This window comes from Novosphingobium aquimarinum, from assembly GCF_009746585.1.
GTDB lineage: Bacteria > Pseudomonadota > Alphaproteobacteria > Sphingomonadales > Sphingomonadaceae > Novosphingobium > Novosphingobium aquimarinum.
In genome coordinates, this window is the sequence record NZ_WRPO01000004.1 from 56,826 (window position 1) to 287,511 (window position 230,686).

Consider the following 230,686-nt stretch of genomic DNA (forward strand, 5'->3'; position numbering starts at 1 on the left):
TTCGGAATCGCTGCGCATGGGCAAAATCAGCCGCGAGGATTTCCATTCGCTGTCCTTCGCCAGCCAGCGGCTTGCCGAACTGCCGCTCTACATCGATGACACGCCCGGTCTGACGATCGCCGCGCTGCGCGCGCGCGCGCGGCGGTTGAAGCGGCGGCACAATATCGGCCTGATCGTCATCGACTACCTGCAGCTGCTGCAGGGCTCGGGGCGCGCGCAGGACAACCGCGTCAACGAAATCAGTGAGATCAGCCGCGGTCTTAAGACTTTGGCGAAAGAGCTGCAGGTCCCCGTGATCGCGCTGTCGCAGCTCAGCCGCGCGGTCGAAAGCCGCGACGACAAACGCCCGATGCTTTCGGACTTGCGCGAGTCGGGCTCGATCGAGCAGGACGCGGACATGGTGTGGTTCGTCTTCCGCGAAGACTACTACCACAAGGCTTCCGAGCCCAAATATCCGACCGACACCGATCCGCCCGAAGTCGTCGCCAAGTTCGATGCCTGGCGCGAAAAGATGGAACAGATCATGGGTCTGTCCGAGCTCATCATCGCCAAGCAGCGCCATGGTGCGACCGGGAAGGTCCGCCTCAAGTTCGAGGCGCGGATTACCAAGTTCTCCGATCTCGCGCCCGAGGATATGCGCGCCGCGATGTACGGCGATGATTGACGGCGTGAAGATCGCCGCGTGCTGCGTAGCAAACAGAGCCGGCTGCACTGGCCGCAAGTAAAGAATGTCATGCTCCTTGCCGGCGGCAGCGGGTCGATCGGCGCGGCGATCGCGTGCGGAGCGGGTGGCTCGAACCTCTGACAGATCCTGCGTTGCGCGGGCTGTTTGATACCCCCTTACCCGGGTCGCAAAGGGTGCGTTTCAGGATCGCCGCCAAAACGGTCAATCACTGGGTTCGCGCTAACTTGCCATTCAGGCCCGCGCGCCTACATTATCCCTGCGAAAGGATGGCGCACAAAAGATGAACGACGATCAGCCTAACGGCAATCCCTGGATGAAGAGCCTCCTGGTGTGGGGCGGTATCTTCCTCGCCCTGCTCATGGTCGTCTCCATGTTCGGTTCGCGCAGCGATGCCGGGCAGTCGATCCGCTATTCCGATTTCCGCGAGAAAGTCGCCGAAGGCACGGTCGACGAGGTGCAGGTCGGTGAAGATCGCATCGTCGGCAAATACCGCAATGGCGACACGTTCTCGACCGTCCCGATTCCGAACGACACCTCGCTGCCGCAACTGCTGCAGGACAACGGCGTCGATTATGCCGGCAAGGCGCCGGAAGAGCCCAATCTGCTGCTCTACATCCTCGTGCAGGCCCTCCCCTTCATGCTGATCCTGGGCATCGCGTTCTTCGCGCTGCGTCAGGTCCAGAAGGGCGGCGGCTCGGGCGCGATGGGCTTCGGCAAGTCCAAGGCCAAGCTGCTGACCGAGCGTCAGGGCCGCGTCACCTTCGACGATGTCGCGGGTATCGACGAAGCGCGTGAGGAGCTCGAGGAAATCGTCGAGTTCCTGCGCGATCCGCAGCGCTTCTCCAAGCTCGGCGGCCAGATCCCCAAGGGCGCGCTGCTGGTCGGCTCGCCCGGTACCGGCAAGACCCTGCTTGCCCGCGCCATCGCCGGCGAGGCGGGCGTGCCGTTCTTCACCATTTCGGGCTCCGACTTCGTCGAGATGTTCGTCGGCGTCGGCGCGAGCCGCGTGCGGGACATGTTCGAACAGGCCAAGAAGAACGCGCCGTGCATCGTCTTCATCGACGAAATCGATGCGGTCGGCCGTCATCGTGGGCATGGACTCGGCAATTCGAATGACGAGCGCGAGCAGACGCTCAACCAGCTGCTGGTCGAAATGGACGGCTTCGAGGCCAACGAAGGCATCATCATCATCGCCGCGACCAACCGGCCCGACGTGCTCGATCCCGCGCTGCTGCGTCCGGGTCGCTTCGATCGCCAGGTCGTCGTACCGGTCCCCGACATCGAAGGGCGCGAGAAGATCCTCGCCGTGCACATGAAGAAAGTGCCGCTGGCGCCCGACGTCATGCCGCGCGTCATCGCTCGCGGTACGCCCGGCTTTTCGGGCGCGGATCTCGCCAACCTCGTCAACGAGGCAGCCTTGCTCGCCGCACGCCGCAGCAAGCGGCTCGTCGCGATGCAGGAGTTCGAGGACGCCAAGGACAAAGTCATGATGGGCGCCGAGCGCCGCTCCATGGTCATGACCGAAGACGAGAAGAAGATGACCGCTTATCACGAGGCGGGCCACGCGATCGTCTCGCTCAACGAGGCGGCCTCGGATCCGATCCACAAGGCGACGATCATTCCGCGTGGTCGTGCCCTGGGCATGGTCATGCGCCTGCCCGAGCGCGATTCCTACTCGTACCACCGTGACAAGATGCTCGCGAACCTGTCGGTCTCGATGGGCGGGCGCGTCGCTGAGGAAATCATCTTCGGCTACGACAAAGTGTCGTCCGGCGCTTCATCCGACATCCAGTACGCAACGGGCCTGGCGCGCAACATGGTCACCAAGTGGGGCATGTCCGATAAGCTCGGCCCGCTCCAGTATGAGGAGCAGCAGGAAGGCTATCTCGGCATGGGCGGCTCGCAGCGGCTGATGTCGTCGGACGAGACCAACAAGCTGATCGATTCGGAAATCCGCATCCTGGTCGAAGATGCGCACAAGCGCGCGACCGAGATCCTGACCGAACAGAACGAGAAGCTGCACTCGCTCGCCAAGGCCTTGCTCGAATACGAGACGCTCACCGGCGACGAGATCAAGGATCTGATGAACGGTGGCGACATCGACCGGCCCGATCAGCCGAGCGGAACCGCGCGCCCCGTCACGCCGGCCGGGTCTTCGATCCCCAAGGCGGGCAAGCGTTTCTCGGGTGGTGGCGCGACACCGCAAGGCGCCTGAACACTCCAGACGCGATAAATCCGGGGCCACGAGACAATTCTCGTGGCCCCGTTCGTAACGAGGTTGTTTCGGGGCATCGCGTTATCTCGAATTTAACCATCAGCTGACAATTTCGGTACCAGGATGCTCGCACTGCATCCACGCGACCGGATTGACTTTGATGATGCACATGAAGCTCGACGACGAGGCCGGGCGGCAAGCCGCCCTCGATCGCTACGACCTGGCGGAAAAGCGCATCGAGCCGTTCGAACGGATCACGGCGCTGGTCAAGACGGTCCTTGGCGTACCCATGGCCGCGGTCACCTTCATCGACGGCGACCGGCAGCGCATCCACACCCGCCAGGGTTTCGATCTCGAAGAAACGTCGCGATCGGATTCGTTCTGTACGCACACCATCGCCATGTCGGACCCGCTGGTCGTGCCCGATGCCACGATCGATCCGCGCTTCAGTGAGAACCCGTTGGTTCTGGACGGCACGCTGGCGAGCTACCTTGGCGTGCCGCTCACGACACCTGACGGATATAATCTCGGGGCGCTCTGCGCGCTCGACACCGTCGTGCGAACGTTCCGCCACCAAGACGTGGAAATCCTGTCGCGTTTCGCGGCCCTGGTCGTCGACGAGCTCGAGCTCCGCACGATCGCCCGGCAGGATGCTCTGACCGGGGTGCTGACGCGGCGCGCGTTTGTCGAGGGAGTCACGCGCGCGATCGATCGCTTCGGCCGCTACGGCCGCCCAGCCGCGCTGGTGCTGTTCGACATCGACCATTTCAAGTCGATCAACGATAACTTTGGCCATCCGGTAGGGGACGAAGTGCTGCGGCAAGTCGCGAGTGCAGCCCGAGCCATGCTTCGTCCATCCGACATCCTCGGACGCCTCGGGGGCGAAGAATTCGGCGTGCTATTGCCCGAAACTGATCGCGCATCGTCGCTTGCTTGCGCCGAGCGCCTGCGCGGCGCCATCGGTTCGCTCGAGCTGCCGCAGTTGAACGGCGGCATGGTTTCAGCCAGTTTCGGAACTTCCAGCCTGTCGGGGCTGGTGCGACGCGCGGAGGCCTGGCTAGCCGAAGCCGATGCGGCGCTTTACATCGCCAAGCGTTCGGGTCGCAATCGCTGCATCGATGCCGATGACGCCGCCGATGCTGCCAGGGCTGCCGACGCCTCGATGCAGCTTTCGCAGACCGAAACCGACGCGCTCCAATTCGAGATCTGACGGCACCTAGCCGACCAGTCCCAGCGTAAACAGCACCGTCACGAAGAGCGCCAGCACGAAACTCGGGATCATCACGGCCAGAAAGATCGTCCGCCACAGCGTCGAGAAATGCGAAAGCTCGTAAGTGCCTTTAAGGTGGCGATAGATGTGCAGGAAAGCGATGGCGGAAAATGCCGTCAATAGCCATTCCGAGCTCACGCCGAAGCCGCCGATGATGGTGGCCACGATCCCCATCAGCGACATGAAGGCGATCGAATAGGTCACGAAGATCGAGTGATCGTAGAGTCCGAACCGCCTGCGCCAAAGGAACACGAGCGCCACGACGGGCACAGAGATCGGGATCAGCAGCCAGGAAAATTTATAGGCATTGGTCTGGAGCTTGTAGAGCATCAGCCCCGGGTTCTCTCGCCACTTCTCGATGCCTTTGTCGAGACGCTTCCAGCCCGACTGCCAAGATCGCTCTTTTTCGGGCTTGAAGTCCTTGACCAACGGCAAACTGCGTAGCGAAGCGATGTCCTTGTCCAGCGTCGCGACCCGATCTCGGATCCTGCCGCGCCGTCCCTCCGATGTATCCGGATCGTTCAGTTCCTCGGCCAGTTCCTTGCGCTGATCGACGAGTTTCTTCTCGGCTTCCTGGACTTGTTCGGCTCCGGAGATGCCGCTTATGTCAGTCGGGGCGGAAATCCCCATGATCTGGAACACCGCGAACATCACGAAGACCGAAAACAGGAACATCGCCATCGGCGAGACGAATTTACGCCGCTCGCCATCGATGTAGCGGCGAGTCAGTTCGCCGGGCTTCCAGGCGAGCATCGGCAGCGTGCTCCAGGTCCGTCCCTCGAGATGGAGCACGCCATGGAGGATATCGTGAAACACGGCCCCGATGGTTTTGTGAAGATGCGCATGCTGGCCGCAGCTATGGCAATGCGGGCCGACTAGGACCGCGCCACAATTCAGACAGGCGGTCTCATGGGTATGGCCATCCCGACTGACTGCAATTCCATCACGCTCGCGCTCGACCGCACCGCCCATGAGCGCGCCTTCGATCACGCCGCCGAATCCCTCACCGATGTCGCTCATCGCCCATAAACTAGCGGCGGATCACCCGATTGGATAGCGTCTCAGCAATACTGCGAAACGGCCCCGAAAGGCTCGCTAAGCCGCACCGAGTTTTCGCTCGATCGCCTGCCACAAGCCGATGAAGCCGCGCGCAGCCGAGCTTTGCGGCGCCAGCGCGCCGACCGGCCGTTGCTGCGCCGCGCATTGTTCGACTGCGCTGGCATAAGGGATCGCGGGCCAGTCCGGATGCTCCTCGCGCGCGGTTCGGTGCAAGGTGCGGCGCATGTCGAGCATCGAGAACACCGGGAGGATCGGCGGGTGGCGCTTGCCGGTCCCGGTCACTTCGCTCACCACGATATCGAACGCCCGGCTGGAAAGCGGAGATGGGGGCAGCGGCACGATGATGAGATCGGCGGCACGGATCACTTGCGCGCTCAGCTCGTTCATCACCGGCGGACAATCGAGCACGATCCGCTCATAGCGGTCGGTCAGCCCCGAGGTCAGCTTGGCCAGCCGCTTGCGTTTGCCGATCTGCATCAGCTGGGCATCCAGCGCGCGGATCGATTCGTCCGCAGGCAGAACGTCGAGCCCTTCGTAGCCAGTCTTGCGGATCAGGCTTCGGGCGGCGCGCTCTTTCGAAAACACGTCTTCCGCCGGCTTGGCCGACTTGGCATCGAGCCCGTACAGGAAGCCGGAACCGCCAGCGGCATCGAGATCCCAAAGAAGCGTGGGATGCGCGGAAAGCTCGGCCGAACACCAGGCCAGATTCGCCGCGATGGTCGTTTTGCCAACGCCGCCCTTTACACTGTAAACCGCGATCGTCGCTCCGCCGTCGGCTTTGACACGCGGAGCTTTCGACAACACCTTACCTGCCAACCGCGGGAGCGTACGGGCTTGCTTAGCCAATTGTACCGCCCCCCGGCGACGTATCAGCCGTCGTAGTCGGAGCCGATCGACGAGTTGCGGGTGGGAGCGGAAGCCGTGATCCGCAGCGCTTCAGCCGACTGGCTGAGCGAGCCGATCTCGTCCATCTCGTCGTCGTCTTCGGGAAGCACTCGCTGCAGCGACGTGACCAGCGATTCCTTCAGTTCGGTCGGCTTGACGGTCGTCTCGGCGATCTCGCGCAGGGCCACGACCGGGTTCTTGTCGCGGTCGCGATCGATCGTCAGTTCCGCACCGCCCGCGATCTCCCGCGCACGCTGGGCGGCCAGCAGGACGAGATCGAAACGATTGGAAACCTTGTCGACGCAATCTTCGACGGTAACGCGCGCCATGGGCACTCCGATAAACTGAAGGTGTTATGGAAACTCGCGCCTTAGTCGCGCCGCCGCCGGAAGTCAAGAAATGCAGGGTCGTGCCCCCCACACAGCCATGCGTCACCCCTCTGACAGCGTAAGCTCCGACAGCGGCGGCCGACGTCCTCATTCGATCGGCCGGTCGTTATCGAGAAGATCCGTCTTGCCCTCGCTAGCATTCGCCGCCGCGCGTTCCGCCTCGACCATGCCGCGCAAGTCATCTGTCGGTTTGACGTCTTCGCTCTCGGCTTCCAGCTTCGCGACCGGCCGCGCCGTGCTCGGCGCCTTGTCGGTTTCCTGTACCGCGTTTTCCAGCGACTGCGACGCCTCGCGGGAATCGAAGCGCAGCCGGTAGATGGGCTCGGGCAGCCCGAAGCCCGCGTCCTCCAGCGCCGCCTTCACGGCAACGACCGCAAGGCTGCGGGCCTTGAACCAGTCCGTATGCTCCTGATCGATCCAGGCGAGGAACCGGATCAGGACGTTCGAATCGCCGACCTCGACCACTCGCGCCTCGGGGGCAGGATCGTCGAGAATGAAGGCTAGGTCCTTCATCGTGTCGCGGCCAAGCCGGCGTGCGGCCAGCGCATCGTCGTCGGCATCGATGCCGAGATCGAACTGGAAACGCCGCTGCGGATTGCGCGTGTAGTTCAGGATGACCGCCTTGAAGACCTGTGAGTTGGGAACGCGCAGGTTGTTGCCATCGAGTGTCATCAGGATCGTGGCGCGGCTGGTCAAACGGATCACTCGGCCTTCGTAGCTGTCGATCACCACGTGATCATTAGGCCGGAAGGGCTGGCGCAAGCTGAGCAGCAGCGATGCGACGTAGTTCTCGATCGTGTCGCGCAGGGCGAAACCCAGCGCCAGCCCCACCAGCCCTGCACCACCCAGCACCGCGTTCAGCAAAGTATCCGCGCCCACCATGTTGAGGGCGATCACCAGCCCGGCGACGACGAAGACAAACCGGATCGCACTGGCGATCAGTTCGGCGAGGAAACTGTTCGGCGCAATCCGGTGCCAGAGCGAAGTCAGACCGGCCAGCGCGTATCCAAGGAGGCCGATGCCGATCGCGATCGCCAAAGCCACCCCGATGAGTGGCAGCGACAGGACGAATTGCCGCAGTAGCGCGCGCAAGGATTCGAGAGTGCCCGTACTCGCCGAAAGCGACAGATCGCGCGTGAGTGCGCCATTGACCGTGACGACGCCCGAAACCCGGCTCGCGATACCTTCTGCACGCGCGATATCCGCTTTCTCGGGTACCGTACCGGTCAGCGAGACCACGCCCTGATTCACCGAGACCTTCACCTGGCTGTAGGCCGGCAGTTCGGCGAAAATGCCGCGAATGCGCTGAGCAATGCGCGCATCGGCGCCCGCATCCTGGGTATCGGCGATGGCCTGTTCGGATTTCTCCGGCTCTGCCGAGGTTCCCGAGGAAGAAGCTGAAGACCCCAGGACGGCTTCAAGCTGCGCAAAGGCCGGCGTCGGGACAAACGCCACGACGGCGAGCAAGAGCGCCAGCGAGTGGACGAGCCCGCCCCGTTCGAGGCATCGGTTCTTCGCTAACGCCCGGCTGAAGCTGACGAAACGGGCGAAAGCGGGTGCGAAGCGAAGCGACATCGCGGTAAGTCTACACCTTGTCCCACGCCCGGCAACCAAGCGACGGCTTATCGTCGAATTGCGTCCGGAGTTGATCTGATCGACCAACTTTCGGATGACGGCCCCAGGTCAGCTGTGCGCGACCCCCGACAAAGAGGCAAGGCTCGCTGCCAGTTCGGCCTTGCGGAACGGCTTGGTCAGGCGGGGGATGGCCGGGTCGATTCCTTCCGCTTCTGCATAACCCGAAACGATCAGCGCAGGCAGCGCAGGCCGCGATGCGCGCAGTTTTCGCACCAGCTGGGCACCGTTCATTCCAGGCATCAAATGATCGGTCACCAGCAGATCGGGCCCGAGCCCCTCGTGGACCATGCGCAGCGCCTCTTCGGCCGACCCTGCCTCCACGACGTTGCACCCAAGATCCATCAACATGGCCGCCGTGCTCATCCGCACGAGATCATCGTCGTCCACCAAAAGCGCCGTCCCGATCGTGTCGCCGACGGCTTCTATATGATCGGGTTCACGCCCGCCTTCGAGCGCGACCGTGCTGATCGGGAGCCACAATTGGATCGCCGTGCCTTCGCCGAGCACACTTTCGATCGTGAGCGCTCCGCCCAGTTGTGCTGCCAGCCCATGGACCATCGAGAGGCCGAGACCCGTGCCCTTGCCGACGCCCTTGGTCGAGAAAAAGGGTTCGATCGCGCGCGCGAGGGTCAGCTCGTCCATCCCGGTGCCGGTATCGATGACGCTCAGCCGGATGTAATGCCCGCGAAGCAAGGCGCCTTCCTGCTGGCGCACGCTCAAGCGCGTCGCCGCGATCGTCAGTTCGCCGCCCTCCGGCATGGCATCGCGGGCATTCACTGCCAAGTTGAGGAGCGCCATTTCCAGCTGGTTCGGATCGGCCCGTGCCGCAGGCAATTCAGCGGCGAGATCAACGCTCAAATCGATCGTCGGCCCCACAGTGGATCGGATAAGGTCCAACATGTTCTGCACGAGCTGCGGAATGTCCACCGCCATGGGCTGCAGCGGCTGCCGACGAGCGAAGGCCAGCAATCGCTGAACCAGCGTTTTGGCGCGTTCGGCAGACTGCAGGGCCCCATCGACCAGGCGCTTGTCGCGATCGCTGCCGAGCCCTTTTCGCTGGAGCATGTCGAGCGAGCCGATGATCGGCGTCAGCAAGTTGTTGAAGTCGTGCGCCACGCCGCCCGTGAGGCTGCCCATCGCCTCCATCTTCTGGCTCTGACGCAAAGCTTCCTGCGCCGCTTCGAGCTCCGCTTCGCGCGCCTTGGCGTGGCTGAGATCCCGGCCGACGGCGATGAAGTTGGATCCATCCGGTTCCGGCGCGACCGTCCATTCGATCGGCTTCCAGCCACCGTCGCGCGTGGCGATGCGGTTCTCGAACCGGGTCGGGCGGCCGGTTCGAGCCATCCCCGCAATCGCTTCCAGGGTGGCGGGCGCATCGTCGGAATGCATGAACGTGGCATAGCCGCGCGACAACAGCTCGGCTTCGCTCCAGCCGAGGGCCCATTCCCAGGCCGGGCTGACCGCCGACATCATTCCGCCGTAGTCGGCGCGCGCCAGCATATCCTGCGACAGGTTCCAGAGCCGGTCGCGTTCTGCCACTCGCTCGGTAACCTGCTCTTCGAGCGTTTCGTTGAGGTTCTTCAGCCGCAGCTCGGCTTCGCGTCGCTCCGTGATATCGTTGAACAGCACGGCAACCCGCCGGCGCTCCGGCTCACCGACCCGAAAGGCGTGCACGTCCCACCAGCGGCCAAGCCTGGCGGAGCCCTCCTCGACCCGGTCCGGCTCGCCCGACATGGCGACCCGGCCATAAAAATCGAACCAGTGTTGCTCGTGGTCGGGCACGATATCGCGCATGCGCCGACCGCGCGGGTCAAAGCCAGTTTGTCGCTCGAACGCCGGGTTCGCCTCGATGAAGCGATAATCGGTTGCGCAGCCCTTCTCGTCGTACTCCATTTCGATGATGCAGAAGCCTGCCTCGATGTTTTCGAACAGCCCTCGGTAGCGCGCCTCGCTTTCCTGCAGCGCCAGGAATCGCGCGCGGGATTCGTATTGCCTCCGGCGCCCCCGGATCGCCGATTGGACGAGGCTGATCAAAGTCGTCGGATGAAATGGTCGTTCCAGAAACGTGACATTGCCCAGCACTTCGAGATATCGCGCTGCGGCGGGATTACGCTCCAGTCCTCCGCCACGGTGCGTCAGCAGGATGAACGGCAAGTCCGACCATTCCGGTTGCGCCGCGATCCACGCCGAGAGGGGGCCCAGATCCGCCGACGCGATCGCCTCCTCGGTTACGACGACAAGGCCAGCACCCAGGTCCAGTTCGGTCATCAGCGCGGCCGGCGTTGGACAAGCGGTGGCTTCGAGACCGGCTTCCGCGAGCATTCCCGATGCGATCTCAGCATCCCGGCCCCGGGGGGCGAGGATCAAGGCCCGCTCTGAAACGGTGGTGCTTTTCACGCGTCTTCGCCGTTCAGAAGGTCCGCTTCCCCATGCAGGACGGGAACGCCCCTCAGCACGCCCAGGAAGTTGGTCAGAGGCTCGCCGAGCGTGATGCCCTCGTTTCCGATTTCGTATTCGCGGATCGTTTTCTCGTGCGGGCCTGTGCGCTTCTTTACGATCGAGATCGCGCGACGCACATGACCAAGTCCTTCGAAATAGCGCAGCAGGATGACCGTATCGGCAAGGTAAGTGACGTCGACCGGCGTCTTCATGTCGCCAACCAGTCCGTGCTGCGCCACTGTGAGGAACGTCGTCGCCCCTTGCCGGTTCAGATATTGCAGCACTTCGTGCAGGTGCAGCACCAGCGCCTGCTCGCCGGGCATTGCCGCCTGATAGCCGTTCAGGCTGTCTACCACGACCGTGCGCGCGCCGTTCTCTTCGACGCAATGGCGCACGCGCGCGGAGAATTCTCCCGGAGAAAGCTCCGCGGCATCGACTTGCTCCAGCACCAGTGATCCGCTGTCGATCATCGCCTGCAAGTCGATGCCGAAGCCCATCGCCCGCTGGATCAAAAGGCCGATTTCCTCGTCGAAGACGAACATCGCCGCGCTTTCGCCGCGCTCCACGGCCGTCTTGACGAACGTCAGAGCGATCGAGGTCTTGCCCGTCCCCGCCGGCCCCAGCACCAGCACGCTGGATCCTCGCTCGACGCCGCCGCCGAGCAGTTGATCGAACTCGGGCAGATCGGTCGTCATCAGATCGCGCGAGAAGTCGGCCTTGTGTTCGGAGGATACCAATCGGGGATAGACGCGGACGCCGCCGGTCTCGATCGTCGTATCGTGATAGCCGCCGCGAAAGCGCCGGCCGCGATACTTGATCACGCGCAAGCGCCGCCGCTCCGCGCCGTAGACCGGCGCCAGCTCCTCGAGCCGGACCACGCCATGCGCGACCGAATGGACCGTCTTGTCGTTGGTGTCGGTCGTCAGATCATCCAGCATCAGCACGGTTGCACCACTTTTCGCGAAGTAGTGCTTGAGGGCGAGCACTTGTCGCCGATACCGCAAGGAGCTCTGTGCCAGCAGCCTGATCTCGGACAGACTGTCCAAGACGACACGATTCGGCTTGAAGCGCTCGAAGGCTTCGAAGATCCGCTTCGTCGTCTCGCCCAATTCGAGATCCGACGAATAGAGCAGGCTCTGCGTCTGATCTTCGTCGAGCAGATTTTCAGGCGGGACAAGCTCGTACAGCTCCAGCCCGTCTAGGTCCCAATCATGCGCCGTGGCGGTGGCACGCAGCTCGTCCTCGGTTTCCGAGAGAGTCACGTAGAGGCAGCGCTCTCCGGCGGCGACGCCAGTCATGAGGAATTGCAACGCAATCGTCGTCTTGCCAGTGCCGGGGCTACCCTCGATCAGGTAACTGCGTCCCCTTTCGAACCCGCCGCCCAGAACATCGTCCAGGCCGGTTATGCCGGTTTGCGCGTCCTCCAGTTGCGTTGCCTTCAACACCGATCTCCCAAACGCCACAGCGGCGGACAAGGTGAGAACGCGCTCTAGGACAACGCGTTGCACGAGTCGCTTCAAGCCGATCTAGCCACTTAGAGCAGATCCGCGACAAAGGCAGGCGGCCATGCGCAATCCTGAGGAAGAATCTTTCGGCAGTGCGCCACCAGGCTTTCGCGAAGCTGCGCGTCAGGACGGATCGCTCAGAGTAATACGGCCGCAATCGTTCCGCATTCAATGGCCAGAAGGAACCTTACTGCCGAGAACCCTGTTCCTAAGTGGTAACACTGCTCTGCAAGCCAAAAAATAACCAGCCAGTCGCTTAGGAATATCCGAGATGAAGCAGCCAACATTACTCATTGCCATGAGCTTCATCTCGGTCGGGATCGCCGGCCAGACTGCCTCTGCGCAAACCGAGCAATCGCAAGTCCTGTCCGATGGTCCCAAAGCTGCTTCTATCGAGGCGGATCTCCCCGACTCCGCCTTTGCGGATAAGCGGTCCAAGGACGTGCTCCTGGCGCAGGTGTTGCTCGATCGGCGCGGGCACTCCCCTGGGGTGCTCGACGGCTATCCGGGCGGAAACACGACACGGGCCATAAAGGCGTACCAGAAAAGCCATGGCATGAAGGAAGACGGCGCCATCGATGCCGAACTGCTTCGCAAACTGACCGGTGACACTACGAAACCGATTCTGTCGTCCTACAAGATCACCTCGAAAGACGTCGCAGGTCCTTTCAAGGCGGTTCCGTCGACGATGGCGGCCATGGCAGACCGTGATGCCTTGGGATACGCATCGCCCGAAGAAATGCTGGCGGAACGATTTCACATGTCGCCCGGACTGCTGAGGGCGCTCAATCCGGATACTGACTTCAAGCAAGCGGACACCGAGGTTCTGGTCGTCGCGAAACATAGCGAGAGCCCATTGGCTGCCGTACGACGGATCGAAGTCGACAAGGCCAATGCGGAAGTCCGGGCTTATGGCGAAAGCGATAAATTGCTCGCCACGTTTCCGGCGACGGTCGGCAGTTCGGATTTTCCTTCGCCCTCGGGCACGATGAAAGTCAACGCGATCGCCGCCAAACCGAACTACTCCTTTCAACCGGACGACCAGAAGTGGGGCGGCGACACGTCACTGACGCTTCCCCCTGGTCCGAATAACCCCGTCGGCTCGACCTGGATCGATCTTGGCAAGGAAGGCTACGGGATCCACGGGACGCCCGAACCTTCCAAGATCGGCAAGACGGCCAGCCACGGCTGCGTGCGCCTGACCAATTGGGATGCAGCCGTACTCGCCAAAGCCGTCATCCCGGGCAAGACGGAAGTGGTGTTCAATTGAGCAGCACCAGATACGTAGATTGCGCATGAAATTTTACCGCTATGCCATGGCGGCATTGTCGGCCCTGGCGCTTGCCCTGGTCCTGATATCGCTCGTCCACACCAATGCTGGGTTCATACGGGTTCTCGATTTCGTCCGCGAACCGGCGCTCTACGGCCTCGCGGCACTGGCTCTGCTTGCGCTGCTGACGCTCCGGAAATGGCGTTGGCTCATCGCAGCGGGCTTCGTGCTGGCCGCCGGCATCGAGCTCGCCAGGGTTTGGCCCTATGTCTCGATCGCCAAGGAAGAGGTGGTGCTGGAACGCGGACAGCAAGCGGATCACTGCTTTTCCGCGCTGGCGCTCAACGTCAAGATGGAGAACACCGAGTACGGCCGCGTAGCGGACCTGATTGCCCGGCGTAATCCCGACCTCCTATTGCTCATGGAGACCAACCGGACGTGGATGGAAGCGCTGGAGCCGGCGTTATCCCGTTATCCGTTCGTTATCTCCAAGCCTTTCGACAACACCTACGGAATGGTGTTTGCCAGCCGCATCCCCGTGGACAGCGCAAGAATGGTCGCGAACACTGCGTCCAATACGCCGACGCTCTATGCGACCTTGCGGCCGGCTAGCGGACGCAGCATCGAGTTCGTCGGCTTGCATCCCAGGCCCCCGCTTCCCGGCCAGAGCACCGACGCGCGGGACAAGAACATTGCCCGGGCCGGCGCGATAACGCCCGATGGCTCATCCGAAGTGGTGGTGATGGGGGACTTCAACGACGTGCCCTGGTCGCACACGACACGCAGGTTCGTTCGCGAAGGGCATTTCCTCGATCCGCGTATCGGACGCGGGTCCTATCCCACATTCCCCGCGAGCATGCCGTGGCTGGGCTGGCCGCTCGACCAGTTTTTCCTCAAAGGGAAGCTATCCGTCGCGGAGTTTGCGGTGCTCGATACGGTGGGATCCGACCACCTACCGTTGGAGGCCACGGTTTGCCTCGATCAGAACCCGGTGGGAACACGCCGGTAGACCGGCGCGGGACCTGCGTCAGGTCGCGCGAATCGAGCGTGGCCGCGCGATTTCGATACTTCTCGTCGAGAGAACGCAGGCGCAACCGGGTGCGAGCCTAAGCAGCAACCTCGAAGATGTCGGCGTCCATGCCGTCGACTTTGCGAACCCGGAAGCGCTCGCCATGTTCGGCCAGCTGTTCGTTGAGGAAGTCTGCGGGGGCCAGCTCGCGACCCTCGACCATGGCGGCGGGCGCATCGCTGTTACGCTGCACATAGAGCTTGGTCGCTTCGATCAGCGCCTTGCGCCGCTCGGTTCCAAGGGAACCTTCCGCAAAATCGTCGTGCGGATCGCGCATGGCGTGAGGTGCATGCTGATCGACGGAAATGCCGCCACTGGCGAACAGCCCATAAAAGGCAAATGCAAGGAAGCCGATCCATCCGGCGGCCATCAGGCTCAGAAAAACAGCGTTGCGTGACATGTCGCGCCTGTAGAACGCTCTGCCGACAAACGCCAGAGCTTTTTATGCAACATTTGCATGAATAAACTGCAAGTGAGCGAACGGTGTTGCCTGTCCAAGCCGCACTCGGGGGGTGCCTTGCCATCATGATCACGCCGCCGCAACCGCTTCGACCCGATCGTTCGCGGGCACGCCGCACCTTCCCCCTCGAAGCGAAAGCTTTACGATCACCCGATATTGGAGATAGCCATGCGATCCGTTCGTTCACCAGCCATTGGCGCCAGATCTCACACTCTTCCCCTTTCTGGTCTCAGCGTGATGAGCCCGGCCATCGCGCCTTGCGAGCCGACGCCCGTCTTTCCCTCGCGGATCGCATGAGCCCACGCAACTCCGTTTCGGATCGCTACGATGCCCTCATCATCGGCGCGGGCCACAACGGCCTCGTCTGCGCCTTCTATCTGGCGCGCGCCGGACTGAAAGTGCGGGTGCTCGAACGGCGTGCGGTCGTCGGCGGCGCGGCCGTGACTGAAGAATTTCACCCCGGCTTCCGCAATTCGCTGGCGAGCTACACCGTCAGCTTGCTGCAACCCAAAGTCATTGCCGACATGCGATTGCCCGAGCGCGGCTATCGCGTGATCGAGCGGCCGATCGCCAACTTCCTGCCGCAGCAGGACGGCGGCTACCTCAAGGTCGGCGGCGGCCTTGCCCGCACCCAGGCCGAGTTCGCGCGCTTCAGCCAGGCCGATGCCGAGGCCCTGCCCCGCTACTATGATGCGCTCGAACGTGTCGCCGACGTGCTGCGCGGCCTGGCGCTGCAACGCCCGCCCAACCTCGGCGAGGGCTGGCGCACGATGCTGGCCGCAGCCAGCCAAGGTCTGCCGCTGGCCCGGCTCGACCTCGAAACCCGGCGCGACGTGCTCGATCTCTTCGCCAAGTCCGCGCGCGGCTTCCTCGACGGCTGGTTCGAAAGCGAGGCGATCAAGGCCGCGTTCGGATTCGACGCCGTGGTCGGAAACTATGCCTCGCCCGATACGCCGGGCAGCGCCTACGTGCTGCTCCATCACGTCTTCGGCGAGGTCAACGGCAAGCGCGGTGCCTGGGGCCATGCCATCGGGGGCATGGGCGCGATCACGCAAATGATGGCCGAGGCTGCATGCGAAGCGGGCGCGCAGATCTCGCTCGAAAGTCCGGTCGCGCAAGTGCTGGTGGATGGCGGCAAAGTCGCGGGCGTGACACTGAAAAGCGGCGAGGAGATCGGCGCAGGCCGCGTCATCGCCAATGTCGGCCCGCGTCTGCTTTACGAGCGGCTTCTCGCGCCGGCGGATCTCGATCCCGACTTCCGCCGCCGCATCGCCACCTTCCGCACCGGCAGCGGCAGCTTCCGGATGAACCTCGCGCTATCCGAATTGCCGCGCTTCACATGCCTGCCCGAACCCGGCGAGCACCATCGCGCCGGCATCATCATCGCACCCACGCTGGAATACATGGATCGGGCTTTTCTCGATGCGAAACGAGACGGCTGGTCGCGCGCGCCGATCGTCGAGATGCTGATCCCGTCCACCGTCGACGATAGCTTGGCGCCGCCCGGTGCTCACGTCGCCAGCCTGTTCTGTCAGCAGTTCGCACCCGATCTGCCCGCGAGACGCGATGGCGCTCTCCGCGACTGGGACGACGAGGAAGACGCCGCCGCGGATACGATCATCGACACCGTAGAAGCCTACGCACCGGGCTTTCGCGCCTCGATCCTCGGCCGCCGGATCCTCAGCCCCAAAGGTCTCGAGCGCACGCTCGGCCTCGTGGGCGGCGACATCTTCCACGGAGCGATGACGCTCGACCAGCTCTGGTCGGCGCGCCCGATGCTGGGCCACGGCGGCTATCGCGGCCCGATCGACGGTCTGTGGATGTGCGGCGCCGGCACCCACCCCGGCGGCGGCGTCACCGGCGCCCCGGGCCACAACTGCGCGCACGCGATCCTGGCGGGGCGCAAGCGGATCGGCCGGCGTACGTTAGGATGAGCGCGCGGGCAGGAAGCGGTCACGCAGACGATCAGCGGTGTTAGGTTGCGATCGCGAGCGTGTATCTTTCGAAGGGCTCTGACTACGTTCGCGGAACTGCCTCACCGGGACACTGGATCGGATGAAAGGAAAGCCGCGCCCAGCGCGAGGATTTTTTCCACAACTGCAAGCGCGAGCGCCGAATACTGACGCCAAAAAAAATCATTGCAAGTCTTGTCGTGCCTTGCGGAATGTCCCACAAATTCAGTCAAGGCAGGCAGGCAAGTTCCGGAACGCCCCGGAACCCAGGCCCACCGCCCCGGCCGCGCAAGCGGTCACCCTGGCTCAATAGCGCGAAAGGAGGTGATCCGATGTCTCATGGTTCAGCAGAGAGGTCGGCAATATCCGTCGCGAGGCATTATCGCTGAAGGTTAGTACGCGATAAAGGTTTCGCTGGCGGCACTTCCGGCCGCTGACCATGCGAAGGGCCGTACCGGAATTTCCGGTGCGGCCCTTCTCATTTGCGCCGGGTCCTTGCGGACGGTTTGCACCTGGCCAACAGGCTGCTAAAAAGACTCAGCCCTGTATTTATATATTCCCAAACTTGCATTTGGCGAAATAATCGTTCAATGCAGCTGGGTTCTATTCGCAAGGATTGCTCCCTATGGCGTCGATCGCCGCACCCGAATTCGCGCTCTCTCGCATCGAGCACCCCGGCCGCGTCGCTGCCGACGCCCGCACGGCCATTCTCGGCAATCCCGGTTTCGGGACGAGCTTTTCCGATCACATGATCTCGATCGATTGGTCCGAGGAGAAAGGCTGGCACGATGCCACGCTGGGGCCGCGGCAGCCGATCCCGCTCGATCCGGCGGCCGCCGTGCTGCATTATGCTCAGGAGATCTTCGAGGGGCTTAAGGCCTATCGCCAGGTCGATGGCGGCATCGCGCTGTTCCGGCCCGAGGCGAACGCGGCGCGCTTCAACAAGTCGGCCGAGCGGCTGGCGATGCCGACGCTCCCGGAAAGCCTGTTCGTCGACTCGATCCGCGCGCTGGTCGATGCCGATCGCGACTGGTTTCCCGCCATCGAGGGCGGCTCGCTCTACTTGCGCCCCTTCATGATCGCGACCGAGGCCTTCCTCGGCGTGCGCCCGGCCAAGCACTACAAGTTCCTCGTCATCGCGAGTCCGGCAGGCAACTACTTCAAGTCGGGCGCCCCGGCAGTCTCGATCTGGGTCTCCGAATACACCCGCGCCGCGCCCGGCGGCACCGGCGCTGCCAAATGCGGCGGCAATTACGCGGCCAGCCTCGTCCCGCAAGGCGAGGCGATCGCGCGCGGGCACGACCAAGTCGTGTTCCTCGATGCCGCCGAGCACAAGTGGGTCGAGGAACTGGGCGGCATGAACCTGTACTTCGCCTTCGACGACGGCACCTTGCTCACCCCCGCCCTCACCGGCACGATCCTGCCCGGCATCACGCGCGATTCGATCCTGACGCTGGCGCGCGAGGAAGGCCTGACGGTGGAGGAAGGCCGCTACTCGATCGACCAGTGGCGCGAGGATGCCGCTTCGGGCCGCCTCGTCGAGACGTTCGCCTGCGGCACGGCCGCGGTGGTGACGCCGGTCGGCAAAGTCTCGGGACGCGACGGCGAGTTCACCATCGGCTCGGGCGGTCCCGGGCAGCTTACACAGCGGCTCAAGGACCGGTTGGTCTCGATCCAGCGCGGCGAAACGCCGGATACGCACGGCTGGATCACGCGGCTCGACTGACCGGACACTCGACTGAACGGATACGCTCCCAGCCGATCGCCGGCGCGCGCGAGCTTACTGATCGGCATGGCACGACAGCAACCAAGCGCGAATGCGAGCCGCGCGGATCGTTGCCGCGCTGTCTTGCCGCGGCGGTGCGGCGCTTGCCCCGGCGACGGCTTGGGATATAGCTGACACGGTTGCGCCACCGAGAGGAACCGACCGTTGCATGGCTAGCACGCCGCCCTTTGCCGAGCCGATCAAGCTCGTCGTCTGGGATCTCGACGAAACTTTCTGGCAAGGCACGCTCGCCGAGGAAGGCGTCACACCCGTCCCGCGTCATACCGAGCTGGTGAAAACGCTCGCGTCTCGGGGTATTCCATCCTCGATCGCATCGAAAAATGCCCGCGAGGCGGCGCTGGCGCAGCTTGAAGCGATGGGTATGCGCGACTGGTTCGTGGCCCCCGCGATCGGCTTTGCGGCCAAAGGCAGCGGGATCGCCGCGCTGATCGAAGCCCTGCAGCTGCGCGCGGAGAACGTCGTGTTCATCGACGACAATGCCGCGGTGCGAGCAGAAGCTGCTTTCGCTTGTCCCGGCCTCACCTGCCTTGCCAGCCCCGACGATCTTGCCGCCGCGCTGGACCAGCCTGGCTTGGCGGGCAGCGACGATCCCAAGTTCACTCGCCTGGCGCAATACCGCGACCTCGCCAGCCGTCACGATCTCCGCGCCGCCAGCGGCCAGAGCGCCGAAGCTTTCCTGCGGCAAAGCGAAATACGCGTCGAGATCGACTATGATGTCGAACCCCATCTCGACCGAATCATCGAACTCATCAACCGCTCGAACCAGCTCAACTATACCAAGCGACGCATCGAGACCGACGAAGCGCGCAGCAAGTTCGTCGACCAGCTCGACCGCTACGGCCACAAGCCCGGCATCGTCCGGGTTTCGGACAAGTACGCCGATTATGGCATCGTCGGCTTTTTCCTGACGCTCGCCACCTTGCGCGAATATTCGCTGCGGCAGTTCGTATTCTCGTGCCGAATTCTGGGCATCGGCGTGGAGCAATACGTCTACGACTTGCTCAAGCGCCCCGAGATTACCGTGGTCGAGCCGGTCGCGCATCCGATCGTCTCGCACGAAAGTGTCGACTGGATCACCGAGGGCGGCCCGAAGGGCGAAGTCGCCGCGCTGCGCGATCGCAAGCTGGTGCTGATCGGCGGCTGCGACATGCTGCAGCTTTCGACCTATTGTTCGATGCATTCGACCGAGTTCACCAACCGCGACGTGCGCGGCCTGATGAAGCGGCTCGACGATCCCTTCTTCATCCTCGAGGACGATACCGATCGCATTCGCCGCAGCGAAACCCGCGGTCGGCTGCCCGCTTTCGACGCGGTCGATCTCGAAGAGCGCGATCGGGCGCTGGCCGATGCCGATGCTCTCGTCGTCTCTTTCTATCGGATGATGGAGTACAACTATTTCCGCGACCGCGACGGCCTTACCGCGCGGTTCGACGAAGATGCGCTGCGAAAGCTGCTCGCCTCGGATCAAGCGATCTGGTTCGCCCGCACCATGACCTTCCAACATTTCTCGCATGAGGAACGCAGCGATCTGGTGCGCCGCGCGCTCTGGCGCCTGGCCGAGCGCACTCCGGCGGACTGCAAGATCATCGTCTTGACCGAGAACACCCGCAAGCAGGAGCACTTGCCCAATCCGCTCAAGCTGCGGCGGCTCTACAACGAACTGGTCGCAGGCATTTGCGCGGCAAGCGACAAGTTCGTGCTGCTCGATATCGACACCGTCACCAGTGAGGAATGGATCTGGGACGATGGCTTCCACATGCATCGACAAGGCTATTTCGAGCTGGCGCAGGCCGTGAAGGCGATCGTCTGCCCGACACCAGAACCACACTCAACCACACCGCCCGCGCGCACCACGCGGCTCGGTACGCGGATCACCGCCTCGGTCGGCGCCAAGTTCCGTTTCGACGCACTGCCGCATCGCCCTTAGCCATCGGCGCGAAACCTTGCACGGCGCGCGCGCAGACCTACTTCGCTCGCAAGCCGATCACGAGGAGCAATGCCGATGTCAGAATATGTGCCGCCCAAGGTCTGGACCTGGGATCAGGAGAACGGCGGGCAGTTCGCCAGCATAAACCGGCCGATCGCCGGCCCGACGCACGACAAGGATCTGCCGCGCGGCGAACATCCCTTTCAACTCTATTCGCTGGGCACGCCCAATGGCCAGAAGGTCACGATGCTGTTCGAGGAACTGCTCGCCGCAGGTCATGACGCCGAATACGACGCCTGGCTCATCTCGATCCAGGATGGCGACCAATTTTCGAGCGGCTTCGTTTCGGTCAACCCCAATTCCAAGATCCCGGCGCTGCTCGATTGCTCGGGCGAAACGCCGTTCCGCGTGTTCGAATCCGGGGCGATCCTGCTGCATCTCGCCGAGAAGTTCCGCGCCTTCATGCCCACCGACCCCGCGGGCCGCGCCGAGTGCCTTTCATGGCTGATGTGGCAGATGGGCAGCGCGCCGATGATCGGCGGCGGCTTCGGGCACTTCTATGCCTACGCTCCTGAAAAGTTCGAATATCCGATCAATCGTTATGCGATGGAGACCAAGCGCCTGTTCTCGGTTGCGGATCGACGCCTGGCCGAAACGCCTTATCTCGCCGGCGACATGCTGACCATCGCGGACATCGCAGCCTATGCCTGGCTCGGCACATTTGCGCGCGGTGAAGCCTATGGCGATGCGGCGACTTTCCTTGAGATAGAGAGCTACACCCATGTCGAACGATGGGTGGCTGAACTCGACGCCCGCCCCGCGCTGCAGCGTGGGCGCAAGGTCAACCGCAACGCCGAGGGTTGGGCGATCGAGCGGCACAGCGCCGCCGATATCGATGCCGTGATGTAAGAGCCCGCGAGAGAACGGCCGGGCACTGGTGCGCCTGGCCCCCTCCTCGAACCCCCGCCCCCGCAATGCCGCGTCGCTTTGACGGGCACATCAGAAGCTATAGCGGAAGTTGACGCCGTATTCTCGCGGCGTGCCGAGCGAGGCCAAGGTGCCGATGCCGGCCAAATTCAGCTTCTGGTTGAAATACTCTTCGTCGAGCAGGTTGCGGGCGAAGGCACCGACCGTCCATCCGGCGTCGTCCGGCCCCCAGTTGATGCTGGCGTTCACGAGTTCGACCGGGCCGACGCGTTCCACCGGCAAGTTGGTGTAGCTGGTGAACTTCGCGCTCGTATAGGTGTACTGCCCCGTCGTGCTGAGTGTGCCATTGGCCAGCGGCTGCTTCCAGTTGACCCCCAGGGCCGCGTTCCACTTGGGCGCATTCATCAGGCGATTGCCTGCATAGGATATCGGCACTAGCCCGCCCGTCACGGGGTCGAGAACCTGGGTGTCGTACTCCTTGTACTTGGCATCCAGATAGGCGAGCGCGCCGGTCAGCGTCAGTCCCGTCACCGGGATCGCGGTTACTTCCAGCTCGAAGCCTTTGGTACGGGCACTGCCCGCGTTGGCGATCGAAGCCGAATTGGCCCCCGACGGATAGGTGATGTTTTGCACCACCTGCATGTCGGAATACCAGTTGTAGAACGCGGCAAGATTTACTCGTAGGTGGCGATCAAGGAGATCCGCCTTGATGCCGCCCTCAATCGTATCGAGTTTTTCTGGATCGAACGGGCCGATATCTTGCGCGATCGCGATGCGGCCCGTGAAGCCCCCCGATTTGAAACCGCGCGCATAATAGCCGTAAAGCATCACGTCCGGATCCACCCGATAGTCGAGCCCGACCTTCCAGCCGACGTTGTTCCAAGACTCTTTCCCGCTGGCAACGATAAGGCTTCCGGGGATCAGCGGATCGTTGAAGGTCGCTACGCCTGAGGGATTGATCGTGTTGGCCGTAGTAGACGTCGCTTCGGTTTTTTCGTGGCTGTAGCGGATACCGGCCTGCAGGCGCAGGCTGCCCGTCAGGTCCTGGTAAAGCTGGGCGAAGCCGGAGAGTGACCAGTTGGTCTGCGCCTGCGTTTGCGGCTGACCGAGCCCAGGAAGGAAGCCGTCGAGCTTGCCCTGTTGATCGAGGGTATAGCGCTGGCGGAAATAATAGCCACCAAGGATCAGCCGGGTCGTATCGCTGAGATCGATCAGATCGCGCAGTTCCTGGCTGAATTGATGATGCTTGGTGCGCCGACGCGTTTGCAGCAGCACGCGGGTGGTCGCATCGTCGTCCGAGAACAGTTCGTTGTCGTATTCGCGATACGACGTGATCGAAGTGAGATCGCCGATGCCGCTCGTTAGGTTCTGAGTGAGCGTAATGGCGTAGGAATCGCGGTCGTTCGAATCCGGCTGGTCCGAACTCAGGCCGCGCTTGAAGTCAAACGGATCGGTTGTCTCTCCCGGCGTATAGAACAGTTCGCCGGGACCCGCGATGAGGATGCCGGTCTGCGATCCATTGCGGCTGCGCACGTATTCACCGATAAGCGTCGCGTCGTAATCGCCTCTGTCGTACTTCAAATATCCGCGCAGCGTCGTGATGTTGCGCTTTCCGATCCGGCGATTGTCCGCGTAGTTGCGGAAGTAGCCATCCATCTCGTTGTGCAAGACCGAGATCTTGCCCGAGAGGTTCTCCGTCAGCGGGACGTTGAGCGCGCCGTTCAGCTCGAGATGGCCGTAGTTGCCGTAAACCGCTTCGATGTCGCCGCCGAATTCACCCGTCGGTTGCTTGGTCACGACATTGATCACACCGCCCGTCGTGTTCGCGCCGAACAGAGTGCCTTGCGGGCCGCGCAGCACTTCGACGCGATCGATATCGAAAAGCGACAGCAGCGCTGCGGTGTTGACGCCGACCACGACGCCGTCGACCACGACTGAAACCGTCGTGCCGACATAGGGATCGGCATCGTTCACCCCGACGCCGCGAATGGTGAAGACTGCGGAATCGGGCGAGTTCGAGAACGTGTTGATCTGCACGTTGGGGATCGAATTCGAGAGGTCGGCAATGTTATTGACCTGCGCTTCCTGGAGCGCCTCCCCTGTCACCGCCGTCACCGAAATCGGCACGTCCTGCTGGCTTTGCGCCTGCTTCTGCGCCGTGACGATGATTTCCTCGAGGCCGGTGTTCGCTGCATCATCCGGTGCATTCTGCTGCGCCTGAGCGGATGCCGAAACGAAGCAGGCGCCCGCGATCAGAGTGGTCGACAGAGCGCGTGTGCGAACCATCCGCATTTCAGAATTCTCCCGTGAACTTGTGTGCTTTTTTCGTGGCACAAAGCTACTTCGTTCGAATGCGGCGGGAAGCTACGCAATTGATTAGGGGCTGAACTCATAGGCGTGGTGCAGACGCATCGAAGTGCGTTGCATCCCTATAAAACTCTGCCCCTCCCCCTGACAGTGGCATCCAAACGTACATCGGAACGACAAGCGAATTGCGTCAGCAAAGCGTGAGAGTGGTGACACGAGCATGTCGCATTCGCCTTCGCCGCCAGCGTCGCTTGAGCCCGGCTCGTTGCTTTGAGAGATTCGCGGTGAGGCGGTGCCGCTTCTGCCTCGCCTAATTTCAGAATTTGCGTCGACCACCCCAACAACACACGTTTTCTGCCGGATGATCACTGCCTCTTTTCATCCCGCGACGAAGCGGCTAAGCGCGCCCTGCGTGTTGGGGCGTAGCCAAGCGGTAAGGCACCGGTTTTTGGTACCGGCATGCGCAGGTTCGAATCCTGCCGCCCCAGCCAGTGTTTGTCTCATTCGAGATCAATCAAGCTCCTCCCGCTTGCATAAACCCCCAAAAAGCTGCAGAATTTGTCTCATGCGAGATAAACAGGGATCATCCAAGCGCAGAACCTTTGGGGGCTTCGCTGGGGGCTTCATTCGGGGCCTCACATGGCGTTGAGCGATACCGCCTGCAGGAAGGCGGTTCCTTCCGGAAAGCCAATCAAGCTCGCCGACGCGAATGGTCTCTTTCTTCTCGTACTACCGACCGGCACCAAGAGCTGGTGCTGGAAGTACCGATTCGCGGGCCGCGAAAAAAGGCTGACGCTCGGCCGCTACCCAGTCGTTTCGTTGAAGGATGCGCGCACGGCGCGCGACAAGGCCCGGGCGAAACTGGCAGAGGGAATCGACCCGGGCGCCGAACTGCAGCGGCGCAAGCGGCAGAATGTGAAGGCGGAGAACTTCGAAGCGATCGCGCGCGCCTGGCACGACCAGAAGAAGAGCAAGCTGACACCCCGCTATGCCAAGCAGGTGCTCGAGCGGCTCGAACGCAACATCTTCCGCGAGTTCGGCTCGCATCCGATCCGCTCGATCGAGCCGGGCGACGTCCTGGCAGCTCTGCGCCGCATCGAGGCGCGCGGATCACTGACGATGGCACGCGAGGTTCGCACGCACGTTTCCGAGATCTTCGTCTGGGCGATTGCTTCAGGGCTGGCGACGAGCGACCCGGCCGCGATCATCGGCAAGGCGCTGGCGCCCTCGACCGGTGGCCGTCGACCTGCGGTGCTGTCGATCGAGCAAGCCAGAGACGTGCTGGCGAAGATCGAGGCAGTGTCACTCGCTCATTGGTCGACGAAGCTTGCGTCGAGGCTTATCGCGCTCACAGCAGCGCGGCCGGGAATGGTGCGTTTGGCGGAACGTCGGGAGTTCGAGGATCTGGACGGCGCAGAGCCTCAATGGCGTATCCCCGCGGCGAAGATGAAACTCAGCGCGGGGCAGAAGACCGACGCCGCTTTCGACTTCACCATCCCGCTTGCCCGACAATCCGTGCAGCTGGTGAAAGCAGCGATGGCCATTGGCGGATCATCATCGCTGCTGCTCCCGGCGGAGAATGGCCGGCCGATGAGCGATTCGACGATCAGCAAGCTGTATCGCGATGCGGGCCTGCGCGATCGGCATGTTCCGCACGGTTGGAGGGCGACCTTTTCGACCGTCATGAACGAGCGCGCGGCGGAGCTAGGCAATGCCGGCGATCGTGCGATCATCGATTTGATGCTGGCTCACGTCCAGGGCGGTGTGGAAATCGCCTACAACCGTGCCGCCTACATGTCCCGACGGCGAGCGTTGGCGCAGGAGTGGGCCGACTTGTTGATCGATGGCGTACAGCCCCTCGACAATATTTATGCTGGGCCTCGGCGGAAAGCTCGATCCGAACGGGGGGCCGAGCATGACGGCCTCGGCGAAATCTGAAGCGACAGCTTTCGGCCTGTTGGCCGCGCGAATTACGAGTTCGAAACTTGGCAGGCGGACCAGGGCGCTCTTGGAGCGTGGTGATAGTCCGCGGAGCGGGGAGAAGGTCTGGCGGAACTCCTACACCGAGGGAACGATCGAAGAACGGCTTTGGAAGCCGATCCACGACGGATCGAAACGCGGAGGCACGAGATGGACTGCAGCATTGATGAAGGCCGCTCGCTCATTCGAGTACAAGACACGGCTTGAGCGCAGAGAAAAGAATCCTGGAGCGCGCAATGGCGCACTAGGCGAAGTCGGACTCGAGGTCCTGGCTTGGCTCTACGAGAAGGTCGATTATGCGAGCGGGCGCCTCGATCCAGCCATAGGCACAATCGCGGCCGGGATCGGTCGATCCTATTCGGCTGTACACGAAGCACTTTGTCGCCTGCGGATCGAGGGCTTCCTGAGTTGGATCCGCAGATCGCGCCCGATCGAGGATCCGGAACCTGGCGGCCAACAGGTCGAGCAGGTGTCGAACGCCTACGCACTCCTCGTACCCAAAGTGATGAACCAGTGGCTGGTCTCGCTTCTTCGCAAGCCACCTGTGCCCGCATGCGAGGAGGACAGGCGCAAGGCCGAGAAGCAGGCGTACGAAGCCATGCTCGCGGGTTTCAGTGCCCAGGAGCGCCACGAGGCCACTTGGAACGGCGATCGCCTGCTCGGCGAAACGCTCAAGCGCCTCGCGATCCTGGTCGATCAGCGCGATAGCCTGATGGGCGAATCCGGCAGCACGGGAGAAACCGGGGGATCATACTGATCCAATAGGGAATCTGACGCATGTGCGTCAGATGCGTCGGGGCTGACGCCCCCAGCGCCATCCGAAATGCCACCATGACCCCTCACCCTAACGCCGGCCGCACCGGCGCACGGGGGCGGCTACGCCGCCCCGGCTTGGCGAAGGGCCAAGCGCAAGGTCCGTGCCATCCTGCTGCCGTAACGATGATTCGGGGCTGCTGCTTAGGGCAGCGCGAAATTGCTGATCAGCAGCTCACTGACCTGCTTTGCGCCGCCCGCTGATGCAGTTGAGATTGTCCACGTCGTTTCGACTTGTTGAATTTCGAATGCCGAAAAGGTGGAGCGGATCTCGGCCGTGTCATTGATCGAGACAATGAACTTGCCGCGCGCGCCGCCGAGGATCGCGGCCAGTCGCTCAAAGTCCGCGCGATTAAAGGTGCCCGCGCCGTAGTCGTCCTCGCAACCGAAGTACGGAGGATCGAGATAGAACAGCATTCCCGGCCGGTCGTAGCGACCAATGAGTTCCGCGTATGGCAGCTGCTCGATCACAACGCCGGCGAGACGCTCGTGAAGATCGGCAAGCATGGGCTCGAGCCGCGAGACATTGAATCGCGCGCCCTGCGTCTTGTCCACGCCGAAACTGCGGCCCTTGATCTTGCCGCCGAACGCGAGCCTCTGCAGATAGAGAAAGCGCGCCGCGCGCTGGAGGTCCGTGAGCCTTGAGGGATCCATCCCCCGCAGCCGCTCGAATTCGTTGCGGCTAGCCAGGCGCCATCGCAGCATATCGAGGAAGTAGGGATAGTGCTCCTGGAGCACCCGGAAGAACGTCGCGACGTCTCCGGAGATGTCGTTGATCACTTCGACGCGTGGTCGTGTCGATCGGCGCAGGAAGATGCCGCCCATCCCGACGAACGGTTCGGCGTAGGCTTCGTGCTCCGTCGCATCGATGATTGAACAGATTCGGCGCGCGAGATTGCGCTTTCCACCCTGGTAGCCGGCAGCGGGCGAAACGGGGCGAACGTGTTGGATTGACTCCATTTTTCGAAAAGGCTCCATTGACCCCGCCCGTATGCGCGGGTGCGGGGCGGCCAGTCGGCCAGCTGTGTCGTGGCGAGCCTTGATCTCGTCGGTGCCCGGGGTACCATCCCGGAAACCCCCGCTCCTCGCGGGGAAATCTGTCAGGTCATGAGCATCGCGCCCCAGCGCTCGAAGAGCACGCGACGTCGGTTGAGCTGCGCTGCGCGATTGTAGGCCGCCTCAACCTTGCTGCCCGGACTATGCGCAAGCGCGCGATCGATGTCGTCGCGCGCATCGGGCCCAAGCGTCTCGTTCAGAATCGTCGAGAAGCTCGATCGCCATCCGTGCGGTACGTGGCGGCCGGCGAAGCCGGCGCGAGCATAGAGCGCGCCGATCGCACCTTCGCCGATCGGCGCGATCCCGCTCCTGCCGGCGAAAACGAAAGAATGGGTATCATGCCCGTCTTCATGGGGTTCGCGCCTGACCAACTTGGGGTCGACCCCAAGTTCACCAGCTGCACGCAAGACCGACAATGCCTCGCGACTGAGTGGCACCAGGTGATCGAACCGTGCGTCATTCTTCTTCGCGCGCTTGAGCTTCATCCGTGCCGCCGGCACGCGCCAAAGCGGCTCTGCACCGTCCAGATCCTCGAGCTCTTCCCAGCGCATACCGCGCACCGCTTCGAGGCGCACAGCGGTCAGCGCCAGGAATCGGGACGCCAGTCGAGTGGCTGCCCGCGCATCCGCGCGGTCGCATGCCGCGAGTAGCGCTCGGCAATCCTCGATCCGTGTCAGCGCCGGCATTGGTCGCGTCGGCGCGGCGGCCTGCATCGCCCGCCTGAGATGATGCGCTGGATCACGCTCGAGCAGGCCCTTCGCGATTCCGAAACCGAAGATGGCCGAAAGACGTTGGCGCATTCGCCGTGCCGTCTCGATCCGCCCGCGGGCCTCGAGCGTGCCAAGCACATCGAGCAGCTCTGGCGGCTCGATCGTGGTCGCCTGTCTATCACCGATCGCCGGGAACACGTCACGCTCAAGCGCGGCGATTACGTCCTCAGCGTGCGCGCGCGACCAGCCCGCCTCAGCGTGCCGGTACCAGGCCCGCGCGAGCTGCTCGAATGTCTCGAGCAACTCGCGCGGCGTCGCGGGATCGAGGCCGGCCCGCAGTTGCGCCTTGGCCTCCTCGCGGCGTTTACGGGCGTCGGGTAACGAGATCTCCGGAAAGCGGCCAAGCACGAGCAACCGCTCTTTGCCTCCGCGCCGATACTTTAGCCGCCAGGACTTCGTGCCTGTCGGCGCCACGAAAAGAAAAAGCCCGCCGAAATCGGCGAGCTTGAAGGCGCGGTCGCGCGGCACGGCGGCTTTCGCCGCGGCCTGAGTGAGCATATATTGTCCTCGCTAGATCGGAGGTTGTCAGTGGCCAGAGGCGTCGAATTTCCTGAAGCGAACACGATCTTGGCGCCGCCAACGCCTGAGGATGCAGCCGCCGGCACGGTTTATGCGCTGCATGTTCACCGGTACCGGGATCTCGACGGCAGCCCCAACGTGATCAGCAAATGGCAGCTGACCCCGGAAGAGCTGGAGGAGGTTCAGCGCACTGGTGCCGTATGGTTCGGCTGCTGGGGCAATACGCACCCGCCGATGTGGATTTCCGGTCAGAGCCCCTTCATTCGCCCCCCGGCCGAGACAGACAGCTGATGCATAAGCTGTCGGAGAACCAGCGAGCCATGTTGGGCTGCTCGGCAGTCGAAGCGCCGCCCGGATCCAGCTGGAGTGTCAGGCTTCAGGGTGCCGGCAACTGGCGAACCGCCAGAAGCTTGGTCGAGAAGAAGCTAGGCAGGATCGAGTATGGCAGGTTGGCCGGCGGCGGCGAGGTCGGACTGTTCTACGCGAACGGCGCTGGCATCGCCGCTGTGGCCATTGAAAGGGATGCGGATCGCGGCGGATAACCCCTCCGCCGCGGTCACAATGGAGATCGGCGAATTTCCGAGGTCTCCGCTGCAAATTTCTATACCGATACCCCCGTCCGTACCCCCAATTTCCCTCTAGAATCAACGCCTACTGTAGGGTTGCAAGTGACCAATCATTTCTAGCGTAAAGGAAGCGACGCCTGTGAACAAGGAAGGGCTGCAGATCAGGGCGACGATTGACAACGCAGGGCACCTTGCAATTCTCACGGTTGCTGGCGGCGGCATCGTGAGTTTACTTGGCGCCTACAAGAACCTGATTGAAACTGCTCCAACTTTGCAATTTGTGCTACCGTGGACTCTGCTCCTCGCCCTAGCCTCGCTGACATTATCGCTGATCAACTACTTCTTGAGGCGCAAAACATCGCTCGAGTTCGATAAAATGGCCAAGCTGAAAGGCTTGATCCCTGATGCGAATGGCGAGGATCTCGAGAAGCGGCTTGAGGCCCACCAAGCTCAAGAGAAAAGGGCTTGGCGATGGTCTCGTCGATCTTGGGGCCTGTGGTGGGCTGCTATTGCCTGCATATCAGTCGGCTTCTCCCTACCCGCGATCGCCCTGCTACTCGCCGGGCCGCTGAGCGTTGGCGCAGACTCCAAAAAGGCTCCTGCGACCATCTCTATCGGCCACGTGCACCTGTTTCCGGGCGAGTACGATTGCGAGAAAGTGGATGGATTGGGCGAGCGAGGCGACTAGCATCGTCGTCAAATGCGTCCGTCTTTAAAGTTTCGATGCTGAAGTGGCTGTCTGCTGGCAGATTGTTTTAAGAACTGATCCCGCCTCGGCAAGATGTTGTAAGTTAGTCCTTGCCGAGCCGCTGCCACCACACCCGCTCAGCTTGCTCGACCACCGGCGCAGGCTGCACAACCGTTGCTATCGACCGCGCCTTCGTCGGCCAGTGCTCCTCCTTCAAAACGCCCGGCTGTTCATAAGGCGCTGCCCATGCGCGCGCCTCTGCCATCGTCTCGAACGCGATCGGGTTGCCCGACCAATGGCGCGAGGGCTCCCCGTTTCTGAATAGTCCGATGCGGGGCATGGGCTCCAAGATATGCCCATGCCCCGCATCGGGAAGTGCGTCAGCCCTTGAGCATGGCAGCGATGATCCGCAACCCGGGCCGACCGGGCCATTTCTCCCACGACGATACGCGCGAGTATCGCAAACCGAGGGGAACCGCCTTGGCCTCGAGCCGCCGATAGGCTTCGGGCAGTTGAGCCATATAGGCTTCGGGCGCACGGGACAGCCCGCGAAAACTGTAGCCTTCGGCGATCAGATCCGAGATTACCGCCAGTTCCAGCGCATCGATGTTCCAGATCTTCGAAAGGATCCAGTCGCTGCCATAGTAGCCGCGCCGCGCATGTTGCATCAGCGCCAGCGCTTGGGCCGAATAAGGGGCGACGCGATCGCCGGTCACCTCCGGCGCAGGATATTCGTCACGCGAGAGCTCAGGCAACGATCCCGGCGGGCACGGATGCGCGCCAGCAACAGCGGGCACAAAAAAGGCCGCAAATGCGGCCAGGGCGAACAGCGCATTTCGCAAGGATCTCATCAGTCAGTCTCCTCGATTGAGGCAGAGGCGATCGTGCACCGCATTGTGCGCGACCGCCTCTGCAAAGGTTTGATCGGTGTCGAAGCGATTGCCCGGGTCATTCGCGCCAGGCTTCGGCGCCGGCTCAGCGCTGATCCGCTTATCGTTCAGGCAGAAATCGCTCACAGTTTTCGGGCGTTCTCGCGGTCCGCAGGCACTGGTCATAGACAGGGCGGCTACGGCCATCAGCGCGGCCAAGCCCTTCCTCGATCTCGGTTCGCGCATTGTTGCCTTCCTCCGTTCGGTTGAGTGTTTCGTGCAGGTCGCCCTCGCGCTGTTCGGTCGCGCCCTGGTCCTTCGAGACAGCGATCACGTCCTCGATCGCGCTGTCGATCACGAGCACGGCAGCAGCGATCAGCGCCGCCACGATCGCGATCCATCCCCAGCGCACCAATCCGAGCGCGCCCTTTGCTGTCAGCCAGCCCATGCAAGTTCTCCGATGCTGATTGCGTCGCCCCACGGCTTCGCGTAAATTTGCAGTCAGGCGGCACCTGCCGTGGCTAGTTCCCCGACCGGCCAAGTGGTGCGGAGGTGAGGCTTGTTCTCGCGCCCGAGCATAAGCCTCTGAAAGCGGGAGCCGGTGTAGTCATTCCGCAGCGTCACTCGACACGGTCTTCATTTCAGGTTGGGCCGACCCGCGCCCCGCGCAGTTGACGGGAGCGCCTTCACGACCATGATTGTCAGCCAAGAGTAATCCTCGCCCCCGTTGGGGATGGGTGACTGAGCGCGACCCATGCCAAGTTGGTCGGGATGCCAGTAGATTTTCGCGTCATGGACTCTGGGCAGAATATCAGGAACAAGATCAGCTGCGGCAAATTTACAGCGGTGTTCTTTTTACAATGTCCGACGGCAACTGGGGCTACAGACTTGCGGCTTTAGCAGCGCTCGTCGCACTAACTTTCGTTTCGCTGGGGACCGGGGCGTATTTCGGCTCGCTATACGCTCCCGCCCACAAGCAGTATGGGGCTGTAATCCCAGACGAGTCCGCCACTCCAATTTATCAGGGCGTGACTAAGAGCCTTCCCAATATCGCGCTCGTTCCCGACCCAGTGGAACGAGCGATAGCAAATCCACCTCCCGACAGCGGCGAGGATCATGAACAGCGCGATCTCGCGGCCCAAGAGAGCATGGCCGCGTGGGCTTTCTACATGACCGTTTTTGCCGGCTTGACTGCTTTGGTAACGTTTTTGGGAACCATCCTCATTTGGAAGCAGGTCAGCCTGACACGCGAAGCGGTTAAAGAAACTGGCGATGCCACCAAAGCAATGATCGAAGCGAACCGCATCACTCAGCGAACCGCCCGGGCTTTTGTCATTCTCGAAAAGATTTGGGTCCAATTCGAAACGAAAGATATCGAAGGCCCCACGTTCTCGGTAGCATTCCATAATGCGGGCCAGACGCCCGCCGAGGAATATCGGCACATTCATCGATGTTTTGTCGACGTGCCCGGCATTAGGCCCGAACCGATTGCTCTGGAAGAACTGTGTGTGCTCCCCCCAAACGTTCTCGGGCCTCGCTTTTCCAGCAATATCAGGCGAAGGAGATTCGACGCACCCCCTAATGCGTATGCCGATTTCAAAGCCGGTAAATTGTCAGTCTATGTGGTGAGCGGCATTCTCTATAAAACGTATGACAACGCGATTTATAAAAGGGATGTGATCTATCGCAGCAAAGACGACATCTGGGATAACACTGATAAAGACGACTACGGGGTTTACCACGCGTTCACCGCGATCAGCCAGACCGAGAATTGTATTCGCCCCCCAGATGATAACTGCCATCGAGGCTGAATGACAATGCCTCTGCATTGGTGCATTTGCACATAATGCCGCAGTTCAACACTCAGCACTACTCGCCATTGGCGTCAACGAGATGATCGCCGCGCGCCATGCGCAACTCGATGTCGCGCACCTTTACGTCGAAGTGACGCGCGCCCCATGCGATCAGCACAACGGCCACCACGCCCATGATCGTCAGCCAAGAGTGATCCTCGATCAGGTCGGCGACGAGTTCGAAGAAGCGCTCTTCGGTCGATCGAGAGGCAGATCGCGCAAGAGCCAGCAGAAACAAATCCTGCAGATTCCAGACGACGAGCGCGCCAAGGATCGCGCAGGTGCAAAGGCTCTCAATCTGCCGCGGCGTCATGTCGACCAGGAACCGGAACACCGCCGCCGCCACGCGGAACGGCTTCGTGAGAAGGCGCCACAGCCCTTCAAGTGCGTCGAGCCGGGTCACGCCTCGTTTCTCGATATCGTGCCGCGCGCGAGCATGGGCAGCTTCAATTCGGCAGGCATCGCCTCAACCGAAGGCCAACGGATCGCGTCGACGTCGGACTTGCGAATGTCCATGATCGTAACCGCATTCGACTGGTTGCCGCCGAGCGCCTTGTAGTACGCGCGGTCCTCGGTCTGGCCGACGATGAAGAACACGTGATTGCCGCCGACACGCGACTTCACGCCGATCGCCCCGAGCTGTGCTGGACAGTCAGTCCCCCAGCTCTTGAAGCTGGCCGCGCGCGGGAACGCCTTCGGATAGTCGAGGCCCGCTTGATCGAGGCACCAGGCAACGAAGAAGCCGCACCAGGGCGTCTCGTCGTCGTTGAACCAGGTCGCGCCCAGCGACGCCCAGCCCTTCGCGATCCACGAATTGTGCTTTGGCCCGGGGATCTCGCGCTCGCCCAACTTCGATCTCGCCGCCGCGATCCAGGCGGGTTCGCCAGCCGGCGGCGGGCGCCGTGCATCCCACATTGCCGCGAGCTGGTCGATCAGCGGGACTTCGGGCTGCTTGAGCACGCCTTGTGGCGCCACCGCGCGGAGCGCGGCGGCGATCGTGTCTGCCGTCGTCATGGTGAATTCCTTCAGTCGGTGATGCCGCTAGGGCGTGCGCTTCCGTTCGCGCGGCGGGCTGAACCCTTGCGGCCCGGCCCAAGTCTCCACGGCCTGCTCCCAGGCCTCGCGTTCGGCCATCCAGTCACCTCGTGCGGCCAGTAGCCGCCTTGGCCGAGGGCGTCGTGCCATGATCGCACCCTATCCCCTCACGTTCCGCCAGCAGCAGCTGCTTCGCTTCATCGCGGGGTACGTCGAGGCGAACTCGGGGATCGCCCCTACCCGCATCGAGATGGCGCGGGGCCTCGGCTGCCGGGGCAAGGGCACCGTCAATCGACTGGTCGATGCGCTTGAGGAGCGCGGCGCCATCCGGCGCCTGCGCCGCCGCGGGCGCGCGATCGAGGTGCTGGTCGACGTCGCCATCCCGCGCACCGATCGCGGCGCGCCTCTTCACTTTATTCCGATGGGAGACCCTTCATGACCTGTCGCTTGTCGCGTCTCATCAAGCAGACCTTTCCCAACCCCGCCGTCACCTCCGGCCGCAAGCCTCGGATCATGCCGATGAGCCGCGAGGACAAGCGCTTCTGGGAAGACCGCCGGCGTCGGATCGAACGGGACCAGCGGCCATGACGCGCGTCGCCGATCGCGAACGCCTCTGCACCTGCCCGGAGTGCGCCGAGCTCGACCTCGCCTGCCCGGGTGAAGGCCGCCAGCTCGCTTTCCCTCTGCTTCCATCCAGGTGGGGAAACAAAGCCGAGCCCGCCCGCCTGCACTGCCGAACTCCTGCTTCCAACCGAAGGGAACCGATCCAATGACTGCGATGTCCCTGTCATGCGCTCAGCTTTGCGTGTCGCCCTACAACGTCCGTAGCAACCAGGAAGACGCGGAGGCGACCGCGGCGCTCGAAGCGTCGATCGAGCGCCGCGGTTTGCTCCTTCCGCTGGTTGTTCATGACATGGCCCCGTATCGCGTCCAGGAACTGGAAGGTGAGCCGATCGCGGGCTGGGGTGTGCTCGCCGGCGGACGCCGTCTTCGCGCGATCCGCAACCTGATCAAGGCGAAGCGATTGCCGGCCGACTTCGCGATCGACTGCGTCCTGCGCGATCTCGACCCGGCCGAGATCACCGAACTCTCGCTCGCCGAGAATCTGCTGCGGCGCGAACTGCGCCCCTACGAAGTGCACGCCGCGATCGCGCGCGCCGCTGAGGATGGCGCCAGTGTCGAGGAAATTGCCACCAATATCGGCCAGCGCGAGCGCTGGGTACTGCAGCAGCTGCGCCTGGGCACGCTCGCGCCGGAAATTCTGGCCAGCTACCGCCAGGGAGACTTGCCGCTCGACCAGGCCTGCGCCTTTGCCGCTACCGAGGACCATGCCCTGCAGCGCCTCGCCTGGGATCACTTCGCGACGCTCGGCAAGTACGATCGCACGCCGCACAGGATCCGCGCCTTCTTCAAGGTCGGCGATCGCGAGCTCGAGCAGCTGCTGCGCTTCGTCGGCGACGATGTCTATCGCGCCGCCGGTGGCCGCTTCGAGCTCGACCTGTTCGCAGACGAAGCCGAGACGCGCGGTCGCGTCATCGATGAGGGCAAGCTCCGTGAGCTGGCCGAGAACAAGCTCGCGCATGAGCGGCAGCGGCTGCGGATCGCCACCGGTCGATCGGATCTGCGCTTCGCCGCCGAGCCACCCCAGCGTCACGGGTATGCGGATGCGGCGCTCGAGCTCTTCCCGAAGTCACGCGGCGAGAACGTCACACTTCCTGATGGGGAGATTTGCGTCACTCTCGATGTGAGCGGCGATGGCGAGGTTCACGCGCGGTGGTGGTGGGCCAGCAGGAAGGCTCAGAAGGATGCCGATCGCGCGAGCAAGCGGGAAGGCAAACCAGCCGCCGCCCTTCCCCCAAGCCATCCGGCATCTGTCCATGACGACAGCGGCTTCGACACGACATCGAATTATGTCGCTGCGCAGGCCGCCCGAGCCGCGGTGAAGGACGAGCATGGCCTGACTGCCGATGGGCTGCAGGTCGCGCGGTCGCTCCGCCGGGAACTGCTGCGCGCCATCCTTGTCGCCAACGCTCTGGCCGATGGCACTCTCGGCCGAGACTACGCCACGTGGTCGCAGCTGCGTCAGGAGCTCGGCCGCGATCGCGACACGAGGGTCGGAGCGCGCGGGCTCACCAGTGGCTGGCACGGCAGCGAAGACGCGCCTCCAGCCGATATCGTCAATCCCCATTTGGCCGAGTGCAAGGCTGCCGATCTCTGGAACGCCACGGTCGAAAGCCTGCGCGAACAGCCCTTCCTGACGATCGCGGAGCCCGAGGACGCCTTCGTCGCCTACTACCTTGCTCCCGAGAAGTTGAAGCGTCTTGCCGGCGCCGTGCTCGCAGGGCTGGCGCTCTTGCGTTCCGCGAATGTCGCGGGCTGGCGCGTCCCGGTTCATGATCGCCTGGCAGAACTCGCCGGCGCCGACGACGCGACCCTGCGCGAGCTGTGGCAACCGAGCGCAGCGTTCATCGGCCTGCTGCCGAAGATGCGCCGGCTGGAACTCGCCCAACCGCACGTCGAACCCGAGCACTTCAAGAGCTGGCATAAGCTGGCCGACAAGGTGCTCACCGGCTCGGTTGTTGGCGTCCTGGCCGAGACTGACTGGATCCATCCGCTGCTGTCCTTCGGTGTCGCACCCGAACAGCATGGGGCGAGGGAGGCGGCCGAATGATCGGCGCCTCCCTCAAAATCCCGACCGACGCCAGCGGAGCCGATCTTGTCGGGCTCATCCGCCTGTGCGCCAAGCAGCGCGGGGTCAGCGAAGCCTCCTTGTTCTCGCAGCTCAGCCGTCATCCGGACACATGGCGCGATCAGCTGGCCATCGCCAAACGACCAAAGCCGGCGACAATCGCGCGTGTTGAAGCTTTGCTGGCAGGTCGCGAAATCCCGTCGCCACCGCCGAAAAAATTTCAGACGAAGTGCGCTTTCGGCGGAGGCAAAGCCGCCATCGAGGAAGTCTGCCGGCGTCGCGAGCTTGGTCAGGGACCGACGCAGATCGCCGAGGAAACCGGCATCGCACCAGCCGTCGTCCGACAAGCCTTCACACGTTCCGCCGACAGCGCGCAGTACGCCGCGCGCAGGAACATGCGGTCCGGTTCGAAGGCGCTCCTCGAGGCGGTCCATGCCGAGTGCGCAAAGCGGGCGGAGCGGCTCAAGGAGGCACGCACCACCGGCGGCATGCTCAATCCTCTCGATTGCGATCGCGAGACGCCGATCGCGCGCTTCGATCCAAGCATGCTGCTGGACGTTCGCCCCTTTGCCACCGGCAGGGAACCCTGCCCCCGTTGCGGCATCCGCGGCGACATTGGCTGCCGCCACCAGCGGGCAGCCGAACAATCTCCAATCCTGCATTTGGAACAAAACGAGAATGACTGATCGAGCCTTTGATGGGGTGCCGCCGGCGCCAGGCCGCTTTCTCAAGATCGGCGAAGTCGTCCGCGAAGTCGGTCTCAGCCGCCCCCAGATCTACCGGCTGATTCGCTCCGGCGATTTCCCTCGCCAGATCCGCCTGAGCCCCCAGCGCGTCGCTTGGACCGAGCGTGACGTCGAGCATTGGAAGCTACGCCAGCTCAATCATCAAAACTGATCGCTTGGGGGCTCCGTTGGGGGCCTCACGAAAATCACATCGCAAAGAATAGCGTAAATGCAACGACTTAAAACGAGGATTTGAATCGTGCCGCCCCAGCCAATCTATGTCTCATTCGAGACCACGCCTGAACCCCGCGCTTGCAAGAAACCCAGGGTTGGTCCGGTTCGGGCTCCGTCCTATCCGCGTCTTGCCTCGACGGAGCCCTTTTTTAATCACTGCGTCAGGTCGAGTACGACGCGCCCTTCGATCTGGCCTTGCCGCATTCGGTCGAACACCGAATTGATGTCGTCCAGACCGGCGGTGGAGATCGTTGCCTTGACCTTGCCGTCGCCTGCGAAATCGAGCGATTCCTGAAGGTCCAGTCGCGTGCCGACGATCGATCCGCGCACGGTGATGCCGTTCAGCACCATGCCGAAGATGTTGAGCGGGAAATCGCCCGGCGGCAGGCCATTGAGCGCCACGGTTCCGCCGCGCCCGACCATGCCGACCGCCTGTTCGAAGGCCTTCTCGCTCACCGCTGTCACCAGCGCGCCGCGCGCGCCGCCGCCGGTCAGCCGCTTCACCACGTCCGCGGGGTCGTTCTCGGTCCGGGCGTTGACTGTCTCCACCGCGCCGAGCTTGCGCGCGAGATCGAGCTTGGCGTCGTCCACATCCACCGCGACCACTTTCAGACCCATCGCAGTGGCATATTGCACCGCCATGTGGCCCAGCCCCCCGATGCCGGAGATGACCACCGCATCACCGGGCTTGGTATGGGTCATCTTCAGGCCCTTGTAGACCGTGACGCCCGCGCACAGGATCGGTGCAATCTCATTGAAGCCGATATTGTCGGGCAAGTGCCCCACATAGTTGGGGTCGGCGAGCACATAGTCGGCGAACCCACCGTTGACCGAATATCCGGTGTTGAGCTGGCTTTCGCACAAGGTCTCCCAGCCGCCCAGGCAATGGGGGCAATGGCCGCAGGCGGTGTAAAGCCAGGGGACGCCGACCCGGTCGCCTTCCTTCACATGGGTCACGCCCTCGCCCACGGCGGAAACAAAGCCGACGCCTTCATGCCCCGGGATGAAGGGCGGCTCGGGCTTGACCGGCCAATCGCCTTCGGCGGCATGCAGATCGGTATGGCACACGCCAGAGGCCTGAATGGCCACCTGGATCATGCCGGGCTGAACTTCGGGTACCGGTACGTCCTCGATTTGCAGCGGTTCGCCGAAGGCGCGCACGACAGCGGCTTTCATGGTCTTGCTCATGACGAATATCCTGAATTTTCAAGTACTGAAGGCGATGCGGCGCACACTCGCCGCATCGCACCGAGGCATCGCCTCAGAAGAAGCCGAGCTTCTTGGGGCTGTAGCTGACCAGCATGTTCTTCGTCTGCTGATAGTGCTCGAGCATCATGCGGTGATTTTCGCGCCCGATGCCGGATTGCTTGTAACCGCCGAAGGCCGCGTGGGCGGGATAGGCGTGGTAGCAATTGGTCCACACGCGCCCCGCCTGGATGGCACGGCCGAAGCGGTAACAGGTGTTGGCATCGCGGCTCCAGATGCCCGCACCCAGGCCATAGAGCGTGTCGTTGGCGATCTGCAGCGCCTCGTCATGATCCTTGAATTTGGTCACCGCGAGGACCGGGCCGAAGATTTCCTCCTGGAAAATGCGCATCCGATTGTTGCCCAGGAACACCGTCGGCTTGACGTAATAGCCGCCCGCGATCTCGCCCTCGAACCGCGCGGCCTCGCCGCCGGTCAGCAGTTCGGCGCCTTCCTGCTTGCCGATATCGATATAGGAGAGGATCTTCTCCTGCTGCTCGGACGATGCCTGCGCGCCGATCATCGTTTCCATGTCGAGCGGATTGCCGGCCTTGATCGCTTCGACGCGCTGGATCGCCCGTTCCATGAAGCGGTCGTAGATGCTTTCGTGGACCAGCGCGCGGCTGGGGCAAGTGCATACCTCGCCCTGATTGAGCGCGAACATCACGAAGCCCTCGATCGCCTTGTCGAGATAATCGTCATCGTCGCGGCACACGTCCTCGAAGAAGATGTTCGGGCTCTTGCCGCCCAGCTCCAGCGTGACCGGAATCAGGTTCTCGCTGGCATACTGCATGATGAGACGGCCGGTCGTCGTCTCGCCGGTGAAGGCGATCTTGGCGATGCGGTTGCTGCTCGCGAGCGGCTTACCCGCTTCCACGCCGAAGCCGTTGACCACGTTGAGCACACCGGCCGGCAGCAGATCGCCGATGATTTCCATCAGCACCATGATCGAGGCCGGAGTCTGCTCGGCGGGCTTGAGCACCACGCAGTTGCCCGCCGCCAGTGCCGGCGCGAGCTTCCACACCGCCATCAGGATGGGAAAGTTCCACGGAATGATCTGGCCGACGACGCCGAGCGGTTCGTGGAAATGATAAGCGACCGTATCGTGGTCGATCTCCGAAATACCGCCTTCCTGGGCGCGGATGCAGCCGGCGAAATAGCGCAAATGGTCGATCGCCAGCGGAATGTCGGCAGCCATCGTCTCGCGCAGCGGTTTGCCGTTGTCCCAGGTCTCCGCGATGGCGAGCCTTTCGAGGTTCTCCTCCATCCGGTCGGCCATGCGATGGAGGATCAGTGCACGCTCGCCCGCGCTGGTGCGGCCCCAGGCGTCTTTCGCGGCATGCGCCGCGTCGAGCGCGGCTTCGATGTCCGCCGCCTGACTGCGCGCGATCTTGCCGACCGGTTTGCCGGTGACCGAGGAGATATTGTCGAAGTAGCGGCCGTCCTTGGGCGCGGTCCACTTGCCGCCGATGAAGTTGTCGTACTTTTGTGCGAAGGGGGCGGTCATGGAAGCCGCCGGATTGGTCTGCATATCCATCAGTTTCATCCTCGTCGTAATCGCCGGATACCCCCGGTCTCGAGACGGATGGTGTCGTGTAAAACCGATGCTGGGAAGGGGCGGCGGCGCGAGCGAAGGCGAAACTGTCTCGCTATCGAGACACGTTGGTACGAGGTGGTGTCAGCCGCGTCCGAGGCCGAGTTTATCCATCCGCCGATAGAGCGTGGCCCGCCCGATTCCGAGCGCCTTTGCAGCTTGCGTGGCATTGCCATCGGCCTGCGCCAGAGCCCGTCGCAACACCGCTCGTTCCGAATCGCTAAACGATAGGGCTCCCTCGCCGCCGAGGATGTCCTGCGCGCTGCGACATCCCGTCAGGCACGCGTCGGTCAGCTTGAAGCGATGACGCGCGGCGAGCGTGGCGCCAATGACCAGATCGTCGCGATCGACCGCTAGCAGGGCCGCATCCCCACCGGGAAGGTTTGCATCGATAATACGGTGACCTTCGAAATACCGCCGGAAGATTCCGCTTTCGATCCGGCGCGCAGCATCCTGCACGATCTTCTGTATGAGCGTGCCCATCGCCGCGGTATGGTCATCGCGGCAACTGGAAATGTCGAGAGCGCCCACCAGGTGTCCCGCCGCGTCCCTGATCGGAGCATCCATGCAGCTGATGCCGATGTTGCGACTGGCGAAATGCTCGTCGCGATGAATCATCACCGGTCGGCCTTCCACCAGACACGTCCCGATCCCGTTGGTACCTTCGCGGCTCTCGCTCCAGACGCCGCCCGGCGTGAGCCCGACCTGGTCGAACATTCCGCGATCGCCCGCACTGCTGCGCGCTTCGAGAATGACGCCTTCGTTGTCCGACAGCATGACCGCGCACCCGGTGGCGGCAACGGTCTGGAACAACTGGTCGAGCAGAGGGCGGCCCACTTCAAGCATCAGTTCGTGACGCTGCCTTCGCTGCGTAAGGTCGCAGCCGGAGACCAGGTCGGGCGCTCGCACGGCTCCCGCATCGAGTCCGTGCTTGAGGCCAGATCGACACCAACTGGCCGCGACGAAAGACTTCGCCGCGCTCGTGGACGAGTGCAGAACGGCCTCTATGGAGTCTTCGTGACGACCTGCCATGCTTTGCTCATAGCCCAATCTGTCTCGATTTACGACCGCTGACACAGGATGGTCCGGTGCATCCAGCGATGATGAGCGTTTCACGCCCATCCGAAAAGACGAGCGATGCCCGCATCCATTCGCATTTCTCTCTCGCCTGATGCATGAACCGGCTTATGGTCAAGCACGTGCGCGATACGGATAACCCCACTAGCCATGATGGAATGGTCCGCATCCCGGGCGGCAGCTTCGCAATGGGATCGGATCGCTTCTATCCCGAAGAGGGCCCGGTGCGGCAAGTGCGGATCGATGGGTTTCTGATCGACGAGACGCCCGTCACCAACCGCCAGTTCGCGGCCTTCGTGGCAGCAACCGGCTATGTCACCGTGGCCGAGCAGGCGCCCGATCCGGCAGACTATCCCGGAATGTTGCCGGACATGGCCCGCGCAGGCTCGCTGGTCTTTCACAAGACCCCCACCCCGGTCGACACCCGCGATCCATCGCAGTGGTGGAGTTTCGTATTCGGCGCCTGCTGGCGCCACCCGCTGGGGCCGGATAGTGACCTCGACGCGCTCGATCTCTGGGAGCATCCGGTCGTCCAGGTCAGCCATGCCGACGCGCAGGCCTATGCCGACTGGGCCGGCAAGGCGCTTCCGACGGAAGCCGAGTGGGAATACGCCGCGCGCGGCGGAGCCGACGGGCTCGACTATGCCTGGGGCGAAGAACTCGCGCCCCAGGGCGCCATGCTCGCCAACTACTGGCAGGGCCTGTTTCCCTTCGCCAATCAGTGCCTCGACGGCTGGGAACGCACTTCACCGGTCCGCGCCTTCCCGGCCAATGGTCATGGCCTCTACGACATGATCGGCAACACCTGGGAATGGACCGCCGATTGGTGGACCGACCGACATCGCCCCGCGCGCAAGGCCAAGCCGACCGCTTGCTGCACGATAGACAACCCTCGCGGCGGCAATGTGCGCGGTTCGCTCGATCCCGCGCAACCCGACATCCCCATCGGACGCAAGGTCCTCAAGGGCGGCTCTCACTTGTGCGCGGAAAACTATTGCCAACGCTACCGTCCGGCCGCCCGCCACCCCGAAATGATCGACAGCGCCACCTCGCACATCGGCTTTCGCTGCGTGGTGCGCGAAACGTAACCTGGCTTCGTCGAGAGTTTCGACCTCGGCCGCCTAAGGCCCCGTCGTCGCTTGCGCGAAGAAGCCGCGACGAGGCACTGCCTATCGCTCGGGCCGCATGATCAACATGCCGGCATCCGTCTACTCGCATTGGGCACCGCCAGTCGGGTTCCGGCCGATGCGGTTCCGCCATTTTTCGCGCCAGCTGCTCGCGTCATCCGAACGGTTGAGCACGAGCCGCGCGATGGCGGGCAGGACGAAGAGCGTGAGCGCGGTCGCGGTGATCAATCCGCCGATCACCACCGTCGCCAGCGGCCGCTGGACCTCGGCGCCGGTGCCGGTCGCGATCGCCATCGGCAAGAAGCCGAGCGAGGCCACCAACGCGGTCATCAGCACCGGCCGCAGCCGCGCCAACGCACCGTCGGAAATCGCGTCATCGACCGATAGGCCTCTGTCGAGGCGCTGGCGTATCGCGGTCATCATCACCAGCCCGTTCAAGACGGCGACACCCGAAAGGGCGATGAAGCCCACCGCAGCGGAAACCGAGAACGGCATCCCCCTCAGCGCAAGAGCGAAGACACCGCCCGCCAGCGCCATCGGGATCGCACTGAACACGGCGAGAGCCGGAACCCAGCCGCCAAGCGCCATGAACAGCAGCAGCAACACCAGAGCGAAGCAGACCGGCACGACAAGCGCGAGCCTCGCCTGCGCGGCTTGCAGGTTCTGGTACTGTCCGCCCCATTCGACGAACGAGGCAGGCGGCAGTTCGACACTGTCGGCAACACCTGCACGCGCCTCCTCGACGAACGAGCCGAGATCGCGCTCGCGCACATTGGCCGACACGATCACCAGCCGCCGCCCCTGCTCGCGCCGCACTTCGGCAAGGCCGTCGACGACCGTGAAATCCGCCAGCGTGCGAAGCGGGACGGTCGCGCCGTTGTCGAGCACGATGGGCAGCGCCCCGAGCTGATCGAAATCGTCGCGCGCCGCATCCTCCAGCCGCACCACCACCTCGAAGCGGCGGTCGCCTTCGAACACCAGACCTGCGGGGCGCCCGCCCAGCGCAATCGCGGCGGACTGCACGACATCTTCCATGGTAAGGCCGTACCGCGCGATCGTCGGACGATCGAAAGCGATGTCGAGCGTGGGGAACCCCGTCACTTGCTGAACCTTGACGTCCGCCGCGCCCTCGACCCCTTGGAGCACTTCGGCCACCTCCCCCGCGGCGCGAGTCAGCACGGTGAGATCGTCGCCGTAAAGTTTGACGGCAACGTCGCCGCGAACGCCTGCGATCAGTTCGTTGAAGCGCAGCTGGATCGGCTGGCTGAACTCGTAGAGGTTGCCGACAAGTCCGCCCAGCGAGTCCTCCATCTGCGTGACGAGTTCGTCCTTCGCCAGATCGGGATCGGGCCATTCCGCGCGCGGCTTCAGAATTACGTAGGCGTCGGACGCGTTGGGCGGCATCGGATCGCTCGCGACCTCGGCCGTGCCGGTGCGCGAGAAAACCAACTCCACCTGGGGGAAAGTCTCGAGCCGATCCTCCACTTGTCGTTGCATGGCGACCGAGCGCTCGAGCGAAGTGGAGGGAATCCGCAGCGATTGCACCGCGATGTCCCGCTCATCCAGTTGCGGCGTGAATTCGCTGCCGAGGAAAGTGAATACCAAGGCGGCCACGGCGAAGATGCCGGCACCGGCCCCTATCACTGGCCATGGGCGAGCGATGGTGCGGCGCAGCGCCGGGCTGTACCACTCCTTCACGGCCCGGACCGGCCTGACCTCCTTCTCGGTCAGCGGACCATTCAGCAGCAAGCCGATCATCGCCGGAACGAAGGTCAGCGACAGCACGAAGGCCGATGCCAGCGCGAGCATCACCGTGATCGCCATCGGCGAGAACGTCTTACCCTCGACACCGGTGAAAGTGAGCAGCGGAGCGTAGACCAGCAGAATGATCGCCTGTCCGTAGACGGTCGGCTTGATCATTTCCTGCGCGGCCAGGCGCGTCTCGGTCAACCGCTCACCGAGGCTGAGCAGTCTGCCCTCGCGATGCTGCCTGGCGGCGAGCCGCGCGACGCTGTTTTCGACGATGATGACCGCACCATCGACGATCAGCCCGAAGTCGAGCGCGCCCAAGCTCATCAGATTGCCCGAGACCCCGAGCCGGTTCATTCCCACGGCAGCCATGAGCATCGAGATCGGGATGACCAATGCCGCGATGATCGCGGCCCGGATGTTGCCGAGCATGAGGAACAGCACGGCGATGACCAGGAGCGCCCCTTCTACGAGATTCTTCTCCACCGTGGCGATGGTCGCATCGACGAGCGACGACCGATTATAGACGATTTCGGCGACCACGCCGGCCGGCAGCGAGGCACGGACTTCGTCCAGACGCTTGGCCGAGGCGGCCGCCACGGTGCGGCTGTTTTCGCCGCTGCGCATCAGGACGGTTCCCACGACCGCCTCCTCGCCATTGAGCGTGGCGGCACCGGTCCTGAGGTCTCCGCCGATACGCACGGAGGCGACATCTCCGATCCGGATCGGAACGCCCTCGCGGGTCGCGACCACCGCCTCCTTGATGTCCTGTATACCGCCAAGCCGCGCATCGGCGCGAACGAGGAGAGCCTCTCCCGCGCGATCGACGAAGTTGGCACCCGCAGCGAGATTTGCGGCCCGCAACGCCTCTATGAGATCGTCGAATGACACGCCGTAGCCCGTCAAACGGGCCGGATCGGGCTGCACCAGGAACTGCTTCTCGTAACCGCCGATCGAATCCACGCCGGCGACGCCATCGATGGAGCGCATGAGCGGAGCGACGACCCAGTCCTGGACCGTGCGCAAGTAGGCGGCCTTGGCGACATCGCTGTCGAGGCGATCACCGCGCTCGGTGACGAAGCTGCCGTCCGCCTGCCAGCCCGTCCTGCCACCGGTGGGGGCGTCGCGACCGGACGGATGCTCGTATTCGATCGTATACATGAGGACTTCGCCAAGTCCGGTCGAGATCGGCCCCATCGTGGGCTCGGCTCCTTCGGGCAGCGAGGCGCCAATCGGAGCGAGCCGTTCGTTCACCTGGCTGCGTGCGAAGTAGATGTCGGTCCCTTCCTCGAAGATCGCGGTGACCTGACTGAAGCCATTGCGCGAGATAGAGCGGGTCGTCTCGAGCCCCTCGATCCCGGCAAGCCCGGTCTCGATCGGGAACGTCACTTGTGTTTCAACCTGCGAGGGCGAAAGCGCCTGGGCGCTGGTGTTGATCTGCACCTGGGTGTTGGTGATGTCCGGCACGGCATCGATCGGCAGGCGCAGCAGGTTCATGGCGCCGTAGATCGCGGCGAAGGCGGTGAGGACGATCACCGCCCAGCGGAAGCGAACGGCGATGTCGAGGATCGCCCCGATCAGCCCGTGGCGATCACGGCCCGGATCGGCCCGGGTCTCTACGTCTGGCGCGTGGTCTGCCTCAGTGTCCATGGGTCGCGCCCTCTTTTTCGAGTTCCGCCTTGAGCAGGAAGGCGTTGCCGACGGCGATGCGCCGTCCCTCCTCCAGACCGGCAAGGATCGTCACCTGCCCCGCGGACCGGGTTCCGACCTCGACCTCCCGCGCCTGGAAGCCGGTCTTGGTCCGGACGAACACGACGTCGCGTCCGTCGAGCACCTGAACGGGGTCCTCGGGCACCGCGATACGGCTGTGGTCCACTTCGCCTGAAGGACGGATCCGTGCCTGGACGAAGGCGCCCGGCTGAAGACCCGGAATGCCGCGCGGCAGCGACAGCACCGCCGTGGCGCTGCGGCTCTCACGATCGAGAGAGGGCGTGACCGATCGCACACGCGCCCCGATCTCGCGGCCATCGCCGACGATCAGCATCGCCTCGTCGCCCGGCTGAACGCGCGACGCGTCAGCGGAAGGCAGAGCCACTTCGATCTGCAGCCCGTTCGGGTCGACCACGCGATACAGTTCCTCGCCCGCATCGACGAACGCCCCGAGCACGATCGGAGCTGCGGTGATCCTGCCGGCCAGGGGAGAGGTCACGGCAAGCGAGCGGCCATCGCCGCTCACGCCTGCCGCCGCGACTGCAGCCCGTGCCCGCTGCAACTCCGAACGCGCCACGCTGAGATTTGCCCGTGCGCCTTCCAGATCCTGACGAGCGGTGACGTGTTCCTCGAACAGACGCCGTTCGCGATCGTAGACGGCGGACAGTTCCGTCACGCGCGCGCGCGCCGCATTGGCCTGCGCTGCGAGCGCCGCGCCGTCCGCGCTATCGATGCGGGCGACGGTCTCGCCGCGCGACACATGATCGCCGAGGGTCTTGCCCACCAAGCGGACCACACCCGAAGCCCGGGCGTCGATCCGTGCGGAAGATGTCGCGCTGGCCGTCACCGTCGCGGGAAAGACCAGCTCTACCGCGGCCCCTGCCCGGACCGGGGCCAGCTCGATCCCCGCCTCGCGGATCTGCCGCTCGCTCAGCATCACCGCGCCTTCGGGCCTCTCGTCCCCGGCTTCCTCATGCGGATGGTGATCAGCATCGACGGCCGGCCAGAAGATCAGCGCCAGAGCGCCGATCGCGATCACGATACCGACGAGAATCGCCAGCGTCCTGCGTGTCATCCGTAAATCCTTCATTGTACGGCCAGCCCGATGAGTTCGGCTGCGGCCAGGCCCCGTTGCTCGCGGGCGGCGATGAGCGCCTCGCGGATCGTGTCGCGGGCCTCGGCGGCAGCGAGAACCTCGATCAGGGGAAAGCGTCCGTTGCGGTATCCGATACGGACGAGGCGCAGTGCCTCCTCCGCCTGCGGGAGCGACGTCTGCGACAGGGTCTCGACACGCCCTTCGGCACCGAAATATCTCGCCCGCGCCGTGGCGACCGCTTGCTCGAAATCTGCAAGCACGACGGCTTCGCGCGCATTCGCAGCCCGCAAGCGGGCCTCGGCAGCCGCAACGTTGCCCTGATTGCGATCGCGGAACGGAAGAGGGAACGACACGCCGACGACGAAGGCGTTGTCACCGCTTTGCGCGAAGCGGCGCACGCCTGCGGATACCGTCGGATCCGGAACGCGCAGACTTCGTTGCCGCGCGATCTCCGCCTCCGCAGTCGTGCTCTCGGCGCGCGCAAGCCGATAGGACAGGCTTTGCGTGCCCCGCGAGGTCAGGGATGCGGGCGGAGTGATGTTCGGGAACTGAGCCGGAACAAGCGGCGCTTCGTCCGCGGCCCAGAGCGAGGCCAGCGCCACGCGGGCCGCAAGGCTCTCGGCCTCGGCTTCCACCAAACGGGCGCGCGCCTCCGCGAGGGCCGCATTGGCACGCAGCGCGCGCAACGGTGGTTCACGCCCTACCTCGACGAGGGCTTTGGCGATGCGCGCCAGTTCCTCGTTCCGTGCGATCACGTCTTCTGCCAGCTCGACCCGAGCGGCCGCGGCGGCAGCCATCAGATAGCGTTCTCGCACCAGCTGACCCAGTTCCACCGCGGTCAGGACTGCCTTGAGAGACGCCAGTTCGGCCTGGGCCTCAGCCGCTCCGACGCGTGCGGAACGCTTCCCGCCAAGCTCGAGACGCTGGCCGACCGAGAGCGTGTATTCGGTCGACTGGAAACCGGAGAAGGCGCCACTGCCGGCGGCGTTCTCAACCTCGAGGGACACCTCGGGATTGGGCCTGAGGCGAGCCTGCTCGACAAGCGCTGAAGCCGCGTCGGTTTCCGCGCGGGGGCCCATGAGACGCGGGTTGCTGGCGGGAGTAGCGCCCTGCCCGGCGACCCCGCTGAGTTCGAGGGCATCGTCGAGCGTGACGACACGCGGGTCCTGCGCGCTGGCAGGTCCCGTGGACACGGCGAGTATCAGCCCCCAGAAGGGGACCGCTCGCCAGGGTATGGCGGACATGAAGGGAAATTCCTCTGCTGACGTTCAGTTCGGCGTCGGAACAGAGTTCCGGCGCACGGCGAACGTCAGGCTCGAGGCGGAGGTGTGGCCAGTTCCGTCAGCCCTGAGACGAACGAGCGATATTTCCCCGCGCGCAGCACAGTCGCAACCGAGTCCAAGGCAAACACTTCGGAAGTCTTGCCGACGGCCTGCGATGCATGATGGCAATGGCCATGCGCACACGCGCCGTGTTTCTCCGGCCCCCTGTCGTCACTCCCCGGATCGTCATGCTGCTCGAACTGGGATGCGACCGGGCGCTCTCCCGCGCATTCCGCAGCTTCCGCGACCGGCGCCCAGAGGACACCCAGTGCGGTGCACAGCGTGACGAGCTGCAGGATGAAGGAGCGGGCGAAAAGCCGGGGCATCGACGGTCGGGTAGCATCCGAACCGCCGTTATAAAAGCTTCGTCTGAAAAATGCTGCAAGCGCTAACAAAAATGCTGCGTGCGCTAACAACATGTGCCAGACTTCCTCATGGCGCGCGCAAGGGAACTGGCCGACCAGCCAGCGACGCTGCCCGCCACGTCAGACTGACAGGGTGATCGCCACTGTTGGGGCGGAGTCCGCAAAGTGTCACCAAAACATCGCGAGAATGACACGACGCATCTCTACCCGCCTACGTAGTGTTAACGCTGTACTCAGCGTATCTCGCGGTTTTTTAACCGCATTATTCGGCGCCGCTGCTGCGGTAATGCCGTCCGGCTTCAGGGGAATGTTATGCTCAGCGCTATTGGTGATATCGCGTTTGTCGGGTTCAATGCAGACGGCGCGGACGATTTCGCTTTCGTGACGTTCGTCGACATCGACGCTGGCGAGACCATCCATTTCAGCGACAACGAATGGACCGGCTCCGCTTTCAACTCCGGCGAGAGCGGCTTCACCTGGACCGCCACTGCCCCGGTCGCGGCTGGAACGATCATCTCCATCGACGCCGTGTCCGCTTCGATCGGGAGCAACATCGGCACGGTTTCCTTCTTCGATGCGAGCAACACCGGCTTCAGCGCCGGTGGCGAGATCGTCTATGCCTATCTGGGCGATCCGGCGACGCCGAGCGTGTTCCTGTCCGCCGTGACGACCGAAGCGGGCGGCCTCGAACCATCGGGTGTGACCACGGCCGGCACCGGCCTCGTCGCCGGAGTCAACGCGGTCGCGCTAACCGCCAGCACCGACATCGCCGCCTACACCGGCCCGCGCTCTGGCGAGGCCGGGCTCGCGGACTATCGGGCGCTGATCAACGATGCCGCCAACTGGACCGAGCAGGCCGGCAGCGGCGATCAGAGCAACGATGGGACCGATCCCGACCTCCCCTTCGACGCCACCGCCTTTGCGGCGGCTCCGACGATCCTGTTCAGCGAAGACTTCAACACGTTCGCGGGTGGCGGCTTCGCGCCTGAGCCAACAGCGGGGCAGCTCGACAGCGACGTCTTTGTCGTGACCGGGATGAGCGATGGCGACGGCAGCTTCGGCGGCACCTTCACCACCGGCGATTTCTCGCGCGGAACGACGACCGGCGGCGTCTCCACCGGCGGTGTTTACGCGCTCGAGCGCGCAGCCAACGATGCTGCGATCTGGTTCCAGCCCGGCGGATCGGACTTCACGCCCGGAACGTTCGTCGCGCGCATCACCAACACGGCGAGCGCGAGCGACACCTTCACGCTGGCGTTCGACCTTCTGTTCCTGAACGACGCGGACCGGGGCAACTCCCTCAACGTAGAGGTTTCCGCCAACGGCACCGACTTTGTCGCGGTTTCCGAGCTGGATTTCACCACGCCGACGGCCGCTGACGGTGTGGGAATTCAGAGCGAAGCGATGCAAGCCAGCTTCACTCTCGACACGACGATCGAAAGCGGCAGCGCGCTGTTCGTGCGCTGGACGTCGGACGATGTCGAAGGCGGTGGTAGCCGCGACGAGATCGGCCTTGATAACATCGTCGTGTCCTCGGGCGCGGCGCCTGCCCCGGCCGGTCCCGGGGTGCTCTCGATCGCCGATTCCTCGGTGGGCGAAGGCGATACCGGGACTTCGACGATGGAATTCACCGTCTCGCGTTCGGGCGGAAGCACCGGAGCGGTCTCGGCTGAATGGTCAGTCGTCCTTAGTGGCAGCGCCGATGCGCAGGACATCGAGATGACCTCGATGACCGGAACCGTGACCTTCGCCGACGGCGAGACCAGCCAGACGATTCAGGTCGAAATTACCGGCGACACGCTGGCCGAACCCGACGAGACCTTCGAAGTCGTGCTGGCCAACCCGGTGGGCGCGACGCTGGGCGATGCGAACGCGACCGGAACGATCTTTAACGACGACGTGCCCGATCTTGCCATTCACGACATTCAGGGCGCGGGGCTGACTTCGGCCTACGCGGGCCAGCAGGTACGCACCACCGGCATCGTCACTGCGGTCGATACCAACGGCTTCTACATCCAAACGCCGGATGCCGATGTCGACGGGGACGACATGACGTCCGAAGGCATTCTCGTCTTCACCGGGAGCGCGCCGAGCGTTGCGGTGGGCGACGAAGTGTCGGTAACGGCCACGGTCACCGAATACACGCCGGGCGGCGCCTCCACCGGCAATCTTTCGACCACCGAACTCGCTTCGGTAACCGCTCTTTCGATCCTGGGCAGCGATCGCGATTTGCCGAGCGCCACCGTGATCGGCGACGGCGGCCGCCTTGCGCCCACCGAACTGGTGACCGACGGCATCGCCTTCTACGAAAGTCTCGAGGGCATGCTGGTTACCGTCAACAATCCGCTGGTGGTGGCGCCCACCAACGGGTTCGGCGAAATTTACGTGGTGGCCGACGGGGACGCCAACGCCACCAATCTCTCTGACCGCGGCACCCTCGTGACGCAAAGCAGCGTCGGCGATGGTCTTGGCGTCACCAACACGGGGCCCGGATCGGACTACAATCCCGAACGCATCCAGATCGATGCCGACAGCTTCACCATTGGCGACATCCCCAGTGTCAACACTGGCGCCCTGCTCGACACGGTCACGGGCGTCATCGGCTACAATTTCGGCAATTTCGAGCTGCTGCCGACCGGCGCGGTGACGGTTGCGACGCCCTCATCGCTGCTCACCGAGACGACCGCGCTCGTGGGTGACGACGACACGCTGATCATCGCGCAGTACAACGTCGAGAACCTCGATCCCAATGACAGCGACGGCGATACCGATGTCGCCGACGGCAAGTTCGACCTGATCGCGCAGCAGATCGTCGGCAACCTGATGGCGCCCGACATCATCGCGCTGCAGGAAGTGCAGGACAATTCGGGCAGTGCCAACGACGGGACGGTCTCGGCCGACGTGACGCTGCAGATGCTGGTCGATGCGATCGCCGCTGCCGGCGGCCCGACCTACTCCTATCTCGACAACCCGTTCATCGATAACAATCAGAGCGGCGGCCAGCCGGGCGGCAACATCCGCGTGGCCTACTTGTACAACTCAGCGCGCGTCGATTTCGTCGAAGGCTCGCTGGCGACGACGCCCGACGCAGCGACCGACTTTGCCGGCTCGCGCCCGCCGCTGGTCGCGACGTTCGAATTCGCCGACGAAAACTACACGATCGTCAACAACCACTTCTCATCGAAGGGTGGCAGCACGCCGCTAGCCGGGACGACGCAGCCGCCGCTCAACGGATCGGCGGATGAGCGGCTGGTCCAGGCGCAGAACGTGGCCGACTACGTCGCGACACTCGATCCCGACAGCAACGTCGTGGTGCTCGGCGATCTCAACGAGTTCCTTAACGAAGAGTCGCTCGATCCGCTGCTCGACGTGGGCCTTAACCCGATGGGCCTGACGTTGGATCCGTCGGAGCGCTACTCCTACCTGTTCGAAGGCAACGCTCAGGCGCTCGACCAGACTTTCGTGTCGGACACCATTCTGGAACGCGCGACGTACGACGTCGTCCATGCCAACGCCGAGTTCGTGACGGGCGCGTCCGACCATGATCCCGCGGTGCTTGCGATCGACGCCGCCACACCGACGCCTACGCCCGCCGAACTCGACCTTTCGCTCTATGTCCTGGTCGGACAGTACGACTTGCCGACGCCGGCGAACTCGGCGGCGCCGCTAGGCAGCGAGCTGGCGCTCGAAGCGTCCTCGGTGACGTACAACTGGGATACCGAAACTCTCTTCGTGATCGGCGACGAAGGCACTTCGCTGGTCCAGGTCAGCAAGACCGGCGCGCTCATCAATTCGATGACGCTCCCGGTCTTCGAGGATACCGAAGGCCTCGTCTACCTCGGCAACGGCGAGTTCGCCGTGGTCGAGGAGCGCACCCGCACGGTCATCAAGTTCGCTTACACCGCCGATACCACGCTCGACGAAGCGAACACCCAGGAAGTGGTCCTGGGCACCACGATCGGCAATGTGGGCCTCGAAGGCATCGCGCTCGATCCGTTCGGTGCCGGCTTCATCCTGGTGAAGGAAATCAGCCCGCAAGGCATCTTCGGCACCACGCTCGATTTCGCCGACGGCACGGCCAGCAACGGCTCGCCCACGACCGAGAACTCGGTGAACCTGTTCGATCCCGCGCTGCTCGGCGTGACCGACTTGTCGGACGTCTTCGCATTGTCCGCGATCCCCGGCTTCGCGGGCACGGACTACGAGGACAACATCCTTGTGATCAGCCAGGAGACGGGCCGCATCGTCCAAGTCAATCGCGACGGCTCGATCGTGAACACGCTCGACATCGTTGCGGGCCCCGGCGCGACGTCGGGGGTCTCCGGACAAGGACACGAAGGGATCACGCTCGATCGCGACGGCACGCTCTATGTCGTGAACGAAGGCGGCGGCTCGGACGTGCCGCAGCTGTGGGTCTATCAGCTCGCCGACTTTCCGAATGCCGCGCCGACCGCGATCGCACTCGATAACCCGGTGCTCGCGATTGCCGAGAACACCAACACCGACGTGCGAGTCAAAGTGGCGGACATCACGATCACCGACGACGGGATCGGCTCCAACCAGTTCGCCGTCACCGGCGCGGACGCGGCGTTCTTCGAAGTCGACGGCTCGGGGCTCTACATCAAGGCTGGCACGGTCCTCGATTTCGAGACCAAGGCAAGCTACGCGGTCACTGTCACGGTCGACGATCCGACGGTCGGCACCAGCCCCGACGCGACGGTCGACTTCACAGTGGCGGTGAGCGATGTTGACGGGGAAGCGGGCCCGGCCCTCATCATCACCGAGGTCTCACCCTGGTCGAGCGGCAAGAGCAACAGCCCGATCGGCGAGGACTGGTTCGAGCTGACCAACATTTCCGACGCCGCGATCGACATCACCGGCTGGTCCTTCGACGACGATTCGGCGGACTTCGGCTCGGCCGATCCGCTTTTGGGAATCACCACCATCGCCGCCGGCGAATCCGTCATCTTCCTCAACACGACCGACCTGGACGGCGTACGCCAGGACTTCATCGACACTTGGTTCGGCGGCACCACACCCGCCGGACTGCGGTTCGGCACCTACGACGGCAGTGGCCTCAGCGGCGGCGGCGATGCGGTCTACCTGTTCGACGCAGCAGGCACGATCCAGACCAGCGTCACTTTCGGCGCTTCGCCCGAGAGCAGCCCATTCGCGACGTTCGACAACACGGCCCTCGTCTCCGGTGGCCTGATCAACACGCTCAGCGCCGACGGTGTCGATGGCGCCTTCTCGGTGATCGACGGCTTCGGCAACACCGAAATCGGATCGCCGGGAACGGCCGCGATCAACTTCGATCCGATTGCGAACGATGACAGCATCGTCGCCATCGCCGGCAGCCCGGTCACGATCAGCGCGCAGGCGTTGCTCAAGAACGACAGCGATCGCAACGCCAGCGATGTGCTCACGATCTCGGCAGTATCCGACCCCAGCAACGGTTCGGTCACGCTCAACGGAGCCACGATCGTGTTCACGCCGGTCGGTACCGGTGCCGGCACCGGCGGTTTCACCTACACGATCAGCGATGGAGCCGGCGGCACCGCCAGCGCGCATGTGGACATCGATCTGCGCACAGCGACGCCAACGCCCACTCCGACCCCGACGCCCACGCCCACGCCCACGCCCAATCCCAACACCTCGCCGATCGCCCGGGACGATCAGCTTTCGATGGTAGCCGGCGAGACGCTGACGATCCCGTTCACCGCGCTGCTCGCTAACGATACCGATGCCGACGGCGACGTTCTCACGGTCACGAACATCATGATCGTCGATGGCGCCGGGACGCTCACGGTCGGCAACGGGTCGGCGGTCTACCGGCCGGCTTCGGGCGAAACGGGTATGGTGCGCCTGTCCTACACCGCCTCCGACCCGACGGGCGCGTCGGACACAGCCACGGTCTCGATCGCGATTACCGATGGCGTGCCGGTCAACACGGCACCGGTCTTCGTACCCGACAGCGGCAGCTTCGCGACGCTTGCCGGCACGCCCGTCGCGCTGACCTTCCTCGCTGCCGACGCCGACGGCGATGTCCTGAGCTACACCGCGGGCACCGCGACCGGCGGCACTCTTCAGTCGACCGCGGCGGGCGGGTTCGTCTACACGCCCGACGCGGGCTTCACCGGCAGCGACAGCTTCACCGTCACCGTCAGTGATGGCAGGGGCGGAAACGATACGTTCGAAGCCACGATCGACGTGGTGACCGGCGACGCCGAAGCGAGCCAATGGCGACTGCTTGCCGCCGATGGCTGGAGCGGCGAAGTCGGCGGCACGGGCACCGTGTTCGGCACCAATGGCGTACAGGACGTGACCGTGCTCGACCTTGCGGGCCGGATCGAATTCGATCCCTCGTTCAACCGCGGCGGAGACATCGTCCGTCTGAGCGGCGACGCCGCCGACTGGAGCATCGTTCGCGATGGCTCCGCAGCCCTCCTGTTCGACGGCGATACGCAGGTCGTGCTGCCAGTGGGGACCGGCGAACTGACGCTGGCCTTTGACGATGGCATCCGCCTGCTTTCCATCGAAGCCGGCACTGGCGACTCCCCGGCGTCGATCATGGTCGGCGATCAGGCCGTCACCGCGACGCTCACCACGATCACGGCCACCGCCGAAACTGCGCCCATGCTGCCCGAGATCGACGAGGCGGCCTTTGCCAAGCTGATCCTATCGGAAGGCGGCGAGGCGACGGCCGGCGGTCATTTGACCATCTTCGGCACCGCATCGGGGGCGGAGACGGTGGCTGTCACATCTGGCGAAGCCATGTTCGATCCTTCCTTCAACAAGGGCGGCGACACGATCGTGCTGGACGAGACCGCCGACGCCTTCTCGGGCTTTCGCGATGGCTCGAACGCGGTGCTGGAAAGCGACGACGTCATCTTGCGCATCCCGGTCAGCCCGAGCGCGACCCAAATCGTCTTTGCGGACGACGACGCCCGCGCGCTGATGATCATCGGCGAGAGCATCGATCTTGCCGGGCAGACGCTCGGTTTCGCCCCGATCGGGATCAGCGAGATCGCCTAGGAGCGTTTCCCGCTTGTTGCCCCGGCGCGCTCTTCAGATCGACGGTTCGGACTGTGATGCCATCACGTTCGACAGATGTTGCATGAAGAGTGCGGCCGGGGACGACAGGGCGCGCCCCGCCAGGCTCAAGGCTGACAGGACCGAGAGCGGAATTTTTTGATCGTCGAACGGAATGAAGGCAAGCTCGCCGCTTCGCACTTCCTTCCAGACGTCGAAGTGCGTGAGCACGCCGATGCCAAGTCCTTGTCCGACAGAAGACTTGAGCACTGAAATGCTGTTCGTGCTGATGACAGCCCGCAACGGATCGCCGACGATCTTTTGCCAGGCCTGGTCGAACAGTGCGCGAAGAGTGAGGGAATGATCCGGCAGGATGAGGCTCCGGTCGGCAAGCGAGCCAAGCGTCATCGCGCCTTGCGCTGCCAGGGGATCGCTCGGTAGCACGACGGCCCCCATTTGGTAGATCAGCGACCGCTCGACGCGAATTCCCGGCTCAGCGGGTGGGTTGAACGTCAGGCCGATATCCGTTGCCCCGCTCTGCAGTGATGTCAGGACAGTCTGCGCCTCAGCGACATGGAGATCGAAATCGATATTCGGGTAGGCGTCGTGAAATGTGGCGATCGCCTGGCTGAGGAATTCAGCGGCGCCTTCGGCGATCGCAAGCGAGACGCGTCCGCGCCGCAATCCGCGGAGATCGTCGATCACCGACTCGGCTCGTTCGATCTCGCGCCGGCCGCGCCTTATGGTGTCGATCAGGATCTCGCCGGCGGCAGTCAGACGAATACCCGTGCGCAGCCGTTCGAAGAGCGCGACGCCGAGTCGCTCTTCGAGTTGACTGACCTGACGATCGATGGCCGACGGCGCGATATTGAGAGTCTCGGAGGCTTTCTTGATCGAACCGCGACGCGCAACCTCGTCGAAATAGACGGCTGCCCGCGAGTACAGCATCGAACGGTTCGAGCCGTGCTGCGGTTTCGCCCGGGCAGGCCTTGCTCGTCCCGGCCCAGATGGACGGATCCCGCGCAGGGCGAGCGCGTTTCCTTCAGCGCTCATCGGGCAGACGCCGCGAGGCGGGGGTAGAGGAACATGACCAGGCCCGACACTCCGAAGGCAACGGCCGAAACTTCGACGAAGCCGCGCTGGGCCGACCATGCCGCCGAGTGCGCTCCGTCTGCCAGGAACAAGGTCATGAGATAGCCGCCGATCCCGAAGCTGATCTTGCCGGCGGCCGAGTTCGCGGCATAGCACACCCCGGCGATGACCTTCTGGGATCCGCGGCTCTCTGCCGAATCCGCCAGCAGAACGTAAGAAAGCGGTGCAGCAATTCCGAGGAAGAAGCCCACCACCACGATCGTCGAGAGCGTCGCCGGCAGGGTCTGCGGCAGGGCGTCCAGCAGGAGCAGCGCCAACGCGCCGACCGAGGCCCCCAGAATCAAGGCGCCTTTGCTGCCCAGCCGTAGAGCCAGCGGCAGTGCAGCCGCGCTGCCGCACAAGAACAGCACGTTGAGAACAGTGAGAAGCGCGCCGCTGTCACTGTCGGGCCGATGCAGCACGCGCAGGACGTAGTAAGGCGTCATACCAAAGAGGAACGTCTGACCGACGATGTTCAGGCTCATCGAGATGGTGATGACGATCCAGGCGCGATTGCTGGCCAGCATCCTGATGATTTCGCCAAAGGATGCGTTGACCGGATCGCCGCCGGTGCGCTCGCGGCACATGCCGGCTGTGACGAACAGCCCGCCTGCAACGAGGAGGCCATAGAGCGCCGCCACATAGGAAAATCCTTTCGATCGATCGCCATCGCCGAGGAAATCGACCAGCGGCAGAGTGACGATGCCGATCACCAGCATACCGATCGTCGCCCCGACCATGCGAGCCACCGCCAACTTGCCACGGACGGTTTCGTCGCTCGAGATCAGCGTGGTCATCGCACCGTACGGCGTATTCGCGACCGAATAGGCGATGCAGAGGCCGGTGTACGTCACTGCCGCCCAGACAATGCGCACCATCGGATCGGCCGATATGGTCGTGAAAGTGAGCCACAGCAGAAGCGCAAGTGGGATTGCGCCCCAGAAGAGCAGAGGGCGTGCCTTGCGCCCGAAAGCGCGCCGATCGACCAGTGCGCCCACCAGAGGATCCAGAACCACATTGGTGACGCGAGCGAAGAGTACGATCAGCCCGGCGATATCGGCCCTGATACCGCTCGTCTCGGTGTAGAAGTAAACCAGGTAGGCAAGCATCGTCGTCCAGACGAGATTGAAGACCAGATCGCCGAGGCCATAAGCGGCGATTTCAGGCAGCCGGGCGTCGGCACCCGCTTCACGCGCGATCACGCTTCGAGCCCTTCACCGTCGGCACTCTGTTCCCGAATGCGGTCGAGCAAAGCGGCGACGTCGCTGTTCGAGACGCGACTGCCCGCGAACCATTGCAGCGTGGTCCCGATACCGAGGAACGAGCTTTCGAGGACCGGCAAGAAGGCATGCGCTTCGGTCGGCGACATGCCGAATTGCTGGGCGAGAAAGACCAATGTCAGCTGCGCGCCCTCGTCCTGGGCGAGGACCTCCTTGGGCAGGGAAAATAGATCGAGCGGTCGGCGGCGTGGCGTCATCGCCCAGCCCCGCACCGTTCCGGAAAGATGGATCGCGCGCGACGACGCGCCAATCTCGATCTTTAGCGGCTGGCTTCCGAAGCGCCATCCGGACGCGCCTGCGCTACTCAGGGCGTGCCACTGGCGGAAGTCGTCGGCAGGAACCAGCATCTCCACATCGCAGGACGCGCCCGCGCGCAGGAAGATTTTGCGGAAGGCCTTGAGCTCCCGCACGGGGTCATTGCCGAACGCTTGCTCCCATGATGCATAGAGCTGGCAGACTTCGTGGCCATCGCGATCGCCGGCGTTCGAAAGGGTGAAGCGGGCACGCACGAAATCGCGATCACGCTCCACGATCTTGTCGACTGTCAGGTCACGATACTCGAACCGAGTGAAGCTCAGGCCATGCCCGAACGGAAAAAGCGGTTCTATCCCGCGACGGTCGAAGAAGCGATAGCCCGCTAAAATGTCCTCGCCATACCACAGCACCTGGCTGTCTCCAGGATGGTACGGGAAAGCGGGCAAGTCCTCTTCGCGCCGCGGAAAGCTGGTGGTCAGCTTGCCCGATGGATTGATGCGGCCGAACAGGATTTGCGCCAGCGCATGCGCCATGCCTTGTCCTGCGAAAAACGGCGCGACCACCGCCGGAGCCATGTCGATCCACGGCATCAGGATCGCGTCGGGCGTGAAGAGCACGACGACGGTGTTCGGCTGGACTGCGGCCACACGCTCGATCAATTCGTCCAGCCCGTCGGCCAGTCGCAAATGAGGACGATCGGTCTCCTCACCCCCATAGTCGCCCTCGGGAACGTTCACGCAGAGCACGGCGACGTCTGCCGCGGCCCCACCCGCAGCCGCCTCCTCGATCCGGCTCGAACGCTCGGCTATATCGTGCGACCAGCCACTGTAGCAGGCAATTTCGCTGTCAGCCGCCGCAGCCGCCCTCAGCTCGTCCTCGATGCTGTCGGTCTGGCTCGGATTGATGCGGGACGAGCCGAATCCCTGGATGATCGGGCGACCCACCGTGGGACCGATCAGCGCGATCTGGAGCGCCGCGTCGGGGGAGAGCGGCAACACCGGTCCGACATTCTTGAGCAGCACGATCGAACGCGCGGCGAGGTCGCGCGCAAAAGCATGATGATCGACGTCGCCCTCGGGCAGCGGGAGGCGCCGCCCGGTCTCGACGCGATGCACCAGCCGCAGGACTTGGCGGCAGCTTCGATCAAGGCTCTCCGGATCGACCGCGCCGCTATCGACCGCCTCTCGCAGTGCATCCGCCCGGTCGCGGCTTTCCGGCATGTCGAGATCGTTGCCGGCACGCAGCGAGGCCGGGCGATCCTTGATCCCGTGCCAGTCCGACATGACGAGCCCGTCATATCCCCATTCTTCCCGCAGGACGGTCGTCAGCAGCCATCGATTTTCGGCGGCCTGCTCATCGTTGAGCAAATTGTAGGCGCTCATCACGGCCCAGGGCTGGCCCTTCTCGATCGCGCGCTCGAATGCCTTGAGATAGAGTTCGCGCAGCGCGCGCGGCGACACGATGGAATTCATCCGCGTACGATCGACTTCGGATTCATTGCACGCGAAATGCTTGAGGACGGCACCGACGCCGTTGTCCTGCAAGCCTGCGATCACCGCACCGGCCATTTCGCCCGTCAGGATGGGATCTTCCGAATAATATTCGTAACCGCGACCCGCAAACGGGGTTCGCCGCAGGTTGGCGCCAGGGCCAAGCAGCAAATCGATCCCCATGGCACGGCATTCCAGCGCAAGATGGCGACCGAGCTCGTAAGCCAGCCCGGCATCCCAGGAACATGCGTAAGAACAGGCCGCCGGATAACATGTCGACGGCAGGCTCGCGCCGAAATCGGCTTTCTCCTGCGCTCCGCTGTCGAGCATCGCGAGAAATTCGGCCAGCGCAACATCGGGGGAAGCGTCTTCGGCGAGCTGGCCCGGTGAAAGGCGCACCCCATGTGTGCCGTCGGTCATGGTGACCGAATTTATCCCGATGCGCGGGATCGAAGCAGTGCGCCACATCCCCTGCCCGTTGAGCAGCGCGATTTTTTCGTCGCGATCGAGCGCGGCGACCAGCGCCGCGATTTCGTCGGGCGCAAACGAGTCCGGCGTGGACCCGGACGGTTCGGCAGGAATGTCGGTTTTACGGTCCCGGCTTATCGCGATGTTCGACATCGTGGCAGCAAGCGATCGGTCCGATTTCGGCTCAGGTACTTCCATAAGACACGTCCCCGTCGCTGTTTCTGCAAATCATCGGTGCGGCTGCGCCCGAGCCTTTGTCGCGCGGACTTTGAGTCGTCGCGCGGTTCGAAAATAGCTTGCCTTCTATGGCAATCGTTTGCCAACTTACCTTCGTACTGTCCCGTTGCAAGCGCTTTTGCTAGGACTGGGACGAGATTGCGAAGCAGGGCACAATGAAGACCATCGACGAACTGCCCGAGCGCACGGCGGAGGGACCCGTGAAACTGTCGGACGTGGCGTCGGAAGCGCGGGTCGCGCTGTCGACCGCAAGCCGCGCGCTCAGCAATCCCGAGCGGGTCAACGTCAAGACGCGCATGCGCGTGCTGGCGGCGGCAGCGCGCCTTGGGTACGCGTCGAACGTCGCGGCTCGCTCGCTACGATCCGGACTGTCGCGCACGATCCTCGTGATAATGCCGCCATGGCGGTCGCGCGGCGTCCTCGACGACGCGATGCGCGGGGTGGACGCGAAGCTTATGTCGGCCGGCTACAGCATGATCACCGGCAGCCTCAATGAGGATTTTACCGCGGATCATCGGCTCATCGACATGGCCCGCGGCGGGCTGGTCGACGGCATATTGGCAGTTGCCAACGAATTGCCCGCCGGGGGCCCCCTGCCCGTCTTGTCGGCGCGATTGCCCGCCGTAGGCCTGATGATCGATCTCAGCGCCCATGGAATTCCGAGCGTGCTGACCAACGACCGCGAGGCGGTATCGGCCCTGACGAGCCAGCTGATCGCGATCGGACGCCGCCGCCTAGCGTATCTGGGGGCACCGTCCGACAATTATCATGATGTGGAGCGTTTTGCCGGCTTCAGCGACTCGCTGCAAAAGGAAGGGCTGGCTCCAACGCGCCTCGAAGGCAATTTCGATTTTGCCTCGGGCGAACGCGCGGCGGCGGGCTATCTCGCACTCGAACAGAGGCCCGACGCGGTCGTGTGCGCCAATGACGACATGGCGATCGGGTTCATGAAAGGCGTTTGCGCCGCAGGGCTGCGCATTCCCGAGGATGTCGCGGTTACCGGCTTCGACGGCGGCGAATTTGCGGCCTATACGAGCCCTGGTCTGACCACTTTGCGCCAGCCTGCAGAGCAGATGGGGGCTGCGAGCGCGAGCCTTCTGCTCCAGTTGATCAACGGCGAAGATCCGCCCGTATTCCAGCGGATGATCGTCTCGGCGATTCTCGACGAACGCGGCAGCACGCCCGCTTTAGGCGCCGCCAAGCGTTAATTTCTGCCTGACTGACTCGATCTGTCACGCCCTTTTGGCGGCGCGTGAGCCAGCATTCCGGCATCCGTTCGAAAAATGAGGGAGCCCGTCTCTAGAAACGAGGCTGGACCGGTTACGCAAAACACGTCATGCCTTATGAAATCGTTTGCCAAAAAGGGGGCCGAATCATGATCAAGTTGACCAGGACGCCTGCACCGTCGCTGAGGCCTCGCACAACACGGACGAGCCGCTTGACCGTGCGCAGTGCGGCACTTTGCACGGTGGCCGTGGTCGTGCTCGCCGACTGCGCGCCGGCCATGGCCCAAGCGGCATCCGCCGGGGTGACGGACGCGCCCATGGATATCGTCGTGACCGCCGAGCGGCGCGAGACCACGGTGCAGCAGACGCCCATCTCGATCGGCGTTTTCGACGGCGAAGATCTGATCAAGCGTGACGTCACGACGCTCGAAGCGCTGTCGCGAGTGGCACCGGACATTTCCTTTACTCAGGCCGACGGCCAGCCGATCATCGCGATCCGCGGGATTTCCAGCCAGAATACGGGGGCGGTGGGCGATCCCGCCATCGCAGTGTCCACCGACGGCTTCTATCTGAACCGACCTTACGCGCTGACCGCATCGTTCTACGATCTGGAGCGCATCGAGGTGTTGCGCGGACCGCAAGGAACGCTGAACGGGCGCAACGCCAATGGTGGCGCGATCAACATCCTGACAGTTCGGCCGCAAAGCGAGTTTGGCGGCTTCGCCACTGCCCAATACGGCAATTACAATGCGGTCGGCATCCAAGGCGCACTGAACGTTCCGCTAAGCGATACCGCGAAGGCGCGCGTCTCGTTTCTGTCGCGCACTCACGATTTCTATCGCGATACCCCGCCGCAGGAAGGTGGCGACGATGAAAACACCCAGTCGATACGCGGTCAGATCCTGTTGACCCCGACCGACCGCCTGAAGATCTGGGCTCTGGCCCAATACAACTTCATCGGCGGCTCTCCGGGCGTCGCCCAGAATATTCCGTTCGTGTTTGATGCGGACGGCACGATCGTTCATGATCTTCCGTCGGGCATCAATGACGAGACCTTTACCGCCGGCGTCCCCAACTACACCCGGATGAACGAGCACACCTTCAAATGGAGTGCCGAATACGACCTCGATGCGATCAAGATCACCTACCTCGGTGGTTATGACGACACCAGCTATCGTCGGCAGGACGACGATTCCAACAATGGCAAGGTCTACGGGTTCCGAATGAAGGAAAAGCCCCGCACCTGGAACCAGGAACTGCGGGTCTCTTCAGGTGATGATTCGCGTCTGTTCTGGCAGGTCGGCGTCTTCTATTTCAATGAAAAGAACGATCTCTTCTCGGCGGAATATTATGCCCAGCCGGGCGGGACTTATGCCCGAGGCTACACTTTCGACTATCACGTCACTTCCAAGTCGCTCGCCGGCTTCGGTCAGGCAAGCTACAAGATCACCGATCAGCTGACCGCGACCGCCGGCATCCGCTACACTCACGACAAGAAGCGGCGCTCGGGCCTGGTCCAGTTTGCCGACGACGACGTGCCCGTCGATCCGGTGAGCTACTTCACGGTTTATCAGGACAATTCGGGGACCTGGAACAAGGTGACCTACCAAGCCGGGCTCGACTATCAGGTGACCCCGCGCAACATGGTCTATGCGAAGATCGCGACCGGCTACAAGTCTGGCGGCTTCGTGCCGCTGGCGACTTACAAGCCCGAAACCGTCACCAGCTACGAGGTTGGTTCGAAGAACCGCTTTGCCGGCAATCTGCTACAGCTCAATCTCGCCTTCCACTTCGAGGACTACAAGGATCAGCAAGTGTCGCAGCTGGCGACGCTGCCGGATGGCGGGGTCGCGACACTGATCCGCAACGCCGGCAGCTCGCACATCTACGGCCTGGAGACCGATCTTGTCCTGACACCGGCACGGACCACGCGCATCACGGCTTCGGTGAATTATCTCCACGCGCGCTTCGAGGACTTCGAGACCGTGCAGGACGGTGTAAACGTCCAGCTTGCCGGCCGCACTCCGCCGAATGCGCCGGACTGGTCGATCGGGCTCGGGGCGGAGCAGGACATTCCGCTCGCATCCGGAACGCTCACTCTATCCGCGGACTCTAAGTACCAATCCGCCCAGTATTTCTCTTACTTCAACTTCGATTCGACACGGCAGAAAGCCTACACGATGTCGAACGCGAGCGTGACCTACGCACCGGACGCGGCGAATTGGAGCGTCTCGCTTTACGCCAACAATATCGAGGATCGGCGCGTGTTCACCAACGCTGTCGAGAACGCCTTCACCCAATCCTACCACTACAGCTTCTACGCCCCGCGCACGTATGGCGGTCGGGTCACTCTGAAGTGGTAGACTGAACCGACATGACCGCTCTCGCACTTCAAATACGCCCGATTGTACCGCCGACCGTCGCGGGCCGAGCGGGAGCGGTCCACTGGAGATCACGGAGTGCCGCGCAGATGACTATGATCGATCTCGACGGTCGGACACCATGCGCAGATATGATCGTCACGTTGCCCCGGGTCCAGTCGCATCAGGAGCTTTGCCATGAACCGTCGTGATCTTATGGGTTCCGCAGGAGCGCTTGCACTCGCTGCGCTTCTTAGCCCCGCCGGCTTGGCGAAAGGCGTCGCGCGATCGGTACCGGCCCCGAATTTCATCCTCATCATGTGCGACGATCTCGGGTTCGGAGACATCCAGCCTTACGGCGGCACGATTCCCACCCCCAACATCAATCGGCTCGCGGCCGAGGGCGTGACGCTCGACAATTATTATGCGCCGGCCAATCTGTGCACGCCGTCGCGCGCAGGAATTCTCACTGGCAGGCAACCGATCCGCAGCGGGCTTGGGTGGGAAGTGCTGCTGGAAACCGATGCGCGCGGTCTGCCCGTATCGGAACGCACGATCGCGGACGAATTGGCGCCGCGTTATGCGTCGGCACTGATCGGTAAGTGGCATCTGGGTACGGCGCCGCAATATTGGCCGCCGACCAAGCACGGTTTCGATCTGTTCTACGGCATTCCCTATAGCCACGACATGACCCCGCTGGCCTTGTTCGAATCCCACGCCGGGTCCGACGCAGTTGCCTCGCAGCCGGTCGAGCTTGCGTCGCTGCAGGAGAAGTTCTGCCGACGCGCGGAAGCATTCATCGACGAGCATCGGGCGAAGCCGTTCTTTCTCGAGCTCGCGTTGAGCGCGCCGCATCTGCCCACTGTGCCGCCGGAGCCGTTCAAGCACACGAGCAAAGCAGGATCCTACGGCGATGTCGTTCGCGAGATCGACTCGATCGTCGGCCGCATCGTCGACAAGATCGACGCTCTGGGTCTCGCGGAAAATACCCTGATCATGTTCACATCCGACAACGGCCCGTGGTTCGAGGGCTCGCCGGGGCCTTTGCGGGATCGGAAAGGCGGCAGCGCGTATGACGGGGCCTCGCATGTGCCGTTCCTGGCCCGCATGCCGCGCACGCTTCCCCCCGCCACCCGGACCAAGGCGATCGCGTCGGGGCTCGATATCCTGCCCACGCTGTGCGCGATGGCGGGCGTGACGCCCGACAACGATGAACTGGACGGCCTGGACATGCAGGCTGTTCTCAAGGGGAGCGCGACGTCGCCCCGCGACGAAATCGTGTTGTTCAACAACGAATCCGTGGTCGGCATCAGGACCCAGCGGTGGAAATATGTTTCGGAGACGTATTACCGCGGCGGGCGCACCGACTATGTCGAGCGCGGCTACCCGCAGCTCTACGATATGGAGCTCGATCAGGGCGAAAACTACAGCGTCGCCGACCTCTATCCCGACGTACTCGCAGATATGCAGGCGCGCTGGCGGGCGGCAGTCGAGAAGTTCGCGCCGTTCAGGACCCCGAGACCCAAGGGATTCGACTGGGTGTCAGAATAGGACCGCATTTGCCGGCCGGGACGCGCGAAGTTTGAGGGCGCGTTGGTGTCCCGACCGAACGGCCACTTCTCGAGCGGCCGGGCAACACAACACCGTATGAGGCACTGATGGACCCAATACTCTGGAACGACTGGCATGTCGTGGCCGACGCCACGGCGTTGCAGTGCGATCGTCCGATCACGACAAGACTGCTTGGAGTGCCTCTGACGGTTTCTCGCGACGCGCAAGGCGCAGTCCATGTCGTCGGGACCGATGGCAGCCCGATCGTGAGCGACGTCCGCCACGGTTTCGTCTGGGCCTGTCTCGGTAAGCCTGCCCGGCCCATCCTGAGCATCGCCGAACTGGCCGAGCCCGATCGCTGCGTTACCACGGCGGGTTCGTTCGGCGTCCACGTTTCGGCCGGACGCGTGATCGAGAACTTCCTCGACCTGGGGCATCTCGGCCATGTGCATGCGGGCTATCTGGGCCAGGAACCGCAGACGGCGGTCGAGCCCTACGAGGTCGCACGACTGCCCGATGGCGGTGTCCATGCCAGCGGCTGCAAGGTCTTTCAGCCGGTCTCATCGCCGACGGCGCAGAGCGGGTTCGTGGTCGAATATCAGTACAAGGTCGAGCGAGCGCTGACCGCCTCGCTCTACAAAAGCAGCTTCAGCCAGCCCGATCGTTTCGACGTCATCTATCTCTTTGCCCAGCCGCTGGACGAAGAGCATGCGATCGCCCACGTCCTCGAGATATTCATCGACGATGGCGTGTCCCCGGCCGCGTTGCGCGCTTTCCAGCAGTTCATCTTCCTGCAGGACAAGCCGATCCTCGAAAATCAGATTCCCAAGCGCCTTCCGATCGGACAACGCATGGAAATGCCGGTGCTCGCCGACAAGACCTCGGTCGCCTATCGGCGCTGGCTGGCCGAACTGGGCGTGACTTACGGAACGGTCGGAGCGCATGACGGAGGGCTTCCGGCATGACCGTCCGTGAAGGCTGGCACCCCATCGCCGCATCCGACGATTTGCCCGCCGGGCATATCTATGCCGCGCAACTCTGCGACGTGCCGCTCGCTGTGTGGCGGGGGCAGGATGGCACAGTCAATGTCTGGGAAGATCGCTGTCCGCACCGAGGAGTGCGCTTCACGATCGGCTCGATTCATGGCGACGAACTGCGCTGCCAATATCATGCCTGGCGGTTCAGAAGCGGCAGCGGCGCCTGCTCGGCCATTCCCGCCCACCCGACACGCAAACCCTCGTCCGCGATCCGCGCCACCCTCTTTCCGGGCGTCGAGCGCGATGGACTGGTGTGGACCAAACTGGCCGGCGATCAGGATGCACCGCCGCAGCTGGATTACGCAGGCGCGGTCCTGCGAGCGATCGCGGTCAATTGCACGGCGCAAGCGATCGAGATCGCGATCGCGCGGGCACCCCTGCCCGGCGTACGGCTGTTCGTGCAGCCCGTGTCCTTCGCACGCGCCGTGATCCGGGGGCTTGCCGAAGATGTCAGCCGGCTTGCCGAGCATGATGCGGCGCTCGAACGATTGCGGCGCGGACTCGAAAGAGCAGCGGCATGATTCTGTACGACTATCCGCCGCTTGCCGAATGCTATGCGGTGCGGCTGCTCGCGGCGTTGCTCGACGTGCCGCTCGAGATCCGCTCACTCGATTATTATCCGGGGCGCGAGCATGAAACGGACGAGTATCTCGACATCGCTCCGCTCGGCAGCGTGCCGGCCCTCGATACCGGCACGGCGGTGCTGGGGGACTGGCAGGCTGCACTCATCCATCTTGCCGCCCACCATGATGCGACCGGGCAATGGCTGCCGCTCGGCGATCCGGACCGCCTCGTCGCAATCCACGAATGGCTGGCTGTGGCGCGAGCGCTCGCCCACAGCGCCGGCGTTGCGCGGCTGCACGAACTGATCGGCCAGCCCGCCGTTATCGAACGCTGCCGGACCGAGGCGCATCGCCTTCTGCGCCATCTCGAGCGGCATCTGTGGTTCGGCGAACGCGCGGGGCGCCGCTGGCTCGTGGAGGGCGAGCAGCCGACAATCGCCGACATCGCTGTCTTCGTGCAAGTCATCCTGTGCGAGGAAGGCGGGGTCTCGCGCCTCGATTATCCAGCGGTCCGGCGCTGGATCGACAGCGTGCGCGGCATTCGAGGCTTCGTGGTCACCAGCGGCGTGCTGCCGCTCGATCCGACTGCACCTGTGCATACGCTGGCATGAGCGGATTACGGTGGTAGCCGCCTTTGCCATTTGCGGCGATCTTTATCACACGCCCACGCGTGGATGCCTGGAAGCCCTCGCAGACTGTCTGATCGAAGTCGGCGAAACCGGCCGGATCGAACGCATGACCCGCGCAGACGAACCGGCTTATGCGTCCCGGCTCGAACGGGCCGATCGATTGATCCGGCTGCAGCCCGGCCAGTGCCTGCTGCCCGGTTTTGTCGATTGTCACGTCCATGCTCCGCAATGGCCGCAATTGGGCACGGCGCTGGATCGGCCGCTCGAACAATGGCTCGACCACTATACTTTTCCGCTCGAGGCGAAGTTCGCCGACACAGCCTATGCGCGCGAGGTCTATGCCGATCTGGTGGCGACCTTGCTGGCGCACGGCACGACGACCGCGGTCTACTTCGGCACCGTCCATGTCGATGCCACTGTGGCGCTTGCGGAGATCTGTCTCGAACACGGCCAGCGCGCGTTGATAGGCAAAGTCGCGATGGATGATCGGGAACAATGTCCTGATTTCTACCGGGACGCCGATGTCGATGCAGCGCTCGCCGCCACGGCCGAGACCATCGCGCGGATTCGCGCGCTGCAGCCCGGGGAAGACCATCCGCTCGTGCTTCCGGCCATAACCCCGCGTTTCCTGCCGAGCTGCACCGACGACTTGCTTGCCGGGCTCGGCGCGCTGGCGCGCGAGACCGGGTGTCATGTGCAGACCCATTGCTCAGAAAGCGACTGGGAGGTGGCGCACTCCGCCGGTCGGTTCGGCGCGACCGACACGGCGGTCCTCGATCGCTTCGGCCTGCTCGCAACGCGTGCCGTGCTTGCCCATAGTAACTTCGTCACTGCCGACGACCGCGCGATCATCAAGGCGCGCAACGCTGCGATCGCACATTGCCCCTTGTCGAACGTCTATTTCGCCAATGCAGTCTTGCCTTTACGCGAAGCGCTCGACGAAGGCGTCCATGTCGGTCTCGGCAGCGACATCGCCGGTGGAAGTTCGCCCTCGATCCTGGACAACGCCCGTATGGCGATGACGATATCCCGTCTGCGCGCCTCGGGCATGGATGCGGCGGTGCCTGCATCCAAGCGAGGCGCGGCGGGAACATCAATCAGCGTCGCCGAGGCATTCTGGCTGGCGACGGCGGGCGGTGGCGAAGCGCTCGGCCTCCCGATCGGACTTTTTGCGGAAGGCGCCGAGTTCGATGCCATCCTGGTCGATCCCGGAACGGCGTCCAGCGATCTTCGAATGACTGGCGGAGAGCCGAACCACGACCGCTTCGAGCACATCGTGCGCTGCGCCCGCAGTGCCGACCTCTCAGCGGTGTGGGTGCGCGGCAGGCAAGTCAGGAACGCGCGCTAGCCCACCGCCTGCGCTTCGCCATCGGGCACCACGAGGTTCAGGAAGACCGCGATCACGGCCGCCGGCAGCACGCCGGAGCACAGCAGCACTTGCACCATCTCGGGCGATTGGCGCAGCGCATCGGGCTCGAGTTGCAGGCCCAGCGACAACGACAAGGCGATCGCGAAGATCAGCATGTTGCGCTGCGTCCATTCGACTTGCGAAAGCATCGAGACCGCCGCCGCAGCGACCATGCCGAACATCACGATCACGCCGCCGCCCAACACTTCGATCGGGATCGTCGTCACCAGTGCGCCGATCTTGGGAACGAGGCCGCACAGCACGAGAAACACCGCACCGACGCTGACGACATGCCGGCTCATTACGCCGGTGATCGCGACGAGGCCGACATTCTGGCTGAAGCTGGTGTTGGGCAAGGCTCCGAAGATGCCGGCGACGGCAGTGCCGATGCCGTCCGCGAATGTCGCTCCGCTCAGTTCGCGGTCGCTCGCGGGGCGCCCCGCGCCGCCTTCGCAGATGCCCGAGACATCCCCCACCGTTTCGATCGCGGAAACCACGCCCATCAGGCAGAAGCCGAGCACCGCCGAAGCCGAGATGGCGAAGCCGAAGTGGAACGGCTCGGGCACCATGAACCAGCCCACCGTATCGAGCGGGTCGAGCGAAATGCGGCCCATCAGCGCGGCCGCTGCATAGCCGACCGCGAGGCCGATCAGCACCGAAGCGGTCGACCAGACGCCGCGAGCGTAGAAGCTCAGCGCCAGCGTGGTGACCGCGACGATCGCGGCAAGCAGCCAGCCTTGCGCAGAGCCGTAAGTCGCGCTCTGCGCGGCATCGGCACCGCCCGCCGCGTATTGCACTCCGACGCGCATCAGCGAGAGCCCGATCATCAGCACGACCAGCCCCGTCACGAGCGGCGGCAGCGCCACGCGAATGCGACCGATCACGAAGCCGAGGCAGGTGTGAAACAATCCGCCGACCACCGCGCCGGTGGTGAGCGCGGCCATCGCCGCAATGCCCTGCCCCGCGACGATCGGAATCATGATCGGTAGGAAGGCGAAGCTCGTGCCCTGAACCACGGGCAGGCGCGCCCCGACGGCCCCCATTCCGAAAGTCTGGAAGAACGTGGCGATGCCCGAAAACAGCATCGCCATCTGGATCATGTAAACCAGCTCGCTGGTGTCCGCCGAGCCATAGCCGAACCCCGCCGCTCCGGCGACGATGATCGCGGGCGCCAGGTTGCTGACGAACATTGCCAGGACATGCTGAATGCCGAGCGGCACGGCCAAGACCAAACCGGGAAAATAGTCCGGATCCCTCGCTTCCTCGGGAGTCATCACGCCGCGCCAAGAGCGCGCCTTGGGGATCGGCCCGCCGTCTTCGAGAAGTTGCGTCTGGTCGCCCATGGTCAGGCCAGTTCCATCTGGCGCTGGCGGGATCGCTTTGCCGCAGCACAGATGGCGGGGAGATCGGCCGTCACGAGGCTGCCGTCGCGTACCACCCAGCGCCCTTCGACCATCACGTCGCGCGCGGCCGAGGGTGGTGCGAGCAGCAAACCGGCGACCGGATCCCAGGCGCCGCTCGGCCCCGGCTCCGTCATCGACCAGATCGCAAAATCGGCGCGTTTGCCCCGTTCCAGCGAGCCGCAGTCATCGCGCGCCAGCACTTCGGCGCCGCCGCGCGTGGCGAGGCGCAGAGCTTCTCGTGGGCCAAGCGCGTCCGCCCCGCCCTGCACCCGCTGCAGCAACATCGCTTGCCGCGCTTCCTGCAACAGATTCCCAGCATCGCTCGATGCGCTGCCGTCCACGCCAAGGCCAACTGGCACGCCCGCATCGCGCATGGCCCGCACCGGCGCGATCCCCGACCCCAAGCGGCAATTCGAGCACGGGCAATGCGCGACCCCCGTCCGCGTACGGGCGAACAGTGCGATTTCCGCGGTATCGAGTTGCACGCAGTGCGCATGCCACACGTCGTCGCCGGTCCAGCCCAAGTCCTCTGCGTATTGTCCCGGCCGGCATCCGAAGCGCTCGAGCGAGAACGCGACGTCGTCCGCATCTTCGGCAAGATGCGTGTGCAGCATCACTCCCTTGTCGCGCGCGAGCAGCGCGCTGTCGCGCATCAGCTCGCGGCTGACCGAGAACGGCGAGCACGGCGCGACCGCGACCCGCACCATCGCCCCCGGTGCGGCATCGTGGAACCGATCGATCACGCGGATCGTGTCGGCCAGGATCGCGGCTTCTGTTTCGACGACAGAATCGGGCGGCAGCCCGCCGGCGCTTTCCCCCACGCTCATCGACCCGCGCGTCGCATGGAAGCGCAGGCCGATTTCGGCCGCCGCCGCTATCGTGTCGTCGAGCGTGACGCCGTCGGGAAACAGATAGTGATGGCCCGAAGTCAACGTACAGCCGGACAGCGCCAGTTCGGCCAGCCCCAGCTGCGCCGCTGCGAAGACGTCTTCGGGGCGATAGCGCGCCCAGATCGGATAGAGCCGCTGCAGCCACGCGAAAAGCGAGGCATCGATGGCGCCGGGAACCGCGCGGGTCAGGCTCTGGAACAAGTGGTGGTGGGTGTTGACCAGCCCCGGCGTAACGACGCAGCCCGCGGCATCGATCAGAACATCGGCTTCGGCCCTGACTTGCGCGAGATCCGCCGTCCGCCCGACCTGTTCGATCACACCGCCGCGCACCGCGATGGCCCCGTCGGCAATTTCGCGCATGCCATCGTCCATCGTGACAAGCATTGCGGCATTGGCGATGACCGTCAGCACGTGCGTTTCGGCCGTGACATCATTCCGGCGGAGTTGCCGCGTACCGGTCCCAGTTGCCGAGCAGTTCGTCGATCACTTTCGAGCCTACCAGGTAGAGGCTCTCCACTGCCGCTCCGAGCCCGGCGTAGCCTTCGTTCTCGCGCAGCAGGTATGCGGCAGGATCCTCGCCCTTCGGCGGCATCGTGTAATTGCTGCCCGCCCGCAGGACCATGACCCGGTCCTGATCCGCGCGGCCGATGCGATCGAGATACGTCATCGCCTGAAGCAGCCCCGTCTCCTCCATCGCCGAAGTGACGAACTCGCCCTTGCCTTGCGTCCAGTAATCGACCCAATCGTTCGCCCAGTCGGTCATCTTAGCGCCGTGCCAGAACGTCATCGCCGCCAGCTGTTCGCCCATGAGAACGAATGGCGGCCGCTGCGCGTTGGGATAGCCGGTGAACCGCGCACGCTCCTTCGCGATCTCGGGGGAATCGGGCAGTGCGACATCTTTCGTCAGTCCATAAGCCCAGTCGGCGAGCTTGGCGTTGAGGGCATACATCTCGCCATCCGCGCCATCGAGCGGCCGCTTGTCGTTGGGGCCGTTGCGGTGCCGCGGGAAATAGCCGTACTTCCAGTCCGCCGGGATCTCGCGCGGGTCGATCTCGTGCGCGAGATCGCCATCGACGACGTAACGCGCCCAGGCGGCAGAGCCGATCGAGGCGTCTTCGGGGTCGATCCCGGCAATGCCCGCGACCAGCCAGTAGGACTTGCTGAGATCGAAGCGCTGATCAAGGCCCAGCGCCAGCGTCGCGGTGGCCGAACGCGCCGTGCCGATCCCGGTGACGACGCCGAGCACTTGTGTTTCGGGATTGTACCACAGGTCGTGGTAGCCCTGCGGGAACGGAATGCGCGTATCGAGCTTGCGGCGCTGTTTCCACAGCTGGAACTCACCGGGGACGTCGCCTTCGTCCTCGCCGATTTCGAACAGCGAGACGATGACGACCCGCACCGGCAGCGGAGCGGCGCAGGCCTTGCCGGGCTCGCATGCCAGTGCCGCGGCGACATCGGGCGTATGCGCGGTTGCCGCCGTTCCAACAGCCAGCGCGGCGGCGCCGACGAACACAGCGAACGCCCGGCGCGTGATCGATCGCAGGTTCACGATGCCGCCTCCGTGGCCAGGACGGCATGGACCCGCTCCTTGTAGGCAGTGCGGCGCGGCTCATCGAGCCAGGCGGCGTCGAAGCCGTTGAGCACCAGGCGAACGATTTCGGCCTCGCCGAAGCCGCCCTCCTCCTGAAGCGCCACGAAATTCTCGTTGAGGTAGGCATCGAAGTACGCGGGGTCGTCCGAGTTGATCGTCACGCACATGTCCTTCTCGAGCATGCTGCGAATTTCCCGCGAGGTCAGCGATTGCACGACGAAGCGGTTCGAGACGGGGCAGACGGTCAGACCCAGCCCCTTCTCGCGGATCGCGGTGCACAGCGCGTCGGATTCGAGCGAATTCACGCCGTGGTCGATCCGATCGACGCCGATCTCCTCGAGCACTTGCCGCATGTGTTCGAGCGTGTCGTCCTGATTGACGTCGCAGTGCATCGTCAGTTTCAGACCCAGCGATCGTGCGCGGGCGAACACCTCGGCGAACTTGCGCGGCGGATTGCCCTTCTCATCGGAATCGAGACCGACACCGATCAGCCAGTCACGATAGGGCTCCGCCAGGGCGAGATGCTCCATTGCCGATTGCGCGGACATGTCGCGCAGGAAGCACAGGATCAGCCCCGTCTCGATGCCGAGCTTGCGGGCTGCATCGTCCTGCGCCCGGCGGATGCCCCGAATGACCGTATCGAACGATACGCCACGCGACGTGTGCGCCTGCGGATCGAAGAACAGCTCGGCATAGACGATGTTCTGCGAAGCGGCCTTCTCGAGATATTCCCAGGTCAGTCGGTAGAAATCGTCCTCGTCGACGAGAACATTCATCGCCGCATAGTAGATCGTAAGGAAGGAGGGCAGATCGTGAAAGTCGTAAGCGGCCACGAGCTCTTCGGGGCTGTCGTAGCCCAATGCGATGCCGTTCTTGGCGGCAAGGGCGAAACTCAGCTCGGGCTCCAATGTGCCCTCGAGATGCACATGAAGCTCGGCCTTGGGGAGCGTTTCGATCAGTTCGCGAATCTGCATTCAGTACCGCCTGTATTTGTCAGAAATCTCCGCGGGGAGCGCCCGGGATGGCAACGCTCCCCGCGGACGGTCTCGCATCAGAACTTGTAGATGACCGAGGCCTGCACGCTGCGCGGCTTTTCGGGCAGCACGATCGTCGAACCGAAGATCTCCGTGAAGTTTGCACGGAAGTACTTCTCGTTGGTCACGTTCTTCGAGACGACCCGGAACAACCACGGCCCGGTTTCGTAAGAGGCGCTGACGTCGGCCGTGAAGTACGACGGCAGCTTCACCACGCGCGACTGACCGGAGTAGACCGAGTCGACGGCAACCCCGCTGGCGCTCAGAGAAATCCCGTTGTCGAAGCCATACGTCGCGGTAAGCGAGTAGAGGTTGGTCGGAATGCCAGCACGGCGCGCCTCGGTGCGGTTGTTGATCGGCACGTTTCCGATCGGCTGACCTCCGAGGTAGAGCGTTGGATCGGTGACGTTGACGAGATCCTCGATGCCGAAGAAGCTGAACAGCACACCATCGCCCAGACCCGTCAGGTTGACGACCTTGGTGCGGGTGTAAGCGCCGGTCACGAGGAACTTGTCTGTTACGGCCCAGCGCAACTCGGCTTCCAGGCCCTTGGTTTCGACCGCTTGGTTGACCGTGATCGACTGCACGTTCCGGTCGATGCGCTTCTGCTTGTACACCGAGACCGCGGCGTAAAGCTTGTCGTCGAGGAAGCTGCCCTTGATCCCCGCTTCGTACAGTCTCGAGGCCGAAAGGAAGCTTTCGTCGAGCACGTTGCCGACCTCGAGTTCCGCTCCTTGCCCCGCGACGACGGTCGTCTGCTTGGCAATCGTCACGTAGGGAATGATGCCGAAGGGCAGCTTGTAATTGGCGCTCGCGCTCCAGGACAAGCCGCCATCGCTGCCCTTGCCGGTCGCCGGGACATTCGGATCCTCCAGCTTGGAAAGGATATTGGTCGATTTCGCGTCGATCCAGTCGTAGCGCGCGCCGAGAATGACATCGAGGCCGAACTCGAAGTCGAGATCGACAAGTCCCGCGATGGCGTAGTCGGTGTAATGCCCCTCCTGATAGTTGGTGTAGAGGCAATCGCACTCGGTCGACAGCAGCCGGTCCGAACGCGGCGTGTAGCCGACTGTCAGATCGACCCGGTGAAAGTATTCGTAGTTGAAATCGTCACCGTGCTTGAAGTCGGTATAGCGGATCGAGGGCGAGAGCTGGAAGGCGAACTTGCCCGCCGAGGTATCGAAGGTGTTCGATACGACCAGCTTGTTTTCGAAGACCCAGGAATCCGCGAACTGCGAGAAGCCGTAGGTGTTCTCGTTGATGTTCTCGTAGCTGTCGTAGAACATCTGGTTCTTGACCTCCAACCCGCCGTCGGAGGTGTAGATCAGGTCGAAGTAGAGCGTCGTCGCCTTGTTGTTGAGCCGGTCGTCCTTCCCGGTCAGCGTGTTCTTGCGGCTGAGCTTCGCTGTGCCGGTGTTCTCGAGCGCCAGGAACGGGTAAGTCGAGGTCAGGCATTCGTCCGTGAAGGCGGTGGCGAGGGCCGAGAAGTTCCCGCAGCCGAAACCGCCGAAGACCGACAGGCCGCCGGGGCTGACCGCGTTGATCTCGCCCTGCGAAATCTGGCCGTCGCCATCGGTGTCCAGCGCCTGCGCCTGACCGGTGATGTAGGTTCCGTTGTCGACGAGATCCTGCGTCAACCGGTTCCAGCCACCGTTCTGCTGGCCTTTGAAGTTGTGGTACATGCCCCCGAATTCGGCCCGGAGGTTGGATCCGAAATCGGTGTCGAACGACGCCTGCAGGATCGTCTGCTTGGTCGACATGTTGCGGTAGTAGCTGCCCGAATCCTCGACTTCGGCGAAGAGCGAGTAGCCGAACTCCTGGCTGCCGATGCGACCCGGGCCGCGGACCGTCGCCTGCAGGTCGGCCTTGCTCCAGCTACCGCCGGTGAACTGCAGCGAGCCTTCGGGCTCGACCAGAAAGGCACCGCCTTGTGCGCGGCCGGACTTCGGCACGAAGTTCATGTAGCCGCCGGTCTTGGACGGGCCATAGATCGGCGAAGCGGGGCCGCGCACGATATCGATACGGTCGGACGCGCCGATCGGCGTCGGATAGTTGCCCGGGTTGTCGAGACGGCGAACGCCGCGGAAGTAGACCTCGCCCGGTGTTCCGCGAATGTCGAGCGCGCCGCCGACGCCGAAGAAAGAGTTGGTGAACGTACCCGGTGCCTGCGCGACAAGGTCGTAGATGTCGGTGACGCCAAAGCGCTCCATCTGCTCCTGACTGATCGAGGAGGCGGAACGGGGCGTTTCGGTAAGCGTCTTGTCGAAGCCGAAGATAGAGCCGACGTTATCGATCGGCAGCGCGTTCAGCGAGCCGCTGACGACAATTGAACCATCTTCGTCGGTCTGGCCCGTTTCCTGCGCGAGCGCTGGCGATGCAAGCGCAGTGCAAGCTAGAAGTCCGGCCATGGCAAGCCTTACAGTCGGCCTGCGACCGGTGCGATACTGACCCTCGTTGGCGAATATTTCGGTAGTGCGGTTCATGTTTCTGACCCCCCTGAAGACGACGGTGCGACACGCGTCGCGCCCGTCAAGGATTCGTTTTTTTTGCCTTGTCGATCAGGTTCTCTCACTATTCGTCGCCGCTGTTCTCTTCTTGGCGCGGCTTCGCCTCAAGATGTCTCTAAGCCCCCTTTCCGACCGCTATTCCGACTAAGATTTGCTCGAAGCGCTTTAATTCGCTCTCGAGCGCGACTTGCAGTCGGGCTTTTTCGCTGCGCGCGACCAACGCGGTGCAAGCTGCGGTTTCGAGTGACTTCGCACAGTCGCCAACCGGCGTACCGACGCGACCGGAAATCCAAAGGCTTTCGCCGGGCACGAAGCCATATTCCAGTCCCGCGCGCGAAACCTGCTTCAGATCTTCATAGCCGAGCCCTTGTTCGCGCACGGCACGGACGTACTCTTGCGTCAGGTTGCTGCGCAAAACCCCCTGGTCATCGGTGGAGAGCGTGACCGGCACCCCATAGCGACGATAGAGATTGAGCGGGTGGTCGGGCCCGGACACGCCAAGGATGACGGCATTGCTGGTCAGATTGATCTCGACCGCGATCCCGTCGCGCGCCATTCGCTTCAGCGTTCCGGCAGCATCGTCCTCGTAAGCGATCGCGGTGCCATGGCCGATCCGTTCGGCCCCGGCATCGATCGCCTTCTTGATGTGATCGCGCATATCCGCCGGCGGCACCAGTCCGGGGGCGAGTTCCCCCGCGTGAAGCGTGAGCCGCACCTTCGGGTACACGCTGGCCAGATAGCCGATCATCGCCATGTGCAGATCGTAATCGCGCAGCGAAGGCGCCCAGTCTTCGGGCATTACGATGTTGATGCCGACATAGCGCGGATCGGCATCGGCAAGAGCGAAGGCGCCGATCAGAGACCGGAACACGTGCTCGGGCTCGTGGGCCCGCATCGCGCTGGCGAGATAGTGGGTCGCGACCCGGCAGGCGGGATCGGGCGTGTCCGTTGCGCAGCCCAAGCCCTCGCGAACCTCGGCCTCGTCTTGATCGAGTTCCGCTCTGGCCGCAGCGACCATCGGGCCGAGACGTGGCTGCTCGGCCTTGTAGAAGGCTGCCAGATCGCTCCGGTCGACTTGCCCTGCGCCGCTGGCTATGTAGCGGCTAAGCGCCAACGGGTTGTGCATCAATTCCAGATAGACGACGCGATCTGCCGCCGCGTCGCGCAGGGCGACCATCATCGTGGGCGCATAATGCCTCACGGCGACGGCAAAGAACCGATCGAACGATGAGAAGAACTGGGTGTGCCCGGATGCCTCGTCGGAATCGACGCCCTGCAACCATCCCCGCGCCGAAAGGCGGTCGATCAGGCGACCGTAGACGAAAGGCCGGTCGACGGCGATCGCGGCGACGGTTTGCTCCTTTGCACAAGGCGACGGTGCGAGATCGGAGGTTTGTGGGTCCACGCACATCCCGTCCGCGGCCGCCCATTCGAGGTAATTCTCGGCAAAAGGCGTGCCCGCCAAGTGGTTATGCAAATCCGCGCCCTTGGGCATCTGCTTGAGCGCCATGTACAACAGGAGCGGATCGTCCGAGATCCTCGCGAACGCGGTCGCGGCTTCGGATGGCTGGGAAACGTCTTTCGCGATCGTGAGATTCGGCAAGGTTGCCAGCGACAACAGCGCGCCGAGCAGGAAGCGACGCACGTTCACCAAGGCGAAGGATCCATCCGATAACTCGCGGAAGCCGGATTACTGGCGGAGACGCCGAGAGCACGCGCAGCATGGCTCGTTCGATCGGCAAGGGCGTGCAACGCCCAGTTGGATAACGTCCGTATCATACCCCACCAACCCGCATGATCATGCAGGATAGGCCGGCAGACGGTCCGGGAGAGAAGCGGAAACGGTTACCAGGCCGACCCTGCAGATCGTGTAATCCGTGGTAAGACCTTGACATGCACCGCGCAAATGCAATGAATCCGACGCATCGTTGCAAAAAATAGAGCACTCGGTCCATGCCCGCGTTTTCGCGATTTCTTCGCTATTTTCTCGCCGTCGGACGCCTAGGTTCCATCCGCAAGGCGGCGGACGAGCTGAATGTTTCCGCTTCGGCCATCGACCGGCAGATCCTTAACGTCGAGGCCGAACTGGGCCTTCCGCTGTTCGAACGGTTGCCCACCGGCCTCAAGCTGACCGCGGCCGGCGAACTGATGATGGCGTCGGGTCATCAGTGGCAACAGGGCATGATCTCCCTGCGCTCGCGGATCGAGGACTTGCGCGGGCTGAAGCGCGGCCATGTCGAGATCGCGATCATCGACGCGCTCGCCAAGGGCTACATCCCCCGGACCATCCATGCGATCCAGCAGCGCTATCCCGGCATCACCGTCAGCGTGCGCGTGCTCGAAAACGACGATGTGCGCCGCGCCGTGACTCAAGGCGAAGTCGATTGCGGAATCTTCTTCGACCCCAGTTCGTATCGCGATCTGACAGTGCGCGCGTTCGTCGACGTGGTTCTGGGATTCTTCACGCCGACCGGCCACCCGCTCGGCGGTAGCGAGGAAGCCCGTTTTTCCGTGTGCGCCGGCCACCCCGTCGTCGCGCCTTGCGAGCCGCTGGCGGTCTATGAGCAAGTCGCGATCCTCGAAGGGGCGACGAATGTCTCGCTGTCCCGCGTGGCGAGTGCCGACAACATTCAGATGATCGTCTCGATGGTGCTCGAAGGCGCCGGGATAGGCATTCTGACCTCGCTCGACGTGCTGACCGAAGTCGAGAACGGTCTGGTCGACTTCACGCGCTTTTCCGACCAGCTGCTGCGTCCCATGACCCTGGCGCTGTGCACCGCGTCTTCGCGCACACCGTCGCACGCGGGCGCCATGGTGCTGGCCGAGCTCGAACAGGGGTTCGCGTCGCTCGGCTATGCGTCACGCCCCGCAAACTCCGACCCGGACTGATGCCCGGACTGCCCCCGGACTGACGCTCGCACGGGCTTTCCCATTCGCGAAATTGCCCCGCAAGCCCAAAGCCGCTAACCCCGCCCTTTCCGCCGTCCAGCAAACAGGATTCGCCCGCGATGAGTCAGACCGCCGAGCCGGAACTGTTCTATCTCGAATACTACGAGGATTTCCTCGCCAAAGTCCGCATTTTGTCGCGCAAGCTGCGCGAGGGGGACTGGATGCCCGAGGTTGTCATCGGGGTCGGACGCGGCGGCCTGGTTCCCGCCGTCTACATCTCGCACCAGCTCGAGCTGCCGATGCTATCGATCGACCACTCCTCGAAAATGCCCGGCTTTGCCGACGAGCTGCTGGCCAAAGTCGCGGCGATGAGCGCGCAAGGGCGCCGGCTGCTGTTCGTCGATGACATCAACGACAGCGGCGGCACGATCCAGTACATCCGCGACCGGCTCGACGAAGGCGGCTGCAGCCAGGATAACTTGCGCTTCGCCGTCGTGATCAACAATCACAGTTCGAAAGTCGAAGTCGACCTCTGGGCGGACATGATCGACCGCGCCGAAGACAAGCGCTGGTTCGTCTTCCCGTGGGAGGCCGTCGGCACCAAGGACGCGATCGTCGAGGAAGCGCTTTCGGTCCCCGAACGCCTGTCCTGAAATTCGCGAGGCTTGTGACCTCGCCCCAAACGAAAGAACACCCATGCGCATCTGCGTTTATCTCGGCTCCTCTCCGGGGCGGAGTCCGCTCTATCGCGAAGCGGCCCACCAGTTCGGCACCTTGCTCGCAGAGCGCGGCATCGGCCTGGTCTACGGTGGCGGCACCGTGGGACTGATGGGCGTGATTGCCGATGCCGCCTGCGCGGCGGGCGGTGAAGTGATCGGCGTCATCCCCGAGGCAATCCGGGCGCGCGAGCACGATCATCAGGGGATCACCGAGCTGCACATCGTCAAGTCGATGCACGAGCGCAAGGCGATGATGGCCGACTTGTCCGACGGGTTCGTCACTCTGCCCGGCGGCATCGGCACTTTCGAGGAAATGTTCGAAGCCTGGTGCTGGTCGCAGCTGGGCTATCACGCCAAGCCGGTCGGCCTGCTCAATGTCGGCGACCTCTACGATGGCCTGATCCAGTTCGTCGACACGATCGTCACCGAAGGTTTCCTGCAAGACCGCCACCGCGCCATGCTGCTGATCGAAAAGGACCCCGAGGTCCTGCTCCAGCGCATCATCGACTTCGTTCCGCCCCCGACCGAACACTGGCTCCACGAAGGCGAGCGCTGACCGGCAGGTACCGATGCGGCTCGCGCTGACCACGCTGGTCGTACCCGACTATGACCAGGCGATCGCCTTCTACGTCGGCATTCTCGGCTTCGAACTGCGCGAGGATACACGGCTGACGGACGAGAAGCGCTGGGTGGTGGTCGCACCGCGCCAGAGCGAGGGCGCCTTGCTTCTGGCACGCGCGGCGAACGAAGCTCAGCGCGCGGCGATCGGCCATCAGACAGGCGGCCGTGTCGCCTTCTTCCTCGAGACCGACGATTTTGCACGAGACCATGCGACGTGGCGCGATCGGGGCGTCCGTTTCGTGCGCGAACCTGTGCGCGAGGCCTATGGCACCGTCGCGGTCTTCACCGATCCCTGGGGCAACTTGTGGGACCTTATCGAGCCGGCGTAAGCCGCTCCTTGGCTTCGCGCATCGTACGCACCATCAGCGCCTCGAGCCGCGCCGGATCGATCGCGAGGACGACGTTGGCCTTCTGCTCGCCAAGCCCGGGCTGGTAGTGTTCGTGCCAGCTCAGGGTGTCGCCGTAGGACGGGCCGAACATCGTATTGTAGTCGATGTAGACCGCGTCCGCCTTCGTCACCATTGCCGGATCGAGGACATAGCCCGCCGCGATTTCGTCCCACATCGGAAAGCCCGGTTCGAGCCCGGCGATGAACTGGGCCGCATCGGGCGCGGCGACGGCGGCCATGCGATCGAGCAGGGCCTTGCTGCGCTGGGTGCTGGTCGAGGGATCGGCCGGGATCACCGTCAGCTTGCGCCAGGGACTGCGCGATATGATGCTCGCGGCCTCGGGATCGAAGCGCGCGTTGAATTCGCGCCGCGGCGAGTTGACGAATTCGCGCGCGAACTGCGCGGCCGAGACATCGCTCAGCACTTGCTGCGGATTGAGGCTGCCCCCCATGTAGACCAATTCGCCGACCAGCGAGGCGAACTCGGGATCGAGCCGCTGCGCCAGGGCCAGATTGGTAAGCGGTCCGCAGGCCACGATGGTGATTTCACCGGGGTGTTCGTGAACCAATCTTATCAGGAAGTTAGCAGCGATTTCCGATGTCGCTTCGAGCTTCGGATTGCCATTCGGCAAAGTGATGTCGGCCTCGGCGGAAAGGTATGGCGGTGCGCTTTGCACGGTCGGCTCGACCCATTCGCGCATCCAGGCGCCTTTCCAGGTCAGCTTGCCGTAAAGCGCTTCCCAGCGTTCGGTGAGGGCTTCGGAATTGAGCAAGGGATAAGTCGCGCCCTTGGCTACGGGCACATCCTCGCGATGCGCGATTTCCAGCCCCCGCAGCACCATCGCCGTCGCATGCTTGGCCCAGGCGTTGCCCGAAACGGTCGTTATTCCAATGACATCCACATCCTTGCTGCCAAGCAGCATCAGATGCATCAAGGCAAAACCCTCGTCGTCGATCACCACTTTGCGCGGGGCGCTCCAAGCGGGCGCCGCGATCACTGCGAGGATCAGCCCCAGCAGCAGTGCCCGCACGCGCCGCATCAGCAATGCGCAGCCGCGTAGGCGTCCAGCCGTTCGACATAGGACGCGATCATGTCGGGCGGCAGAAACGCGCCGGTAAAACTGTTCCGCGCCAGCGTGACGAGATCGGCTTTGGACAGGCCGCGTGCTTCGGTGACCGCCTTGAAGTTGTCCCCCACGTAGCCACCGAAGTAGGCTGGATCGTCGGAATTGAGCGTGGCCTTAAGACCATGGGTCAGCATCGCGTCGGTCGGATGATCCTTGAGGTCATCGACGACGCACAGCTTGAGGTTGGAAAGCGGGCAGACGGTCAGCGTCATGCCGAGATCGGCCAGCCTTCGCGTCAGCTCCGGGTCTTCCAGCGAGCGATTGCCGTGATCGATCCGGTCAGTTTTGAGCTGGTCTAGCGCCTGATAGACGTAATCGGGCGGCCCTTCCTCGCCCGCGTGCGCGGTGATCTTCAGGCCCTTGGCACGCGCCGCCGCGAAGACTTGCGCGAACTTGACCGGCGGGTGGCCGACCTCGGAGGAATCGAGGCCGACCGCGGTGATCCGGTCGATCCAGGGTTCGGCCATGGCCAGGGTCTCGAAGGCCGCCTCTTCGCTCAAGTGGCGCAGGAAGCACAGGATCAGCCGGCTGGTGATGCCATGCGTCGCTTCGGCTTCCGCCATCGCCGACAGCAGCCCTTCGATCACTTCCTCGAAGGCGATGCCGCGATCGGTGTGCGTCTGCGGATCGAACATGAGTTCGGCATGGACGACCCCGTCCGCCGCCGCGCGCTTGAAATAGGCCGCGGCGAGATCGTGAAAGTCGGCGCGGGTCTGCAGCACCCCGGCACCGGCGTAGTAGATGTCGAGGAAGTCCTGCAGGTTCGAAAACTCGTAGGCGGCGCGCACTTCCTCGACCGAGGCATAAGGAATGTCGATCCCGTTGCGCTCGGCCAGCGCGAACATCAGCTCGGGCTCGAGGCTGCCTTCGATGTGAAGGTGCAGTTCGGCCTTGGGCAGGCCGGTGATGAATTGGTCGAGTTCGGTCATGGTCTTCTCGGTTCGGGAGGAAGCGGCGGACGCCGCCAGGCGCAGTCGCCTTCGATATAGGTGGCCGCGATCGCGCGGTCGTCCCCCAGGATCTGGAGCGCAAAGAGGCGATCGGCAAGGGTCGCCCCCCGCGTGCGGCGAGCCAGCAAGGGCGTGGCAGTGCAATCGAGCACAGTAAAGTCCGCCTCCTGCCCGGGCTCCAGCGCGCCGACCCGGTCGGCGATGTGCAGCAATGCGGCGCTGCCGGCAGTGGCGAGGTAGAGCGCGCGAAACGGGTCGAGCCGGTCCTCGCGGGCGATAGCGGCCTCATAGGCGAGGCCTGCGGTGCGCAGCATTGAAAAGGTCGTGCCCGCGCCGATATCGGTGCCAAGGCCCAGCCGCAGGCCATGCCGGTCGGCCTGCCCGAAATCGAAGTGGCCCGACCCGAGAAACAGGTTCGAACTGGGGCACACGGCGATACCCGCCCCGGTTTTGGATAGCCGCGCGCAGGAGCGTTCGGTTAGATGCACGCCGTGCGCGAAGACCGAGCGCGAGCCGACCAGCCCGAAGCGATCGTAAGCGTCGAGGTAATCGGCCGCATCCGGGAAACGCGCGGCAACCGCCGCGATCTCGTGTTGGTTCTCGGCGAGATGCGTGTGCATCAGCACTTCGGGATGTTCGGCCAGCAGCGCACCCGCGTCCGCCAGCTGGGCATCGGTCGAGGCGAGCGCGAAGCGCGGCGTAATCGCGTAACCCAGGCGACCCTTGCCCTGCCAGCGGCGGATCAGCGCTTCACTTTCCGCACGTCCGCTGGCGACGGTATCGCGCAAGCCCTCGGGCCCCATGTCCATCAGCACTTTGCCCGAAACGAGGCGCATTCGCCGCGCCAGCGCCTGCTCGAACAGGCCATCGACGGATTGCTCGTGGACAGTCGGATAGACCAGCGCGCTGGTCGTGCCATTGCGCAGCAGTTCGTCGAGGAAGAAGCCCGCGACGTCGCTGGCGTGGGCCTTGTCGACGAACGCTTTTTCGGCCGGAAAGATGTGCCGTTCGAGCCAGTCGAGCAGTTGCTCGCCATGCGCGGCAATGCGCTCGGTCTGCGGATAATGGATGTGCGCGTCGACGAAGCCGGGCACGATCAGTCCTGCGATCGCTTCGATCTCCACATCGGCGAAGCGCTGGGCGAGGTCCGCGAAGGCGCCCCGCTCCAGCACGATGCCATCCTCGATCACTAGCAGTCCGTCGGGCTCGTGACGGATCGCATCGGGTCGATCGCGCGGATCGGCGCTCACCGAGAGGATTTCGGCTCGATAGGCGCGTTTCGTCATTGCCCCCTCAACTGCAGCAGCTGCGCCAGCACACCGATGGCGATCACATCAGGCTCCTTGCCGTGGACGCCCGGTATGCCAATCGGCGCCGTGAGACGCGCGAGCCCGGCTTCGTCGATCCCATCCGCGGTAAGTCGCGAACGGAACCGCGCGAGCTTGGTCGCGGAGCCGATCAGCCCGACGAACGCGACCGGATCGCGCGACAGGGCGGCGAGCGTCAGGTGATAGTCGAGCGGGTGATCGTGCGTGAGAATCACGATCGCCGCATCCTCTGGCGCATCGGCGAGACAATCGGCCACCGTCTCCTCCGGCGTCACGGTGACACCGTCGATGTCGGCCATCTCGGGGCGCGTATCGAACCAGGCGAGTTGCAGCGGCAGCCCGGTCGCGTGCCGCGCGATCGCTTGCCCGACGTGGCCGGCACCGAAAAGATAGATCGGGCGCGGCCGCTCGCCTACGGGCTCGACCATGCGAAAGCCCGCCTCGGGCCGTTCCCCCCGCGCCGACTGCCGCGTCACGGTTTCGCGCTCGAACACGGCGCGAGCCACCCCGGCCGTTTCGAACGTGGTCGCGAGCATGCGCCCGGGTTCGGCATCGTGCAGCCAATCGAGCGCCTCGGGGTCCAGCCGCTCGATCAGCAACCGCACGCGCCCGCCACAGCATTGTCCAAGCAAGGGGCCCAGCGGATAGTCCTGCACCCGCCAGGTGCCGGGCGGATGCTCCAGCATCGCGCGCGCTTGGTCGATGGCGCGAAACTCCAGCTGGCCGCCGCCGATCGTGCCTTGCTCGCCTTGCGCCATGACGAGCATGCGCGTTCCCGCGCCGCGCGGCGCGGAGCCCTCCGTGGCCATGACCGAAACCATCGCCGCCGGTTCGTCGCCAAGCCGGCGCAGCCAGCCGATCCACTGGCTCACGACGATCTATGTCCGGCGATGGCGGCGAGGATTTTCTCCGGCGTCGCCGGAGCTTCGAGCGGCGGATAGGCCCGGCTGTCGGGTTGGATCGCGGCGATGGCTCGGCCGATGGCCGAAAACACCGAGATCGCCAGCATGAACGGCGGCTCGCCCACCGCCTTCGAACGATTGATGGTCGGCTGCACGTTCTCGCCGTCCCACAAGTCGATGGTGAGGCGTTTGGGCCGATCCGAAGCGGTGGGGATCTTGTAAGTCGCGGGCGAATGCGTGAGCAGCCGGCCCTTGTCGTCCCAGACCAGTTCCTCGGTGGTCAGCCAGCCTTGCCCTTGCACAAAGCCCCCCTCGATCTGGCCGCGATCGATCGCGGGATTGAGCGAGCGGCCGACGTCGTGGAGGATGTCGACCGCCAGCACCTTGTGCTCGCCGGTCAGCGTATCGACGACCACTTCGGACACCGCCGCGCCATAAGCGAAGTAGTAGAACGGCCGCCCCTTGTGGGCGACACGGTCATAGGCGATGTCCGGCGTGGCGTAATAGCCGGTCGCGGACAGCGAGATCTGGCCGATGTGCGCCCGCCTCGCCGCTTCGCCCAGCGTCAGCATTTCGCTGCCGACATGGACGCCGTCGGGCGTGAACAGGATCTCGCCGGCATCGCAGCTGAACTCTTCGGCAAGAAACTGCACCAGTCGCTCGCGGATCGTCATCGCGGCGCGGTGCGCCGCCATCCCGTTGAGGTCCGCGCCCGAACTGGCCGCGGTGGCCGAGGTGTTGGGCACTTTGTCGGTGCGCGTCGCCGTGATCCGCACTTGCGACAAGGGCACCGCGAACACGTCCGCCACCACTTGCGCGACCTTGACGTAGACCCCCTGCCCCATCTCGGTCCCGCCGTGATTGAGCTGGATCGAGCCATCGGCGTACAGGTGCACCAGCGCCCCGGCCTGATTGAGGTGGGTGGAAGTAAAGCTTATCCCGAACTTCACCGGCGTCAGCGCGATGCCACGCTTGAGCACGGGACTCGTTTCGTTGAACTGCGCGATCTTGCGCGCACGTTCGTCGTATCGTGCCGTCTCTCGCAGCCGCGCGATCATATCCGGCGCGATGTTGTCAGTGACCTGCATCTCGTAGGGGGTTACGTCGCGCCCTTCGTCGCCGTAGAGATTGGCTATGCGCACCTCGATCGGATCCCGGCCCAGGCTGGCGGCGATGTCGTCGATGATCCGCTCGATCGCGAGCATGCCCTGCGGGCCGCCGAAGCCGCGAAAGGCGGTGGCCGAGACGGTGTTCGTCTTCAGCCGCTCCGAGACAATCACGACATCGGGCAGATAGTAGCAGTTGTCCGCATGGAACATCGCGCGGTCGTTGATTGCGGGCGACAGATCGACGCTCGCGCCACAGCGCGACGCAAGCGCGAGGTCGAGACCGACGATCCGCCCTTCCTCGTCGAAGCCGACATCGTAGCCGATCTCGAATTCATGGCGCTTGCCGGTCAGCACCATGTCGTCGTCGCGGTCGCAGCGGAACTTGGCGGGGCGCCCGGTCTTGGCGGCGACGAGTGCGCAGGCGGCGGCGAACAGCGCGGCCTGCGTTTCCTTGCCGCCGAACGCGCCGCCCATCCGCCGCACTTCGATCGTGACGTCCGCCGAGACCAGCCCGAGCATGTGCGCAACCAGGTGCTGCACTTCGCTCGGATGCTGGGTCGAACTGACGAGATGGATTTGCCCATCCTCGAGCGGAGTCGCGATCGAGACCTGGCCTTCGAGATAGAAATGATCCTGCCCGCCCATCGCGACGCGGCCTTCGAGGCGATGCGGGGCGTCGGCCAGCGCGCTGGCGGCGTCGCCGCGCACCATGCGCTGCACCGGCTCGATCTCCGATCCTGCTTCTCGGGCTTGATCGAGCGAGAGCAGCGGCGTGATCGGTTCATATTCGATGCGGCCGAGCCTCGCGGCGCGGCGGGCCGCGTCCCGGCTCGTCGCCGCGACGAGGAACACCGCCTGCCCGTGATAGATCACTTCGCCATCCGCAAGCAGCGGATCGTCGTGCGCCATCGGGCTGACGTCGTTGACGCCTGGGATGTCTGCGGCGGTATAGACCGCGACCACGCCGTCGAAGGCACGCACCTCGGCGAGATCCATGTCGACGATCCGCGCGCGCGCCTCGGTGCTCAGCCCGAAGGCGAGGTGAAGGAGATCGCGCGGTTCGGGCAAGTCGTCGGCATAGCGCGCCTCGCCGCTGACGTGCAGGGCGGCGCTGTCATGCGGCTTCGCGGGCTTTTCGAGGACATTCCAGCCGGGATCGCGCTCAGCCATGGATCGCCTCGCAATCGAGCACGCTGATCGCCGTCCCCTGCTGTGCCAGCCACATGCGCCGCAGAACGTTGCTTGCCGCTTCGAGCCGGTAGGCGCGAGAGCCGCGAACGTCGGTGAGCGGGTCGAAATCCTCGGACAGCGCCTGCGCCGCCGCTTCGAACGTCTCGGCCGAGAAGGGCGCCCCGCTGAGCGCGGCCTCGCAGTGGGTCGCGCGCTTGGGTGTAGCGGCCATCCCGCCGAACGCGATGCGCGCGGTCGTGATCGTGCCGTCGCGAACGGCCAGTGCAATGGCGCCGCACACGGCCGAAATATCGCTGTCCAACCGGCGCGAGAGCTTGGACATGTGGATCGCCGCATCCGGGCCGGGCCGGGGTACGAAGATGCTCTCGACGAATTCGCCGGGGTGCCGGTCCTGCTTGCCGTAATCGAGGAAGAAGTCCTCCAACGGCATCGACCGCGCTCCTTCCTGCGAGCGCAACGTCAGCGTCGCGCCGAGCGCGATCAGTGCGGGTGGGCCGTCGCCGATCGGCGAGCCATTGGCGATATTGCCACCGACCGTGGCGGCGCTGCGGATTTGCAGAGCGGCGAAGCGGCGCACGAGTTCGCCGAGATCAGGATGAAGCCGCGCCATCGCCTCGTGCGCCTCCGCCCAGCGCACGCCGGCGCCGATGGTGAGGCCTTCATCGGTCTCGGACAATTCGCGCAGTTCGGCGACGTCTGACAGAAAAATCACGGTCTCCAGCTGTCGCAGCGCCTTCGTCACCCACAAGCCGACATCGGTTGCGCCTGCGACCAGGCGCGCGTCGGGATGATCGGCGAGCAACTGCACCAGGGCTTCGACCGTGCGCGGCGCGAACCACTGGCGGCCTTGCCAGGTGCCCGACGCCGGTTCCTTCGCGAGCGCTGCCAGAGCCTGTGCCGAAGGCAGCGTCTCGTCGGGAAGGGTCGGCACTTGCTCGGCGGCATCGAGGATCGGGCCGTAGCCGGTGCAACGACACAGGTTTCCGGCAATCACGTCGGCGGCAGGCAAAGCGCTCCCCAGCGCGCCGATCGCGCGGCCCTGCAACGACATCACGAAGCCCGGCGTGCAGAACCCGCATTGCGAACTGCCGTTATCGGCCATCGTCTGCTGCAGCGGGTTGAGCTCGCCGTCGCGCTTCAGGCTCTCGACCGTCAGCAGCGCTTTGCCGTGGAGCATCGGCAGGAACAGGATGCACGCATTGAGCGCGCGCCAGGCAACGCCGCCCGTTCCGTCTGCCTCTCCCATCAGCACCGTGCACGCGCCGCAGTCGCCTTCCGCACAGCCTTCCTTGGTGCCGGTGCGGCGCAGCGTATAGCGCACGTAATCGAGCACGGTCGCGGTCGGATCGACGTGGTCGATCGTGATCGTCTCGCCATCGAGAAGGAAGGAGATCGCCATCGTCAGCTCCCCCGGTACGTCGAATAGGCAAAGGGCGAGACGAGCAACGGTACGTGGTAGTGCCCCTCTTCTTCGACGACGCCGAAGTCGATCGCAACCTGGTCCAGGAACGGAGGATCGGGCAGGTCCACGCCCTTGCTGCGGAAATAGTCCGCCACCGCGAATGTCAGCCGAAAACGGCCGGTCGTGATCGCCGGCAAGTCCGGGCAGCGACCGTCGGCGTTAGTGGTCCCCTCGAAAAGCAGGTGATCATCGGCCCCGGCAAGAACGATCGCCACTCCGACCGCTGGGCAGCCGTGCGTCGTGTCGAGGACATGGGTGGATAGACTGGTCATGGCAGTGTTCCCTGATCGATCCAGGCACCGAGCCGGTCGCGCTCGGCGCGAGTCATGCCGGTGGCGTTGCCGAGCGGCATCACTTCGCTGTCGACCGCCATCGCCTTGATCTTGGCAGCATGCGCGCTGGCGCTCTGGTAGCTGTCGAGCACAACGCCCAGCGGCGGTGCGGTTACGGCGGGGTTGGTCGGCCTGGCCTCATGGCAGCTGGTGCAATGTTTCGTGAGGATCGGCTCGATGTCGGCGTAGGTCAAGCGCGGCGGCAGAGCTTCGCCTCCCGCCGGTGCCGGTTCGGCCGTCGCTCCCTTTTCCAGCGAGACGTAAGTGACGCTCACAAGAGCGAGACCAGCGGCCACGGCCATCGCCACACCGGTGGGCGCGTCGCGATGGCGCAAGTTGAAGACATGGCGCACGGCGATGCCTGTGGCGCCCAGCAGCGCCAGGACGACCCAAGGATAGCGCGCCCCGTAAGTCATCGGGTAATGATGGCTCACCATGATGAACAGCACCGGCAGCGTCATGTAATTGTTGTGCACCGAGCGCAGCTTGGCCGCCGCGCCCAGCTTCGGATCGGGCTCCTGCCCCGCCATCAGCGCGGCGACGACCTTGCGCTGGTTCGGGATGATGATGAAGAACACGTTGCCCACCATCACCGAACCGATCATCGCTCCGACGTGGAGATAGGCCCCGCGCGCATTGAACACGGTGTTGAGGAACCAGGCGGCGAAGACGAGAAACGCGAACCAGATCAGCCCGAGCCAGCGGTTGTCCTTGCGCAGCGGCGAATGGCACAGCCCATCGTAGACCGCCCAGCCGACGAACAGCGCGCCCGCCGCGATCGCGATGGCGTCCCACTGGCTGATTCGCGCCTTGGCGGGATCGACAAGATACGTCTCCGCGCCGATCCAGTAGATCAGCACCAGCAGCGAGAAACCGCTGATCCAGGTGAAGTAGGCTTCCCATTTGAACCAGTGCAGATCCGCAGGCATCTTTGCCGGGGCAACGAGGTATTTCTCGTTGTGATAGAAGCCGCCCCCATGGACCGACCATAGCTCGCCCGAAGCCTCGCCCTGCGCGGGCGGACGCAAGTGGTTGTCGAGCCAGACGAAATAGAAGGACGAGCCGATCCAGGCGATCCCGGCGGTCAGGTGCAACCAGCGCAGCGCGAGGTTGATCCATTCGCCCCAATCGATGACAAATCCGGGGCTCACGCCGCGTCCTCCAGACGCAGCCTGGTGATCTTGCCGATCTCGGCGATGGCCGTGGCGATTTCTTCCTCTCGCGTGTGTGCCAGCCGCGCTTCCATCGCGGCAAGGATGCCCGCCTTGTCGGTCAGGCGGACGCAGATGATGAAGGGAAAGCCGAAGCGCTCGCGGTACGCGGAGTTGAGCGCGTGAAACCGCTCGAATTCCTCAGGACTGAGCCGGTCGAGCCCGGCAGAGGCCTGTTCGGCTGCGCTGGCATCGGTCAGAGTACGGTCGACGGCCGCCTTGCCCGCGAGCTCGGGGTGCGCCCGGATCAGGGCCAGCCGCTCTGCGTCGCTCGCTTCGGCAACCACGGCCATCAGGTCCGCATGCCGGTCGCCCGAGGACGGCCGCGCATCGGCGCGTTCCTCGACCCAGGGGCTATGTTCGAACAGCGCGGCCATCAGTGCGTGCTGCCTTCCAAGCTGACGTGCGCGGACACGACTTTCCAGCCGTCGACGAATTTCACCCAGGCCTGCGTCTGCCGTCCGCGCCGGTCGGATCCCTCGCGGAAGAATTCTGCGTCGGCGGTGGCGAAGCTGTCGCCGTAGACGGTGATCGCGACTTTGCCGAGCTTGCGCTGCGGCGATCCGCCGCGCCCTTTGCGAAATTCCCGGATTTGGTCGATGCCGTAGAGCACTTCGCCCACGCCGTAGCGGTTGGTGGTCGGCGCATCGTGGAACAGCGCGTCCATCGCCGCGACATCGTCCGCCATCAGCGCGCGCTCGTATTCGCGGAATGCGGCGGTGACTTGCGCAAGCAATTCGGGATCGTCAATCCGCATGGGGGTGCACCTTCATCCAGTGCCGGGCGATGTCGATCCGCCGCGCGACCCAGGCCTGACCGCTCGCTTCGATATGGTCCAGAAACCGGGCCAGCCAGCGCGCGCGCCCGGGCTTGCCGGCGATGCGGGCATGGAGGCCCACGCTCATCATCCGCCCGCCTTCCTCGGCGAGCTGGTCGAAAGTGTCGCGCATGTGGCGGAAGAACTGCTCGCCCTCGGTAAAGCCGTTGAGCGCCACGATCTTCATGTCGTTCACATCGAGCGTGTAGGGCACCACGAGTTGCGGCTTGCCATAACGGGTGTCCCAGTAAGGCAGGTCGTCGGCGTAGCTATCGGCATCGTAAAGGAACCCGCCCTCTTCGGCGACCAGCCGCGCGGTGTTGGGCGAGGTGCGGCCCTGATACCACCCGAGCGGACGTGCGCCGGTGAGCCTTTCATGCAGCGCGATGGCCTCGGCGATATGCGCGCGTTCGGTGGCTTCCGGCACGGTCTGGTAGTCGATCCAGCGCAACCCATGGCTGGCGATCTCCCAGTCTGCTTCCTGCATCGCCGCGATTGCCTCCGGGTTGGCTTCCATCGCCTTGGCGACGCCGAACACGGTCACGGGCAGGCCCCGTTGCGCGAAGATGCGGAGGAGACGCCAGAACCCGGCGCGGCTGCCGTATTCGTAGAGGCTTTCCATCGCCATCGCCCGATCGGGGTGGCTGGCGGCGCCAACCATCTCGGACAGGAATGCCTCGGAGCCGGCGTCGCCATTCAGCACGGAATTCTCCGCGCCCTCTTCGTAATTGATCACGAACTGCACCGCGACGCGCGCGCCGTTTGGCCACTGCGGATCGGGCGGGTGCTGGCCATAGCCGACGAGGTCGCGCGGGGTCATGCCGCTTGCCTTCGCGCGTGATCCTTCGACAAGCTCAGGATGAGCGGGTGTTGTGGCTGCGCATCCTTCGACAGGCTCAGGATGAGCGGGTGTGGTAGTTTCACAATACACGAGACCCGCTCAGCCTGAGCTTGTCGAAGGCCCTGGCACACCCGCGCCTCAGTCACCCCAGGCCTCCATTGCCGCCGGCACCGCATCACCCAGAGGCACCGGATGCCCCTCCATCCGCAAGCACACCTCGAGTGCGCCGAGCGTCAGCAGCACCTTGTGCTTCATCGCGTTGTAGCCCATCGCGCCCAGGCGCCAGATCTTGCCCGCGAGCGGGCCGAAGGCGGTGCCGATCTCGATTTCGAACTGCTCGCGCATCATGGTGCGGACCGCCTCACCGTCGACGCCGTCAGGAATGTAGACGCCGGTGACATTGGTCATGCGGTGCGCATCGTCGCCGAACACGGTGAGGCCCATCGCGCGCAAGCCTGCGGTCATTGCCCGACCGGCACGCGCATGGCGATCGAAGCGCGCCTCCAGCCCCTCTCCCAGCGCGATGCGGGCGCATTCGCGCGCGGCATAGAGCATCGAAGTCGCTTCGGTGTGGTGGTTGAGGCGCTTTTCGCTCCAGTAGTCCATGATCATGGCGAGATCGAAGTAATTGGAGCCGATGCGCGGCCCCTGCCCGTCGGCAATGTCGTCGCGGCGGATGCCCTCTTCGACATGGCGGCGGCGGGCGATGTGTTCGGCCGCGCGGTCCGAAATCGTGATCGGTGCCGAACCCGACGGTCCGCCCAGGCACTTCTGCAACCCGCCGGTGACGATATCGACGCCCCAGCGATCCGCCGCGATCTCCATGCCGCTGAGCGTTGCCGTGGCATCCACATAGCTCAGCGCGCCCGCCTCGCGGCACAGCGCGCCGAAGCCTTCGAGTGGCTGCGCCATCGTCGTCGACGTATCGCCGTGGATCGTCGCCACGACTTTGGGCTTCACCCGCTCTATGGCGGCTGCGATCGCGTCCATCGGCACCACTTCGCCCCAGGGGGCTTCGACGGTTTCGACCTTGGCCCCGACGCGGCCGAGAATCTCGGTCAGCAGCAGCCCGAAGCGCCCGAAATTGACGACAAGCACTGTCTCGCCGGGTGCCGCAAGGCTGACCAGCGCCGCTTCGATCGCGGCGCGCGCGGTGCCGTCGATCAGCATCGTCCACCGATTCTGCGTGCCGAAGATCGGGCGGTAGAGCGCCATGACCTGGTTCATGAATCCCGTCATCTCGGGATCGAATTGGCCAAGAAGATCCGCGCTCATCGCGCGCAGCACGCGCGGGTGCGCGTTGATCGGGCCGGGGCCCATCAGCAGACGCTGCGGCGGATCGATCTCGCCGAACAGCAGGGGATCGAGGTCAGCAGGCATTGCTTGATTTCCAGTCCTTGGCGAGGCGGTCGATGAAGGCGAGCATGACGCGCAGTGCAGCATCGGCATCGGCGGGCTCGACATGTTCGGCGGGGTTGTGGCTGACGCCGCCCTTGCAGCGGATGAACAGCATGGCGGTAGGTCCGAGCGCGGCCATGTTCATGGCATCGTGCCCCGCGCCCGATACCAGCCGGAAGGGAGGATGGCCCGCGTCTTCTGTCGCGGCATCCATCAGTTCCATCAGTTTCGGATCGCAGGGGCTCGGCGGCAAATCATGAATGCGGTCGACCGCGCATTCGACATCGCGCGCCTTGGCGATCTCGGCGATGCGTTGCAGGATCTGTTCGGCCACGCGGTCGCGCCGCGCGGCGTCGCCCGAGCGTACGTCGATGGTGAAGCGCACGTCGCCGGGAATGACATTGGCGGCGCCGGGGCGAGCCTCGATCGAACCGACGGTGGCGACGACGTCGGACTTGTCCTCGCGCGCTTCCTGCTCGACCGCGAGGATCATCGCCGCAGCGCCCGCGAGCGCATCGCTGCGCAGCCGCATCGCGGTCGTCCCGGCATGGCCGGCGGTGCCTTTCACCGTGACCGCATAGCGCAACTGCGCAGCGATCCCGGTGACCGTGCCGACCGCGAGCCCCTCGTCCTCGAGCACCGGCCCTTGTTCGATATGCGCTTCGAGATAGGCGAGCATCTCGGCCTTGCCGCGACCCGCCTCCAGATAGCGCGCGACGTCGACGCCGGCGTCGGCCAGCGCCGTGTCGGCACTATCCGCGATGTCGAGCGCTTCCGGTTCGAGCAGCCCGGCGACGGCGCGACTGGTGAGCATCGCGGCGGGAAAGCGAGATCCTTCCTCGTCCCCGAAGCCGTAAACTTCGATCGCGAAAGGCAATGTCTTGCCCTCACGCCGCAGCGCATCGACGCACTCGATGCCGAGCATGATGCCGAGCGGTCCGTCGTAGCGACCACCGTCGCGCACCGAATCGATGTGGCTGCCGATCATGAGCGCCGGCGCATCGGGCTTGGCCCCCTCGAACCGGCCGATCAGGTTCGCGGCCGCATCGCGCCGCACCGTCATGCCGGCTTGCGCCATCCACTCACCAAGACGATCGAGCGTGGCGGCGTAAGCAGGCGAAAGGTAGCCGCGATAGAGGCCCCCCGACATGTCGCTGTAGGGGGCGACGCCGAGCTCGTCGCAGCGCGCCACGGCGCGTGCGCCACCGGGGGGAAGCGCATTCACCATCCCACTGCCGCTCCGTCGCTGCGGGGGTCGCTTGCGCCTTCGAAGCTGCCGCCCGGCAGGCGCACGATTGCCCCGGCATGGCCCATCGTCGCAGTCAGCGGGCCGACGCGTTCGACTTCGTGACCCGCCTCGGCCAGCTGCGCGTAGAGTGCTTCGTCGAAGCCATCCTCGAGCTTGAGCGACGTCGATTGCTCGCCCCAGGTGCGGCCGAGCAGCCAGCGGGGCGCACTGATCGCAGCCTGCAAGTCTTGGCCGAACATGGCGTAGCGGCTGAACAGCGCGGCCTGCGTCTGCGGCTGCCCTTCGCCGCCCATGGTGCCGTAAGCCATCACTCGTCCATCCTCGAACGCCGCCAGCGCGGGGTTGAGCGTGTGGAACGGCTTGCGTCCGGGCTGGAGCGCGTTCCAGCCGCTTTCCGCGAGGCGGAACGAACTGCCGCGGTTCTGCCAGGTGATCCCGGTCTTCGGCAGCACCAGCCCGGAGCCGAACTCGAAGTAAGTCGACTGGATCGCCGAGACCACGCGTCCTTCGCTGTCCGCTGCCCCGAACCAGCAGGTATCGCCCCATTGCGGCGGCTGCGGCCAAGGCAGCGCGCTTGCTGGATCAATCCGCGCGGCCAGCGCATCGAGCGCGGCGGGGTCATCGAGCAGTCCCTGAAAATCGAAATCCGTATGCGCCAAGTCGCCGACATGCCGGTCGCGCAGCAGGAACGCCTGCTTGGTCGCCTCGACGAGGCCGTGGACATGCGCGAAGCCATCGGCCTCACCCACGCCCAGCCGGTCGAACAGCGCGAGGATCAGCAGCGAGGCGAACCCTTGCGTCGGCGGCACCGTGTTGTAGAGCCGCGCGCTGCGGATCGGCACCGAAAGCGGCGAGCTGACCGAGGCGGCATGACCTTCGAGATCCGCCAGCGCAACAGGGCTGCCGAGCGCCGCGAGATCGGCCGCGATGTCCTTCGCGAGTGCGCCGCGGTAGTAGGAAGCGAGCCCGTCGCCGGCGAGCTGGCGCAGCGTCTGGGCCAGGACCGGCTGACGCAAGGTGTCGCCTTCGCGAAGGGGACCGCCTTCAGGCTCGAAGAACGCGGCATAAGCGCCAGGCAGGTCGCGAAGTTCGCTGCTTTTCGCTGCCGCGATTGCCGCGCCGCCGGCCGTGACCGGCACGCCTTCCTCGGCATGCGCGATCGCGTCCCGCAATAGGCGCTCCAGCGGCAACGAGCAGGACGTCGCGCGAAGCACTTGCTCCCAGACGGAAATCGTGCCGGCTACCGTATTCGCGGCCAGCGGTCCCCGGCTCGGGACCGCTTCATATCCGGAATAGAGCGACAGATCCGCCGCTGCCGCCGCGCCGCCCACGCCCAGCACTGTCGAAACAGTGCCATCGGGTTCGCGCACCAGCCAGAAGCCGTCGCCGCCGATCCCGGTCATATGCGGATAGACCGCGGCGAGCGTCGCCGCGACCGCCACGCTGGCCTCGATCGCGTTGCCGCCATCGCGCAGCACCGCACAGCCCGCTTCGGCCGCGAGATGATGCGGTGCGGTGACGATCCCGTTGGAGGCGGATACGGTCTTCATCGTGCGAACGTCAGTCCGGAAGGACGCGCAAGTAGGCGTGCAGTACGCGCGCGGCATTGACGGCGGCCAGATCCTCGAACACTTCCGAAGCGTTCTTCCCGTGATCGCCGCCCGCCAGATCGGACAAGCTGCGAATGTGAATGACGGGGACCTGATTGGCGTACGCGACTTGCGAGACCGCGCCGCTTTCCATTTCGAGCGCACGCGCGCCCCAGCCCCGGAACAGGTATTCGCGGAATTGGGCGTTATCCATGTAGACTGGCGCGGTCACGCCGGTGCCGCCCACGACCACCTTGGGCGCCTTGGGCAGACAGATTTCCGCATCGCTGGGCATCTCCGGGCTCCGCTCCACGCAACGGTCGAGCTTGAGCGAGGTCATCGCCTCGGCAAGCTTCAGCATAGTCGGGTCGACCGGGAAGAAGTAGTGGCGCTTGCGCGGTTCGCTCGCGTTGCCGACATAGACGCCGTTCGGGTAGATGAACTCCCAGTTGGCGGGGGCGTCCGGATTGACCGGGATCGGCGGCTTATAGCCTTCGGGCGTCCAGCGGGCGAAGGCGGATTCGAGGTATTGTCCCCACTTGTCCGCGATCAGGACATCGCCGATGCTCAGCGCCGGATCGACCCCGCCGGCCACACCCGAGAAGACGATCCGCTTCACGTTGAAGCGATCGATCGCGATCTGGGTGTTCATCGCCGCGTTCACCGTGCTGACCCCGCTTTCCATCAGCACGATCGGCTTGCCGTCCATCTGCCCGACGATGAAGCGCCAGCCGTTGATCTCGTGCGGGACCGGCTCTTCCACCGAAGAGGCAAGCGCGTTCCATTCGGGGGCATAAGCCGTCATCACCAAGGTGCGCGGGGTATCGTCGATGCGCTCCGCGGCTTGCGCACCGGCGGCGATGAGGCCCGAAAGGGAAAGGAGAAAAACCAGTAGCCGGGGTAACAAGCGAGCCATCAAGCTCCTCCCATCCAAATGAAGCGAATGACGAACAGCAGTGCCAGCACGAGCAGGAACCAGTCGGTCCGGCTCAGCGTGCCGCGCACCATCTTGAGCAGAGCATGCGCGGTGATGCCGAACGCGAGGCCATTGGCGATCGAGAACGTCAGCGGGATCATCGCCACCGTGAGGAAGGCGGGGATCGCCGACATCGGATCTTCCCATTCCACCTCTACCAGCGGCAACAACATCAGTCCGCCGACGATGATCAGCGCCGGCGCGGTCGCGGCAAGCGGGATCACTTGCGCGTAAGGGGCGACGAACATCATCGCCAGGAACAGCAGGCCAGTGACGATCGCCGTCAGTCCAGTGCGCCCGCCCGCCTGCACGCCTGCGGCGCTTTCGACATAGCTGGTGACGGTGCTGGTGCCTGCCATCGAACCCACGACCGTCGCGGTCGCATCGGTGACGAGAATGCGGTTCAGCTTGGGGATCTTGCCGTTCTCGTCGATCAGCCCGGCGCGTTTGGTTACGGCGACGAGGGTGCCGATGTTGTCGAACAAATCGACGAACAGGAACACGAAGATGATCTCGAGCAGGCCGATCCCCTGGCGGCCGGACAAGCCGAGCACGCCCGCGATATCGAGCTGGAAGGCCGTGCCGGTCAGCGCTTCGAGCGAATAGGGCTCCGGGCTGATCGAGACGAGGCCCATCACCCAGCCCGCCAGCGTCGTCGCGACGATGCCGATGAGCATGGCCCCGCGCACGTTCCACACACTGAGCGCGGCGATCAGCAGCAGCCCGAAGATCGCAAGCGCGGAGCTCGGCGCCTTGAGATCGCCCAGCGCCACGAAGGTCGCGGGATTGGCCACGACGATGCCCGCGTCCTTCAAGCCGATGAAGCCGATGAACAGTCCGATCCCGCCCGCCACTGCGGCGAACAGGTAATTGGGGATCGAAGCGACGATGAGCTGGCGGATGCCGGTCAGCGTCAGCAGCAGGAAGGCGATGCCCGAGATGAACACGCAGCCCAGTGCGACCTGCCAGGGCACGCCCATCTGCTGGACGACGGTGTAGCTGAAATAGGCATTGAGCCCCATGCCCGGCGCCATTGCCAGCGGCGTGTTCGACATGAAGCCCATCAGGATCGAGGCGAACGCCGCGGCAAAGCAGGTGGCTGCCGCGACGGCCGCGACCGGCATGCCGGCGCTGCCCAGAATCGCGGGATTGACCAGCACGATATAGGCCATCGTCAGGAACGTGGTGACGCCGGCGAGCACTTCGGTACGCGCCGTCGTGCCGCGTTCGGTCAGCGTGAAGCGGCGTTCGAGCCACCCGGAAAACCCGTCGGAAGCAGCCACCGGGCCGGGGGGAGAGTCCATCGTCGCTTCGGTCTGGTTCACGCTGCTGCCCCCTGTGATGCCATCTGCGGCAATGTCGCCCCGATCAGGCCGTCCGCCTCGAGCCGCCGCGCGAAGGCGACGAGCGCGCCCTCGCCGCCCGGGGGACCGATCAATTGCAGACCCAGCGGCAGAAGCCCGGGCCGATAGAGCGGTACGGCCAGCGAGGGCAGACCCGCGAACGTGATCGGCTGCGTGTGAATGCCGAGGTCGGCGCGCGCGGGGCTGGGTTTGCCGTCGATCGTGATCATGGGATCGTCGATGCGCGGCGCGGCGCACGGCGTCGCTGGGGCGAGCAGCACGTCGAAGTCGGCCAAAACCTCGTCGAGACGCGCGCGGAACGTCGCCTTGAAGGCCTGCGCTTCGTCGATCAACGCGTCGGGAAGCAGCGCGCCGGCCAGCAGACGGTCGCGCGTCGCGGGATCGAACGCCATCGCATCGCGCGCGAGTGCTTCGCGATGCAAGCGTCCGCCCTCGCCCGCAGTGATCAGGAACGCCGCCGAACGCGCGCGGGCGATGTCGGGCAGTTCCACCAAGGGCGCGTCGCTCGCGATGGCGTCGATGGCCGCGAGCTGCGCGGGGTCGGCGTTCTCGCGAAACCGTCCGCCCAGTCTGCCGACCCGCAGATCCGTGTCCGGCTCGGACAGGGGGGCGCCTGCCAAGACCGACCATACGAGTGCCATATCGTCGATCCCTTGCGTAAACGGGCCGACATCGTCGAAGCTTTCCGCAAACGGGAACACGCCTTCGAGCGGCAGAGCGCCATGCGTCGGTTTGATGCCGTATGTGCCGGTCAGGCTGGCAGGCACGCGGACCGATCCGTTGGTGTCGGAGCCCAGCGAAAACGGCAGCAGTCCTGTCGCCACCACGGCTGCGGAGCCGCCCGAAGAACCGCCGGCGAGCCGCTCAAGGTCATGCGGATTTCGTGTCGTGCCGTGCAATGCATTTATGGTCGCGAACCCGTAGGCGAACTCGTCCATGTTTAGCGTCGCGACGAGCACGGCGCCGGCTTCGCGCAGCCGCCGGACCGCTTCGGCATCGCCCGCCGCCGGCGGTGCGTCGGCATAGAGGCTGGAGCCCGCCGTGGTGGGCAGGCCCGCGACGTCGAACAGATCCTTCACGCCATATGGCACGCCGGCGAGCGGCCCCGGATCTTCGCCCCGCGCCAATTTCGCATCGACGGCCTTGGCTTCAGCCAATGCGCGATCGGTAAGGATGCGAGTCACGGCGACGAGCGGCGAGGCCCGCTCCTCAAGCGCGGCGAGACAGCGAGTCGCAACGTCCGTCGCCGTCGTCTGGCCTTCGCGCACGGCGCGAGCAATGTCGGAGGCCGGGTTCACGCCTTGTCCTCGCGCATGCGCTCGGTATGGCCCGCCAGCAACGTCAGATTGTTCGCCACGCCCTCCGAGCAGGCCTCGGGGACGGTCAGCGCCTGGGCCTTGGCTGCGACAGCGATCTCTTCCGGCGTCTGCGGCACTTGTGCGGCCGCATCGGACGGCTCCTCGATCGGATCACGCGCGTAACGGTTGGCGAGCATCGCGCACACGAACAGCTGCAACTGATGGAAGATCATCAAGGGCAGCACGATCATGCCCACCTGATCGGGCGCGAAGAGCGCGCCGGCCATCGGCACGCCAGAAACCAGGCTCTTCTTCGAACCGCAGAACAGCAGCACGATCGAGTCTTCGCGCGAGAGCTTCGCGAGGCGTGCCGCCAGCACGTTCACGCCCATCACGATCGCCAGGATCACCGCGCTCGCCAGCAACAGCAGGCCGAGATCGGCGATATCGAGCACTTTCCAAATGCCGTTGACTACGGCCGCGCTGAAAGCGGAGAACACCACCAGCAGGATCGAGGCCCGGTCGACCGGCATTAGGATCTTCTTGTTGCGATCGACGAAGCCGCCGATCAGCGGGCGCAGGAAGTGACCGGCCAAGAAAGGCAGCAGCAGCTGCATCATGATCGAGCGCACTGCACCCCAGTCAAACCCCTGCCCGCCCTCGGCGGAATGCATGAACACGCCCACCAGCACCGGCGTCAGGAAAATGCCGAGCAAGTTTGACAACGACGCGCTGCATACGGCCGCTGCGACATTGCCGCGCGCGATCGAAGTGAAGGCGACCGAGGACTGCACCGTCGACGGCAGCAGGGTCAGGAACAGCAGCCCCGAAATCAGCAGCGGATTGGTGAACGGCGCCAGGATCGGCTGCGCGGCGAGACCCGTCATTGGAAACAGTACGTAAGTGGAAGCTAGCGCCAGCACATGCAGCCGCCAGTTGCCGATCCCTTGCATGATCGCCGCGCGCGACAGCTTGGCGCCATGGAGGAAGAACAGAAAAGCAATGGCAAGGTCCGCCAGCAGATCGAACGCGTCCGCTGCCGCGCCGCTGACGGGGAACAGACTCGCCAGTACCACGACCGAAAACAGCCACAGCAAAAACGGGTCGATAAACGACTTGATGGAAGGCCCCCGCATTGCTCGCCTCTCTGCCTAATCCTACCCTAGCGATCAAATGCAATGAAGCGCACGCCTGATTGCATAAAATAGAGCGCCCCCGCCGCATTGGAGCCGTGACTCGTTTCGGCGAAACCGCAGCGTGCTGTGTACCCGCCAAACGGCGCGGGTGCTTCCTCTATCGGCGGCTTGGAGTGCGCAATCCAGCGCTCAAGGCGCGCCGTATCCGCCGCCGCCGGGCGTCTCGATCACGAACACATCGCCGGGCGCCATCGTCACGCTACCGGTCGCACCCAATGTTTCGATCTCGCCGCCGGTCCGCTCGACCCAGTTGCGCGCGACCGCGCCCGGCGAGCCGCCCGCAAGCCCGGCCGGCGGCACCTTGCGGCGGTTGGCGAGGATCGTCGCGGTCATCGGCGCGAGAAACCGGATGCGGCGTCGCACGCCATCACCGCCGCAATACTGCCCTGCCCCGCCCGATCCCTCGCGGATCTCGAACGCTTCGAGTAGAACCGGGAAGCGCCATTCGAGCACTTCCGGATCGGTAATCCGGCTATTGGTCATGTGTGTGTGCACCGCCGAGGTCCCGTCGAAATCCGGGCCGGCGCCCGATCCGCCGCAGATCGTTTCGTAATACTGCCGAGTCTCATCGCCGAAAGTGAAGTTGTTCATCGTCCCCTGAGCGCCGGCCAGCGTGCCGGTCGCGCCGTAGAGCGCGTCGGTAATGACCTGGCTGGTCTCGACATTGCCCGCGACGACCGCCGAGGGCCACGAGGGCGCGAGCAGCGTATGCTCGGGGATGACGAGATCGACCGGCTCGAGGCAGCCGTCGTTCATCGGGATGTCCTCATCGATCAGCGTGCGCAGAACATAAAGGGTTGCCGCCCGGCAGATCGAGGGCGGAGCGTTGAAGTTGCCCGGATGCTCGCCGCTGCTGCCGGTGAAATCGATCCGCGCCCGCCGCGCCGCGCGATCGACGGTGATGGCGACATCGACATGCGCGCCATCGTCCATCTCGCAGCGGAACTTGCCGTCGGGCAACTGATCGAGCACCCGGCGCACCGCCTCGGCGGCGTTGTCCTGCACGAAGCGCATGTAGGCGAGCACGGTCGGCAACCCGAAATGCGCGACCATCTTGCGGATCTCGGCTGCCCCGCGCGCGCATGCGGCGATCTGGGCGCGAACGTCGCCGACGTTGCGGTCCGGATCGCGCGCAGGCCATGAACCGGAACCAAGCGCTTCGCGAAACGCCTGTTCGCGCAGCCGCCCTTGCTCGACCAGCAGGAAACTGTCGAACAGGATGCCTTCTTCCTCGAGCGAGTGGCTGTCTGCCGGCATCGAACCCGGCGTCGTCCCGCCGACATCGGCATGATGCCCGCGCGCGGCGACGTAGAAGGAGACCGCACCCGTCTCGTCGAACACCGGCATGACGACGGTGAGGTCGGGCAAGTGCGTGCCACCGCGATAGGGATTGTTGACCAGGTACACATCGCCAGGCCGCAATCCTCGCGTCGCGGTGGCCTTGTCACGCACCGCGCGCACGCTGTCGCCCATCGAGCCCAGATGCACTGGCATGTGCGGCGCATTGGCGATCAATGCGCCCGCGCCATCGAACAGCGCGCATGAAAAATCGAGCCGTTCCTTGATGTTCACCGAAAGCGCGGTGTTCTGCAGTGCCTGCCCCATCTGCTCGGCGATGGCCATGAACAGGTTGTTGAAGATCTCCAGCCGCACGGGATCGAGCGCGATGTCGCCGTCGGCAGGGGCTTCGCCAGCGCGCACTTCCAGGCGCGTCATCACGATCTCGCCGCTCTCACGCCACACTAGTGACCAGCCCGGCTCGACCACGATCGTCGCCGTCTCGTCGTGGACGATGGCGGGCCCGGCTAAAGTCTTGCCCGGCGCGAGCGCGCGGCGCGGGAGGATGCGCGTGGACTGCGCGGCTCCGGCCGTGAAGGCCTCGACCTTGCGCTCTTCGGTTTCCGGTTCGTGAACCGCGCCGGTCCCCGCGCGGGCCTGCTCCGGCGGAATGACCAGTTCGAGAGAGACTGATTCGATAATCAGCGGCACATCCGGGCTGGTGAAGGTGAAGCGCTGTTCGTAGGCCGCCTCGAAACCAGCGCGCACCTCTGCGGCATCAGCCTCGGGGACTTCGATCGGCGTGTCGGTGCCCTGATAGCGGACCATCAGGCTGCGCCGCACGCGCGCTGCGTCTGTGCGAAAGCCGTGCGGCTCGATATCGCGCCGTGCCTCGGCTTCGAGCGCGTCGAACAGCGTCGCGGCATGCGCGAGGCTCTCGTCGGCCAACTCGGCTTCGAGCGCCTGTTGACGGACGATCCGCTGGTCGGCGAGGCCGATGCCGTAGGCCGAGAGCACACCCGACAGCGGATGGACCAGCACCTGCTTCATCCCCAGCGCATCGGCCACCAGGCAGGCATGCTGCCCCGCCGCGCCCCCGAAGCACGAGAGAACGTAGTCCGCCACGTCGTGCCCTTGCGCGACCGAGATCTTCTTGATCGCGTTGGCCATGGCATCGACCGCGATCGCGAGGAAACCCTCGGCCAGTTCCTCGGGGCTGCGCGAGGGTAGCCCTGCTGCGGCGATTGCGTCCGCCAGCGCAGCGAAGCGCTCGCGCACCACGCCGACATCGATCGGCTGATCGCCGCCGGGCCCGAACACTTGCGGGAAGCAATCGGGCTGCAGCTTGCCCAGCATGACATTGCAGTCGGTGATCGTCAGCGGCCCGCCGCGCCGATAACAAGCCGGTCCCGGATCCGCGCCCGCCGATTCCGGCCCGACCCGCAGTCGCGCTCCGTCGAACCGGCAGATCGAGCCGCCGCCCGCCGCGATGGTGTCGATCGCCATCATCGGCACGCGCAGCCGCACGCCCGCGACCACTGTCTCCAGCGTCCGCTCCAGTTCGCCCGCGTAGTGCGAGACGTCGGTCGAGGTCCCGCCCATGTCGAAGCCGATGACCTTCCCGAAGCCCGCCGCCCTGGCGGTTTCGACCATGCCGACGATGCCGCCCGCCGGCCCCGAGAGGATCGCGTCGCGGCCGTGGAAGGCGCCGGTCCCGGCAAGCCCGCCGTTCGACTGCATGAAGGACAAGGGCACCTCGCCGCCCAGCGCCGCATCGACCTGCCGCACGTAGCGGGCCAGCACGGGCGACAAGTAGGCGTCGACCAGCGTCGTATCGCCGCGTCCGACGATCTTCATCAGCGGGCTGACACGGTGGCTCGCCGAGACTTGCGCAAAGCCCAGTTCCTCGGCGATCGCCGCGATCCGCGCTTCGTGCTCGGTGAAGCGGTAGCCGTGCATGAGCACAATCGCGGCTGAAGTGCAGCCCGAAGCCCGCGCTTCAGCGAGATCTTCCCGGACCCGATCTTCGTCGAGCGGCACCAGCACCTCGCCCGATACATCCACGCGTTCGATCGCCTCGATCACGCGTTGCTCCAACCGATCGGGCAGGACGATCTGCCGATCGAACAGCCGCGGCCGGTTCTGGTAGGCGATGCGCAGGACGTCGCGAAAACCTTGCGTCGTCACGAGCACGGTCGGCTCGCCCTGCCGCTCGAGCAGTGCATTGGTGGCGACCGTGGTGCCCATCTTGACGCTGGCGATCGTGGCGGCCGGGATCGGCTCGCCCGGTTTCAGGCAGAGCGTGTCGCGGATGCCCTGGATCGCCGCATCCTCATACCGTTCGGGATGCGCGGAAAGCAGCTTGCGCGTCTCGACCGCGCCTGCGGGAGACAGAGCGACGACATCGGTAAACGTGCCGCCGCGATCGATCCAGAAATGCCACATGCAGTGCCGTTAGCGCATCGAAGCGCGTGCCGCGAGACCGGAGTCCGGTCATGCGGCGACTCCGCCCCCGGCCAGCTCCCGAAGGGCGCACGCGACAGACTGCCGATGCCGCGCGACACACGATGATGAGACGCCCTTAGGGGGTGATGCCGTCACCCATCGCACGGGCCAGCACGATCATGAAGCGCGACTCCGCGTCGGTCATGAATTCGAGCGGCTCCCAGCCCCCGGCCAGCAGCAAGGTCCGGGCCCCGGGCTCGTCGTACTTGTGGCTGTTTTCGGTGTGGACGCTTTCGCCGGCGCGCAAGCTGAAGGTGCGCCCGCAGACCTGGAAGCGAATCTCGCGCGTCGCTTCGAGATGCATCTCGATCCGGGCGCGATCGGGATTCCACACGGCCTTGTGGCGGATCGCATCGACCGGGATCGTCCCGTCGAGCTCGCGGTTGATGCGATGAACGAGATTGAGATTGAAGGCGGCGGTCACACCTGCCGCATCGTCATAGGCGGATACCAGGGTTTCGCGATCCTTGATCCGGTCCATGCCGATCAGCAGGAGGCTTCCCGAGCCGAGAGTACGGTGCATTTCGCGCAGCAGATCGACCGCCGCATCGGGTTCGAGATTGCCGATCGTCGAACCCGGGAAGAAGCCGAGCCGCTCATGATCCAGAAGTTCCGACGGGATCGGCACGGGTCGCGTGAAATCGGCCTCGATCGGAAAGACGGGCAATTCGGGATAGCGGCGCGAAAACCCCTCGCAGGATTCGCGCAGGAAATCGCCCGAGATGTCGATCGGCACGTAAGCGCTCGGCGCGATCCGGTCGAGCAGCAGCGGCGTCTTGGCGGAACTGCCCGCGCCGAATTCCACGACGATGCGGCCCTCGCCGATCGCTTCGCCGAGCGCGGCGCCATGCTCCTGAAGGGCCGCCACTTCGGCGCGAGTCGGATAGTATTCGGGCAGGCGCGTAATGTCTTCGAACAGCTGGCTGCCGCGCATGTCGTAGAACCAGCGCGCGGGGATCGCCTTGCGCTCCTGCGCAAGCCCGGCGAGCACGTCGTCGCGAAAGGGATTTTCGGTTGCGTCGTCTTCGAATGTGATGGCGGGGCGTTCTGCGGCGACAGAGGCCATGGTCAAAGATCCTTCGCGAGGCGCAGGCCGGTGAACTGCCAACGCTGATGGGGGTAGAAGAAATTGCGATAAGAGGCGCGCGAATGGCCGCGCGGCGTGGCGCAGCTCGCGCCCTTGAGCACGGCCTGGCCGCTCATGAACTTGCCGTTGTATTCGCCCACCGCGCCCTCCGCGGTTTTGAAGCGCGGATAGGGAAGGTAAGCCGAGCGCGTCCATTGCCAGCAATCGCCGAACAGGCTGTCGGACCCGTGGGGATGGACGCTGCCATCGGCTTGCGCCGGATCGTCGAGCTGCACACCGCCATCTCGGTCTTCGCCTTGCGCGAGCGCTTCCCATTCGAACTCGGTCGGCAGGCGGTGCCCCGCCCAGCTCGCATAGGCATCGGCCTCGAAATGCGAGATGTGGGTCACCGGCGCGTCGGCGTCGCGAGCGCGCCATCCCCCAAGCGTGAATTCTTCGTCATCGCGCCAGTATAGCGGGGCATCGCGGCTTTCCTGCTGTACCCAGCTCCATCCGTCGGACAGCCACAACGCCGCGTCCCGGTATCCGCCGTCGTCGATGAAGTCCTGCCACTCGCCGTTGGTGACCAGTTGCTCGGCCATCGCGAAAGGTTCCAGGAGCACGCGGTGCTGCGGCCCTTCGTTGTCGAACGCGAAGCCGTTACCTGCATGACCGAGATGCGCGATGCCGCCGGGATGATCGCGCCAACCGCCCTCGCGGCGGGGCTTGGTACGGCCCGCGCGCGGCGCGTAGATCGGGCCCAGGGGATTGCGCGAGAACGCGTGCTTGATGTCGGTCAGCAGGAGTTCCTGGTGCTGCTGCTCGTGATTGAGACCGAGCTCTATCAGATCGGCGAGCTCAGGCCGCGCGAACAGCGGCGCCATCGCCGCATCGACGTGCTCGCGATAATCGAGCACTTCGGCCAGCGACGGCCGCGACAGCATGCCCCGCTCGGCTCTGGTGTGGCGCGGACCCTCGGCCTCGTAATACGAATTGAACAGAAACGGCCAGTCCTGGCTGAACAATTCGTAGCCTTCGAGATGATCGCGCAGCACAAACGTTTCGAAGAACCAGGTCGTATGCGCCAAGTGCCACTTTGCCGGTGAAGCATCGGGCATCGATTGGATTGTCGCATCCGCGTCGGACAGTGGCGCGACCAACGCGGTACTCAGCTCTCGGACGCTCCGAAACTGATTTTCCAAACCCGCCCCCATTTCCGCTTTGCACGACGATGCCGCCATTTACATGGCAACCTTAACGCACGGGTACGGTCAACGCTCCCTTGCATCGCAAATTATGCCCGAAAAGGCAGGCACATGCGAACGGGCGACGCAAAGTTTCGCTCCCTCGACACGAGCCGAAAGGAGACGGGCATTTTCAGAAGGCGTCGCGCCCGCTCGCCCTGGTGGGGGGCTAGCGGGCGCGATGTCCGAGTTAGCGATCAGGCGGCCTGCTTCTGCCGGGCGGTCGCTTCGAGATTGAGCAGGTCCGCCATCTCGAAGGCCAGTTCGATCGACTGCGCGCCGTTGAGTCGCGGGTCGCAATGCGTGTGATAGCGATCCTTGAGTGCCTCGTCGGTGATGGCGATGGCGCCGCCGGTGCATTCGGTGACGTCCTGCCCCGTCATCTCGATGTGGATGCCGCCCGCGTGCGTGCCTTCGGCGCGGTGCACCGAGAAGAAGCCGCGCACTTCGGACAGGATGCGATCGAACGGACGCGTCTTGAGGCCGCTCTCGGTCTTGATCACGTTGCCGTGCATCGGATCGCACGACCAGACCACCGGGTGCCCTTCGCGCTTCACGGCGCGCACCAGCTTGGGCAGCCCGTCCTCGACCTTGTCGTGACCGAAGCGACTGATCAGCGTCATCCGGCCCGGCTCGCGCGAGGGGTTGAGCGTGTCGAGCATGCGCAGCAGGGCGTCGGGCTCGAGGCTGGGGCCGCACTTCATGCCGATCGGATTGCCGACACCGCGCAGGAATTCGACGTGTGCCGAATTCTCGAAGCGCGTGCGGTCGCCGATCCAAAGCATGTGCGCGGAGCAATCGTACCAGTCGCCGGTCAGCGAATCGCGGCGGGTGAGCGCCTGCTCGTAAGGCAGCAGCAGCGCTTCGTGGCTGGTGTAGAAATCAGTGCCTTCGAGCTGCGGCACCGTCTCGGGATCGACCCCGCACGCGGTCATGAAGTCGAGCGCTTCGCCGATGCGATCGGCAAGCTGTTCGAACTTCTCGCCCTGCGGCGTGCGGCCGATGTGCTCCATCGTCCAGCGGTGGACCTGGCGCAGATTCGCATAGCCGCCGTGCGCAAAGGCGCGCAGCAGATTGAGCGTCGAGGAGGCCTGCGTGTAGGCGCGCACCATCCGCTCGGGATCGTTGCGACGCGCTTCGGCATTGCCTTCGATGCCGTTGATGATGTCGCCGAAGTAGCTCGGCATTTCGACGCCGCCGACGCTCTCGGTCGGGGCGGAGCGCGGCTTGGCGAACTGCCCCGCCATGCGCCCGACCTTCACCACCGGCTGCTTGCTGGCGAACGTGAGCACGACCGCCATCTGCAGCAGCACGCGGAACGTGTCGCGGATGTTGTCGGCCGTGAACTCGGCGAAGCTTTCGGCGCAATCGCCGCCCTGAAGCAAGAAGCCGCGGCCTTCGGAGACTTCGCCCAGAACTTTCTTCAGATCGCGCGCTTCGCCCGCGAACACCAGCGGCGGAAACTTCGCAAGCGTGGCTTCGACCTCGCCCAGTTTCGCTTCGTCGCCATAGGAAGGCAGGTGCCGCGCTTCACGCGTTTTCCAGCTTTCCGGTGTCCAGTTCGTCGCCACGTCAAATACTCCAAGGGGCGGGCCGCTATCAGTGGGTCCCGCAAGCAAGGCGCGCCACATAGCGGCGCGGCGCACGAATTGCAAAGCGAGAGGACGAAATGCGCAATGGCCGTCTACGCCAATCGTAGCGGGATTTGCATGGTGCCACGCGATTTGAGACATTGGCTAACCGAAAGGGAGGCACGCACATGCTGGAATTTATCGCGGCCCTAATGATTTGCATCGCAGCGCTCAGCGCGCTCATTCTGCTTTCGGTCCGCGCGGATCACCGATTTCGCCATCTCGAACGCCTGCCGATGCAGTGGTCGCTGCAGGGCAAGCCGACCTGGAGCGCACCGCGCAAGCTGGCGCTGGCCTTCACTCCTGGCCTGGCCGCCGTCATCCTCACCGCTGTCGTCGTGTCCGTCGCCACACTCGAACCGCACCCCGGCCAGGAAGGGCTAGAGATCCCGGTCGTTTTCCTTGTCGCGCTGTCTTTGGTGGCCACGCATCTTTTCCACCTCTGGATGCTCGACCGAAAGACCGGACCCAAAGATTGAGCGCGCCACCCGCCCCGCTGCATTAACGCGCAGACACTTTGGGCGCTCCTGCACTGCCTTGGTTCGCCGCAACCTTCGTTGCCTCGGGTAGCACTTCCAGACGCCAGGAATTGTCTTTGCCCAGATAGCGCGCGGCGAGCGCCTGCATCTTCTGCGGCGTCGTCACGGTGTAATCCATCAGCACCGAACGCACCGAAGCCAACCGCCCCGGATCGTAGGTCGCGCCCTCGATCTGCCCCATGAAGAACGACGAGCTCGAGGCGGCGCGGGTTACCTGCTGGCGCAGCGGCTCGATCACGCGGGCCAATTCGTCCTCGGTGGGCGGATTGGTGATGAGATCCTGCGCGATTTCGTCGGCGGTCTGGAAGAACACCGGCACCGCCGAAGGCTCGACTTGCGCCATCGCGGTAATCGAACCGCCCGCCGCCATGTCCACCGGCCAGGTCGAATAGACATACGGCGCGTAGGACACGCCCAGCTTCTCGCGCACGGCGTCGAGCAGGCGATTGGTGAACAGTTGCGTGAGAATCTCGAGCTGACGCGATTCGACGATGTTCATCGATCCGCCCCCGGTCGGCCAGGAAATGATCGCCGCCGCCTGGTCGGGGTCGCCGCGATGGCGCAGCACCACCGGCTTGTCCGACGGCATCGGTTCCTTGATCTGCGCCAGCGCGGCAGGCGGTTGAGTCGCAGTCCGCGGCGCCAGGGCGCCAAAAGTCTTTTGCAAGGCGGATACGGTCGAGGCCAGGTCGAAGTCCCCGTAGATCTGCACTTCGACGGGGCCGCTCGCCAGCGCTTCGCTCCAGACACGCTCGAACCCCTTGGGCGTCGTCTTCTCGATTTCGGCCGGAGTCGGCGTCTCGAAACGCGGGTCCTTGCCACGCTGATAGTATTGCAGATCGCGGTTGAGCACGCCTTGCGGTGATGTCGAGTACGCCTCGTACTGGATCTTGGCCGCCGCCTTGGCGCGCAGGAACGGGTTCTCGTCCCAACGCGGGAGCGCCAGCTTTGCAGCGAACAGATAGAGCTGGTCGGCAAGATCGGCGGGGCGCGTTTCGGCGGTGAACTGGAACGCGGCGTCTTCGACGTCGAACTTGAAGCCCATCTTACGCCCGGTCGAGATACGGTCGAGCTCTTCCTGGCCCAGCGTCGCGACCCCGGAACTGACCAGTGCCATCTCGCCCAGCGTCACGTAAGGTGCGTCCTTCGGCGCGATCGCGCGATAGCCGCCGCCGAAGCGCACTTTCACCGTCACGCGTCCAGGCTCTTCCTTGACCGGCCAGAGCAGTGCCTTGACGCCGTTGGCAAACTCGATCTGCTGAATATCCAGCAAACCGGTGGGCGCGGCCGAAGTAATCTGACCCGGCGCGCCGATCGCCGGCAGCTTGTCGAACGACACCGGTTCGGTCGATGCGAGGCGCACGCTGCTGTCGGCTGCGACCGGATCGATCAGCGCGGTGCGCAACGTGGCATCGTTGGCGAGCCCGCGCTTGGGTGTCACGAACACGGCGCGGTTCACCGTGCCTTCGAACAGCTGGCGGGTATGCTGCAACACCGCTGCGGGCGTGAACAGCGGAACGGTCTCGCGGAAGATGCGCAGAACGGCATCGGGCGCGGCCACCGTCTCGCGAATGTCGAGCGCGTTGACGAGGTCGTCCGCAAGCTTCGCGCCGGGCAGCAGGCGACGCTGTTCGACCGGCACCTGGAATGCAACGTCGAGTTCGGCGACTTCGCGATCGATCTCGGCCTGCGTCGGCGGGTTTGCCAGCGCATCCGCGATCACCGCGCGCACGTCCTTGAGTGCGGACTGCCAGTCATCGGTCAGCGGGGTGACTTGCACGAAGGTCGCATCGGCAGAACGCGCGACGTCGTCCTGATTGACTTGCGCGGTGAGAAACGAGCCGCCCATGCGCGCCTTCGATTCCAGCCGACGGTTGATGATCGCCTGCGCCAGCGCATCGGTCATCAAGCCCTGGTTGTAGACGATCGTGTCATCGACTTGCCGCCACGGCCGCAGAATGGCGTAAGTCACCGAACTCGGCAGATCCGGCTCGACGAGAACCTTGGTTTGCCCCACCGGTGGCGGGGTATATCCTTCGATCGCCATCGGCGTCTTGCTGCCGTGTGTGGCTGCCGCGGCGACGGGTACGGCTTCGGGTGCGATCGGATCGCCGAAGCTTGGCGCCGCCGTGGCCTTGCCTGCCGGTTTCCACGCCCCGAACCACTTGGCGATCTCGGCGGCGAAGACTTCGGGCTCGGCATCGCCGGCAACGATCACGACTACGTTCTGCGGGCGGTACCAACGCTGATAGAAAGCGCGCACGCTTTGCGCCGTGGCGGCATTCAAAACGTCGAGCGTGCCGATCGGAGAGCGTTCGGCCAGAGGCTGGCCTTCGTAGAAGGTCGACTGCATCGCTTCCTGCACGCGCTTGGCGGCACCGCCGCGATCGCGCATTTCGGATAGAACGATCGGCAGGTCCGACTTGATGTTGGACGCGCTCAGCTTGGGCGCGGTGACCATGCCCGAAAGCAGCTTGAACGTCTCGTCGAGCGACTGCGGCGTCGCATCGGGCAGATCGAGCTTGTACACCGTCTGCGTCGTCGTCGTCTCGGCATTGGTGTCGCTGCCGAACGAGGCGCCGAGCCGCTGGAACGTCGCGATCGCGGCGCCATCGGGGATGTATTTGGATTCGCGGAACAGCAAGTGTTCGAGCAAGTGCGCATAGCCGCGCTCGGCATCGGTCTCGTAGAGCGATCCGGCATCGACCCGGATGCGGATCGAGACCTGCCCCGGGGGCACGCCGTTCTTGCGCACCGCGTAACGCAAACCGTTGTCGAGTTCGCCGAACTTCCAATCCAGATCGGGCGGGACATCGCTGCCCCGGTAGAGCCAGGGCACCTGGTTGGCGGCTGAGCCACCATTATCGACGGGAACTGCCGAAGGCGCGTCGGAGGCCTTGATCGGCGGCGACAGAACCTGACCGTCGCGGGCACTGGCGAGCGACGAAGTCGTCGAAATCTGAGCGAGGCTGATGGCGAGCGCGACGGCGGCGCGCGAAATATTAGACATCCGACTGGTATAGGGTCGCGCTGCCTTAAGGACCAGTGAATTGGAATGAATCTTGGTGGCTCGTCGTGGTGCGACGAGCCTGCGAACTCTTTCTTATAAGGCCTATCGTGCACTTGACCGCAACGCCCCAGGACCTAAATCGCTAACATGTTCATAGAAACCGAAACGACGCCCAACCCCGCAACGCTGAAATTCCTTCCCGGAAGGCAAGTGATGCCGGATGGAACCCGCGAATTCGCCGATCCGGAAGCTGCGGCCGCTTCGCCGCTGGCCGAAGCATTGTTCGATCTGGGCGACGTGACCGGGGTCTTTTTCGGCCGTGATTTCGTTTCGGTCACCGCTGCACCCGGTGTCCAGTGGGCGGGATTGAAACCGCAAGTGGTGGCAATCCTGCTCGATCATTTCGTGTCCGGTGCGCCGCTGTTCGCAGGCGGCGACGCTTCGGGCATTTCGGTTCCTGCCGAAGAGACCGAGATGGACGACGATCCCGCCGATGCGGATGTTGTCGCGCAGATCAAGGATCTGATCGAAACCCGCGTGCGGCCGGCCGTCGCCAACGATGGCGGCGACATCGTCTATCGCGGCTTTCGCGGCGGCGTGGTCTATCTCGCGATGCAGGGTGCCTGTTCGGGTTGCCCTTCGTCGAGCGCGACGCTGAAGCAGGGGATCGAAGGGCTGCTCAAGCACTACGTCCCTGAAGTGACCGAAGTCCGGGCCGCCTGAGCCTGCGGACCTGACGGGCGAGGACCCCGTGCGCACTCTCGTGATCGAAAGCGCCAGCGAAGCTTGCTCGGTCGCCCTGTTCGACGATTCCGAGCTCGTTGCCGGGACCTGGGAGCATCTGGGCCGAGGCCATGCCGAAAGGCTCGTCCCGATGATTTCGGAACTGCCCGGACGCGGCCGCGCAGAGCGGATCGTCGTATCGCTCGGCCCCGGCAGCTTCACTGGCGTGCGAGTGGGCCTGGCCGCGGCGCGTGGCCTGGCACTTGCCTGGCGCACTGAACTGGCAGGCTTTGCGACACTGTCCCTGATCGCCGCGATGGCCCGGGCGGATTGCGGCAATCAACCCGTCGCGGTCGTCACGACCGGGGGGCACGGGGAATGGTTCACCGCCGGCTTCGGGTCCGCGGGCGAGGTCACCCGCGAATTGGCGTCGCTTCCCCCGGCCACGGCGGTCGCGCAAATCGACGAGGATCTCGTCGCAGGATCGCAAGCCGATGCGCTGGTGGCCGCGCGCGGATCGGGCCGCGCCTTGTCGATCCTGCCCGACGCGCGGCGCTTCGCCGAGCTTCGCGAATTCGAGCTCACTGCATCGCTGGTGCCGCTTTACGGTCGCGGACCCGATGCCCGGCCATCCGTCAGCCGGGCCTGAACCGGTGATCTTGCCCGGCCATCTCCCCGTTCCCGAAGACGTCGATTGCATCATGCTGGTCATGTCCGAAGCATTCGATCCGCACTACCGGGAAGCCTGGACTCGCCGCCAGGTCGAAGACGCCATGCGCATCGGCAACTGCGATGCGCTGCTCCATTTCGATGCCGAGCAATGCATCGGCTTTGCTTTGTCGCGACGAGGCTTCGACGAAGAAGAACTGCTGCTGTTCGCGGTTCGCCCAGCTTACAGGGGAAGAGGCCATGGTGCGCGTTTACTTCGCGCTTACCTGAATGCTGCAAAGGAACGGGGGGCTGAACGGGTCTACCTGGAAATGCGCGAGGGCAACCGCGCGCAGCAGCTTTACGAAGGGAATGGTTTTCAGTCGATCGGAAGGCGCGCCGATTATTACCGAACGTTAACAAGCAGCCGAATTGACGCAATTACGTATGCGCGGACCTTGTAGAGCCGCGCCAGACAGTTTCGATTTTTCGGATTTCATGTAATTTGTGGGGAAATCCACGATTCATTACTTTAGCTGTCTTGTAATCGGCAAAAATGCTCGTACATGCTCGCTCAGGCGAAGTCCCGGAATCAACTTCGCACCAAAAAAAATGTGGTCGCACACATTCAGATAAAGAAAGCCACCTTAATGGAAAATATCGCCCCCGACGTGAGCGAAACCCTGATTACCCTGACTTCCGATATCGTTGCCGCGCATGTCAGCAACAATAACGTGAATGTCGAGGACCTGCCCTCGCTCATTACCAACGTCTATGGCGCTCTCTCCGGCCTCGGCACGGCCGAGACGGTCGAACAGCCCAAGCCGGAACCGGCTGTTTCGGTGCGCGCATCGGTCAAGCCCGATTACATCGTGTGTCTGGAAGACGGCAAGAAGCTGAAAATGCTCAAGCGCCACCTGATGACGCACTACAACATGACGCCCGACGAATATCGTCAGCGCTGGAACCTTCCCGCCGACTATCCGATGGTCGCGCCGAACTATGCCGAAAAGCGCCGCGAACTCGCGAAGAAGATTGGTCTTGGCCGCAAGCCCAATGCTCGTCGTGGACGCAAGCCCAAGGCTTCCGCCACATCCGCAGCTTGAGCTGAATTCTCATGCAGCGAACGTGTGGCCGCAAGGCCGCGCGTATGGGGAAATGCTGCGCCCGCCTGATTGGCGGGTGCGGCATTTTCCGTTAAGGAGCCTTCGTGAACCAGCCAATCGATATCGAAGCCCTTTGCGCGGAACGTGGTCTGCGTATCACCGAACAGCGTCGTGTCATCGCCCGCGTCCTTTCCGAGAGCGTCGATCATCCAGACGTGGAGAAACTTCACGAGCGCGCGACGGCGATCGACCCCGGCATCTCGATCGCGACCGTCTACCGCACCGTGCGCCTGTTTGAAGAAGCCGGCATTCTCGACCGCCACGATTTCGGTGACGGGCGGGCGCGCTACGAAGCGGCGCCCGAAGCCCATCACGATCACATGATCGATGTGGAGAGCGGTGCAGTGATCGAATTCGTCGATCCCGAGCTGGAATCGCTGCAACGTCAGATTGCCGAACGCCTCGGTTTTCGCCTCGTGGATCACCGTATGGAACTGTTTGGCGTCCGGCTCGAGAAGAAGGCCGAAGCGGGCCGCGAGTGAGCGGTTCGGAACCGCGCGACCGAGCCCAGCGAATACCCCTGGCGCGCTGGCCGCGCGTTGCCGTTCGGATCGCCGCCATGGCCGGGTTTCTGCTCGTGGCGCTGGTTGCCTTCTATCTGCTGCGACCGTTCTTACGACGCAACCCCGTGCCCGCGCGCTTTCTTGGCGGCGTAGCGCGGATCGCAGGCGTTCGGGTCCGACGGATAGGCGACTTGCCGCAAGGGCGCGCGTTCTTCCTCGCCAATCACGTCAGCTGGCTCGACATCTGCGTGCTTGCGAGCACGACCGGTTGCGCGTTCATCGCGCACGATGGTCTCGCCGCCTTCGGTCCATTGCGATGGCTGTGCCGGCTCAACGATACGGTCTTTGTGGCGCGCGCGGATCGCGGGAGTGTGGCGGCGCAAGTCGAGCAAGTGCGGCAGGCGCTGTGCGAAACCGGGGCGCTGACCTTGTTTCCCGAAGCCACCACCGGCCCCGGCGCACCTCTTCTGCCGTTCAAATCCGCGCTGGTTTCCGCCCTCGTTCCCTTGCCGCAAAACACTGCGGTAGTGCCCGTGGCGATCGATTACGGCCGCGACATGCAGGACATTGCCTGGGTCGGCGAGGAACCGGGAGTCGACAATTTTCTCCGCGTCCTGGCCCGGCGCCGGCCATTCGATGCGACCGTCTCCATCCTGCCTGAACTGGTGGGCCCCGCCCTTTCCGACCGCAAGACGATCACCCGCGCGGCCCGCGCCGCCATCGAGACGGCCTTGACGGATCCGCCTCAGCGCGTGGCGTTATAGGCCACTTGCGCGTCGTCGAGCTGGAAGCCGAGGAGAACTTCGAACGAAGCCCGCGCAACCGCCGCCTTCACTTCGGGATCGGCCAGAGGATCGACCGCAGCATCGAGATCGCCCGCCTTGCGCCTACGCGTGATTCGATCGCGAACCTCGTCGGGCAGAGTCGCCGCGGAACGATCGATATAGGCCCCGCCGCTGCCCTTGGCCTGCGCGCGGGCGGCACCGGCCGCGAAGTCCAGCGTCACTTGACCGACACGCTTGCTCACCACCGAGGTTCCGCCCTGCAGCACGCTGACGAAGAACGGAACGCTCACTTGCCGCGCCGTGCTGGTATCGTTGCGCCGTGCCAGCACGTCGAAGCTCACGTTGGCGTAGACCTTGTCGGCATTCTCGCTGCAGGTCGAGCGCACGTTTGTCATCGCCGCCACCAGATCGATGTTGTCCGCGGTCTTGGCGCCAGCGGTGCGAAAGAGTGTGATATCGCCGGTATAGTCGGGAATTCCGACCGCCGGGCAGCGCGAACGCACAGCGGTGATACCCACGCCCTGGTCCACGACGATGTCGCCCTTGGAGCGACATCCGCTCAGCCCGGCCATCGCGGCGGCAGCGCACAGGGCGGTTGCGGCTAGGCGGCGGCGTACGGTCATGGTGTCGTCCTTGGCATTTCCATGGTCAGGTGCCCTAGCGAGGCGGGCGGCAAAGCGCTAGATGCCACGAGATGAATGCGCCCTTTCCCACAGGCAAACGCCCGCTCCACCTCCTGATCGCCGCCCCGCGCGGCTTTTGCGCCGGAGTCGATCGTGCCATCGAGATCGTCGAACGCGCGCTGGCGCGGTACGGCGCGCCCGTCTACGTGCGGCACGAGATCGTGCACAACCGCTACGTCGTCGATGGCCTGAAGGCCAAGGGCGCGATCTTCGTCGAAGACCTGGACGACGTCCCCGATGGCGTGCCCGTGATCTTTTCCGCACATGGCGTGCCCAAATCGGTTCCGGCTGCCGCGACCCAACGCGGACTCGAATGGCTCGATGCGACGTGCCCGCTCGTCAGCAAAGTGCATCGCCAGGCGGAACGCCAGATCGAAGCGGGTCGGCACATCCTGTTCATCGGCCATGCCGGCCATCCCGAAGTGATCGGCACCTTCGGCCAAGTCCCGGCGGGCACGATGACCCTGATCGAGACCGAAGCCGATGTCGCCGGGCTCCAGGTCCCCGAAGAGACCGAGCTTGCCTATCTCACGCAGACCACCCTCTCCGTCGACGACACCGCCGCGATCATTGCCGCGATCCACGAGCGCTTCCCGCAAGTCATCGCGCCCAAGGCCGAAGACATCTGCTATGCGACGTCCAATCGTCAGGCAGCGGTCAAGGAAATTGCCCCGCGCTGCGAAATGGTGCTGGTGATCGGCGCCCCGAACAGCTCCAACTCGTTGCGGCTCGTGGAAGTCGCCGAACGGTCCGGAGCGCAAGCGCGGATGATCCAGCGCGGCTGCGAAATCGAGGCCGATTGGCTCGAAGACGTCGACACTCTCGGCATTACCGCCGGTGCCTCCGCGCCCGAGGCATTGGTCGAGGAAGTATTGGCACGCCTGCGCGAACTGCGGACGGTCGAGGCCGAAGAGATCGTGACCGCGCGCGAACGGATCACGTTCAAGTTGCCGCGCCAACTCGTCGACTGAACCAGACATGGCGGTTTACACGCGGCTTGGCGCCGAGGACCTGGCAGCGATCGTTGGCGCGTTCGATGTCGGAGAGCTCGTATCGGCAAAAGGGATTGCCGAAGGCGTTTCCAACAGCAACTGGCTGATCGAAACCCGAGCTGCCGATCGTGCCTCGCAGCGCTTCATCCTGACGATGTACGAAGGGCGGACCGAAGTCGCCGACTTGCCCTTTTTCCTCGGCCTGCTCGATCATCTCGCCGCGCGCGATTGCCCTGTGCCGCGCACGATCCACGATCGCGACGACTGCAAATACCGCGAGCACGAGGGCAAGGCCCTGGCGCTCATCGAGTTCCTGCCCGGCGTTTCGGTCAGTGCCCCCACGCCCGCGCAAGCGCGCGCCGTGGGCGCCGCGCTCGCTCGCGTCCACCTCGCCGCCGCCGATTTTCCGATGGAACGCGCCAATTCGATGGACCTTGCCGCCTGGCATTCGCTGCTCGACGGGTGCGGCCATGACGGCCTGCAGACCATCGATCCCGGGCTCGGCGATCTCGTCGCGCGCGAGCTGGCGACGGTGGAGCGCGACTGGCCGGGCGATCTGCCGCGATCGGTGATCCACGCGGACCTGTTTCCCGACAACGTGCTGATGCTTGGCGACACGGTGAGCGGTCTCATCGATTTCTATTTCGCTTGTACCGATGTGACCGCGTTCGACATCGCGGTGACGCACGCCGCCTGGTGTTTCGGGGATGCGGGTCGCGACTTCGATCCCGCGATCTCGCGCGCGCTGCTAGAGGGGTACGCTGCCGTGCGTCCGCTCTTGCCGGCAGAGCGCGAGGCGCTCCCCTTGCTCGGCCGCGCCGCGTCGCTGCGGTTTCTGGCGACGCGCGCCTACGACTGGATGAACACCCCGGCAGACGCCCTCGTCACGCCCAAGGACCCCATGGCGTTCGCACGCAGGCTTGAGTTCTACGCCGACCCCCGGCATGCCGGAATCTTCAAGACGTGATCTGAACGCGGGACGAAGATTTTGAAACAGGTGGACATTTTTACGGATGGTGCCTGCAAGGGCAATCCCGGGCCCGGGGGCTGGGGCGTACTTTTGCGCATGGGGCAACATGAAAAGGAATTGTCGGGCTCGGAGGCCGATACGACCAACAACCGCATGGAAATGACCGCGGTGATCAAGGCGCTCAATGCGCTGATCGAACCTTGCGAGGTCACGATCCATTCGGACAGCAAGTACGTGATCGACGGCATGACCAAATGGATTCACGGTTGGCAGAAAAAAGGCTGGGTCAACGCCAGCAAGCAGCCGGTCCGCAATGCCGACTTGTGGCACGATCTGATCGAAGGGGTCCGCCGCCACAAGGTGCATTGGCAATGGGTCCGGGGTCACGACGGCCACGTCGAGAACGAACGCGTCGACAAGCTGGCGAGCGATGCCGCCAATGCGGCGGCAGGGCGTTAGGTCGAGCCAGGATCGACGTTCGTCATAACCCGGTTTCCTGCGATGCCGGTTTGCCTGTATGACAGCGCCAGACCACCGATGGATTCACAACACGCCCCCCACCCCTCCGAAGAGCTGGAAGATTGGGACATCGCGGCCGGCGAACCCGTCTCTGGCGAGGGAGAGCAACCGGCCCGGACAGGCCGCGGCTTCTGGTGGTGGTTTTCGCGGGCGACCGCGGCCGTGCTGTTGCTGCTCATCCTGGCGGTGGCGTGGCTGGCGATCACCGCTCCGCTCTCGAAGTCGTTGGAGCCGGTCGAACCGCCGCTGATCACGCTGCTCGCCGCCGACGGCACGCCGATCGCACGCAAGGGCGCGAACGTCGAGGCCCCGGTGCGCATGAGCGAGCTGCCGCCGCACGTAGCGCAGGCCTTTATCGCGATCGAGGACCGGCGGTTCTACGATCATTGGGGGGTCGACCCCTGGGGCATCGCGCGCGCCGCCTGGGGCAATCTCACCAGCGACCGGACCCAGGGCGGCAGCACGATCACCCAGCAGCTCGCCAAGTTCACTTTCCTCACGCCCGAGCGCAGCATGACGCGCAAGGCCCGCGAGGCGCTGATCGCGTTCTGGCTCGAAGCCTGGCTGACCAAGGACGAGATTCTCGAGCGCTATCTGTCCAACGCCTACTTTGGTGACAACGCCTATGGCCTGCGGGCCGCCTCGCTGCACTACTTTTACCGCAAGCCGGAGAACCTGAAGCCCGAGCAAGCCGCAATGTTGGCCGGGCTCATGCAAGCGCCGTCGCGCTATGCGCCGACCAACAATTTCAAGCTGGCCGAACGCCGGATGCGCACGGTGATCGCGGCGATGGTGGACGCAGGCTACCTCACCGAGGCCCAGGCGAAAGCCTTGCCGACCCCGGTGCTCGACGTACGCACCCAGCGCGACGTACCGACCGGGACCTACTTCGCCGACTGGGCGCTGCCCGAGGCGCGCAAGCTGGCCGAAGGCGGCTACGTCCGTTCGACGCTGACGACGACGCTCGATTCGCGGCTTCAGGCGGCGGCGCGCGACGCGATCGCGCGCTATCGGCCGAAAGGCGCGCAAGCCGCGCTGGTGGCGATGCGGCGCAACGGCGAAGTGGTCGCGATGGTCGGCGGTACCGACTATGCGAAGACCCCGTTCAATCGCGCCACGCAAGCGAAGCGGCAGCCGGGATCGACGTTCAAGCTGTTCGTTTACCTCGCGGCACTGCGCGAGGGCTGGAAGCCCGACGACACGATCGACAACACCGCCTTCACCACCGGCGCCTATCAGCCGCGCAACGCCGGCGGGCGCTATTCGCCCACGATAACGCTGGCCGATGCCTTCGCGCGGTCGAGCAACGTCGCGGCGGTGCGACTGTTCAAGGACGTCGGCGATCGCGCGGTGATCCAGACCGCGCGCGACCTCGGCGTCCGGTCCAAACTCGCTCGCGGCGATCCCAGTCTCGCCCTCGGCACATCGGGAATGAACCTGCTCGAACTGACCGCCGCTTATGCAGGGGTCGCCGCCAACAGCTTCCCGATCACGCCCACCGCGTTCCCGGTCGAAGAGAAGGGCTTCATCGGCTCGCTGTTCGACGGCCGCGATTCGCTCTCGCGGCGTCAGCACGCGGCGATCGAGGACATGCTGCGCGCGGCGATCAATCAAGGCACGGGTCGCGCGGCGATGCTGAGCGGGCCGAACTTCGGCAAGACCGGGACCACCCAGGACAACCGCGACGCGCTGTTCGTCGGCTATGCCGGCGATTACGTGGTCGGGGTGTGGATCGGCAATGACGACAACTCGCCCCTGAACGGCGTTTCGGGCGGGAGCGCGCCCGCGCGGATCTGGAAGGACTTCATGCGCCGCGCCTCCGGCAAGGTCGCGGCCCCGCCCGCCAGACCCGCCCCTGCCGCCAACCCCAGCGGCCCGGTCGAACCGCTCGACGTGCCCGACCTCGGCGATATTCCGATGGGCGAGAATTCGCGGCTGAGGATCGAGGACGGACAAGCGACGATCACTGCCGATTTCGGCGGCGTGCCGGTCGACGTGCGGCTCGACGAACAAGGCTTCAGCATCGACGGCGATGCCATCGCCGAAGAAGTCGAACGCCGGCGAGCGCGGCAGCAGGAACGCATCGAAGCGCGCGAACAGCGCCAAGCGGAACGACAAGCCGAACGCGAGGCGGCGCGCCAGGAGTTCTGAGGGCGCGCCGGAGCTATCCCGCCTCGTCCACCCAATCCTGCGGCAAGTGGCGGCCGGCAAGGCCCATCAGCAGCGCGGCGATCAAGTACAGCCCGAGCGAGAACAGCATCGACATCCGCAGCGCCTCGCTGCCGTAAGCGGGCGTGAGCGCAGTGGACAAGGCGCCCAGCGCATAGATACCCCCGCCCAGCCCGATGAGGTTGTTGATCAGCAGGAACATGGCCGAAGCAGTCGAACGCGCGGGCGCGGGGACGAGGTGCTGAACCGCCGACAGGACCGGGCCGAGCCAGACGTAGGCCAGCGCTTGCGGCACGAGGAACAGCGCGAAGGCCAGCGCGACGCTCGCCACCCAGATCCCGCCGGCGAACAGCGGCACTGCGATCACGAACGCGATCGCGGGCACCCAGGCATACCAGGCCCGGCTCGCCGCGCCGAGCCGGTCGGACAAGCGGCCACCGGCCAGCATCCCGGTCACGCCGCCCAGGATCAGCACTGCGCCGATGAACCATGAGGTCTCGACCAGATCGAGGCCGAACGAGCGCTGCAGCAGGCTCGGCAACCAGAAAGCGAGGCCGTAGCCGAGCATCGAACTGGATGCCGCGCCGAAAGCCAGCAGCCAGAACGAGCGCTTGGCCGCCAGCATCCGCGCGATTTCGCCAAAACGCATTTCGGGCACCGCTGCGCTCGCCGGAGCGCGCGGCCGGTCGCGCACGATGAACTTGAACGGGATCGCCAGCACCAGACCAAGCGCGCCGACCACCAGGAACGCCGCGCGCCAGTCGACGCTCGCGGCGATGTAACCGCCCAGCAGCACGCCCATCGCCGAACCCACCGGGATGCCCAGCGAATAGACCGATAGCGCGAAGGCGCGGCGCGAACTGGGAAAGTAATCGCCGATCACCGCATAGGACGGCGCGACACCGCCAGCCTCGCCGACGCCGACCCCGAGCCGTGCAAGGAAGATATGCCAGAACCCTTGCGCGAAGCCGCAAAGCGCAGTGAAGAAGCTCCAGATCACCAGCGAACCGGTAATGACCCAACTGCGACTGGTGCGGTCCGCCAGCCAGGCCAGCGGCACGCCGAGAGTCGAATAGAGCACCGCGAAAGCGACGCCGCCGAGCAGCCCCATCTGCGAATCGTCGAGGCCGAGATCCGCCTGGATCGGCGCAGCAAGGATGGCGAGGATCTGGCGATCGACGAAGTTGAAGACGTAGACCGCCAGCAGCATCGCCAGCACCGTGTTCGGGCCGGGAAGCGTCCGCGAAGCGCCGCGCGCAAGTGCGGTTTCAGCCATGTTTGCCCGAATGCTCCTTCAGGAACGGCACGATCGCGGCCAGCGCTTCAGGCTCGTCGAGCAATGGAGCGTGGCCCGCGCGCGGCACTTCGACGGATGCATAGGGGCCGGAATGGCGCGCGGCCATGGCGACGAAGGTCTGGCGGGACAACAGATCCGAATTCGCCCCGCGCACCACCAGCACCGGCTTGCCATCGAGCGCAGCCCACAAAGGCCATGCGTCGGGAGTCTCCGCCGTCGGATCGGCGTCGGCGAAGGCCTGGGCGATCGCCGGATCGTAATCGAAGTCGATCGTGCCGTCGGCGTTCTCGACGCATGTGCGATGCGCGAAGGCGAGCCAGTCCGCATCGTCGAGATACGGCAGCGCGTCGCCATTGATGGCGCGGCATCGTTCGGCCGCGTCCGTCCACGACTGCATCGGTCCGGACGGCCCGACGTAACCACCGATCCGAGCGAGACCCGCCGGGTCGAGCTCTGGCCCGACGTCGTTGAACACCAGGGCATCGAACACTTGGGGCCGGATCGCGTTCATCACCAGCGCGATCAGGCCGCCCATCGAGGTCCCTATCGTCGTGACGCTGGGGATACCAAGATCGTCGAGCAAGGCGAACATGTCCGCGGCATAGATATCCGGGCGATAGTTCGCCGGGTCCGGATCGCGGTCCGACAAGCCGCGACCACGCTGGTCCGGCGCGATCAGCCGGTACTGCCCCGCCAGATGCCGTGCCAGCGGCTCGAAGTCGGCACCGTTGCGCGTCAGCCCGTGCATCAGCAGCAGCTCCGGCCCCGGCGCCTCCCAGATTCGCGCGGCAAGGTCGAGCGTCCCGCAGGCGCTGCGGTAGCGGTGGACGGTGAAGTCCATGAGGTCGCTCCTTTCGAAAGGCGGGGGCCAGGCCCCCGCCCTTCCCAATCAGAATTCGATGGAGGCCGACACGAAAACCTGCCGCGGGTTGCCGTAGAATGCGGTCAGCGTGCCTTCGGGCCCAAGCGTCGGCACGGGCAGACCATTGGCACCGATCGCCGGTACGCCGGTCACCGGATCCACGGCGATGAAGGTATAGCCCGAAGTCTTGTATTCCTTGTCGAGCAGGTTCTTGCCATGAACCCCGATGCTCCAATTGCTGTCCGAATGGTAGACTATGTTCGCATCCCACAGCGCGAAGCCCTTCTGGTCGATGTAAGGGTTGGGGATTTCGAACTGGTAGGTCTTCGAACGGTACGACACCGTGCTCGCCAGACGCAGCGTGCCCGCGCCAAGGGGCGTCTCATACCCCAAGGTCCCGCTCGCGGTCCACTTCGGGGTGTTCTGCACTTCGCGAAAGTCCGCGACGTCGGTCGGCACGCCGCCGATATTGGTAATGTACTCGCGGTACTCGGCATCGATGTAGCCCAGCGAGCCACTGAAGGTCAGGCGGTCCCCCGGCGTCATCATGTCGCGCGCGAGCCGGGCGTTGGTTTCGAGCTCGAGACCCTTGAACCGCGCTTTGCCGGCGTTCGAAACGACGCCGCAGAAGCTGGGCAGGCCATTGACGTCGCAGGCCACCGAACCAGGGATCTGCACATCGGTGTAGTCGGCATAGAATGCCGCCGCCGCGACATAAAGCGCGCCGTCGAGCAAGTTGCCCTTGTACCCGATCTCGTAGCTGTCGACTTTCTCGGGCCGGAAGCTGAGGAACGAGGCCACTTCGGCATCCGAGCGCACGCCGTCGCCATCGAGGTCGGGCGCATTGGTGCCGACCCCGCGCGGATCGAAGCCGCCGCCCTTGAAGCCCTGCGAGTAGCTTGCGTAAATGTTGTGGTCCGGCGTCGGCTTGAAGCTGACCGACGCGCGCGGCGTGAACTTGTTGAACTTCGCCGAGCCGGTGAAATCCGTGCTGGCCGCGCCGAACAGGATGCCCGCCCCGCCGAACACAGGCGAGCCGCCGCCGAGATAGTTCTGGCGCAGGATGTCGGCCGTGCGCTCGTCCCAGGTGTAGCGCCCGCCCACCGAAACGCTGAACTGCGGCGAGATGTCGTAAGTGAAGTCGCCGAAGACCGCGTAAGTCTCGGTATCGACCGCCGCCTTGGTGAAGGCGGTGAGACCGGGTACCGTGGTGAAGATCCGCGTGTCGAACAGCGTATCCGCTTCGGCGGACAGGTAATAAAAACCGACGAGGCCGCTCAGCGGGCCATCGTCATACAACAGCTGGAATTCCTGGCTGGTCTGCTGGTTGCGGTAGATGCCGGGCACATCGAGATCGACCGCGGGGAGCGCGTCGAAGTCGATCGGAGTTTCCGAGGTATCCTTGCGCCACGCGCTGATCGAGCGCAGCGTAAGTGTGTCGCTCAATTCGGCCGAGACGTTCATCGCCAGGCCGTAAGCCTCGATATCCTGCTCGGGATCGTTGAGGCCACCGCGCGTATCGAACACGTTGTCGAGCACCGGCGCGCCGGTCACGAGCCCGGGGATCAGGCGATGGCCACCGCGCGGGTTCGATTTGTCGCGGGTGTAATCGCCAGAGATGCGAATGAGCACCGGCTCGTCGTAACCCCCGATTTCCAGAGTGGCGCGGCCCGCCCAGATGTCCTTGTTATAGTTCTCGAGGCCATTGGTGAGGTTGTCACCGAAGCCGCCGCGCGAAAGCCGCGCGAACGAACCGCCGACCCGCACGATGTCGGCGATCGGCCCGGACATCGTGACCACGCCGTCGGCCTGATCATACATGCCGTACGTACCGCGGACCTTGAGGGAAAAATCCTCGGGCAGCATCTTCGTCACGTACTTGACCGCGCCGCCGATCGTATTGCGACCGTAGAGCGTGCCTTGCGGGCCGCGAAGAACCTCGATCCGCTCGACGTCGTAGATGTCCAGCACGGCCGCCTGCGGGCGGTTGAGGTAGACATCGTCAAGATAGATGCCGACGCCCTGCTCGAAACCCGAGACCGGATCCTGCTGACCGATGCCGCGGATGAAGGCGGAAAGCGTCGAGTTGGTGCCGCGCGAGGGTTCGAGCGTCACGTTGGGCGCCGTTTGCGCGATCTCGGTGATGTCGATCGCGCCGCTGTTGGCCAACTGCTCGCCGCTGAACGAGGTGACCGCGATCGGCACATCGACCAGACGCTCTTCGCGCCGGCGTGCGGTCACGACGATCGCGCCGCCCTCATCGTCCATCGATTCCGCTGCGGCGGACGCGTCCTGCGCCATGACCGGTGTCGCCAGACCGATCCCTGCCGCGATCGTCGCGGCCAGTGCAAGCGTGCTGGTACGAATGGAAAGATTGCCCACCTGTTGCATCCCAAAGCTCCCATGTTCCTCTGTTATGCCCGCCGTCTATCGAAACATGAATCATGTTTCAACTTAGAATTTTGCGGTTCGCGTTGCATGGGAGGTGTTAAGCCGGTAGCTGTGGCGTAATGAACACATCGAGTGCGCCGCTCCCTCCGGGCGACAAGGTTCCCAGAACCGAACGCGGCCGCAAAACCTTGCGCAAACTGCTGGACGCTGCGGCTCTGGAATTCGGCGAGCGCGGTTTCCACGACGCGTCGATCACCGGAATCACCCGGCGGGCGGGCGTGGCCCTGGGAACGTTCTACACCTACTTCGATTCGAAGGACGAAGTGTTCCACGCCCTGGTGCAGGACCTCTCCGCCCTGGTGCGCGATGCCGCCCGCAAGGCGCTCGATCCCGAACGCGAGGCGATCGCGACCGAGGAAGCGGCGCTGGCGGGGTTCCTGCGCTTCGCCCGGGAACACAAGGAAATCTACCGGATCATCGACGAGTCCGAGTTCGTCGATCCCGAAAGCTTCCGGGCGCACTACGAAACGACCGCCAGGCGCATCCACGAGCGGCTGAAGCGCGGCGCGGCGCGCGGCGAGTTGCGGCCCGACGTCAGCGAGGCCCATGCCTGGGCGATCATGGGTATGAACGTGTTCCTCGGCCTGCGCTTCGCGGTCTGGAACGAGGACCTGCCCACCGACGACGTCGCCGGCATCGCCAGCGACTTGCTGGCCCGCGGTCTCAAGGCGGAGGACTAAGCGCGCCGGTGTTCCCGGCCAGCGGGTTCAATTGGTCGTTTCGGTGGCCGGCAGCGCATCGGTCGCGGCGCAGCCTTCGCGCTGCTCGTCGCCCAGCTTGAGCGTGGCGGTGAAGGGATAGCGGCGGGACGACATCCCGTCGTTGCACTGCCCTTCGGTAATCATCAGCGCGACCGTCTTGCCCTCGAGCTCGCCGGTGAACGACAGCCCCGCCCGCCCGGCGAAGCGCTCGACCGGGATCGCGACGCCATCGGGCTGTTCGGGCGTGGTGTAGGTGAATGTCCCCGAGGCGACCGTTCCGCCCCAGAACGGCTCGGTGCCGGTGAGCCGCACCGTATCGCCCTCGGCAATGCGCGCGAAGGGCGTGTGATCGTCCGGATCGCCCGGCAAATCGCCGCTGCCATGCCCCTGATGGCAGGCCGCGAGCGACACCATCGCGCAGGCCATCGCGCCGCCGGCCAAAGCCTTGCGCATCTCAGGCGGCGCCGGCGATTTCCTCGCGCTCTTCACGGGCGCGGCGAGCATCGTCCTCGCGTTTGCGGCGAGCTTCTTCGGTCTTCAGCGCTTGATCTGCCATCTTGCGCCAGGCCGCCTCGGAGCGCAGCGCGCGGTCGCGCACGTTGTCCAGCTTGGCGCCTTCAGCCTCGCGCGCTGCCGCTTCGGCGCGTTCGGTGGCGTGTTCGAAAGTGATGCTCATCGTATTCTCCTCGCTTCGGACCGGTCACGAATGCCCGGGCCGGCCAGAGGCCGCCCGGGCGGTGTGGCGTCAGGCCGAAGCGAGGTTGACCGCCGATTCCTTGCCGTTGCGACCGGTTTCGACTTCGTAGGAAACGCGCTGATCGCGATCGAGCGTCATCATGCCCGAGGCCTGAACCGCGGAAATGTGAACGAAACTGTCCTTGCCGCCATCTTCGGGCTGGATGAAACCATAGCCCTTGTCTGCATTGAAAAACTTTACGGTGCCGATAGGCATGGGGTGATTCCTTTCCTGGAATGCTCGGTGGCCTCGCCGCAGCGTGCTGACGAGGTTGTGCGTCAGTGCGTCAATCCAAGGGAAATCGTCGTCCAAACCACGCCCTTTCCCCGCAGCGTTGTTTGGGGGTTCGAGCGCTCGTTAACCGGCAAAGTCCGTCGCAAAATTCGACGTCGGCAGCCATGGTGTAGCATGGTTCGGCCCATCCGCCTAATCGCCTGCCCGCAGCCACCGCCCGCACCGTCGATTCGGTCGGATGCAGAGGCTCAGGCGCAGCCTTCGACGTAGCCGAGTTCGGGCATCAGCCCGACGTGCATCACGCTGACCTTGCCGCCTTCGATCTCGAAGCGCAGGCGCGGATCTTTGCCGGGCTGGGTGAGGTACTTGGCAGGCGCGGCGACGTACTGGTGCGGCGTGGCCTGGAAGCTCGGGAAGGCTTTCAGCACCGCCTTCTCGCTCGAACCCGGACCGATCCCCTCGACCAGCTTGACCGGCGACGTGCCGCCGACCGAGATCCGGCGCACTTCGTCGTCATTCACCATGGCGTAGACGCCGGGATAGTCAGGCGAGCTCAGCGTCTTGCAGGTGCTGTCGGGGATCTGCGCGCCGCGCACCGCGAAGCTGGAGCCGGCGGGCACCGGCTTGCCGATGACGAGATCGCCCAGCCCTTCGAGAGTGATGGTGTCGCTCGGCGCGGTGGATGCCGAGGTGCCCTGCGTCTCGCTCGACGCCATTCCGGACGGCAGCGCGGGAGCGGAGGGCATCGCCGCTTCGCTCGCCAGCCCGGCGTCATCGCTCGCGGCGGGTTCGGGGGAGGAACAGGCCGACACCAGCACGAGAGCCAGAGGTACGGCAAGCGGGGTAAGGGAAAGCCAGGTCTTCATGCCGCGCAAAGCGCACGACACGGCCAAGCGTTCCCACGGCCCGTCGCATGCGTGTCCCCAAGGTGCGTAATTTGCCTCCCATTCCTTCGTCATCCCCGCGCAGGCGGGGATCCAGTGGACGACCGCGAAGATGGATCCCCGCTTTCGCGGGGATGACGAAGTAAGGGGGCGATGCGTGGATTAGGCCGCGAAGATGGATTCCCGCCTGCGCGGGAATGACGAAGGGGGTGGGGCGATGTCCCGCCATTTTACGGTCGCCCGCCATATCCACATCGCCCCTTCCCTCGCCCCGTCACCCCGGACTTGATCCGGGGTCCCGCTTCAACCCCGACAGCGCGTCCGAAGGTGACAAAGGTGACACACCCGATTTCGCAAGATCCTGCCCCATCACCCTGAACCAAAACGATTTCCCGCCAAAAACCCAGGGTAACACCTCAGCCGTCCGTTTCGCCTGTTCCGGGCAGCAGCGGCGGCTCGTCCTCGTCTACCGGCCAGTCGGCGGAGAGATCGGGTTCGTCCTCCCAGGTCTCGCCGCCGGTCTCGACGCGGTGCAGCAACCCGCGAAAGTCGCCGGGCTCGTACGTCGCGGCATCGCGGGTTGGCGGGGCCTCGGGGCGCAGGAACGCCTCGCGCATCGAGAGCAGTGCCACCGTCAGCCGCTCGTCGAACCGGCGCGAGACGTAGACCAGGTCGCCCTTGTGGAAGTGCGGCACTTCGACGCCGTGCAGCGCGCGATCCATCGCCGCTTCGGCGAGCCGGTCGAACGCGGACTGGAACGCCGCCTCCCACGCCAGATCGAACGGCTGTTCGCGCAGCCGCGCGCGCAGCCGGTAGGCCGACTGCCGCGACATGCCGACGCTGCGCGCCGCCTGCTTGACGCTGTGCGTGCTCGCCAGCGCCCGCAGGAATGCGGCCTGCCTGCTCGTTGTCCACCCATCCCGCCGCTCCGACGCGGCGGGAACGATCGCCGTCCGGCGTTTGGTTCCCGTGCTCATCGACGAGGATAAGGCAGATTTGCGGCGAGTAGGAAAGGTTTGGGGCGCCCTACACCCGCGCGTTAGCTCTACGCGTTACCCTTGCGCATACCCCTGCCCCGGCGCGTTACAGCGTCTTTTCGGGGCGCGGTTCGTGGCCGTGGCGCTCGGACTTGCCGAAGTGCCGCTCGAGCCGCTGCGCCATCGTGCCCGCCGCCTTGCGCGCCGCGGCATCGACGGTGTCGGCATGTTCGGTGACCCCGATCGCCCGGCCGCCCGCCGGCCGCGCCTCGATGGTGCAGGCCTTGTCGTCCGCCCCATGCTTGGGCCCGTTCTCGTCGCGGACATGGATCTCGATCCGCGTCAGCCGATCCTCGAACCGCGCCAACTTGCCCCGCACGCTCTCCTCGATCCGTTCGGCGACGTTCTCGGTGCCCATGACGCTGCTGTTGGAATTGAACTGGACCTGCATGGTTTCGGTACCTCTCGGGTTGTTGTTGTGTCTATCCGAGATGGGGAGTGCGGCGCGGGATGGAAGGGCGCGCGGGCCAGGTTGCTCCGCTGGCGGACTTGCCAATCTTGGCGATTATATGAGTGAATTTTATACGGCCTATAGGGTGGGAATATTAGGAGTTCAAACGTAGAACACTTGAACGCGACTGCGGGGACGCGAAAGAGATTTTTCGCTCATGCAACTTTTTTAGCGCGCGTAAATTTTGCTATGAGCGAGGGCAACTGATTACTTTTGACGAAGAAGAATTCCGAGAGCCGTTCGGTTGCACACCGGCCAATATCAGCGACGTATTTCAGCAACTCGATCTCTCTTTGCCTCGCGGCATCTTCACCGACGAGATCATTCGTCATGTGGCCGAGTCTGAAATTGAACAGACGAGAGAGAGGATCGTCATTGAAACTAGCCAACCGACCTTCAACATCTGATGTGCAGCCAATTTTAACAAGCACCTCGCCTTTTTGCCATTGCGGCATAATGGCGAGCAATTTCGGGTCTTCGCATGCAAATAGGTAGACGTGACATGGAATGGCAATTGGATTGGCCAGACGCTGCACTTGGAGAGGATTCCCAAAGACCGAGACTTGCTCTAGCTTATACTGACACAAGAGATCAAAGTCGTTACGATCTATTGGCACTATGCTGGTCGACACGTCCCAGCTTTTGGATCGAGCTGTTGGCATTGACGCTTTCGTCATTGGAGGGTTGAGAAACCTCCATGCTCGCACCGCTCGGAGCCCCAACGGCCAGCGAAAATTGCCGTTAAGATAATTGTCATCGTTATCGAAATGCGAGGCAGCGAGCACGTTATCATTCTCAAGATTTACCAGCTCGTTACTCAGTTCGTATACACCATGGACCAAACCCTCGTCGCCATCTGCAATATGGCGTGACTTATAGTGGCTCACAAAGCATATAACGAAGTATCGTTCAGCTTGATTTGCTAAACGCCGAGCAGTACCATCTTTCGGAAACCCGAGCGCTCCCCAGTCTTCGGGTGAAAATCCCCAAACTCTCGTGACATGACAGTCTTCAGCCGTAGTAATGTTGTCGAGATTGACGACAATCGACGAGTCGGCCGGACCGCATCGATAAACCTCTTCGCTCCACATTTCACGAACGTAGAAAGTCCGGGCAACTTCAGTATCGGAGTGGATAAAACCATAGTTATCGCAGTAGGCGACATACTCACTGTACAGCATCTCGTACTGCTTATCATGCGGATAAATTGGCTTAAATCCGGCATTGATGATCTTTGGCTTGAAGTGATCTGTGACCGGAGATTTATTTTTCGAGTACTTTAATATCGAATTGCCCTTTGCGCCGCACCATTTCAACGGCGCAAAAATCCACTTACCATCCTGCCGAAAACCAACTTGGTGTGTCGCATTCTTAACTCTGTCGTGGTGAAATCTCCGCTCCTGTTCTGAACCTTCACCCATTGCGTGTAGACGCAACAAGTTATCAATCACGTCAGTGGCGGCCGTCGATACTTCTACTCCGTCGATCACATCAACATCCTAAACTTGCGCCCACCACTACATCAGATAATCGTAGAACGCGAAGTGGATCACCCCCCCCTTGCAAATACAACTTCTCAGCCTTCTCCCAAGAAACTTCGCTCGTTTTCTCCATGCCTTCGCACGCTGCTCGATGTTCTCGGTGGCGAGGTAGCCGTCCGAGTTCTTCCTAGCGGCGAAGTTACGCGTCCGGCGCGATCTTCATGCCACCTTCGGCGCTGACGCCCCGCGCAAAAACCCTTCCGTACTCAGGTCTTCGTCGATCTGCGGCCAATGAATACCGTAGCCGCCTCCGCACGTCTGCCACTCGGCGCGCTGGTCGGAAGTGGCGTGCGCAAGGCGCGGATACCACGCGAGTGGCACCGATATCGTGCGTCCGTCCATCAGGTCGACGATCAGGCTTTCGTCGGTGCAGCGTACGTCGCTGACACGCTCATCGGCCACTTTGTCCAAAAAAGTCATGCCATGCCTCCAGCGACTGCTCGCGATGTTCGGCTACGAGCGTCAGTATGCCATTGAACTCCTTTGGACGGAAGCCACGGCTCCCGGCGATGCACGCCCTTCGTCACCCCGGGCTCGACCCGGGGTCCCGCTTCTGCCAGATGCCTAGCTGGACCCCGGATCAAGTCCGGGGTGACGAAAAGTGATGCGCTGGTGTTACCGCTCTCAATCGTGCTCGCGATCGCCCGCGCCGATATACAGCTGCCGCCCCACTTCCTCGTACTTCTCGCTCATCTTCTCCATGCCTTCGCGCGCTTCTTCGGCCTCAGCCGGGCTGGTTTCGCGCTTGATGTTCTCGGTGGCGAGGTAGCTGTCCGAGTTCTGCTTGGCGGCGAAGTCGCGCACTTCCTGGGTGATCTTCATCGAGCAGAACTTGGGGCCGCACATCGAGCAGAAGTGCGCGGACTTGGCGCCTTCGGCGGGCAGGGTCTGGTCGTGGTACTGCTCGGCGGTGTCGGGATCGAGGCTGAGGTTGAACTGGTCGCGCCAGCGGAATTCGAAGCGGGCGCGGCTGAGCGCGTCGTCGCGGACCTTGGCGGCCGGGTGGCCCTTGGCGAGGTCGGCGGCGTGGGCGGCCAGCTTGTAGGTCACCACGCCGACCTTCACGTCGTCGCGGTCGGGCAGGCCGAGGTGCTCCTTGGGCGTGACGTAGCAAAGCATCGCGGTGCCGTACCAACCGATCATGGCGGCGCCGATGCCGCTGGTGATGTGGTCGTAGCCGGGCGCGATGTCGGTGACGAGGGGGCCGAGGGTGTAAAACGGGGCCTCGCCGCACGCCTCGAGCTGCTTGTCCATGTTCTCCTTGACCTTGTGCATCGGCACGTGGCCGGGGCCCTCGATCATGACCTGTACGTCCTGCTCCCAGGCCTTCTTGGTCAGCTCGCCCAGCGTGTAGAGCTCGGCGAACTGGGCCTCGTCGTTGGCGTCGGCGATCGAGCCGGGGCGCAGGCCGTCGCCCAGCGAATAGGCGATGTCGTAGGCCTTCATGATCTCGGTGATCTCGTCGAAGCGCTCGTAGAGGAAGCTCTCCTTGTGGTGCGCGAGGCACCACTTGGCCATGATCGAGCCGCCGCGGCTGACGATGCCGGTGACGCGCTTGGCGGTCATCGGGATGTAGGGCAGGCGCACGCCGGCATGGATGGTGAAGTAGTCGACGCCCTGCTCTGCCTGCTCGATCAGCGTGTCGCGGAAGATCTCCCAGCTGAGGTCCTCGGCCACGCCGCCGACTTTCTCCAGCGCCTGGTAGATCGGCACGGTGCCGATGGGGACGGGCGAGTTGCGGATGATCCATTCGCGGGTGTCGTGGATGTTGCGGCCCGTCGAAAGGTCCATGACGGTGTCCGCACCCCAGCGGATCGACCAGACCATCTTGTCGACTTCGGCGGCGACGTCGCTGGCGACGGCGGAGTTGCCGATGTTGGCGTTGATCTTGACCAGGAAGTTGCGCCCGATCGCCATCGGCTCGCACTCGGGGTGGTTGACGTTGCTGGGAATGATCGCGCGGCCGCGTGCGACTTCATCGCGCACGAATTCGGGGGTGACGTAGTCGGGGATGGCGGCGCCCCAGTCCTGCCCGTCGCGCGTGTATTCCTTGAGCATCTCGCGCCCGAGGTTCTCGCGCGTGGCGACATATTCCATCTCGGGCGTGACGATGCCGCGCCGCGCGTAGTGCATCTGGCTGAGGTTGGCGCCCGCTTTCGCGCGCAGCGGGCGCTTGACGACGTTGGGGAACGCCGGGACGCCGCCCGAGCGATCGGGGCCGAGCTGGCCGTTGTCCTCGGGCCGCGTGTCGCGCCCGTCGTACGCCTCGACGTCGCCGCGTGCGAGCTGCCACTCGCGGCGCAGCTGCGGCAAGCCTGCCTGGATGTCGATCGTGGCATCGGGATCGGTGTAGGGGCCCGAGCAGTCGTAGACGCGCACCGGCGCCTCGCCCGAAGAGGGTTCGAGCTGGATCTCGCGCATGGCGACGCGCACGTTCGGGTTCGTGGGCGACGGGACATGGATCTTGCGGCTGCCCCGGATCGGTCCGGTCGTGACGCCGATTTCCAGCTTGGAGTTGATGTCGGCCATGCGCGTGCTCTCCTCAGATGGACTTCGGAAGGGGAGCTTGCGCGTACAAGGCCGCCCTCCCTCCGCCCGTGCTAACGGGTTCAGGTTCGACGGGTCGTGCGGAGCATACCCGCACCTCTCAGCCGTTAGACACTTGCGCGCCCTGCTGGCTCCCCGGGGTGTTGCGCGCAATGATAGACCTCCCAAGCGGCTCCGTCTAGGCACTGCCGGGCATGCCCACGCTGTACCGCCTCGATGCCGATGCCGCCGCGATCGGCGCGCAGTTCGGTGCGCGCACCGGCGAGGACCCGTGGGCGGGCGGGACCATCTCGCCTGCCGGGTTCGCACCGATCGTCACGGCGGGTCGCGAGTTCATCGCCGGGCCCCGCCCTGCGGGCCGCGCGCTCGAGGCGCGGTTGATCCCCCGGCTGTGGGGGGTACCGCCGCCGCCTTCGAGCTGGGGCGAGGTGCGGCGCGACGGCATCATGACCGTGCGCAATCCCGACAGCCCGTTCTGGATCGGCAACTTGCGCAATGCCGAGTTCCGCTGCCTCGTGCCGGCGAGCGCCTTCATGGTCTGGGGCAAGGGACGCGACGCGCAGGGCCGCCGACGCCATCACTGGTTCGGCTGCACCGACCAGCCGCTGTTCGCGATGGCCGGCGTCTGGAAGGATAGCGAAGTGCCCAGCTTCGCCGTGCTGACGTGCGAGCCCAACGCCGCGCTGCGCAGCTGCGGGCGCGATGCCATGCCGGTGATCCTGCCGCCGGATGCTCAGGCCTGGCAGACCTGGCTCCACGCCGGATGGGACCGCGCCCAGGCGCTATTGGCGCCCTACCCGTCCTCGCTGATGGAGGCGGCCGGTTCGCCGCCGTAGCGCGGGCCTCGCGGGTCGGGATGGGAAAGAGCGCCACGCCTCCCTCAATTGCGCGGGGTCCTTTTGACCCATTGAAATAAGTGCCGATTTTTCCGATAGTTGCTCGTCGATCCCAAAGTAGGAAACATTCTGACGGAAAAAATCGCCATTTCCTCAGGATTTTTTTGTACGGAGCGTCTAGGCGCGGACTGGGGGCGCAGGAAGCGGATTGGGTCGCGTAGGAAAAGGGAGGGTACATGGTCTGGACCATTACCAAATCACTCGTCGATGACATGCCGGCCGAGTCCGCGCGTGCGACGATTGCGCGCGTGATCGAAAGCTTCCGATCGATGGATGAGAGCGGATTCGAAGCCTTGCTCGCGCCGGACATCGTCGCCTTCCTGCCCTGCGACGAGATCGGGCTGCGACGTTCGGAAGGGCGCGACGCCGTCATGGCGCAATTCCGCAAGCTGTTTGCCGAACTGCGCGCGAATGGCAGCGATTCGATCGCGGTGCGCCAGACGCGGCTGGAACTGAAGAGCTGGGGCGACACCGCCATGGCCACTTTCGAGCTGGAAGGCGAGCTGCGCGCGGGATGCCGCACGATCGTGTTGCGGCGCGACGAGGGCGAGTGGCGGATCGTCCACTTGCACGCTTCGACGACGGCAGAGCCCGAGCCTGCGGCATTGCCTGCCTGACGCCCGCTGCCCGACGTCTGCCTGCCCGAGAACCGCCTCACGATTGCTGCACAATGTGACCCGGCAGCGGCCACTCCGCCGCCGCTTGCCGTGGCCGGCCGGCGACCTCACATCGTCACCATGCCGCCACTTTCGACGCATTCCGAACCCGATCAGGCGAACGAGACGCTCGAAGCGCTGCTCGCGCGCATTCGCGGCTGTCGCCACTGCACCAGCGTCTTGCCGCACGAGCCGCGCCCCTTCGTCCAGGCCGCGCCCGGCGCACGCCTGCTGATCATCGGTCAGGCGCCGGGCAGCAAGGTCCATGCGAGCGGGATCGGCTGGGACGATGCCAGCGGCGACCGCTTGCGCGATTGGCTGGGGCTGGACAAGGCGCGCTTCTACGACCCCGAACTCGTCGCGCAGATGCCTTCGGGGTTCTGCTATCCCGGCAAAGGCGATGGCGGCGATCTGCCGCCCAGGCCGGAGTGCGCGCCGCTATGGCACGCACCCCTCCTCGAACGGCTGCCGAACCTGCGGCTGGTCCTGCTCGTCGGTCGCTATGCCCAGGTGCTTTACCTGAGCCCGGCGCTGCGCCGCTCGATGACCGAGACGGTGCGTCGCTGGCAAGACATGCCAGATCCCTACTTCCCGCTGCCCCATCCCGCCTGGCGCAGCCGGCTGTGGATGGCCAAGCATCCCTGGTTCGAAGCCGAGGTCCTGCCGGCGCTGCGCAAGCGCATCGCCGAAGCGCTTGCCTGAACCGCTTGACGCGCGCCGCGCTAAGAACGCGCCGCGCTCAAAACGTGGCCGGGTTCAGAACGTGTAAGTGACGCCGCCGCCGAACGAGAACTGGCTCGCCTTGCCGCGGATCGCGGTATAGGGATTGTCCTTGCCGTCGTTAAGCATGCGGCCGTAGCTTGCCAGGCCGAACAGCGCGAAGCCACCGTCCAGGATATTGCCGTTGAGGTCGTACCCTCCCAGCAGGCCCACGTTCCAGCTGTCCCAGCCGCCTTTGGCATTGTAGACCGGGAGCCCGCTCGCAGTGGCCTGGGCCGGGCTCACCGAATAGTAGTAATCCGCGAAATCGTCGTCGACGTGCCGGGCGCTCAGGCTCAGCGTCACCAGCGCGCCGCGGCTCAGCGGCGTGACGTAGCTGATGCCGGGATTCCAGGTCATGCCGCCATATGCGCCATTGATATCCCACTTCACATCGGCCGACAGCGTCAGCGTGTCGTAATCGTTGAGCACTTTGTAAGCGGAAACACCGCCATTCACGCCGATCTCGATCGCCGTGTCGAGCTTGCCGGCAGCTTTCACCACCGGATCCTTGATTTGCCGCGCGCGATTGAAGGAAACCGTCGCCACTGGGCCCAGTGACACGCCGAAGCGCGGATCGTCACCGTCGGGAATCAAGTCGAGCGCAATGCCGCCCGGACGCGGATTGATCCCCACGCCTTTGAGACTGCCCTGCACTAGCGGAAAGGGCGTGACCACTTCGTCGTCCGACCCATCGTAACTCGGGTTGACGATGATGCCCGCACCCACGAGCAGATAATCGCCATCCAGCGCGCTGTCTTCGGGCGCGCTTGCCGTCTGGGCCAGAGCAGGCATCGGGACCAACAAGGCCACGGCGGCGAACTTGACGAGCTTCAACATTAAGATTCCCTCATTTCCAACGTGCAGCTAACGCGCCTTAGGGACGGCGGTTGCATGACGTGAGGATCCCGCCTGTTCGCCGGGATCGGTATTGACTGCTAAATTCGCGCTCCGGCTTAATCCGCAGCGACCGGCAAAGTGTCAGCACCCTGCCCGAGTTTGCGTTGCATGATGAAGACATCGAGCCACTTGCCGTGCTTCCACCCAGCCGCGGCGAGCGTCCCGACCGGAAAGTAGCCGGCGCGGGCATGCAGCACCACCGAAGCCGGCTCGGTCCCGGCGATCACTGCGAAGGCCTGGCGAAACCCGCGCGCTTCGCAGGCATCGATCAGCGCGCCGATCAGGCCGGTTCCGACGCCCTGTCCGACGCTGTCATACCGCACGTAGACATTGGTTTCGCAGGAATAGAGGTAGCCGGCACGATCTGCGTAGGAATTGGCGTGGGCAAAGCCGAGCACGCGGCCGTCGTCGTCGCGAGTCACCAGCCAGGGATAGTTTCCGGCTTCGGCGCGGCGCATCCGCTCCGCCATCGTCGCGGCGTCGGGCGCTTCGGTCTCGAAGCTGGCCGTGCTTTCGATCACGTAATGCGCGTAGATATCCGCGATTGCAGCGGCATCCTCGATCGAGGCTTCGCAAACTGTGAGCAAAACAGACATCACCGGCAACATGCAGCAATTCTATCACGTTGCCAAGTTGTGCAATGCAGCATTATGGCGCCGTACTGGATCGATACACGGCAACACAAATCCAAGACGGATTGCCACTGAGGCCAGCCATGCTACTGCCATGACGATGTCCTCGCGCAAACCCGACATCGCCATTCTGGGCGGCGGCCTGTCCGGCGGGCTGATGGCGCTGGCGCTGGCGGCGCGTCGTCCCGAGCTGAACGTAGTCGTGATCGAACGCGGCGAACGTCTGGGGGGCGCGCATGTCTGGTCGTTCTTCGCCAGCGATGTCGCGGACGAGGACCGGGCTCTGGTCGATCCCTTCGTGGTGAAGGCGTGGGATGGCTACGACATCCTGTTTCCGGGCCGCGCCCGCCGGCTGACCACGCCCTACCGAAGCACGACGAGCACCGCGCTCGACCGTGCGGTGCGCGCCGCGTTGCCGGACGGCGCGATCCACTGCGGCGTCGAGGTAACCGCGGCAAGCGCCACCTCGGTGACGCTGGACGACGGGCGCACGATAAAAGCCGGCGCCGTGATCGACGCGCGCGGTCCCCGCGCCTTACCGCACATGATCGGCGGCTGGCAAAAGTTCGCCGGGCGATTGCTGCGCCTGTCCGCGCCGCATGGGCTTGTCCGTCCCGTGGTCATGGACGCGACCGTCCCGCAGATCGACGGCTATCGCTTCGTCTACTGCCTGCCGTTTTCGGACACCGAAGTCTTCGTCGAGGACACTTACTATTCCGACGGCCCCGGTCTCGACGTCCCCCGGTTGCACGCGCGGATCGCCGAGTATGCCGCGCGGCGCGGCTGGCAGGTCGAGAGCCATGCGATGGACGAGACCGGCGTCCTGCCGGTGGTCGCGGGGGGCGATTTCGAGGCGTTCTGGCGCGCGGCCAGCCAAGGCCCGGCCTTGGCCGGAGCGCGGGCCGGGCTGTTCCACCCCCTCACCAGCTACTCGCTGCCCGATGCCGTGCGCTTCGCCAGTGTCCTTAGTACACTCGACAGTGTCTCCGCAGACGCTCTAGGGACGTTCACTCGCGATTGGGCTGCCAGACACTGGCGCAAGGGGCGTTTCTACAGAATGTTGAGCCGGATGCTTTTCGGCGCCGCCGAACCCGACCAGCGCTGGCGCGTGCTGGCGCGGCACTACGGCTTGTCAGAACCCCTCATCGAACGCTTCTACGCCGGCCGCTCGACGCGGGCGGACATGATGCGCGTCCTGGCCGGCAAACCGCCGGTCCCGATCGGCAGTGCCGTGGCGAGCCTTGCCGGACACGGCCGGCCCATTGGCAGCCTTGCCGGGGAGATCGGCTCATGAAGCGTGCCTGCGTCATCGGCGGCGGCTTCGGCGGGCTCGCGCTCGCGCTGCGGCTGCAATCGGCGGGGATCGCAACCACGCTGGTCGAAGCGCGCGACAAAGTCGGCGGGCGCGGCTACGCCTGGGAGCGCGAGGGCTTCACGTTCGATGCGGGGCCCACCGTCATCACCGACCCGGCCTGCCTCAAGGAATTGTGGCAGCTGTCGGACTCCGAGATGGCGCAGGACGTCGAGCTGATGCCGGTGATGCCGTTCTATCGGCTCAACTGGCCCGACGGCGTCTCGTTCGACTATTCGAACGACGAAGCCGCGCTGCGCCGCGAGATCGCCCGCGTCGCGCCCGACGACATCGGTGGCTACGACGAATTCCTGCGATATTCCGCCGGCGTCTACGAGGAAGGCTACGTCAAGCTCGGCCACGAGGCGTTTCTCGACTTCGCCAGCATGATCAAGGCGGCGCCGGCGCTGGCCCGTTATCAGGCGTGGCGCTCGGTCTATTCGATGGTCTCGTCCTACGTGAAGAGCCCGAAGCTGCGCGAGGCCTTGTCGTTTCACACGCTGCTCGTGGGCGGCAATCCGATGACGACGAGTGCGATCTACGCGCTGATCCACAAGCTGGAAAAGGACGGCGGCGTCTGGTGGGCGCGCGGCGGCACCAACAAGCTGGCGCAAGGGATGGCGACGCTGTTCGAGCGGCTCGGCGGCACCGTGCGGCTGGGTGACAAGGTGGTGCAGATGCACACCGTCGGCGACCGCATCACCGAGGTCGAGACCGAAAGCGGCTGGAAGGAACACTTCGACGCGGTCGCCAGCAACGGCGATATCGTCCACACCTACCGCGATCTGCTGTCGGGCAACCCGCGCGGCCAGAAGATGGCGCGCAAGCTCACCGGCAAGCGGTTCTCTCCCAGCCTGTTCCTGGTCCACTTCGGCCTCAAGGGGACATGGCCGGAGATTCCGCACCACATGATCCTGTTCGGGCCGCGTTACAAAGGTCTGCTCGACGATATCTACCAGCACGGCGTGCTGCCGCAGGACTTTTCGATCTACCTGCACCACCCCACCGCGAGCGATCCCGCGATGGCGCCGGAGGGTCATTCGACCTTTTACGCGCTGATCCCGGTCGCGCACATGGGCAAGTTGCCGGTCGACTGGGACGAAATCGCCCCCGAGCTGGAGCGGCGCGTGCTCGACGAAGTCGGCCGGCGGCTGATCCCCGACATTCACGAGCGCATCGTCACCAAGTTCAGCTATGCGCCGCCCGATTTCGCGCGCGATCTGTCCGCCTACAACGGGAGCGCTTTCAGCCTCGAGCCGATCCTGACGCAAAGCGCCTATTTTCGCGGCCACAATCGTGACGACGTGCTCAAGAACATGTATCTGGTCGGCGCCGGAACGCACCCGGGCGCCGGCATTCCCGGCGTCGTCGGAAGCGCCAAGGCCACTGCGAAACTGATGCTCGAAGACCTGCGATGAAGCGCCTTGCCGTCTACTGTGGCTCCGCCACACCCACCGATCCCCGCTATCTGGAGCTTGCACGCGACGTCGGCACCGCGCTTGCCGAGCAAGGCATCGGCGTGGTCTACGGCGGCGGCCGGCTCGGACTGATGGGCGCGGTCGCGGGAGCGGCGCTGCACAAAGGCGGCGAAGTGATCGGCGTGATCCCTGAGGCGCTGGTTTCGGCCGAAGTCGCCAATTACGACTGCGAGCTTACCGTCGTAGCCGACATGCACGAGCGCAAGGCCGCCTTCACCCGGCTTTCGGACGGCTTCCTCGTCCTGCCCGGCGGCGTCGGCACCCAGGACGAGCTGTGGGAAGCGATCAGCTGGGCGCAGCTGGGCTATCACGCCAAGCCGGTCGGCCTCCTCAACGCCTTCGGCTTCTACGACCACCTCATCGCCTTCAACCGCCACATGGCCGAGGTCGGCTTCGTCCGGCCCGCGCATACCGGGCTGCTGATGGCGGAGACTGAGCTCGATCGGCTGCTCGATCGGATGCGCGCGCACCAGCCGGCGCGGGCGATCTTCCATATGAAGTCGGAAGAGCTCTAGCGCAGCCATGCCGACAGAGAACCTGCTGACGCGGGTAACGCGAGATGGTCTTGTCGCGCAGGCTCGCCAGTCGATCCGCAAGGGCTCCAAAAGCTTCGCCGCTGCCAGCCGCTTGTTCGAGCGTGAAACCCGCGAGCGGGTCTGGATGCTCTACGCCTGGTGCCGGGCCTGCGACGATCTGGCCGATGCGCAGGACATGGGCGGCGCGCTGGGGCCGCAACAGAACGCCCCGGCGCGGCTCGCCCTCATTCGCGAGCGCACCGCTCTCGCCTTTGCCGGACAGGCCACCGGCGATCCCGCCTTCGACGCGCTGGGCCTGCTCGCCACCGAGACGCCGATCACGCTCGCCATGGCAAACGACGTGATCGAGGGGTTCGCGCTCGACGCGCGCGAATGGCGGCCGCGCAGCGAAGCCGACATGTTGCGCTATTGCTACCACGTCGCGGGCGCAGTCGGAGTGATGATGGCCGCTGTGATGGGCGTGCCCGGCGAAGACGACGAGACGCTCGACGCCGCGTGCGATCTCGGCCTCGCCTTCCAGCTTTCCAATATCGTGCGCGACGTCTGGGAAGACGATGCGGCGGGCCGCTGTTACTTGCCGATCGAATGGCTGGTCGAAGCGGACATCCCGCCCGGCGAAGTGACCAAGCCGCACTACCGCCGCGCGCTAGTGCCGATGGTTGCGCGGGCTTGTGAACTGGCACGGGGATACGAAGCCTCGGCCCGGGTCGGCGCGGCGCGGTTGCGCTTTCGCCAGCGCTGGGCGGTGCTGTCCGCGGCGAACATCTACGGCGCGATCGGCCGCGAGGTCGAACGGCTCGGCGCGCATGCCTGGGACCACCGCGTGCATACGACCAAGGCGGCCAAGCTGGGGCACGTGCTGCGCGGTTTGGGTCAAGCGAACGCGGCGCCCGCTCCCGCTGTCAGACCCAGCCTCGGACGGCGCGAACTGGCGTCATTGGGGCGCACTTGATCCGGCTTGGCGCTCGCGAGCGTGCCCATTTGTAGGCTAAGTCGCGCAATGCCCGGAATAGTCTAGACTCACTGCGCGCCTCGCAGTTTCCACGGTTTGTCCCCGTGGTTATCCCCAAGCTTATCCAGAGCGCTCAGGGCCTCACGGGGGGATTGAGCCGACGGAACAATTTGCCGCGTTCGGAATACAGCACCAACAGGATGGCGAGGACGCCGGCGACCAGCATCGAGGCGAGCAGCGGCACCGGCGTCCCGTCGTAAGCCTGACCGATCAGGATACCCAGCAGCGAGCCCAGCAGAACCCGCACGAACGACATGACCGAGGCGGCCGCCCCGGCAGTGCGAGGGAAAGGCTGCAGCGCGACCGACTGGTAGTTCGCGCCGATGAAGGACATCATGCACATGCTCGCCATCATCAACGGCACGAAGGCCCACAGGCTCTCGCCGCCGCTGGCAATGGCGATGTGCACCAGCGCGAGCGCGATGTAGGTGAACGTCGCCGTGTGCGAGACGCGGCGCGCGCCGAAACGCTCGACGATGCGCGAATTGACAAAGTTCGTACCCGCCATGCCCATCGCCATCGTACCGAAGATCGCCGGGAACAGCAGGCCCGCGCCGAAGTGCTCACCGATGAGCTGCTGCGAGCTGTTGATGTAGCCCAGCAGCGCGGCCTGAATGAAGGCGAGACCGAAGACATAGCCGAAGGACTCGCGGCACAGCAGCGCGGAGACCATGTTGCGCCCGATCACGCGCAGTTCGACAGGTTGGCGATGTTCATCGGCCAGCGTCTCGGGCAGGCGCAGCCAGATCCAGACCATGACCAGCGTGGCCAGCCCGCCCATGAGCAGGAAGATCGCGCGCCATCCGGAGATCAGCATGATCGATTGCCCCAGGATCGGTGCGATCATCGGCACGACCATGAACACCATCGCCACCAACGACTGGGTGCGCGCCATGCGATCGCCTTCGAACCGGTCGCGGATGACCGCCATCGGCAGCACCAACAACCCCGCAGTGAACACCCCGCACAGCGCACGCATGATCAGAAGCGCGGTGAAGTCGTTGACGAACGCACAGCCGAGCGAAAGCACGATGTAGGCGGTCAGACACACCAAGATGACGGGCTTGCGCCCGAACCTGTCCGATATCGATCCCGGGAACAGCGATCCCATCCCGCTGAAGACGAGGAAAATGCCCACCACCAGTTGGCGATCGTTGGGATCGGAGAGCGACAGGTCGCGCGAGATCACCCCAAGCGCAGGCAGCATGATATCGATCGCCAGCGCCTGCAGGGCCTGCAACGCCGCCATCATGGCGACGAACTCGACTTCGCTCAGGCGAAATTTAGCCGGTTGATCCAAGGGCGCTAGCATCGCCGGGCTCATGGCGCATCGCGTACTCAGTGCAAAGCGTTTGTTTCGCAACTGCACAACCGGGCGGCGCGTGCCGGGTATCACGGGAGACATGACGCGAGGCGATTTCCCGGGCGCGCAGATCCGCTATGACAACGGGATGATCGAAGCAGGCGAATCCGGCGGCGAGGAGGACGAGGAAAGCGCAGGGCTGCGCAAGATCATCCATGTCGACATGGATGCCTTCTTCGCCAGCGTCGAGCAGCGCGATTTTCCCGAGCTGCGCGGCAAGCCGGTCGCGGTCGGCGGCTCGTCCGGGCGCGGAGTGGTCGCGGCGGCGAGCTACGAGGCGCGCGTCTTCGGGGTGCGCTCGGCGATGCCGTCGTCCCGCGCGGCGCGGTTGTGCCCCGACCTCATCTTTCGCAAGTCGCGCTTCGACGCCTACCGCGAAGTGAGCCAGCAGATCCGCGGGATCTTTCACGATTACACGCCGCACGTAGAGCCGCTCAGCCTCGACGAAGCCTATCTCGACGTCACCGAGGACTTGCGCGGAATCGGCACGGCGACGCGAATCGCGCAAGAAATCCGCCGCCGCATCCGCGCCGAAACCGGCCTCACCGCAAGCGCCGGCGTGTCCTACAACAAGTTCCTCGCCAAGCTCGCCAGCGATCAGAACAAACCCGATGGCTTGTGCGTGATCCGACCCGGCGAAGGCGCGGCCTTCGTGCAGTCGCTGCCGGTGCGCCGGTTCCATGGCGTGGGTCCGCGCGGAGCGGAGAAGATGGCAAGGCTCGGGATCGAGACCGGCGCGGATCTCGCGGCGCAGGACCTGGCGTTCCTGCGCGCGCACTTCGGCAGCTTCGCCGAATATCTCTACCGCGCCGCACGCGGGGTCGACCTCAGGCAAGTGCGCGCCAATCGCCAGCGCAAATCGGTCGGCGGCGAGCGGACGTTCCACCAGAACATCGACGATCCGGCGGACTTGCGCGAAACCTTCGACGGGTTCGTCGACATCGTCTGGGAACGGATCGAGCGCGCCCAGGCGCAAGGCCGCACGGTCACGCTCAAGCTGCGCTATGCCGATTTCCATACGGTGACGCGCGCCCGATCGATCCCCCACATCGTTTCGGGCAAGAGCGAGTTCGCCGCGCTGGGCCTCGGTCTGCTCGAAGACCTGATGCCGCTGCAGCAGCCGGTGCGACTGATGGGGCTGACGCTATCGGCGCTGGTCCGCCCCGAGGACGAGAGCGGGCGTGAAACCGCCGCCGAACGCAGCGGTCAGTTGCCGCTTCTGTAAGCGCGCCACAAGGCGAGGCGCTGCTGGGCCGGGTAAGGCAGCTCGTCCGGCGGCGCGGCGGGATCGAAGAACCGTGTTTCGATGATCTCGCGGCCGTCGGGTTCGGGCTCGCCATCCAGACTGGCGGCGAACACTGAGGAGGCATGCGGCGATCCGTTGATCGTTTCCTCGATCAGCCCGACCAGTTCGATCTTTGCTATGCCGCGCCCCAGCTCCTCGCGCATTTCGCGGCGCGCGCAGTGCTCGGGCTCCTCGCCGCGCTTGTGCCCGCCGCCGGGAAAGCACCACGCGCGCGATCCGTAGGAATGCCGCACGAACAGGATCTTGCCATCCGCGCGCTCGACGATGACGCTGGCGCCGCGCCGCGCCGGCTTCCGGATCCGCAGCCAGTTCCAGATCAGGCGGTAGCCGAGCCGCAAGGCGAGCCGGTGCAGCGGCGCCGGGATCAGGTGAAACATGTGACCTTCTGGGTCGCCGCCCCGAGCAGCCGCGCGACCGGCAAGTCCGACCGGCCCGCCGCCGCATCCTCGAACACCGCGCGCTTGTCCGCGCCGCGGATCACGAAGACGATCTCGTCGCTGTCGAGCAGCGCGGGCAGCGTGAGCGTGATCCGGTCGAACGGCGCTTCGGGCGGCAGCGGATCGGGGGTGAGCGTGCGCACCGCCTGAGCATCGTCGACGCGCGGGTCGGTATTCGGAAACAGCGAGGCGATATGCCCGTCGCCGCCCATCCCGAGCCAGGCCAGCGCGAAGTGCGGCGGGCGCGCTTCGGGCGTGAGCGGCACGATGGTCGCGCCGACTGGCTCCAGCCGCTCGCGCACCCGACCGACGTTGCTGGCGGGATGCGCCTCCTCGACGATGCGATCGTCGCCCGGCCAGACGGCCACGCGCGACCAATCGAGCGGCGCTTCGGCCAGCGCCGAGAGGATCGGAAACGGCGTCGAGCCGCCCGGCACCGTCACCGCGATCTCGCCCTGCGCGCGGTCGAGCGCCGCCGCGAGCCGCTGGGCGAACCAGTCGGCAATCGCGGCGTCGCTAGCGGATTCGATGATATCGATGGTGGCCATGGCCTGGAGCCTAGCAGGCGCGGCCCGACAAGCGAAGCGGATCAGGCGAGGATCTCGCGCAGGAACCACGCGCGCTGCTCCGCCTGGTCGGTCCAGTCGTCGACGATGCCGTCGGTGGCATTGTCGCCCGCTTCCCCGGCGGCGTCCTTCACTTCGCGCAGCCGCGCAACGTAAGTCTCGTTGTCGGCCAGCAGCTCGCGCACCATGCTCATCGCATCGAGCGCGGTATCGTCCTGCGCCTTGATCTGGGTCTTGGCGGTGATCGCGGCGGGGCTGGTCAGCGTGGTGCCGCCGTTCTTGCGCACGCGTTCGGCGACCAGATCGGTCAGCGCGAAGATCTGCGCCGCCTGCTCGTCGAACAGCAGATGCAGATCGCGAAACTGCGGGCCTTTGACGTGCCAGTGGAAGTTCTTGGTCTTGATGTAGAGCGCGAAAGTATCGGCGAGCAGCGCGTTCAGGCTGTCGATGAGCGCGCCCTTGCTGTTGTCATTGTTGGTCATGGTATCGTCCTCCTTGCTGTGCGGCTTATGTATGTTCGAAAACTCGCGCATAAAGGCAAAGTTCGATCGGTTTTCCCGATTACACTATTCCGCGTTCGCGCAAGGCGATGGTGATCGCCGCGAGCAGCAGCAGTGCCCCGACAATCCGCCGCACGAGGCGCGCCGGGCGGCTTTTGACCACTTCCGGAAGGGCCCAACCCGCCGCGACCAGAACGCCGCCACCAAGCGCGCCGGCCATCCCGGCGACGATCGGCGCGGCCATGCCGGCGGCAATGCCGAAGACGATGAAGCGCGCGGCGTCGGTCACTTGATGCGCGAGCAACAGCAGCGCGAGCGCGCCCAGCGAATGAGTCGGCTCCTGTGGCGCGGCTTTCGCCGTTAGCAGCAGCGATTCTCCGCCCGCCAGACCCAGCGCGATCGCGACGAACCAGATCCGCGCCGGCGGCGGCAGCATCGCCGCGAAGACCGTCGCGGCCCAGGCGGCGAAGATGGCGGTCGCGATCGCGCAGGCCAGCGCGACGACCAGCACGCCCGGCCTGCGGCCCTGGCGCAGCGTCAGTCCGGCAATATCGATCTGGTCACGCGCGCCGCAGCCTGCGAACAGCACGGCCATCAGCGTGATGAAAAAGGCGGACATGGTTTCGCCCGCCCCCGCCTCAGTTCGCGGCCGAAGTCGCGGGTTCGCGGCTCGCGGCCGGCTGCGCGCGGGGCCACTCGATGCCGCGCAAGTCGTGCCCCGTCGGCGCCTGGAAGAGCTTCAACCCGAACTGCGGCATGATCGCGAGGAGATGGTCGAAGATGTCGGATTGAATCCCCTCGTACTCGTCCCAGGCGACCGTATCGGTAAAGCAGTAGATCTCCAGCGGGAGCCCCTGCCCCGAGGGTTCGAGCTGGCGGACGAGCAGCGTGCCGCGGTCCGCGATCCGGGGATGCGCGCTGAGGTACGCGCGGACATAGGCGCGAAAGGTGCCGATATTGGTCGGGCGCCGCTTGTTGACCGGCTCGCCGCCACAAGCCTTCGCGTTCGCGTCGTTCCATTCGGCAAGTTCGGCTTCCTTGCGCGCCATGTAGTCCTGCAGCAGGCGGAAGCGGCGCAAGCGCTCCCAGTCCTCGTGCTCGACGAAGTCGATCGTGGTCTGATCGACATACAAAGAGCGCTTGATCCGTCGCCCGCCCCATTCCCGCATGAAGCGCCAGTTGCGGTAGGCTTCCGAAACCAGGCTGTGGGTGGGAATGGTCGTCACCGACTTGTCGAAGTTCTGCACTTTTACCGTGTGCAGCGAAATGTCGATCACGTCGCCATCGGCGTTGAGCTGCGGCATATCGATCCAGTCACCGACGCGGAGCATATCGTTCGAGCGCAATTGCACCGAGGCGACCAGCGAGAGGATGGTGTCGCGGAAAACCAGCATCAGCACCGCCGCCAGCGCGCCGAGGCCGGATAGCAAGATCACGGGCGATTCGCCGATCAGCGTCGCCGTGATCAGGACGACCGCCGCGGCGTAGATCAGGATCTTGCCGACCTGCAGGTAGCCCTTGATCGGGCGCGAAGCCGCTTCGGGCTTCAATTCGTAGGTATCGTTGGCAAGTTCGAGCAAGTCGCACAGCGCGCGCGCCAGCGTGAAGATGATGAACGCGTTGGCCAGGGCGGCAACCACCACCACCAGCTTTTCGGGCATGCCCTCGATCAGGCCGAAGCCCTGCATGATGATGATCGCCGGCACGACATTGGCCAGGTGCGTGACGAGCGACTGCACGTCGTGCGTTTCGTTGCGCAAGGGCGTGCGCGCGATCAGCGCGGTTACCGGGCGGACGACGAGCTTCTTGGTCAGCCAGTTCGCCATCCAGGCAAGCAGCAGCACCCCGGCGAGACCGACCAAAGTCTTCGCCCACAGATTCGCGGACACATAGTCCTGTATTGTCTCGATGGCCTCGATCGTTTCCTCCTCGGCATCCTTCCGCGCGGGTACATGGCGCTCGAGTCGGGGCATGACAACCGGCAGGACGGCTTAGGCGCATCGCGCGGCTCCGCACACGTCGGGGCTGGTTTCGTACCGGCACTTTGTGCAACAAGGGGCCGCAAATGACTATCGACTGCCGCGAAGCGTTCCCCGAAAGCGAAATTCCGATCCCCTCTGACCTCCCCCGGCCAAGCCCTATCGCCACTGGCGAAATGATCGCTCTGTTTCTCGATTTCGACGGCACGCTCGTCGAGATCGCCGATCATCCCGAAAGCATTCATGTGGCGGACGGGTTGCCGGCGATGCTCGAAGCGCTCTCGACCTCCCTCGACGGCCGGATGGCAATCGTGAGTGGCCGCGCCTTGTCCGATCTGGACCGCTTCCTCGGCCCCGTCGCGGTCGCCATGGCCGGCTCCCACGGCGGCGAGTTCCGCGAAGCCGGCGCGCGCGACGCGATTCCTCTGGCCAAACCCCTGCCCGCAGCGGTTCTCGAAAACCTGCAAGCTCTGGCCAAGGCCCATGGAGACCTGCTGGTCGAGGCAAAGCCGTTCAGCGCCGCGATCCATTACCGCACCAATCCGTCCGCCTGCGAAGCTCTGCTCGAAGCAACGCAGGCTATGGCCGCCGCGAATGGCCTCAAGCTCAAGCATGGCAAGATGGTGATCGAGCTGGTCATGCCCGGATCGGACAAGGGCACTGCGGTTCGCCGCTTCATGGACCTGCCCGGCTTCAAGAATACGCGCCCGGTCTTCGCGGGCGACGACGTGACCGACGAAGACGCGTTCAAGGCGGTCGCCCCCTACGGCGGGGGCGGCATTCTCGTGGGTCCGATGCGCGAGACGGCGGCGGTGTGGCGTCTCGAAAGCGTCGCGGCGGTCCACGCATGGCTGGGCGCGGTTACGGGAGACGCCGCATGAGTTCCCTGGAACTGTGGCCGATCGGCAATTGCCAGGTCAGCGGCCTGTTCGACGAAGAGGGTTCGCTGGTGTGGGGCTGCGTGCCCCGGGTCGACGGGGATCCGACGTTCTGTTCGCTGCTGCGCGGCGACCACGGGCAGGAACTGGGGACCTGGCGCTTCGTGCTCGAAGATCAGGTTGCCACGCACCAGGAATACGTGCGCAACACGCCGATCTTGCGCACGCGTCTCGAGGATGCGCACGGCGGCATGGTCGACGTGTTCAGCTTCTGTCCGCGCTTCGAACGGTCCGGACGCATGTTCCGCCCGATGGCCTTCGCACGCATCATCCGCCCGGTCTGCGGTTCGCCGCGGCTTTCGGTGCTGCTGACGCCGATGAACGGCTACGGCACCGCGCAGGCCCCCGTCACGCACGGCACCAACCACATCCGCTATCTGGTGGATCGTGCCGGGTTGCGGCTCAGCACCAATGCCCCGGTGGGCTACATTCTCGATGAGCGGCACTTTCGCGTCGAAAGCGAGATGCACTTCTATCTCGGCCCGGACGAACCTTTCGTGGGCAACGTCGGCCGCGAAGTCGAGGCGATGCTGCAGCAGACCGAGGGTTACTGGCAGCACTGGGTGCGCGGCCTCGCCACGCCGATGGACTGGCAGAACGCGGTGATCCGCGCGGCGATCACGCTCAAGCTGTGCCAGCACGAGGAAACCGGCGCGATCGTTGCCGCGCTGACCACCTCGATCCCCGAAGCGCCCGGCACGCAGCGCAACTGGGACTATCGCTACTGCTGGATCCGCGACGCTTATTACACGGTGCAGGCGCTCAACCGGCTGGGCGCACTCGACGTGCTGGAAAAGTACCTCGCCTATTTGCGCAACCTCGTCGACGATGCCGATGCGGGCGTTATCCAGCCGCTCTATGCGGTCTCGGGCGCCAAGGAGATCATCGAGTGGGAGGCAGACTGCCTTCCCGGCTATCGCGGCATGGGCCCGGTGCGCATCGGCAATGCGGCCTACTACCAGCTGCAGAACGACTGCTACGGCCAAATCATCATTCCGAACATCCAGGCCTTTTCGGACAAGCGCCTGCTGCGCATGGCCAACGAGGACGATTTCGCCAGCCTCGAGGAAGTGGGCGAAATGGCCTGGAAGATGCACGATCAGCCCGACGCGGGCTTGTGGGAGCTGCGCACCCGCGCGGCCGTGCACACCTATTCGAGCGTGATGTGCTGGGCCGCCTGCGACCGGCTCGCCAATGCCGCGCAGCGGCTCGGGCTGACAGATCGTGAGAAAGTCTGGAGCGAGCGCGCCGATATCATTCGCGAGAACATCGACAAGGGCGCCTGGAACGAAGAAGGCGGCCACTACGCGGCCAGCTTCGGCGGTGACGAGCTCGACGCGAGCCTGTTGCAAATGGTCGAGCTGCGCTATGTCGAGCCCGACGATCCGCGGTTCAAGGCGACGCTGGCGGCGGTCGAGAAGGGGCTGCGGCGCGGCGAGCACATGCTGCGCTATGCCAATGAGGACGATTTCGGACTGCCCGAAACCGCATTCAACATTTGCACCTTCTGGCTGATCGAGGCGCTGCATCTCGATGGCCGCGACGAAGAGGCGAAAGGCTTGTTCGAGGCGATGCTCGCGCATCGCACGAAGTCGGGCCTTTTGTCCGAAGACATGGATTTCGAAACGGGCGAGCTGTGGGGGAACTTTCCCCAAACCTACTCGCTAGTTGGTATTATAAACTGCGCCGGAGTTCTGTCCCGGTCATGGAGAGACTGGCGCTAGTTACGCGCACTGCCGCTTTGGTCGGCCGCGCGAGAATATCGGCCTCTTGCGTCCGCTGGACGAAGGGAGCACGGACACGACCGGCAGGGGATGAGCTTTGAGCAGATTGATCGTCGTATCGAATCGCGTATCGGCGCCCAAGGCGATGGGGGCAAAAGGCGCACAAGGCGGCCTCGCGGTCGCCCTCTCGGCGGCCTTGGGCGATTACGGGGGCATCTGGTTCGGCTGGTCGGGTCAGGAGACCGATACGTTCACCGGCCATCTCGACATGCAGCGCAACCAGGGCGTCACCACCGCGACGATCGATCTCGAGCCGCAGGACGTCGACGAATACTACAACGGCTACGCCAACCGCACGCTATGGCCCTTGTTCCACTATCGAATCGACCTCACCGAATACGACCGCAACTTCGGCGAAGGCTACGAGCGGGTAAACGCGCGCTTCGCCGATAGCGTCGGACCGCTGATCGAGCCCGGCGATCTGGTGTGGATCCAAGACTATCACTTGCTGCCGCTCGCCTCGCTGCTGCGCGGCAAGGGCCTCAAGAACCGCATCGGCCTGTTCCTGCACACGCCCTGGCCACCGACGCGCCTGCTCGTCACCCTGCCCTTCCACGAGCGCCTCGTGACCTCGATGCTCGCGTGCGACCTCATCGGCTTCCAGACCAGCGAATGGCTCGAAAGCTTTCTTCACTACATCGACAAGGAACTCGGCCTGCCGGTCAGCCCGGATGGCGAGATCGAGTACGAGGGCCGCACGATCCAGGCGCGCGCCTTTCCGATCGGCATCGACTACGCCGATTTCACGGCCGGCGCGAAGAGCCCGGAAGCCGAGGCGTCCTACCAGAAGCTGCGGCAGAGCACGCGCGGGCGCAAAGTGCTGATCGGCGTCGACCGGCTCGATTACTCGAAGGGTCTGGGCGAGAGGCTCGACAGCTTCGGCCGATTCCTGACCGACAATCCGGAAATGGCCAAGGACGTCGTCCTGCTGCAGATCGCCCCGCCCTCACGCGGCGACGTCGCCAGCTACCAGCAGATCCGCGAGGACCTTGAGCGCAAGGCCGGCCACATCAACGGAGCGCATGCCGACGTCGCCTGGGTGCCGATCCGTTACGTCAATCGGGGTTATCCGCGCACCGAGCTGGCCGGGTTCTACCGCGCCGCCGACATCGGCCTGGTGACGCCGCTGCGCGACGGCATGAATCTCGTCGCCAAGGAATACGTCGCGGCGCAAAATCCGGAGGATCCGGGCGTCCTGATCCTGTCCCGCTTCGCCGGCGCGGCACTGCAGATGCCCGACGCGGTGCTGGTCAATCCGATGAGCTCCGAGGAAGTCAGCATCGCGATCAAGTACGCGCTCGACATGTCCAAGGAGGAACGGATCGAGCGCCACACGAAACTGCTCGCCTCGGTCCGCGATTCCAATGTGGAAAACTGGACGCGCGATTTCATCGCTGATCTCAGCGGTCGCACACCCGCCCCGGATCTCATCTGAAAAGCCCGCAATTCCAGGCGTTTCAACCGCCAAATCCGCCCTTCGGCGATCTTGTCATGAATACATAGTCGAACGGAAACCGTATTAACACATTCCGCGTTTAGTGGCAGAAGCATCATTGGCGTTCGGCCTTCGCATGTCGGCTACACCAATAATGATAACAAATTCGGCCTTCGAAGCCCTGGACGGATCTGGAATGATGCAAGTTTACGGCGAATGTATCGGCGCCACCGTGTCGGTGGCAGCGCTGATCTCGCAGCTTGGTGCCGGCGGATGCGAACTGATCCTCGATGGCACCTCAGCCCTTCTCGACACCGATTTCGCCTTGTGGATCGGCGCGATCGGGCCCTTTGCCGCGACGTGTGCAAGCCGCGACGAGACGGGTCACTGCCTCGCCGTGTTCAAGGAGCCGATCGATCCCGCGATCATCGAGCACTTCACGGCCGAAGCCTGCTGAGGCCCGCCGGCGACGCGCACGACTGGCGCTTCGCCGGGGGCTTCGCCAGACTGGCGCGATGAAAGCCCGATTCGCACCGCTCGCCCTTTTCGCGCCGCTATTGCTGGCCGCCACCCCGCCCGCTCCCGACGCCGCCCCCAAAGACGACGTCTTCGTCGCGATCGAGACCACGGCGGGGACGATCCTCGTCGATCTGGAGGAAACCCGCGCGCCGCTGTCGACCGCGAACTTCCTCAAGTACGTCGATGCCAAGCGGCTGGACGGGACCAGCTTCTACCGCTCGATGCACCTCGACTGGGGGACGCCGCCCAACGGCCTCATCCAGGGCGGAATCGCCGCCAATCCGAAGCTGACCTTCGAGCCGGTGGCGCACGAGCCGACCAGCGAGACCGGGGTGCTCCACAAGCGCGGCACCATCTCGCTCGCCCGCTATGCGCCGGGGACGGCGACCGCCGACTTCTCGATCATGGTCGCCGACATGCCCGGGCTCGACGCGCAGCCCGACAGCGACGACCCCGAAGCCCGCGCCGGCTTCGCCGCCTTCGGCCATGTGGTCGAAGGCATGGACGTGGTCATGGCGATCTGGGACCTGCCCCGCTCCGCCACCAAGGGCGAAGGCGCGCTGAAAGGCCAGATGATCGAGAACCCGGTGAAGATCCTGACGGTGCGCCGCGCCGAAGCACCGAAACCCGCACCCGCGCTGCCTTCAGCGAACCCGGCGAGCGAAACGGCACCCGTGGATGCAGATGGGTCCTAACGATCCGTCATGGCCGGAAGCGGACTTTCCGGACACGACGACTTTGCGAACTTTCCAGTGAAGCCGTTATCTGACCGATGTGGCCAGTGTAGTTTGTCTCGCACCCGGAGAGGACATGCCTGACTTGGGCGATGAAGGCCGTTGGCTCATTATCGAAGCCAACGATGGGAAGTTCTACGGCACCGGAGGTTCATGGAAGCGGTCGGGAGAGTGGGTCGGTTACGGGTCGCTTTCGGAGGACGATGTATCGCTCGACGCTGCGCTGGCGGCGGCCCACCAATGGGCAGCGAAATACGACGTGCCGACGATTTGGGTTCAGCTAGCACCGTAGGTCCGCTCCCCATGACTTTCCTTTCTCGGGGCCCATGTTAGTCTCTCTGATTGCGGACATGGCAGCTTCCCGCATCTTCTGCCCGAAAGTGGACCTTCCGGACACGACGACATTGCGGTCGTTGCGTTCGGACTGGTTTGCAGTCTAGCTGCCGCCCATGAGCGAGATGACTGATACGTTTTCTGCTGATGGGGCGAAGGTGTTCCGTGATGCAATCAAGGCGTGCTTGCCCATCTTAGAGAACGCACTGGCGCATCTTCCAGCCGACGAAGCGGGCACGCGCATTCACGGTATCGGCGCGCTGAAGCCGCTCCTTGCAACGGATGGATGTATCGGAACGGTCGCTGCGACGGTCCTTGGCCCATCGGCGAAACCAGTTCGAGCAATTTTGTTCAACAAGTCCGCTGGAGCCAACTGGGGCTTGGGCTGGCATCAGGATCGGACAATTTGCGTCAAAGAGAGGCGAGAGGTGGAGGGCTTCGGCCCCTGGACTATAAAGCGTGGGATGAACCATGTCGCGCCGCCAGCCGATCTGCTCGCCCAAATGGTGACGCTGCGCGTGCACCTCGACGATGTGCCAGAGACAAACGCGCCGCTCTTGATAGCTCTTGGTTCGCACTTGATTGGGCGCGTACCGGTCGAAAAAGTTAGTGAGGCGGTCGAGAGCCACAGTATACTGACTTGTCTGGCGAAGGCGGGCGACGCATGGCTTTACTCCACACCAATCCTGCATGCGTCGGATGCTTCGACAACTCCCGCAAGCCGAAGAGTTTTGCAGGTGGATTACGCAGCGTTCGACCTGCCGGGCGAATTGGAATGGCTTGGCATATAATGTCCGCCTCCCGCGACTTTCGCGACATTTAGAGCCAAGCGAACGGCCTCTGAAAGTGGACATGGCAGCTTATCGTGTTTTCACGTCAAAAGCGGAATTACCGGACACGACGACATTGCGGACGCTGAATGATTAAGCTTTGATCCCTGTGTAAAAAGCAGAAGAAGCACGTAAGAGACGTCATGAACTACGCAACCGGCCGCGCTATTAAAATTGGCGATCGGGTGCTTGCCGATGGCATGGCGGGGGTGGTGGTATGCGACTTCGATCATCGTGAGTTCCTCGACGGGCATGAGAGTTGGGGCATGCCGGAGGCCGAGATGATCGGTGGTGGAAAGCTCAATTCTGGCGTGATGATCGATACGGTGGAGGCAGGCTTAGTTCATTATCCGGAAATGACCGAGGGTATCGTATTCATCGATAGCTAGATGTCCGCTCCCCACGACATTCCAGACGCTCGCAGTCCTTAAATTCGCCCGCGAAAGCCGTCATCGCCCCGGCCATCGTTCGGGTCCCGCCACATTTCGAGTCATTGGCGATCCGCCCCCACTCTGCGCTTTCCGGGTCGTGCGATCCGCCCGGCTGCCGCCTTACTCCTTCGGCAGCGCCTTCGATCCCTTGAGCTCGGCCAGAATGTCGTCCGCCGGGCTCGCGCCGGGCGAAGGCAGCGCGCCTTGCGATTTCGACGGGCCGGCAATCTCCGCGAGGATCGAATCCGCGCTGGACGTCCGCCCGCCGATCCCGGCTTCGAGCAATTGGCGATCGAGATCGGCGCCGCTTTCGATCATCGCCATTTCCTCGCCTGCTTCGAGGCGCGCCGAGAGCTGTTCCTGGCGGTCCTTGATCCGATCCAGCGAGCCCATCGCGCTGCCGAGCCGCGAGTTCACGCCGGCATGGCTCGAGGCGATCGCCTTCTGCGCCTTCTGCAGCGATTCCGTCGCCTTCACGCTTTCGACTTCGCGCTTCATCGCCGCGATGCGCTGCTCGGTTTCCTTGACGGTGCGCAGCATGATTTGCTGCTTTTCCTGCATCTGCGCGAGATCGGCTTCGTCGCGCTGCAGTTCGGCGCGGCTGACCGCGACCCGCTCGGCTACCGCGCGGGCGAGGTCCTCGCGCCCCGCGTCCATCGCCGAACGCGCATTTTCGATATCGCGCGCTTCCTTGGCTTTGGTCGCTTCGACGCGCTTTTCGATGCGCTTGGCCGTCGCCATCATGTTGGCGAGATCGCCGCGCGCCTTGCGCAGCGAATTATCGGCATCGCGCAGTTCCTGGTCGAGAATGCGCATCGCCTGCGTATCGACGATCGCTTCGCCGGCTTCATTCGCACCGCCGCGCACGGCCGTGAACAGCTTGCCCCACACGCTCATGCCGCTTCTCCCATCTTCGTGCTGTCGCCGCCCGCGGCGATCCATTCCGAAACCCATTCGGCGGCATCGACCGCATTCGCGGCCAGCACCGAGACTTCCTCGACCAGCAGATGCGCTTCGGACAGCGAGGAGAGCGATCCGAACAGCTCGTACCATTCCGCATCGCCCACGGTGGTGATGCCGAAGGTCGACAGAGGGATCAGCTTGTGCACCGCCAGCAGCGTGCGCTCGAACGCCTCGCGATTGGGGATCTCAGATGCGGCGATAATATTGACGCCGCACAGGATCTGCTCGCCGGTCGCGACCATCAGCACGTCGAGATCGCCGCGCTCCTTCAGCGTGATGCGCAGCACTTCGCCTTCGACCGAAACGTCGACATCGCCCAGCTCCTCCGGGTCGGACGCGAAGAGTTCGGTCAGTTCGGCGAGGCTCCAGCCGCCAGTCGGCACGGGCCATTGCTCTGTCATCTTTGCCTGTCTCCTGCAGCCACCGCTGCCCTTGCTGGCCCATCGCGGGCCTGTATAACCACGCGCGGGGTTTTAGCTGCCCACCACGGCCAAGCAAGGGGGCAATCGAAGCGAGCCATGCCCATCATCCGCACCGTCTGGCAGAAGGTCTACACCGCGATCGCGACGCTTTCGTGGAGCGTGCTGACGCTGGGGCTCCTCGGCCATGCGCTGGTGAGTTGGGCGTTGCTCGATTGGGCGGGCGAGCGCGATCTTACCGGCGATGCAATTACCTTCCTCTACTACTACATGACGACGGCGACGACCGTCGGCTACGGCGACTTGTCGCCGGGCGACCGGATGGGCCGGCTGGTCGACATCGTGTGGGTCTTGCCGGGCTCGATCGCGCTGTTTACCTCGGTGCTCGGCAAGGCGATCGCGGACATCGGCGGTTTCTGGAGACGACGATTGCAAGGCATGGGCGACTTTTCCGAACGGCATGGCCACATCGTGGTGGTCGGCTGGCAAGGCGCACGCACGCGGCATTTGATTGAGGATCTGGCGCACGAGCAAGGCACTGCCAAGGGAGACCGGATCGTGCTGCTGGCCTGCGGCCTGACTGAAAATCCCCTGCCCGATACGGTCGACTTCGTGGCGACCGACGAACTGTCCCAGCTCGACAATTACGAACGCGCCGGGGCGGGAACGGCCGCCACAGTGGTCGTGCGCGGCAAGCTCGACGACGAGACGCTGGCCGCGACGCTCGCCGCGCGCGCGGCCGCGCCCGAAGCGCATATCGTCGCCTATTTCCAGGATGCGGGCGCCGCCGACCTCGTCCACCGCCAGTTTCCCGAGATCGAAGTGATCACCTCGATCGCGTCGGAAATGCTGGTGCGCGCCGCGCGCGATCCCGGTTCCTCGCGGCTGGCGGGGCTGATGTTCTCGAACCGCAATCCCGATACCGCCTATTCGTTCAAGGTGCCCGAAGGCGCCGCGACGATGCGCTACCTGCCGCTGTTCTGCGCGCTCAAGGAGCATCACGACCTGACGGTGGTCGGCATTGTGCGCGACGGCACCGTCGATCTCAACTGCGCGCCGGACTGCGAGGTTTCGGGCGGCGATACGATCTTCTACATCGCCGACGCGCGTTGCCCGCCCGAGCGGATCGACTGGGCGGCACTGGCGGGAGTTCCGGCATGATCCGGTCTTGGTTCGGCGGCAAGAAGGAGGAAGCTCTCCCCGAGGAGCTGGGCCCGTTGGAGTGCGCGATCGGCGGCGCGCTGGTGATCGACACGCTGGGGCTCGAAGCCGCGCTGGCGGCAGGCGATCCGGCGATGGGCGCGCCCGAGGGCGGCACTTTCGTGGTCGCCGCGGTCGGCACCGCGCGGCTCGACGGCAATTCGCAGCTGACTCGCTACTACGATGATGAGGACCGCATCATCCAGGTGATCGCGCCGCCGGGCAGCGACCGCGAGGCGGTGCAGGACGTCAGCCTCTATCGCCCGTGGGACTCGGTGGTGCCGGCGGGCCGTTCGGAATGGCAGCGCTGGGTCGGTCGCGGCGGGCTGGTCGGCGCGCCCGAATACGATGCCGACGGCCTCCTCTATGCGCGCTACTGGGGCTCGGGCGAGGAGCATGCCGATCTCGTCGAGTTCGTCGAGACGGTGTCGGACGGAAAGAATTCGCGCGAGATCCAGCAAAAGTGCATGCTCTATGCGCGCAAGGTGGGCGCGGTAGAGGAAATGCTGTTGCTCAACATCGAACAGGACCTCGCGCTGGAGGCGCGCCGCGAAGGCGCCTCGATCGAGTTCCTGATCGGCTACGGCCTCGGCGTGGCCGATATCGAGCGGGTATGACGAAGAATCTTCAAGGGGTGACGCAATGAACGGATACGTGGCCGGACTGCCGGCATTCCTGGCCTATTTCGGCAGCGGGGCGGTGCTGCTGGTGATCTTCGCGCTGGTCTATTCGGCCATCACGCCGCAGCACGAGTTCCGCCTGATCCGCGCGGGCAACACCGCGGCGGCGACCGCCTACCTCGGCGCGCTGGTCGGCTTCAGCCTGCCGCTGGCCTCGGCAGCGGCGAATTCGGTGTCGATTATCGACTTCGTGATCTGGGCGGTGATCGGCGCGGTGCTGCAGCTGATCGCCTTTGCCGTGGCGGCGATGGCGCAGAAGGAGCTTTCGAAGCGGATCGACGCGGGCGAAATGGCGGCGGGCGTCTGGGCGGGCGGCATCGCGCTCGTCACCGGCATGCTCAATGCCGCCTGCATGACGTATTGAACAGGAGGATCGGATGACCGATTCCAACGACAAACCGCGCCGCGAGCGCCGCTTCACTTCGGGCCAGCGCCATAAGCTGGTCCTGGGCGGCATCGCCGCAGCCAGCATGAGCCTGTCGGGCTGCGGCAGCAGCGAGCCGGAGTTTTCCGACGCGCGCTTCACCACCGTGACCGAATGCAAGAGCGCGGGCTTTCCCGAGGACTTGTGCGCGCAGTCCTTCGCCGCCGCCTTGAAGGCGCAACAGGACGAGGCGCCCAAGTTCAATACCCTCGCCGAATGCCAGCAGGAATGGGGCGCGAACAACTGCACCCCGACGTATAACAACAACACCGGCGGCAATAGCTTCATGCCGCTTCTGGCCGGTTTCGCCATCGGCCAGATGATGCAGCGTAACTACTGGAACAACGGCTACATCGGCAGCGGCGGCGGCTACTATGGCACGCCGATCTACCGCGATCGCGGCGGCAGCACGGTGACGGTCGATCGTGGATCCGGCGGGATCGCGCGCACCAAACCGGTCAACGTCAACACCAAGGCGGTGGCCGCCAAAGGCTTCGGCGGCATGGGCATGAGCCGGTCGAGCGGCGGCCGCAGCGGCGGCTTCAGCTTCGGCGGGTGAGAGAACGACGCTTCGAAAACTCGTCACCCTGAACTCGTTTCAGGGTCCATTCCGCCTCCCGCGCCGTCGGTTCGGGGGGGCGAGATGGATGCTGAAACAAGTTCAGCATGACGGCCCCTGTGTCGTAATTCGTTGTCAGGTAACTAACCCATGGACCGCATAACCCTCCCCGAACGCCCCGACTGGCGCGAGAAGGCGCGCGCCGTCGGCTTCGGCTTCCACGAGATGTACGGCGAGCCGTACTGGGTCGACGATGCCGCCTACACCTTTTCGATCGCCGAGATCGAGGACGAGATCGAGGCCCCGACCGAGGCCCTGCACGAGCTGTGCATGGACCTCGTCGCCGAAGTCGCGGTGGACACCGCGCTGCTCTCACGCATGGCGATCCCGGAGGAACGGCACGGGCTGATCCGGGATTCCTGGGCGGCGGGCGACCGCCACCTCTACGGCCGCTTCGATCTCGCTTACGATGGCCTCGGCAACGCCAAGCTGCTCGAATACAACGCCGATACGCCCACCTCGATCTTCGAGGCGGCCTACTTCCAGCACAACTGGCTTGTCGACCAGATGGAGCTCGGCGCGCTGCCGGAAGGCTGCGATCAGTTCAACATGCTCCAGGAAAGCCTGGTCGAGGCTTTCGCCACCTTCCCGCCCGACCGCATCCTGCATTTCTCGTGCTGGATGGAGAACGACGAGGATCGCGGCACCACGACCTACCTGATGGACTGCGCGGTGCAGGCTGGGCACGAAGTCGACATGCTCGACATTCAGGCGATCGGCGTCGACGCGCAAGGCCGCTTCGTCGACGAGCATGAGCGCACGATCGACCGCTGCTTCAAGCTCTACCCTTGGGAAGACATGCTGCGCGAGCCCTTCGCGCAGTATCTCAAGCCCGGCGTCTTCATCGAGCCTGCATGGAAGACGGTTCTCTCCAACAAGGCGATCCTGCCGCTGCTGTGGGAACGCCACGAGGGCCACCCCAACCTGCTCCCCGCCTTCTTCGCCGACGATCCGCGTGCCGAGAAGCTCGCCGACGCGGTGGTGAAGCCGGTGTTCTCGCGTGAGGGCGAGAACGTCACGTTGCGGCGCAAGGGCGAGACGGTGGAAGCCAGCGAAGGCGATTACGGCAACGAGCCACGCGTGGTGCAGGCCTATGCGCCTCTATTCGAACGTTCCGGCCAGCACGCGGTGCTTGGCAGCTGGATGGTGGGCGATCGCGCCGCCGGGCTCGGCATGCGCGAGGATGGCTCGCGGATCACCCGAAACCTCTCGCGCTTCGTACCGCATGTAATCATGCCGGACTAAGCCTGGGCGCGTATGGCGAAACTCTATTTCTACTACGCCAGCATGAACGCGGGCAAATCGACCACGCTGCTGCAGGCCGACTTCAACTACCGCGAGCGCGGCATGCGCACGCTGCTGTGGACCGCCGCCATCGACGGCCGCAGCGCCGACCACGCCATCGAAAGCCGCATCGGCCTCGGCGCCGACGCGCGGCGGTTCGCGGCGGACACCGACTTGTGGCACGAAGTCAGCACCGCGCACGCCGTCGCCCCCCTCGCCTGCGTGCTGATCGACGAGGCGCAGTTCCTCACCCCCGATCAAGTCTGGCAATGCGCGCGTCTGGCCGACGAAGCGGGCGTGCCGGTGCTGTGCTATGGCCTGAGGACCGACTTTCAGGGCGAACTCTTCCCCGGCTCGGCCCAGCTCCTCGGCATCGCCGACGCCCTCGTCGAGCTCAAGGCCGTGTGCCACTGCGGCCGCAAGGCGACGATGAACTTGCGCATCGACGCTGCGGGCGGCGCAGTCGACGAAGGTGCCCAGACCGAAATCGGCGGCAACGACCGCTACGTCGCCTTGTGCCGCCGCCATTTTCGCGAGGCGCTGTCGCGCTAAGGACGGGCGGCGGGCGGCAGAGCGGCCTCATCCAACCTCTCCTTCACACCCGTTCCCAAGCCCCAAGCCCCACCCCCGCTCAACCTGAGCGTGTCGAAGGCCACCCGCCCAAACTTGCGCCTCCCCCTTCGTCACCCCGGACTTGATCCGGGGTCCAGCTTTCCAAGAGCGGTCGAGCAAAAAGCGGGCTATAGTCAGCCATTTGATGCCCCCCGATGGTACTTGAATGGTCGGCCAATTTCAGGGAACGTTATCGAACTGCTGAACGGCCGCTCTTTAGGCGAAAATTGACGCGGAGGCGTACGGATGGTGGGCGGCAGCTTATCGCTTTTTCCTGCTGAAAGCGGCATTGCCGGACACGACAACGTTATCGCTGTTACCTAGGGGCGGATCGTTTCCCTGTTGCGGTCATCCCACAAGGGCGACAGGATGCGAGTGAACAGTCTGCGACATTGTTAGACGCAAGGAACCCCAGATGTTCGTTTACCTCGTTGAACACTCACGCGAGATAAATCCCGATGAAACGGACGTAAAAACTATTGGAATTTACTCGACCGAAGAGAAGGCCAGAGACGCAATTGCGAGAACATCCAAACTTGTCGGATTTCGAGATCATGTCAGTGGATTTACGGCCGACAAATATGTGATTGACGAGGATCATTGGGAAGAGGGGTTTCACACATACACCCCAGCGTGATCAGCATACGATGCGGCGCTTGTCGCAAGTAAAATTGGCGGAAAGGCAGTTTGCTCCCCGCGACGGCCCGAAGCGGACTTGCTGTTTTCCACGACTTTCCGGTCATTGGGGGCGTCCCGCGCCGCGCCTGATAGCGGACATGGCAGCTTATCGCGTTTTCAGCTCGAAAGAGGACTGCCGGACACGACGACATTGCGGACGCTGAATGATTAAGCTTTGATCCCTGTGTAAAAAGCAGAAGAAGCACGTAAGAGACGTCATGAACTACGCAACCGGCCGCGCTATTAAAATTGGCGATCGGGTGCTTGCCGATGGCATGGCGGGGGTGGTGGTATGCGACTTCGATCATCGTGAGTTCCTCGACGGGCATGCGGGTTGGGACATGCCGGAGGCCGAGATGATCGGTGGTGGAAAGCTCAATTCTGGCGTGATGATCGATACGGTGGAGGCAGGCTTAGTTCATTATCCGGAAATGACCGAGGGTATCGTATTCATCGATAGCTAGATGTCCGCTCCCCACAACATTCCCGCCATCCGCCCCACCTCCGCCGAGACCTGAAAGCGGCCATCCCTTCCAAACAATCCACATCCATCGAAGCCCCGCCATCCCCACCGCTGGCGCCCTGTCCCGCGCCGCCCTATCTAGCGCCGCATGACCGAAACCGTGCTGCTGGCGCTCATCCTCATTCCCTGCCTCGTCATTGCGATCGTGTTCCACGAGGTGGCGCATGGTTGGGTGGCGAACATGCTGGGCGATCCGACCGCGAAGGAGCAGCGTCGGCTGAGCCTCAATCCGCTGCGGCATGTCGACCCGGTGGGCACGGTAATCCTGCCCGGCGTCCTCGCGCTGACCGGGGCGCCGGTGTTCGGCTGGGCCAAGCCGGTTCCGGTGGTCCAGCGACGGCTCAACAATCCGCGGCTGGGGATGATGGCGGTGGCCGTGGCGGGGCCCGGCACCAACCTGATCCTCGCGACGATCGGCGCGGTGCTGTTCGGGCTGTTCCTCGGCACGCTGACCGCGCCGCCGACGGGGCTGGGCGAGATCGCCTTCATGGCGTTCAACTACTTCATCGTCATCAACCTGTTCCTGGCGCTGTTCAATCTGCTGCCGATCCCGCCGTTCGACGGCTCGCACATCGTCGAGGGCCTGCTGCCGCCGCATCTTGCCCGCTCTTACGCCAAGCTGCGGCCGTTCGGCTTCCCGCTGCTGTTCGTGCTGCTGCTGGTGATCCCGTATCTGTTCCCCAGCCTCGGCATCGTCGAGAACGTGGTGGTCCCGCCGGTCGAGTGGGCGCGCGAGAAGTTCATGGCACTCGCGCTGTTCGTGGCGGGCGGCTGATGCCCGATGGCTGGGTGATCCTCGACAAGCCGCTGGGCCTCGGCTCGACGCAGGCGGTCGCGGCGGTGAAGCGCAACTTGCGCGAGGCGGGGTACGGCAAAAAGGTGAAAGTCGGCCACGGCGGCACGCTCGATCCGCTAGCGAGCGGGGTGCTGCCGATCGCGATCGGCGAAGCGACCAAGCTCGCGGGGCGCATGCTCGATGCCAGCAAGATCTATGCGTTCACGGTGCGCTTCGGCGAGGAGACCGACACGCTCGACGCCGAAGGCACGGTGATCGCCACTAGCGAGCATTTGCCGACCATGGCGGACATCGAAGCGGTGCTGCCGCGCTTCACCGGCGCGATCGAGCAAGTGCCGCCGGCGTATTCGGCGCTGAAAGTCGACGGCCAGCGGGCCTATGACCTGGCGCGGGCGGGCGAGACGGTGGAACTGAAGACGCGGGCGGTGACGGTTTACGAGTTTACCGTTCAGCATCCGCGCGAAGGCGGAGATGAGATCCTCCCCGACACGGGGAGGGGAACCACGCGTAGCGTGGTGGAGGGGCGCGCCCAGCAAGCGCAGAACACGCCCGACCTGCCCCTCCACCAGCCTGCGGCTGGTCCCCCTCCCCCGGTGGGGGAGGTTTCCCTCCTGGCAAATGTGAGCAAGGGTACCTATATACGCAGTCTGGCGCGCGACATTGCGCATGCGCTTGGCACCTGCGGCACGGTTACCATGCTACGCCGCCTCAAGGCCGGGCCGTTCGATCTCTCCCAGGCGATTTCGCTGGACAAATTGAACGAAACCGGTAAGGGCGCGCCACTTGAACACATACTCTTGCCGCTGGAGGCGGGGCTGGACGACATCCCGGCCCTTGATCTTGATCCGGAGCAGGCAAGGGCGGTCCGACAGGGCCGCGTTCTGACCGGGCTGCCCCTGACAGACGGGCTTTACTGGGCACGATACGGTCGAAATCCGGTCGCGCTGGTGGAAGTTTCGGGCGAAGACGCCCGCGTCTCCCGGGGGTTCAACTTACCCGATGTCGCGGAGTGATAGTATGTCGGTTACCGCCGAGAAGAAGCAGGAAATCATCAAGGACAACGCCCGTGGCAACACGGACACCGGGTCCCCCGAAGTGCAGGTCGCGATCCTCACCGAGCGTATCGTGAACCTCACCGAGCACTTCAAATCGCACCACAAGGACAATCACTCGCGTCGCGGCCTGTTGCAGATGGTCAACAAGCGCCGCTCGCTGCTCGACTACCTCAAGAAGAAGGACGTCGAGCGCTACAACGCCCTGATCCAGAAGCTGGGTCTGCGTAAGTGACGTGAAGCTTCGGCCCGCCCTCGGCGGGCCGTTTCGCATTCACGTCATCCCCGCGAAGGCGGGGATCCAGGCGCCACGAACCGACGCCTGATGAAAGCGATCCCAGCTTTCGCTGGGATGACGAAACAGGAATGGCCCCGCAATTCGGCAGGGTCGTCTTGGGGCCACGACAGGCCCCACACCGGACCGGGACGGTACACCCGGCAGTAAAAACCCGAGGGCAATAGGGCTCGCGGGCTGAGGAAAAAACTACATGTTCGACGTTAAAACCGTATCGATGGAGTGGGGCGGAAAGACCCTCACTCTCGAGACCGGCCGCATTGCCCGTCAAGCCGACGGCGCCGTGCTGGCCACCTATGGCGAGACCGTGGTGCTGTGCGCCGTGACTGCCGCCAAGTCGGTGAAGGAAGGCCAGGACTTCTTCCCGCTGACCGTTCACTACCAGGAGAAGTTCTCCTCGGCCGGCCGCATCCCCGGCGGCTTCTTCAAGCGCGAACGCGGCGCGACCGAGAAGGAGACGCTCACCAGCCGTCTCATCGACCGCCCTGTGCGCCCCCTCTTCCCCGAGGGCTTCTACAACGAGATCAACTGCATCGCGCAGGTCCTGTCGTATGACGGCGAGACCGAGCCCGATGTCGTGGCGATGATCGCGGCGTCTGCCGCGCTCACCATTTCGGGCGTGCCGTTCATGGGCCCGATCGGCGCGTGCCGCGTCGGCTTCGTCGATGGCGAATACGTGCTGAACCCGAAGCAGGACGCTGCCCTCTCCGACGGCCGCCTCGACCTCATCGTCGCCGCCACCGGCGATGCGGTGATGATGGTCGAATCCGAAGCCAAGGAGCTGACCGAGGAAGAAATGCTCGGCGCCGTCATGTTCGCGCATGACGAGTGCAAGCAGGTCGTCGATCTCATCATCGACCTGGCCGAAAAGGCCGCCAAGGAGCCTTGGGAAATCGACGTGTCGGACAACACCGCCGACATCAAGACGAAGCTCAAGGACGCCGTCGGCAAGGACGTCGCGGCGGCCTACAAGCTGACCGACAAGTCAGAGCGTTCCAACGCGCTCAACGCGGCGCGCGCCAAGGCCAAGGAAGCCTTCGCGGACGAAACCCCGCAGACCCAGATGGTCGCGATCAAGACCATGAAGAAGGTCGAGGCCGAGATCGTGCGCGGTGCCATCCTCAAGGACGGCCAGCGCATCGACGGTCGCAAGCTCGATCAGGTCCGCCCGATCGAGAGCATGGTCGGCTTCCTGCCCCGTACCCACGGCTCGGCGCTGTTCACCCGCGGCGAGACGCAGACGATCTGCACCACCACGCTGGGCACCAAGGACAGCGAGCAGATGATCGACGGCCTCGAAGGCCTGTCGTACTCCTCGTTCATGCTGCACTACAACTTCCCGCCCTACTCGGTCGGCGAAGTGGGCCGCTTCGGCGCGCCGGGCCGCCGCGAAGTGGGCCATGGCAAGCTGGCATGGCGCGCGCTGCACCCGGTGCTGCCCGCCAAGGAAGACTTCCCCTACACCATTCGCGTGCTTTCGGACGTGACCGAATCCAACGGCTCGTCTTCAATGGCGACGGTGTGCGGTGGCTGTCTGTCGATGATGGACGCGGGCGTTCCGATCGAGCGTCCGGTCTCGGGCATCGCCATGGGCCTGATCCTGGAAGGTGACGATTTCGCTGTGCTCTCCGACATCCTGGGCGACGAGGATCACCTCGGCGACATGGACTTCAAGGTCGCGGGCACCGAGAACGGCATCACCACGATGCAGATGGACATCAAGATCGCCGGTATCACCAAGGAGATCATGGGCAAGGCGCTCGAGCAGGCCAAGGCCGGCCGTGCGCACATCCTGGGTGAAATGACCAAGGCGCTGGGCTCCGCCCGCACCGAGCTTTCCGCTCACGCCCCGCGCATCGAGACGATCCAGATCGACAAGTCGAAGATCCGTGACGTCATCGGTACCGGCGGCAAGGTCATCCGCGAGATCGTCGCCGAAACCGGCGCCAAGGTCGACATCGACGACGAAGGGATCATCAAGATCTCCTCGTCCGACATCGACCAGATCGAAGCGGCCAAGAAGTGGATCCTGGGCATCGTCGAGGAGCCCGAGGTCGGCAAGATCTACGACGGCAAGGTCGTCAACATCGTCGATTTCGGTGCATTCGTGAACTTCATGGGTGGCAAGGACGGCCTCGTCCACGTCTCCGAAATGAAGAACGAGCGCGTCGAGAAGCCGACCGACGTCGTGTCGGAAGGCCAGGCGGTGAAGGTCAAGGTCCTCGAGATCGACAACCGCGGCAAGGTCCGCTTGTCGATGCGTGTGGTCGACCAGGAAACCGGCGAGGAACTCGAAGACACCCGCCCGCCGCGCGAACCGCGTGGCGATCGCGGTGATCGTGGCGGCGACCGTGGTGGTCGCGGCGGCGGCCGTGGCGGCGATCGCGGCGGACGCGGTGGTCGTGGCGGCGGTGGCGGTCGTGATCGCGGCCCGCGCGGCGATCGCGACGGCGGCGGCAACGGTGGCGGTGATCCCGACCACATGCCGGCATTCCTCAAGGAGGACTGATCCTCTCCGAGGGCTGTTTACGCCAACAAAAAGGGGCCGCGCAGGACAACCTGCGCGGCCCCTTTTTCATTGGGCGTTCGGAATTGCGGGGAGTCCTGGGCCACGACCCGGCGCATAACTCAGACGGCTGCCGAAGAGCCCCCGCACGCAGCAGCCGTCAGGAAGGAATCGGGGCGCGACTCAATCGCCCGAGAGCAAAACCGACGATATCAGTCGTCGGCGCCCTCACCCGCTTCGCCATCCGTGCCGAGATCGCGCTTGACGCGCGGGTCCGACAGCAGTCGCTCGATGCGGTCGGCTTCCTCGAAGCTGTCGTCGGTGCGGAACTTCAGCCGCGCGGCGAACTTGAGCCCGAGTCGCTTCGCCACTTCCCTCTGGAGGAAAGCGGTGTTCTGCTGCAGCGCCTTGAGCACTTCGGCCTCCTGGGCCCCAAGCAGCGGCTTCACGTAGACCGTCGCGACTCGCAGGTCGGGCGTCATGCGCACCTCGGTCACGGAGACGGAATGCGCGGACAGCGTATCGTCGTGCACTTGCTGTCGCGTGAGAATCTCGGACAGAACGTGGCGTACGCGCTCCCCGACCTTGAGCAAGCGAACGGACTGTTGTTCGGGTGTAAACTGCTGACGTGCCATGGCTCCCTCATTTGGCCGCGCCCTTGCGATTTGCAACACGCGATTGCCGATCGCGCGCTTTCAGCTGCGACAAATTATCACAGGTTCGCGCGACAAAAGGGGTAGACACCCCACTTTTTTATATGCATATCTTGCATAATAGTTCTGCAGAGAAAGGAACGGGACCAAGCTCCCCGAGAGCTTCGAAACAGGAACCGAATTTTTCGAATACCGGCGGGATGGGCAGGAGTTTCCCCCCTTGCTCCCGAGCCCGTCCCGCCGGAGACGTCGCGTGGGCCTGTGCCAGGGCCCGGCTGCCAAGCCAGAACAGATTAAAACTCCATGGCGGCTTTCCAACCAGTCTGTGACCCCTGACGACTGGCGGGACGCGACGTCCTTTTTTCTTCGAGATGGATCGGGAATCTTCGCACCCGATCCGGCGACATCGGTCCGTCCTCCGGCCCGGACGGCCCCATGGCGGACGCGTCTCCCCTGGATGCTTCCGCCATTCCGGACCGACCCGGACCGGTGTCGCCCCCCCACCATCTCGCTGGCCTGTGCGGGGCACACGAAATTTCCGCTCCGGCGGACGTACCTGGAGTGCCGGGCCGTATCCTTCTCGACACGGCCCGGTCGCTTCCCCGGCCGGGCGGATCAGCCTTCCAGTTTTTCGAGAATACGCTTGAGCGAGCGCATGTTGCGCGCCGTGCCGCGGCAGCCGAGGCGCTTGGCGATGAAGGGGCTGGTCAGCTTGCTGTTGCCCACACCATCGACAAAATCGATGTACAGCGCGCGTGAGCCCGACGCGAGCATCTCGTTGCCCCGACCCGCCTGATCGGCGATCAGTTGCGCGAATTGCGCCTCGCTCGGCTGCTGCTCGAGGAAATGGGTATGGACGAACTTGTCCTCGCCCTTGCCGTGAAACGGGTTGTCCTCGATTGCGGCGCGCACTTCGGCGGGCGTGCGCACCGCCGCCAAGCTGTCGATCCCGAACCGATCCCGCAGCAGATCCGAAATCTCCTGTCCGAGCGAGGCCTCGCCAGCGCGCGGATGCGCGAATACGACGTTGCCGCTGGCGACCACCGTCGTGACTTCGCTGAACCCCGCCTCCTCCATCGCGCCGCGCAGATCCGCCATCTTCAACTGATTGCCGCCGACGTTGATCGCGCTGAGAAAGGCGACGTGGCGGTTCATTGCGGCAGTGCCCGACCGCAGTATTTGGCGCTGACCATCGGATCGAGCCGCGCGAGTTCGGCATTGTAAAGGCTCACCCAGCGCTTCGCGGCGTCAGCGCAGTCCGCGCCGTGGGCTGGCTTGGCGAAGGGCCAGAGTCGATTGTCGGTATAAGGCCCGCCCGTGGCGCAGCCGGCGATGCCCGGCGCATGGGGCGCGGGCGCGGCCTGAAAGAAAGGCCGGTCCTCGCCGCGGTCGAGATCGCGCCGCGCGACTGCGACCGGATCTTCCCGCGCGACGTCACGAAGGCATTGGGCGTGGCTCTGCGCCGCCGCAAGATCGCGCGACCGGGCTTGCGACCACCATACCAGGCCCGCCGCCACCAGGACGACGAAGACGCCAATCGCGATCATCGCTGGAACGGTTCGGGACAGGCTGAGCATCGTGCCGGCGAGGATGCCACGCAAACGAAAGCGGCGGCAAGCCGAAGCCTGCCGCCGCTCGTGATTTTTCGTTGAAAGGCGACCTTAGCCGATCGTGCGCTCACGCTCGGAGACCTCGAACACCTCGAGCTGATCGCCCGCCTTGATGTCGTTGGTATCCGCCAGCACGACGCCGCATTCGAGACCCGTGCGCACTTCGTCGACATCGTCCTTGAAGCGACGCAGCGACGCGATCGTGGTTGCCGAGACAATGACGTCCTGGCGAGTGAGACGGGCATGCAGACCCTTGCGGATGACACCCTCGACCACCAGCAGACCGGCGGCCTTGTCCTTCTTGCCGGCCGGGAAGACCTGCTTGACCTCGGCGCGGCCGACGACGGTTTCCACTTTCTCGGGTCCCCAGATGCCCGACATCTGCCGCGCGATCTCTTCGGTGAGTTCGTAGATCACGTCGTAGTAGAGCATCTCGGTCTTGGTCTGCTCGATCTGCTGACGCGCCTTGGCATTGGGGCGCACGTTGAAGCCGACGATCGGCGCGCCGCTGGCCGAAGCCAGCGTCACGTCGGTTTCGGTGATCGCGCCGACGCCCGAATGCAGGATGCGGACCTTGATCTCGTCGTTCGACAGCGCATGGAGCGCGCTGTTGATCGCTTCGACCGAGCCCTGCACGTCGGCCTTGATGACCACCGGGTACTCGATGACGTTCTGCTTGTCCGCCAAGGCGGAGAACATCGTGTCGAGGCTGGCGGGCGCCATTGCGGTGCGCTTGGCCGTCGCCTGCTCCTGACGGTACTCGGAAACTTCGCGCGCGCGCTGGTCGTTCTCGACCACCGTGAGCACGTCGCCGGCCATCGGCACGCCGCCCAGGCCCAGGACTTCGACCGGCGTCGCCGGCCCGGCTTCCTTGACCTGACGCCCCTTGTCGTCGTTCATCGCCCGCACACGGCCGCTCTCGGTGCCGACGACGAAGATGTCGCCGCGCTTGAGCGTGCCGCGCGTGACCAGCACGGTCGCGACCGGGCCCTTGCCCTTGTCGAGCTTGGCTTCGATCACGGTGGCGTCGGCATCGCGATCCGGATTGGCCTTCAGTTCGAGGAATTCGGCCTGGAGCAGGATCTTCTCGACCAGTTCGTCGAGGCCCTTTCCGGTCTTGGCCGAAACCTCGACGTCCTGCACATCGCCTGACATTTCCTCGACGATGACCTCGTGCTCGAGCAGACGCTCACGCACTTTCTTGGGATTGGCGTCTTCCTTGTCGCACTTGTTGATTGCCACGATCATCGGCACGCCGGCGGCCTTGGTGTGATTGATGGCCTCGATCGTCTGCGGCATGATGCCGTCGTCGGCCGCGACCACCAGCACGACGATGTCGGTCACGTTGGCGCCACGCATGCGCATCGCGGTGAAGGCGGCGTGACCCGGCGTATCGAGGAAGGTGACCATGTCGCCACCCTTCGTCTTGATCTGGTAGGCGCCCATGTGCTGGGTGATGCCGCCCGCTTCGCCGCGCACCACGTCGGTGCCGCGCAGCGCGTCGAGCAGGCTGGTCTTGCCGTGATCGACGTGGCCCATGATCGTGACCACAGGCGGACGCGGCTTGAGCGATTCATCAGGATCGACGTCTTCGGTATAATCGATGTCGATGTCGCTTTCGGAAACGCGGGTGATGTTGTGGCCGAATTCCTCGACCAGCAGCTCTGCCGTATCCTGGTCGATGGTCTGGTTGACGGTGACCATCATGCCAAGGTTGAACAGCGCCTTCACCAGGTCCGCGCCCTTTTCGGCCATGCGGTTGGCGAGTTCCTGAACCGTGATCGCCTCAGGCACGACGACGTCGCGCGTCTGCTTCTCACGCTGCTTCGACTGACCGCCGAAATGCGCACGACGCTCCTTCTCGCGGGCACGCTTGAGCGCGGCGAGCGAACGGGCGCGGGCGCCCTCGTCCTCGTTGAGCGCACGCGTGACAGTGAGCTTGCCGTCGCGACGACGGTCGCCCTTGCGCTCGGCCCGGTCCCCGCCACGTCCCGCAGCCGGCTTCTTGGCCTCGGCAGGCTTCTTGGCTGCAGGTGCTTCGGGCTTCTTGGGTTCGGGACGCGCGACGGGCGTGAAGCGACGCGGTGCGGGCGCTTCTTCCTCGACGGGTGCAGGCGCGGCGTCAGCTTCCGCGGACTCGGCAGCCGCCGGCGTAGCCTCGGCCTTGGCCTCGGCTTCGGGCGCACTGGGCGCTTCGGCGGCGGGTTCGGGCTCGCTGGCATTTGCGACATCGGCATTGGCCGAAGCTTCTTCGGCCTTGCGGTTTTCCTCGGCGCGGCGACGCTCTTCCTCGAGCGCCTGGGCCTTTTCCTCTTCCTCGCGGCGGCGGGCCTCTTCGGCGAGCCGCATCCGCTCGTCTTCGGCTTCGCGCTGCAAACGCGCGACGCGCTCTTGCGGCGTTTCACCCGCGGGGTTCGAAGGCTTGCGCGGCGCGGGCGCGGGGGCCGGCGCGGGCTTCTTCGCGACGGGCTCGGGCGCGGGGGTCGGGGCCTCGACCGGGGCCTTCGCCTCGGGCGCCTCGGTGCCGGGCTTGCCGAGCACCTTGCGGCGCTTCACTTCGACCACGACCTTGTTGGTGCGGCCATGGCTGAAGGTCTGCTTGACCTCACCCGCTTCCACCGAGCGCTTAAGCCCAAGCGGCTTGCGGCCCAGGGTCGGTTTGTTGTCGGTCTCGCTCATAAGTCTCGTTCAGCCCTTCACTTCAATTCGTCGTCGCGGCGGCGGCGGAAGCCGCACCGCTGGTGTCATCATCGGCGGCCGTCGCGGCGCGCCCCTGGTAGCGCAAGAGACGCCGTAGCGGCTGCGCAACTCTTCGAGCCGCGCCGCGATCGCTCAGCGCCAGATGGACGACGTTGTCGCGGCCCAATGCCACAGACAAAGCCGCCCGGTCCAGTGGCAAGACGCAGCCCGTCATGCCGCTCCCTTCAGCCTCCTCGCCCACGCGCCAGGCCTGGTCGAGCTTGCGCGAACCATCGCCACTGGCGTCCGCGGCGTGCCCGAGCCAGGCGACTCGGCCGGAGCGGGCTTGCTCGGCGATCCGGTCGGAGCCCAGGAGCAGATTGCCTGCCTTGAGTTCAAGTCCGAGGCGATCCGCCAATGCCCGTTGCAACGCGTCTTCGAGGCGCTGCGGCAGGTCTTCGGGAATGGTTATCGGCGCACCCTTGAACGCGCGCGCCAGCGCTCCCTTAAGTTTGCCCTTCGTCAGAGCAATTTCAAGGGCTTCGCGCGATACGCCGAGCCAGGCGCCCCGTCCGGGGGCGCGTGCGTTGACATCGGGAAGCACCATGCCCTCGGGCGAAATCGCGAGGCGCACCAGGTCATCGCGCGCAAGCGTCTCGCCGGAGAGAATGCAAGTCCGCTCCGCGCTGCTTCCAGTACTGTCGGACGCTACACGTTCATTGCGAGGATTCCGCATCGGCGGCCTCCTCGGTTTCGGGTGCGACGGTCTCGGCCGTGCTGTCCGGTGTTTCGTCCGTGGCCTCGCCCGCGTCCGATTCGTCATCGAACCAGTGCGCGCGGGCAGCCATGATGATTTCGTTGCCCTGTTCCTCGGTCAGGCCGTACTCGCCGAGCACGCCTCCCTTGTCCTCGTCGCGCAGACGGCGCGTGACAGTGCCGTCGCGGCGGCGCTGTTCGGTGCGCTTCTTGGCGATCAGTTCGTCGGTGGCGAGGTCGGCGACATCGTCGAGCGTCTTGATCCCGCCCTTGCCGAGCGTGACCAGCATGGCTTCGGTCAGGTGCGGCAAGTCGGCGATGGCGTCCTCGACGCCGAGCTCGCGGCGCTGCTGGCGGCAGGCCTCTTCGCGGCGATCCAGCGCTTCGATGGCGCGGCTCTGCAGTTCTTCGGCGAGTTCCTCGTCGAAGCCCTCGATCGCGGCCAGCTCGGCCATGTCGACGTAGGCGACTTCTTCCAGTTCGGTGAAGCCTTCGGCCACGAGCAGCTGCGACAGCGTCTCGTCGACGTCGAGCTCTTCCTCGAACATCTTGGAGCGTTCCTGGAACTCGCGCTGGCGCTTCTCGCTCGATTCCTGCTCGGTCATGATGTCGATCTGCGAGCCGGTGAGCTGGCTGGCGAGACGCACGTTCTGACCGCGGCGACCGATCGCGAGGCTGAGCTGATCGTCGGGCACGACGACCTCGATGCGGCTTTCTTCCTCGTCGATGACGACGCGGCTGACCGTCGCAGGTTGGAGGCCGTTCACCACGAACGTCGCGGTGTCCTCGCTCCAGGGGATGATGTCGATCTTTTCGCCCTGCAGTTCCTGCACGACGGCCTGCACGCGGCTGCCCTTCATGCCGACGCAAGCGCCGACCGGGTCGATCGAGTTGTCGTGGCTGATGACACCGATCTTGGCGCGCGAGCCGGGATCGCGGGCCGCGGCCTTGATCTCGATCACGCCGTCGTAGATCTCGGGCACTTCCTGCGCGAACAGCTTCTTCATGAATTCGGGATGCGCGCGGCTGAGGAAGATCTGCGGACCACGGTTCTGGCGCTCGACCTTCATCACATAGGCGCGCACACGCTCGCCGACGCGGGCGGCTTCGCGCGGGATCTGCTGATCGCGGCGGATCACGCCCTCGGCGCGGCCGAGGTTGACGATGACGTGGCCGAATTCGACCGACTTGATCGTACCGACGACGATCTCGCCCGCGCGATCCTTGAATTCTTCGTACTGGCGTTCACGCTCGGCATCGCGGACCTTCTGGAAGATCACCTGCTTGGCCGACTGCGCGTCGATGCGGCCGAGATCGACCGGCGGCAGCGGATCGACGATGAAGTCGCCCAGCGCGGCGCCCGGCTGCAGCTTTTCGGCCTGCTTGAGATCGACCTGCTTGAAGTAGTCCTCGACTTCCTCGACCACTTCGACGACGCGCCACAAGCGCAAGTCGCCGGTGCGCGGATCGAGCTTGGCGCGGATGTCGTTCTCGGCACCGTAACGGTTGCGCGCCGACTTCTGGATCGCTTCTTCCATCGCCTCGATGACGATCGACTTGTCGATCATCTTCTCGGTGGCGACCGAGTTCGCAATCGCAAGCAGCTCGGCGCGGTTGGCTGAAATCGCACTGGCCATCGGTTCAGTCTTCCTGTTCTTCTAGGACGTCTTCGGCGCCCGTCATGTCAATCGGCTTGGTCGCGGCGATCAGCCGGTCCGTGAGGACGAGGCTGGCCGAGTGGACTTCGGCAAGCGGGAACGTGACGCGTCCCGACTTGCGGTCGTCGAAAAGGATCGTGTCTCCCTCGATCCCGGCCAGATCACCGCGCAACTGCTTGCGGTTGCCTTCGACCGGTTCGACGAGATTGATCTTGGCTTCGTGCCCGACCCAATCGGCGAAGTCCTTTGCGCGCGTCAGCGGACGGTCGATCCCCGGCGAGGAGACCTCGAGCCGATACGCGCCATTGATCAGCGTCTCGCCCGCTTCCTCGAGCGCGTCGATGCGATCGGAAACGCGGTGCGAAAGTTCGATGCAATCGTCGATCAGCAGCTGGCCGGTCTCGGGCCGCTCGGCCATGATCTGCAAGGCACGCTCGTCATCGCCCGCCTCGCTCTTGCCGAACAGTTTCACGCGCACAAGCTCGAACCCGAGGGCTTTCGCCTCCGGCTCAATGACTTCTACGAGTCGCGCGATATCGACCAATGACTGCTCCAACCTAAATCCTGCACGCCAATGATGCGGCAAGCGGTTCGGGGCCGGCCCCGAGAGGCGCCAGCACCTGACGTTGCAGCAACAATGTCGGGATGGCGGATAGATAGTCCCGCCTGCGTCAAAACGCAAGCGCATTGCCGTGGCTCGATCCGGCGACCGCCCGAATCAGTGCGTCGCAGCCGTCTCGCCTGCAGGGGCCAGCCGGCCTTGCTCCCGGGCCATCATCGTAAACAGACGGCGGACGCGCTTGCGGCCCTCCGCGCTCAATTCCAGAATCACGGCGTGTCCGCTCGCATCGGGAACCACCACCACCAGCCCCGCGATTACCAGGGGATCGAGCGATTCCAGCACGGCGCCCTCGATCGGGATCATCGGCATGACCGGATCGGCGGGTTCGAGACCGGCGAGAAAGGCGTCGACCATCAGATCCCACGCCTTGCCTTCGACTTCGACGCCAAGAATCTTCGCACGCTTCTCGGCCGTACGACGCGCCGCCGCCGCGGATTCGTAGACTTGCCGGTCCCGCGGACGCGGCTCCGGGCTGGCATCAGGCATGTCGTTGCTCATTCGCGCTTCTTCCGAGCCGCGAACTTTCCACGATTCGCGGCTTGGCGCAACGCATCCACGGAGCGCATGCCCCGCATAAAACCGCCGCGCCGGGTCAGAGCGCCGGCGCTTGCGTCAACTTGTGTTTCTTGAGGCAGTGGCGCAACTGATCGTAGGTCAGGCCAAGCGCTTGCGCTGCTCGCCGTTGGTTCCAGCGATGATGCTCCAGCGCGGTCTCGAGCAGGCCGCGCTCATACGCTTCGACTGCCGCGCGCAAGTCGTCGACCAGCGGCGGCTCGCTCTTGGCGGCAGGCGGATCCTGCGGGGCAGCGGGTACGGGCTGGTGCTCTTGGGCAGTTTCGGCCTTGGCTTCGGGTTCGGGCGACCAGGGGCTCGCGAAGGGATCGAAGACGATCGCGGCGATCGGCCGCGAAGGATCGTCCCAGCGGTACGTCGCGCGCTCGACCACATTGCGCAACTCGCGCACATTGCCCGGCCAATCGTAAGTCTCCATCGCTTCGATCGCGCCTTGGGTGAAGCCGGGCCATTCGTCCCAGCCGAGCTCCGACGCCATGCGCCGGCCGTAATAATCGGCGAGCTCGGGAATATCGCCATCGCGGGCGCGCAGCGGCGGCAGCGTGATCACTTCGAAGCTGAGGCGATCGAGCAAGTCGGCGCGGAACCGCCCCTCCTCCACCATCGCGGGCAGACTGGCGTTGGTGGCACCGACGATGCGCACGTCGACCGAGATCGGCCGCGACGCCCCGATCCTCGTGACTTCGCCATATTCGACCGCGCGCAGCAGGCGCTCCTGCGCCGCCATCGAAAGGGTGCCGAGTTCGTCGAGGAACAGCGTGCCCCGGTCGGCCTCCTCGAAACGTCCGGCACGGGCCCGCGTCGCGCCAGTGAACGCGCCGGCCTCGTGACCGAACAGTTCCGCCTCGATCAGCGTTTCGGGCAGCGCCGCGCAATTGACCGTTACCAGCGGCTCGCCCCAACGCGCGGACAGACTGTGGAGCCGCTGGGCGATCAGTTCCTTGCCGGTGCCGCGCTCGCCGATCACCAGCACCGAGCGCGGCATCGGCGCGGCGCGACTGGCACGCTCGACCGCATCGAGGAAGGCGCTGGACTGGCCGATGAAATGCGTGTCGCGGTCCATATCCCAACAGTTAGGATATTTCACCAACTATTGGCAAGGCGCTATATGATGGTCCATCTCAGCTACCTTGCAATACTCAAGGAATCCGGGCTTTTTCCGATTTGGCACGGCGCTTGCGAAGCATGGGACACGAAGCGAATACAACCAAGAGGCAAGGGAATACACGTCATGGCCACTCGCAAGGATAGCATGCTCAGGACCAGCGGACTGCTCAGGACCAGCGGACTGCTCAGGACCAAGCTCGACTGCGCGATCTTCGCGAGCCTGCTGGCAATGGGTGGCCTGAACCTCTTGGTCATGTCCGACCAGCTCGGCGCCCCGAAGGCCTATGCGGCCACGCCGTGCGACAAGGTGCAGCTGGCGTGAGCCGGCTCGCCGCGGAAATCGAAGCCGTTCGGGGGCGGGCCGCTTACGCCCCGCCGCCCCGACTGCTCGCATCGGCGGGCGACACTGCCGCCCGCACTCATGAGCCCCGTGCCGACGAGCTCCGTGCTGACGAGCCCCGTACTGACACTGGCGCGAAGTCCCATTATGCCGGAGCGGCATGGATGGGCTCCGGCGCCTCATACCCCCGCCATGGCGGCCCCGCCCACAACAAAGGAACAACCAGGATGGGTATCTTCTCCCGCACTCGCGACATCATCGCCGCGAACTTCAACGACATGCTCGAGAAGGCCGAAGACCCGGCCAAGATGATCCGCCTGATCATTCTCGAAATGGAAGAGACGCTGGTCGAAGTGCGCACCAGCAGCGCGCGCACGATCGCCGATCAGAAGGAAATGCGCCGCCACGTCACGCGTCTGAAGACGCTGCAGGCGGACTGGGAAGACAAGGCCGAGCTCGCGCTCAGCAAGGACCGCGAGGATCTCGCCCGCGCCGCCCTGCTCGAGAAGAAGAAGGCCGGCGACATGGCCGACCAGCTCAGCGAGGAGATCGCGGTGCTCGACGATGCGCTGCGCGCTTACGAGCAGGACATCGAGAAGCTGCAGAGCCGCCTGCGCGAAGCCCGCGCGCGTCAGAACTCGATCGCCGCCCGTCTGCAGAGCGCGGAAAACCGCGTCAAGCTGCGCACCGTGCTCTCGAGCGAGCGAGTCGAGGACGCGATGATCCGCTTCGATCAGCTCGAGCGCCGCGTCGATTATGCCGAAGGCCGCGCCGAAGCGATGAGCATGGGCGACGACAGCCGCCAGCCGTCCCTTTCGGACGAGATCGCAGCGCTTGCCGCGGGCGACCGGATCGATGCCGATCTCGCCAGCCTCAAGCGCCGGATGGCGGGCAAATCGGAAGCGCCGAAAGCGCCCGAGAGCAACGAGACCCCCAAGCCGGCGGCCGACTAGTGCCGCTGCCGGCCACCGCGCATCACCCCCGTGCGCGGCGGGCCGGAATGGGATATATCGGGGGAGGGAATGCGCCTCGCAGTGCGCAAGAGGGCCAGCGACGCAGTTCGCGGCGCCAGGTCAAAGAGGGAAGGAAACACAACGTGTCACGCGGACAATTCTATCTCGACAAGAGCAACGCCAAACTCGCCGGTGTGTGCTCGGGTATTGCCGACTACACCGGCGTCGATGCGGTCTGGGTGCGCGTGGCGGCGGTGTTGCTGACGATCTTCGTCTCGTTCATTACGATCCCGATCTATCTGGCAACCGCCGTGATCGCCGAACCCAAGCCCCATTACCTCTACTCGGATGCCGACGAGGAACGACTGCTGCGCCGCATGCGCCGCCGCAGCGGTTCGAAGCGGAGCCACTCGGACCGGGTCTATTCGGACCTCTCCGACCTCGACACCCGCGTGCGTAACGTCGAGCGCTACTATGCGACCGACAGCTCCAGCAGCTCGCGCCTCGCCGCCGAGATCGATAGCCTGCGCTGATCGCGGCCTGACCGACCTGACCTCTTTTCCGACACGAGACGTATCATGACCGACATCCTGGCACTCTGCATCCCCCTCGCCCCTTTCCTCATCGCCGCGCTCGCCGTCTGGACGCGCCACCAGCGCAGGATGGCGGAGATGGGCGTCACTGCGACTGCCGAAAAAGCCGCGCAGTACGCCGCCAACAACGCCGAGCTCGAAGAACGCATCCGCGTGCTGGAGCGCATCGTGACCGACGGCAGCTACGATGTCGCGCTGCAGATCGAGGCGCTCAAGGACCAGAAGCGCGTCGACGAGCTGAGCCAGTCGGTGCAGGACCGCAAGGTCAACTGAGGGAGGTTTCGATGGCTGACCTGACGACATTTGCCATGCTTGCACCGATGGCCGCAGGCTGCGCCGTCATCGCCGCGAGCTGGGTCTTCAACAACTGGCTGCGTATGCGGCACGGCTATCCGCTGGAAACCCAGACCGGCAAACCGATCTACCCCTCGACCGACAGGGAGGCCCAGGCCCGGATCGGACTCATCACACAGGAAAACGCCCAGCTGCGCGCCGAAATGAGCGCGATGCGCGAGCGGCTCGAGACGGTCGAACGCATCGTCACCGACCGCGGCTTCAGCGTCGCGCGCGAGATCGAGGCGCTGCGCTCTGAGCGCGCGAACTAGGAAGGAATACGCAATGTCGTGGGGCGGCCCGGAATTCATCATCGCCATTATCGCCGTGTGTTACGGCGGATGGATCATCAACAACTACATTCGCGCCCGCCACGGCTATGCGCTCGAAGACGAATGGGGCGGCAAGACCGAGCGCAACGATCACGCCGTCGGCGAACTCAAGGCGGAAAACCAGGAGCTGCGCCGCCGCCTCGCCAGGCTCGAGGAGCGAGCCGCCGCGATCGAGACGATCGTCACGGACAGCGGCTTCGAAACCGCGCGGCAGATCGGTGCGCTCGAACGCACCGCATCGGGCAAATCCGCGCCCGCGGCCAACTGAGGAGGCCCCCTTGGAAGACGAATTGAAAGTCATCTTGGTCATCGCGATCACGCTGTGTGTCACGATCGGCTGGCTGCTCAACACCTGGATGCGCATGCGTCACGGCTACCCCATCGAGAATTCGTGGGGCGGCAAGGTCGAACGCTCGCTGGATCGGGAAAACACCCAGCTACGCGCCGAGAACCAGGCATTGCTGGAGAAACTGGCCAAGCTCGAAAGCCGCACGGCCGCGCTCGAGACCATCGTGACCGACGGCGGCTACACCGTGTCGCAGGAAATCGAGGCGCTTCGCGACTCTTCGCGTCCCGCCAGCGCACGTCAGCAGGCAATGCAGTAAGATGGGCTTCTGGGATGCCGTCGTCATCATGTTCATCGTCGGCGCGGTAATCTGGCTGCGCGCGCAGAAGTACCGGGCGCGCGGCGACGGCGCGACGCCGACGATCGGCGCGCGCGAGCCCGAGCTCGAACGCGAAGTGCAGGACTTGCGCAAGCGGATCGCCGTGCTCGAACGCATCGCCACCGACGATCGCCAGGGAACCGACCTCAAGCGGCAGATCGAAGCGCTGCGGGATTGATGGCGGGTTGTGACCGCGACCTGCGAAGAGAGTTTTTGTCTAATATGGTTTCGACATCCGTCGAAACCTTGGCGGCGCCGGCCCGCTCCCCCACCCGACCTCCCACTCAAGTATACTGCCGATGGGAGGTCGGGTGGGGGCGCGGGCCGGTGCCGCACGATCAATGAGGCAAACCGCGCTTCAATTCTTCCAGCCAGACCGCCGCGCTCGCATCGCTTGGCGCGCGCCAGTCGCCCCGGGGGCTGAGCGCGCCGCCGGATGAGACCTTGGGGCCGTTCGGGATCGCCGAGCGCTTGAACTGGCTGAACGCGAAGAAGCGCTGCAGGAACCGCTCGAGCCAATGGCGGATCGTGGCGAGGTCGTAGGCCTTCTTGCGATCCTCGGGGAAGCCGTCGGGCCAGCGCCCTGCCGCCGCGTCACGCCAGGCGTGCCAGGCGAGGAACGCGACTTTCGAAGGCCGCTGCCCGAAGCGCATCACATGGTGCAGGAAGAAGTCGTTGAGTGCATAGGGCCCGATCGCATCCTCGGTGCTCTGGATCACGCCGTCCTCGCCCGCCGGCACCAGTTCGGGAGAGATCTCGGTATCGAGGATCGCCATCAGCACCGCGTCCGTCGCATCGTCGAACTGCGCGGTCGTGGTGGTCCAGCGGATGAGGTACTGGATCAGCGTCTTGGGCACCCCCGCGTTGACCGCATAGTGGCTCATCTGGTCGCCGACGCCATAGGTGCACCAGCCCAGCGCCAGCTCCGATAAGTCGCCCGTGCCCAGCACGAAGCCGCTGTGCTGCCCGGCGAGGCGGAACAGGTAATCGGTGCGCAGCCCCGCCTGCACGTTCTCGAACGTGGTGTCGTAGACCTTTTCGCCGCGCCCGAAGGGATGGCCGATGTCTTCGAGCATCGTTTTCGCCGCGGGCTTGATGTCGATCTCGCCCGCGGTGATGCCCAAAGCGTCCATCAGCTTCCAAGCGTTGGACTTGGTGTGATCGCTCGTCGCGAAGCCCGGCATCGTATAGCCGCGGATCGTGGTGCGCGGCAGACCCAGCCGGTCGCAGCATTTCGCCGCGACGATCAGCGCGTGCGTGGAATCGAGTCCGCCCGAGACGCCGATCACGATCGACTTGGCATGCGTCGCCTCGATCCGCCGCGTGAGCCCGTCGACCTGGATGTTGAACGCCTCGTAGCAATCGGCATCGAGCTTTTCGCGGCGATCGGGCACGAATGGGAAGCGCCGCAGCGGACGCACCAGTCCGATATCGCCCTGAGCCGGCGTGTGATCGAACCATACGGTGCGGAACGTCGCTTCCGGCCGCCCGGCCTGGAGGGCCGAGTCGTGAAACGTCGGCAGCCGCATCCGGTCGGCGACGATGCGTTCGCAGTCGATATCGGCCATCGCGAGCTGCGGTTCGCGTGCGAAGCGTTCGGATTCCACGAGCAAGTCGCCCAGCTCGTAGATCACCCCCTGCCCGTCCCAGGCAAGGTCGGTAGTGCTCTCGCCGTGTCCGCTCGCGGCGTAGACATAGGCCGCGGCCGCGCGGGAGGATTGCGAGGCGCACAGCATGTGCCGCTCGTCCGACTTGCCGATGACAATGTTCGAGGCCGAAAGATTGCACAGGATCGTCGCCCCGGCGAGCGCGCCCAGCGTGGAGGGCGGCGTCGGCGCCCAGAAATCCTCGCAGATCTCGACGAAGACCTTGAAGTCGCGCAACACGTTCGAAGCGAAGACGAGATCGGTGCCGAACGGGACATCCTCGCCGCCGATGCGGATGGTGCGTCCGGTGACGCCACGACCGCTCGCGAACCAGCGCTTTTCGTAATATTCGCGGTAATTCGGCAAGTACGACTTGGGCACTGCGCCCAGCACTTGGCCCGCCGCGATCACTACCGCGCAATTGTAGAGCCGCCCGCGATCGGCCAGCGCCGCGCCGATCAGCAGCACCGGCGAAAGCTCCGCACTGGCCGCGGCGATCTCCCCGATGGCGACCTCGACTGCCTCGATCACCGCCGTCTGCAAGTGCAGATCGTCGATCGCGTAGCCCGACAGGCACAGCTCGGGAAACACCACCAGATCGACGCTCGCCGCGTGCGCGCGTCGCGCTTCGGTCAGGATCGCGTCGCGGTTGAACGCGACGTCGGCAGGGCGTCCGTGCGGTGTCGACGCGGCCGCGCGGACGAAGCCATGGCGGTGCATGGCATAGAAAGGATGCGTGGTATCGTCGCTCATCGGCCCATTTCCTACAGCAAGCGCGGCGCGAGGCAATCGCGCGTCCGCCACTAGCTCTTGCCGCGCGCGCGGGGGTGCCTACATCGCCTGCCATGCGCAGCCTCGACGATATCCGCGAAGAGTATGAATTTCTCGATGGCGACGAACGCTATCGGATGCTGATCGAATTGGGCCGCGAGCTCGACGAGATGCCCGAGGCGCTCAAGACCGACGCCACCAAGGTGCGCGGTTGTTCGGCCAGCGTCTGGGTCTATCCGACCGAGGCGGACGCCGGCACGCTGCATTTCCTGGCCGACAGCAATGCCGCGATCACCAAGGGCATCGTCGCGCTGGTGCTCTCGGTGGTGCAGGACCGGCCCGCCGCCGAAGTCGCCGAAACCGACATCGCCGCCCGGCTCGAGCCGTTCGATCTGAAGAACCAGCTCTCCTCGAACCGCACGCAAGGCGTCCCCAACATGATCGCGCTGATCCGCGAAACCGCGGCGCGCTATGCGACACCTTAGCCGGCACGCCTGGCACGCAGCGGGCTGGGTCTTCGTCGCGCTGGGCGTGATCGGGGCGTTCCTGCCGATCATGCCGACGGTGGTCTTTCTGCTGGGCGCCGCCTGGTGCTTTTCCAAAAGCCATCCGCATCTGGCGGAAAAGCTCTACGCGCATCCCCGCTATGGCGCGCACTTGCGCGACTGGCGCGATCGGCGCGCGATCAGCCGCAAGGGCAAGATCTCCGCGATTGCCGCGATGACGCTGAGCGTGCCCTTCACTGCGCTGGTGCTCGGCCCTCTCTTCGCACTGATCCCGGTGACGGTGCTCGCCATCGTCGGCCCCTGGATCTGGACGCGCGCCGAATAGCTTGGCCTCGGCCCGGCATCGTGGCAAATGCCGCTGATCCGACGGCCCTTGCACAGGGAATGACACGATGAACCTTCTCACACGCTTTCGCGCCACGGCCCCGGCGGCTTTACTGCTGGCTCTGGCGGCCTGTTCGAACGCGGCCCAGGCCGCGAGCTACGTCATGTTCCGCGATCCCAATTGCGGTTGCTGCGAGCAATGGGCCGAGCACATGCGGTCCGGCATGCACGCCCAAGTGGCCATTACGGATAGCGCGGACATGACGGCGGTGAAGGATCGCAACGGCGTGCCTGCCGCGCTGCGTTCGTGCCACACGATGATCGTCGACGGCTACGTGATCGAGGGGCATGTGCCCGCCGCCGACGTCGAGCGGTTGCTGAAGGAACGACCGAAGGGAGTCCGTGGGCTGGCCGTGCCCGGAATGCCGATCGGCTCGCCCGGCATGGAAATGGGCGGGAAGACCGAACCGTACCAGGTCATCGCCTTCGGGCCCGCCGGGACCAAAGTGTTCGCCAGCCACCAGTAACGACGCGCGCCCTCATCGGACGCAGGCCGCGTCGGATCAGTCCTCGACCGCTTCGCGCAGCACCGCGACACCGGCCTTGCGCTGCTCGCGCAGCTCGCGCTTCAGCACGGCGGGATCGCGAGCGAGGACGAAACCAAAGCTGACGCCGCCTTCCTTGCCGATCGTCGCGTGGTGCAACTTGTGCGCCTGGACCAGTCGCTTGGCGTAACCACGCTTAGGCACCCAGCGGAAGTAGCGCTGGTGCACCAGACCGTCGTGGATCAGTGTATAGATCACCCCGTAAATGAGGATGCCGATGCCGATCCAGGTCGCCGGCTCCCAGGCGCTCTTCCCCAACACCAGCGGCGAGCCGATCGCGAACATCGAGATGCTCATCGCCGCGCCGACAAGCGCGTAGAGATCGTTGCGCTCCAGCAGCTTGTCGTGGGGTTCGTGATGGTCGCGATGCCAGCCCCATCCGAAACCGTGCATCACGTATTTGTGGCTGGACCACGCGACGAATTCCATCGCGGCGACCGTCACCAGAACGATCAGCACCGCGGCCCAAGGGGAAAGGCTTGCGAACATGGGCGAGCCTTACTCCGAAGCGCGGCGAATGTCAGCGGCGATCGAGCGCGGGGTGGCCGCGACCCTTGCCGAATGGGTCGAGCACCCGGTCGCAATGCCATGAACTCTCTTGAGAAATCGGAACAGGAATGTGCAGTTCCGGCGTCCTGACGACATCTTTCTCGCAGGTTTCCATGCATTCGACGTTGCTCTGCTGGCCTGAACAATCGCGACGGCAATATTTCTAGCGGTAACAACGTCCTTGCGCGCGCATCGCGATGTATCGTCAAAGACGATGCCGCCTCCTTTCCGCGTTGTCGTCTACGACGTGACCTTAATCACATCTTCATTCGTTGACTCCTGAACAGCGATTCATCACGATCACCGCATCTGGGGCCAATATGCGAGCCAGCCGGCAAAGGGGCAGTCGGCTGATGCTCCTGGCCGCGTAGCACATTGGGGGGTTCGATGCGGGCATCTGGGGCCGGCTCCGCTGGCAGGTTCGTGCGATACGCAGTGATCGCGGGTGCACTGTTCGCGGCGACCCCGTGCTGGGCCGAAACCGCGACTGCAGACAGCATCTGTTCTCTCGAACCGCCGTCCGGGACTTTGCCCGACGAGGCGACGCTGAAAGATCGGACGGCGCGGATCGAACGCGCGATGACGCGCGGCGGCCTGCCGTTCACCCTGCAATCGGCCGTGGCGATCGAAACTCCCGACGACGATGCCCCGGCGGGGCGCGGGAGCACAAAGCCGTCGGACCGTTCGCTCGCCGCCTACTGCGCCGCAGCCGGCGAAGCCGCGCGCACGTTGAGCGAAGGCAACCAGTTCCAGGCGCACGCCTACCTCGTGTCCGCCTTCCGCCGTGCCGAGCGGGCCGACTTATCGCGGCTCGGCGCACGCTCCGCCTACCGCCTCGGCCTGGTCCACGTCAGCGATCCCGCATCCCTGAGCGGGGCGGCGGCGGTGCAGTTCGCCGATGGCATGGGGGCCGGCAACGGGGCCGAGCAGGCTTGTGCGATGCTGCGCGGCCTCGACGTCTCGCAGATGTTCGGCAAGGCCTTCTCGGCAGTCGCGCTCGAATGCGCCAACGGCCGGGCGCTGGCTGCGGGAGACGCCGACCTCGCCGCGCTGTCTTCGCTGCGGCTGGCACGGCTCGCGACGACCAGTCCCGATCTGCTCGTCGCCGCGCCCGATGCCAGGGCTTATGGCGGAAGAGTCGCGCTCGACGCCTTCGCCCCGGCGCGCGCAATCGCCGATCCCATCCGCAGCGCGACCGTGACGGGTCGTCTCGTCGAGACCGCACTCGATGCCGGCATCACCGACTACGCCGCGCTTGACAAGGCGATCGGCGACATGGACGTTGCCGGCGCGGGCGATCCCGGCGTGGCCGCCTTCGCCACCGCACTGCGCGGTCGGCTCGCCCTCGCGACCGGCGCGGATGCGACCGGCTATTTCCAGCGCGCCATCGAACTCGAAAGCCAGCGCGCCCTGCCCAGCCGCCTGCCCGACTGGCTGCTGCTGCTGGCCGCGACCGACCGCGCGCATCGCTACGAGCACGTCGCATCGGCCTACCGCGCGCTCGAGGCGGTGCGGCCGTTCCTACCTGCCATCGACCCGCTGAGCCAGGAATCGACGTTCGCCCTGCGGATGCAGGCGGTCTACGAAGCGGCGGTCGATGCCGAGCTCGCTCGCGCCACGGGCGACGACCCGGCGCGTATCGCCAAAGCGCAGGACATCCTCGAAAGTTACCGACAAGCCGAGATCCAGGATCTGTTCGGCGCGGATTGCGCGCCGCCCGCGACACCGTTCACCGCCGCCGACCTACGCGGCCAGGAGATCGTGCTCTATCCGGTCCTGCTCGAGGACCGGGTCGAACTGCTTTACGCCTCGGCAGCGCGCGGGGACGGCTCGCCGCGTTTTCATCGCCTGCCGCCGCGCAGCGTCGGCCGGGGCGAAGTCGAACAGGCAGTCGCCGCGCTGCTCTCGCTGGGCGAGCGCGATCACGGCGAGAGTTGGGCCGCGGCTTCGGCAGCTCTGTATGCGCTGCTGATCGCCCCCATCGAGCCGCAGCTGGGCGAAGGCACGACGCTCATCATCGTGCCCGACAGCGGCTTGCGCGCGGTTCCCTTTGCGGCGTTGCGCGACGCGGACGGACGGTACCTCGTGCAGCGCGCGCGTCTCACCGTCGCCCCTGCCCTCGCCTACCTGCAGCCCGGAGACGCGACGATCACGCGCAGCCCCGATGTCGTGGCCGCGGCGCTGAGCCAGGAAGTCGTGGTTTCGGGCGGCGCCTTCTCCAAGCTGCAGTTCACCGTTCCCGAGGCCCGCGCGGTCGCCGATGTCGAACAAGGCGCGTCGGGCTCGGGCCGCGTGATCGTCAACTTTTCCAAGGCCGAGCTCGAACGCGTGCTGGTGCGCGAGCCGGTCGACATCCTCCATCTTGCCACTCACGCCGCCTTCAACGGCGGTTCAGACCGCTCGTTCATCGTCGCGTCCGATCAGCTCGTGCGGCTGTCCGAATTGCGCGACCTGATCGTCGCGCGCCGCACCCGGGGCAGCGGTCTCGACTTGCTCGTACTGAGTGCGTGCGAGACTGCGGTTGGCGACGACGAGGCGGCGATGGGCCTTGCCGGCGCTGCGGTTCAGGCCGGCGCGGTCAGCGCGCTCGCTTCGCTGTGGCAAGTGGACGACATCGGCACGGCCCAGCTCATGACCACCTTCTACCAGGGGCTGCGCGCGGGAAAATCGAAGGCTGCCGCCCTGCGCGAGGCGCAGATCGCCATGATCACTGGCGATCCGGCGCAAGCCGATCCGTGGATCTGGTCCGCCTTCACCATGCTGGGAGGGTGGAGATGATCGCCATGGGGACCGCTCGCCGCCTGCTTCCCGTCGCCCTGCTCGCTGGAACCGCTATGGCTTCCGGCACTGCCCATGCGCAGGCCGTCCAGACGACCATCGTCGCCGACACGGGCACGCGCGGAACCGGGACCACGGTGGCGGGCAGTGGCGGGCAAGTGCTGATCGGCGGCGGCACTGTCGCCGATTCCAACCTGTTCCACAGCTTCGCCGAATTCGACCTCGGCAGCGGCGACACCGCAACCTGGACCGCGCCGATCTCGGGCAGCATTGCCAACATCATCAACCGCGTCACCGGCGGCTCGCCCTCGAACATCGACGGCACGATCGACACGACCGCGATGCCCGGTGCGGACTTCTGGTTCATCAATCCCGACGGCGTGGTGTTCGGCGCGGGCGCCAGCCTCAACGTGCCGGGCGCTTCCTATTTTTCGACCGCCAGCGAGATCCGCTTCGCGGATGGTAACACCTTCTCCGCGCGCACCCCGGAGGGCTCGACGCTGTCGATGGCCAATCCGGTGGGCTTCGGCTTTATCGGCGGCGAAGCAGATGCCGCGATCGCAGGTGTCGGCGAGCCCCTGTTCGACGGTTCGGTCTTGCCAAGCGAGGGCGGCTGGAACCCCACGGCGCTGATCGCGCCCAACATCGCGGTCAGCGACAGCGCGCTGTTCGTCGAGCGGCTGGATCTCGTCGCGACGGGCGCAATCGGCGAATACCTCATCGTCGGCGAGCAGGTCGAGAACGTGATCGGCACGCTCACCATCGAACGCTCGGAAATCCTGCTGCGCCCGCAGAGCGCCGAGGCGATCGGCGATCCGGTCCCCTCGCGGTTCTTTGCGGGCGATGTGCGCCTCGATGGTGTCGAGGTGCGCAGCCTCACTAGCACCGCGGTGGCGGGATCGGGCGTCTTCATCGGCGGCAATTCCGATGTCTCGCTGAGCGACAGCCGGGTGTTGACGCGAACCGAAGGCACCGGCCGCGGCGGGGACATCACCCTGTTTTCCGGCAACACCATCTCGCTCGCCGGCAGCACGATCAATGCGAGCACCAGCCTCACCGAAAATGGTGGTGCCAGCGGATCGATCGTGCTGAACAGCCTCGGCCCGATCACGGTGACGGCGAGCAACCTGGCCGCCTTCTCGGAAGGTTCGGGCGCGGGTGGCGGGCTTTCGGTCCGCTCCTTGGGAGAGATCGCCATCGATGGCAGCACCTTCTTCACCGGCTCGCTCTTGCCAGCGGCGAACGGCGGCGACGCGGGCGATCTGCTCATCTTCGCGGATGGCGCGCTGACCGTCAGCGATTCCGGCATTTCGGCGGATACCTTCGGGGGCGGTGACGGCGGCGAAGTCCGCTTGCTCTCGCTGGTCGAATCGCGCTTTACCGATACCTTCATCTCCGCAGGAACGTCGAGCGCCAGCGTGCCCGCGACTGGCGGCAACGTGTTCATCGGCACGCCGCTCACGCCGATCACGATCCAGGGGTCGCTGCTCGGCTCAATCAATTCCGGCCCCGGCGTGGGCGGCAGCTTCAACATCCTGGGATCGGATGTCGTCATCCGGAACAGCGGCGTCACGGTACAGGCGGTCGAAGGCGCGACGGGGGCCGGCGGTTCGCTGAGTGTCCAGGCCTCGCAGTCGCTCGCGATCGCCAATTCCTCTCTGGTCGCGGATACGGCAGGGCCAGGCGATGGCGGCGATATCACGATCGTCTCTTCGGGCAGCGTCGATGTGGTCGAATCCGAATTCATCGTGCGCACGCTTAGCAGTGGGACCGGCGGCGACCTGTTGATCAATGCGGGCGACGCCATGACGATCGCCACGTCGAGGATATCGGCCAATACGCAGGCCACCGATGCGGATAGCGGGGAGGCGGGTTCGGCCGGGATCATCGCCGGCGGGCCGATCACGATTACCGCCACGCAGATCGAATCCGATACTTTCGGCGGCGGGGACGGCGGCTTGATCAGAATCGACTCAGGTGCGGCGCTGACCATCGCGGACAGCCTCGTCACCGCCGATACCAATGGCGGGACCGGCACCGGCGGGCTGATCGATCTCAGTGGCGCGAGCGGGGTCTCGATCGCGAACAGCAGTATCTTCACCGACACGCGTGGCCCGGGGATCGGCGGCAATATCGCAGTGGAATCGGAGGGCGGCATTGCCCTTACCGACAGCTTCGTCACGGCCGAAAGCCTGGACGAGACCGGGCTCGAAGCGGGCCAAGCCGGGCTGATTTCGCTGTTCGCGGGCGACGGCCTGACCGTGAACAACAGCACCGTTTCCACCGACACCTTCGGTAGCGGCCCCGGCGGCGGCGTCTTCCTGCGAGCGGGCAGCGAGATCGTGGTGGACGGCGAGAGCGAAGTCTTCGCCAATACACGCAGCTCGGGCGACGGCGGGATCGTCAGTCTGACCGCGGACGAAGTGCGGATCGAGCAAGCGGTCGTTTCCGCGAGCACGGCGGGAGCGGGCGATTCGGCCGGCGTCATCCTCGATGCCCGCGTGATCGACATCGGCGCGGGCGGCGTCGTCTCGAGCGAATCGCAAGGGGCCGGCGCGGCGGGCCTCATCGGCCTGCTCGGCGATCTGGATACCGACGGCCCATCGGAATCGATCACCATCCACGACGGCGGTCTCGTCCTCGTCCGCGCAACGGGCACGGGACCGGCGGGCAACACCGTCATCCGGACCGATGACCTCACGCTGCTGCGCGGGGGCACGATCTCCGCGGAATCGGCCAACGCGCTGCCGGCGGGCTTCATCACGATCGATGCCGGCGACGTCCTGATCGACGGCATCGGCGCCGACGGTTCACCGTCGCAGATCTTCAGCGCGAATACCTTGCCCCAGGCGGCGCCCGGCGGCACCAACCTCGGCGGCGACATCGAGATCACAGCCGACAACCTGACGATCAGCAATGGCGCGCGGCTCAACAGCAGTTCCGCCTCGGCCAACGCAGGCTTCATCACGGTCGATCTCAGCCGCAACCAAGGCGGCATCCTGTTCCTCGGCGGTGAGGAACGGCCCGGCTCGATCCTCACCGATTCCGGGCAGATCGGCAGCGGCGGCGTCATCACCATCACCGGCGCTTATGCCGTGATCGCCGACAATTCAGAGATCAGCGCCAGCGGCGATGTCAGCAATGCCTTCGTGCTGATCGATCCCGAAACCATCCGCGTCAACGCCAGCGATGCGACCAATATCGTCAACGTCTCCGGCTTCACCGCAGTGTCGCCCGCCGAGGACGTGGCCAGCGGGACGCAGATCGTCGAAGTGCCGTTCCTCGACGCGTCGGAAGTCTTGGCCAACCGCTGCCAAGCGGCGCGCGCACGGGGACGTTCGAACAGCCTGCAGATCGATCGGATCGGCCCCTATTCGGTCGCGCCGGCAAGCGAGGACGACTCGATGCCGACAGACATCGCGGCGGCTAAACAGGCGGGAGCCTGCTTGTGAGCGGTCTTGCGGCGAATGGGGCGCAGGCAGCACGGACCGCGCTGCTGTCGCTGGCGATCGCCGCGGCTGGATCGACAAGCCCTGTCGTGGCCCAGGAGATGCCCCCGCGCGAACGCACCGGTCCTTTGGCACAGCCGTTGCCGCCGCCGGACTACGCAGTGCCGCCGAGCGATGCGCCACTGCTCCCCGAACCGCAGCCCTATCGCGTCGAGCCGCGCCCCGCCGGTATCCGCTTCGCGCAAGTGGTCGTCACGACCGAGGGCGAAGGGCGCGCTCTGCCCCAGCCAGGCTGGGAACCGGCACCCGATCCCGTCACCGGCCTGACATTGTCGCGGCCTGGCATGGACGGTTTCGACGCGGCGTGGGTCGAACAGCAATTTCGCGCCAATGGCCTGATCGGCCAGCCCATCGGCTATGACCGGGTGCTGGCGCTGCTGCAGCTCATCAATCGCGCCATGCTTGCCAACGGTTACGCCAATTCCGGCGTCCTTGTTGCGCCGCGCGATCCGGGATCGGACACGCTGGCGCTGCGCCTCGTCAACGGGCGCATCGGCGCGGCGGACGGCAGCGATGGCATAGCCGTGCGCTTCGCCGATGACCGCGCCTGCGGGCTCACTTCGCGCTACGTCGCGCAGCGGATGCCCTCGGCGCAGGCGCGCCCTTTCAGCGCCTACGCGCTCGAGCGCGACTTCCGCCTCCTCGCGGCGGATCCCGCGATCCGTACGGTCGATGCCAGCCTGCGCCCCGGCTCGCGCCCCGGCGAAGCGACGCTCGACCTTCTCGTCGCGCCCGACTGCGCGCTCGACGTCTACGCGCTCGTCGCCAACGATCGCTCCCCGGCGGTCGGGGGCTTGCGCGGCGCGATCGGCGGCTCGAAACGCAGCGCAATGATCGCGGGCGACATTCTGGCCGGCGAAGCCAGCTATTCGGACGGCCTGACCGACGGCTTCGTTTCCTACTCGGGCCCGGTCTTCGGACCCGCGACTCGTCTGCTACTGCGCGGGGCGATCAACGATGCCGCCGTCGTCGAACCGCGCTTCGCGGCGCTCGACATCACGTCCGAGGAATGGTCGGTCGAAGGCGGGATCTCGCACACGATCATCGACACTCCGCTGATTCCTTCGGGCGCAGGCTGGGATTCGGCGCGCAGCCTCTCGGCCGGAGCTCTGGTCGTCCATCGCCGGACCGAAACCGAACTGCTGGGGCTGCCATTCTCGTTCAGCCCGGGCGCGGTCGACGGCCGTGCCGAATACACCGCATTGCGCCTGACCCAGGACTTCGTCGAGCGCGGCACGCGCCACGTCTTTGCGGTCTCGCTGACCGAAACCATCGGCCTCGAAGGGACGCGCCCGACGGCGCCGGGATCGCTCAAAGTGAACGAAAACTTCACCGCGATCCTCGCGCAGGCGACGTATGCGCGGCGGATCGGCGAAGGGCTCGACGTGAACTTGCGCATCGCCGGGCAATATTCGGGCGGGACGCTCTATTCGGGCGAACGGTTTTCGCTCGGCGGACACAATTCTGTGCGGGGCTATCGCGAGAATCTGATCCTTGCCGACCGCGCGCTGTTCGGCAGCGCCGAGCTCGGCTACAATCTCAGCCTCACCGGTGCCGCCCGCGACGCGGATAGCTTCGACTGGGGGGCCTTCCGGCTCTCTGCCTTCGTCGACGGCGCCTTGGCCGACAACGACCGCGCGCCCGAGCCGCTCCCCGAAGAGATCGCCGCCGTCGGCGCCTCATTGGCCTGGCAACCCTCGGACGCGATCCTGGCCCGCGTGACTTACGCCGAGGCGCTGAAGGACGCGGGCCGGATCGGCAAGCAGACCCTTCAGGACAAGGGCTTCCAGTTCTTCGTGACCGTGCGGCCGCTCAAACTGTTCCAATGAGGCTTTGGAGGCTGCCGTTTACGCGATCAGGCGAACCGGCACGCCCTTGCTCGCCGGCGTCTTCGACAGCTTGTCGTGATACTCGAGCGGCACCAGCGGATTGAGTTCCGGGAAGTAGCCGACCACCGTTGCCGCCGGCAGATCGTACGGTTTGACCGCGAGACCTTCCACCCGGCGCACGATGCCGTCGTCGATCTCGGTTTCCAAGCTCACGATCTGGTCCTCGCGCAAGCCGCGGCGATGGATTTCGCCCGGGCTCAGCAGCACGATCATCCGGCTGCCCTCCAACCCGCGCAGCCGGTCCGAATGGCCGTAGATCGTGGTGTTGAACTGATCGTTCGAGCGGAGCGTGACCAGATGCAAGCCGCCGGCATTGTCGGTCACGCCGCAGGCATTGAGCACGTCGGGATCGGTGAATTCGGCCTTGCCGCTTTCGGTCTTCCAGATCCGCTCGCGCGCGGCATTGCCGCGGTAGAACCCGCCGGGTTCGTGCATCCGCGTGTTCATGTCGTGGAACTCATCGGGATACGTCCGGGCGATGAGGTCGCGAATTTTCCCGTAATCCCCCCGCCATGCATCCCAGGTCCAGCGCGGATTGGCCGGGAGTGTCGCCTTGGCGAGCTCGCAGATGATCGCGGTTTCGCTCAGCAAATGCTCGCTGGCCGGCGTGCGGCGTCCCTTGGAGCCGTAGATGTGGCTGAAGCTGTCCTCGATCGAGACCCACTGATTGCCCGTGACCTGCATGTCCTCCTCGGCGCGGACCAGGCATGGGAGGATCCACGAGGTCTTGCCGGGCATCATGTGCGAATGGTTGAGCTTGGTGGCGATGTGGACGGTCATTTCCATCTCGCGCCAGGCCTTGTGGACTCGCTCGTGATCCGGCACCGCCATCGCCAGATTGCCGCCAAGCCCGATGTAGCCCTTGTTGCTGCCATCGAGGAGAGCTTCGAGAAACTCGACCGTGGTGTGCCCGTCCTCCTGCGGTGTCTCCAGCCCGAGCACTTCGCGGTACTTATCGACCGGTGCCAGCTTCACCTTCTCGGTGATGCCGACGGTGCGCTGACCCTGCACGTTCGAATGGCCGCGGATCGGCGAGCAACCTGCGCCCTGGCGGCCGATGTTGCCGCCGATCAGCAGCAGGTTGACGAGCAGGCCGATCGCCTGACTGCCGTGGACGTGCTGGGTAAGCCCCATGCCATAGATGCCGATGACGTTCTTGGCGGTGGCGTAGATCTTGCCCGCCTCTTCCATTTCGGCGCGCGTCAGCCCGCTCTGCGTCTCGAGCTCGTCCCAGCCGGTCGCATCGAGCTTGGCGCGAAAGGCATCGAAACCATCGGTGTGCTGCGCGATGAAGTCTTCGTCGAGGATCCGCGCACGGCCCGCCGCCTTCGCGGCCGCGTCGCGTTCGAACACGTTCTTGCACACACCCATCAGCGCCGCGATGTCCCCGCCCGGCCGGACCTGCAGGTACAAGTGGCTCATCTGGGTCGGCTTGCCGACCGTCATCTGCAACGGGTTCTGCGGATTGACGAATTCGAGCAGGCCTTTTTCCTTGAGCGGATTGAACACGACGATCTTGCAGCCGCGCTTCACTGCCGCCTGCAGCGGGTGGAGAATACGCGGGCTGTTCGTCCCCGGGTTCTGGCCGAGGTAGAAGATCGCGTCGCAATGTTCGAAATCGTCGAGCTGGCACGTGCCCACGGAGGAGCCGGTGACCTTCTTGAGGCCGACCGAGGTCGTTTCGTGGCACATGTTCGAGCTGTCGGGCAGGTTGTTGTGGCCGTACATCCGCGCGAAGGCGGCGTAGAGGTAGCTCGCTTCCAAGCCGGCCTTGCCGCTCGCGTAGAACGTCACCGACTTGGGATCGAGCGCGCGCAGTTTCGCGGCGATCGCGTCGAACGCCTCGCTCCAGCTCGTGCGCACATAACGATCGGCCGCGGAATCGTAGCGCAGCGGTTCGGTCACGCGGCCGAGCAGTTCGAGATCGTGGGCATCCAGCCGGGCAAGCTCGCTCACCGTCCGATCCGCGATCGTCTCGGGCGTGCAGCGCGCCGTGGTCAGGTCCCACAGCGTCGCCTTGGCGCCGTTCTCGCAGAACTCGAAGGGATGGGGCTGGGCCGGCTTCACCCAGGCGCACGAGGTACACATCGTACCGTCGGGCTTGTTCTGCAGCCTGAGCGTATCAAGCGCACCAGGTCCGGCGCGCTGCGACAATTCGGTGCGCGTGATGCCCTGCAGCGAGCCCCAGCCGCCGGCGGCGTGCGCATAGCGAATGACGCCGTTCGAGGGTGATTTGCGCTTCGTCACGACATCTGTACTCCTTGGGAACTCTAGGGCGTTTACGCTTGCCGAGTCCGACTGGTTCCAAGCGCTACACGAATTCGTTCGCCCCAAGAACGAAACATGGCTGCCCCTTGAGGCAGCGGCCTTTCGGAAGCGCCCGCCTTCAGAATTCGACTTCGAGCTCGATGATATCCTCAGGCTCGGCCTGCGCCGCCTCGTACCATTCGCGCATCGGCGCCCAATCGGCGATGGTCCGGCAGTACGCGGCGCAAGGCTCCGACACGCTCACGGCGTAGGAAACAAAGCGCGTGGTGACAGGAGCATACATGGCATCGGCGATGGTCGGCTTGGCGCCGAACAGGAACGGTCCGCCATAAGTCTCGAGGCATTCGGTCCAGATCGCCTCGATCCGCTCGATGTCCGGACGCGCGCCGGAAAACACCGGAAACGTCTCGTGCCGCACTTTGAGATTCATCGGCAGCGCCGAGCGCAGATTGGTGAAACCGGAATGAATCTCGCCCGAAATCGAGCGGCAGTGCGCCCGCGCGATCGTGTCGCTGGGCAGCATGCCGGCATCGGGGAACTGCTCGTTGAGATATTCCGCGATGGCGAGCGTATCCCACACGCTCGCCTTGCCGTGAGTGAGCCGCGGAACCAGCACCGAGGGGCTGAGCAACAGCAGTTCCGCCCGATTGGCGGCATCGTTGGTGACCGTCTGCTCGGTCACTTCGAGCCCGGCGAGCTGGCACATCAGCCAGCCCCGCAACGACCAGGCCGAATAGGTCTTGCTGGAGATCGTGAGAGTCGGTGCCGTGGCCGCCATATCGTTTTTCCCGCCGGTTGGACTTGACCGCAGCTTATGATGCAGCGCAGCATGAATCCAGTGCCGAGGCGATCGTATCGTATCGTATCGTCGCTTTGCTGCTTATGGGGATATCACGTGCTGTATCAGGCCTATCAGGCGTATTGCGACGCGCTCACGCCCGCACACTTCGCGGCGCGCACCGCGACGCGCTTTCGCGACAAGGCCTACGGGGACATGACCGGGCACCCCAATCTGCGACGGCTGTTCGCGCTGGCAGATGTATTCGACACATCGCGGATCACGCATGCCCGCCCCGCTTTCGGGATCGACGAGGTCCTTTCGGGCAACGAAGTCGTGTCGGTTCGCGAGGAGATCGCGCTCGCCCGCCCCTTCGGCAATCTGCTCAGATTCGCCAAAGACGGTGTCGAGGCTCCGCAGCCCAAAGTGCTGGTCGTCGCGCCGCTATCGGGCCACTTCGCGACACTGCTGCGCAACACGGTCGAGACCCTGCTGCGCGATCACGACGTCTACATCACCGACTGGGCCAACGTCCGCGACGTCCCCACTTCGGCGGGGCGCTTCGGGCTCGACGAATATATCGACTACGTCATCGAGTTCTTGCGCGAGCTGGGCCCGGGAAACAACGTGCTCGCGGTGTGCCAACCCTGCGTTCCGGTGCTCGCCGCGGTATCGTTGATGGCGCAGGACGACGATCCGTGCCAGCCGCGCACGATGTCGCTGCTGGGCGGCCCGATCGACGTGCGCGAGGCGCCGACCGTGGTGAACGAGCTCGCGATGAGCCAGCCGTATTCCTGGTTCGAGGACAATCTCATTCACACCGTGCCCTGGCGGTACAAGGGCCGTGGGCGGAAGGTCTATCCCGGCTTCATCCAGCTCAGCGCCTTCATGTCGATGAACCTGGGCCGGCATTTCGGCCAGTTCCGAAAGCTCTATCAGGCGCTGGCCGACGTCGACACTGCAGAAGCGGAAAAGATCGCCGACTTCTACGAGGAATATCTCGCAGTGCTCGATCTCGATGCGGCGTTCTATCTCGAAACCATCGACAAGGTTTTCCAGCGCGCCCTCCTCGCCAAAGGCGAGCTGACGCATCGCGGACGCCCCGTGGATCCTTCCGCGATCCGCAAGACGGCGCTGCTCACGGTCGAAGGCGAGCGTGACGATATCTGCGCGGTCGGCCAGACTGCCGCGGCGCACTTGCTGTGCACGTCGCTGCGCCCGCACCTGAAGCGCCATCACTTGCAGCCCGGCGTCGGCCACTATGGCGTTTTCTCGGGCTCGAAATGGGAGACGCAGGTCTATCCCCAGGTCCGCAACATGATCCTGGCGATGAGTTGAGCTAAACGCCGGGCGACCGCCCACGGCCATCATCGCGCGTAGCTAGCGCCTAAATTGAGATTAGCAGAGAGATGGAGACGAAGCGTCCGGACACACTCGGGGCGTCAAATCCGGAACGCTTCGTCTCCTCGACTTTCACCGGTCGTCCATAGGGCCTGCGAGACCTGCAGGGGTAGGGGGTGACTGGCCCCGCTTGCCCGGACGCACTGTACGACGGAGATATTGCTCCTTCGCACCGGTTCTGCCGAATCGAAAATCTCATCCGCAAAGAGCATATCGCGCAGGCCCGGGACCTGCGCGATTGGGTATCGCCGAAACGCCATGCCGACGGGTCCAGACATGGCGTGCCTGCAAGAAAACCGGAGCCCCCGCTCGAGCCCGGTTTCCCAGCAGGTCACCCCGGGACTGATCCCGGCGATCCCACGCACGGGACGCTGCGCAAGAGCCGTCGCAGGCGAAGAACGCGAGGTCTTCCTGTCCTGTCGAGCCACTTGCATCACGTCCGCTATCGCTTCTCTTTTCAATTGATCGGCACTGGCAAGACGGAATTACGCAGGAGAACCCGCAAAGTTTCCGATGAATTTTTTTGCGGCCCCCGAGGCTTGCGGGTCGCTGGTCGGGACTCCGTCTGAAAAGGTAATGAATGGTCTCACACAATCCCTCAGGGTCGGCCCGTTGCGAACGCCGGTGGCGTACGAAGCGGAGCTCCGCCCTTTCGATGCGAACCGTACTGCGCGCTTGACGAAGGTGTCGGCACGCCGTCTACCCTTGGGCGCAGTCCTGATCGCGAACCTGACGACGCGAAGCGGACCGATGCCTTTGGACGCCATGGAAAACACCAGACAAAGTAGCGGGCTTCAGGGAGTCCTGATCAACGAGCGACCGCGCCTCATGCGCTTCCTCCTGGCTCGCGGTGCCGGTGAAGAGGCGGAGGATCTGCTGCAGGAACTGTGGCAGCGCGTTTCCGCTTCACCCGGCCAGCCGATCGCCGATCCCTTGTCCTATCTGTTCCGCGCGGCCGAGAACCTGATGCGCGATCACCGCCGCTCGCAGCTCAGCCGGCAGCGCCGCCAGTTCGACTGGCACGAGATCACGATGCGCGAGGGGGATGAGCCCGGCGGCGAACGCGTCCTGATCGCGCGTGAGCGGCTGCGCGAGGTCGAACGCAAGATCGAGGAACTCGGACCCCGCGTCGCGCACGTTTTTCGCAGCTACCGCCTCGAGGGCCAGAGCCAGGCCCGCATCGCCAGCGAGCTCGGCATCAGCCTGAGTTCGGTCGAGAAGGACCTGCAGAAGGCCTATCGCTGCCTGGCTACCATCAAGGCGACATTCGATGCCGATTGAGTTTCACACCGTATTGGGGAGCGACCGGTCATGACCGCGGCCGTTCGTGACATCGCCGACGACGCGGCGATTTGGGTCATCCGCACGCGCGAGCCCGACTTCGCCGGCTGGGTGGAGTTGCTAAGCTGGCTCGAAGCCGACCCGCAACATCTCGCAGCCTACGAAGCTGTGCTTGCCGAAGACGAGTGGCTGGATGAGGTCGTGGCCGATAGCCGCGGGGGTGTGATGGTGGAGACGCCGGCGCTGGAACTTGCGCCCAGCCCCGCCAAACGCAGGCTGGCCTATTTCGCGATCCCGGGTGCGGTGGCTGCCGTTCTGGTCGGCGCCGTGACGTGGACGGCCCTGCCGACGCACCCGGCGGCGACCGAATTCGTCACCGAGCCCGGCGAACATCGCAGTTTCGCCCTCGCCGACGGATCGCGTGTCGAGATCAACGGTGCGAGCCGGCTGACCTACGATGCGCAGCAGCCGCGCATGATCTCGCTTGAGTCGGGCGAGGCGGTATTTCGGGTTCGTCACGATGCCGCCCATCCCTTCGTGGTGAAGGCCGGGGGCGTGCGGCTGATCGATGCGGGCACCGAATTCAACGTGGTGCACGAGGGCGGTCGGCTCGAAGTGGCGGTGGCGGAAGGCGCGGTCATCTACGATGCCGGACAAGCACCGGTGCGGCTCGATCCCGGCGAGTGGTTGCGCCGGGCCGGCCCCGGAGCGCGGATCGAAACCGGCACGACGAACCCCGGATCGGTGGGATCCTGGCGCAAGGGACTGCTCCAGTACGACGATGCCGCGCTGTCCGCCGTCGCGCGCGATCTGTCGCGTACGGTGGGTTCGAGCGTGCACGCCGGTCGGTCGGTGGAGGATTTGCGGTACACCGGTACTCTTGCTGTTGACGGCCCTGCCGACGACGTGCTCTCGCGGATCGGTCCGCTCTTGGGCGTGACGTTCCGCAAGGACGGTGATGGTTGGGAGATGATGCCGAGAGATGCTGCGATCCGCTAGCCTGGCAGTTGTCGCGGCTACCCTGATCCCGTTCCCAGCCCTAGCAGGGGAGGAGCGAACCGCCATCGACGTGCCGGCCACCCGGCTCGATCATGCCGTGCGTTCGCTCGGCCGGCAGAGCGGAGCAAGCATCGGGTTTCGTGACGCCAAAGTGGCCAAGCTGCGGGTCCGCGCGGTCCGGGGGCGCTACACCGCGGGCGAAGCGCTCTACCTCATGCTCCAGGACAGCGGCGCGCGGGCGCGCCGGGTTGCGGCCGACACCTTCCTGATCGAGGCAGACCCGGATTTCGGCAAGCGGTCGGCGGCCCCTGCCCCGACACGCACGCCATCGCGGATTGCCGAAGTCGCGCCGGCAGCGCCCGTCCCGCCCCCGGTGGAAATCGTCGTCACCGGCACCAAGCGCGACATTCCGATCGCAGCCTACCCCGGCATGGTCCACGTGATCGATGGCGATCGCATTTCGGTCGCGAGCGGGCGCATGGGCAGCGACGCGCTCGAAAGCGCGACACCCAGCGTGGTTTCCACGCACCTCGGCCCCGGCCGCAACAAGCTGTTCATTCGCGGCATCGCCGATTCCAGCTTCGTCGGCCCTACGCAGTCGACCGTCGGACAATACTGGGGCAACAGCCGGATCACTTACAGCGCGCCCGATCCGAGCCTGAAGCTCTATGACGTGGGGCGCATCGAAGTGCTCGAGGGGCCTCAGGGGACTCTCTACGGCGCCGGGTCGCTTGGCGGCATCGTCCGGGTGGTGCCCCGCGCGCCGCAGCTCGACCAAGTCAGCGGGTCGACCTGGGCCGGGGTCGAAGCCGTGCAGCACGGCAAGCCGGGGTACGACGGGGGCGCGGTCCTCAACCTGCCCATCGTCACGGACCGGCTGGGCCTGCGCGTGCTCGCCTTCGGCACCGAGGAAAACGGCTATATCGACGATGTGAAGCGCAAACTGGATGACGTGAACGACGTCAGCTCGATCGGCGGCCGCATCGCGCTACGCTACGAGCCGACCACCGATATCACGGTGGACCTGGGCGTGGTCGGCCAGCGCATCGACGGCGCCGACAGCCAGTACGCCGAACGGACATTCGGTCGTCTCAAACGATCCTCGAACCTCGCGCAGCCGTTCCGCAACGATTTTCTGCTGTCCGATCTGGTGCTGCGCAAGTCATGGGGCGAAGTCGAGCTCACCGCTTCGTTCGGGCTGGCACATCAGGAAGTCACCGAGGAGTTCGAGGGCCGCGCCTTGCGCAACATCGCGGACGCGGCGCTGGAACCCAAACGTCTCGCCGAAGTCGCGCTCTATAGCCAGAAGAACCAGATCGACATGTACACCGGCGAGATCCGCCTGGCGCGCAGCGCGGCGGACGGCACGGGCTGGCTGATCGGGGCAAGCGTGCTGAGAAACGAATCCGAAGTCGATCGCAGCGTCGAAGTCGAGGAAGAGTTCAACGCTCTGACCGGCGTGCGTAACGAAGTGGTCGAAGGCACGGTCTACGGCGAGATGACGGTCGCGCCGATGCCGCAAGTGAACGTCACCTTCGGCGCGCGCGGCACGGCGTCGCGCATCTCGGGCGCCGTACGCGACCCGGTGCTTCCCCTCCTCATCTACGAGCTCGATCCCGGCGCCAAGGCGAGCCGGACCGAATCGCGCTTTCTTCCCTCGCTCGCGCTGGCCTATCGTCCCACCGCGACAATGACGTTCTTTGCCCGTTATCAGGAAGGCTTCCGACCCGGCGGGATCGCCATCCGGCGCGAATTCGTTCAGCGCTACGACGGCGATCGCGTGCGCACCCTCGAAGCTGGCCTGCGCTACCGCGGCGAAGCGATCGAGCTCGAATCCAGCGTCTCCTGGACCGGCTGGCGCGATATCCAGGCGGACATCATCGACGGTTTCGGATTTCCCACCACGACCAACGTCGGGAACGGCACGGTCCGGTCGTTCGGCATTTCAGGTCGCTGGCGGCCGCTGCCGGGATTCGAGCTGGACGGCGCCCTCTATCTCAATCGATCGAAAGTCACGCAGCGCGACAGGATCCTCGATCAGGTGGATTCCGTCACGACCGGACCCGCGCAATTCAACCGCCTTCCCAATATCGCCGACGAAACCGCGCGCCTCGGCTTCACCTGGTCCACGATCCTGAGCGATACGCGCGATCTGGAGATCACGGGCTTCGGGCGCTACGTCGGCGAGTCCGTGCTCGGCATCGGCCCGATCCTCGGCAAGCTGCAGGGCGAATATATCGACACCGGGATGGAGGCCAGTCTGCGCGCGGGGCCGATGCGCTACAGTCTGTCGGCTTCCAACCTGTTCGATGCGAGGGGCAATCGCTTCGCGCTGGGATCGCCGTTCCAGATCCGTACGCGCGAGCAGATCACGCCGTTGCAGCCACGCTCGGTGCGGTTCGGCATTCAGTTCGATTTCTGAGGCGCGATCGTTCCGATAGTGGCTCGGTTGGCTCAGGCTCGTGGCGCTCCGCTGCGCGCCGCACGGGAAAGGTTCCCTTCAGTCGACGAAAAGTCGTCGTCAGCAAATCATTTACTAAGAAATTTCGCGCAAATGGGTGGTTCTGGCTGAGCTCAGAGGCGGGGCGCACGAAATGAAATACAGGTTTGGCGGCTTCATTGCGGTGATTGGCATGGCGTCTGCCGCAGACGCCCAGGATCCGGTGGGCGCCGCGCATTTGGGCCATCGCATACAATCCCTGTCGTCCACGATCGACATGGTCTGGGTTCTGATCGCGGCCACGCTCGTAATGATGATGCAGGTCGGCTTCATGTTGCTCGAGTCCGGCTCGGTGCGCACCAAGAACGCGGTGAGCGTGGCGCAGAAGAACCTGCTCGACTTCGCCTTCTCGACCGTCGTCTTCGCGACGGTGGGGTTTGGCCTGGCCTTCGGTGCCGCCACCACCTGGCTGCCGGTGGGGACAAGTCCGTCCTTCTTCTCGCTCGATACGATCAGCCGGGAAAACGCGATTTTCTTCATCTTTCAGGTCATGTTCTGCGGCACGGCCGCAACGATCGTGTCGGGTGCCGTGGCCGAGCGCATGCGGCTTCGCGCCTACATCACATTGTGCATCTTCGTGGCCGGACTCGTCTATCCGGTATTCACGCACTGGGCCTGGGGCGACGCGCTTGGCCCTTCCTCAGGCGCGTTCCTTGCGAACGCGGGCTTCGTCGACTTCGCCGGTTCCACAGTGGTTCACGCCACCGGCGGCTGGTTTGCCTTGGCCGCCTGCATCGTGCTTGGCGCGCGTGATGGACGCTTTACCCACGGCCCGGCGATCCGCTTCAGCGGACACAGTGCAGTGCTCGCCTCGGCAGGGGCGCTGTTCCTGTTCATCGGCTGGGTCGGGTTCAACGGCGGTTCCACTCTCGCCGCTTCGCCAGCGGTGCCCGGGATCATTCTCAATACCGTCCTGGCCGGAGCAGCCGGCGGGGTCGTCGGTTACGGCACGATGTGGTTCGGCGGAGCGATGCTTCCCGAACGCGCGGTCAACGGGGTCGTCGGCGGACTGGTGGCGATCACCGCCGGGTGCCATCTGGTCTCGCCCAACGCGGCCCTCCTGCTCGGCGCCCTTGGCGGCGTGTGCGCCAATGGCGCGAACTATCTGATGGAATCCCGCTTCCGCATCGACGATGCCGTCGGCGCCGTCGGCGTGCACGCGGTCTCGGGAGTTATCGGCACGATCGGCCTCGCCCTGCTTGCTCCCGTCGACGTGCTGCCAGCCGGATCGCGCCTGGCGCAAGTCCTCGTTCAGGCCGAGGGCAGTGCCATCAATTTCGTCTGGGCTTTCGGGATCGGCCTGGCTCTGACGCTGGCCATTCGCCCTTTCGTGACATTGCGCGTCACCGGCGAGGAAGAAGCCGTCGGCCTCAACGCGGCCGAACACGGCGCCAAGCTCGGGACCGATCACTTGCAAGCGGCGGTCGAGTTCATGCTGGAGGACAGCCCTTCGAGCCAGCGCCTCAAGGTGGAAGCGGGCGATGATGCCGAAGGTCTCACGCTGGCGCTGAACAGCCTGATGGACAAGCTGCAGCAAGCCGAGTCGGATCGTGCCAAGCAAGTGCTTTCAAATCGTTCGGCGGAAGAAGTGCAACGGCTCGAAGCCTTCGGCGAAGTCGCGTCTGAGGGTATATTCCTCGTCTACGATGGCCTCATCCGGTCCGCGAATTCCTCGGCGGCGGCGCTCTTCGCGACGACGGTCGAGGCGCTTGTCGGCTCGCGTCCCGAAGACCTGATCGAACCCGAGATGCAACCGCAATTGCGCAACTGGCTCGAAACCGGGGCCGACGCTGTCCACGAACTGCCTGCGATCACGCGGGACGGCCAGAAGTTTCCCATCGAACTGCGCCTCAGGGAGATCGAGATCGACGGCCATGCCGTGGTCGTGCTGCGCATGACCAACCTGAGCGAACGCGACCAGGCACGCCGCGAGATCTACCGGCTCGCGCTGCACGATCCGCTCACCGACTTGCCCAATCGCGAACTGTTCAACCGGCGGCTCGAACAGGCACTGGAAAAGCAACGCTTCGGTACGTTGACGGCGCTCCTGCTAGTCGACATCGACCGCTTCAAGGATATCAACGATCTGCATGGCCACCCGGCCGGGGATATCGTGCTTAGCGCCGTGGCCGAGCGGTTGCTGGCAGGCGTGCGCGACTGCGATACCGTCGCCCGGCTCGGTGGTGACGAGTTCGCCGTCATCCACACCAACATCCTGTTCCCGAACCAGGCTCTCGATCTCGCCTACCGCGTGCTCCAGAATATCTCGCAACCGCTGGCGCTGCCCAATGGCCAAGTGATCCAGCCACGAGCAAGCATCGGCCTTGCCTTGAGCCCGGTGGACGCGAGCGATTCGAGCGCCCTGATGCAGTGCGCCGACTTTGCGCTCTATGCGACCAAGAACCGGGGACGAAACGGCTTCCAGCGTTACAAGGCCGAGATGGGACGCATCTTCCGCCTGCGCCAGGAGTTCGAGGAGGATCTCGCGATGGCCGTGGAACGCGGCGAGCTCCATCTCGAATATCAGCCTCGCATCGACCTGGAGTCCGGCGCCATTGCCGGGTTCGAGGCGCTGCTTCGCTGGACCAGAAGCGGCACGCTCGTTCGCCCGGAAGACTTCATCCCGATCGCAGAGGATTCGGGCCATATCATCCCGATGGGGGCCTGGGTCATCCGCGAAGCCTGCCACACCGCCAGCGAGGTTCTCGGCGGTCTTCCCGTCAGCGTGAACGTGAGCACGCGACAGTTCCACGATCCCCAGCTCATCGCGACGGTATCGGAGGCTCTGCGCTCCTCGGGCCTTCCTGCGGAACGGCTCGAGCTGGAAATCACCGAAAGTGTGCTGATCGACGACGATCGTACCGCGATACGGACACTGGACGCGCTGCGGGCGATGGGCGTGCGGGTCGCGCTCGATGATTTCGGGACCGGCTATTCCTCGCTCAGCTATCTCACGCGTTTCACCTTCGACACGATCAAGATCGATCGCAGCTTCATTCGGCTCGACGACGAGCGCACCTGGCAAGTCATGCGCTCGGTGCTGCAGATGTCGACCATGCTGAGCACGACGGTCGTGGCCGAAGGCGTCGAGACACAGGAGCAGCTCGACCGGCTGATGCTGGAGGGCTGCCACCAGATCCAGGGCTTCCTCGTCTCGCGTCCGATCCCGGCCGGAGACGCGGCCCGCAAGATCGTCAACGGGCGCTGGGAAAGCTTCCAGACCAAGGCCATGGCCTGAACCCCGGCGTCATTCCGGCACCGAAGCGTCCATGTCCGAGCCGCTGGACGACGGCCGGTCCTTCTTGAAGCGGATACCGGCAAGAACCTCGGGAACTTCGGTAGCGGCCTTCAGGCACTTGCTGGTGTCGCGGTTGGGGAAGCGGGTGCAGTCGAAGCGGATCGTGGTGCCGCCGCCGCTGCGCTCGTACTCGAACACCATCATCGCCCTGCTGCCGGCCGAGATCGGGAATTCACCCGGAACGTCGTCCTCGTTGCCCCAGGCGTTGACCCGGCACGGACCGGGATCGGCGCAAAGCGCGAGTGCCGCGTTGACGAGCTTGGCTGCCGATTGCCCCGCGGGCGCGAGCAGGCCGAACGAGTGCCCGTCGTAGCCGACCAGCTTGAGCCGATTGCCGTAAAGCGGAACATTGCCCATGCCCGCGGGCAGTTTCGCCGGAGCCTGCGGCAAGCCGAGGATCTTGGGCGCGCCGGGGTCAATCGCGGTGATTGCAGCCGCATCGTCTGTGGTGCTCACGCCCGGCGCCGCAATCGAAACCGGTGCCTCGCTGCCGAGATAGGGCCGCCGGAAGGCTTTCGCTCCGCCCCAGCTCCCGGGCCAGCCAAAGAACAGATGCGTGCCGACTTGCCCCAGCTTGCGCAGGCTGGGGCTCCAGTAGGGATAGACCCAATTGGTGTGGTAGTGCGTCGCAAGGCCGACGCTTTCCTCGACGTGCCCCGAGAGCGCCTTTTCGGCTACGTCGCGCGCGCGCTGCCAGGCGGCTTCGGACATGCGCCGGCGCAGCGAGCCATCGCAGGTGAACGTGAACTGGCAGCCGGTCGTACGCTCGGCGCCCTGATAGACGACGCCGCACACCGTGCGCGGAAAAGCCGCATGGCGCACGCGGTTGAGCACGACTTGCGCCACTGCCGCCTCGCCCACGGTATCGTCGCCCGCTTCGTAGAGTACCGCGGTCGCGAGACACTCGCGTGCGCGCATCCGATCCACCTCGGAACCGCGAAACGCGAACGGCGCGGCCGCCTCGCCCTTGCGCGGATCGAAGGCGACGGCTTCGTTGCGAGCGCGGGCATCGTCGGGCGCAAGCACGGTCTTGGCGGCTTCGCCATGGCGTTCGATGTCCTGCGGCGCTGCGGGAAGCCGAGCGACCTTGGCCGGATCCGCCACCGCCTCATCCGCCATCCGCCCCGTCAGCAATCCCGAATACCACCCCGCCAACTGGAACAGGACGAGCAGCAGAACTGCTCCGGCCAGGGCCACGACCAAAGGCTGGCGATAATACGGAAGGGAAACGGCAGTCAGAGTAAGGCTCCATGGCAGGCTCTCGTTTGGTGCCTGCGCTTATCGAGGACGCCCGTCGCGCCGAATCGTTCCCGGGGCAAGCGGTGCGGGATCGGCCGGGCGGAAGAGGGGACGAGGCGTCTAGGTCGCGCTTTCCAGCGCTTGCACATGCGCGGCTGCGCTCGCGGCCAGAGCCGCAAGATCGTAGCCGCCTTCCAGCAGCGAGACGATTCGGCCGGGCGCGTGCCGCGCCATAGTCGCGACCAGCTCGCGCGTGATCCAGGAAAAATCCGCTTCGTCGAGCGAGAGCTGCGCCAGGGGATCCGCGCGGTGCGCGTCGAACCCGGCGGACACGATCAGCAATTGCGGGGCGAAATCGTCGAGCGCCGGCAGCAGCACGTCGCGCCAGGCATGGCGGAAAGCGTCGCTGCCGCTGCCGGGCGGCAGCGGAGCATTGACGATATTGCTATGAGCGCCACGCTCGTGCCGCTCGCCCGTTCCGGGATAGCACGGCGACTGATGGCTCGAGAGGAACAGCGTGCCAGGCTCGGCCCAGACGATGTCCTGCGTGCCATTGCCATGATGAACGTCGAAATCGGCCACCGCGATACGCTCCAGACCGTAGGCGCGGCGCGCGTGTTGCACGGCAACAGCGACATTGTTGATCAGGCAGAATCCCATCGCGCGATCGGGTGTCGCGTGGTGACCGGGCGGTCGAACGGCGACGAACGCGCCACGGACCGTTCCGTCCATCACCAGATCGACGCCGCGCATCGCTCCGCCCGCTGCGCGCAGGGCCGCTTCGCGGCTACCCGCGCTCACGATCGTATCGGCATCGAGCGCGCGCAACTCATCCTCGCGCACATCAAGGGAAAGGATGGCCGAGACATGGGCGGGATCGTGGACCGCAAGCAGCGCCTGCTCGTCCGCAAGCGGCGCATTGTGCCGTGCAAGCGCGGGAAAACTGCGCTCGTCGAGCGCATCGAGCACCGCCGTCAGCCGCTCCGGCCTTTCGGGATGTCCCGCACCGGTATCGTGTGCGAGGCAAGCGGTGTGGCTGATGAGCGCGATGGTCAAGACATGGCTACCCTGGTTTCGGTCTGCATTTCTCAAGGGAGATAGGTAGGTGGTCCGGTGGTCCACCGAAACCACTCTGCCCCGTTTATCGAAGTTTGTCGCGCTGCACCATTGCACTCTTGCCGCGGCGCCTGTTTCGTCCGAAAGGCGCGCTTACGTTACATTGAGGCGCATTTTGCTCACGCGAAACTTCCGGCCGTTCACGGCGCTCTTGGGACTTCCTGCGCTCGCAAGCGCTGCCTTGCTGCTCACTCTCGGCGCCTGCGGATCCGGCTCCGGCCAAAGCGAGGTAGGCCAGCGACCGCCGACCACTGTCGGGTTCATAACGGTCAAGACGCAGGCCGTTCCCCTCACGGTGAAGCTCGACGGGCGGACCGTCGCGTTCGAGACCAGCGAAGTGCGTCCGCAAGTCAGCGGAGTCATTCGCAAGCGCCTGTTCACTGAGGGCGGCTACGTCCGGGCCGGCCAGCCGTTGTTCCAGATCGATCCCAGCCTCTATCGCGCGGCGGTCAATCAGGCGCAGGCCAACCTTGCAAGCGCGCGGGCGTCGGCAGAAGCGGCGTCCGCCAAAGCCAATCGCTACCGTCCGCTCGCCGAAATGGAAGCGATCGCCCAGCAGGACTATACCGACGCGGCGGCTCAGGCGCGGGTCGCCCGCTCATCGGTGCAACAGAATGCCGCGACGCTCGATACGGCTAAGATCAATCTGCGCTTCACCACCGTGCCCGCCCCCATCAGCGGGCGAATTGGCCGTTCGCTGGTGACTGTCGGCGGGCTCGCCAACGCGAGCCAGGAAACGCCGCTGGCAGTGATCCAACGCACCGATCCGATCTATGTCGACATGCAGCAGTCGGCCGCCGAACTCGTAAATTTGCGCCGGCGGCTTGCCGGCGGCGGCGTCGCGAGTGGATCGACCGACGTGCGATTGCTCCTCGACGACGGCAGCGAATACGCGTTGCCAGGCACCGTGCAGTTCTCGGAAGTCACGGTCGACGAGGAGACCGGAACGGTCACTCTGCGGGCCCGCTTTCCCAACCCCGAGGGCCTGCTCCTGCCCGGCATGTTCGTGAGCGCGACATTCAATCAGGCCATCGAGTCCAATGCGATCCTGGTGCCGCAGCAGGCGGTACAGCGCGATTTCGACGGCAGCGCTTTCGTTATGCTGGTCGGCCCCGACAACAAGGCGGTGCGGCGCAAGGTCGAAACCGCAAGGGCCGTCGGGCAATCATGGGTAGTGACGAAGGGTCTCGCGCGCGGGGACAAGGTTATCGTTCAGGGTCTCAACGACCTCAAGAGCGGCGCGACGATCAAGCCGGTGGCGGCATCCTCGCCCCAGAAAGTCGCGCCGCCGCCGGCCGGTACCGAAGCGAAGGCGCCCGGCGGGGCCCGCTGATCGATCATGTCACGCATTTTCATCGATCGCCCGATCTTCGCGTGGGTCATTGCCATTATCGTGATGCTGGTCGGTGTCGGGGCGCTGATGCTGCTGCCGAACGAGCAGTACCCCGATATCGCGCCGACGCAGGTCAATATCCGGGCGAACTATCCCGGCGCCTCCGCCGAGACCATAGAGAACAGCGTCACCCAGATCCTCGAGCAGCAGCTCACCGGGCTCGACGGCCTGCTCTATTTCAGCTCGCAGAGCACCAATCGCGGCCGCGCCACGATCACCGCCGTTTTCGCCAAGGGCACCGATCCGGACATTGCGCAAGTTCAGGTGCAGAACCAGATCCAGTCTGCCATCTCGCGCCTGCCCCAGTCGGTGCAGGATCAGGGCGTGCGGGTGACCAAGTCCAATCCCGATCAGCTCATGCTCGTGGCCGTCTACGATACCACCGACACGCGATCGAATACCGACGTGGCGGACTATCTCGCATCCAACGTGCAGGATCCGCTGTCGCGCGTCGACGGAGTCGGCGAAGTGAACATCTATGGCGCTGGCCATGCGATGCGGATCTGGCTCGACCCGCGCAAGCTGGCGGCCGCCAAGCTGATGCCGGGTGACGTCATCTCCGCGATACGAGCGCAAAATACCGAAGTCGCCGCCGGCGAAGTCGGCGGGACCCCCGCGCCCGAAGGTCAGATGCTCAACGCGACTCTGACCGCGCAATCGCTGATGCAAACGCCGGAGCAGTTCGGCGCGATCGTCCTCAAAACCCAGCCGAATGGCTCGAGCGTCAGCATCCGCGACGTCGCGCGGGTCGAGATCGGCGCCGAGAGCTACAGCGTTTCGTCACGGCTCAATGGCCACGCGGGGGCCGGCGTCGCGATCTCGCTCGCACCGGGTGCGGACGCCCTGCGCACGGCAGAAGCGGTCAAGACCGAGATGACCCGGCTGTCGCGCAACCTGCCGGAAGGGCTCGAATTCACGTACGGCAGCGATTCCACCGATTTCATCAAGCTTTCGGTCGCGGAAGTGGAGGAAACGCTGATCGTCGCCATCGTTCTGGTGGTGCTCGTGATGTTCGTGTTCCTGCAAAGCTGGCGCGCGACGCTGATCCCCGCGATCGCCGTGCCGGTGGTGCTGCTGGGCACTTTCGGGGTCTTCTATATCGCCGGTTTCTCGGTCAACACGATGACGCTGTTCGGCCTGGTTCTGGCCATCGGGCTGCTGGTCGACGACGCGATCGTCGTGGTCGAGAACGTCGAGCGCCTGCTCGATGAGAATCCCGAGATGACGCCGCGCGAAGCCACGATCGAATCGATGAAGGAGATCTCTGTCGCGCTGGTGGCTATCGCCCTCGTCTTGTCGGCCGTGTTCCTGCCGATGAGCTTTTTCGGCGGCTCCACCGGGGTGATCTACCGCCAGTTCTCGCTGACGATCATCTCGGCGATGGTGCTGTCGGTGCTGGTCGCGCTGATCCTGAGCCCTGCCCTGACCGCGACGATGCTCAAGTCGAAGGCGCAGGAACAGGAAGGGCCGGGTTTGCTCGAACGCCGCGCACCGTGGATCGCGGATCGCGCCGAACGGTTCCGCAACGGGTTCAACCGCGGCTTCGAGCGCGGCACGGAACGGTACGTTGGCTGGGTTGCCGCGATCGTCGAACGCAAATGGCTGTTTCTCGCCATCTACGTTGGTATCGTCGTCCTTCTTGCCGCGCTGTTCTTCCGGCTGCCGACGGGTTTCATTCCGAACGAGGATCAGGGCCTGATCATCGTGCAGTATCGCCTGCCCGCCGGCGCCACGCTGGAGCGCACCGAAAAAGTGCAGCTCGCGGTGGAGCGGTACTTCAGCGAGCATGAAGCGGACACCGTCGAGGCGCTCTTCACTCTGGCCGGAGGCGGCTTCGGCGCGAGCGGACAGAACACGGGGCAGGCCTTCATTCGCCTCAAGGACTGGAGCGAGCGTCACGGCGAGGGGCAATCCGCGCAAGCCATCGCCGATCGGGCCGGAGCGGCGTTCGCCGGACTGCGCGATGCGCAAGTCTATGCGCTCGTGCCCGGCGCGGTTCGCGGCCTCGGCAATTCCGCAGGCTTCACCATGGAGCTTCAGAACGCACAAGGCATGGACCGCGAGACTTTCGTCGAAGCGCGCGATCAGTTGCTCGAGAAAGCCAATGCCGATCCGAACCTGCAAGGCGTGCGCCTGGGCGACCTGCCCGATGTTTCCACGCTCAAGCTCGATGTCGATCCCCATCGCCTGCAGGCGTTCGGGCTTTCCGTCGCTGACGTGAATACGACTCTCTCCTCGGCGTGGGGCGGCCGTTACGTCAACGACTTCATCGACAAGGGCCGGATCAAGCCAGTCTATGTCCAGGGCGACGCGCCGTTCCGCGCCAGCCCCGAAGACATCAAACAGTGGTATGTGCGCGGCAGCAGCGGGCAGATGTCGCCCTTCTCGACCTTCAGCGACGTAGAGTGGTCGACCGTGCCGAGCTCGACCTCGCGCTTCAACGGCGTTTCGTCGTTCGAGATCTCGGGCCAGGCCGCGAGCGGGGTCAGCTCGGGCACGGCGATGGACCGGATTGCTGAACTCGCACGCGAGATCCCGGGGGCAAGCGTAGCCTGGTCGGGTTCGTCCTATGAACAACAGGCATCCTCGAGCCAGGCGCCGCTGCTCTATGCGCTCTCGATCCTCGTCGTCTTCCTCTGCCTCGCGGCCCTGTACGAAAGCTGGACGATCCCGATCGCGGTGTTGCTGGTCATTCCGCTGGGGCTGGTCGGGGCGATCGTCGCTGTGAGCCTGCGCGGTCTGGAAAACGACGTCTACTTGCAGATCGGGCTGCTCACCACGATGGGCCTTGCGGCCAAGAACGCCATCCTGATGATCGAATTTGCCGAACAGGCCGAGCGGCAAGGCAAGCGCGTGATCGACGCCGCGCTCGAAGCGGCGCGCATCCGCCTGCGTCCGATCCTCATGACGAGCTTCGCGTTCATCTTCGGCACTCTGCCGCTCGCCGTCGCCTCCGGCGCGGGGGCCAACAGCCGCCTCGCCATCGGTACCGCAGTCGTGGGCGGGATGCTGACCGCCACGCTGCTGGCGATCTTCTATATCCCCCTGTTCTTCGTGATCGTCCGGCGCAGCGTGCGTGACGGCATGAAGGCCGCCCGCGACCGACTTGGAGGGTCTTCCGCCGACGAGGCCGACGAAAGGGAGAAGCCGGCGTGAGGCGCGCGTCGCACCTGCTTGCCGCGCTGGCGCTGCCGATGGCGCTGGGCGCATGCTCGCTCGCTCCGCGCACTGCTCTGCCCGAGCCGCCGGTGCCGCCGTCCTGGCCGGTCGGGGATGCCTATCTCGCGCAGGCAGAAGATTCGCTGCCGATCCTGTCCTACGAACAGGTCTTCACCGATCCCCGTCTGCAGACGCTGGTCGAACAGGCTCTGATCAACAACCGCGATCTGCGCCTGGCGGCTGCCAACATCGCAGCCGCAAGGGCGCAAGTCCGCGCGACGCGGGGCGCTCAGTTTCCCGAGGTCGGCGTCTCTGCCGGGACGACGTATCGCGGTGTCGGCGGCTCGGGCGTTCCCGCGACCGGTGGCGGCGTCGGCGGGAATGTCGGCAACGGCGGAGCCGGCGGGTTCGGCAGAGGCGGCATGAATTATGCCCTGCAAGGCGGCGTTTCCAACTTCGAACTCGATCTGTTCGGCAGGCTCGCCAATGCGACTCAGGCCGAGCGCGAGCGCGCGCTCGCAACCGAGGCGGCGGCACGCACGGTTCGGCTCGGTCTCGTCGCCGACCTGGCGCAAGCTTGGGCCCGGCATGCCGCCGATGTGGAGCTGCTACGCATTGCGCAGGCCACGGCCGCAAACGCGCAGCGTTCGGTCGAACTGACTCGCAAGCGCCTCGAAGGAGGCGTCGCGCCGCGCACCGATCTGCGCCAGGCAGAACAAGTGCTGCTGACCGCGCAAGGCGACGTTGCCGAGCAGACCGCGCTCATCGCGCAGGACAAGAATCTCGTGCGGCTGCTGGTCGGCGCCGAGGTCAATCCCGCGCTCTTGCCCACGAGCATGGCCGAAGTGAATGCGGCAGTGCAGCCGCTTGCTGCCGGCACCCGCTCGGAAATCCTGCTGCGGCGCCCCGACGTGATCGAAGCCGAATACCGGCTGCGCGGGGCGGACTTCGATATCGGTGTGGCCCGGGCCCAGCTGTTTCCCGCGATCTCGCTCACCGGCCTGCTGGGATTGGCGAGCGACTCGCTGTCTTCGCTCTTCGATGGCGATGCCTTCAGCTACACCGCCGGGGCGAACCTCACCGCCCCGCTTTTCGATGGCGGCAGGCGCGCCGCCAATGTCGATCTGACCGAGGCGCAGCGTGCCGCGGCCCTCGCCACTTACGAACGCACGATCCAGACCGCGTTTCGCGAAGTCGCCGATGCGCTGGCCGACCAAGGGACGCTCGACGCACGCTTGCGCGCAGCCGATGCCGCGACCGAGGCGGCAGCCGATACCGCGCGCCTTGCCGAAGCGCGCTATCGGGGCGGTGTCGACAGCTACTTGCTGAGCCTCGATGCGCAGCGCAGCCTCTACGCGGCACGGCGCGCAGAAGTCGCGGTCCGCTTTGCTCTGGCCGCCAATCGGGTGACCGTCTACCGCGTGCTTGGTGGCGATCAGGCGACGACGAATGCAACGGCGACGACGACGCCGGAGTAATCTCGAGCCTTTGCGAGTGAGAGGGAAGCGCGCAGCGCCTTACTCGAATCTACCTATGAACCCCGCCACGCGTACTTAACGTTCCAGCTGTATCAGAGGCACGTAAGACTCCGATTTTCGTTGACGAAGCCTGAGATACCCTCCGATGTATCGCATCTTGACCTTATCCGACGCCTCGTCCGATCCGTCCGCATCCAAGTCCGCGGGGTCCCGCGACGACGAGCCGACGCGTCCGCCGCGACGCGGCTTCGCGGTTGCGGAAGCGCCCGACATGGGGGACGACGAAAGCCAATCGGACAAGTATCCGATGTGGATACGATTAATTGTGATTACGGGTTCCGCGCTTGGCTCATGGGCCTTGGTCTACGCGCTCCTGTCTCTGTTTTAAGCAGGAAATCAACCTCTTAGAAGGTGCACTTTATCAGCGATTCCGCGTGTATCTGCGGGACGGCGGCGCAGGTGGCGGCAGTCCATTCCTGATACATTACTTCGAATACACGCCCAATATCGTTCCTCAATACTTATTACGTGTTAACTCTACTATTCGCCCCTCCCCGAGACTGTATATTGCAGGTGCGTGATTCAGGAGGAGGGCCAAGATGCAATCACAACCGCTGAACTCGGCAGAGTCCGGTTGGGTAACTTGCGATGTCCGATTGCCCCTGTCGGCTGCTTTAGACAGCGAAGTCGGCACCAGCCCCGCTCACTTTGCCGGGTATCGCGAGCCCAACCCGGTGAGCGCGATCGTTCTGCGCATCCTGGACATTTCCGTCGCGCTCATCGCGCTCCTGTTTTTCCTTCCCTTGTTCCTCATCATCGGATTACTAATCCTCGTCACCGATCCGGGTCCGGTGTTATTCGCGCACAGACGTATCGGCCACGGCGGAAAGCCGTTTTACTGTCTGAAATTCAGAAGTATGGCCGTCGATGCCAGAGAACGACTGGAACGGCTGCTCGCCACCGATCCGCTTGCGCGTCAGGAATGGTCGCTCAATCAGAAGCTCAGGGACGATCCGCGGATCACGAGGATCGGCGCCATACTGCGCAAGACCAGCCTCGACGAACTGCCCCAGCTCCTCAACGTCCTGAAAGGCGACATGAGCCTGGTCGGCCCACGCCCGATCGTGGCGGACGAAATTTCGCGCTACGGTCGGTACTTCGTGCATTACTGCCGAGTGCGCCCTGGGATCACGGGCCTCTGGCAAGTCAGCGGACGCAGCGATGTTTCCTATCGGCGGCGCGTCGCTTTCGATGTGGTCTATACGCGCTCCTATTCGGTCGCGCTGAACACCAAGATTCTCCTGTTCACGATCCCCTGCGTCTTGCGGCAACGCGGGTCGTACTGAAGCCGGCTACCGCCATGAGCCACACGAATTGGGCGAGTCTTTACGCGGTCCACGCCCCCGCGACTCACGCGCTGCGAAGATAAGTCCGCGGATTGTTCGAGCAGGGCTCGAGCGTTTGCAGACTTCGCTCGACCGCTTGGTTTTCGGCGTCGGCGTGCGCACTCACCTCTATTGTTGCCGATTTGGCAGTCTTTCGGTGAAGCTCCTACCGCGCCTTCTCGACCCGGCGATTGGCGGCAAGGCGCATCGCCAGGTCGGAAAAGCGTGACGCGCGTTCCTGAAAGCTGAACTGATCGAGGAAGCGCTGCCGGGCATTCCCACACAGCTCCTCGGCGAAGTCGGGATGCCGCAGCACTCGCCGCACCGCTTCGACCCAGGCCTGTGTGTCGGCCTCATCGACCAGCAGGGCTTCGCGCCCATCGCGCACGGTCGTCTCCACGGCTGGAATACGCGAGGCGACGATGACACATCCGGCAGACATGTATTCGACCAGCTTCAACGAGCTCATCGACGATGACGACACGAACGCCATGGAATCTCCCCCAAATCCGCTCGAGGCGTAGGGGGCCAGACCGACCCGGAAGCTGCGGAGCGCGCTCCCCACTTCGGTTCGGGGGACGAAACCCGCCAGCGTGACATTATCGAGCGCTTCGAAATGCGCGGAAATTTGGCGGTTTCGCGCGGGATCGCCATAAATGACGAAAGTCGCTTCACGCAGCTCCCTGGCAATTTCGAGTACCTTTTCGATGCCCTTGCCCGGCATGAAACTGCCGACATAGCCTACATCAAATGCGGGTTTCGGCGGCTCGCAAGCGGCAAAGTCCGCCCCCGCGCTGGGAATGACCCGGATTCGGCCCGATCGTGCCCGCAAATCGGAATCGAGTTGATCGTCCAGAGCTTGCGTCAGCACGGCGATCGAAAGGTGCCGCGCGTGGACCAATGCCAGCAGCCGCTTCCAATGCTTCCAGTTCCTTATGGTCGAACAGTCTTGATGCATCTCGAAGATGGCGGGCATGCGCAGTGCGGCTGAAAGGATCGCGCAAGGGCCAAGTCGTGCGATCAGGATCGATCGCGGAGCCCTGCGCCGCACTTGCCACGCCCAGAACGCTTGTTGCGCAGGACCGGACACCGTCTTCAAGGGCCGCAGCGCTACGGATTGCGGCACCCCGTAGAGTCGCCGGATCGTGCTCTCGCTTCCGTTGCGATAGAAGACCGTAACCGGATGTCCGAGGGCCGCGAGCGACGCGCAAAGATCCAGCACCGCACCGGAATTTGCCGAGGTATTGGGCAATTCCTGTCCGTAGAGATAGGCGATCGGCACGCTCGTCTGGCCCGGAGCAACGGCAACGGTCCGCGCCATCTCGTTCATGCGACGAGTGGATTGCGGCGAGATGTGCGCTCACCTGGAAGTCTCCTGCGCCGATCAGACGACAACGGGGCGCGTTCGCCTATCGCTGCCGCCCAGAAACCCACGATCAGGATCAGCAGCAACATCGTGCTGTCGAGCGCTTCGCTATAGGCATACGACACGAGCATTACGAACGCGTAAGCCGGGGCGCGATCCTTACTTCCGGCTTGCAGCCCCCCTTTCGCGACGATGGCCCTCCCCACACACGCCACGCAGCAGCCGAGGTAGGCGAGCACCCACAAGATACCGACCCAGCCGTTTTCGACCGGGACCCGATACCTCTCTCCATGGACGTTCATCGAAAGCCCCCCGGATGTCTGGATGACCTCGGGACAGCCCTCACGGCTATTCCAACCATCAAAGTTGGCATGCTGCAGTTTGGCTTGAGTTCCGTGTCCGCGACGTTGTTCTCGGGCGGCGGTACTTTCATCGGCAACCTGACCGGCGATTCATCCCAAACCTTTACCAGCCTTGCAGCGGGCGATTATTACATCACCGTCAACGGTACTGCGATCAACCCGGTCCTGGGCGGCGCTTATGGACTGACCTTGCTCGCCGATGCGGCAGCGCCCGTTCCCGGTCCTGCCGCCCTCTTGCCCGCGCTTGTCGGGGCCGGCGCGATCGCATGGCGTCGCCGTCGTTCGGCTCCCAAGAAGGACCGGGGTCCGAAGCTGGCCCTAGCCTGACTGCCTTCGCTGCTTGTCGCACCGAAGTACGCATTCCGGAACTCATGCCAAGCATGAGTTCCGGAATGACCAAGTATTTTCTTCATAGTTGGCATAGTTGGCGGACCAGTGATGATCTCGAAGTTTTCGCGCTTTCGATTGGTATTACTATCTAGCCTGGTTTCTGCGGTGTCTTTGGCCGGTTGTGCGGGATCGTCCCAGCCCTCCGAGCAAGTTGTCGCGGAAGGCAATGATTTCGAGCTGACGATTCACGAATACGACCAGGCGCTTCGCCAGTCGCCGGCCGTGACCGCGGAAGCGGTTCAGCCGATGCGCAAGGCGATCCTCGAAGCCCTGATCGACGAAAAGTTATTGGCGGATAGAGCGATGAGTTCCGACCTCGACAAGACGTCGAGCGTCGCGCAGGAACTTCAGGCCGCGAAGCGGTCCATTCTGGCCAAGGCCTTCGTGCAGCAGCTCACGGGCGGGACATACAAGCCCAGCGAGCAGGACCTGCGCCAATACTACCAAGACCACCCCCTTCAGTTCGCCGGTCGGAAACGCTTCGTCGTTTCCGAAGTGGTTCTGAAGTCCGACTTGCCCAACATCCGCGACTATCTCACCGCATTCGAGAAAGACGGCTTCGCAGGTCTCAGTGATCTGGGGGAGACACCCGGTTTCCGCTCACGGCCCGCGCCGATCACGGTCGTGCGCTTCAGCGATGACATCGTCGGCCCCGCAACCGCGAATGTGCCGCGCCTCTCGGTCGGCAGCCAGGTCGTCTATCAGACCGTCGGACAAGTCCATCTGGGCCTCATCCGGGAACTCGCCGAAGATCCCCTGCCGTTCGAAGAAGCGAGACCGGCTGTGACCGCGGGGCTTCTCCAGGAGCGTAATGCCAAGCTCGTCAAAGCGGCCGTCAAGAAGGAACGAGACGACCGCAAGGTCGCGATCGTGAGCGATACGCTCAAATCGATCCTCGGCATGCCCAGCGTGGCGCAAAAATGATGCGCCTCATGATGATCCTGTTCGGTCTGTTGCTTATGGCAAGCGCACCCGAAGTATTCGCAGCCGGCGCAGCCGACGCGGCTAGAACCGAGGCGACGGAGACGACGGACACGACGCAGGCCAGCGGCTACCGCGTCGGCACCGGCGATATCCTGAATGTCTCGGTCTATCGGGCTCCCGACTATTCGACGGTCGTCGAAGTGGGTGAGGACGGGGCAATCGCGCTCAGCATGCTGGGCAAAGTGCAAGTCGCCGGACTGAGCGCGACCCAGATTTCCGATCTGGTTGCCCGACGCTTGCAAGCGAGCGGGATCTTCCGCGACCCGGTGGTCAACGTGCTGGTGCAGACTTATCGCAGCAACACGGTTTCAGTGCTTGGACACGTATCGAAGCCCGGCGAATATCCGTTGGATCGCGCCACCGTGAAAATGAGCGAAATGCTGGCGCGATCCGGCGCCGAGCTCGGGGTCGGTGGCGGCAACGTCGAACTGATCCACGCAGATGGCGGTCAACAGACGATTGCGGCCGACGACATCCTGTCGGGCGCCGTCGATCTCGCGCTCCTGCCCAAGGACACGCTGATCGTCAACGAAGCGAGCAAGTTCTTCATTATCGGCGAGGTCAACAACGCAGGCACATTTCCGATCGATCCGGGGCTGACCTTCGCCCGTGCCCTCGCCCTGGCCGGAGGAACGACTCCGCGAGGTTCGCGCAACAGCATCAAGGTGACGCGCGCGAGCGCCGACGGCGAGGAAACCTTCAAAGTGTCTGGCGATCAGCTGGTGCGGCCCAACGATCTGATCATCATTGGCGCCCGGCTCTTTTAAGGCTCGCGAACATGCCCTTCCTCTATCTTCTCAAGTCTCTCCTCGTCCGCAAATACCTGATCGCCGGATGTTTCGTGCTGGGTCTGGTCCTGGCCGCGATCTATCTGTTCGCGACGAGTCCGATCTATCGATCGACAGCATCGGTCGTCGCTGGCGTGCGTCCGCCCGAGACGATCGGGCCGCTATCCGTGGCCGAACAATTGTCCGCCGACTATCTGCTGACTCAGGAAGACATCCTCAAGAGCGATCGTGTCGCGCAGGAAGTCGTCAAGACCACGGGGCTGGCAGAGGATCCGAATATCGCGAAGTTCTTCGAATGGTCCCCCGAATTCGGCCCCCTGACAGACTATATCGCCGAGAGGCTTCGCCTGGGTCTGGTCGTCGAACAGAGCACCACCAACTCGCGGGTCATGAACGTGAGCTATCTCAGCGGGGACCCGAATTTTTCCGCGACGATGGCCAATGCTTTTGCCGCTGCCTTCATCGAAACCAACTTGCAGCTCCAGAACGATCCTGCGCGACGCAACATCGAATCCTATGACCGGCAGCTGCAAGCCATCGCGACCATCGTGATACGACGCGGCGCCTATACTGCGTGTGGCGGCTTCGATCCTCAGCTTCGGGTTTTCGAAGACACCGACTTCTGCATGCGCATGGCCAGCGTGACCAAGTTCGCCCTGATCGACGAACCACTGATCTATAAGCGCTATCATGAAAATTCGATCACCGGTGGACGCCCGGACCTGATGGCCCACCACGCTTTCGTGGCCTTCAAGGCCGCGTCGAACCAGCCGCAACTGCTTGGCCTCATTCCACGACGGCTGGCAGAGCGGGCGAGAAAGCTCGGAAACCAACGATTTTTGCTGAACGACCCGAGGAGCGCATCGGACCTGCTAGCTTTGGCGTTACGGCTCGATCCACTCAATTGGCGCGCCTTCGGCTCGTATCTCGCAGCCAGATACTTCCCCAAACTGGCGCTAAGATTGCTGGGCAGAAATGGGCGCCGCCGCCAAGCATCGCTGGGACTGACAGACTGAATGTCCCGGATGGCTTCTGAACCGAATATCCTGATCGTGACTTGCGAATATGCGCCCTTCCCTGGTGGTATAGGCACCTACGCCACACGTCTGGCAGCCACGCTTCGCGATGCGGGCGTCGCGGTGTCGGTGATCGCGCCGCGCTATCCGGAGCTGACAGGCAGCCTGCCAGAAGGCGTCCGCCATCGCCTGCTTTTCGAGCACCACGGCATCACCGCATCCGCCACACTCGGCCTGCTCGGCGAGCTGCGAAGCGCCGATCAGCGTGTCGTTGTAATTCCCGCCGGTCGCGCGAGCGTTCGCGTTGCCCGTCAGAATGACAGTTTCGATGGACTGGTCCCTGACTGCGAAGCTCACGGACGAATATACCGTATCGCGCCCCTCGCCCGCCATCTCGATGACGCGGTCCCCGACGTTGTCGACGACATAGACATCATCGCCGATACCGCCGGCCATCACGTCCGCGCCATAGCCGCCATCGAGCCGGTCCGCACCGCCGTAACCGCGAAGCTCGTCGTTCCCTCCGAGGCCGAGCAGCAAATTGTCGAGCCCATTGCCGAGCAGAACGTTGCTCGCAGTATTGCCGATCGCAACCTTAGCTGCGGTGCCGTAGAGCTTCAGGTTCTCGACATTGACCGGCAGCGTGTAATCGACGCTGCTGTTGATCGTGTCATTGCCCGCACGCGCACGCTCGACCACCACGTCTGCGACATGATTGACCCAATAGGTGTCGTCGCCCTCGCCGGCGGCCATAGTGTCGCTGCCCGTCGTGCCGTGGAGATCATCGTCTCCCGAATTGACGCCGGCAGGGACATCGGGCGAAGCGGTGGGGTCGTCCCAGGCACCTTCGCCCGCCTCCGTGTCGGGCTTCAGCGGCGGCGCATTCGACTCAGGGTTCTTGGCAAAGGCGCGGACATAATCGATCTCCATATCGTAGACGATCGAGGTGTCGCCGGGGTCGCGGAACATGGCGAGGTCGATGATCATGTAGAACGGCGAACTGGTGTATTCGCTCGCCGCGACCCGTCCGATTTCACGACCGTCGAGATAGTTGATGATCCATTGCGGCGTGATCATCGTGCCATAGGTATGGAATTGATCGTCGAACAAAGAGTCGACACGCTCGTACACACCACCGCTGATTTTCTTGCTGAACGCCTGCGTCGTTTGGTTCGGCGTGTAGTGAATATGCCCGTGATAACCTCGCGGGCTGTTCGAATAGCCCTCGACCGTGTCGATCTCGACCCGGACTTTCGACTTGTCGTAGCGATCCTCTTCCGAAATCAGCCAGAACGCGGGCCAGGCACCCAATTCTTCGGGAAACTTCGCGCGCATTTCGAAGTATCCGTAGCTTTGCTTGAAGCCCTCGGTTTTCGAATTGACGGTCTGGAGTAGGCCGCTTTCCCACTGCCCATTGTCGTGATCCATTCGGATGTGAAGTACGCCGTCGGAAACCGTGAACGGTTCGAGGTAATCCTCCCCTCGCGCAAACCGGGCCAGACCGAAGTCTGAGTGAATGCCCGAATACCAGTTGGCTTCACCTCGACCATTTGAGATCGACAACGTATCAAATTCGTCTCGAAAGGTGATTTCGTACCCTGTAAGATCGAGACTGTTTCCCGAAAAATCTTCAGTCCACTGAGTCGATGGCAACGGCATACTTATTATTCCCGCTCGAAATATCTGACATGCGACCTTATCGCATGTCATAATTTCGATCGGGTTATTGCCCTTGGTATATGGATCTTAAGTCTCAATAAGAGATTACTACTACAATATAGGTATATTTATAGTCCTACCGATTTGCAATTAGGATTCGAGGCCGGCCAGCAACCGATGCCGGTCTAGCCGAACCGGCGGCTGCGTCAGCGCAGGGCCCAGCGCAGGCCCAGCCAAAGCGTACGCGGCGTGCCAAGATCGATCGATCCGCCCGCGTTGCGGGTGACGATGCGCTCGTCCAGCAGGTTCTCGCCACGCACGACCAGCTGTAGGTGCGACACGAGCGGCAGCTGTCCGAACAGATCGAGCGTCGTCGCGGCCGGAAGCGCGTCGGTTTCACGGTCATCCTCGAACTGCCGCCCCACGTGCCGCACTGTCGCTGAAAGCCTTATCGCCGGATCGGGGCTCCACGCCAACGTCGCGCTGGCGCTCAATTTCGGCGTTTGCGAGGGACGATTGCCGTCAAGATCCGCCGAAGCGCCCTCGCCTCTCGTTTTGGCGTCGGTCCAGGCGATCGAGCCGAGGAAAGAGAAAGGGCCGCGCTCGATGCGGCCATCGGCCTCGAGACCGCGCGCGACGATCGCCGGCAGATTGCGCCGCTGGCGTAAGTTCTCGCCGATCGTCACGTTCGCGATCGCGTTCTTAACCCGGTTGTCGAAGGCGGTAATCGAAACCGAGACATCGGCGGCAGGCGCGAAGGTAAGCCCGGCCTCGTAGCCCTCGAGCCGCTCGTTGCGCAGCGCCGCGTTGGCTTGAGTGACGACCGGGAAGACGACGAAGGGGCGGTACAGTTCGTTCAGCGTCGGCAAGCGCAATCCGGTATATCCCGCGCCGCGCAGGCTGAGCCCGCCGCCAAGCTCGTAGACAGCACCGCCGCGAAACGATTCCTCCCAGCCCGCGCGGCTCGCATAGGTTTCGTCGATCACGGTCGCGCCGGATCCGTCGCGTTCGCGGAAGAAGCCGTCGCGAATGCTGTAGCGGTCGACGCGTGCGCCGGCGGTCAGCACGAGGTTGCCGAAGCGCACGTCGCCATCGGCAAACACGCCGAGGTCGCTATTGGTGCCGCCCGCATTGCGCCGCGCAGTGATGTTACCGGAAAATGCGCTGATCGCGGTTTCGAACAACTCGCCATCGGACCGGCGATAGTCGGCGCCGAGGCGCAGGTTGATGGTTTCACCGAGCGGCGGGCGGACCTCGACCTTCCCGCCCACGCCGGTCGAAGGCGTATTGCGCTGATCGAGCACGGGCACGAAGCGGGTCGAACTGACGACGACATTGGTGAAGTTGCGGGCTTGCAGATAGGCTAGGACATCGAATTGCCAGTCGCCGCGGCCGACGAGGCGCAAACTGGCATCCTGTCCGCTCGAGGAGCTGTCAGCGCCTTCGAAGCGGAGCGTGCGCTGGTCATCGAAGATCAGTCCGCGCGCCTGAAGTTCCATATCGTCCCCGATCGGCGCCACCCCGCGCAAACCGATGGACCAGGAATCGAAGGCCGCGCGTGCCGTTGCCGGGACGCGGTCGTCGCGCGGCGTCGTCTGGAAGCCCTTGCCGCGATCCCAGCGGCCCGAGATGACCGCGAACCCCGCGCCCAGCTTGGGCGCGAAAGTGGCGCTGGCCTCGGTCTCGCCGCGCTGATTGGCGAGCACGCTCGCGTTGAGCGGCCCTAGCGTGGTGCGATCCGCGCTTTCGAGTTCGATCGTGCCGGAAAGCGCCCCAGTGCCGAACGGCCCGGAGCCGCCGCCCCGAGTGACGAGCACGCGGCCGAGGCGCTCGGGAGCAAGCGCGGGAAGCGGAACGTAGCCGAAGAACGGATCGACCATCGGCACGCCATCGAGCACGACGAGCGCGCGCGTCGTCGCATTCCCGCCCAGCGAACGCAGCGTGACGCCTTGGGCCGAGGGGTTGGAGGCGCGACTGTCGGACCGCCGGAACTGCTGGAAGCCCGCGACCGACGACAGCACATCCTCGATCCGCCCCGACGCGCTCGACACCAGCGTTTCGCGGTCGATCGCGCGCGTGGAATAGGCGGGCATGCCCGGCAGATCCTCAAGACCGCGCCCCGTGACGACGATCGCTTCGGGATCCGGCCTTGCCGGGGTTTCCTGGCACATCGCCATATGCGGAGCGAAAGCGGCCGCCACTGCCGCTGCCACGATTGGCAGATCGAGCCGCATACGGTTGGTCAAGGCAATCTCCGAATCTCTACGCTCGAAAATGCTGCCGGCACCCGTGCGGCGCGCGTGTTGAGCCAGAGCGTGAATGGCTTGAACGCGCCTATGTCAGAACTGGTGCGAAGGCCCAAGGGCACACCGTGCGAATTTCGCCTGGGTCGGTACTGGCCTTGATCGGGGTTTGGTACTAGGGGGCTGCGCCATGGGGCACCTGCGCGCAATCCTGATGCAACGACGGCAGCTGGCGTTGGTGTGCATCGCGCTGGCGATCGCGCTCAGGGCCATCGTGCCGGCGGGATACATGATCGGCAGCGATGCCAAGGTCCTGACTATCGCGGTTTGCCACGATGCCAGCGGGGCCGGGATCTCGCGAGACGTGGTCGTGCCGATGAAGAGCGACTCCGGGGTGCCCGGCAAGCCTGCCAAGGGCGAATGCCCTTACGGCGCGCTAGCCATGGCTGGTCTTGGCGGCGCGGACGTCGTCTTGCTGGCCCTGGCGCTGGCCTTCGTCATCGCGCTCGGCTTTGCCCCGCAAACCATTCCGCAGGCTTCCCGGCCCGCGTTTCTCAGGCCGCCGTTGCGCGGCCCTCCGGCCCTCAGCTGACGACATCATACTCCTCGTCTGACTGACGCGCGGCGGCCAGAGCCCGTCGCGTCCCTGCCGGAGATATTCCATCATGTTACGTCCCTTCGTGACGCTCGCCCTCGCGGCGTGCGCCATTTCGCCTGCGCTTGCCGAAGACGCAGAGAGCGATCCCACCATCATCGTCACCGCCGAACGTCAGGCGGACGATCCGCCCGCGGTCGCCGCCGCCCGCGAACGCCTCGCGCGCACGCCCGGTTCGGTCTCGGTCGTCGCCTCGGAAAGCTACGAGGACCGCTTCGTCATCGGCTTGCCCGATCTGCTACGCGACGTTCCCGGCGTGCTCGCGAACACGCGCTATGGCGAGGAGGCGCGGCTATCGATCCGCGGCTCCGGCCTCGATCAGAGCTACCACCAGCGCGGCGTTCTGCTCGCGCAGGATGGCGTCCCATTTGCCGATGCCGACGGCTTTTCGGACTTCCAGAAGATCGATCCCCTCGGCGCGCGCTACATCGAGGTGTACAAAGGCGGCAACGCGCTGCGCTTCGGCGGCGCGCAGCTTGGAGGCGCGATCAATCTCGTCACGCCCAGCGGCCGCAACGTGGCGAGCCCGTTCGCCCTGCGGCTCGAAGGCGGTTCGTTCGACAGCGTGCGAGGGCAAGGCCATGGCGCGGGCACCGCGGGCAAGTTCGATTGGTACGGCGGCGTCAACGCCACGCGCTCCGATGGGTACCGCCAGAATTCGCGGTCCGATCAGGTGCGCGGTACGATCAATCTGGGATATGCGCTGGGCGACGACAGCGAGATCCGCGTGATCGGGTATGCCGCCGACATCAACCAGCAAGTCCCCGGCGCGGTCTCGCTGGAGACGGCGCTCACCAACCCGCGCTATGCCGGGGACGGCGTGATCCTGCGCAGACAGGCGCGCGACCAGAGCGTCTATCGCGGTTCGGTGCAGACGCGGCTGCGGCTGACCGATGGGCTCGTTTTCGAAGGCGGGATCTACGCGACGCAGACCGATCTCTATCATCCGGTCGGGATCTTCATATTGCAGGACACCGACACCCAAGGGGCGTTCGGCCGCTTCGATCTTGCCGGCGAATTGGCCGGGCACCGGGCCGATGTGTTCTTTGGCGCTTACTACCGCGAAGGCGGGAGCAACCAAACACTGGCGCTCAACCTCGCGGGCAACCAGGGAGCCACGATCGGAGATTCTGTGCAGCAGGCCGATGCACTCGACGTGTTCGCCGAGGGGCGGTTTTTCGTCGTGCCAGAGTTGGCCGTGGTCGCCGGGGGATCGTGGGGGCGTGCGCGGCGCGACTATGCGAATACGCTGGGCGGAACGCAGGCGGATCGCACCTACGACTGGTTCGCCCCACGCCTGGGCCTGCTGTACGAACACGGCTCGGTGCAGGTCTATGCCAATTACACGAAATCGGTCGAACCACCGCATTTCAGCGCTTTGACTCAGACCAATACCGCCGGCTCGGTCTTCGTGCCACTCCATCCCCAGCGCGCCTGGACCGCCGAGATCGGCACGCGCGGCAAGCTGGCCGGCGTCACTTGGGACGTCACGTACTATCGGGCGCAGGTGCGCGGCGAACTCCTCAGCTTCCTCCCCGATGCGAACCTTCCCGCCAGCGTGTTCAATGCCGACAAGACCCTGCATCAGGGCGTCGAAGCCAGCCTCGACATCGCCCTGATCGATACGGATGCGGCCCGGCTGCGGCTGCGCCAGACCTACGCCTGGTCGGATTTCCGGTTTCGGGACGAACCTGCATACGACAACAACCGCCTGCCGGTCGCGCCGCGCCATCAGTATCGCGCTTCGCTGCGGTTCGAAGGAGGGGGAGGCTTCTACATCGAACCCTTCGTCGATTGGCGGTTCGAGGACGTGTTCGTCGATTATGCCAACACGCTCAAGGCGCCCGGCTATGCCCTGTTCAACCTTTCGGCGGGGTTCGATCTCGGGCCGGTGACGATCTACGCAGATGGCCGCAACCTCACCGACAAGCGCTATGCCGCAGAGTTCGCGGCGGTCACCGACGCGCGCGTCGCGAATACCGCTGTCTTCTTCCCTGGCCAGGGCCGCACCGTCTTCGGCGGCTTGCGCTTCGCATTCTGATAATGAAACGGCAAATCCCCACGAGGGGCACCGTTCCTTAACGAACGATCAGCCGAGGATTTTCTCGCTCTGCGTGCGGCGCAGGGTTTCTTCGGTGTGATGACACAGGACCGCATTGCCTGACGAAAGTTGCCGCACCGGTGGAGCAGACACTTCGCATGTGCCGGCGATCGCTACCGGACAGCGCGGCAGGAAACGGCACAGATCGGGACGCTCGCGCAAGTGCGCGAAGGGAGCGGCTGCGCGTTCGGATTCGTCCGATAGCCAGTCGCTCCTGAGTTCGGGCACGGACGAGATCAGCAGATCTGTGTAGGGATGAACCGGCGGCACATTGTAACTGTCACGCACGCCGCTTTCGACCCGTGTTCCTTTGTAGAGTACGACGATATCGTCGCACAGCGCCTTCACCGTTTCGATATCGTGGCTGATGAAAAGGTAGGCCACGCCGAGATCGCGCCGCAGTTCGGCCAGCAGATCGAGGATCGCGCCGCGCACGACCGTATCGAGCGCGGAGGTAACTTCGTCGCACAGAATGATGTCGGGTTCCGCCGCGAGCGCCCGCGCCAGATTGACGCGCTGCTTCTGGCCACCGGAAAGTTCGTCGCAGCGTCGGCTGGCGATGGATGCGGGAAGCTTGATGAGGTCGAGCAATTCGGCCACCCGGCGGCGCGCTTCCTCGCCGCGCGTCCCGCGGTAGAAGCGCAGGACACGCCCCAGGATGTCGCCCACGCTCCGCCCGGGATTGAGCGCGACATCGGCGCTCTGGAAGACGATCTGCACGCGTCGCAGCTCTTCGCGACTCCGGCCCGACAGCGTCGGGGCCAGGGGCACGCCGTCGAGCTTCACGCTGCCACGAGCGGGTGCGAGCAGGCCGGCGACGACGCGCGCCACGGTGGACTTGCCCGACCCGGATTCGCCGATCACGCCCAGTGCGGCGCCACGCCCGATCGAGAAACCGACGTCGCTGAGCACCGGGTGGGCCGGCCTTCCTTCCTTGTCGATCGGACCGTATCCGGCATGGATCCCCTCGACTTCCAGCAAGGGGACGGGCGCGTCGGGCAGAACGGGCGCAGCCATCACCACCGGCATGGCCGCGGACATCAGCATCCGCGTATAGTCATCGGCCGGGGATTGCAGAATGACGTCGACTGCGTTCTGCTCGCGCACTTTGCCCCGTTTGAGAACGAGGACCCGGTCGGCCATCTGCGCGACGACCGCCAGATCGTGCGACACGTAGACGCCCGTTGCCCCCTGCTCGCGCACCACGCGGCGGAAGGCCTGCAGCACTTCGACCTGGGTGGTCACGTCGAGCGCAGTGGTTGGCTCGTCGAAGATCACCAGCTCGGGCTGAGTGATGAGCGCCATGGCGGCCATCAAGCGCTGCAGCTGGCCGCCCGAAAGCTCGTGCGGGTATCGCTGGCCGATCGTTTCGGGATTGGGCAGCGCCAAGCTGCGGAACAGCGAAACCGCCCGCTTGCGAGCGGCCTCTTCGGGCTCGATGCCATGAATGAGAGCGGGCTCGATCACTTGGTCGATGACGCGGCGCGAGGGATTGAACGCCGCCGCCGCACTCTGCGCGACGTAGCTGATGCGGTGGCCTCGCTGCGCCTTCAGCGCGTTTCCGCCAGCCCCGTCGAGCGTCGCCTGGCCGACGCGGATCTGCCCGGTGATTTCGGCACTGCCACGGGCATAGCCCATCAGCGCCAGCGCGATCGTGGTCTTGCCCGAACCCGATTCGCCGATCAGCGCCAGCGTTTCGCGCGGCGCGATGTCGAACGACACGTCCTCGACGATGCGCAGCGGCGTGCCGTCCTCCCGCCGCACGGTGACGGACAAGTCCCGGACTTCGACATGCTGGGTCGTATCCTTCATCGCACTTTGCCCTGTGTCAGCGCATCGATCAGCAGATTGACGCTGACCGTCAACGTCGCGATCGCGGTTGCCCGCACGAAGATCGCCAGCGCGCCTTCGGCGAGACCCGAAGTGTTCTCGCGAACCAGCGAGCCCAGGTCGGCGTCCGGCGGCGCCAGCCCGAGGCCGAGGAAACTCAGGCCCGAAAGCAGCAGCACGATGAACACGAAGCGCAGTCCGATATCGGCGGCGAGCGGCCGGATCATATTGGGCAGCATTTCCGAAAGCGCGATGTACAGCCGTCCCTCGCCGCGCGCGCGCGCAACTTCGACGTAGTCCAGCCGGGCGAGACCGACGGCGAGGGACCGCGCGATCCGGAAATTACCAGGCACGTAGATCACCGCCAGGATCACGATCAGCAGCAATTCGGAAGAGCCGAATGCGGCAATCAACACCAGCGCGAAGATCTTGCTGGGAATCGAAATCAAGGTGTCCATCGCGCGCGAGAGCAATTCGTCGACCCAGTGAGGTCCGACCGCCGCCGTCAGCGCCAGACCGGTGCCGATCCCGACCGCGAGCGTGACCGCAACGGCGGACAAGCCAACGGTGAAGCGCGCGCCCATCAGCAGGCGGCTGAGCACGTCGCGCCCTAGAAAATCGCTCCCCAGCCATAGCCGGGAGCTGGCGTCGGCAAACACTTCCTCGCTCACGAAAGCGCCCGGCGGATGCGGCGCGAGCATCGGACCGAAGGCCGCCGCCAACAACCAGAAAACGACGAAGGCCAGGCCGATCTTGCCCGAAAGCGGCAAGTTGCGGATCGTCGTGAAGAGCGCGGCGATCTTCATGCGTTGCGCAACCGCGGATTGGCGAGGATCGCGAACACGTCGGCCACCAGCACGAGCAGGAGATAGACCGCGCAGAAGATCATGGCGCAGGCCTGCAGCAGCGGCATGTCGCGCGAGGTGACGGCATTGACCATGAGGCCGGCGAGCCCCGGATAACTGAAGATCGTCTCCACGATGATCGCACCTCCGAACAGATAGGAGAGACTGAGCGCCATCGCGTTCACGATCGGT

Annotated in this window: 201 protein-coding genes, 1 tRNA gene, 2 pseudogenes and 1 riboswitch (2 of these 205 only partly in view); of the genes and pseudogenes, 105 read left to right on the plus strand and 99 right to left on the minus strand. The window is 64.7% G+C overall.

All coding sequences use genetic code 11. The features are described 5' to 3' along the window. The 4 genes from GQO94_RS05825 to GQO94_RS05835 form a co-directional block, all read left to right on the plus strand. Positions 1-664, plus strand: the 3' portion of a protein-coding gene (locus GQO94_RS05825) for a replicative DNA helicase (RefSeq protein ID WP_156840239.1). Its footprint begins 854 nt before the window's first position; the window shows 664 of its 1,518 coding nt (coding positions 855-1,518); the start codon falls outside the window, past its left edge; it ends in the stop codon at positions 662-664. 18 nt (positions 665-682) lie between these two features. Continuing rightward, positions 683-805 (plus strand): hypothetical protein, encoded by a 123-nt coding sequence (locus GQO94_RS21220; RefSeq protein WP_269748734.1) that lies wholly within the window; start codon positions 683-685, stop codon positions 803-805. A 160-nt stretch (positions 806-965) separates the two neighbouring features. Continuing rightward, a complete protein-coding gene (gene ftsH / locus GQO94_RS05830; protein WP_156840240.1) occupies positions 966-2,900 on the plus strand; it encodes an ATP-dependent zinc metalloprotease FtsH in 1,935 nt (644 codons plus the stop codon). A 160-nt stretch (positions 2,901-3,060) separates the two neighbouring features. Further along, positions 3,061-4,110: a GGDEF domain-containing protein gene (locus GQO94_RS05835; RefSeq protein WP_156840241.1), complete on the plus strand. Its 1,050-nt coding sequence runs from the start codon at positions 3,061-3,063 to the stop codon at positions 4,108-4,110. A 6-nt stretch (positions 4,111-4,116) separates the two neighbouring features. On the opposite strand, the gene GQO94_RS05840 is transcribed toward GQO94_RS05835, so the two are convergent. The 6 genes from GQO94_RS05840 to GQO94_RS05865 form a co-directional block, all read right to left on the minus strand. Then, a complete protein-coding gene (locus tag GQO94_RS05840) occupies positions 4,117-5,190 on the minus strand; it encodes a DUF3667 domain-containing protein (RefSeq protein WP_156840242.1) in 1,074 nt (357 codons plus the stop codon). A 75-nt stretch (positions 5,191-5,265) separates the two neighbouring features. Continuing rightward, positions 5,266-6,030 (minus strand): ParA family protein, encoded by a 765-nt coding sequence (locus tag GQO94_RS05845; protein WP_232332808.1) that lies wholly within the window; start codon positions 6,028-6,030, stop codon positions 5,266-5,268. A gap of 68 nt (positions 6,031-6,098) precedes the next feature. Further along, positions 6,099-6,443 (minus strand): DNA-directed RNA polymerase subunit omega, encoded by a 345-nt coding sequence (gene rpoZ, locus GQO94_RS05850; RefSeq protein ID WP_156840244.1) that lies wholly within the window; start codon positions 6,441-6,443, stop codon positions 6,099-6,101. A 147-nt stretch (positions 6,444-6,590) separates the two neighbouring features. Beyond that, positions 6,591-8,078, minus strand: coding sequence for a mechanosensitive ion channel family protein (locus GQO94_RS05855; protein ID WP_156840245.1), 1,488 nt, complete (start codon positions 8,076-8,078; stop codon positions 6,591-6,593). Positions 8,079-8,186: 108 nt separating this feature from the next. Continuing rightward, positions 8,187-10,460, minus strand: coding sequence for a PAS domain S-box protein (locus GQO94_RS05860; protein ID WP_156840422.1), 2,274 nt, complete (start codon positions 10,458-10,460; stop codon positions 8,187-8,189). A gap of 71 nt (positions 10,461-10,531) precedes the next feature. Then, positions 10,532-12,019: an ATPase domain-containing protein gene (locus GQO94_RS05865; protein ID WP_156840246.1), complete on the minus strand. Its 1,488-nt coding sequence runs from the start codon at positions 12,017-12,019 to the stop codon at positions 10,532-10,534. A 505-nt stretch (positions 12,020-12,524) separates the two neighbouring features. Here GQO94_RS05865 and GQO94_RS05870 point away from each other — a divergent pair. Both GQO94_RS05870 and GQO94_RS05875 read left to right on the plus strand, forming a co-directional pair. Beyond that, positions 12,525-13,352 carry a L,D-transpeptidase family protein gene (locus GQO94_RS05870; protein ID WP_156840423.1) on the plus strand — a complete coding sequence of 276 codons (828 nt, stop codon included), beginning with the start codon at positions 12,525-12,527 and terminating at the stop codon, positions 13,350-13,352. Between the two features lie 25 nt (positions 13,353-13,377). Further along, complete coding sequence (locus tag GQO94_RS05875; protein WP_198045832.1) at positions 13,378-14,361, plus strand: endonuclease/exonuclease/phosphatase family protein; 984 nt, start codon at positions 13,378-13,380, stop codon at positions 14,359-14,361. A 97-nt stretch (positions 14,362-14,458) separates the two neighbouring features. Here GQO94_RS05875 and GQO94_RS05880 read toward each other — a convergent pair whose 3' ends face one another. Next, complete coding sequence (locus GQO94_RS05880; protein WP_156840248.1) at positions 14,459-14,821, minus strand: hypothetical protein; 363 nt, start codon at positions 14,819-14,821, stop codon at positions 14,459-14,461. 353 nt (positions 14,822-15,174) lie between these two features. On the opposite strand from GQO94_RS05880, the gene GQO94_RS05885 reads away from it, so the two are divergent. The 4 genes from GQO94_RS05885 to yghU all read left to right on the plus strand — a co-directional run bounded on the left by GQO94_RS05885 (position 15,175) and on the right by yghU (position 21,455). Beyond that, on the plus strand, positions 15,175-16,815 hold the full coding sequence (locus GQO94_RS05885) for a phytoene desaturase family protein (RefSeq protein WP_156840249.1): 1,641 nt from the start codon (positions 15,175-15,177) through the stop codon (positions 16,813-16,815). 643 nt (positions 16,816-17,458) lie between these two features. Further along, complete coding sequence (locus tag GQO94_RS05890; RefSeq protein WP_156840250.1) at positions 17,459-18,559, plus strand: branched-chain amino acid aminotransferase; 1,101 nt, start codon at positions 17,459-17,461, stop codon at positions 18,557-18,559. A 208-nt stretch (positions 18,560-18,767) separates the two neighbouring features. Further along, positions 18,768-20,546 (plus strand): HAD family hydrolase, encoded by a 1,779-nt coding sequence (locus tag GQO94_RS05895; protein ID WP_156840251.1) that lies wholly within the window; start codon positions 18,768-18,770, stop codon positions 20,544-20,546. Between the two features lie 75 nt (positions 20,547-20,621). Then, positions 20,622-21,455 carry a glutathione-dependent disulfide-bond oxidoreductase gene (gene yghU / locus GQO94_RS05900; RefSeq protein ID WP_156840252.1) on the plus strand — a complete coding sequence of 278 codons (834 nt, stop codon included), beginning with the start codon at positions 20,622-20,624 and terminating at the stop codon, positions 21,453-21,455. A 90-nt stretch (positions 21,456-21,545) separates the two neighbouring features. Here yghU and GQO94_RS05905 read toward each other — a convergent pair whose 3' ends face one another. Beyond that, on the minus strand, positions 21,546-23,759 hold the full coding sequence (locus GQO94_RS05905) for a TonB-dependent receptor (RefSeq protein ID WP_198045834.1): 2,214 nt from the start codon (positions 23,757-23,759) through the stop codon (positions 21,546-21,548). A 437-nt stretch (positions 23,760-24,196) separates the two neighbouring features. On the opposite strand from GQO94_RS05905, the gene GQO94_RS05910 reads away from it, so the two are divergent. The 3 genes from GQO94_RS05910 (at position 24,197) to GQO94_RS05920 (ending at position 26,517) form a co-directional block, all read left to right on the plus strand. Then, a tRNA-Gln gene (locus GQO94_RS05910) sits at positions 24,197-24,271 on the plus strand. Positions 24,272-24,419: 148 nt separating this feature from the next. Then, positions 24,420-25,718, plus strand: coding sequence for a tyrosine-type recombinase/integrase (locus GQO94_RS05915; protein ID WP_156840254.1), 1,299 nt, complete (start codon positions 24,420-24,422; stop codon positions 25,716-25,718). A gap of 208 nt (positions 25,719-25,926) precedes the next feature. Further along, positions 25,927-26,517, plus strand: coding sequence for a replication protein A (locus tag GQO94_RS05920; protein WP_156840255.1), 591 nt, complete (start codon positions 25,927-25,929; stop codon positions 26,515-26,517). Positions 26,518-26,717: 200 nt separating this feature from the next. On the opposite strand, the gene GQO94_RS05925 is transcribed toward GQO94_RS05920, so the two are convergent. Together GQO94_RS05925 and GQO94_RS05930 are read right to left on the minus strand one after the other, a co-directional pair. Continuing rightward, positions 26,718-27,533 (minus strand): DNA adenine methylase, encoded by an 816-nt coding sequence (locus GQO94_RS05925; RefSeq protein ID WP_156840256.1) that lies wholly within the window; start codon positions 27,531-27,533, stop codon positions 26,718-26,720. Between the two features lie 140 nt (positions 27,534-27,673). Further along, positions 27,674-28,897: a tyrosine-type recombinase/integrase gene (locus GQO94_RS05930; protein WP_156840257.1), complete on the minus strand. Its 1,224-nt coding sequence runs from the start codon at positions 28,895-28,897 to the stop codon at positions 27,674-27,676. 30 nt (positions 28,898-28,927) lie between these two features. Here GQO94_RS05930 and GQO94_RS05935 point away from each other — a divergent pair, with 30 nt between their 5' ends. From GQO94_RS05935 to GQO94_RS05945, 3 genes are all read left to right on the plus strand, one after another. Then, on the plus strand, positions 28,928-29,209 hold the full coding sequence (locus GQO94_RS05935) for a hypothetical protein (RefSeq protein ID WP_156840258.1): 282 nt from the start codon (positions 28,928-28,930) through the stop codon (positions 29,207-29,209). Continuing rightward, entirely contained in the window at positions 29,209-29,460 is a 252-nt protein-coding gene (locus GQO94_RS05940) for a hypothetical protein (protein WP_156840259.1), read from the plus strand. Before GQO94_RS05935 ends, GQO94_RS05940 begins: the two co-directional genes overlap by 1 nt. 163 nt (positions 29,461-29,623) lie before the next feature. Next, a complete protein-coding gene (locus GQO94_RS05945) occupies positions 29,624-30,172 on the plus strand; it encodes a hypothetical protein (RefSeq protein WP_156840260.1) in 549 nt (182 codons plus the stop codon). Positions 30,173-30,275: 103 nt separating this feature from the next. Here GQO94_RS05945 and GQO94_RS05950 read toward each other — a convergent pair whose 3' ends face one another. The 3 genes from GQO94_RS05950 to GQO94_RS05960 form a co-directional block, all read right to left on the minus strand. Further along, positions 30,276-30,512: a hypothetical protein gene (locus tag GQO94_RS05950; RefSeq protein ID WP_156840261.1), complete on the minus strand. Its 237-nt coding sequence runs from the start codon at positions 30,510-30,512 to the stop codon at positions 30,276-30,278. A 40-nt stretch (positions 30,513-30,552) separates the two neighbouring features. Next, entirely contained in the window at positions 30,553-31,023 is a 471-nt protein-coding gene (locus GQO94_RS05955; protein ID WP_156840262.1) for a hypothetical protein, read from the minus strand. Positions 31,024-31,162: 139 nt separating this feature from the next. Beyond that, positions 31,163-31,489, minus strand: a complete 327-nt coding sequence (locus GQO94_RS05960; RefSeq protein WP_156840263.1) for a hypothetical protein — start codon at positions 31,487-31,489, stop codon at positions 31,163-31,165. Positions 31,490-31,778: 289 nt separating this feature from the next. On the opposite strand from GQO94_RS05960, the gene GQO94_RS05965 reads away from it, so the two are divergent. Further along, positions 31,779-32,852 (plus strand): hypothetical protein, encoded by a 1,074-nt coding sequence (locus GQO94_RS05965; RefSeq protein ID WP_198045835.1) that lies wholly within the window; start codon positions 31,779-31,781, stop codon positions 32,850-32,852. A 58-nt stretch (positions 32,853-32,910) separates the two neighbouring features. On the opposite strand, the gene GQO94_RS05970 is transcribed toward GQO94_RS05965, so the two are convergent. Beyond that, the gene (locus GQO94_RS05970) at positions 32,911-33,297 is read right to left on the minus strand and encodes a hypothetical protein (RefSeq protein WP_156840265.1); all 387 of its coding nucleotides are present in this window, start codon (positions 33,295-33,297) and stop codon (positions 32,911-32,913) included. Further along, a complete protein-coding gene (locus GQO94_RS05975) occupies positions 33,294-33,908 on the minus strand; it encodes a TIGR02594 family protein (protein WP_156840266.1) in 615 nt (204 codons plus the stop codon). The genes GQO94_RS05970 and GQO94_RS05975 overlap by 4 nt, the downstream gene beginning before the upstream one ends. A 169-nt stretch (positions 33,909-34,077) precedes the next feature. Here GQO94_RS05975 and GQO94_RS05980 point away from each other — a divergent pair, with 169 nt between their 5' ends. The 5 genes from GQO94_RS05980 (at position 34,078) to GQO94_RS06000 (ending at position 37,515) form a co-directional block, all read left to right on the plus strand. Then, on the plus strand, positions 34,078-34,368 hold the full coding sequence (locus GQO94_RS05980; protein WP_156840267.1) for a LexA family protein: 291 nt from the start codon (positions 34,078-34,080) through the stop codon (positions 34,366-34,368). Next, positions 34,365-34,517 (plus strand): hypothetical protein, encoded by a 153-nt coding sequence (locus GQO94_RS05985; RefSeq protein WP_156840268.1) that lies wholly within the window; start codon positions 34,365-34,367, stop codon positions 34,515-34,517. Before GQO94_RS05980 ends, GQO94_RS05985 begins: the two co-directional genes overlap by 4 nt. 181 nt (positions 34,518-34,698) lie before the next feature. Then, positions 34,699-36,600 carry a ParB/RepB/Spo0J family partition protein gene (locus GQO94_RS05990; protein ID WP_156840269.1) on the plus strand — a complete coding sequence of 634 codons (1,902 nt, stop codon included), beginning with the start codon at positions 34,699-34,701 and terminating at the stop codon, positions 36,598-36,600. Beyond that, a complete protein-coding gene (locus tag GQO94_RS05995) occupies positions 36,597-37,304 on the plus strand; it encodes a hypothetical protein (RefSeq protein ID WP_156840270.1) in 708 nt (235 codons plus the stop codon). The genes GQO94_RS05990 and GQO94_RS05995 overlap by 4 nt, the downstream gene beginning before the upstream one ends. Beyond that, positions 37,297-37,515 carry a helix-turn-helix transcriptional regulator gene (locus tag GQO94_RS06000; RefSeq protein ID WP_156840271.1) on the plus strand — a complete coding sequence of 73 codons (219 nt, stop codon included), beginning with the start codon at positions 37,297-37,299 and terminating at the stop codon, positions 37,513-37,515. The genes GQO94_RS05995 and GQO94_RS06000 overlap by 8 nt, the downstream gene beginning before the upstream one ends. A 215-nt stretch (positions 37,516-37,730) precedes the next feature. Here the strand turns inward: GQO94_RS06000 and adhP are convergent, their stop codons facing one another. From adhP to GQO94_RS06015, 3 genes are all read right to left on the minus strand, one after another. Continuing rightward, positions 37,731-38,765: an alcohol dehydrogenase AdhP gene (adhP, locus tag GQO94_RS06005; RefSeq protein ID WP_156840272.1), complete on the minus strand. Its 1,035-nt coding sequence runs from the start codon at positions 38,763-38,765 to the stop codon at positions 37,731-37,733. 73 nt (positions 38,766-38,838) lie between these two features. Further along, complete coding sequence (gene adh / locus GQO94_RS06010) at positions 38,839-40,359, minus strand: aldehyde dehydrogenase (RefSeq protein WP_156840273.1); 1,521 nt, start codon at positions 40,357-40,359, stop codon at positions 38,839-38,841. A gap of 141 nt (positions 40,360-40,500) precedes the next feature. Beyond that, the gene (locus GQO94_RS06015; RefSeq protein ID WP_156840274.1) at positions 40,501-41,448 is read right to left on the minus strand and encodes a GAF domain-containing protein; all 948 of its coding nucleotides are present in this window, start codon (positions 41,446-41,448) and stop codon (positions 40,501-40,503) included. 155 nt (positions 41,449-41,603) lie between these two features. Here GQO94_RS06015 and GQO94_RS06020 point away from each other — a divergent pair, with 155 nt between their 5' ends. After that, complete coding sequence (locus GQO94_RS06020) at positions 41,604-42,581, plus strand: formylglycine-generating enzyme family protein (protein WP_232332798.1); 978 nt, start codon at positions 41,604-41,606, stop codon at positions 42,579-42,581. A gap of 120 nt (positions 42,582-42,701) precedes the next feature. Here the strand turns inward: GQO94_RS06020 and GQO94_RS06025 are convergent, their stop codons facing one another. The 4 genes from GQO94_RS06025 to GQO94_RS06040 form a co-directional block, all read right to left on the minus strand. Next, complete coding sequence (locus tag GQO94_RS06025) at positions 42,702-45,950, minus strand: efflux RND transporter permease subunit (RefSeq protein WP_156840425.1); 3,249 nt, start codon at positions 45,948-45,950, stop codon at positions 42,702-42,704. A gap of 58 nt (positions 45,951-46,008) precedes the next feature. Continuing rightward, positions 46,009-47,154 (minus strand): efflux RND transporter periplasmic adaptor subunit, encoded by a 1,146-nt coding sequence (locus tag GQO94_RS06030; RefSeq protein WP_156840275.1) that lies wholly within the window; start codon positions 47,152-47,154, stop codon positions 46,009-46,011. Between the two features lie 11 nt (positions 47,155-47,165). After that, positions 47,166-48,419, minus strand: coding sequence for a TolC family protein (locus tag GQO94_RS06035; protein ID WP_156840276.1), 1,254 nt, complete (start codon positions 48,417-48,419; stop codon positions 47,166-47,168). A gap of 65 nt (positions 48,420-48,484) precedes the next feature. Next, complete coding sequence (locus GQO94_RS06040) at positions 48,485-48,916, minus strand: hypothetical protein (protein WP_156840277.1); 432 nt, start codon at positions 48,914-48,916, stop codon at positions 48,485-48,487. Between the two features lie 258 nt (positions 48,917-49,174). Between GQO94_RS06040 and GQO94_RS21225 the strand changes: the two genes are divergently transcribed. Beyond that, on the plus strand, positions 49,175-55,897 hold the full coding sequence (locus GQO94_RS21225; protein ID WP_156840278.1) for an Ig-like domain-containing protein: 6,723 nt from the start codon (positions 49,175-49,177) through the stop codon (positions 55,895-55,897). 33 nt (positions 55,898-55,930) lie between these two features. Here GQO94_RS21225 and GQO94_RS06050 read toward each other — a convergent pair whose 3' ends face one another. The 3 genes from GQO94_RS06050 to GQO94_RS06060 all read right to left on the minus strand — a co-directional run bounded on the left by GQO94_RS06050 (position 55,931) and on the right by GQO94_RS06060 (position 60,716). Further along, positions 55,931-56,842, minus strand: a complete 912-nt coding sequence (locus tag GQO94_RS06050; protein ID WP_198045836.1) for a LysR family transcriptional regulator — start codon at positions 56,840-56,842, stop codon at positions 55,931-55,933. A 101-nt stretch (positions 56,843-56,943) separates the two neighbouring features. After that, complete coding sequence (locus GQO94_RS06055) at positions 56,944-58,227, minus strand: MFS transporter (RefSeq protein WP_156840280.1); 1,284 nt, start codon at positions 58,225-58,227, stop codon at positions 56,944-56,946. Then, positions 58,224-60,716, minus strand: coding sequence for a beta-glucosidase (locus GQO94_RS06060; protein WP_156840281.1), 2,493 nt, complete (start codon positions 60,714-60,716; stop codon positions 58,224-58,226). Before GQO94_RS06060 ends, GQO94_RS06055 begins: the two co-directional genes overlap by 4 nt. A 194-nt stretch (positions 60,717-60,910) precedes the next feature. Here GQO94_RS06060 and GQO94_RS06065 point away from each other — a divergent pair, with 194 nt between their 5' ends. From GQO94_RS06065 to guaD (GQO94_RS06095), 7 genes are all read left to right on the plus strand, one after another. After that, positions 60,911-61,963 carry a LacI family DNA-binding transcriptional regulator gene (locus GQO94_RS06065; protein ID WP_156840282.1) on the plus strand — a complete coding sequence of 351 codons (1,053 nt, stop codon included), beginning with the start codon at positions 60,911-60,913 and terminating at the stop codon, positions 61,961-61,963. 236 nt (positions 61,964-62,199) lie between these two features. Beyond that, positions 62,200-64,344 carry a TonB-dependent receptor gene (locus GQO94_RS06070; RefSeq protein WP_232332810.1) on the plus strand — a complete coding sequence of 715 codons (2,145 nt, stop codon included), beginning with the start codon at positions 62,200-62,202 and terminating at the stop codon, positions 64,342-64,344. Between the two features lie 195 nt (positions 64,345-64,539). Then, entirely contained in the window at positions 64,540-65,892 is a 1,353-nt protein-coding gene (locus tag GQO94_RS06075; RefSeq protein WP_198045838.1) for a sulfatase-like hydrolase/transferase, read from the plus strand. Between the two features lie 107 nt (positions 65,893-65,999). After that, entirely contained in the window at positions 66,000-66,857 is an 858-nt protein-coding gene (locus GQO94_RS06080) for an aromatic ring-hydroxylating oxygenase subunit alpha (protein ID WP_156840284.1), read from the plus strand. Continuing rightward, a complete protein-coding gene (locus GQO94_RS06085; protein ID WP_156840285.1) occupies positions 66,854-67,450 on the plus strand; it encodes a Rieske (2Fe-2S) protein in 597 nt (198 codons plus the stop codon). Before GQO94_RS06080 ends, GQO94_RS06085 begins: the two co-directional genes overlap by 4 nt. Beyond that, a complete protein-coding gene (locus GQO94_RS06090; protein WP_156840286.1) occupies positions 67,447-68,103 on the plus strand; it encodes a glutathione S-transferase family protein in 657 nt (218 codons plus the stop codon). The genes GQO94_RS06085 and GQO94_RS06090 overlap by 4 nt, the downstream gene beginning before the upstream one ends. A gap of 10 nt (positions 68,104-68,113) precedes the next feature. After that, on the plus strand, positions 68,114-69,469 hold the full coding sequence (guaD, locus tag GQO94_RS06095) for a guanine deaminase (protein ID WP_198045839.1): 1,356 nt from the start codon (positions 68,114-68,116) through the stop codon (positions 69,467-69,469). Here the strand turns inward: guaD (GQO94_RS06095) and GQO94_RS06100 are convergent. From GQO94_RS06100 to GQO94_RS06125, 6 genes are all read right to left on the minus strand, one after another. Next, complete coding sequence (locus tag GQO94_RS06100) at positions 69,466-70,872, minus strand: uracil-xanthine permease family protein (RefSeq protein ID WP_156840287.1); 1,407 nt, start codon at positions 70,870-70,872, stop codon at positions 69,466-69,468. The genes guaD (GQO94_RS06095) and GQO94_RS06100 overlap by 4 nt on opposite strands. A gap of 2 nt (positions 70,873-70,874) precedes the next feature. Beyond that, the gene (locus GQO94_RS06105; RefSeq protein WP_232332799.1) at positions 70,875-72,233 is read right to left on the minus strand and encodes an 8-oxoguanine deaminase; all 1,359 of its coding nucleotides are present in this window, start codon (positions 72,231-72,233) and stop codon (positions 70,875-70,877) included. A 19-nt stretch (positions 72,234-72,252) separates the two neighbouring features. Further along, positions 72,253-73,371: a purine nucleoside permease gene (locus GQO94_RS06110; RefSeq protein ID WP_232332800.1), complete on the minus strand. Its 1,119-nt coding sequence runs from the start codon at positions 73,369-73,371 to the stop codon at positions 72,253-72,255. Further along, positions 73,368-74,387 (minus strand): adenosine deaminase, encoded by a 1,020-nt coding sequence (gene add / locus GQO94_RS06115; protein ID WP_198045840.1) that lies wholly within the window; start codon positions 74,385-74,387, stop codon positions 73,368-73,370. The genes GQO94_RS06110 and add overlap by 4 nt, the downstream gene beginning before the upstream one ends. A gap of 77 nt (positions 74,388-74,464) precedes the next feature. Next, positions 74,465-76,930 (minus strand): TonB-dependent siderophore receptor, encoded by a 2,466-nt coding sequence (locus GQO94_RS06120; protein WP_156840288.1) that lies wholly within the window; start codon positions 76,928-76,930, stop codon positions 74,465-74,467. A gap of 139 nt (positions 76,931-77,069) precedes the next feature. Next, the gene (locus GQO94_RS06125; RefSeq protein WP_156840289.1) at positions 77,070-78,605 is read right to left on the minus strand and encodes an adenosine deaminase family protein; all 1,536 of its coding nucleotides are present in this window, start codon (positions 78,603-78,605) and stop codon (positions 77,070-77,072) included. Between the two features lie 302 nt (positions 78,606-78,907). Here GQO94_RS06125 and GQO94_RS06130 point away from each other — a divergent pair, with 302 nt between their 5' ends. From GQO94_RS06130 to GQO94_RS06145, 4 genes are all read left to right on the plus strand, one after another. Beyond that, positions 78,908-79,843: a LysR family transcriptional regulator gene (locus GQO94_RS06130; protein ID WP_156840290.1), complete on the plus strand. Its 936-nt coding sequence runs from the start codon at positions 78,908-78,910 to the stop codon at positions 79,841-79,843. Positions 79,844-79,962: 119 nt separating this feature from the next. Beyond that, positions 79,963-80,496 (plus strand): phosphoribosyltransferase, encoded by a 534-nt coding sequence (locus tag GQO94_RS06135; protein WP_156840291.1) that lies wholly within the window; start codon positions 79,963-79,965, stop codon positions 80,494-80,496. 43 nt (positions 80,497-80,539) lie between these two features. Then, a complete protein-coding gene (locus GQO94_RS06140; protein ID WP_156840292.1) occupies positions 80,540-81,118 on the plus strand; it encodes an LOG family protein in 579 nt (192 codons plus the stop codon). 13 nt (positions 81,119-81,131) lie between these two features. Beyond that, positions 81,132-81,512, plus strand: a complete 381-nt coding sequence (locus tag GQO94_RS06145; RefSeq protein ID WP_156840293.1) for a VOC family protein — start codon at positions 81,132-81,134, stop codon at positions 81,510-81,512. Here GQO94_RS06145 and GQO94_RS06150 read toward each other — a convergent pair. The 22 genes from GQO94_RS06150 to GQO94_RS06255 all read right to left on the minus strand — a co-directional run bounded on the left by GQO94_RS06150 (position 81,496) and on the right by GQO94_RS06255 (position 109,575). Further along, entirely contained in the window at positions 81,496-82,611 is a 1,116-nt protein-coding gene (locus tag GQO94_RS06150) for a nucleoside hydrolase (RefSeq protein ID WP_156840294.1), read from the minus strand. The two genes, GQO94_RS06145 and GQO94_RS06150, sit on opposite strands and share 17 nt — an antisense overlap. Continuing rightward, positions 82,611-83,627: an adenosine deaminase gene (locus tag GQO94_RS06155; RefSeq protein ID WP_156840295.1), complete on the minus strand. Its 1,017-nt coding sequence runs from the start codon at positions 83,625-83,627 to the stop codon at positions 82,611-82,613. The genes GQO94_RS06150 and GQO94_RS06155 overlap by 1 nt, the downstream gene beginning before the upstream one ends. Continuing rightward, a complete protein-coding gene (guaD, locus tag GQO94_RS06160; protein WP_156840296.1) occupies positions 83,624-84,934 on the minus strand; it encodes a guanine deaminase in 1,311 nt (436 codons plus the stop codon). The genes GQO94_RS06155 and guaD (GQO94_RS06160) overlap by 4 nt, the downstream gene beginning before the upstream one ends. Next, positions 84,931-85,848: a xanthine dehydrogenase accessory protein XdhC gene (gene xdhC, locus GQO94_RS06165; protein WP_156840297.1), complete on the minus strand. Its 918-nt coding sequence runs from the start codon at positions 85,846-85,848 to the stop codon at positions 84,931-84,933. The genes guaD (GQO94_RS06160) and xdhC overlap by 4 nt, the downstream gene beginning before the upstream one ends. Further along, on the minus strand, positions 85,845-88,157 hold the full coding sequence (xdhB, locus tag GQO94_RS06170; RefSeq protein WP_156840298.1) for a xanthine dehydrogenase molybdopterin binding subunit: 2,313 nt from the start codon (positions 88,155-88,157) through the stop codon (positions 85,845-85,847). The genes xdhC and xdhB overlap by 4 nt, the downstream gene beginning before the upstream one ends. Further along, a complete protein-coding gene (gene xdhA / locus GQO94_RS06175) occupies positions 88,150-89,577 on the minus strand; it encodes a xanthine dehydrogenase small subunit (protein WP_156840299.1) in 1,428 nt (475 codons plus the stop codon). Before xdhA ends, xdhB begins: the two co-directional genes overlap by 8 nt. A gap of 2 nt (positions 89,578-89,579) precedes the next feature. After that, positions 89,580-89,912: a hydroxyisourate hydrolase gene (gene uraH, locus GQO94_RS06180; protein WP_156840300.1), complete on the minus strand. Its 333-nt coding sequence runs from the start codon at positions 89,910-89,912 to the stop codon at positions 89,580-89,582. Further along, positions 89,909-91,123, minus strand: a complete 1,215-nt coding sequence (locus tag GQO94_RS06185) for a urate hydroxylase PuuD (RefSeq protein WP_156840301.1) — start codon at positions 91,121-91,123, stop codon at positions 89,909-89,911. Before GQO94_RS06185 ends, uraH begins: the two co-directional genes overlap by 4 nt. Continuing rightward, positions 91,120-91,560, minus strand: a complete 441-nt coding sequence (uraD, locus tag GQO94_RS06190; RefSeq protein WP_156840302.1) for a 2-oxo-4-hydroxy-4-carboxy-5-ureidoimidazoline decarboxylase — start codon at positions 91,558-91,560, stop codon at positions 91,120-91,122. The genes GQO94_RS06185 and uraD overlap by 4 nt, the downstream gene beginning before the upstream one ends. Continuing rightward, complete coding sequence (hpxZ, locus tag GQO94_RS06195) at positions 91,560-91,940, minus strand: oxalurate catabolism protein HpxZ (RefSeq protein WP_156840303.1); 381 nt, start codon at positions 91,938-91,940, stop codon at positions 91,560-91,562. Before hpxZ ends, uraD begins: the two co-directional genes overlap by 1 nt. Then, entirely contained in the window at positions 91,930-92,820 is an 891-nt protein-coding gene (gene puuE / locus GQO94_RS06200; RefSeq protein WP_156840304.1) for an allantoinase PuuE, read from the minus strand. The genes hpxZ and puuE overlap by 11 nt, the downstream gene beginning before the upstream one ends. 159 nt (positions 92,821-92,979) lie before the next feature. Further along, entirely contained in the window at positions 92,980-94,221 is a 1,242-nt protein-coding gene (locus tag GQO94_RS06205; RefSeq protein ID WP_198045841.1) for a pyridoxal-phosphate-dependent aminotransferase family protein, read from the minus strand. Continuing rightward, complete coding sequence (locus GQO94_RS06210) at positions 94,211-95,467, minus strand: allantoate amidohydrolase (RefSeq protein WP_156840306.1); 1,257 nt, start codon at positions 95,465-95,467, stop codon at positions 94,211-94,213. The genes GQO94_RS06205 and GQO94_RS06210 overlap by 11 nt, the downstream gene beginning before the upstream one ends. Next, complete coding sequence (locus GQO94_RS06215; protein ID WP_156840307.1) at positions 95,461-97,038, minus strand: gamma-glutamyltransferase family protein; 1,578 nt, start codon at positions 97,036-97,038, stop codon at positions 95,461-95,463. The genes GQO94_RS06210 and GQO94_RS06215 overlap by 7 nt, the downstream gene beginning before the upstream one ends. A gap of 10 nt (positions 97,039-97,048) precedes the next feature. Beyond that, entirely contained in the window at positions 97,049-97,993 is a 945-nt protein-coding gene (locus GQO94_RS06220; RefSeq protein WP_156840308.1) for a 5'-methylthioadenosine/S-adenosylhomocysteine nucleosidase, read from the minus strand. After that, positions 97,993-99,357, minus strand: coding sequence for an NCS2 family permease (locus tag GQO94_RS06225; RefSeq protein ID WP_156840431.1), 1,365 nt, complete (start codon positions 99,355-99,357; stop codon positions 97,993-97,995). The genes GQO94_RS06220 and GQO94_RS06225 overlap by 1 nt, the downstream gene beginning before the upstream one ends. A gap of 17 nt (positions 99,358-99,374) precedes the next feature. Next, positions 99,375-100,715 (minus strand): AtzE family amidohydrolase, encoded by a 1,341-nt coding sequence (locus GQO94_RS06230; RefSeq protein WP_156840309.1) that lies wholly within the window; start codon positions 100,713-100,715, stop codon positions 99,375-99,377. Continuing rightward, positions 100,712-101,851 carry a bile acid:sodium symporter family protein gene (locus tag GQO94_RS06235; protein WP_156840310.1) on the minus strand — a complete coding sequence of 380 codons (1,140 nt, stop codon included), beginning with the start codon at positions 101,849-101,851 and terminating at the stop codon, positions 100,712-100,714. The genes GQO94_RS06230 and GQO94_RS06235 overlap by 4 nt, the downstream gene beginning before the upstream one ends. 189 nt (positions 101,852-102,040) lie before the next feature. After that, entirely contained in the window at positions 102,041-105,634 is a 3,594-nt protein-coding gene (locus GQO94_RS06240) for a hydantoinase B/oxoprolinase family protein (protein ID WP_156840311.1), read from the minus strand. A 136-nt stretch (positions 105,635-105,770) separates the two neighbouring features. Then, positions 105,771-106,760, minus strand: coding sequence for an L-histidine N(alpha)-methyltransferase (egtD, locus tag GQO94_RS06245; protein WP_156840312.1), 990 nt, complete (start codon positions 106,758-106,760; stop codon positions 105,771-105,773). 2 nt (positions 106,761-106,762) lie between these two features. Then, complete coding sequence (gene egtB, locus GQO94_RS06250; RefSeq protein ID WP_408636593.1) at positions 106,763-107,974, minus strand: ergothioneine biosynthesis protein EgtB; 1,212 nt, start codon at positions 107,972-107,974, stop codon at positions 106,763-106,765. A 227-nt stretch (positions 107,975-108,201) separates the two neighbouring features. Further along, positions 108,202-109,575, minus strand: a complete 1,374-nt coding sequence (locus tag GQO94_RS06255; RefSeq protein ID WP_156840314.1) for a class II 3-deoxy-7-phosphoheptulonate synthase — start codon at positions 109,573-109,575, stop codon at positions 108,202-108,204. Between the two features lie 188 nt (positions 109,576-109,763). Here GQO94_RS06255 and GQO94_RS06260 point away from each other — a divergent pair, with 188 nt between their 5' ends. Further along, positions 109,764-110,114 (plus strand): hypothetical protein, encoded by a 351-nt coding sequence (locus GQO94_RS06260; protein ID WP_156840315.1) that lies wholly within the window; start codon positions 109,764-109,766, stop codon positions 110,112-110,114. Between the two features lie 22 nt (positions 110,115-110,136). Here GQO94_RS06260 and GQO94_RS06265 read toward each other — a convergent pair whose 3' ends face one another. Next, positions 110,137-113,184 carry a M16 family metallopeptidase gene (locus GQO94_RS06265; RefSeq protein WP_156840316.1) on the minus strand — a complete coding sequence of 1,016 codons (3,048 nt, stop codon included), beginning with the start codon at positions 113,182-113,184 and terminating at the stop codon, positions 110,137-110,139. Positions 113,185-113,331: 147 nt separating this feature from the next. Here GQO94_RS06265 and GQO94_RS06270 point away from each other — a divergent pair, with 147 nt between their 5' ends. The 6 genes from GQO94_RS06270 (at position 113,332) to GQO94_RS06295 (ending at position 116,988) form a co-directional block, all read left to right on the plus strand. Continuing rightward, positions 113,332-113,907 carry a NifU family protein gene (locus GQO94_RS06270; RefSeq protein WP_156840317.1) on the plus strand — a complete coding sequence of 192 codons (576 nt, stop codon included), beginning with the start codon at positions 113,332-113,334 and terminating at the stop codon, positions 113,905-113,907. 28 nt (positions 113,908-113,935) lie between these two features. Then, entirely contained in the window at positions 113,936-114,556 is a 621-nt protein-coding gene (gene tsaB / locus GQO94_RS06275) for a tRNA (adenosine(37)-N6)-threonylcarbamoyltransferase complex dimerization subunit type 1 TsaB (RefSeq protein ID WP_156840318.1), read from the plus strand. Continuing rightward, the gene (locus GQO94_RS06280; RefSeq protein WP_232332801.1) at positions 114,528-115,019 is read left to right on the plus strand and encodes a GNAT family N-acetyltransferase; all 492 of its coding nucleotides are present in this window, start codon (positions 114,528-114,530) and stop codon (positions 115,017-115,019) included. Before tsaB ends, GQO94_RS06280 begins: the two co-directional genes overlap by 29 nt. A 186-nt stretch (positions 115,020-115,205) precedes the next feature. Further along, positions 115,206-115,661, plus strand: coding sequence for a MucR family transcriptional regulator (locus tag GQO94_RS06285; protein ID WP_156840433.1), 456 nt, complete (start codon positions 115,206-115,208; stop codon positions 115,659-115,661). 104 nt (positions 115,662-115,765) lie between these two features. Continuing rightward, positions 115,766-116,203, plus strand: a complete 438-nt coding sequence (locus tag GQO94_RS06290) for a Fur family transcriptional regulator (RefSeq protein ID WP_156840319.1) — start codon at positions 115,766-115,768, stop codon at positions 116,201-116,203. A 77-nt stretch (positions 116,204-116,280) separates the two neighbouring features. Further along, entirely contained in the window at positions 116,281-116,988 is a 708-nt protein-coding gene (locus tag GQO94_RS06295) for a lysophospholipid acyltransferase family protein (RefSeq protein ID WP_156840320.1), read from the plus strand. On the opposite strand, the gene GQO94_RS06300 is transcribed toward GQO94_RS06295, so the two are convergent. Then, the gene (locus tag GQO94_RS06300; RefSeq protein ID WP_156840321.1) at positions 116,970-117,632 is read right to left on the minus strand and encodes a hypothetical protein; all 663 of its coding nucleotides are present in this window, start codon (positions 117,630-117,632) and stop codon (positions 116,970-116,972) included. The genes GQO94_RS06295 and GQO94_RS06300 overlap by 19 nt on opposite strands. A 71-nt stretch (positions 117,633-117,703) precedes the next feature. Between GQO94_RS06300 and ispH the strand changes: the two genes are divergently transcribed. The 4 genes from ispH to GQO94_RS06320 all read left to right on the plus strand — a co-directional run bounded on the left by ispH (position 117,704) and on the right by GQO94_RS06320 (position 122,324). Further along, entirely contained in the window at positions 117,704-118,663 is a 960-nt protein-coding gene (ispH, locus tag GQO94_RS06305) for a 4-hydroxy-3-methylbut-2-enyl diphosphate reductase (protein WP_156840322.1), read from the plus strand. 7 nt (positions 118,664-118,670) lie between these two features. After that, positions 118,671-119,651, plus strand: a complete 981-nt coding sequence (gene thrB, locus GQO94_RS06310; RefSeq protein ID WP_156840323.1) for a homoserine kinase — start codon at positions 118,671-118,673, stop codon at positions 119,649-119,651. A 21-nt stretch (positions 119,652-119,672) separates the two neighbouring features. Next, positions 119,673-120,113, plus strand: coding sequence for a ribonuclease HI (gene rnhA / locus GQO94_RS06315; protein ID WP_156840324.1), 441 nt, complete (start codon positions 119,673-119,675; stop codon positions 120,111-120,113). A gap of 78 nt (positions 120,114-120,191) precedes the next feature. Then, entirely contained in the window at positions 120,192-122,324 is a 2,133-nt protein-coding gene (locus tag GQO94_RS06320) for a transglycosylase domain-containing protein (RefSeq protein WP_198045842.1), read from the plus strand. 13 nt (positions 122,325-122,337) lie between these two features. Here the strand turns inward: GQO94_RS06320 and GQO94_RS06325 are convergent, their stop codons facing one another. The 3 genes from GQO94_RS06325 to GQO94_RS06335 are packed head-to-tail and all read right to left on the minus strand — an operon-like array spanning position 122,338 to position 126,892. Then, positions 122,338-123,618 carry a spinster family MFS transporter gene (locus GQO94_RS06325; RefSeq protein WP_156840326.1) on the minus strand — a complete coding sequence of 427 codons (1,281 nt, stop codon included), beginning with the start codon at positions 123,616-123,618 and terminating at the stop codon, positions 122,338-122,340. After that, positions 123,611-124,480, minus strand: coding sequence for an alpha/beta fold hydrolase (locus tag GQO94_RS06330; RefSeq protein WP_156840327.1), 870 nt, complete (start codon positions 124,478-124,480; stop codon positions 123,611-123,613). Before GQO94_RS06330 ends, GQO94_RS06325 begins: the two co-directional genes overlap by 8 nt. A gap of 48 nt (positions 124,481-124,528) precedes the next feature. Further along, positions 124,529-126,892 (minus strand): TonB-dependent receptor, encoded by a 2,364-nt coding sequence (locus GQO94_RS06335; RefSeq protein WP_156840328.1) that lies wholly within the window; start codon positions 126,890-126,892, stop codon positions 124,529-124,531. A 119-nt stretch (positions 126,893-127,011) separates the two neighbouring features. On the opposite strand from GQO94_RS06335, the gene GQO94_RS06340 reads away from it, so the two are divergent. Then, the gene (locus GQO94_RS06340; protein ID WP_156840329.1) at positions 127,012-127,632 is read left to right on the plus strand and encodes a TetR/AcrR family transcriptional regulator; all 621 of its coding nucleotides are present in this window, start codon (positions 127,012-127,014) and stop codon (positions 127,630-127,632) included. 27 nt (positions 127,633-127,659) lie between these two features. On the opposite strand, the gene GQO94_RS06345 is transcribed toward GQO94_RS06340, so the two are convergent. From GQO94_RS06345 to thiC, 9 genes are all read right to left on the minus strand, one after another. Then, a complete protein-coding gene (locus tag GQO94_RS06345; RefSeq protein WP_156840330.1) occupies positions 127,660-128,106 on the minus strand; it encodes a COG3650 family protein in 447 nt (148 codons plus the stop codon). Position 128,107: 1 nt separating this feature from the next. Then, a complete protein-coding gene (locus GQO94_RS06350) occupies positions 128,108-128,329 on the minus strand; it encodes a hypothetical protein (RefSeq protein WP_156840331.1) in 222 nt (73 codons plus the stop codon). A gap of 69 nt (positions 128,330-128,398) precedes the next feature. Further along, positions 128,399-128,605 carry a cold-shock protein gene (locus GQO94_RS06355; protein WP_156840332.1) on the minus strand — a complete coding sequence of 69 codons (207 nt, stop codon included), beginning with the start codon at positions 128,603-128,605 and terminating at the stop codon, positions 128,399-128,401. A gap of 266 nt (positions 128,606-128,871) precedes the next feature. After that, a complete protein-coding gene (locus GQO94_RS06360) occupies positions 128,872-129,489 on the minus strand; it encodes a hypothetical protein (protein WP_156840434.1) in 618 nt (205 codons plus the stop codon). A 434-nt stretch (positions 129,490-129,923) separates the two neighbouring features. Next, positions 129,924-130,484, minus strand: a complete 561-nt coding sequence (locus GQO94_RS06365) for a helix-turn-helix domain-containing protein (protein ID WP_156840333.1) — start codon at positions 130,482-130,484, stop codon at positions 129,924-129,926. Between the two features lie 106 nt (positions 130,485-130,590). Continuing rightward, positions 130,591-130,935 (minus strand): HPF/RaiA family ribosome-associated protein, encoded by a 345-nt coding sequence (locus GQO94_RS06370; protein WP_156840334.1) that lies wholly within the window; start codon positions 130,933-130,935, stop codon positions 130,591-130,593. Between the two features lie 215 nt (positions 130,936-131,150). Continuing rightward, positions 131,151-132,485 carry a hypothetical protein gene (locus GQO94_RS06375; RefSeq protein WP_156840335.1) on the minus strand — a complete coding sequence of 445 codons (1,335 nt, stop codon included), beginning with the start codon at positions 132,483-132,485 and terminating at the stop codon, positions 131,151-131,153. Positions 132,486-132,695: 210 nt separating this feature from the next. Further along, positions 132,696-132,956, minus strand: a complete 261-nt coding sequence (locus GQO94_RS06380) for a DUF2442 domain-containing protein (RefSeq protein WP_156840336.1) — start codon at positions 132,954-132,956, stop codon at positions 132,696-132,698. A gap of 204 nt (positions 132,957-133,160) precedes the next feature. After that, complete coding sequence (gene thiC / locus GQO94_RS06385; protein ID WP_156840337.1) at positions 133,161-135,065, minus strand: phosphomethylpyrimidine synthase ThiC; 1,905 nt, start codon at positions 135,063-135,065, stop codon at positions 133,161-133,163. 40 nt (positions 135,066-135,105) lie between these two features. Further along, a riboswitch (TPP riboswitch) is annotated at positions 135,106-135,231 on the minus strand. Positions 135,232-135,277: 46 nt separating this feature from the next. On the opposite strand from thiC, the gene GQO94_RS06390 reads away from it, so the two are divergent. The 3 genes from GQO94_RS06390 to GQO94_RS06400 all read left to right on the plus strand — a co-directional run bounded on the left by GQO94_RS06390 (position 135,278) and on the right by GQO94_RS06400 (position 137,337). After that, positions 135,278-135,919, plus strand: coding sequence for an SOS response-associated peptidase family protein (locus GQO94_RS06390; RefSeq protein ID WP_156840338.1), 642 nt, complete (start codon positions 135,278-135,280; stop codon positions 135,917-135,919). A gap of 236 nt (positions 135,920-136,155) precedes the next feature. Next, entirely contained in the window at positions 136,156-136,596 is a 441-nt protein-coding gene (locus tag GQO94_RS06395) for a nuclear transport factor 2 family protein (RefSeq protein WP_156840339.1), read from the plus strand. Between the two features lie 120 nt (positions 136,597-136,716). Beyond that, entirely contained in the window at positions 136,717-137,337 is a 621-nt protein-coding gene (locus tag GQO94_RS06400) for a uracil-DNA glycosylase family protein (protein WP_156840340.1), read from the plus strand. Between the two features lie 54 nt (positions 137,338-137,391). Here the strand turns inward: GQO94_RS06400 and GQO94_RS06405 are convergent, their stop codons facing one another. Both GQO94_RS06405 and GQO94_RS06410 read right to left on the minus strand, forming a co-directional pair. Further along, entirely contained in the window at positions 137,392-138,234 is an 843-nt protein-coding gene (locus tag GQO94_RS06405) for a MipA/OmpV family protein (protein ID WP_232332802.1), read from the minus strand. Between the two features lie 116 nt (positions 138,235-138,350). Beyond that, positions 138,351-138,890 (minus strand): GNAT family N-acetyltransferase, encoded by a 540-nt coding sequence (locus GQO94_RS06410; RefSeq protein WP_156840341.1) that lies wholly within the window; start codon positions 138,888-138,890, stop codon positions 138,351-138,353. Positions 138,891-139,026: 136 nt separating this feature from the next. Between GQO94_RS06410 and crtY the strand changes: the two genes are divergently transcribed. The 4 genes from crtY to GQO94_RS06430 are packed head-to-tail and all read left to right on the plus strand — an operon-like array spanning position 139,027 to position 143,243. Beyond that, positions 139,027-140,220: a lycopene beta-cyclase CrtY gene (gene crtY / locus GQO94_RS06415; RefSeq protein ID WP_156840436.1), complete on the plus strand. Its 1,194-nt coding sequence runs from the start codon at positions 139,027-139,029 to the stop codon at positions 140,218-140,220. Further along, positions 140,217-141,695 (plus strand): phytoene desaturase, encoded by a 1,479-nt coding sequence (locus GQO94_RS06420; protein WP_156840342.1) that lies wholly within the window; start codon positions 140,217-140,219, stop codon positions 141,693-141,695. Before crtY ends, GQO94_RS06420 begins: the two co-directional genes overlap by 4 nt. After that, positions 141,692-142,270 carry an LOG family protein gene (locus tag GQO94_RS06425; protein WP_156840343.1) on the plus strand — a complete coding sequence of 193 codons (579 nt, stop codon included), beginning with the start codon at positions 141,692-141,694 and terminating at the stop codon, positions 142,268-142,270. The genes GQO94_RS06420 and GQO94_RS06425 overlap by 4 nt, the downstream gene beginning before the upstream one ends. 7 nt (positions 142,271-142,277) lie before the next feature. Continuing rightward, positions 142,278-143,243 carry a phytoene/squalene synthase family protein gene (locus GQO94_RS06430; RefSeq protein ID WP_156840344.1) on the plus strand — a complete coding sequence of 322 codons (966 nt, stop codon included), beginning with the start codon at positions 142,278-142,280 and terminating at the stop codon, positions 143,241-143,243. Positions 143,244-143,376: 133 nt separating this feature from the next. Here the strand turns inward: GQO94_RS06430 and GQO94_RS06435 are convergent, their stop codons facing one another. Beyond that, positions 143,377-144,615 (minus strand): multidrug effflux MFS transporter, encoded by a 1,239-nt coding sequence (locus tag GQO94_RS06435; protein ID WP_156840345.1) that lies wholly within the window; start codon positions 144,613-144,615, stop codon positions 143,377-143,379. A 139-nt stretch (positions 144,616-144,754) separates the two neighbouring features. Here GQO94_RS06435 and dinB point away from each other — a divergent pair, with 139 nt between their 5' ends. Next, entirely contained in the window at positions 144,755-145,891 is a 1,137-nt protein-coding gene (dinB, locus tag GQO94_RS06440) for a DNA polymerase IV (RefSeq protein WP_156840437.1), read from the plus strand. Here the strand turns inward: dinB and GQO94_RS06445 are convergent. The 5 genes from GQO94_RS06445 to GQO94_RS06465 form a co-directional block, all read right to left on the minus strand. Continuing rightward, positions 145,873-146,349 (minus strand): NUDIX hydrolase, encoded by a 477-nt coding sequence (locus GQO94_RS06445; protein WP_156840346.1) that lies wholly within the window; start codon positions 146,347-146,349, stop codon positions 145,873-145,875. The genes dinB and GQO94_RS06445 overlap by 19 nt on opposite strands. After that, on the minus strand, positions 146,337-146,957 hold the full coding sequence (locus GQO94_RS06450) for a 6-phosphogluconolactonase (protein ID WP_156840347.1): 621 nt from the start codon (positions 146,955-146,957) through the stop codon (positions 146,337-146,339). The genes GQO94_RS06445 and GQO94_RS06450 overlap by 13 nt, the downstream gene beginning before the upstream one ends. A 41-nt stretch (positions 146,958-146,998) precedes the next feature. Further along, complete coding sequence (locus tag GQO94_RS06455; RefSeq protein ID WP_156840348.1) at positions 146,999-147,457, minus strand: Dps family protein; 459 nt, start codon at positions 147,455-147,457, stop codon at positions 146,999-147,001. Positions 147,458-147,536: 79 nt separating this feature from the next. Further along, on the minus strand, positions 147,537-148,094 hold the full coding sequence (locus tag GQO94_RS06460) for a hypothetical protein (RefSeq protein WP_156840349.1): 558 nt from the start codon (positions 148,092-148,094) through the stop codon (positions 147,537-147,539). 19 nt (positions 148,095-148,113) lie between these two features. Further along, positions 148,114-149,448 (minus strand): mechanosensitive ion channel family protein, encoded by a 1,335-nt coding sequence (locus GQO94_RS06465; protein WP_156840350.1) that lies wholly within the window; start codon positions 149,446-149,448, stop codon positions 148,114-148,116. A 92-nt stretch (positions 149,449-149,540) separates the two neighbouring features. Here GQO94_RS06465 and otsB point away from each other — a divergent pair, with 92 nt between their 5' ends. From otsB to GQO94_RS06505, 8 genes are all read left to right on the plus strand, one after another. Then, entirely contained in the window at positions 149,541-150,335 is a 795-nt protein-coding gene (gene otsB, locus GQO94_RS06470; protein ID WP_156840351.1) for a trehalose-phosphatase, read from the plus strand. Beyond that, a complete protein-coding gene (locus tag GQO94_RS06475) occupies positions 150,332-152,116 on the plus strand; it encodes a glycoside hydrolase family 15 protein (RefSeq protein ID WP_156840352.1) in 1,785 nt (594 codons plus the stop codon). The genes otsB and GQO94_RS06475 overlap by 4 nt, the downstream gene beginning before the upstream one ends. A 97-nt stretch (positions 152,117-152,213) precedes the next feature. After that, positions 152,214-153,611 (plus strand): alpha,alpha-trehalose-phosphate synthase (UDP-forming), encoded by a 1,398-nt coding sequence (otsA, locus tag GQO94_RS06480; RefSeq protein WP_156840353.1) that lies wholly within the window; start codon positions 152,214-152,216, stop codon positions 153,609-153,611. A 196-nt stretch (positions 153,612-153,807) separates the two neighbouring features. After that, complete coding sequence (locus GQO94_RS06485) at positions 153,808-154,068, plus strand: hypothetical protein (RefSeq protein ID WP_232332803.1); 261 nt, start codon at positions 153,808-153,810, stop codon at positions 154,066-154,068. 58 nt (positions 154,069-154,126) lie between these two features. Then, positions 154,127-154,825, plus strand: a complete 699-nt coding sequence (locus GQO94_RS06490) for a peptidylprolyl isomerase (RefSeq protein WP_156840354.1) — start codon at positions 154,127-154,129, stop codon at positions 154,823-154,825. A gap of 124 nt (positions 154,826-154,949) precedes the next feature. Next, positions 154,950-155,156, plus strand: a complete 207-nt coding sequence (locus GQO94_RS06495; RefSeq protein WP_198045843.1) for a hypothetical protein — start codon at positions 154,950-154,952, stop codon at positions 155,154-155,156. A 157-nt stretch (positions 155,157-155,313) separates the two neighbouring features. Then, complete coding sequence (locus GQO94_RS06500; RefSeq protein ID WP_156840356.1) at positions 155,314-155,988, plus strand: phytanoyl-CoA dioxygenase family protein; 675 nt, start codon at positions 155,314-155,316, stop codon at positions 155,986-155,988. Positions 155,989-156,170: 182 nt separating this feature from the next. Beyond that, on the plus strand, positions 156,171-156,416 hold the full coding sequence (locus tag GQO94_RS06505; RefSeq protein WP_156840357.1) for a hypothetical protein: 246 nt from the start codon (positions 156,171-156,173) through the stop codon (positions 156,414-156,416). A 162-nt stretch (positions 156,417-156,578) separates the two neighbouring features. On the opposite strand, the gene GQO94_RS06510 is transcribed toward GQO94_RS06505, so the two are convergent. Both GQO94_RS06510 and GQO94_RS06515 read right to left on the minus strand, forming a co-directional pair. Beyond that, positions 156,579-157,355, minus strand: a complete 777-nt coding sequence (locus GQO94_RS06510; RefSeq protein WP_156840358.1) for a PspA/IM30 family protein — start codon at positions 157,353-157,355, stop codon at positions 156,579-156,581. Then, positions 157,352-157,822: a DUF2170 family protein gene (locus GQO94_RS06515; RefSeq protein WP_156840359.1), complete on the minus strand. Its 471-nt coding sequence runs from the start codon at positions 157,820-157,822 to the stop codon at positions 157,352-157,354. The genes GQO94_RS06510 and GQO94_RS06515 overlap by 4 nt, the downstream gene beginning before the upstream one ends. A 117-nt stretch (positions 157,823-157,939) precedes the next feature. Here GQO94_RS06515 and GQO94_RS06520 point away from each other — a divergent pair, with 117 nt between their 5' ends. The 12 genes from GQO94_RS06520 to pnp all read left to right on the plus strand — a co-directional run bounded on the left by GQO94_RS06520 (position 157,940) and on the right by pnp (position 168,512). Beyond that, positions 157,940-159,001, plus strand: coding sequence for a potassium channel family protein (locus GQO94_RS06520; RefSeq protein WP_232332804.1), 1,062 nt, complete (start codon positions 157,940-157,942; stop codon positions 158,999-159,001). Then, complete coding sequence (locus GQO94_RS06525) at positions 158,998-159,657, plus strand: DUF2491 family protein (protein ID WP_198045844.1); 660 nt, start codon at positions 158,998-159,000, stop codon at positions 159,655-159,657. Before GQO94_RS06520 ends, GQO94_RS06525 begins: the two co-directional genes overlap by 4 nt. Before the next feature lie 25 nt (positions 159,658-159,682). Next, complete coding sequence (locus GQO94_RS06530) at positions 159,683-160,084, plus strand: DUF350 domain-containing protein (protein ID WP_156840360.1); 402 nt, start codon at positions 159,683-159,685, stop codon at positions 160,082-160,084. 13 nt (positions 160,085-160,097) lie between these two features. Further along, a complete protein-coding gene (locus GQO94_RS06535; protein ID WP_156840361.1) occupies positions 160,098-160,703 on the plus strand; it encodes a DUF1190 domain-containing protein in 606 nt (201 codons plus the stop codon). A gap of 150 nt (positions 160,704-160,853) precedes the next feature. Further along, on the plus strand, positions 160,854-162,008 hold the full coding sequence (locus tag GQO94_RS06540) for a glutathionylspermidine synthase family protein (protein WP_156840362.1): 1,155 nt from the start codon (positions 160,854-160,856) through the stop codon (positions 162,006-162,008). A gap of 12 nt (positions 162,009-162,020) precedes the next feature. After that, a complete protein-coding gene (locus tag GQO94_RS06545) occupies positions 162,021-162,599 on the plus strand; it encodes a thymidine kinase (protein WP_156840363.1) in 579 nt (192 codons plus the stop codon). Positions 162,600-163,074: 475 nt separating this feature from the next. Then, positions 163,075-163,296 (plus strand): DUF7336 domain-containing protein, encoded by a 222-nt coding sequence (locus tag GQO94_RS21520; RefSeq protein ID WP_156840364.1) that lies wholly within the window; start codon positions 163,075-163,077, stop codon positions 163,294-163,296. 259 nt (positions 163,297-163,555) lie between these two features. Continuing rightward, a complete protein-coding gene (locus GQO94_RS06555) occupies positions 163,556-163,801 on the plus strand; it encodes a hypothetical protein (RefSeq protein ID WP_156840365.1) in 246 nt (81 codons plus the stop codon). Between the two features lie 147 nt (positions 163,802-163,948). Next, on the plus strand, positions 163,949-164,635 hold the full coding sequence (locus GQO94_RS06560) for a site-2 protease family protein (RefSeq protein WP_156840366.1): 687 nt from the start codon (positions 163,949-163,951) through the stop codon (positions 164,633-164,635). Beyond that, on the plus strand, positions 164,635-165,669 hold the full coding sequence (gene truB / locus GQO94_RS06565) for a tRNA pseudouridine(55) synthase TruB (RefSeq protein ID WP_156840367.1): 1,035 nt from the start codon (positions 164,635-164,637) through the stop codon (positions 165,667-165,669). The genes GQO94_RS06560 and truB overlap by 1 nt, the downstream gene beginning before the upstream one ends. 4 nt (positions 165,670-165,673) lie before the next feature. Then, positions 165,674-165,943 (plus strand): 30S ribosomal protein S15, encoded by a 270-nt coding sequence (gene rpsO / locus GQO94_RS06570; RefSeq protein ID WP_156840368.1) that lies wholly within the window; start codon positions 165,674-165,676, stop codon positions 165,941-165,943. 253 nt (positions 165,944-166,196) lie between these two features. Then, positions 166,197-168,512, plus strand: a complete 2,316-nt coding sequence (gene pnp / locus GQO94_RS06575; protein ID WP_156840369.1) for a polyribonucleotide nucleotidyltransferase — start codon at positions 166,197-166,199, stop codon at positions 168,510-168,512. A 209-nt stretch (positions 168,513-168,721) separates the two neighbouring features. Here pnp and rbfA read toward each other — a convergent pair whose 3' ends face one another. From rbfA to pspF, 9 genes are all read right to left on the minus strand, one after another. Beyond that, positions 168,722-169,144 (minus strand): 30S ribosome-binding factor RbfA, encoded by a 423-nt coding sequence (gene rbfA, locus GQO94_RS06580; protein WP_156840370.1) that lies wholly within the window; start codon positions 169,142-169,144, stop codon positions 168,722-168,724. 633 nt (positions 169,145-169,777) lie between these two features. Further along, positions 169,778-170,317: a DUF1697 domain-containing protein gene (locus GQO94_RS06585; protein WP_156840371.1), complete on the minus strand. Its 540-nt coding sequence runs from the start codon at positions 170,315-170,317 to the stop codon at positions 169,778-169,780. Next, positions 170,314-170,763 carry a hypothetical protein gene (locus GQO94_RS06590; protein ID WP_156840372.1) on the minus strand — a complete coding sequence of 150 codons (450 nt, stop codon included), beginning with the start codon at positions 170,761-170,763 and terminating at the stop codon, positions 170,314-170,316. The genes GQO94_RS06585 and GQO94_RS06590 overlap by 4 nt, the downstream gene beginning before the upstream one ends. A gap of 60 nt (positions 170,764-170,823) precedes the next feature. Next, positions 170,824-173,451, minus strand: coding sequence for a translation initiation factor IF-2 (gene infB, locus GQO94_RS06595; RefSeq protein ID WP_156840373.1), 2,628 nt, complete (start codon positions 173,449-173,451; stop codon positions 170,824-170,826). Positions 173,452-173,473: 22 nt separating this feature from the next. Beyond that, positions 173,474-174,187: a DUF448 domain-containing protein gene (locus GQO94_RS06600; protein ID WP_156840374.1), complete on the minus strand. Its 714-nt coding sequence runs from the start codon at positions 174,185-174,187 to the stop codon at positions 173,474-173,476. Continuing rightward, positions 174,168-175,844 (minus strand): transcription termination factor NusA, encoded by a 1,677-nt coding sequence (gene nusA, locus GQO94_RS06605; RefSeq protein ID WP_156840375.1) that lies wholly within the window; start codon positions 175,842-175,844, stop codon positions 174,168-174,170. Before nusA ends, GQO94_RS06600 begins: the two co-directional genes overlap by 20 nt. Before the next feature lie 4 nt (positions 175,845-175,848). Further along, positions 175,849-176,409, minus strand: a complete 561-nt coding sequence (gene rimP, locus GQO94_RS06610) for a ribosome maturation protein RimP (RefSeq protein WP_156840376.1) — start codon at positions 176,407-176,409, stop codon at positions 175,849-175,851. Between the two features lie 174 nt (positions 176,410-176,583). Next, a complete protein-coding gene (locus GQO94_RS06615) occupies positions 176,584-176,985 on the minus strand; it encodes a hypothetical protein (protein ID WP_156840377.1) in 402 nt (133 codons plus the stop codon). Between the two features lie 94 nt (positions 176,986-177,079). After that, on the minus strand, positions 177,080-178,123 hold the full coding sequence (gene pspF, locus GQO94_RS06620; RefSeq protein WP_156840378.1) for a phage shock protein operon transcriptional activator: 1,044 nt from the start codon (positions 178,121-178,123) through the stop codon (positions 177,080-177,082). A 168-nt stretch (positions 178,124-178,291) separates the two neighbouring features. Here pspF and GQO94_RS06625 point away from each other — a divergent pair, with 168 nt between their 5' ends. From GQO94_RS06625 to GQO94_RS06660, 8 genes are all read left to right on the plus strand, one after another. Continuing rightward, positions 178,292-178,489 (plus strand): hypothetical protein, encoded by a 198-nt coding sequence (locus GQO94_RS06625; protein WP_156840379.1) that lies wholly within the window; start codon positions 178,292-178,294, stop codon positions 178,487-178,489. Further along, positions 178,486-179,460, plus strand: a complete 975-nt coding sequence (gene pspA, locus GQO94_RS06630; protein ID WP_408636597.1) for a phage shock protein PspA — start codon at positions 178,486-178,488, stop codon at positions 179,458-179,460. The genes GQO94_RS06625 and pspA overlap by 4 nt, the downstream gene beginning before the upstream one ends. Before the next feature lie 143 nt (positions 179,461-179,603). Further along, positions 179,604-179,993, plus strand: coding sequence for a PspC domain-containing protein (locus GQO94_RS06635; RefSeq protein ID WP_156840380.1), 390 nt, complete (start codon positions 179,604-179,606; stop codon positions 179,991-179,993). A gap of 45 nt (positions 179,994-180,038) precedes the next feature. Further along, positions 180,039-180,326: a hypothetical protein gene (locus tag GQO94_RS06640; protein WP_156840381.1), complete on the plus strand. Its 288-nt coding sequence runs from the start codon at positions 180,039-180,041 to the stop codon at positions 180,324-180,326. Between the two features lie 11 nt (positions 180,327-180,337). Beyond that, positions 180,338-180,658: a hypothetical protein gene (locus GQO94_RS06645; protein ID WP_232332805.1), complete on the plus strand. Its 321-nt coding sequence runs from the start codon at positions 180,338-180,340 to the stop codon at positions 180,656-180,658. 13 nt (positions 180,659-180,671) lie between these two features. Beyond that, entirely contained in the window at positions 180,672-180,986 is a 315-nt protein-coding gene (locus GQO94_RS06650; RefSeq protein ID WP_156840382.1) for a hypothetical protein, read from the plus strand. A 10-nt stretch (positions 180,987-180,996) separates the two neighbouring features. Continuing rightward, a complete protein-coding gene (locus GQO94_RS06655) occupies positions 180,997-181,323 on the plus strand; it encodes a hypothetical protein (RefSeq protein ID WP_156840383.1) in 327 nt (108 codons plus the stop codon). Position 181,324: 1 nt separating this feature from the next. Continuing rightward, positions 181,325-181,561, plus strand: coding sequence for a hypothetical protein (locus GQO94_RS06660; protein WP_156840384.1), 237 nt, complete (start codon positions 181,325-181,327; stop codon positions 181,559-181,561). 160 nt (positions 181,562-181,721) lie between these two features. Here the strand turns inward: GQO94_RS06660 and GQO94_RS06665 are convergent, their stop codons facing one another. Next, a complete protein-coding gene (locus GQO94_RS06665) occupies positions 181,722-183,782 on the minus strand; it encodes an NAD(+) synthase (RefSeq protein WP_156840385.1) in 2,061 nt (686 codons plus the stop codon). Between the two features lie 92 nt (positions 183,783-183,874). On the opposite strand from GQO94_RS06665, the gene GQO94_RS06670 reads away from it, so the two are divergent. The 3 genes from GQO94_RS06670 (at position 183,875) to GQO94_RS06680 (ending at position 185,157) form a co-directional block, all read left to right on the plus strand. Further along, entirely contained in the window at positions 183,875-184,285 is a 411-nt protein-coding gene (locus GQO94_RS06670) for a SufE family protein (protein ID WP_156840386.1), read from the plus strand. Then, complete coding sequence (locus tag GQO94_RS06675) at positions 184,272-184,631, plus strand: YbaN family protein (RefSeq protein WP_156840387.1); 360 nt, start codon at positions 184,272-184,274, stop codon at positions 184,629-184,631. The genes GQO94_RS06670 and GQO94_RS06675 overlap by 14 nt, the downstream gene beginning before the upstream one ends. A gap of 67 nt (positions 184,632-184,698) precedes the next feature. Next, positions 184,699-185,157 carry a DUF411 domain-containing protein gene (locus GQO94_RS06680; protein WP_156840388.1) on the plus strand — a complete coding sequence of 153 codons (459 nt, stop codon included), beginning with the start codon at positions 184,699-184,701 and terminating at the stop codon, positions 185,155-185,157. A 36-nt stretch (positions 185,158-185,193) separates the two neighbouring features. Here the strand turns inward: GQO94_RS06680 and GQO94_RS06685 are convergent, their stop codons facing one another. Beyond that, positions 185,194-185,724 carry a sterol desaturase family protein gene (locus GQO94_RS06685; protein WP_156840389.1) on the minus strand — a complete coding sequence of 177 codons (531 nt, stop codon included), beginning with the start codon at positions 185,722-185,724 and terminating at the stop codon, positions 185,194-185,196. Between the two features lie 447 nt (positions 185,725-186,171). Here GQO94_RS06685 and GQO94_RS06690 point away from each other — a divergent pair, with 447 nt between their 5' ends. The 3 genes from GQO94_RS06690 to GQO94_RS06700 are packed head-to-tail and all read left to right on the plus strand — an operon-like array spanning position 186,172 to position 193,900. Continuing rightward, on the plus strand, positions 186,172-188,562 hold the full coding sequence (locus GQO94_RS06690; protein WP_198045846.1) for a CHAT domain-containing protein: 2,391 nt from the start codon (positions 186,172-186,174) through the stop codon (positions 188,560-188,562). Beyond that, complete coding sequence (locus tag GQO94_RS06695; RefSeq protein ID WP_156840391.1) at positions 188,559-192,014, plus strand: beta strand repeat-containing protein; 3,456 nt, start codon at positions 188,559-188,561, stop codon at positions 192,012-192,014. Before GQO94_RS06690 ends, GQO94_RS06695 begins: the two co-directional genes overlap by 4 nt. Then, positions 192,011-193,900, plus strand: coding sequence for a ShlB/FhaC/HecB family hemolysin secretion/activation protein (locus GQO94_RS06700; RefSeq protein WP_156840392.1), 1,890 nt, complete (start codon positions 192,011-192,013; stop codon positions 193,898-193,900). Before GQO94_RS06695 ends, GQO94_RS06700 begins: the two co-directional genes overlap by 4 nt. Positions 193,901-193,918: 18 nt before the next feature. Here GQO94_RS06700 and GQO94_RS06705 read toward each other — a convergent pair whose 3' ends face one another. Continuing rightward, positions 193,919-196,207 carry an FdhF/YdeP family oxidoreductase gene (locus GQO94_RS06705; RefSeq protein WP_156840393.1) on the minus strand — a complete coding sequence of 763 codons (2,289 nt, stop codon included), beginning with the start codon at positions 196,205-196,207 and terminating at the stop codon, positions 193,919-193,921. A gap of 139 nt (positions 196,208-196,346) precedes the next feature. Beyond that, positions 196,347-197,006, minus strand: coding sequence for a glutathione S-transferase (locus GQO94_RS06710; protein ID WP_156840394.1), 660 nt, complete (start codon positions 197,004-197,006; stop codon positions 196,347-196,349). A gap of 117 nt (positions 197,007-197,123) precedes the next feature. Here GQO94_RS06710 and GQO94_RS06715 point away from each other — a divergent pair, with 117 nt between their 5' ends. From GQO94_RS06715 to amt, 5 genes are all read left to right on the plus strand, one after another. After that, positions 197,124-198,344: a polyhydroxyalkanoate depolymerase gene (locus GQO94_RS06715; protein WP_156840395.1), complete on the plus strand. Its 1,221-nt coding sequence runs from the start codon at positions 197,124-197,126 to the stop codon at positions 198,342-198,344. Positions 198,345-199,157: 813 nt separating this feature from the next. After that, positions 199,158-199,688 carry an RNA polymerase sigma factor gene (locus GQO94_RS06720; protein WP_198045848.1) on the plus strand — a complete coding sequence of 177 codons (531 nt, stop codon included), beginning with the start codon at positions 199,158-199,160 and terminating at the stop codon, positions 199,686-199,688. Between the two features lie 30 nt (positions 199,689-199,718). After that, entirely contained in the window at positions 199,719-200,687 is a 969-nt protein-coding gene (locus GQO94_RS06725) for a FecR family protein (RefSeq protein WP_156840396.1), read from the plus strand. Continuing rightward, the gene (locus tag GQO94_RS06730; protein ID WP_156840397.1) at positions 200,671-203,109 is read left to right on the plus strand and encodes a TonB-dependent receptor domain-containing protein; all 2,439 of its coding nucleotides are present in this window, start codon (positions 200,671-200,673) and stop codon (positions 203,107-203,109) included. Before GQO94_RS06725 ends, GQO94_RS06730 begins: the two co-directional genes overlap by 17 nt. Positions 203,110-203,281: 172 nt before the next feature. Further along, positions 203,282-206,425, plus strand: a complete 3,144-nt coding sequence (gene amt, locus GQO94_RS06735) for an ammonium transporter (protein WP_156840398.1) — start codon at positions 203,282-203,284, stop codon at positions 206,423-206,425. Between the two features lie 9 nt (positions 206,426-206,434). Here the strand turns inward: amt and GQO94_RS06740 are convergent, their stop codons facing one another. After that, the gene (locus GQO94_RS06740) at positions 206,435-207,682 is read right to left on the minus strand and encodes a cell wall hydrolase (protein ID WP_232332806.1); all 1,248 of its coding nucleotides are present in this window, start codon (positions 207,680-207,682) and stop codon (positions 206,435-206,437) included. Between the two features lie 162 nt (positions 207,683-207,844). Beyond that, positions 207,845-208,780: a histone deacetylase family protein gene (locus GQO94_RS06745; protein WP_156840399.1), complete on the minus strand. Its 936-nt coding sequence runs from the start codon at positions 208,778-208,780 to the stop codon at positions 207,845-207,847. Positions 208,781-208,955: 175 nt separating this feature from the next. On the opposite strand from GQO94_RS06745, the gene GQO94_RS06750 reads away from it, so the two are divergent. The 4 genes from GQO94_RS06750 to GQO94_RS06765 all read left to right on the plus strand — a co-directional run bounded on the left by GQO94_RS06750 (position 208,956) and on the right by GQO94_RS06765 (position 216,216). After that, entirely contained in the window at positions 208,956-210,173 is a 1,218-nt protein-coding gene (locus tag GQO94_RS06750; protein WP_232332807.1) for an efflux RND transporter periplasmic adaptor subunit, read from the plus strand. A 6-nt stretch (positions 210,174-210,179) separates the two neighbouring features. Next, on the plus strand, positions 210,180-213,389 hold the full coding sequence (locus tag GQO94_RS06755; protein ID WP_198045849.1) for an efflux RND transporter permease subunit: 3,210 nt from the start codon (positions 210,180-210,182) through the stop codon (positions 213,387-213,389). Continuing rightward, positions 213,386-214,870 carry an efflux transporter outer membrane subunit gene (locus GQO94_RS06760; RefSeq protein WP_332310834.1) on the plus strand — a complete coding sequence of 495 codons (1,485 nt, stop codon included), beginning with the start codon at positions 213,386-213,388 and terminating at the stop codon, positions 214,868-214,870. Before GQO94_RS06755 ends, GQO94_RS06760 begins: the two co-directional genes overlap by 4 nt. A 599-nt stretch (positions 214,871-215,469) precedes the next feature. After that, positions 215,470-216,216: a sugar transferase gene (locus GQO94_RS06765; protein WP_156840401.1), complete on the plus strand. Its 747-nt coding sequence runs from the start codon at positions 215,470-215,472 to the stop codon at positions 216,214-216,216. 205 nt (positions 216,217-216,421) lie between these two features. Here the strand turns inward: GQO94_RS06765 and GQO94_RS06770 are convergent, their stop codons facing one another. Beyond that, positions 216,422-217,585, minus strand: a complete 1,164-nt coding sequence (locus tag GQO94_RS06770; RefSeq protein ID WP_156840402.1) for a glycosyltransferase family 4 protein — start codon at positions 217,583-217,585, stop codon at positions 216,422-216,424. Then, the gene (locus tag GQO94_RS06775) at positions 217,582-217,923 is read right to left on the minus strand and encodes a hypothetical protein (protein WP_156840403.1); all 342 of its coding nucleotides are present in this window, start codon (positions 217,921-217,923) and stop codon (positions 217,582-217,584) included. Before GQO94_RS06775 ends, GQO94_RS06770 begins: the two co-directional genes overlap by 4 nt. 69 nt (positions 217,924-217,992) lie before the next feature. Between GQO94_RS06775 and GQO94_RS06780 the strand changes: the two genes are divergently transcribed. The 5 genes and pseudogenes from GQO94_RS06780 to GQO94_RS21370 form a co-directional block, all read left to right on the plus strand. Then, on the plus strand, positions 217,993-218,310 hold the full coding sequence (locus tag GQO94_RS06780; protein ID WP_198045850.1) for a PTPA-CTERM sorting domain-containing protein: 318 nt from the start codon (positions 217,993-217,995) through the stop codon (positions 218,308-218,310). A 111-nt stretch (positions 218,311-218,421) separates the two neighbouring features. Further along, complete coding sequence (locus GQO94_RS06785) at positions 218,422-219,297, plus strand: EpsD family peptidyl-prolyl cis-trans isomerase (protein WP_156840405.1); 876 nt, start codon at positions 218,422-218,424, stop codon at positions 219,295-219,297. After that, positions 219,294-220,124, plus strand: coding sequence for a polysaccharide biosynthesis/export family protein (locus GQO94_RS06790; RefSeq protein ID WP_156840406.1), 831 nt, complete (start codon positions 219,294-219,296; stop codon positions 220,122-220,124). Before GQO94_RS06785 ends, GQO94_RS06790 begins: the two co-directional genes overlap by 4 nt. Positions 220,125-220,135: 11 nt before the next feature. After that, a complete protein-coding gene (locus tag GQO94_RS06795) occupies positions 220,136-221,161 on the plus strand; it encodes a Wzz/FepE/Etk N-terminal domain-containing protein (protein ID WP_156840407.1) in 1,026 nt (341 codons plus the stop codon). 9 nt (positions 221,162-221,170) lie between these two features. Continuing rightward, positions 221,171-221,269, plus strand: a pseudogene (locus GQO94_RS21370) (hypothetical protein); the annotation flags it as partial. Positions 221,270-221,602: 333 nt separating this feature from the next. Here the strand turns inward: GQO94_RS21370 and GQO94_RS06800 are convergent. Then, positions 221,603-222,871: pseudogene (locus GQO94_RS06800) on the minus strand (glycoside hydrolase family 16 protein); the annotation flags it as partial. 155 nt (positions 222,872-223,026) lie between these two features. Then, entirely contained in the window at positions 223,027-225,054 is a 2,028-nt protein-coding gene (locus GQO94_RS06805) for a TonB-dependent receptor (RefSeq protein WP_156840447.1), read from the minus strand. A 199-nt stretch (positions 225,055-225,253) separates the two neighbouring features. On the opposite strand from GQO94_RS06805, the gene GQO94_RS06810 reads away from it, so the two are divergent. Together GQO94_RS06810 and GQO94_RS06815 are read left to right on the plus strand one after the other, a co-directional pair. Continuing rightward, positions 225,254-225,655 carry a DUF2946 family protein gene (locus tag GQO94_RS06810; protein WP_156840409.1) on the plus strand — a complete coding sequence of 134 codons (402 nt, stop codon included), beginning with the start codon at positions 225,254-225,256 and terminating at the stop codon, positions 225,653-225,655. 73 nt (positions 225,656-225,728) lie between these two features. Continuing rightward, positions 225,729-227,759: a TonB-dependent receptor family protein gene (locus GQO94_RS06815; protein ID WP_156840410.1), complete on the plus strand. Its 2,031-nt coding sequence runs from the start codon at positions 225,729-225,731 to the stop codon at positions 227,757-227,759. 48 nt (positions 227,760-227,807) lie between these two features. Here the strand turns inward: GQO94_RS06815 and GQO94_RS06820 are convergent, their stop codons facing one another. The 3 genes in view from GQO94_RS06820 to GQO94_RS06830 are tightly spaced (each overlapping or abutting the next) and all read right to left on the minus strand, a layout consistent with a single transcriptional unit that may run on beyond the window. After that, positions 227,808-229,631 (minus strand): ABC transporter ATP-binding protein, encoded by a 1,824-nt coding sequence (locus GQO94_RS06820; protein WP_156840411.1) that lies wholly within the window; start codon positions 229,629-229,631, stop codon positions 227,808-227,810. After that, complete coding sequence (locus GQO94_RS06825; protein ID WP_156840412.1) at positions 229,628-230,455, minus strand: ABC transporter permease; 828 nt, start codon at positions 230,453-230,455, stop codon at positions 229,628-229,630. Before GQO94_RS06825 ends, GQO94_RS06820 begins: the two co-directional genes overlap by 4 nt. Beyond that, positions 230,452-230,686, minus strand: partial view of an ABC transporter permease gene (locus GQO94_RS06830; protein ID WP_156840413.1) — the final stretch only. Its footprint extends 746 nt past the window's final position; the window shows 235 of its 981 coding nt (coding positions 747-981); its start codon lies off the right edge, out of view — the gene reads right to left on this strand; it ends in the stop codon at positions 230,452-230,454. The genes GQO94_RS06825 and GQO94_RS06830 overlap by 4 nt, the downstream gene beginning before the upstream one ends.

Bases quoted from the DNA above. Each gene is read 5' to 3' on its own strand.
- puuE (WP_156840304.1), bottom strand. From the start codon at position 92,820: ATGACCCCGCGCGACCTCGTCGGCTATGGCCAGCACCCGCCCGATCCG.
- GQO94_RS06690 (WP_198045846.1), top strand. From the start codon at position 186,172: ATGCGGGCATCTGGGGCCGGCTCCGCTGGCAGGTTCGTGCGATACGCA.
- GQO94_RS06145 (WP_156840293.1), top strand. From the start codon at position 81,132: ATGCGGCTCGCGCTGACCACGCTGGTCGTACCCGACTATGACCAGGCG.
- GQO94_RS06320 (WP_198045842.1), top strand. From the start codon at position 120,192: ATGGATTCACAACACGCCCCCCACCCCTCCGAAGAGCTGGAAGATTGG.
- GQO94_RS06770 (WP_156840402.1), bottom strand. From the start codon at position 217,585: ATGAACGAGATGGCGCGGACCGTTGCCGTTGCTCCGGGCCAGACGAGC.
- GQO94_RS06215 (WP_156840307.1), bottom strand. From the start codon at position 97,038: ATGAAGACCGTATCCGCCTCCAACGGGATCGTCACCGCACCGCATCAT.
- GQO94_RS06790 (WP_156840406.1), top strand. From the start codon at position 219,294: ATGATGCGCCTCATGATGATCCTGTTCGGTCTGTTGCTTATGGCAAGC.
- GQO94_RS06390 (WP_156840338.1), top strand. From the start codon at position 135,278: ATGCCCACGCTGTACCGCCTCGATGCCGATGCCGCCGCGATCGGCGCG.
- GQO94_RS06660 (WP_156840384.1), top strand. From the start codon at position 181,325: ATGGGCTTCTGGGATGCCGTCGTCATCATGTTCATCGTCGGCGCGGTA.
- GQO94_RS06295 (WP_156840320.1), top strand. From the start codon at position 116,281: ATGGCCGGGTTTCTGCTCGTGGCGCTGGTTGCCTTCTATCTGCTGCGA.
- GQO94_RS06710 (WP_156840394.1), bottom strand. From the start codon at position 197,006: ATGGCGGCCACGGCACCGACTCTCACGATCTCCAGCAAGACCTATTCG.
- GQO94_RS06540 (WP_156840362.1), top strand. From the start codon at position 160,854: ATGGACCGCATAACCCTCCCCGAACGCCCCGACTGGCGCGAGAAGGCG.
- GQO94_RS06535 (WP_156840361.1), top strand. From the start codon at position 160,098: ATGACCGATTCCAACGACAAACCGCGCCGCGAGCGCCGCTTCACTTCG.
- GQO94_RS06300 (WP_156840321.1), bottom strand. From the start codon at position 117,632: ATGACCGTACGCCGCCGCCTAGCCGCAACCGCCCTGTGCGCTGCCGCC.
- GQO94_RS06430 (WP_156840344.1), top strand. From the start codon at position 142,278: ATGCCGACAGAGAACCTGCTGACGCGGGTAACGCGAGATGGTCTTGTC.
- GQO94_RS06080 (WP_156840284.1), top strand. From the start codon at position 66,000: ATGGACCCAATACTCTGGAACGACTGGCATGTCGTGGCCGACGCCACG.
- ispH (WP_156840322.1), top strand. From the start codon at position 117,704: ATGAATGCGCCCTTTCCCACAGGCAAACGCCCGCTCCACCTCCTGATC.
- GQO94_RS06035 (WP_156840276.1), bottom strand. From the start codon at position 48,419: ATGTCCGCCATACCCTGGCGAGCGGTCCCCTTCTGGGGGCTGATACTC.
- ftsH (WP_156840240.1), top strand. From the start codon at position 966: ATGAACGACGATCAGCCTAACGGCAATCCCTGGATGAAGAGCCTCCTG.
- GQO94_RS06400 (WP_156840340.1), top strand. From the start codon at position 136,717: ATGCCGCCACTTTCGACGCATTCCGAACCCGATCAGGCGAACGAGACG.
- GQO94_RS06510 (WP_156840358.1), bottom strand. From the start codon at position 157,355: ATGAGCGTGTGGGGCAAGCTGTTCACGGCCGTGCGCGGCGGTGCGAAT.
- egtB (WP_408636593.1), bottom strand. From the start codon at position 107,974: ATGGGGGCGGGTTTGGAAAATCAGTTTCGGAGCGTCCGAGAGCTGAGT.
- uraH (WP_156840300.1), bottom strand. From the start codon at position 89,912: ATGACCAGTCTATCCACCCATGTCCTCGACACGACGCACGGCTGCCCA.
- GQO94_RS06525 (WP_198045844.1), top strand. From the start codon at position 158,998: ATGATCCGGTCTTGGTTCGGCGGCAAGAAGGAGGAAGCTCTCCCCGAG.
- GQO94_RS06515 (WP_156840359.1), bottom strand. From the start codon at position 157,822: ATGACAGAGCAATGGCCCGTGCCGACTGGCGGCTGGAGCCTCGCCGAA.
- GQO94_RS06150 (WP_156840294.1), bottom strand. From the start codon at position 82,611: ATGCGGCGCGTGCGGGCACTGCTGCTGGGGCTGATCCTCGCAGTGATC.
- crtY (WP_156840436.1), top strand. From the start codon at position 139,027: ATGTCCTCGCGCAAACCCGACATCGCCATTCTGGGCGGCGGCCTGTCC.
- GQO94_RS06785 (WP_156840405.1), top strand. From the start codon at position 218,422: ATGATCTCGAAGTTTTCGCGCTTTCGATTGGTATTACTATCTAGCCTG.
- GQO94_RS06240 (WP_156840311.1), bottom strand. From the start codon at position 105,634: ATGTGGCATTTCTGGATCGATCGCGGCGGCACGTTTACCGATGTCGTC.
- GQO94_RS06060 (WP_156840281.1), bottom strand. From the start codon at position 60,716: ATGGAAGTACCTGAGCCGAAATCGGACCGATCGCTTGCTGCCACGATG.
- GQO94_RS06450 (WP_156840347.1), bottom strand. From the start codon at position 146,957: ATGGCCACCATCGATATCATCGAATCCGCTAGCGACGCCGCGATTGCC.
- thiC (WP_156840337.1), bottom strand. From the start codon at position 135,065: ATGGCCGACATCAACTCCAAGCTGGAAATCGGCGTCACGACCGGACCG.
- GQO94_RS06205 (WP_198045841.1), bottom strand. From the start codon at position 94,221: ATGCCTGCTGACCTCGATCCCCTGCTGTTCGGCGAGATCGATCCGCCG.
- GQO94_RS06650 (WP_156840382.1), top strand. From the start codon at position 180,672: ATGTCGTGGGGCGGCCCGGAATTCATCATCGCCATTATCGCCGTGTGT.
- GQO94_RS05875 (WP_198045832.1), top strand. From the start codon at position 13,378: ATGAAATTTTACCGCTATGCCATGGCGGCATTGTCGGCCCTGGCGCTT.
- GQO94_RS05835 (WP_156840241.1), top strand. From the start codon at position 3,061: ATGATGCACATGAAGCTCGACGACGAGGCCGGGCGGCAAGCCGCCCTC.
- GQO94_RS05930 (WP_156840257.1), bottom strand. From the start codon at position 28,897: ATGCTCACTCAGGCCGCGGCGAAAGCCGCCGTGCCGCGCGACCGCGCC.
- GQO94_RS06335 (WP_156840328.1), bottom strand. From the start codon at position 126,892: ATGCAACAGGTGGGCAATCTTTCCATTCGTACCAGCACGCTTGCACTG.
- egtD (WP_156840312.1), bottom strand. From the start codon at position 106,760: ATGGCCTCTGTCGCCGCAGAACGCCCCGCCATCACATTCGAAGACGAC.
- GQO94_RS06445 (WP_156840346.1), bottom strand. From the start codon at position 146,349: ATGTTTCACCTGATCCCGGCGCCGCTGCACCGGCTCGCCTTGCGGCTC.
- GQO94_RS21225 (WP_156840278.1), top strand. From the start codon at position 49,175: ATGCTCAGCGCTATTGGTGATATCGCGTTTGTCGGGTTCAATGCAGAC.
- GQO94_RS06085 (WP_156840285.1), top strand. From the start codon at position 66,854: ATGACCGTCCGTGAAGGCTGGCACCCCATCGCCGCATCCGACGATTTG.
- GQO94_RS06680 (WP_156840388.1), top strand. From the start codon at position 184,699: ATGAACCTTCTCACACGCTTTCGCGCCACGGCCCCGGCGGCTTTACTG.
- GQO94_RS06560 (WP_156840366.1), top strand. From the start codon at position 163,949: ATGACCGAAACCGTGCTGCTGGCGCTCATCCTCATTCCCTGCCTCGTC.
- GQO94_RS06380 (WP_156840336.1), bottom strand. From the start codon at position 132,956: ATGACTTTTTTGGACAAAGTGGCCGATGAGCGTGTCAGCGACGTACGC.
- GQO94_RS06425 (WP_156840343.1), top strand. From the start codon at position 141,692: ATGAAGCGCCTTGCCGTCTACTGTGGCTCCGCCACACCCACCGATCCC.
- GQO94_RS06435 (WP_156840345.1), bottom strand. From the start codon at position 144,615: ATGCTAGCGCCCTTGGATCAACCGGCTAAATTTCGCCTGAGCGAAGTC.
- GQO94_RS06075 (WP_198045838.1), top strand. From the start codon at position 64,540: ATGAACCGTCGTGATCTTATGGGTTCCGCAGGAGCGCTTGCACTCGCT.
- GQO94_RS06410 (WP_156840341.1), bottom strand. From the start codon at position 138,890: ATGTCTGTTTTGCTCACAGTTTGCGAAGCCTCGATCGAGGATGCCGCT.
- GQO94_RS05990 (WP_156840269.1), top strand. From the start codon at position 34,699: ATGACTGCGATGTCCCTGTCATGCGCTCAGCTTTGCGTGTCGCCCTAC.
- GQO94_RS06370 (WP_156840334.1), bottom strand. From the start codon at position 130,935: ATGCAGGTCCAGTTCAATTCCAACAGCAGCGTCATGGGCACCGAGAAC.
- GQO94_RS06725 (WP_156840396.1), top strand. From the start codon at position 199,719: ATGACCGCGGCCGTTCGTGACATCGCCGACGACGCGGCGATTTGGGTC.
- GQO94_RS06155 (WP_156840295.1), bottom strand. From the start codon at position 83,627: ATGACCGAACTCGACCAATTCATCACCGGCCTGCCCAAGGCCGAACTG.
- GQO94_RS05880 (WP_156840248.1), bottom strand. From the start codon at position 14,821: ATGTCACGCAACGCTGTTTTTCTGAGCCTGATGGCCGCCGGATGGATC.
- pspF (WP_156840378.1), bottom strand. From the start codon at position 178,123: ATGGACCGCGACACGCATTTCATCGGCCAGTCCAGCGCCTTCCTCGAT.
- GQO94_RS06355 (WP_156840332.1), bottom strand. From the start codon at position 128,605: ATGCCTATCGGCACCGTAAAGTTTTTCAATGCAGACAAGGGCTATGGT.
- rpsO (WP_156840368.1), top strand. From the start codon at position 165,674: ATGTCGGTTACCGCCGAGAAGAAGCAGGAAATCATCAAGGACAACGCC.
- amt (WP_156840398.1), top strand. From the start codon at position 203,282: ATGAAATACAGGTTTGGCGGCTTCATTGCGGTGATTGGCATGGCGTCT.
- GQO94_RS06220 (WP_156840308.1), bottom strand. From the start codon at position 97,993: ATGGCTCGCTTGTTACCCCGGCTACTGGTTTTTCTCCTTTCCCTTTCG.
- thrB (WP_156840323.1), top strand. From the start codon at position 118,671: ATGGCGGTTTACACGCGGCTTGGCGCCGAGGACCTGGCAGCGATCGTT.
- uraD (WP_156840302.1), bottom strand. From the start codon at position 91,560: ATGGCCGCGCTGTTCGAACATAGCCCCTGGGTCGAGGAACGCGCCGAT.
- GQO94_RS05915 (WP_156840254.1), top strand. From the start codon at position 24,420: ATGGCGTTGAGCGATACCGCCTGCAGGAAGGCGGTTCCTTCCGGAAAG.
- GQO94_RS06475 (WP_156840352.1), top strand. From the start codon at position 150,332: ATGAGTTCCCTGGAACTGTGGCCGATCGGCAATTGCCAGGTCAGCGGC.
- GQO94_RS05975 (WP_156840266.1), bottom strand. From the start codon at position 33,908: ATGACGACGGCAGACACGATCGCCGCCGCGCTCCGCGCGGTGGCGCCA.
- GQO94_RS06730 (WP_156840397.1), top strand. From the start codon at position 200,671: ATGCTGCGATCCGCTAGCCTGGCAGTTGTCGCGGCTACCCTGATCCCG.
- GQO94_RS06720 (WP_198045848.1), top strand. From the start codon at position 199,158: ATGCCTTTGGACGCCATGGAAAACACCAGACAAAGTAGCGGGCTTCAG.
- GQO94_RS05940 (WP_156840259.1), top strand. From the start codon at position 29,209: ATGCATAAGCTGTCGGAGAACCAGCGAGCCATGTTGGGCTGCTCGGCA.
- GQO94_RS06820 (WP_156840411.1), bottom strand. From the start codon at position 229,631: ATGAAGGATACGACCCAGCATGTCGAAGTCCGGGACTTGTCCGTCACC.
- GQO94_RS05855 (WP_156840245.1), bottom strand. From the start codon at position 8,078: ATGTCGCTTCGCTTCGCACCCGCTTTCGCCCGTTTCGTCAGCTTCAGC.
- GQO94_RS06520 (WP_232332804.1), top strand. From the start codon at position 157,940: ATGCCCATCATCCGCACCGTCTGGCAGAAGGTCTACACCGCGATCGCG.
- GQO94_RS06000 (WP_156840271.1), top strand. From the start codon at position 37,297: ATGACTGATCGAGCCTTTGATGGGGTGCCGCCGGCGCCAGGCCGCTTT.
- GQO94_RS06765 (WP_156840401.1), top strand. From the start codon at position 215,470: ATGCAATCACAACCGCTGAACTCGGCAGAGTCCGGTTGGGTAACTTGC.
- GQO94_RS06460 (WP_156840349.1), bottom strand. From the start codon at position 148,094: ATGTCCGCCTTTTTCATCACGCTGATGGCCGTGCTGTTCGCAGGCTGC.
- GQO94_RS06340 (WP_156840329.1), top strand. From the start codon at position 127,012: ATGAACACATCGAGTGCGCCGCTCCCTCCGGGCGACAAGGTTCCCAGA.
- GQO94_RS06755 (WP_198045849.1), top strand. From the start codon at position 210,180: ATGTCACGCATTTTCATCGATCGCCCGATCTTCGCGTGGGTCATTGCC.
- adh (WP_156840273.1), bottom strand. From the start codon at position 40,359: ATGGATATGCAGACCAATCCGGCGGCTTCCATGACCGCCCCCTTCGCA.
- GQO94_RS06645 (WP_232332805.1), top strand. From the start codon at position 180,338: ATGGCTGACCTGACGACATTTGCCATGCTTGCACCGATGGCCGCAGGC.
- GQO94_RS05950 (WP_156840261.1), bottom strand. From the start codon at position 30,512: ATGCCCCGCATCGGACTATTCAGAAACGGGGAGCCCTCGCGCCATTGG.
- GQO94_RS06640 (WP_156840381.1), top strand. From the start codon at position 180,039: ATGACCGACATCCTGGCACTCTGCATCCCCCTCGCCCCTTTCCTCATC.
- GQO94_RS06695 (WP_156840391.1), top strand. From the start codon at position 188,559: ATGATCGCCATGGGGACCGCTCGCCGCCTGCTTCCCGTCGCCCTGCTC.
- GQO94_RS05985 (WP_156840268.1), top strand. From the start codon at position 34,365: ATGACCTGTCGCTTGTCGCGTCTCATCAAGCAGACCTTTCCCAACCCC.
- GQO94_RS06020 (WP_232332798.1), top strand. From the start codon at position 41,604: ATGGTCAAGCACGTGCGCGATACGGATAACCCCACTAGCCATGATGGA.
- GQO94_RS06325 (WP_156840326.1), bottom strand. From the start codon at position 123,618: ATGGCTGAAACCGCACTTGCGCGCGGCGCTTCGCGGACGCTTCCCGGC.
- GQO94_RS06615 (WP_156840377.1), bottom strand. From the start codon at position 176,985: ATGAGCAACGACATGCCTGATGCCAGCCCGGAGCCGCGTCCGCGGGAC.
- GQO94_RS06585 (WP_156840371.1), bottom strand. From the start codon at position 170,317: ATGAACCGCCACGTCGCCTTTCTCAGCGCGATCAACGTCGGCGGCAAT.
- GQO94_RS06805 (WP_156840447.1), bottom strand. From the start codon at position 225,054: ATGCGGCTCGATCTGCCAATCGTGGCAGCGGCAGTGGCGGCCGCTTTC.
- GQO94_RS05980 (WP_156840267.1), top strand. From the start codon at position 34,078: ATGATCGCACCCTATCCCCTCACGTTCCGCCAGCAGCAGCTGCTTCGC.
- GQO94_RS06140 (WP_156840292.1), top strand. From the start codon at position 80,540: ATGCGCATCTGCGTTTATCTCGGCTCCTCTCCGGGGCGGAGTCCGCTC.
- GQO94_RS06050 (WP_198045836.1), bottom strand. From the start codon at position 56,842: ATGCTGTACTCGCGGGCAGCCGTCTATTTCGACGAGGTTGCGCGTCGC.
- GQO94_RS06775 (WP_156840403.1), bottom strand. From the start codon at position 217,923: ATGAACGTCCATGGAGAGAGGTATCGGGTCCCGGTCGAAAACGGCTGG.
- GQO94_RS06350 (WP_156840331.1), bottom strand. From the start codon at position 128,329: ATGAGCATCACTTTCGAACACGCCACCGAACGCGCCGAAGCGGCAGCG.
- GQO94_RS06130 (WP_156840290.1), top strand. From the start codon at position 78,908: ATGCCCGCGTTTTCGCGATTTCTTCGCTATTTTCTCGCCGTCGGACGC.
- rpoZ (WP_156840244.1), bottom strand. From the start codon at position 6,443: ATGGCGCGCGTTACCGTCGAAGATTGCGTCGACAAGGTTTCCAATCGT.
- GQO94_RS06270 (WP_156840317.1), top strand. From the start codon at position 113,332: ATGTTCATAGAAACCGAAACGACGCCCAACCCCGCAACGCTGAAATTC.
- xdhB (WP_156840298.1), bottom strand. From the start codon at position 88,157: ATGGCTGAGCGCGATCCCGGCTGGAATGTCCTCGAAAAGCCCGCGAAG.
- GQO94_RS06285 (WP_156840433.1), top strand. From the start codon at position 115,206: ATGGAAAATATCGCCCCCGACGTGAGCGAAACCCTGATTACCCTGACT.
- GQO94_RS06490 (WP_156840354.1), top strand. From the start codon at position 154,127: ATGAAAGCCCGATTCGCACCGCTCGCCCTTTTCGCGCCGCTATTGCTG.
- GQO94_RS06675 (WP_156840387.1), top strand. From the start codon at position 184,272: ATGCGACACCTTAGCCGGCACGCCTGGCACGCAGCGGGCTGGGTCTTC.
- truB (WP_156840367.1), top strand. From the start codon at position 164,635: ATGCCCGATGGCTGGGTGATCCTCGACAAGCCGCTGGGCCTCGGCTCG.
- GQO94_RS05840 (WP_156840242.1), bottom strand. From the start codon at position 5,190: ATGAGCGACATCGGTGAGGGATTCGGCGGCGTGATCGAAGGCGCGCTC.
- GQO94_RS06530 (WP_156840360.1), top strand. From the start codon at position 159,683: ATGAACGGATACGTGGCCGGACTGCCGGCATTCCTGGCCTATTTCGGC.
- GQO94_RS06625 (WP_156840379.1), top strand. From the start codon at position 178,292: ATGGCCACTCGCAAGGATAGCATGCTCAGGACCAGCGGACTGCTCAGG.
- GQO94_RS06040 (WP_156840277.1), bottom strand. From the start codon at position 48,916: ATGTTGTTAGCGCACGCAGCATTTTTGTTAGCGCTTGCAGCATTTTTC.
- hpxZ (WP_156840303.1), bottom strand. From the start codon at position 91,940: ATGCGGATTGACGATCCCGAATTGCTTGCGCAAGTCACCGCCGCATTC.
- otsB (WP_156840351.1), top strand. From the start codon at position 149,541: ATGACTATCGACTGCCGCGAAGCGTTCCCCGAAAGCGAAATTCCGATC.
- GQO94_RS06030 (WP_156840275.1), bottom strand. From the start codon at position 47,154: ATGACACGCAGGACGCTGGCGATTCTCGTCGGTATCGTGATCGCGATC.
- GQO94_RS06465 (WP_156840350.1), bottom strand. From the start codon at position 149,448: ATGCCCCGACTCGAGCGCCATGTACCCGCGCGGAAGGATGCCGAGGAG.
- GQO94_RS05905 (WP_198045834.1), bottom strand. From the start codon at position 23,759: ATGGTTCGCACACGCGCTCTGTCGACCACTCTGATCGCGGGCGCCTGC.
- GQO94_RS06685 (WP_156840389.1), bottom strand. From the start codon at position 185,724: ATGTTCGCAAGCCTTTCCCCTTGGGCCGCGGTGCTGATCGTTCTGGTG.
- GQO94_RS06795 (WP_156840407.1), top strand. From the start codon at position 220,136: ATGCCCTTCCTCTATCTTCTCAAGTCTCTCCTCGTCCGCAAATACCTG.
- GQO94_RS06260 (WP_156840315.1), top strand. From the start codon at position 109,764: ATGCTGGAATTTATCGCGGCCCTAATGATTTGCATCGCAGCGCTCAGC.
- pnp (WP_156840369.1), top strand. From the start codon at position 166,197: ATGTTCGACGTTAAAACCGTATCGATGGAGTGGGGCGGAAAGACCCTC.
- GQO94_RS06815 (WP_156840410.1), top strand. From the start codon at position 225,729: ATGTTACGTCCCTTCGTGACGCTCGCCCTCGCGGCGTGCGCCATTTCG.
- yghU (WP_156840252.1), top strand. From the start codon at position 20,622: ATGTCAGAATATGTGCCGCCCAAGGTCTGGACCTGGGATCAGGAGAAC.
- GQO94_RS06265 (WP_156840316.1), bottom strand. From the start codon at position 113,184: ATGTCTAATATTTCGCGCGCCGCCGTCGCGCTCGCCATCAGCCTCGCT.
- GQO94_RS06365 (WP_156840333.1), bottom strand. From the start codon at position 130,484: ATGAGCACGGGAACCAAACGCCGGACGGCGATCGTTCCCGCCGCGTCG.
- GQO94_RS06455 (WP_156840348.1), bottom strand. From the start codon at position 147,457: ATGACCAACAATGACAACAGCAAGGGCGCGCTCATCGACAGCCTGAAC.
- GQO94_RS06600 (WP_156840374.1), bottom strand. From the start codon at position 174,187: ATGCGGAATCCTCGCAATGAACGTGTAGCGTCCGACAGTACTGGAAGC.
- GQO94_RS06420 (WP_156840342.1), top strand. From the start codon at position 140,217: ATGAAGCGTGCCTGCGTCATCGGCGGCGGCTTCGGCGGGCTCGCGCTC.
- GQO94_RS05860 (WP_156840422.1), bottom strand. From the start codon at position 10,460: ATGCTCGCGGAAGCCGGTCTCGAAGCCACCGCTTGTCCAACGCCGGCC.
- GQO94_RS06135 (WP_156840291.1), top strand. From the start codon at position 79,963: ATGAGTCAGACCGCCGAGCCGGAACTGTTCTATCTCGAATACTACGAG.
- GQO94_RS06825 (WP_156840412.1), bottom strand. From the start codon at position 230,455: ATGAAGATCGCCGCGCTCTTCACGACGATCCGCAACTTGCCGCTTTCG.
- GQO94_RS06810 (WP_156840409.1), top strand. From the start codon at position 225,254: ATGGGGCACCTGCGCGCAATCCTGATGCAACGACGGCAGCTGGCGTTG.
- GQO94_RS06330 (WP_156840327.1), bottom strand. From the start codon at position 124,480: ATGGACTTCACCGTCCACCGCTACCGCAGCGCCTGCGGGACGCTCGAC.
- infB (WP_156840373.1), bottom strand. From the start codon at position 173,451: ATGAGCGAGACCGACAACAAACCGACCCTGGGCCGCAAGCCGCTTGGG.
- GQO94_RS06100 (WP_156840287.1), bottom strand. From the start codon at position 70,872: ATGGGCGACCAGACGCAACTTCTCGAAGACGGCGGGCCGATCCCCAAG.
- GQO94_RS06120 (WP_156840288.1), bottom strand. From the start codon at position 76,930: ATGAACCGCACTACCGAAATATTCGCCAACGAGGGTCAGTATCGCACC.
- GQO94_RS06545 (WP_156840363.1), top strand. From the start codon at position 162,021: ATGGCGAAACTCTATTTCTACTACGCCAGCATGAACGCGGGCAAATCG.
- dinB (WP_156840437.1), top strand. From the start codon at position 144,755: ATGATCGAAGCAGGCGAATCCGGCGGCGAGGAGGACGAGGAAAGCGCA.
- GQO94_RS06405 (WP_232332802.1), bottom strand. From the start codon at position 138,234: ATGTTGAAGCTCGTCAAGTTCGCCGCCGTGGCCTTGTTGGTCCCGATG.
- GQO94_RS06210 (WP_156840306.1), bottom strand. From the start codon at position 95,467: ATGGTGAATGCGCTTCCCCCCGGTGGCGCACGCGCCGTGGCGCGCTGC.
- rbfA (WP_156840370.1), bottom strand. From the start codon at position 169,144: ATGGCACGTCAGCAGTTTACACCCGAACAACAGTCCGTTCGCTTGCTC.
- GQO94_RS05895 (WP_156840251.1), top strand. From the start codon at position 18,768: ATGGCTAGCACGCCGCCCTTTGCCGAGCCGATCAAGCTCGTCGTCTGG.
- GQO94_RS06235 (WP_156840310.1), bottom strand. From the start codon at position 101,851: ATGCGGGGGCCTTCCATCAAGTCGTTTATCGACCCGTTTTTGCTGTGG.
- GQO94_RS05925 (WP_156840256.1), bottom strand. From the start codon at position 27,533: ATGGAGTCAATCCAACACGTTCGCCCCGTTTCGCCCGCTGCCGGCTAC.
- GQO94_RS06225 (WP_156840431.1), bottom strand. From the start codon at position 99,357: ATGGACTCTCCCCCCGGCCCGGTGGCTGCTTCCGACGGGTTTTCCGGG.
- guaD (WP_156840296.1), bottom strand. From the start codon at position 84,934: ATGACGAAACGCGCCTATCGAGCCGAAATCCTCTCGGTGAGCGCCGAT.
- xdhA (WP_156840299.1), bottom strand. From the start codon at position 89,577: ATGGCGATCTCCTTCCTTCTCGATGGCGAGACGATCACGATCGACCAC.
- GQO94_RS05955 (WP_156840262.1), bottom strand. From the start codon at position 31,023: ATGAGATCCTTGCGAAATGCGCTGTTCGCCCTGGCCGCATTTGCGGCC.
- GQO94_RS06280 (WP_232332801.1), top strand. From the start codon at position 114,528: ATGCCCGGCCATCCGTCAGCCGGGCCTGAACCGGTGATCTTGCCCGGC.
- GQO94_RS06015 (WP_156840274.1), bottom strand. From the start codon at position 41,448: ATGGCAGGTCGTCACGAAGACTCCATAGAGGCCGTTCTGCACTCGTCC.
- GQO94_RS05890 (WP_156840250.1), top strand. From the start codon at position 17,459: ATGGCGTCGATCGCCGCACCCGAATTCGCGCTCTCTCGCATCGAGCAC.
- GQO94_RS06090 (WP_156840286.1), top strand. From the start codon at position 67,447: ATGATTCTGTACGACTATCCGCCGCTTGCCGAATGCTATGCGGTGCGG.
- GQO94_RS06395 (WP_156840339.1), top strand. From the start codon at position 136,156: ATGGTCTGGACCATTACCAAATCACTCGTCGATGACATGCCGGCCGAG.
- GQO94_RS05995 (WP_156840270.1), top strand. From the start codon at position 36,597: ATGATCGGCGCCTCCCTCAAAATCCCGACCGACGCCAGCGGAGCCGAT.
- add (WP_198045840.1), bottom strand. From the start codon at position 74,387: ATGCAGATTCGCGAACTGATCGAAACGCTCCCCAAGGCCGAGCTTCAT.
- GQO94_RS06670 (WP_156840386.1), top strand. From the start codon at position 183,875: ATGCGCAGCCTCGACGATATCCGCGAAGAGTATGAATTTCTCGATGGC.
- GQO94_RS06665 (WP_156840385.1), bottom strand. From the start codon at position 183,782: ATGAGCGACGATACCACGCATCCTTTCTATGCCATGCACCGCCATGGC.
- GQO94_RS06360 (WP_156840434.1), bottom strand. From the start codon at position 129,489: ATGAAGACCTGGCTTTCCCTTACCCCGCTTGCCGTACCTCTGGCTCTC.
- GQO94_RS06065 (WP_156840282.1), top strand. From the start codon at position 60,911: ATGAAGACCATCGACGAACTGCCCGAGCGCACGGCGGAGGGACCCGTG.
- GQO94_RS06505 (WP_156840357.1), top strand. From the start codon at position 156,171: ATGAACTACGCAACCGGCCGCGCTATTAAAATTGGCGATCGGGTGCTT.
- GQO94_RS06485 (WP_232332803.1), top strand. From the start codon at position 153,808: ATGATGCAAGTTTACGGCGAATGTATCGGCGCCACCGTGTCGGTGGCA.
- GQO94_RS06345 (WP_156840330.1), bottom strand. From the start codon at position 128,106: ATGCGCAAGGCTTTGGCCGGCGGCGCGATGGCCTGCGCGATGGTGTCG.
- GQO94_RS21520 (WP_156840364.1), top strand. From the start codon at position 163,075: ATGTTCGTTTACCTCGTTGAACACTCACGCGAGATAAATCCCGATGAA.
- GQO94_RS06555 (WP_156840365.1), top strand. From the start codon at position 163,556: ATGAACTACGCAACCGGCCGCGCTATTAAAATTGGCGATCGGGTGCTT.
- GQO94_RS05920 (WP_156840255.1), top strand. From the start codon at position 25,927: ATGAAGGCCGCTCGCTCATTCGAGTACAAGACACGGCTTGAGCGCAGA.
- GQO94_RS05960 (WP_156840263.1), bottom strand. From the start codon at position 31,489: ATGGGCTGGCTGACAGCAAAGGGCGCGCTCGGATTGGTGCGCTGGGGA.
- GQO94_RS05885 (WP_156840249.1), top strand. From the start codon at position 15,175: ATGAGCCCACGCAACTCCGTTTCGGATCGCTACGATGCCCTCATCATC.
- GQO94_RS06780 (WP_198045850.1), top strand. From the start codon at position 217,993: ATGCTGCAGTTTGGCTTGAGTTCCGTGTCCGCGACGTTGTTCTCGGGC.
- adhP (WP_156840272.1), bottom strand. From the start codon at position 38,765: ATGAGCAAGACCATGAAAGCCGCTGTCGTGCGCGCCTTCGGCGAACCG.
- nusA (WP_156840375.1), bottom strand. From the start codon at position 175,844: ATGGCCAGTGCGATTTCAGCCAACCGCGCCGAGCTGCTTGCGATTGCG.
- GQO94_RS06500 (WP_156840356.1), top strand. From the start codon at position 155,314: ATGAGCGAGATGACTGATACGTTTTCTGCTGATGGGGCGAAGGTGTTC.